This is a genomic window from Nostoc sp. DSM 114160, from assembly GCF_053470305.1.
Genome location: NZ_JBPFGO010000002.1, coordinates 748,841 through 979,526, shown reverse-complemented (window position 1 = coordinate 979,526; position 230,686 = coordinate 748,841). Strand labels below are relative to the sequence as shown.

Below are 230,686 nucleotides of genomic sequence, written 5' to 3'. Positions count from 1 at the left end.
AGCTTCCGTTTGTCGTTCTGTTCTTTCAGCCGCAGGTGTGAGTGTCGCCAATGCTTTTGGTGCAGGAAAGATAGACCAAGTGAGCCGTGCTACCGGTCAAGGAATTTGGTTAGCCGTGACAATGTGCTTACCTGTGATGTTTATCATTTGGCACTTTGACTATATTCTGCTGTTAACTGGTCAAGAAGAAAGCAATGTATTATTAGCTCAAACATATTTGCGGTCTATTGTTTGGGGTTTTCCGGCTGCACTCGGTTTTTGTATCTTAAAAGAAGTTAGCTCTGCCCTCAATCGTCCCCAATTCTTAACAGTAATTACGGTAGCTGGACTACTATTAAATGCGGTTGCTAATTACCTGCTAATGTTCGGTAAATTTGGTTTACCAGCCCTTGGTTTAGCCGGTATCGGTTGGGGAAGCACACTCATTTTTTGGCTAAATTTTATCGCTGCCGCTAGTTGGATTTGCTTTGATAACTACTTTAAAGACTATCAGCTTGATTGTGCTTTGCATCAGTTCGATAAAGATATGTTTATAGATATCTTCCAAACTGGGTGGTTTTTGGGGTTGCAGTATGGAGCAGAAATTGGAGTATTTACTGCCACTGCTTTAATGATGGGGTGGTTTGGAACAGAGACGTTAGCAGCACATGAAATTACCGTCGAGACAGAAAGTTTTGTCGAAACAGTATCTATAGGTATTTCCTATGCCGTCACGATGAGAGTAGGACAGTTGAGGGGACAAAAGGATTTCAAGGGTGCAAGCATAGCGGGATTAGTCTGTATTGCGCTTGTTACTCCTTTTGTAAGTATTGTGGCACTAATTTTTTGGCTGTTTCCCAACTATATTGTGGCAATGTATTTGGATACCAGTAATCTAGATAATATCGAGATAGTTAAAACGGCAACTTCTTTCCTAGCTGCGGGGGCAATAGTCCAAATATTTTATTCTATTCAGACTATTGCTGCTGGTGCTTTAATCGGGTTGAAAGACACCAAAGTGCCAGTGTTAATTACTATGTTCGCTTACTGGATAGTAGGTCTAGGTGGGGGCTATCTAATGGCATTCACTTTCGGCTGGGGTGCTATAGGTTTATGGTTGGGTTTAGTACTAGGGCTACTTATGGGTGCAGTGCTTTTAACTCGGCGTTTTTATCTTTTGACTTCTGAGATTGAGTCTGATTGACTAAAGAGGACTTGGGGACAAGGGAAAAGACTTGTTGCAATACTTGTCGGTTAAGGGGAAAAGGGGAAGGGGAAAAGGGAAAGAAAAAACTTTTAACCTTTACCCTTTAACCTTTTCCCCAAACCCAATTCCGATTTAAAAATGCTTAACCGAGCAGTATTGAGACTTGTTGTAAGTTCTCACCTTTTGTCACCTTGTCCCCTTGTCCCCTTGCTCCCCTGCTCCCTGCCCCCTACCAAGTTGTGCATAGTATCAACAATGCCCACTTCCCATTACTGTTGAGAAGGTCTAAGTCTTTCCCGCCAAGATGGTTGTGACGATGAAGAACCTGAAGAACCAGAACTATTTGCAGGAGACGACTCTCGCCGACTTCTTCGAGGCGGGGGTGAATCAGATTCTACTCTTCTAGAACGTCGCCGTGGAGTAGATGATTCTGAAGAAGAGTTACTAGAACTTGATTCGCTGCGATCGCGTCTTCTCCGTCTTGGAGTATAATCGCTCGATTGCTGTTCTTCTTGAGAATAGCTTCTCCTTCTTCTACGTCTGCGAGATGAACCACTCTCCTCAGAATTAGAATTTCTCGCACTTTCCCCTTCTGAGTCATCATCATCTTTAGAGGCAATAGAACGATTCAGCACTTGTTTGGGCTTGATAGACTGGGCTTTGATAGTGCCTTTGCGACCCTCTAACTTGGGTCGTTTGGGAAACTTTTCTACAGGCATCCCCTCTACCGCTTTTTCCATAAATTCGTGCCAAGTGTAAGCGGCACTACTACTACTGCCATAAGTGGGGCGGTTGTCATCGTTACCTAGCCATACCCCTGTCACCATCTGAGGAATGTAGCCAATAAACCATAAATCGCGGGCTTCGTCGGAGGTGCCGGTTTTGCCGGCAACTGGTCTATTATCTAATTGGGCAGCACCACCGGTTCCTGCTTCGACGACATTGCGTAGCATCCAAGTCATGATGGCGGCACTGTCAGCGTCAAGGGCGCGTTTTGACTTGAAATTAGCTGACCAGATGACTTTGCCTTGGCGGTTGAGGATGCGGGTAATACCATGAGGTTCTGCGTGCAATCCCTGAGTTGCAAAACTACCATAGGCGCTGGTTAACTCTAGCAGATTGACTTCATTTGAACCAAGAGCCAAGGAGTAGGTGGGCTTGAGTTCAGATTTTATCCCCATATCATGGGCAAGTTTAATCGTTGGTGTAAATCCCACATCAATCAACACCTTCACCGCAATAATATTAACAGAGCGGGTAAGGGCATCTCGGATGTTCATTGAACCGTGGAAGTTTTCACTATAGTTTTTCGGTTCATAGCCGTCTACAACAAAGGGTGCATCCTCGTAGCTATCGTAGGGGCTTTTACCGGTAGCGATCGCAGTGGCATATACAAACCCTTTAAATGTCGATCCTGGCTGCCGTTGTGCTTGGGTAACTCGATTAAACTGGTTTTTACCAAAGTCTTTTCCCCCCACCATTGCCTTAATTTCACCATTTCGGGGGTCTATAGCCACCATTGCCGCTTGCTTAAAGTTTTCCCAGCGTCCTTGATTTCGCAGGGTTTTGGCAACCGCCTCTTCTGCGACTTTCTGCCAAGTCGGGTTCAGCGTAGTTTCTACTACTAATCCCTCACTTTTTAGCACGTTGGGAGAAACGTACTTCGGCAATTCTTTTTGGATGTAGCTGGTAAAGTAGGGTGATTCTATTTCCAGTCGCTTAGGTAAACTGGTTTTGAGAATTAATGGTTCTTGGGCTGCTGCCTGCCTTTGTTCTGGTGTAATTACTTTATCTTCTTGCATCCGTTGCAATACCAAGTTCCGCCGCCGTTTCGCCGCTTCGGGATTTTTGTCTGGGGCGTACAAGCTAGGAGCAGGAGCTAATCCAGCAATCGTAGCCATTTCTGCAAGGGAAAGCTGGTCTGGCGTTTTACTAAAATATACCCAGGATGCATCTGCCACACCATAAGCTCCAGATCCCAAATAAACCAGATTTAGGTAACGCTCTAAAATCTGATCTTTGGTTAATTCTTGCTCCATTTTTTGGGCAAGGCGGACTTCCTTGAGTTTGCGCCAGATTGTCTGCTCTTGTTTCAAAAAGAGAATCCGCGTTAGCTGTTGGGTGATGGTGCTACCACCTTCTACCACACCTTGCGATCGCAAATTATTCAAACCCGCTCTGACAATCCCTTGCGGATCGACTCCATTGTGTTGCCTAAATCTTCTATCTTCTGAGGCGATAAAAGCTTTTTTTAAATTATCTGGTATTTGTTCTAGCTGTAGCTGTTCTCTGGCCGTTTCACCTTGTTGTTGTAATATTGTGCCATCAGCAGCTTTAATGGTCAGTGTTTGCTCTCGCAACACAGCATTCAACTCGGACTGATCTGGCAAAGTCCGATCTATTAAACTGATGCCGTAGATCGAGGCAGCTATCCCACCACCAATACCCAAACCTGCCCAAAACCAGAAGCGGCGATAGAGTGGTCTAGCGCCAGTTGCCCGATTGACCCTCATTCTAGATGGTAAAATTTTCATTTTGCTCAGTAACTGCCTCGTCTGCGCCAGATGTGCTGGTGGTAAGCTCTCATTCGTTCCTCCTCGTCCAGAGTCACTCAAATTAGTTGGTCTTCGCTTGAACCAGGAGGTAAGCTTCCCCACGTCAGTTCCTCGCTCAAAGTAGTAAGTAATTATAACCACCATCAATCAACTTTGGGGTTATAGCACTACCATTGTGTTAGTATAATATCCTATAAATAATTAACTGAATTCACTAGAAAATAATGTTTTTTAAATTTGGTTAATTTAGTTTTGTAAAAAATGCGGTAATTTTGATAACTACTGCGAATCTAAAAGCTATTGACAAGTATCCGCAAAGACAGCCCGAAAACGGCTGATTTCAGAAAGTATAATGTCTATACCTGGCTACGACGAAGCAAAGCTAAGACGAAGCGCCGTTGCTCTTGGTAGTAATATTGGCGATTCTCAGACAATTTTATCAGCAGCTATAGAGACTTTAGCCCAAACGCCAGGTATTCTTTTAGAAGCCAGATCCCATTGGTATCAAACCAAAGCTGTCGGGCCACCACAGCCAGATTACCTCAACGGCTGCGTCACATTGCAGGTAGAAATACTCCCCCAGGAGTTATTAGAAATTTTGTTAGGAATTGAACAACAATTTGGGCGCGTGCGTCAGGAACGCTGGGGACCACGAACCCTAGATTTGGATTTGTTATTATATGATGACATTACTTTGGATACACCAAATCTTCAGATTCCTCATCCACGAATGCGGGATCGCGCCTTTGTGTTAGTCCCGCTGGCAGAAATTGCCCCAGATTGGATAGAACCAGTTTCCGGGTGTGTGATTAAAGAGCTGCTGAAAGAGGTAGACTGTTCTGATGTACATTTATGGATGGACAATTAAAATTACCATCCTTAAAAGCAGAAGAACACTGATTTTGCCTCTGTATTCACAGATAATCAGATTTTACTATGCCATTAGGTAGAGAATTACCACAACTGCTAAGACAACGCCTGTTTCATAAAGGACGCAAGTTTGATTTTGAAGTTAATCGCTTGCGTTTGCCGAATAAATCGGAAGGAGAATGGGAATGTATTCGTCACCCTGGCGGTGCCCTAGCTGTACCAGTTACATCGGAAGGTAAACTTATACTGGTGCGCCAGTATCGTTTTGCAATTCAGGGACGGATATTAGAATTTCCGGCGGGGACATTGGAAGGAAAAGAAGAGCCTTTAGAAACAATACAACGTGAAATTGCCGAAGAAACTGGCTATAGTGCCCAAAAATGGGACAAATTAGGCGAATTTTTCCTAGCTCCTGGTTATTCTGATGAAATTATCTATGCTTTTCTGGCACGAGATTTAGAAAAGCTGGAGACACCACCACCACAAGATGGAGACGAGGATATCGAAACTGTGTTTATGACTCCTGAAGAATTAGAAAAAGCGATTCTGGAGGGAGAGGCGGTAGATGCTAAATCGGTTTCTAGCTTTTTTCTGGCGCGTCCGTTTTTAATTTAATACTCTTTTCTTATGCTGCTAGAGTTAGCGATTGCAGATGCCTATGGTGCAGGCTTTGAATATGCAGACGAAGCGATCGCTAACAACGATTTGAGTCGATACGTCGAACATCCGCGTTTTCGACTCAATCCTGGCAGCTACACCGACGATACCCAGATGAGTATTGCCATTGCGGAAGTGATTGTCGCTCAAGCGCCGTGGACGCCAGCAGTTTTAGCCGATAGTTTTGTTAGAGCTTTTAAACGCGACCAAAGAGAAGGTTATGCTCGAAGATTCTACCATTTTCTACTAGAAATTCAGGATGGAGAAGAGTTTTTAACCAAAATTAACCCTGATAGTGACAAAAGCGGGGGAGCAATGCGTGCAGCACCCATTGGCATCTATCCCACACCAGAAAAAGTCATTGAGGCGGCAACAATTCAAGCCGCAATTACCCACAATACAACCGATGGGATCAATGCTGCCGTTGCGGCTGCCTTAATGTCGCATTATTTTATTTATCGACTGGGAGCAAAACGCAAATTAGGACGGTTTCTGGAAGGTTATGTATCTGGAGAGTGGAATAAACCGTGGGAAGGTAAAGTCAAGTCCAAAGGCTGGATGAGTGTCAGAGCAGCGATTACTGCGGTGATGCGAAATGACAGCATGAGCGAACTTTTACAAGATTGTATCGCTTTTACTGGGGATGTAGATACAGTAGCCGCGATCGCTTTGGCTGCTGGTTCTTGTAGCGAGGAAATTACTCAAGACATTCCCAATCATCTTGTCACAGGGTTAGAGAATGGAGCTTACGGTAGAGATTACCTCATCGAACTGGATAAGCAGTTAATGAGTTTGGTGGATAAAAAGATCGGCTAAATCTAATATATCAGAGTAGCACTAGGTAATCTGATTTTTCTAATTTTGGAGCGAGTTAAGTTCAGACGCTCAAAAGGCTATATTTTAGTGTTTAATTTTAAGTTAGATAATCGAAAGCATATCTCAAGCCAACCAAGCCAACATTGATGAATCATACTCTAGCTGCTACTTTAGGAGAACTACAAACAAAAATATATTGGCTACATGATGCTGAAAAATTTGCTGAATTGGCAGAAGCAGCAACTCAAATATATATTAAACTTGGATACGATCGACAAAAAGCAGAAAATGTTGGTCATTTAATTAGTGAAGCCTATCAGTTATCTGATGATGCTGATTTAGCATATAAGGCTGGAGAAATTGAAAAAGAAATAAAATTTTATAATCAAGTCAAAGATAAATTTATAGAGATTGAGGCAATATTAGGTCTACAAAAAAGTATAGCCGAACATCAAACAAAATGGTGGATACATTTTCGCCATAGACAGAAATCTCAAGTTATATATCACCTATTTTGGCAACATTTCAAACCTTTGGGTTTAAATTATTTATTTATAGCTCTACAACTAACATATTATATGTTAGTTGTAGGCAAAGGTCATAATTTGCGAGATATAGAAATAACTCAAAAAAACGCTACCAAATATTGGATGCAATTATTGAAATGTAATGTTACCAAATATCCATATTTAGGTTAATTTGGTATTTTGTAAAATCTTTCAAGAAGTAACGCGTAGCATCTCGTAGAGAAAGTGGTTTGATTAATTAAGCTTTTTGACGAATTGCGCGTAAATCGTGGTTTTGTTTGTATCGTTGCAGTTTATAACCACCCTTTTTAGATTCTTAAGTAGGAATGTAGGTTGGGTGGAGTGAAACGCAACCCAACATTACCACCAAATTTTATGTTGGGTTACGCTATCGCTGCACCCAACCTACAAAACTACAGTTCTCAAGGCAGACGAGGTTTAGCCGTCTTTGTATATTTGCAGATATATATATAGATAAACACTCTTATACATAGAAACATATATTTCTTATATAACCTAGTTTAAATATCAATTTATACCTTGTGTTCTTTCAAAAAAAGCTCCATGATTGATTTAGAAAGCCCATATTTATAGGTTGGTTAGTTAATAATGATGCCGATATAAATCATAAATATTTCCGCTTCATAACAAGAAAATATTTGATATTTATCTCAAATTTACTTAGATTGGAGTTTGATTAACTCATGCTAGAAGGATGGATTCAAATTATATTAACGCTACTAATTGTAGTAGCAATTACTCCTGTTTTTGGGCGCTATATGGCGCGAGTATACCTAGAGCAAAGTACTTTTCTCGACCCGATTTTGAATCCGGTTGAGCGAGTGCTTTATGCTTTGGTTGGCGTTAAAACCAAAGAAAATATGACCGGCTGGCAGTATGGGCGGGCAATCTTATACAGCAACGTCGCAATGGGGTTGCTGATTTTCTTGATTATTATGAATCAAGGATGGCTGCCATTAAACCCAACTAAGATAGATGCGCCAACTTGGGATACAGTGCTGCATACGACTATTTCTTTTATTACTAACACTAACCAGCAGCACTATTCTGGTGAAACCTACATGAGCTATGGCAGCCAAATGTGGGGACTTGGTTATCATATGTTCACCTCTGCTGCTACTGGTTTAGCCGTAGGGATTGCCTTTATTCGGGGATTGACTGGTAGATCGTTGGGCAATTTTTATGTAGATTTAATTCGCTCGATTACCCGAATTTTACTGCCTATTTGTATTGTGGGCGCGATCGCTCTTATGGCAGCTGGTGTTCCCGAAACACTGGGGGGTGCGGTTGTATTCCCCACTTTGGAAGATGCGAATATTAGTCAAGCGATCGCTCGTGGCCCTGTTGCTCATTTTGAAATTATCAAGCAATTAGGAGAAAACGGCGGCGGCTTTTTCGCTATCAACTCGGCACACCCCTTTGAAAATCCCAATGGATTTTCTAACTTGATTCAAATTGTCGCCATGCTTTCGATTCCTACTTCCCTAATCTACACTTATGGGTTGTTTGCGAATAACACTAAGCAAGCTTGGTTAGTCTACGGTATGGTAGGCATTCTCTATTTAGTATTTATCATCGTTACTGCCATTGGTGAATACAACGGCAATCCGGCTGTGAATGGACTACTGGGTAGTCAGCAACCAAATTTAGAGGGCAAAGAAGTCCGGTTTGGTTGGGCACAATCTGTGCTGTTTGCCGTAACTACAACTGGCACGATGTGCGGCGCAGTCAACAGTTTACACGACTCTTTCATGCCCAACGGTGGTTTTATTACCCTTTCCAATATGTTCTTGCAAATTATTTGGGGTGGGACAGGGTACGGGAACCGCTTATTTATTTGCTTACCTGATTCTGGCTGTGTTTGCTACAGGATTAATGGTGGGACGCACACCCGAATTTCTCGGACGCAAGATTGAGAAGCGCGAGGTTGTACTTGCTAGTTTTTTAATTCTCCTAGTTCACCCGATCGCAATTATGATTCCCGCAGGTATCGCCTTGGCGTTTCCCGATCAATTATCAGGAATTAGCAATCCCGGATTCCACGGCTTTGCTCAAGTTATCTATGAATACGCCTCGGCTGCTGCTAACAACGGTTCTGGGTTTGAAGGTTTGGGAGATTCACAACCGTCTCCTTTGGCGATAGCTACAGGTACAAAAACCACTGCAACTGCTTTGTGGTGGAACTTGAGTACCTGCTTCAGTTTAATTGCAGGACGCTATATTCCCATCATCGGTTTGCTGTTTTTAGCAGATAGTATGTCTCGCAAACAAGCTGTTCCCTACACAACTGGTACATTGCGAACCGATACCGGACTATTTACAGGCGTTACCGCAGGCGTGATTTTAATCCTGGGCGCACTTACATTCTTCCCAGTCTTAGCATTAGGCCCCATTGGTGAAGCTTTCTTTATCGCTAAAGGTATCGGCTAGGGATTGAGGAGTGGGGAGTGGGGGAGCGGGGGAGAAATTGCACTCATCAACGGAGTTCAAAGACTCATTCACGAGTATCAAAGACTCGTCGGCAAGTATTAAAGACTCATCGGCGAGTATCAAAGACTCGTCGGCGAGTATCAAAGACTCATCGGCGAGTATTAAAGACTCGTCGGCGAGTATTAAAGACTCATTCACGAGTATCAAAGACTCGTCGGCGAGTATTAAAGACTCGTCAGCGAGTATCAAAGACTCGTCGGCGAGTATTAAAGACTCGTCAGCGAGTATCAAAGACTCGTCGGCGAGTATTAAAAACTCATCCCCTATTCTCCATGCCCCATGCCCAATGCCCAATACTTCGACTTCGCTCAGTACAAGTGCCCCATGCCCCATGCCCAATGCCCAATGCCCCATTCTCAAAATTTAATGTATGCCAATTACTACTGATTCTCCCTCCTCCCGTATTCCATCTGGAACTCGTGACTCGCGCAAACACACTCCCAAAGCTGATATGCGGGGACTTTATCAAAGAGCAATTAGTGAGTCATTTGTCAAGCTCGATCCGCGAATTACTGTCAGAAACCCAGTAATGTTTGTTGTTTGGGTGGGGACAATTGTCACCTTGCTTGTTACCCTAAACCCAAATTTGTTTGGCACAATCCAAGCTGATGTTAACCAACAACGCGTTTTAAACGGGTTGATTACCTTTATTCTCTTTTTCACCCTTGTTTTTGCTAACTTTGCCGAAGCTGTAGCTGAAGGACGCGGGAAAGCACAAGCTGATTCATTAAGATCGACGCGATCGGATACGATCGCTAATAAAATCCTCCCTGATGGTTCGATAGTAAAAGTCAATTCTACAGAACTGCGACGGGGCGATTTGGTAAAAGTCAGTGCAAATAATATGATTCCCGCCGATGGAGATGTAATTAAAGGCATCGGCTCGGTGGATGAGTCGGCAATCACTGGGGAATCTGCCCCGGTATTGAAGCAACCAGGTACAGATATTGCCAGTTCAGTGACAGGCGGTACACGCCTACTCTCCGACGAGTTGACAATTCGCATCAGTGCCGATCCCGGTCAAGGCTTTATCGATCGCATGATTGCCTTGGTAGAAGGGGCAGAACGCAGCAAGACTCCCAATGAGATTGCTTTGACGGTATTGTTGGCTGTGTTAACGCAAGTATTCTTGATTGTGGTGGCAACTATGCCCCCATTTGTCGGCTACATCGCCAGTTTTATCAGTACAGCCTTTGGTGTTGAGGCGGGGAACAGTTTACGGGCGGGTGCTAGCGTTGCGATTCTCATCTCGCTATTGGTAGCTTTGATTCCCACAACTATCGGTGGTTTACTTAGTGCGATCGGTATTGCCGGGATGGATCGAGTTGCCCAGTTTAACGTTATCGCTACCTCTGGTCGAGCAGTAGAAGCTTGCGGTGACATCAACACCTTGGTGCTGGATAAGACGGGCACGATCACCTTGGGAAATCGGATGGCTGACGAGTTTATTCCCCTGGATAACCACTCAATAATAGATGTGGCGCGAGTTTCCTTAGCTGCTAGCTTGTTTGACGAAACGCCAGAAGGAAAATCGATCGTGATTTTAGCCGAAAAATCCCAGGCTGGGGTAGACTTTAACATTGACAAAGCCGAAGGTGTAGAATTTTCTGCCAAAACCCGGATGAGTGGCACGAATTTACCCGATGGTAAACAAATCCGCAAAGGTGCAGTGGATGCCATTAAGGGATTTGTCCGTTCTCGTGGCGGTAACGTTCCTGATGATATAGATGCAGCTTATGAGCGAGTTTCCCGGTTGGGCGGTACACCCTTGGCTGTTTGCCAAGATGACAAAATTTATGGTGTCATCTACCTGAAAGATATTGTCAAACCCGGTTTGCAGGAGCGATTTGACCAACTCCGCCGCATGGGTGTTCGCACGATCATGCTCACAGGTGACAATCGGATTACCGCTTCGGTGATTGCCGAAGAAGCTGGGGTGGATGATTTCATTGCTGAAGCGACTCCAGAAGACAAAATTGAAGTGATTCGCTCGGAACAATCTCAGGGTAAACTGGTGGCAATGACCGGGGATGGTACGAACGATGCACCTGCTTTGGCTCAAGCAAATGTGGGTGTGGCGATGAATTCTGGGACGCAAGCTGCCAAAGAAGCTGCTAACATGGTGGACTTAGATTCAGATCCCACAAAGCTAATTGACTTAGTAACCATAGGTAAACAGTTGCTAATTACTCGTGGGGCGTTGACAACATTCTCCATTGCTAACGATATCGCCAAGTATTTTGCAATCATCCCTACTATCTTCGCCGCCGCAGGAATCGGCGCACTTAATATTATGGGATTAAAGAGTGCCCAATCTGCGATCGTCTCGGCGCTGATTTACAATGCTCTGATTATTCCGGCACTAATTCCGCTAGCACTCAGAGGGGTGAAGTTTTTACCTTTAACAGCAGATCAACTGCTACGTCGTAACATCTTCATCTTTGGTCTTGGCGGTATCGTTGCTCCCTTCATTGCCATCAAACTGATAGATATAATCCTACCTTTGTCTTAATTTACTATGAAACCTATTCAGATCCGCCGCACTATTCTTGCATCCCAAGTATTAGAAGAAATAACTGAAATCTGGTGTCAATGGCAAAGACAAAAGCTACCACTGTATTTGTTCTTGGCGATGTGTTTCAACCTAGTGGTTGCACCTATGGTTTATGCCGCTACTAATGAACAACTTTCCCGCAGTCAATCTTGGGGATTGGGACTGTTAGGACTAACGACACTGGGACTTTCCATCTATTTATTTTTTGTCATGTTTGTACCGGAGAAATTCTAATGAGTTTTGCACGTGAAGCTAGTAGGGCTGTTCGTTCTACCTTGGTACTCTGGATAATTGGTGCGATTATTTATCCTTTTGCAATGATTGCTATTGGGCAAATTGTGTTTCCCTTTCAAGCCAACGGTAGTCTGCTGAAAAATAGCACAGGTCAAGTTGTCGGTTCTGCTTTAATTGGTCAACCTTTTAGTAGCGATCGCTATTTTAACAGCCGCCCCAGTACCACCAGCTACAGCACAGCCGATCCGAAAAAAGATGATGCGGGAGTTTTGCAAACTGGGGTTTCTGGCGCTAGTAACTTGGCTCCCAGTAATCCGGCATTAATGGAACGCATTAAAGGTAAAGATGACCCAGACCCCAGCAAAAAGGTAGAGGGTGACTTTAATCGTTTGAAAAAAGCAGGTGTGCAGCCGACTGGCGATTTAGTCTACACCTCTGGTTCCAGCCTTGACCCGCATATTACCCCGGAAGCTGCGATCGCACAAGTTGCACGAGTAGCCAAGGCGCGGAACGTTCAACCAAACCAACTCGAAACTTTAATTTCCCAAAACACCGACGGCCGCTTTCTCGGCATCTTTGGCGAACCTGGAGTTAATGTGTTGAAGCTGAATTTAGCTTTAGATAAGATTAAGGGATAAAGGCTTGAGAGAGTGCTGCTGATTCTTGCTATGCCTTCTATTCAAAATAATTATCTATAGTAATCCTTAGTGATTACTTTAAATCTAAATGTAGGATTCTCGGCTTAATTTAATAAGTCGAGAATCTGATTTTTAGTAGGTATATCTAAAACCTATATCTCTAAACATATACCTGTTTAGCTAATTACTAAATACCTACTCTATTTAATTAATACATTTTATATATCTTCAAAATATATCTCTGCAACAGCAGATTTTTCTCGGAAAGTATTAGACAATACTATTAGAGTTAAAAAACATTTTGTGCTGAAAAATAAAAAACCTTTAGAACCAAGCTTGTTTGGTGTTTTTATCGAAGATAATAGCATTTACTGTGGCATTTATTTAAGTGATATTAAATTACCGAATAAATGCGTTTTTCTAGGAGTTTTAAGAGAAACTCAAGTTATTTCAGCAACAGATAATCCTAGTATTTTCGCTGGAGATTACATTTTAGCAATAGCAACCCATCCCATGATGGTTCCCGCTCTGAAAGTGACTCTTAAAAAAATTCATTCTGTTTACTATTACCTCAACAGTTGCTTATTGGAAGCTCGACTAAGAGAAAGTCAATCTGTTAATTCAAATAACCTAGACCTATCAACTACTCTCAATTCCACATATTATTAGACAGATGAACATTTCTCGAATAAAGGCAGAAGGCAGTTCGAGTTTGCAGCAAGAGTAAGAAAATATATTTTTGCCTCCTGCCTCTTTAACTTTACTGGATCTGAGTTCGACTAGCTAAAGGTTTTTAATATGCATACTTCGGAACTTTTCCGACTTTATGTATCCGCCCAAAAAAGTATTCATCAGTCCACCCTGATTGAAGCTAACCTGTCTAAGGCAACACATAGTGACACCAAACCACATGACGGAGACATTCCCTTTGTAGCAGTGTTTTTGGCTCACATTTCTTTCATGATTGTTTGGGCAATTGTTGTTTTTCTAGTTTCATCTGTCTGCAAAGCACTAGAAGATCCCCCAGAAAATGCGGTGCAAGATAAAGATGAAATAGTCAGCATCAAACATTTAGAGCAACATACTTGTAAAAAATGCCAATTTTTTAACAATAACTATTTTCTAAAGTGTGCAGTACATCCTACCACTGCTCTAACGAAACAAGCACTCAATTGTTCTGACTACAGCCCTAAATAGGTGAATTTATGCTTATGGTGCTAACCTCCAGTATGCAAATTTGCAGTGGCAGATATTCTGGAAGCAGTTAGCCTGAGAACCTTCAAACTTTGTTTAAAGATTAGAAAGTTCATTTGAAAAACCCAAACAAATTTTATGAAACAAAAAGAAACAGTATTTGTTATTCCAACTCATCGATTGAGAGATGTCGCACAAACTATCGAAAAGTATGATGAGAATTTCTGGGCAAATGGTCATGCTTTAAAAATAATCGTTTTTGACGATTCCAGCATTGCCAATCACGAGAAATATTATCCACTTTTAGAGCAGACTAAGACAGTCAATGACGTGTTTTATGTTGGCCCACAACAGAAAGAGCAATTTATTACATTTTTAAACGAAAGACTGCGCGATCGCAAGCTAGAATCACTAGTCAAAAACTTATTCCGACCTAGTTATGGAGGAAATCGTAACTTCACACTCATGTATACCCTTGGACATTTAATGGTTAGTGCAGATGACGATATGCGTCCAGATGCATTAATTGAAACTAGCCCAGAATCTTTATCTGGTGATGAAATATGTCGAGGAAAATTAATTAAATCTAACCAACAAGGTGGCTACGTCCATAAATCTTTTGACTTACTCACGGCTTTTGGTGATGTTTTAGGTCAAAAAGCCAGCCATGTACCAGAAAACTTCGAGTCTGGAGAACTGGTACTTGATACAGCAATGGATTTAGAAACCAATACAACTAAAGGTTACTTCCGAGAAAACAGCCTTTTATTACAACAGGGGAGAGTCTTGAATAATGCGATCGTCAAGATTGCCCAAACTTTTCGCACAGGAACTAATGATATTGATACCCTTGATTTTATTCACATGTATCTCAATGATGAAAATCAAATTAGCCCCAATGACCTAAATGATTTTTATATTCTTACCAATTTTAGACCCGTTATTACTAACAAAAACTGGAGAATGGATTGTGGAGTCGCTGGATATGATAATCAGCTAGGTTTACCACCCTTCTTTCCAACTCGGCTCAGATTTGAGGATTATATATACAGGATTTGGATACAGCAAGAAGGAATTGCAGCTGCACACGTTGATGCTGTACAAAACCATATTAGAAATAACTATATGCGTAATCCTCTCGCTAGCGAACTATTTAATGAAGAAATATGTAGCTTGCTGAAAAAGAAAATTAAAAACAGTGTTTATCATCTTGACGATTTGGGAATCAAGTTTGATTACTCAGGTGAAGTCACTTTACAAGATTCTGAGGAAATCCTGGAAAAAATCTCTGCTATCCACAGGCAAGTAGTCAAAGCCTCAATCTCTACCCAGAATGAAGAACGCAAGCAGTCACTCCAATTATTTGCTGAGAATTTATCGAGAGTCTTCTATGGATTTGAACCAGACTTTTTTCAGCAAAATGTTTCCAGAATTATCGATGATGTCATTAGCCAATTTCACGGCTCTCTAGAGATATGGCCAACTCTAGTAGAAATATGTTACTTTTACAAAGACAAAAAAGACTTACCACAAATCAGGGTTAAAAACAAGAAGGTAAAATCTAGAAATGGCACAAAATCGAGTGAAATTCTTGTATAAATGTGACCTTTGGCAAACAAGCCATCATTCATCCAGTAAAGTTTTTTAAAACCCTTTATTTTTGAAGATGTGCCTATAGAACTTAAGCCAGATCCCTGACTTCTTGAAGAAGTTGGGGATCTAATTTTTCACGAATGATTTAGGATTGCTATATGTGCTAGTTAAGTGACTATGTATGCAAACGCTAATTATTGATAACTATGACTCTTATACATTTAATCTTTACCAAATGATTGCCGAGGTAAATAGGGAACTACCTCTAGTAATTTATAACGATCGCCTTAACTGGGATGAATTAAAAGAAATTGCTTTTGACAACATTGTGATTTCACCTGGCCCCGGTCGTCCAGAAAGGTCAGAAGATTTTGGAGTCTGTCGGCAAATAATTGAGAATGTGGATGTGCCTTTGTTGGGAGTTTGTCTGGGACATCAAGGACTTGGCTATCTATATGGTGGAAGAGTAATTCATGCACCGGAAGTTCGACATGGCAGACTCAGTAAAATTTATCATAATAATTCAGAATTATTTCAAGGTATTCCTAATCAGTTTTCTGTGGTGCGCTATCACTCGTTGTTAGTTGCTGATGAACTACCTGAATGTTTAGAAAAAATTGCTTGGACAGAAGAAGGATTGGTGATGGGATTGCGTCATCTACATCTACCTTTTTGGGGTGTGCAGTTTCACCCAGAGTCTATCTGTACAGAATATGGGCAAAGATTATTAGAAAACTTTCGAGATATTACGCAGCAATTTACAGAGAAATCGTTAAGGAGGCAGGAGGCATCAAGAAGTCCACAAAAGCAATATTGGATTGGATATGGAGATGTTACTTCTGTTGTCGATCGACCCCGCCAAGAACAGCAGGAGAAGTTTGAATTGTATACGCGCAAGTTAGATATCTGCCCAAATACAGAACAAATATTTGTACAGCTATTTGGGAATGCAACAAACGCTTTTTGGCTAGATAGCAGCCGTGTGGAATTTGGTCTATCTCGCTTTTCATTTATGGGTGATGGAAGCGGGGTTAACAGTCTATTGGTACGATATAATACCGAAACGCAAGAAATCATCATTACACAGTTAGATACCGTAACTCGTCGCACCGAAAGTATTTTTGAGTATTTGAAGCGAGAAATAGACTGCCGAAGTTGCCAAGCTGATGATTTACCGTTTGATTTTAACTGTGGATTTGTGGGCTATTTTGGCTATGAACTCAAGAGAGAGTGTGGATCGTCATTGGTGCATTCTTCACCATTACCTGATGCAATTTTCTTACTTGCCGATCGCATGATTGCGATCGATCATCAAGAACAGTGCCTTTATTTGCTGCAATTAATCAAAAAAGGACAAACAGAACAGGTAGAAACTTGGTTTGATACTATCCAACAACAACTCGAAACTCTAGATCCTCTTTTTTCTCTTGTACCCCAAGAAAGTTGTCAGCCTGTTAAGTTCCGTTTGAGTCGCACTTACCAAAATTACATTCAAGATATTCAGCAATGCTTGGATGAAATTCACGAAGGGGAAACTTATCAAGTTTGCTTGACAAATCAGCTTCATACCGATGCAACCCCCGACCCATTGACGTTCTATCGTACATTACGTAAAATCAATCCGGCTCCTTATTCTGCATTTTTACGCTTTGGTGAAATTGCGATGCCTGCGGCGAGCGTTGCGATCGCCTGCTCATCTCCAGAAAGGTTTCTACGGATCGATCGCCAAGGTTGGGTAGAAACTAAACCCATCAAGGGAACCCTACCACGAGGAGAAACTCCCGAAGCCGATTTTGTCCTCCGTGAGAAGCTACGCAACAGCGAAAAAGACCAAGCTGAAAATCTGATGATTGTTGATTTGTTACGCAATGATTTGGGACGAGTCTGTGAAATTGGTAGCATTCACGTACCAAAATTAATGGATGTGGAAACATACTCAACAGTACATCAGTTGGTAACAACAGTACGCGGGCGATTACGTTCAGATTTACAAGCGGTGGATTGCGTGCGAACTGCATTTCCCGGAGGATCGATGACTGGTGCGCCCAAAATCCGCACCATGCAAATTATCGATCGCCTAGAACAAGAGGCGCGAGGAATTTATTCAGGTGCGATCGGCTTTTTGGGTTTGAATGGTTCAGCCGATTTGAATATTGTGATTCGGACTGCTGTTTTGACTCCCAATCAAACTTCCATTGGTATAGGTGGTGGAATTGTAGCCCTTTCTCAACCGGAGATGGAGTTTCAGGAAACGCTGCTTAAAGCCAAAGCCTTAATCGACGCTCTGCTTCTGACGATGTATGGAACCTCTGAGTCAAAGAATTATGACATTCTGGGATTAGAAACAATCGCCGATAGTTATGAAAAATTAACTGCTTAAATTAGGGAACTAAAAAAAATAAAAATGTGTTTTGGGTGGGATATAGAAGCAATCAGTCATGAATCAAATCGAACAGTTTAGATAGATAATAAATCGCTGACTTATCGCTTCATTGTAGTGCTTTACGTACTGTTTACCTCGACTTTAAACCGATATTCCGCAGGTTGTAGGGTCAAAGTTATTCATAATTAATAATTCTTACTTACTAATTAAAAACCCAATACAGAAATGCATTTTCTTGATTTAGCAATAAATTTAAAGATAAAAACTATCTAGCAAATCAAGGTTAAAAACAAGAAACCAAAGTTCATAAATCGCGCAAAAACGCGCAACAATACCTTATAATCACGACCTTTAGTAAACATACATCTGCAAGAGTTTACGATTCTTCATCCGATAAAACTATCTTAGATATGGCTTAGGTAACAGCAATCTGATAAGATTTCTAACAAGTAGAATAATTGCTTGTTCTCTTTTTCTTAAACCAACTGATTTAGGTTATTTTTGGGAAAGGAAAATAAAAATGTCTGATTTATTGTGGAAAACTCTGGTACTAAGTCCAGTAGTTTTGGGAGTGACGGTGTTGGTTTCCGCAAGAGCTATAGCTGCTGAAGGAGCAAGCTCTTTTGAAGATATAAAGTTAAAAGCTGCTCAGACAGAAGCACCAATAACTTCTAATGCTTCAATATTCATTCAAACAGAGCAACGAAAAGTTAATCAGCAGTTGGTCGCCCAAAAGGCTGATGAAAATAAGGTTTTAGAAGATGTTAATCGCTACAGCAACGAAGGCAAGAACCAGAATTCATTGTCTCAAGTCACATCAGTTTCTCAATTTTCTGATGTACAGCCGACTGATTGGGCATTCCAAGCTTTGCAATCCTTGGTTGAGCGCTACGGTTGTATTGCTGGATACCCAAATTCTACTTACCGAGGCAATCGGGCACTGACTCGTTATGAGTTTGCCGCAGGTTTGAATGCTTGTTTAGATCGAGTTAATGAACTGATTGCGACCGCAACTGCTGACTTGGTGACAAAACAGGATTTGGCGACTCTCCAGCGTTTGCAAGAGGAATTCTCAGCAGAACTGGCAACTCTGCGCGGTCGAGTAGATTCTCTAGAAGCACGGACTGCGGAACTAGAAGCTAATCAGTTTTCTACTACCACAAAATTGGTGGGTGAAGCTATTTTTGTCGCTACTGATATTTTTGGCAATAATACTGGCGATGCGAATAATACTGTCTTCCAAGATAGGGTACGTTTAGATTTGCAAACCAGCTTCACGGGTAAAGACGTTTTACACACCCGTCTTGCAGCCGGGAATGCACTAGCCTTTACACAAGTAGGGAATAATGGTGTTGGAATCGATACTGCTGAAGGTACGCAAACATTTCAAATCGGCAGCACTAGTAACAACAGTGTGATTATCGACTGGTTGGCGTATTACGTACCCATAGGCCCAGCTCAAGTCTACTTTGCGGGCACCGGAGGTATTCATAGCGATTATGTTGCCACTAACAACCCTTACTTTGAAGACTTTGATGGCGGTAATGGTGCTTTGTCTACCTTTGCTTCTGAAAGTCCGATTTATCGCATTGGTGGTGGTGCAGGTGCAGCACTGACTTTACCCTTTGGTAAGGGTGGTAGTATTTTGAGACCAAGTTCGCTGACTATTGGTTACTTGGCATCAAATGCTAATAATCCTGGGGCAAATCAAGGTTTAATAGATGGTAACTATGCAGCCTTGGGACAGTTGAACTTTAGTGTTGGCGATCGCTTATCTATAGCTGCTACCTACGTTCACGGTTATCATGGTGCTGGAGGTGGTAATTTATTCGATCTAGGTGGTGGTTTGGGTAGTACTAACCGCGTCGTAGGTACTGGTCAAGCTAACACCCTAACTACCTTAAACGGATCTTCCAGTAATTCTTACGGTATAGAAGCAGCTTTTAGACCCAGCGACAAACTGTCAGTCAGTGGCTTCGTTTCTTACCACGATATCACAGGCTTTGGTGTTGGTGATGATTATCAAGCTTGGAGCTACGGTCTTGGAGTGGCCTTACCTGACCTCGGTAAAAAGGGTAACGTTTTAGGGATTTTTGCTGGTGCTGAACCTTATGCCCGTAACCGAGGCGGAGTTTTTGCTGGTACTGGTAATGATATACCTTATCACTTTGAAGGCTTTTACAAGTATCGCGTATCAGATAATATCTCAATCACCCCTGGCGTCATCTGGTTGACCTCTCCTGGTCAAAACAGCAACAACGATGATGCAATTATCGGTACGCTGAGAACAACTTTCACCTTCTAAAGGTTTACGCAATTTGCTTTAGGGACGCATAACTATGCGTCCCTTTTAACTTCCGCCTTGCGGTACTAGTAGTCTGGCAACCCAAAAATGCGCTTGTGAGGGCTGGGGAAAGGGTAAGGGGTACTGGGTTTGGGATTTAAAACCTTTCCCCTTTCCCCTTTGCCCTTTACCCCGCCAAGTTCACTTGGCGAACTACTAGTAGTCTGGCAAGTCAACTTTGCAGGGTGAAACAGATTTTTGATAAGCTATTTGAAGTGTGGCTGCGGGTAACATCATGGCAAAGAAGTATACAGTAAATTTGAGTACAGAAGAAGTCGAAAAACTGCGATCGCTAATCAAAACAGGCAAGAGTAAAGCAAGGAGTATGACTCGCGCCCATATACTGTTGATGGCATGGGAGGGAGAAATTGACAAAGCGATCGCAGAATGTCTAAGAGTACACGTTTCAACCGTAGAGCGTACTCGTGCTAGATACGTAGAGGGAGGAATTGAATTAGCTGTACAAGACCGGCCTCATCCACCAAAACAACGTAAATTAGATGGTGAACAAGAAGCATTTCTGATTGCAACAGCTTGTTCTAGAGCACCATCAGGAAGAAATCGTTGGACGATGAAACTATTAGCAGAGCGCATAGTAAGTTTAAACATCGTAGATTCAGTTTCTAAAGAAACTGTTCGTTCCTATTTAAAAAAAACGAAATTAAACCTTGGTTAAAGGAACAATGGTGCATTCCCAAAGTAGATGCCGAGTATGTTTTACGGATGGAAGATTTACTAGATTTATATAGCCAACCAGATGACCCAAAACATCCAGTAATTTGTTTCGATGAACGCCCATATCCTTTATTAGAGGATATTAGAGAACCGTTACCACCCGAACCAGAGCAACCTCTTCGTTATGACTACGAGTATAAACGCAATGGGAGTGTCAATTTATTTGCAATTTTTGAACCTCATAAAGGTTGGCGGCATATTGAGGTTACACAACAGAGAACGAAAAAAGATTTTGCTTTACAAATGAAGAATTTAGTAGATATTCATTGTCCACAAGCCGAGTCAATTCGTCTGGTAGTTGATAACCTCAACACACATAATCCAGCTGCTTTGTACGAATTCTTTTCACCAGAAGAAGCACGTCGAATTGTCCAAAAACTAGAATTTCACTACACGCCTAAGCATGGGAGTTGGCTAAATCAAGTTGAGATTGAGTTATCCGTTTTAGCACGTCAATGCTTAGAAAGACGAATTGCTGACGTTCAAACACTATCTCAAGAAATCGCTTCTTGGCAGAGCGATCGCAATTCTAGTAAAGCGAGTGTAAATTGGCGCTTTAAAATTACGGATGCACGCAATAAAATGGGACGGTTATATCCGGATGTCTCACCTAGCAAAGTTGACTTGCCAGACTACTAGATTGAGGGCGTTCATAATTCACATCAGGCGTGAATTATGAATTATAAATTTCCGGGTTGACACAATTAGCCAAGCGATCGCCCCTCAGTCCCCTGCGATTAAATTAGCGATCGCCATTGAAGCCATTTTTGAGCGCGTTTGATGGCTAGCGCTGCCAATATGCGGTGCAATAATTAGATTTTCTAAGGTTAACAACAGGCTATCGCTGGGAATCGGTTCTGGCTCGGTGACATCTACAGCCGCAGCCGCGATTTGACCGTTTGCAAGGGCGCGATACAGAGAATTTGGATCTACAATGGTTCCCCGCGCCGTGTTAATCAAAATAGCCGATCGCTTCATCAATTCAAATTGGCGATCGCTAATTAAATGATAAGTATCATCAGCCGATGGTGTATGTAGTGTCACAAAATCCGACTCTTGTAGTAAGTGTTCTAACGTAGCAAACTCCACACCTAGAGATTGTTCTAATTCTGGGCTGCATCGTTGCCTACTCGCGTACAATATCTGCATTTCAAAGCCTTTGGCACGAAGAGCAACTGCTTGTCCAATGCGCCCAAAACCAACAATCCCCAAGGTTGCACCCGTAACATTTGGCCCCAATAACAAATCTGGTTCCCAAGTCTGCCACAATCCTGCACGAGTAAATCGATCTGCCTCCACTACTCGCCGTGCAGCTGCCATTAACAATGCCCAGGCAAAATCTGCGGTAGCATCGGTTAACACCCCAGGAGTATTACCGACGGGAATTTTTCGTGCTGTGGCTGCGGCAATATCAATGTTATCGTAACCTACCGCCATTTGACTGATGACTTTGAGTTTCCCAGACTCGATGAGTTGGCGATCGATTTGATCGGTCAGCAGACATAGCAATCCATCTATTTCCTTAACTTTTTCTAGTAAAATTTCGTAGGGAGGGGGTTGACGTTCTGGCCAAACTTCTAGAGTGGCGAGCGATCGCAGTTGCTCTAATTCGATAGGTAAGCGACGAGTAACGAAGACTTTAGCTTGAAGCATAGTTTTAAAATAATTTTTGGAAAAAGAGACGCTTCTTGCATCGGTTTGTCCTTAAAATATCATGGCGGAAATTCAAAACCTGATAAAGTTGGTTTTTATTCTGTGAAAATCAGCCGTGATGTTCCAATCAAGCAGTAGAGAGTCTAGAGAAAATCATCACAAGCCGTTGGAATTCAAAAGCTTGTCAAAATGTTCTGTCAGAAACTTACTCGATGAAGTAGATCTTCTGAGGATTGCTGCAAGCTTGAAACAGGATCAAAAGCAAAAAGGAAAACTAGGTCAATTTTTGACACCTGCTCCAGTCGCAGAATTAATGGTTAGAATGTTTGGCAAACTCGATCTTCCTCAAATATCTCTACTTGATGCTGGAGCAGGAGTTGGCTCATTACTTGCAGCCTTTGTGGCTAAACTTTGTCACAGCCAAAAACGCCCAGCCAATTTAGATATTGTTGCCTATGAAATCGATCCTTTTTTGATTGGGTATTTGCATCAGACATTGAAATTATGTGCCAGAGAATGTCAAATAGCTAATATATCTTTTAACTATGAAATCCGGGATACGGATTTTATTGAGGATGCAGTCAGACTTCTTCAGCCTAGTTTGTTTGATAATCCTGACAATTGCAGGTTTACCCACGCTATTCTCAATCCCCCATATTTAAAAATTAACGCTCATTCCAAAGTTCGTTATTTGTTACGTTCTATAGGATTAGAAACCAGCAATCTATATACAGGTTTTATCGCTGCTACAGTTCAACTTCTTGAATCAAGAGGGGAGCTTGTAGCTATTTCGCCGCGTAGTTTCTGTAATGGGCCATATTTTAGAAATTTCCGCAAAATGTTTTTGGAAATCATGGCTTTAGATCGGATACATCTTTTTGATTCTAGACAGGAAGCTTTTAGTGATGATGAAGTTTTGCAGGAAACGATTATTATTCATGCTGTTAAACAAAAATCAAAATTTAACAATGTAATCATTAATACAAGTTCAAATGCTGATGATGATTTTATTCTGTCAAATTCCTTAGCTTATACAGAGATAGTTCTTCCCAACGACTCGCAACAATTTATCCACATTATCCCCGATCCAGTAAGTCAGCAGGTCATTCAAAAAATGGCTAACTTTACTTGCACATTAAAAGACCTAGAATTAACTGTATCAACGGGACGTGTTGTAGATTTTCGTGCTAAAGAATATCTGTGTTTAATGCCAAATGAAGACACTGTTCCTTTGATTTATCCATTGAATTTTTCAGAAGGATATGTTGAGTATCCCAAAGTAACTAAAAAACACCAAGCTCTGGTATATGCAGAAGCAACTGTATCTATTTTAGTACCAAATGAACATTATGTTTTGACTAAAAGATTCTCCTCAAAAGAGGAAAAAAAACGAGTTGTTGCTGTTGTATATGATGCTAACCAAATTAATTGTTCTTGGGTAGGTTTTGAAAATCACCTGAATTATTTTCACAAGAACGGAAGAGGACTTAATCTTACCCTAGCACGTGGTCTTGCTGCTTATCTTAACTCTAGCCTTGTTGATGCATTTTTCCGGTTGTTTAATGGGCATACTCAGGTTAATGCAACCGATTTACGAAATTTAAAATATCCGACAATAGCACAACTAATGACTGTAGGGCTATATATTACTGAGCATTTCCCATCACAAAAAGAAATCGATCAACTGTTGCAAGAAAAGTTACTGAGTATGAGCAATCAGTCGGAAAACAACCCCTTAATAATTAAAACCCGTATTGATGAAGCACTACAAATTTTAATTGAACTTGGACTTCCACGGGCACAACTTAATGAGCGTTCAGCCTTAACTTTACTGGCTCTACTTAACTTAAAACCAACAGATCCTTGGGAAACTGCTGCATCTCCCCTAATGGGAATTACGCCAATGATGGAATTTATAGCACTGCACTATGGCAAAACATATAAACCTAATACGCGGGAAACTGTTCGCCGCCAAACAGTCCATCAATTCTTAGATGCGGCTTTGATAATTGTAAATCCAGATGCACCTGAACGCCCCGTTAACAGTCCGAAAACAGTATATCAGATTGAAGAAAGTGCGCTTGAACTCTTACGTACTTATGGAACTAATGAATGGAAAAAGAGCATTCATACTTACCTGGCTTCAGTTGAAACTTTGAAAAAACGATATGCTCAGGAACGGGAACTATCACGTATTCCGATATTAATTGAGGGAGAGGTAAAAACTCTATCGCCAGGTGGACAGAATATTCTGATTGAAAAGATTATTAAGGAGTTTGCAGAACGTTTTACACCAGGAGGAAAACTGATTTATATTGGTGATACAGATGAAAAGTTTGCGCATTTCAATGAAGTGGCATTGAGAGATTTGGGTGTTACTATCGATTCTCACGGAAAAATGCCTGATATGATTATCCATTATCTAAAAAATGATTGCCTAGTTTTAATTGAAGCTGTAACTTCTCATGGGCCAATTAACCCTAAACGGAAGAAAGAACTTGAAGTTATCTTTGCAGATCTAAAAATCCCCCTTGTCATGGTGACAACTTTTTTAAGCCGAAAAGCGATGGTAGAGTATTTGGCTGAAATTGCTTGGGAAACCGATGTTTGGGTTGCAGAAGATTCTACTCATCTCATTCACTTCAATGGAGAATATTTATTACAGGCTTACAAAATGGATAGAGATTCTGAAACGGAATAAACTATTTTTAATTTTTGATCATCTGTGTAAAAAGAAGCGTTAAGGTGATATCAGTATCCACAATATCAATACCTTCGCCAATTTACGAGGCTGAGTTGATATATCGCCATTTTTGGAGGCAATCTTCAGTGCGCGTCAATATTTAGCTAGTGGTCTATCGCATTAATTTTGCTAGGTTTGTAGTGAGCGATTTATCGCTCAAATCAAGGACTAAAGTTTTTACTACGAACTTTTATAACCCTTCAGAATTAATGAGACAGACCACTAGTCTGTTAAGCGCAAACGTCGAAGCGATCGAGCATCATTACCTTGTTCCAGACCGCAACGAAGTCCTTGACCATACGCTCGTGACCGTCATCAGCGCCATAGACTTCTGCAATTTGACGAAGTTCCGCGTTCGAACCGAAGATGAGATCGCAACGTGTCGCGGTGAACTTCGTTTCGCCCGTTTTGCGATCGCAGATGTCAAAAAGCATCTCGCGATTGTCAACAGGCTTCCACTCGTAGTCCATACTGGTCAGAACACGGAAAAAGTCATTGGTCAAGACACCCGGTCGGTCAGTGAAGCTACCGTGCTTTGAATAGTCCCAGTTCTGATCGAGCGCGCGAAGTCCGCCAACTAGAACCGTCCATTCGGGCGCGGTCAGCGTGAGGAGCTGCGCTCGATCCAGGAAGATCCGCTCTGGCCTCACCTTATAGCCAACCGCCTCATTGTGATAGTTTCTAAAACCATCCGAAACTGGCTTCAGCCAATTAAACATTTCAACATCTGTCAGCTCCTGAGTCGTATCCATCCGCCCCGGAGTAAACGGGACGGCAACAGAAAACCCAGCGTCTTGGGCAGCCTTCTCGATCGCAGCACAACCACCGAGGACGATCAGGTCTGCGATCGAGATTTTTTTGTTGCCCGACTGAGCGCCGTTAAAGTCCGCCTGAATTTGCTCAAGGGTCGATAGCACCTCGCCGAGTTCCTGCGGGCGGTTCATTTCCCAGTCTTTCTGAGGATTGAGGCGAACGCGCGCCCCATTTGCGCCGCCGCGCTTGTCGGAATGGCGGTGACTCGATGCCGCTGCCCAAGCGGCTGACACGAGCGCCGAAACCGAGAGTCCACTTGCTAAAATTTTATCCTTGAGAGACTTGATATCGGCGGCATCAACGACATTATGATCCAGTGCCGGAATTGGATCTTGCCAGATCAGATCTTCCTCTGGGACTTCCGGACCAAGATAGCGCGTTTTCGGACCCATGTCTCGATGGATCAGCTTATACCAAGCACGCGCGAACGCATCGCTGAAGTAATCGAAGTCATCCAAGAAGCGCTGACAAATCTCGTGATAGACTGGATCGACCTTCAAGGCAATGTCCGAAGTCATCATCATTAACGGATGTTCAACGCCCGGTTGATGGGCATCTGGTGTCTTCGGCGCATCAGGATTGCTCGGCTTCCACTGAATGGCACCTACTGGACTTTTTGTCTGTTCCCAATCGTACTTAAAAAGATTGGTTAGGTAGCTGTTGTCCCACTGGGTTGGATTTGGAGTCCACGATCCTTCGATCCCGTTCGTCATCGTATATTCGGCAAACCCAGTGCCTTCAGGGTTCTGCCACCCCAAGCCCATCGCCTGAATCGGCGCGGCTTCCGGCGCTGGACCGATCTTGTCCGGCGAGACCATGCCGTGACTTTTGCCAAAGGCATGACCACCTGCAATCAGCGCGACAGTTTCTTCGTCATTCATGCCCATACGCGCAAACGTCTCGCGAATGTCTCGCGCCGAGCCATAGGGGTCGCCCTCAGCGTTTGGACCCTCTGGATTGACGTAAATTAGCGCTTGATGCGAAGCCGCTAGCGGGTTTTCAAGGTCGTAGTATTCCTCGTTCGGCTTCCCAACCCACCGAATCGTGCGAGTGACCATCTCGTCAGGATGACCAGGGTGTTCCTTAATGTCGTCAACTGGATCGCCGTTCCAGAACTCCGGTCCCCAGTATGTCGCGCGATCCGCCTCCCAGGCATCAATGCGACCGCCACCAAAACCGAAGGTCTTAAACCCCATGATTTCGAGCGCGCAGTTGCCAGTCAGACTCATCAAATCAGCCCAGCTTATTGCCGCACCATATTTCTGCTTGATGGGCCAGAGCAGCCGTCGTGATTTATCTGTGTTCCCATTATCCCACCACGAATTGATTGGTGCAAAGCGTTGCATACCCTGACTCGCTCCGCCCCGACCGTCTGCGATCCGGTAGGTGCCTGCTGAGTGCCACGCCATGCGAATCATTTGAGGTCCATAATTACCATAGTCGGCTGGCCACCAGTTCTGCGAATCGGTCAGCAGCGCTTTGATATCGCTCTTCAACTGTTTAAAGTCAATCTTCGCGAAGGCTACTTTGTAGTCGAAATCTCGCAGTGGGTTAGCTTGGGGCAAATTTTGGTGAAGCAGTTCGACCTGAAGTCGGTTCGGCCACCAATCATCAGTTTGCGGCTTGGAACCGAGCGCACCGCCAATGCGGCTTCCACGGAAAGGACATTGTGCAGGAGGGGTGACAGGGTTGTTATTCATAAAGTCCAATCTCTTCTCAATACCGTTGCCAAAATAAGAGGATGAAGAGGTAGGGCGTTTCGTAGTAGAGTTATTGTCTCTCACAACGACAACTCAAAAACCACTTGCCGCCCATGCCCGATATCTTATCATTGTTACAATGCCTGCTGCCGCAGATAAACGCTACAACGATGCGTCGTAAGGATTCAGGTGGCAGAGTATTGACAAAGGGGACGCTTGGGGTAGAGTATCACAATCATCAACCTCAACGCGCCTCAACAAATCGACCGGGAAAGTCTTAACCAGCTGTCCAAAGAAGAGTTGGTGGATATCATCATTGAACAGGCGATCGCTTTAATATTCATATAGATGAAACACTGAACGCTCTCTTCGTTTGGCTGTGACAAAACGTAAGATTAGTGGTGGTTCCCGTTCGATGGAGCGGTTTTGTCATACTGCTAATTTGTTGACAGTGGTGCAGACTTATCGCCGTCAAGGTAGGTCTGTTATTGATTTTTTTTGCACAAGCTCTAATTGCTGACTTTAATAATTGTCTGTCTTGCCCTTCTTTACTTCCCCAATATTAGACCTGAATCCTTACATAGATCCGACAGTTCAGGCAAAGCGTAGTAAAGTAAAGTAAGAAATCTCAAGGTGCGTATAGGTATGAGAACCTACGGATTATAAATTTAACAGCATATACAGCAGTAACCTCGATCGCTCCCAAAGCAAAATTGTCGCCATGACTAACTCAACTCCAATGGATGACGAGAAAAAGCTCCCCAAGAAGAAAGGCAAGTCGCTTCCTCCCAAGCTGATTATCTGGCTAGGAAAGTTTGTTTGGACGACTATGTGGCAGATAATGATGTCAAATCTGGCTCCTCGCAATCAGTCGGGAGCATATATTCGTCCTAATAGCCAGTTTCGCAAGTTCATCGGTACAGAATCAGGGAATCCCCACCCACCAGCAACGGGGCGCTACAAACTTTATGTTGGGCTGGGCTGTCCTTGGGCGCATCGAACTTTGGTTGTGCGATCGCTTAAAAAACTCGAAGCTGTAATATCAGTATGTATCGTCTCTCCTTCTCCCATTGAAGGCGGTTGGATATTTAACGATGAAGTTGAAGGTTGTCGCACACTGGCTGAATTTTATCAGAAGGCAGAACCCGGCTACAGTGGACGCTCGACAGTACCAGTACTATGGGATAACCAAACAAAAGCGATCGTTAATAATGAGAGTTCAGAGATTATCGTCATGCTGAACTCTGAATTTAACGAATTTGCCAACAATCCGACGCTAAACCTTTACCCAGAAGAACTTAAAGAGAAAATTGACTGGTGGAATGAGAAGATTTATCACACTGTAAATAACGGTGTGTATCGCTGTGGCTTCGCCCAAAGTCAAGAAGCATACAATCAAGCCTGTAATGAACTGTTCGCAACTCTTGATGAGATTGAACTTGCATTGCAGACTAATCGCTATCTCTGCGGTGAACATCTGACACTTGCAGATGTGCGGTTATTTACAACATTATTTCGGTTTGATAGTGCCTACTATGGGCTGTTTAAATGCAATCGGCAGCGAATTCGAGACTATCAAAATCTCGGAGCTTATCTACGTGACTTGTATCAGCTTCCGGGTGTAGCTGACACTTGCGATGTAGAAACTGTGAAGCGGGACTACTACGGTAACCTATTTCCACTCAACCCTGGTGGAATTATCCCCAATGGCCCTGATATGTCCTATCTTAATCAACCACACGATCGCGATCGCATTGGCAGAGTGAATGCTTCATGAACCAGATTAATCGAGTTGCAATTGTCGGTGGAACTCATGGCAATGAGTTTACAGGAGCCTACCTAGTCCAAAAATTTGCCCAGTTTCCCGATTTAATTACTAGACCGAGTTTTGAGACAGTCACACTGTTAGCAAATCCTCATGCTTTTGCCGCCGGGAGACGATATGTAGAGAAAGATTTAAATCGCTGTTTTCTCAAGCAAGATTTACAAGATCTGACTTTGAATAGTTACGAAGATTTGCAAGCTAAATTAATTCAGGATACCCTAGTATCAAATAAGGATAAACAAGCAGATTTCATCTTAGACTTGCATAGCAGTACAGCTAATATGGGTCTGACAATTATTCTTGATAACAGTCATCCTTTAAATTTAAAATTGGCTGCTTATCTAAGCCAGATTAATCCTTTAGTTAAGGTTTATCGCTGTTCCTTTAAATCAATTGCAGAAAACCCATTTGTAAATTCTTTGTGCGAATTAGGCTTTGCATTTGAGGTTGGCCCAATTGCCCAAGGAGTTTTAAAAGCAACACTGTTCCAACAAACAGAGGAACTTGTTCGCGCCCTTCTGGACTACCTAGAACAGTTTAACCAGGGTAAAATTCCATCAAATAACGAAACGTTGATTCTCTACGACCATTTATCAGTTGTAGACTACCCAAAAAAAACCGATGGTACAATCTTTGGAATGATTCATCCAGAGCTTCAAGATAAGGATTATCAAGCCTTGAACCCAGGAGATCCAATTTTTCTAACTTTTGACGATAAAACAATTGTTTATGAGGGAGGATCTACTGTTTGGCCAATTTTTATTAATGAGGCAGCTTACTACGAAAAGGGAATTGCCATGTGTTTAACCCAAAAGCAGCAAATCAACATCTAAGATGTGGATAAAGTTTTTGGATAATTGCTTTTAATCGAAGTGATGATAAAAATTGAAGATGAAAATTATTAATAACTTCATATATTTAGCGCAATCACTAAAAACTATTTATGTTATATATATCTTAGTTATAATATATTACCGCTCGGTAATTAAGTATCAGGGTAAAAAGTCGTCAAAAGGTTTGATAAAATCGATATCAAAGGAGCGCTGAAAACCTATTATCTAATTGATCGGCAATATTTTTTAGAGAAGTAAATATAAATCTAATCCACTAATCTAGGTAATGTCTATGAAATACTGCTTTGAAAGTAACTCTTTGTTTTAAAAAGGAGGAAATGCAAACATTCAGGCTTGAGCTTTATTTTAAACTCAGCCCTGAGTCGAACTATGGAACTTGACTGATAAAATTCAAATTTAACAATATAATTTACGCTTAAAATTGTCGAAATACTTGAACTCATAATGAAAATTAAGCAAAAAAGAAACAAACCAATAGCCAGTCTTTCCTTAGATTTAGATAATATTTGGTCTTATTTAAAAAATCAGGGCGCTCCGGGTTGGCAGACTTATCCTTCTTACTTGGATATCGCAGTACCTCGTTTCTTAGATATTCTCAAGCAATGGGATTTGACAATCACAGTATTCATTGTCGGTCAGGATGCAGCGCTAGAAAAGAATACCAAAGCAATACAAGCGATCGCTAGTGCTGGTCACGAAATTGGCAACCATTCATTCTATCACGATCCTTGGCTACATCTGTATTCAGAGAATGAGATTGAAGAAGAGGTGGCACTCGCCGAAGAACATATCAAGCGCGTCACTCATCAACATCCTATCGGCTTCCGGGGGCCAGGATACAGTTTTTCTCCAGCAGTTTTGAAAGTCTTAGCACGTCGGGGATACGAATATGATGCTTCGACTTTTCCTACATTTTTGGGCCCCATAGCACGAGCATATTATTTAATAACTTGTAAATTGAGCAAGGAAGAACGTAAAAAACGGGAAGCGCTGTTTGGCGGTTTTAAACAGGGTTTGCAGCCTCTAAAACCTTACCAGTGGAAACTAGATAAGGATAAGCTAACTGAGATTCCCGTTACCACCATGCCAATTTTTAAAGTGCCAATTCACTTCAGTTACATAATGTTTCTGAGTACATTTTCTTCGGAAGTGGCGTTACTCTATCTGCGAATTGCCCTATGGCTGTGTAAAGTTACACGCGTCCAGCCTTCTTTGCTACTCCATCCTACAGATTTTGTAAGTCAAGAAGATGTGCCAGAACTCTCATTCTTTCCAGGTATGAGTGTTCCTACTTACAAAAAGCTGGCAATAGTGAACAAAAGTTTAGAAATTATATCCAGTCAGTTTCATGTTTTGACTGTTGGACAACACGCTAAATTTGCAGCCGATGCCCCGAAACTACCTGTATTAGTGCCTCAAAAGAGGTAAAAATATCATCTATGCGATTATATTAAAAGAATTCAGAACTCAGAAGTCAGAATTCACTTGTCGTAGGGGTACAGCATTGCTCATTGGTGTCAACTTCAGCTAAAAGCTAGTTTTAGGCTGGCTTTGACGCTAAGTTGCAATGAGTATTGCTGTGCCCGTACCACATAATATATTTACTTGAAAATAGCATCTAAACTTGCACAACAAAATCTGATGCAGTAAGAGTTGGCGCACCAGTCAGAGTTGCAAATAGACCGCCACTACCAAAACCAGCCGCACTGCCATTTTGGTTGTAAAATAACTGTCCACTCACAGTATCGTAGATAATTTTCGCTGTGCTGGTTTCCCCATTAGAAATGATTTGAAAATCACTTTTGTTACTAAAACCTGTTCCAGCAGTTGAAGCCAGCGCACTAAAAGTAGTTTTATCTAGGACAATCCGATCGCCCTGGGAACTGTTAAAGTCACTAATGGCATCTATACCAACAGCAGTCAGACCAAAGGCTGCATCGGTGTTGTAAACGAAACAGTCCGCGCCACCACCGCCAACGAGAGTATCATTGCCAGCACCGCCGACGAGAGTATCATTACCAGCACTGCCTCGCAATAGATCGTTGCCACTCAAGCCATAGATAATGTCATTACCCCCTTGAGCATTAATCACATCGTTGGAGTTTTCAAAACCTGTGATGCTGTTATTCAGGTCATTGAGGAATGTGACTGTGTTTTTGTTAAACAGGCTAGTTTGAGTAGAGTTGTCATCGAAGACATCAAAGCTGTCAGCGATGTTGGTTTGCCCATCAAATAGAATATTGCCAATCGCAGGTGTTGCTCCAGAAGCAGGCAGATTATCGAGGCTTTCTAATTTGAAGTTTTGCAGAATGACTTTGGTATTAGCAACATTTTCAAAGGTAACTTCTAAGTTGTTAGCATTTTGAGTTAATTGCAGATTTTGGGCAGTTAAACCTGAACCTATAAATTGTAAGGTGTCCAAATAGGCGATCGCTGCTGTCGACGGCTTTGTGCCTTTACCAATGCCACTAAAATCGGTAATGGTATCATTGCCATCGCCAAGGCGAAACACAAATTTATCTTGACGGCTGTTAGTCGTCAGGATTAGATTACCAGGAGTTACCGTCGGGTTAAAGGCATCGTCACTGTTTATATTCGTTCCTCCAAACACCACATAGCTTTGCCCAGCAGAATCTTTGCCGTTGGGGGAGGCACTATATGCCCCAATAATCACGTCATCAATACCATCACCGTTGATGTCCGCCGCATTGCTGAGTGAGTTGCCTGAAGAGTAAATAAAGCCATTAGTGCCATTCAGGTCAGATAGGTTAAAAGTGCCGCTAATGCCCAGATTCGTTCCCCCGAACACCACATAGCTTTGCCCAGCACCAAAGTTGCCGGCATTCTTTGCCACAATAATCAGGTCGTCGATGCCATCGTTGTTGGTGTCCCCCGTGCTGAGTGAGTAGTATGGGTACTGAATATTAGCCTTAATTAAAAAGCCATTAGTGCCATCCAAATCAGAGAGGTTGAAGGTGCCTCCACTACCTAGATTCGCTGCCCCGAACACCACATAACTTTTCGCAGCATCCTCATCCACACCACCTTCTGCGCCAATAATCAAGTCATCAATGCCATCATTGTTGATGTCTCCTGCATTGCTGACTGAGTAACCTAATCCGCCAATATCAGAAAAGCCGTTAATTACAAAGCCATTAGTGCCATCTAAATCAGAGAGGTTGAAGGTACCGCCACTGCCCAGATTTGTTCCCCCAAACACTACATAGCTTTGCCCAGGACCAGAGCTGCTCTCGGGGTAGCTATTTTCTGCTGCCCCAATAATCAGGTCGTCAACGCCATCATTGTTGATGTCCCCCGCATTGCTGAGTGAGTTACCTAAGTTGTCACCTTCTGCAATGCCGTTAATCAAAAAGCCATTAGTGCCATCCAAATCAGAGAGGTTGAAGGTACCGCCACTGCCCAGATTTGTTCCCCCAAACACTACATAGCTTTGCCCAGGATTATATTCGCCGTTGCGGTCAGCACTACTTGCCCCAATAATCAGGTCGTCAACGCCATCGTTGTTGATGTCCCCGCCATTGCTGACTGAGCCGCCTGAAGAGTCATCTGCTGCAATGCCGTTAATCAAAAAGCCATTAGTGCCATTTAAATCAGAGAGGTTGAGGCTGCCGCCACTGCCCAGATTCGTCCCCCCAAACACTACATAGCTTTGCCCAGCACCAGAGTTGCCGTTGGGGTCGGCACCTGGTGCCCCAATAATCAGGTCGTCAATGCCATCGTTATTGATGTCCCCCGCATTGCTGACTGAACCGCCTGAAGAGTCATCTGCTGCAATGCCGTTAATTATAAAGCCATTAGTGCCATTCAAATCAGAGAGGTTGAGGCTGCCGCCACTGCCCAGATTCGTCCCCCCAAACACTACATAGCTTTGCCCAGCACCAGAGTTGCCATTAGGGTCGGCACCAAATGCCCCAATAATCAGGTCGTCAATGCCATCGTTGTTAATGTCCCCCGCATTGCTGATTGAGAAACCTGAGTTGTCACGTTCTGCAATGCCGTTAATTATAAAGCCATTCGTACCATTCAAATCAGAGAGGTTGAAAAAAGAGTTGGCACCCGCATTACCAACAAGGGTATCATTGCCTGCACCACCAACAAGGGTATCATTACCTGCACCACCTCTGAGCATGTCATTGCCACTCTTACCGTCAATGATGTCGTCACCCCCCTGACCATTAATCACATCAGCAGAGTTGTCAAAACCCGTGATGTTATTGTTGAGTTCATTGAGGAAAGTCACTGTGTTCTTGTTGAATAGAGTAGTTTGAGTGGAATCAGCATCGAAGACATCAAAGCTGTCGGCGATGCTGGTTTGCCCATCAAATAGGATATTGCCAGAAGCTTTGAGATTGTCCAAGTTTTCTAACTGAAAGTTTTGCAGAGTGATGGTATTAGGTACATTTTCAAAGCTGACTTTTAAGTTGTTACCATTTTGAATTAATTGCAGATTTTGGGCAGTTAAACCACTACCCGTAAATTGCAAGGTGTCAGCATTGGCGATCGCTGCCGATGTTGGGGTTGTGCCTTTACCAATGCCACCAAAATCGGTGATGGTATCATTGCCATCGCCAAAGCGAATAATAAATTTATCTTGACCACCGTTACCTGTTAAGGTATCATCACCAATTAACCCATCAATGATGTTGTTACTAGGTGTGCTAAATAAGGTATCTGCATAGGGAGTTCCAGTCAGGTTAAAAGAGATGTTGCTACTGGCAATATTCGTCCCTCCAAACACCACATAGCTTTGCCCAGCATCATAGTTGCCGTTGGCAAAGGCATATGGTGCCCCAATAATTAAGTCGTCAATGCCATCGTTGTTAATGTCCCCCGCATTGCTGACTGAGATGCCTGCAAAGTCATCTGCTGCAATGCCGTTAATGAAAAAGCCATTAATGCCATTTAGGTCAGAGAGGTTGAGGGTGCCGCTACTGCCCAGATTCGTCCCTCCAAACACCACATAGCTATTGGGGAAGGCATTTCGTGCCCCAATAATTAGGTCGTCAATGCCATCGTTGTTAATGTCCCCAGCATTGCTGACTGAGATGCCTGATTCACGACTTTCAACAATACCGTTAATGAAAAAGCCATTAGTGCCATCCAAATCAGAGAGGTTGAAACTGCCGTCACTGCCCAGATTCGTCCCCCCAAACACCACATAGCTTTGCCCAGAATCTATGATGCCGTTGGGGGTCGGCATATGGTGCGCCAATAATTAGGTCGTCAATGCCATCACCGTTGATATCCCCAGCATTGCTGACTGAGTTGCCTAAACGGTCACCTTCTGCAATGCCGTTAATCAAAAAGCCATTACTGCCATCCAAATCAGAGAGATTGAGACTGCCGCCACTGACTAGATTCGTTCCCCCAAACACCACATAGCTTTGCCCAGCAAAATCTTTGCCGTTGGGGGAGGCATTGTTTGCCCCAATAATCAGGTCATCAATGCCATCGTTGTTAATATCCCCTGCATTGCTGAGTGAGTTGCCTGAGCTGTCAGTGAGTGCAATGCCGTTAATCAAAAAGCCATTAGTGCCATTCAAATCAGAGAGGTTGAGACTGCCGCCACTGCCCAGATTCGTTCCCCCAAACACCACATAGCTTTGCCCAGCAAAATCTTTGCCGTTGGGGGAGGCATTGCTTGCCCCAAAAATCAGGTCGTCAATGCCATCGTTGTTAATGTCCCCCGCATTGCTGACTGATGAGTTGCCTGCTGCAATGCCGTTAATCAAAAACAAAAAGCCATTACTGCCATTTAAATCAGAGAGGTTGAGACTGCCACCACTGCCCAGATTCGTTCCCCCAAACACCACATAGCTTTGCCCACCACCAAAAATCAGGTCGTCAATGCCATCGTTGTTAATGTCCCCCGCATTGCTGACTGATGAGTTGCCTGAGTTATAACCTGCTGCAATGGGACTAATTATAAAGCCATTAATGCCATTTAAATCAGAGAGGTTGAGGGTGCCGCCACTTCCCACATTGGTTTGCCCAAACACTACATAGCTTTGCCCAGGATCGGGGATACTGTTAGGGTCGTAATTCTTTGCCCCAATAATCAGGTCGTCAATGCCATCGTTGTTAATGTCCCCCGCATTGCTGACTGAGATGCCTGAGTTTTCCTGTACTGCAATGCCGTTAATTATAAAGCCATTTGTGCCATTTAAAGAAGAGAGGTTAAGCAGGTTGAATGATGAATTAGCCATAATTTTCTCCTGTGTTTATTCGTTGTTAGTCAGCGAGTGGGTTTTAAGGTTTTATGCTTGAAGTTCCATGTTCTAAGTAGGGGTGTATAGATTATCCAGCAGCTAAAGTACATTAAGATTCTCAGAAATTTTACTGAACCATTGACACAATAAATATTAATAAAATATACATAAATATTATCAGGATGCTGAATATGTCAGATTTACCGCTTCAGTGTAGAAATTTGAAAGAGCAGGTTGAGTCTATATTACAACTGTTACAACAAGAACCAACGTTACGTTCCCAAGATATTACACCTGTACGAACTTCTTTAAGTAAAGCGATTTCTCCTAAGTTTGAAATTGTATTTGCAGGTGCTTTTAGTGCTGGGAAATCAATGCTAATTAATGCACTATTAGAAAGAGAATTACTCTACAGTGCAGAGGGACACGCTACAGGTACAGAATGCAAAATCGAGTATGCAGAAGTAGATAAAGAACGTGTTGTTTTGACATTTTTAAGTGAAGCAGAGATTCGAGAACAAGCAGTTTCTTTGTGTCAGCAACTAGGATTTAAAACAGTAGCTAATATCAACCAAGCTGAGGTAATTAACTTGCTACGTCAAGGTTCTGAAGCGATTATTCACCACGAAGGTGGTGAGAGTCAATCAGAACGTGCAAAACAGGCGAAGGCGTTGATGTTGTTGCTAGAGGGATATATAGCAAATAGCGATCGCATCAGCACGGTAACTAATGCTACATATTCAATGGAGCAATTTAACTTTTCTAACCTTAAAGAAGCGGCTGGATATGCGCGTCGTGGAAGTAATAGTGCGGTATTGAAGCGAATAGAATATTACTGTAATCATCCTTTGCTACAAGATGGAAATGTAATTATTGACACACCTGGCATTGATGCGCCAGTAGAGAAAGACGCACAACTCACTTATGCCAAAATTCAACATCCTGATACGTCGGCGGTGGTGTGTGTGCTAAAACCTGCTTCTGCGGGTGAGATGACAAAAGAAGAAACAGAACTTTTGGAATTAATGCGGGAGAATGGGGGAGTACGCGATCGCGTTTTCTATGTCTTCAACCGGATCGATGAAACTTGGTATAATACTCAGCTTCGGCAACGATTGGACGATTTAATTAGTGGGCAATTTGCCAATTCCAGGAAAGTTTATAAAACCAGTGGATTATTAGGATTTTATGGCAGTCAGATTAAACAAGCAAGCTCACAAGATAGATTTGGTTTAGATTCTGTTTTTGCAGAAAGTATTAAAGGTTTAGATGGTAAAGAAGAAACACCACAATTTGTCTATGCGTTTAATAACTACTGTGTAAATTCCGGAAAGTTATCTTCCAGTAAATTCCGTGTTTCAGTGAACGGCTATGAAACTCCAAATCAAAATTATGTGCGGATTCTAGGCGAGTGGGGAAATGAACTGATTGAAAAGCTAATTCAAGATAGTGGAACTGAAGAATTTCGCACAGCTATTACTCGTTATCTTACCGAAGAAAAGCGTCCCCAATTATTTAAAAATCTTGCTGATGATTTGGAAGATGTTTGTATTAAGCTCAAAAAACATTATCAGAACGTCCAACGCGATTTAGATAGTCAGCCCCAAGAAATTGAGACGATGAAGGCGCAAGAGTTGCAACACCTAAATCAGCAACTACAGCAAATTGGCAGAGAATTTAGCGAGCATATCAACGAAGAAGTTAACCATGTAATTAATAGTTCTTGTGATGCTTTTGAAGCAGATTTTAAGCAATTGCAATCACGAATGATTCGCCGCTTAGATGAATTGCTAGATACTTTTTCTGTAGCTTCTGCTTATCAACGTGCAACCATCAGTCATCCTCGCAATGCTACTGCACCTTTAATTGCTATTTTAGTAGAGGCATTTTATTACTTAGCAAATCAATTAGAAGATATTTTGATTGAATCTTCTCAGCAAGTAGTTGCAAATTATTTTCAGCGATTGATTGAAAAAGTTCGCAAGTCAGAATATTATCGCCAACTGTATCGTTTATTAGATAATGATGGTGGTATTGAACAAGAGATCAGAATTTTAGAAAAAGGAGTTGCTCAAGCATTATTTAGTGCAGCTAGTGTGGAGTGCGATCGCTTTGTGCGAGAAAGTCCTAGATTTTACGATGAAGGCACTTTTTCTATATATCAGTTTCGCCAAACTTTATCACAAACTTCTCAAGGTTACGACGCCGAAAGTATCGTGGAAGCAGAACCAGCCATTAGGCAGTTATTGAAATTAGATTTTGAACCAAAAGTTTCTCATACTATTCGTAAATCTTTCCGTCAAACCATTAATCAAACATTGAAAACTCAATTGATACCAATGGCAGATCGGCAAGCAGACGAAATTTTGCAACAATACCCACAGGCACGCGCTTATTTAGAGAAAATATTAGAACAAGAAGCTGAAGAAAAAATTGCAAATAATCGCCGCTTGTTGAATATTGTTGACGAAAATATTGCCGTATATAATTCGGCAGTTTCTAGCATTAATAGTTGTTTACAGGCAATGCAATTATACGATCGTCTTTTGCCTGTCATTGGTGATTTATTTGCTACTGATGCTAAATTCGCTAATAATGGATTTGTGATTTCAGATATGGTACAAAAGGTTTAATTTTATATATCGCAATCCTATTTAATTGGTGAAAATTCGCGGTATCCAGATCCCCGACTTCGTAAAAGTTGTCGGGGATCTAACTTTTTAGAATCCTAATCCCCAACAAAATAGTTATGAATATCAAGCGTCGGCAATTTCTTGCAACCTGTGGGCTGGCTACCTTAGCTACTCAAATACCAACACTTACCGCCCAAGGTAAGCCATCTCTAAACACCATCCGTAAGCCGCCCCGTCTACAACCTGGCGATACCGTAGGGTTAATCGCCCCTGCGGGTATCGTTGACGCTAAAGACATTGAAGCAGCCAAGAAATCGATTTCACAGTTAGGATTAAAAGTCAAGCTGGGGAAGCATATTTTAGATCGTTACGGCTATTTAGCGGGTAAAGACAGCGATCGCGCCCAGGATGTAAACTTGATGTTTAGCGATCGCACTATAAAAGCAATTATTCCGATGCGTGGTGGTTGGGGCTGCAATCGCATTTTACCTTTACTCAACTACTCGCTAATCCGCTCACATCCGAAAATTATCATCGGTTACAGTGATATTACAACGCTATTGTTAGCAATTAATGCCCGTAGTCAAATGGTTACTTTTCATGGCCCAGTTGCTACGTCTACCTGGAATCAATTTACAGTGGATTACTTCCAGCGCATCCTATTTAATGGTGAAGCGGTGACTATGCAAAATCTCAACCCTAGCGAAGTGCGGCTGGAGATAATCGCACCGGGAAAGGCGAGGGGTAAACTGGTGGGTGGAAACTTGTCAGTCCTATCAGCGATGGTAGGTTCACCTTACCTACCTACTTGGAACAAAAGCATTCTGTTTGTGGAAGAAGTTGGCGAGGATGTTTATCGTATAGATAGGATGCTGACGCAGTTAAAAACTGCTGGGATACTTAATCAAATTGCTGGTTTTATCTTTGGACAATGTACTAAATGTAGTCTTGGAGACGAACCGTCATTTACGTTAATGCAAGTATTGCAACAACACATACTTCCTTTAGGTATTCCTGCTTGGTACGGTTCAATGATTGGTCATATTAAGGATAAATTTACCTTGCCAATCGGTGTAGAAGTAGAAATAAATGCTGAATTTGGGACAATACAAATGTTAGAGGCGGCTGTTAGTCTTGTGTGAAGAAGGCAGGAGGCAAGGATTTTAAATATATAGCGTTTCCTAGTCTGCTGAGGTACAAATCTCTGCGTACCTTTGCGCTTTACTTTGCGTCCCTTTGCGTTTCAAAATATTATCTGCCTTCTACCTCCTGCCTCTCTTGTTAAGATTTTGATAGACAGTATGCATTTCTCCTCGCTATGTTACGCCTAACAGAAGTAAAGCTCCCGCTCGATCATCCTGAAGATGATATCAAGACTGCCATCCTCAAAAAGCTGCAAATTACAGATGAAGAATTGATCGGTTATTCCATCTTCAAGCGTAGCTACGATGCCCGTAAGAAAGGAGAGATCGCCCTTGTTTATATTCTGGATGTAGAAACGACTCAGGAAACCCATCTACTCAAGCGCCTGAAAAAAGATCCCCATGTCATGGCTACGCCAGACATGAGGTATCGCCCAGTGGCAAAAGCACCGAGCAATTTGACAATTCGCCCCATCGTGATTGGTACTGGGCCTTGTGGCTTATTTGCAGGTTTGATGCTGGCACAAATGGGCTTTTGTCCGATCGTTTTAGAACGTGGCAAACAAGTCCGCGATCGCACCGTTGATACCTTTAACTTTTGGAAGAAAAAATCAGATTTCAACCCAGAATCCAATGCCCAGTTTGGTGAAGGTGGGGCGGGTACATTTTCTGATGGCAAACTCTACAGTCAAGTCAAAGATCCTCAGCATTATGGGCGCAAGGTACTGACCGAACTTGTCAATGCGGGAGCCTCGCCAGAAATTCTCTATATTAATAAACCGCATATCGGCACCTTCAAACTGGTGGGAATCGTCCAAAGTATGCGTGCCAAAATCGAATCCCTCGGTGGCGAAATTCGCTTTCAAAGCCTAGTGGAAGATATTAACATCGAAAATGGACAGGTGCGGGGAGTCACCCTCGCCAGTGGGGAATATATCGCCAGCGATTATGTAGTTCTGGCGGTAGGTCATAGCGCCCGCGATACCTTCCAAATGCTATATAATCGCGGGGTTTACATCGAGCCGAAACCTTTTTCCATCGGCTTTCGGATCGAACATCCCCAGACTCTCATCGATAAATGTCGTTTCGGCGCTCAGGCTGGTCATAAGCTTTTAGGTGCTGCTGATTATAAACTGGTTCACCACTGCCAAAATGGTCGTTCCGTCTACAGTTTTTGTATGTGTCCGGGAGGTTTGGTGGTTGCAGCTACATCAGAACCGGGGCGAGTCGTCACCAATGGGATGAGCCAATATTCTCGTAATGAGCGTAATGCCAATAGTGCGATCGTTGTGGGTATCACACCCGAAGATTATCCAGGAAATGCGTTAGCAGGAATTGACTTCCAACGACGCTTAGAAGAAAAGGCTTTTGAATTGGGCGGTGGAACTTATGAAGCTCCAGGACAGTTGGTGGGAGACTTTCTCAACCATCGTCCATCTACAGCATTTGGCACGGTTAAACCGTCCTATACGCCAGGGGTGCGTTTGGGCGATTTGAGTCAGAGTTTACCAGATTATGCGATCGCCGCCATTCGTGAAGCCCTTCCAGCTTTTGACAAACAAATTAAAGGATTTGCAATGGATGATGCCGTGTTGACTGGGGTAGAAACCCGCACGTCATCACCGATTCGGATTAAACGCCAAGAGGATTATCAAAGTTTAAATACCGTCGGTCTTTATCCAGCTGGTGAAGGCGCGGGATATGCAGGGGGAATTCTCTCGGCTGGTATCGATGGTATTAAAGTGGCGGAGGCGGTAGCTTTAAGTATTTTGAAAAATTGCAATTAGTAAAATCTAAAATAGTGAATGCGATGCCGAAGGCGATAAACTACGCAGTCTCAGCATCCGATTTGGAGTAGAGAGGGAGCATAAAATAGTTCTAATCTAGCCTGAAGTTTTGTAGGTTGGGTGCAGTAACCCAACATAAAATTCGGTGGTAATGTTGGGTTGCGTTTCACTCCACCCAACCTACAAAAATATATGTTTTAAAAAACTCTAGGTTTCAACGTAGATGAGGTTTAATTGGCTTACTGAGTATAGATATTCCTGATTTTTACAGAAATGACTTCTATATTGTACTAGCCCTAATGTCTTTTTTTAGTCAATGCATTAAGTGCATTTATAACAGCTTGATTTAACTATTGATAAGTTCTGGCAGCTTGCGAACGTAATACGAATTATTTAGCCTTGGGTGTTTTTATTCTTATTTGTAACCCCTGAACGTTTACAATTAATTTCATCGCAACCTAACTAATGCCTCACACACTTACAGGTGTGATGCATATAAACTCCCAATTCACTGGGAACATTAATTTCATGGCAACAGAATTATAGGAATGATGAACAAATTCAAATATTTTTCTATCTTATTTTTATCTATCGTTTTGATGGACGGAGCGACTATAAATATTTTTGCTCAGGCTGCTGTAACTAAAGTTTTAGTAACGGCTCAAAACGAATCTCTCAACAAATCTGATATTGACAAAGTTATCGCTTTTTACGAATGGGCCTTTTCAGGAAAATTCACTAACGAACAGCGTAATGAATATCAGTCAATAAAATTAAATGAGTTTCGCAAAGACCCAGATGGAACTAGAAAAAGCATTGACAATCTAATTTCCAATTATACACAAGCTCTTACTAAGAACGAAGAGGAACAAAGCCGGATTCGGCAGGCATTTAACAAAGAATTTGTCGGGCAATTACGAAATTTACCGAATGATGCGGAAGCTAAACTTTTGCTGTCTGTTTACGATAGCGCCCACGCGGGCGAAACTGCTTCAAATGATACTGATGATTCATCCAGTAGCGTTGGAGAGATTTCGTCGTTAGTTGGAAAATGGGTTTGGACGCGTACCGGAAACAATGCTATAAGTACGAATGGTACATATATTGGATCGAACGGTTCGCGTTTCACTTATCAATTTCTGCCGAACGGAACGGTCGAATTTACAGGAATAATGAACGTAATGAACGGCAGCTGCAACCAGCAAATTTTCCAATCTCGAAAAGGAAAAGCCAGTCTGAGCGGTAGTACGATGACAATTAACTGGTCTCCAGCAACTTTCACTCGTGACTTTTCGTGCGACAGAGCGAATAACTACACGAAAACTTTGCCTGCGGAAAACGAAACTTATCAAGTGAAATTCAAAACCGATCTAGGTCAGAAACAGCTTTGTCTGATCGGCAAGGATGAAACCTGTTTCAGCCCGACAAATTAGGCCAAATGACAAAGCCAGCTTTATTTGTTTACTCAAGTAGCTAGATTGGAACGCACCACCAACTAAGCTTGCGGCTCATGTCAATTTTATAGCCGTAGTCACACAGGTTAGGACATTTAGAAAGGGTGAATGCTAGAGTTAGCAATAGTTTTACCTCCTGCCTCCTGCCCTCTGCCTCCTGCCTCCTGCCTCCTGCCTCCTGCTATAATATCAAGCCCCACCTAGATACTTTCGAGGTAGGGCTTTTATTTTTATGTCTGGAGTCAATATGCAATCATGTATCAAGCGCGATCGCACTGGAGAATTTAGCCGAACGTTAAAGCTGGTTCTTCACAGAAGTTAAATAAGGCTGACTCACTTTCTGATTCATCTTCAAAGACAGCAGATATGTACCATTCACAGGGCGAATCATTCGTATATTCAGCCCAAGCAATTGTTACTGTTTCACCCGATGGAATCCCTGAATCACTCAAGGTAAATGAGGCCCACTCTTCATCATCGACAGATACCCACAACTCTGTAATTGCTTGTTCGGTATCATTGGTAACAGTAAACGTGAATTGATCTGACATAAATAGCCCCTTAGCTATAAATAAATTGCAGGTTGTCAGTCACCGATTATACTGTCACTTTTTTAAAACGTTGTCATGCAAACTGCCACAATATAATCTCAGAAGTAGTTTCAAGTTTTTTTGACTAAATTTAAATTTGTTAAAGAGTATTAAAAATATCACAGGTAAGACGCGGTGAATCGCCGTCTCTACGATCTAACAGAAATAGTTGAGAGCGATCGCTTCTCCAAATAGGCGCAGTCAGGGCGTTTCACAGGCTGTCCCTAACTTCTTCGAGCAACTTCTCTAAAAGGGACATGTTAATTCTAATATCAAGCCCCACTTAGATACTTTCTAGCTAGGGCTTTTGTTTTTATGTCTAAAGTCGATATGCAATCATCTATCAAGCGCGATGGCGTACACGCCCTTTCCGGTGGCGATCGCAATGCAGAATTTATTTGATTGTTAAATCTGGTTCTTTACAGAAGTTAAATAGGGCTGACTCAGTTTTTGATTCATCTTCAAATACAGCAAAAATGTACCATTCACAGGGCGAACCATTCGTATATTCAGCCCAAGCAATTGTTGCTGTTTCACGTGATGGAATCCCTAACTCACCCAAGTTAAATGAAGCCCACTCTCGATCGTCGGCAGATACCCACAACTCTGTAATTGCCAATTCAGTTTTATTGGTAACGGTAAAGGTGAATTGGTCTGACATAAATAGCCTTGCCTTCTAACGATAAATAAATTGCAGATTGTCAGTCATTGATTATACTGCCACTTGTTTCAAAAGTTGTTACACTAACTGCCAAAATATAGACTTACAGATAGTTTCAAGTTTGTTTGACTTAATTTAAATTTATTAAAGAGTATTAAAAATATCATCGATTCAAATTGAGTTTATCGAGATAGCCGATGCCATGCAACAACAGATTTAGGTCGCGGTTCTCACAAACTCCGACAATACAACACATCCCCAGTGTCATAAAATTTTCAGGCAATGTATTTTTTACTCAGCAGAAGTAGTTGAGAGCGATCGCCTTAAAGATACTACAAACCGAAAATCGCAAAATCCGATCGATTGTGTCTTAATACAGTTTTGCATAAAAGCGTAGCATTTTTAATGTAAGGGGATGCATCGACATTGCATCGGGATGCATCGACATTGCATCCCGATGCATTGGCATTGCAGGGGAATGCATCGACATTGCATCGGGATGCATTGGCATTGCAACGTATTGCCAAATTTAGTTTGCTACGAATTAATGAAATGCTGTACTTAATACAACTCATACTTCATTAACTGACAAGGCAGCGTTCCGTTATACACCGCAATTCGCCGGGATGATTTTAATCCAATCGATTGAGACAGTTCCTTGTTGCCACTGAGGACAAATGCAGTCCAGCCTTTGAAGCGTTGTTTCAGCACATCGCCCAAAAGTTTGTAAAATGCCCCTAAATCGCTATCTCGCCCCAGCCGTTCGCCATAAGGTGGATTGCAGAATAAAATCCCACTATCTGCGGGGGCGACAACATCAGCAAGTTCCATTTGAGAAAACCATACATGGTTATCAACGCCGCAGTTTTGAGCATTGTTAATCGCTTGCTCAATTATATTTTCATCGCGATCGCTTCCCCAAATAGGTGCGGGAAGAGTATCCAATTGGCTGTCCTTAGCTTCTTGGAGTAGCTTTTCTAAAAGGGGCAGATCAAAATCGAGCCAATTTTCAAATCCAAAGGATTCACGAAACAACCCTGGTGCGATGTTCAGTGCCTTTAAGCAAGCTTCCAGGGGTAAAGTGCCAGATCCACACAGAGGATCGTAGAACATCTGGTCTGGTTGCCAGCCTGAAAGCTGAATGAGAGCCGCAGCGAGAGATTCCTTGAGAGGGGCTGCTCCCACCGCCGGACGGTAGCCTCGGCGATGCAAACTATTTCCCGAACTGTCGAGTTTAACGGTACAAAAATCGCGTTCAATATGAACATTAACCCGCACATCTGGATCGTGAAGCTCTACATTTGAACGCTCGCCCAGATTTTCTTTTTGTTGGTCAACGATCGCATTTTTGACCTGGAGAGATGTAAAGTGGCTGTGGTTGAGGCGATCGTTTTTGCCCGTGACATTCACCGCCAGCGTCATATCTGGCGTCAGATAGTTTTGCCAATCGATAGTTTGGATACCGCGATAGAGATCCTTAGCATCAAGGCATGGAAACTCATTGATGTTCACCAAGATTCGGAATGGCAGCCTAGCCCAGAGATTGACGCGATAAAGTAAAGTGCGATCGCCCTCAAAGGCTACACCGCAAAACCCCGGCTCTACGGAATGGGCACCCAGTTGCTCTAACTCTTGAGCCGCGAGGGTTTCTAATCCGCGAGCAACCGTTGCAAAATACTGATTCATCCTCTAATCCAAAGCATTATCTTCACTGCTCACCCATTGACGCACTTTAGCTTAACTTATATCTTGTAACATTCTCTCTCGTGAAGTCTGCAACTATGAAGAAGGGGAAAGGGGAAAGGGAAGGGGGAAAGGTGAAGGGGGAAAGGGGAAAGGGCAAGGGGGAACTCCATATTTAAAAATAGGGGTTTCAAACATCGACGCTGCTAAGTTATCGCACTACGTGTCTCAAAAATCTTCTTTTAATATTCTCCATATTTAAAAATAGGGGCTTTATACCGTCTGGGGAAAAGTTTTACTCTTTTTTCCTTTACCCCTTTCCCTTTCCCCCTTCCCCTTCCCCTTTTTGACAAATATTTTTTGAAAGAGATTATATTTTTTTCAGTTTAAGTACTATCTTAAATTAATTAACCTTGCTAATATCAAGCTGAAATAGCATTCAGACACTTTGCAATACAACCCATCAATAAAAATAATCAGAGGGAAAAACTGTGAGTTTAGTATCTGATATTGTTCTGCTGCAAGACTTAACATCTTCATCTAATGAAAATTTAGTCCAGCTGAAAACCGCACTTCCGGTGACGGTAAATCGCTTAACCAACCCGAAGTTAGCAAATATATTTGGTGATGACCTGAAATTTGGTATTGCCTCTTTCAAGGATAAGCCACTTGTGCCTTTTGGGGGTTACGCTGACTATGTATATCAACCAGAAGTCGCTTTGACAAATAATGTCACAACAATTAAAGACAAAATCTTTGGCTTTCAAGCTTTTGGTGGCAATGATGGGCCAGAATCACAATTATTTGCACTCTTGTTCGCTGCTTTAGATAACGGCAGTCTTGGTTACAGAGTAGGTTCATTTCGTGTTGTGATAATAGCCACCGATAGTATTTATCACGTTGCCGGCGATCGCGCCGCAGTTATTCCAAGTGATACTATTGCCAATAATGGAGATGAGATAGCTGATGCTTTTGAAGATTATCCACAGGTCGGACAAGTAAAAACTGCGCTAGAAGAAAATAACATTATTCCAATTTTTCTAACTACGAGTAATGTTGCAGCCAATTACGAGACACTAGTTACCCAACTTGGTCGAGGTGGTGTACTGACTGTTGGTTCTACAAGCGAGAATCTTGCTGATGTCATAAAAGAGGCAGTTGCTCGAGCTAGAAATGCGATCGGTACTGATGTCACTACAACCAAGGGAGACGATACCTTTAGTTCAGCGAATTTTTCGGCTGGCGATAAGGTTATTTTTGCTGGGGATGGCGATGACAGTATTTCGCTTTCTGGTGTTATTGGTAATCATTACATTGATGGGGGGGCAGGTTCTGACATCCTTTTTGGTGGATCTGGTGCAGATATCATAGATGGGGGTAGTGATGACGACAACCTTCTGGGGGGCAAAGGTGATGATATTCTTTTTGGCAGTAGTGGAAAAGATATTCTGAGCGGGAATCAAGGGAACGATTACCTACAGGGAGATAGTGGGGACGACTTACTAGAAGGAGGTGCTGGTGCAGATAAGTTTGGATTTGCAACAGGATCGAAGTTTAATATTAGGGAACTCGGAGTTGATGTTATTACTGACTTTAATCCTAAGCAAGACAAAATCCAATTATCTAAATCTACCTTTACAGCTCTAAGTAACTCGGTCTTCCCGACTCAATTAAATTCCGCAGACTTTGCCACAGTAACAAACGATACTTTAGCTGCAAGCAGTAGTGCAGCGATCGTTTATAATAGCGCAAATGGTAGTCTATTTTATAACCCTAATAGGTCGGCGGATGATTTTGCTGAGATTAATTCCGGGGGTAAATTTGCACAATTGGATGCTATTTCTTTTCCTACTCTAACTACCGCTAGTTTTGAGGTAGTTTTGTAAGGTTTGTGTCTGATTTCGAGTCCTGCATTTTGTAACTCATTTACCTAAAAACTGCTTTAACAAAAAAGGAGGCTATCATCAGGAGCAAATTAAACGGTATATTTTCAAGATGCCTCTGCTTACTCAATAGAATACTATCTATTTGAACCATTTTAAAAAGTGAGATCCTCTTAAATAAAGGAATTAAACTGAGATTAATCTATATTTTTCTAAAATCAATCATTGTCTGCCGATAAGCATCTGGCAAACCTGTATCAAAACACTTGCCTTTAACAACATATCCTGTCATTCCCTCTTCCTGACGCAATTGTTCAAGACAAGATGTTAACTGAAATTCACCTCGTTCTCGAAAATTTTGGTTGATATGTTCTGCGAGAAAATCAAAAATTTTCGGCGTTAGTAAATATAAGCCAAATATACATAAAAAATTATTTTCTGATATTCCCTCTACACGTAAATGCTGTTGTGCATACTCAATAGTCGGTTTCTCATACAGTTGGGTAACTGACAAAATCGAGTTTAACTCTTGCCAAACTCCTGTTACACACCCAGCTTGATGAATAATTTCTGCTGGCATTGTCGTTAAGCCAATAACGTTTTGATTAACTTGTTCGTAAACATCTAAAACTTGACGCGCACAAGATTTTTCAATGTCAGATGCATAAATGTGGTCGCCCAACATGAGCAAAAACGGCTCATTTTGTACCCAATCCTTGGCACAAAATACTGCATGACCATAGCCTAATTGTTCTTCTTGTAACAAAATGGTAATTCTGCTACCTAAATCTTCGAGATATCGGCTATATTCTTGATTTTGTGGTGAAAGCTTTTCTAAAAGTTCTTTTTTGGGTGGGTTTTTCAAGAAATCTGCAAATATTTCTTTGTCATCCGGCTGCACCACAATCCCTACTTCTGTAATTCCAGCACTAATTGCCTCTTCAATAATTGCAAGAATCACAGGTTTTGCCCTACCATCTCGATCGATAATTGGGAAAAGTTCTTTTTTGACAACTTTAGTAGCTGGAAACAAACGAGTACCGAAACCAGCTACCGGAATTACAGCTTTTCTAACTTTATTTTTTTGCATAAACAGTTTGTCACCCCAACTTCTCAAACAATTCCGCCAACACTACATTAGAAAATAAAAACCCTTGGGGATCAATCAAACGCAATCTTCCCTCTGCAACTTCCACCCAACCTTTCTCAAAATACAATTGCAAACACCGACAAATCTCCTCCACCTTCTGTTCGCCAAACGCCTCTACCAACGCCGCTAAACTCAAACCCTCTGCCAAACGCAACCCCAACATTAACGTTTCTAACAATACTTCCTTTGGGGGGGTAACATCACAATCAATTACAGCGCCAGCTTGTACCCACTGGTAATACTCTTTAGTTTTACGCGGACGAGTGAACCGCTTCCCCTCAACATAACTCGCCGCACCCATGCCAAAGCCATAATAAGGGCGGTTTTCCCAATACACTCGATTATGCCGACATTGATGGCCAGGTTGAGCATAATTAGAAATTTCATAATGCTCATAACCTGCACTAGTTAAAATCTGCTGCCCCATCTGGTACATTTTGACTGTGGCTTCATCCGTGGGTAAAGGAGTATCGCCAGGTTTGTAGTAACGACCAAAGGCTGTACCTGGTTCGATGGTAAGATCGTAAATGGAAATGTGAGTGGGTGCTATTACTACAGCTTTTTCTAAGGAATCCTGCCATTGATCCAAAGACTGATGCGGCAACCCAGAAATTAAGTCTAAGCTAAATTCGGGAATCTCGACTTGGTGGATTAATTCCACAGCTGCAAAAATATCTTCAACTGAGTGCGATCGCCCCGCCCTTTGCAATAATTCTGATTGGAAGGCTTGTACGCCCAAACTTACCCGGTTCACCCCTGCACGGCGATAGCCTGCTATGTGGGCTAAATCAAAGGTACCTGGGTCAATTTCCATAGAAATCTCTGCCCCAGACGCAATCCCAAAATGCTTCTCTAGTTCTGTCAGTATCCTTTGTAGCTGCTCTATTGAGAGCAACGAAGGAGTACCACCACCGAAGAAAATTGTCTTCAGAGGTTGACCAAATGCTGGTGTAATGGCAATTTCTTGACATAACACATCAACATATTGGGAGATAGTACCAGATGTTTCTCCCCGCAAGCGATCGCCGACAACAGATACCGGGAAATCACAATAAAAACATCGTCGCCTGCAAAAGGGAATATGCACATAAGCAGAACTCGCAATTCCAGAAATAGTAAATTTTTTACTCATTTTGAGAAAAGTTTTAAGTTAACCCAACTGCTAATTAGAGACAATAAAAATGAGGAAAGAATTCAGAAGTCAGGTGGTCACTGAGCGTAGTCGTTCGCGCAGCGTCTCCGACAGGAGAAGTGAGCCAAAAGCCAGAATAATTGTCAAATCAAGCGTGTAATGACTTCTTGATTTTATTAAACTTATTAAGTTTAGGTATCAAAGTCTTCTTAATTCTGACTTCTGGATTCTGGATTCTGAATTCTTACAAAATAAGTAGTTTATTTACAAGTTTTTGTCGTTTTACAACAAAACAATGAAAAATATTAAGATAAAAGCCTTTGGTTATAATAATTGCAGATATTGTCAGCCTAAACCCTTAGTGTAAGTCAATATCAATCATTTTATCTTACCGATGAGATAAAAAATACTTAACTTTATCGGTTAACACAGTTGCAGGAAAACAAGACAACCATGCTTGACGCCATTATTATTTTCTCATTTATCCTAGCAGCGTCGGGAATAGGGTTCTACAGCATTGAACTACTACCCAATGGGACGCTAGATCAAGTAACGAATCTAGAAGCTTTACGCTTAGTCGTTGCCGTCTTTGCCGCTATTATTGGTGGTGCGATCGGGCTGAGTTTCCAGACGACATATCGTCGCCTAGAATCACAAGTCAAAGAAATGCCTTTAGAAGCGATCTTAACTCGTGCGATCGGGTTAGTGATTGGGCTATTACTAGCCAACCTGATGCTAGCCCCATTATTTTTGCTGCCGATCCCGGCGGATTTTGGATTTATTAAGCCATTGGTGGCAGTTGTCGGTAGTATCATCCTCTCCGTCACTGGCATGAATTTGGCAGATACCCACGGGCGAGGTTTATTGCGGTTCATTAATCCCAACACTGTCGAATCATTAGTAGTGGAAGGAACATTAAAACCAGCCAATACCAAAGTTCTAGATACTAGCTGTATTATTGATGGTCGTATTGAAGCCTTACTAGAAACAGGGTTTTTAGAAGGGCAAATTCTCGTACCGCAGTTTGTCTTGCAAGAACTCCAACAAGTAGCGGATGCTAGCAAAGACCAAAAGCGGGTACGCGGAAGAAGAGGACTAGAAATTCTCAACCGTATTAAGGAAGATTATCCCGATCGCATCCTGATTAATGCAGTTGACTACGAAGATATTCCCACAGTGGATGCCAAGTTAGTGCGCTTCGCCCAAGAAATTAGCGGCACACTGCTAACCAACGACTACAACTTGTCTAAAGTCGCCAGTGTTCAAAAAGTACCTGTTTTGAATGTGAATGATTTAGTGAATGCCGTCCGTCCCCAGTTATTTACCTGGCGACAACCTGGATTTAAAAATCCTCAAGGAAGGCAAAGAACCCAGCCAAGGCATTGGCTATCTAGATGACGGCACAATGGTAGTTGTTGAAGAAGGTAGCAGTTATGTGGGTGGTGAACTGCGAGTAGTAGTTACCAGTGCTTTACAAACTACAGCAGGAAGAATGATTTTTGCTAAACCCCAAGCTTCAGCATTGGCGTGAAATGGGATGTTCAATTCGAGTAACACTTACTAATCGGTGCAGGTTGACTGCACCGATTATTTATTGATTGGACTCACGAGACTCACTTACCTGTAAATACTGTAACTGCTCAATTGATAACCCTGTCACCCTGGCGATCGCCTCTAATGGCATACCAGTACTAAATAGATTTCTTGCCACTTCGAGTAACGCTTCAGCCTTACCTTCAGCCTTACCTTCGGCCTTACCTTCGACCTTGCCTTCAGCTTTACCTTCTTGTAGAATATCTTGATAAATCACTGACTCGCGCATAATATCTGACCTCAAAACTCGTTTAATAACCTCTTTATCTAATACTAAACCAGCTAAAATCGCTGTAGAGGCAGCAATATTACTTTGAGTTCTTAATTCTGTAATCCCGTTAATCTCTCGTGCAACTTCGGCAAGTATAATTTCTGGATCAATTGTATTGCTTAAGACCGCTAAAGGTAAGAGTCCAGGTGTTCTCAAAAATACTTCTGTAGGTTGTTCCCAAAGTCTGATAACTGCAAATTCATGTCGTGTCCCAGGAATTGTAAATGTATTTTGTTGCACCAAATTTGAATTTGTTGGCTTGAGATAAATTACGACTTGATGCATTGCTTTGTCTGGAAAGCGGCGATATGCTCGTAATCGATAGTCAATCATCCGAAAAGGAATTTCTGCATCGACTTGGGTTTGAAATTCTAAATGCAATATGCTTTGCTCCGACTGCAACAGAATTAGAGCATCAGCCCGAATGGGTTCGAGAGATAATTCTTTTGGACTTAGTTCTGTTAAATTAATAGATTCGCCTAATAACCATGTAGCGAAGTCACTGGAGAAGTTCTCAACTAAAAACTTGCAGATATTGTCAAACATCTGAATTAGTGTAGTTGGTGCAGATGGGTTCGTATGATGCTAGAAACCTATCTAATACATTGTTTGTATATTATGTACGACTATATGTCTATAATTCTATCAAACTAAAGTCTGCGGCTACACAAACAGAGTTATAGATTAGCAGGCTAATTATCTTATGGTCATTTACAGAAACATCATATATAGGAATCCGATTTGATTCCTGAATCACTCGTAGAGACAGGGCACAGGGAACAGGGGACAGGGAACAGGGAACAGGGAACAGGTAAAAAGGAATAAAAGTGTACTGAGTTTTTTCACCCAATCAAATATGAGTCCTATAGGAATCCGATTTGATTAATGAACATATTTGCGTAGGGAGGGAACAGGGAACAGAGAAAAAGGGATTTAGGGGTGTACTGAGTTTTTTCACCCAATCAAATATGAGTCCTATATAACTAAAAGTAACTTTTATTTTAGGGCTGATTTGTTGATTGCGTACACACCAAGTTTTGCAACGTCGTTTTTTTAGAATTTATGCAGCTTCAAGGTGTTAAGGATGCAAAAGTGTTAATCCCAAAATATACGGTTGTAGTATTGATTATTCCTATACCAAAAGCCGCAAACGATCTCGATCTAGTAGACGACTACGAGCAGCTACTATATATTTTGTAAATTGGACAGGATGCTTAACATACAATAATAGTGCTATGCCTTTGTAGTTAAAAATTTTAATAAACCACGAAGGCTTTAAAAAATCACAAAGCCGACTTTTGCAACACAACCGTATTTGATGGCTAAATCAATTGTTTCAACAAAACGGCTCGGCAGCCAGTTAATCCATTGGTTGCTTGAAGAAGACCGACGAGAGAAAAAAGGGCCTTACCGCAAGGAAGAAGCACATCGCCAGCATTCTTGGTGGCAGGTGATGTGCTTGACTGGTGTAGATTATTTCTCGACCCTTGGCTATCAACCAGGGATTGCAGCACTGGCGGCTGGCGCTCTTTCTCCTATAGCTACCCTGGTTCTGGTTTTGCTGACGCTGTTTGGAGCGTTGCCAATCTATCGGCGCATTGCTGCCGAAAGCCCTCATGGTGAAGGGTCGATCGCAATGTTAGAGCGTTTACTTTCCTGGTGGCAAGGCAAATTACTTGTACTGTGCTTACTTGGGTTTGTGGCAACTGACTTTATTATTACCATTACCTTGTCAGCAGCCGATGCCACAGCCCATATCATCGAAAATCCGCTGACACCAATTTGGCTTCACAATCAGCCGATCGCAGTTACCCTGATATTAGTTGCACTACTAGGTGCAGTCTTCTTGAGAGGTTTCCGAGAAGCCATTGGGATTGCAGTAGTTTTGGTGGGAGCTTATCTGCTGTTAAACTTCATTGTCGTTGGCGTTGGCGCGTATCAGATATTAAATCACACAGAAACGATCCCGAATTGGCAAACTGCACTTTTTGCACGCCATTCTAACCCTTTGATGCTAATCGGCATCTCTTTGCTCATCTTCCCAAAACTCGCGCTGGGATTGTCAGGTTTTGAGACAGGTGTTACCGTTATGCCCCTGGTTAAAGGTAGCAGTAACAGCACTTCGCATCATCCCAAAGGGCGGATTCGGAATACACGCAAGTTGCTCACCACTGCTGCTCTAATTATGAGCTTCTTTTTGCTTACCACCAGTTTTATAACCACTCTATTGATTCCAGCCGCAGAATTTGCATCAGGGGGCAAAGCTAACGGACGGGCCCTTGCTTATTTAGCACATCTATATCTAGGCAATGCCTTTGGCACAATTTACGATTTAAGTACTATTTCTATTTTGTGGTTTGCAGGTGCATCTGCAATGGCAGGGCTATTAAATATCGTGCCTCGCTACCTACCACGCTATGGCATGGCGCCCAATTGGGCACGAGTAACCCGACCTTTGGTGTTAGTCTACACAGCGATCGCTTTTGTTGTCACAATTATCTTTAAAGCAAGTGTAGAAGCCCAAGGTGGGGCTTATGCAACTGGTGTACTAGTGTTGATCACCTCAGCCGCCTTTGCCGTCACCTTATCAGCCCATCGTCACCGACAGAAGCGGGCCAGACTCGTTTTTGGCATCATTACACTGTTATTTTTATATACCACCATTGTTAATATCATCGAAAGACCAGAAGGGATTAGGATTGCTGGGTTTTTCATCGGTGCGATCATTTTTACCTCGCTGGTTTCTCGTGTTTGGCGTTCAACGGAACTGCGAGCAGAGCGAATTGAAATTGACGAACTTGCTAGACAATTCTTTGCCGAAGATAGCCAGGGAACAATACGACTGATTGCAAATCGGTTGAATACGGGCGATGTCCTAGAGTATTTTATGAAAGAGAAAGAGGTACGCGAAGACAATCATATTCCAGCCAACGATCCAGTTCTGTTTTTAGAAATTCATGTATCCGATGCTTCGGAATTTGCGGATGCGATCGTAGTAAAAGGGGTACAAGTTGGTGACTATCGCATCCTCCGGGCTGAAAGCGCAGCAGTACCGAATGCGATCGCAGCTTTACTACTTTACATTCGCGACCAAACAGGTAAGATTCCCCATGCTTACTTTGGCTGGGTTGAGGGAAATCCCATACAATACCTATTGCGTTTTATCTTGTTTGGCGAAGGTGACATTGCTGTAGTTACCCGTGAAGTACTGCGGCGGGCTGAAAAGAATCCCGATATGCGACCTGGTATTCATGTTGGGGGTTGATTCACGGAAGAGGACGAGTGGACAAGGGGACAAGGGGACAAGGGGACAAGGGGACAAGTTTCCCTTTGTCACCCCATCCCCCCATCCCCTTGTCCTTTTCTTTTTCCCCTTGTCCTATAAAGATGTGGCAAAAAATAAACCAATGATAGAAGTAGCGATCGCAGCTTTTACCTCAAATTTGAACGAATTGCCTTAAAATTTATGTAAAGATGAGTCGCTTAATCTGAGATTAACTTTAAAATTATTTAACTTTTTAGAATGCCAGACGCGGAAAAGTTGCACAACCAGCTGGGTAATCACAAGCTGCTGCATCGGCAAGTTAGTAAAAAGGCAAATTCTTCGCTAGTAGCCAGTCAAGAAGAAGGAATGGTGCTTCAGTTGCCTGATGGCACTATCCAGGCTTGCAATGCCGCTAGCGATCGCATTTTGGGACTGACCGCCCAACAGCTTGTAGGGCAAAATTTGCTCGATCCCAAGTGGCAATTTATTCATCAAGATGGCTCTCCTTTACTCAGTAAAGCTCACCCGACGAGGGTTACTCAAAATACAGGTAAACCTTGCTTAAATGTGGTGTGTGGCTTTTATAAGCCAAATGGTGAGCTAGTCTGGCTATTGTTTTCCTCGCAACCTCTGTTTCAAACTGAAGGAAGCAATCTGTATGCGATTGTGACAACTTTTTCGGATATTACGGAATCTAAGCACGCTCAGTCAGAGGAAGACTGTAATTGCGAACAAGATACTCAACGATTTGATGCAGATGAATTTCAAAGACTGTGGGATAGTCATCGTCTGTTTCAACAAATTGCTGGCACTCTTCCGGGGATAATCTACATTTATGACTTAATTGAGCAGCGAAATTCTTACGTTAATTACGAAATTGCTCAAAGTTGGGGCTATACACCAGTAGAAATCCAGGCGATGGGAAAGGAGTTATTTACTCAACTTCTACACCCTGAAGATTTGGCTCGACTCCCTAGCTATTTAGAACAATTTAATTCTGCTTATCAGGGTGAAGTCCTCAGCTTTGAATACCGAATTCGACACGCTAATGGAGAGTGGCGCTGGTTTTGTAGCTATGATACTGTGCACAGCAGAACTGCTGATGGATTGCCGCAATATCTTTTGGGGATCGCTTTTGATATTACAGAACGACGACACATAGAAACTTCTTTGCGGCAAAGTAACGAAAGGTTTGAGCTAGCTGCGGCGGCGGTTAATTGCCTAATTTATGACTGGGAGATTAGCAGAAATACTGTGGAAAGAACTCAGGGTCTAACCCAGGTTTTTGGCTACACCCAAGAAGAAACAGAACCGACTTTCGAGTGGTGGCAAGAACGCATCCACCCCGATGACCAACAAAGAGTTAACGATCAGTTCATCGCTAGTATGGCCAATGGAAACCGTTATCGGATTGAATATCGAGTGCGTCACCAGGATGGCCGTTATTTGTGGGTGGTAGATCAGGGGTTTGCAGTCCGGGATGAAAATGCTCAAGTGGTTAGAGTAGTTGGTGCAAGTACTGATATTACCGAACAGCAAGCGGCTTTATGGGAACGTCAAAAAATTGAAACAAATCTGCGCGAGAGTGAAGAACGGATTCGGTTGGCGACTAATGCTGCTGAACTGGGTATGTGGTTTTGGAATATCACCACCAACGAGGTAATTTGGACAGAGAAATGTTATCAACTGTTTGGAGTGTCCCTAGAAGCCGAAATTAGCTTTGAGATTTTCCTCAACACTGTACATCCAGAAGACCGCCAATGCATTCATGAAGCGATCGCCCGCTCTCTGGAGGAAAATGTTGAGTGTGACATCGAATACCGCATCCCTTGGTCTGATGGTAGTATTCATTGGATTGCTGCTAAAGGTCGCGTCTTTTATGATGCCAAGGGTAAGCCAGTACGAATGATGGGTACTACCCAGGATATTACCCGACGCAAACAGGTAGAAAATGATTTGCGCCACCGCGAAACTCAATTAAGGCGCTTAGTTGATTCCAACATTATTGGCATTATGTTCGCCACTCCTGATTACATTACTGAGGCGAACGAGGCTTTTTTAGAAATGGTGGGTTATACGCGAGAGGAACTATTGACAGGTAAGATCCGCAGACAACACATCACTCCACCTGAATATCATGCTCTCGATCGGCAGGGGCTAGAACAACTTTTAACGGTTGGGCTATTTACTCCCTTTGAAAAAGAATACATTCGTAAGGATGGTTCCCGTATTCCGATACTAATTGGTGGTGCCTTGGTGGAGCGAGATCCCGCATCTTGGATCTGTTTTATTCTTGACTTAACCCCCAGGAAACAATTAGAAAAAGCACTTAGGCAACAAGCAGAGGAACTCAAACAGGCAAACCGGAATAAAGATGAGTTTCTCGCAATTCTCTCTCACGAATTGCGATCGCCTCTCAACCCAATTTTAGGGTGGTCATCGCTACTCAAAAGCCGCAAATTTGATGAAGTGACTACAAATCGTGCTTTGGAAACCATCGAAAGAAATGCTCAATTGCAGATTCAATTAATTGATGAGTTGTTGGATGTCTCCCGAATTATTCGCGGTAAGTTAAACCTGACTTTTGCCACTGTTAACTTAGTAGCTGTAATTGATGCTGCATTAGAAACAGTCCGGTTAATTGCCGAAACCAAATCTATCCAGATTAAAGTACAGCTCGATCCCAATGTTGGTAAAGTGTTAGGCGATTATAATCGCTTACAGCAAGTTGTTGGGAATTTACTCTCGAACGCAGTCAAGTTTACTCCCTCTCGTGGTTCAGTGGAAATCAGTTTATCATTGAGTTGTGAATTAACTTTCCCCTCAGCACTAATTCAAGTTAAAGATACAGGTCAAGGTATTTCCCCAGAGTTTCTACCCCACGTATTTGAATATTTTCGTCAAGCCGATAGCAGCACAACCAGGACATTCGGCGGACTGGGACTGGGATTGGCAATAGTTCGTCACTTAGTAGAATTGCATGGTGGTACTGTCAGAGCAGCTAGTCCGGGAATTGGACAGGGAGCAGTTTTTACTGTCAGACTGCCCGTGATGAAGGAAACTGACGGTGCAGAGAAAGCAGGAGGAGCGGGCGAGAAATTTAACTCGTCAGTTCTGCGTGGACTACGGGTATTAATTGTTGATGATGATGTTGACACACGAGAGTTTTTGCACTTCTTGCTACAACAGAATGGGGCGTTGATAACTGCCGCAGCATCAGTAAAAGAGGCGCTGATGATTATAGCACAGGCTGTACCTAATTTATTAATCAGTGATTTAGGAATGCCAGAAATGGATGGCTACAGCTTGATTAAGATGCTCAGAGCCATGCCGAAAGAGGAGGGCGGGGAAATTCCGGCGATCGCTCTTACCGCCTATGCTGGAGAAAGCGATCGCGATCGAGTTTTAGCGGCTGGTTTTCAGAAACATATTGCCAAACCAGTACAACCAACTGAATTACTCACTTCAATTGCAGATTTACTAGGGCAAAATCATGGCTAAAACTCTATTTCTGTTCATTAGATTTTAGGCTCAACTCAACCCTATTGAGTTATGAAGAATACACTATCATAAGGCTTAAATCTCAATCGGCTTAACCATGACCAAGAAAGATTTGATTTGCAACCAAATTTTCACGTTGGAAAATATTCTTTCGCCAGCAGAATGCGCTGAGTATATTAATTTAACAGAAAACATTGGCTATACAGATGCTCCTATTACTACCCACCGAGGTTTTAAAATGCGTCCCGACATCCGCAATAATCAGCGCGTTATGCTAGATGATCGCGAGCGTGCTTTTGATTTATGGCAGCGTGTGTCAAATTATATCCCCAAGACCATTGGTAGATGGCATCCAGTTGGGCTGAATGAGCGTTTTCGCTTCTATCGCTACGATCCAGGGTCAGAGGTTTGCACCTCACCATGATGGTGCTTATCGACGAACCAACGGTGAGGAAAGTTTATTGACTTTCATGATTTATCTGAATGAAGGCTTTGAAGGCGGTGAAACCCGCTTTTATCTTTCTGAGTACTACGGAGATTTATCTAATCTAGCTGTGCTTCCAGTCACAGGTATGGCTTTGTGTTTTGTCCACGAACTAGTACATGAGGGCGCTATTATTATTCAGGGGCGAAAGTACGTCTTGCGATCGGATGTTATGTACAGTCAATAGTCGAGAAAGTGATTAACCAGCAAAATTAACAAAATTTAATCTAACTCCCGACGGCCTTCCAACGCCCTCGCCAAAGTCACTTCATCTGCGTACTCCAAATCGCCACCTACAGGTAAACCAAAAGCAATCCTTGTCACCTTAGTAAATGGTTTCAATAGCTGACCGATATACAGGGTTGTGGTCTCCCCTTCTACACTCGGACTAATTGCCAGAATTACTTCTTGAGGTTTTTGCTGACTCACCCGACGCTGCAAAGCTAGTATATTTAACTGATCTGGGCCAATTCCATCAATTGGCGAAATCACCCCGCCCAAAACGTGATACTTGCCTTTGTATTCGCGGGTTTTTTCCAGCGCAATCACATCACGAGGGTCTGCAACAACACAGATAGTGTTATTGTCACGGTTGGCATTGCGGCAAATTTCACAAACAGGTTCAGCAGATAAGTGAAAGCAAACAGAACACAAGCCTATCTGTTTTTTTGCCTCAACTAAAGCTTGTGCCAAAGCTTCTACTTCTGCTTCTGGTCGTTTCAAAATATGCAAAGCCAGTCGTTGGGCACTTTTGGGGCCAACTCCCGGTAGGCGTTGCAATTGTTCAATTAACCGTGCTAAAGGGCGTGCGTAAACCGTTGTCTTGTCTCCAGAATGTTTTCACTTTAACTATGATGACATTTTTTGAGTACTTCCATCAGGCGCGACACTTCCAACTCGCGATCGCTCAGTTCTGGACTTTGCAGCTATGCCAGTTTTGTGTCCACAGCAGGATATACGCTTGTTTGCTGTGAACCTTAGTTTTCAAACACGCCCTAGCAAAAACTTATCCCAACCACTCAGGATTTTTGGCTGTACTATCAAATTGGTTAGTAGTTTTAAACAATTCATACTGACCTTTGAGAGCAGCTTGGCGAGTCCGATTCAGTAATGCTTTAACTTGTTCCTGACTCATGGGTGTAAAAGTACGTACTGCCTCGAAAGCCTGGTTTAAGATGGGCATACTTTCAATGCCTGTAATCACCGTTGAAGTTGGCAGATTCATCGCGTAATGCAGACATTCGATCGGTTTGACCACATTGCTTTTGAGAATGTTTTGGTCGCCCATTGATTTCATCCCCAGTACAGCAATTCCGTCTTGAACCAGTCTGGGTAAAACTTGCCTCTCAAAACTGCGGAAATGGGCATCCATCACATTTAATGGCATCTGCACTGCATCAAAACGGAAGTTATTTTGATTGGCAACTTCCAACATTCTTAGGTGTACTAAAGGATCTTTGTGTCCAGTAAAGCCTATGTAGCGAATCTTGCCAGCTTTTTGTGCTTCCACCACTGCTTCCATCGCACCACCAGGGGCAAAAATCCGGTCTGGGTCTTCCATACGAATGACTTCATGATGCTGCAACAAATCAATGTGGTCTGTTTGCAAACGTTTTAAAGATTCATCAATTTGTTGAGCCGCCGCCTTTTTTGTGCGCCCGTCGATTTTAGTCATCAGAAAAGCTTTTTGACGATAGCCATTTTGCAAAGCTTTACCCATGCGAATTTCGCTACCTCCATTATGGTAGTCCCAGCTATTGTCCATAAAATTGATCCCGCGATCGAGAGCAGTACGGATCAGATTAATACCCTCTTGTTCATCTTTTGGTCTACCAATATGATGACCACCTAGACCAATTACAGATATTTGTTCTTTGGTGCGTCCTAGTTGCCTGTAGAGCATTTCCCCTTTTTTTGTCTGGAGTGGGGTAGACTGATTTTGCGCTAAAACCTGTTTGGTTAAACCTTGTAAAGCAAATACCCCAGCTCCACCTAAACCAGAAGCAGAAACTACCTTCAGTAAATTTCGTCTGCTAATATCCACAAATTTATCCTTTGACCACAGTATGAGAACTTTCTTTCATAGCTTTGCATGGAGCAAAATTCGTTGCTTCTAACTCTTGAAGGATAAAGGCACTGAGGTAGAGATAGATTTTTGATAGAGGGAAGGTAATAGAATATAGCGATTACCTGTTACGTGAGGTACAGATAATATTTTGAAACGCAAAGGGACGCAAAGTAAAGCGCAGAGGTACGCAGAGATTTGTACCTCAACAGACTAGGAAACGCTATAAGATTTTATCGTTGTGTAAGTAGAGGAAGCATTGGAGACATCGGCAGCAGAGGAAGAATCCGATCGTTGTATTCCCGCTCTCGTTTCAGTAGTTAAAATGTCAACTCCAACACAATACTTTAGTCCGAAAGTTTTCTTTGAGAATTGTTTCTAAATCTTGGCAAATATTATTTGTATTGCTAAATATTTTTTGCAAGATTTTTAAACCAGGACTTACGCAAAAATAGCCAAAAAGCTTAATCGATCGTAGACGCTTTGCGGCTTGTCGAAGGCTACCATCAAGACGCCAATAACGCCGATAGTTCGTAGAGTTTGCGTAAGCCCTAAAACATTTAGTGCGTGGTTTAAGAGTTGATAAATTCGAGAAAATTTATTTAGAAAAATCGGAATTTAAAACTTGATTGCGATAATACGTTTAGGTAAATCAAACCTGTTTATCTTAAACTATTAAAGTTCCCCGTACTAAACATGAGTAGAGTCAATGACTGCTTCATCACCAGAAAATTTAATCAGTTCATCAAGTACTCATACTTTAGATATAGCTAGACAAGAGTATCAATATAACTACATCCATATTCCATCAATTGCAATGCTAGATCGGCTTTCTCTTGCCGAAGAGTTCACCACTAACTGGTATTTTTTATTAGCCCAGCAGTTACGAGTTGTGTTTATCAATACCTTGATTGTCAATAGAGGCAATCAAGGTTCTAAATCGATTCGTGATGATGTCGCAAGGTTTATTTTAGAAGCCTTGCTCAAGGGAGCAGTACCAATAAAAATCAATATTCTGGCAAGAATCCTGCAAATTATCCCTCAGTTTTTACTCAAAGGTATATCTAAGGATGTTAGAGAACTCGACGATCTTTTTTATTCTATTCTGAAAGAAAACGGACTTGTGATCCTCAGAGATGCTCTAAATAGGATAATTAACCTTTTATACGAAGGACAGCGGACAGGACATGCAACCAGTCTCAAGGACTACGAAAATTTGTTTCAAGTGATTGGTGTGCCAGCGATCGCTAAAACTTACCAAGAAGATGAAGTATTTGCCTATATGCGAGTCGCTGGCTACAATCCCGTGACGATCGCGCGAGTAAATACTCCAGGCGATCGCTTCCCAGTCACAGACGAACATTACCAAGGCGTGATGGGAACTGACGACTCATTAGCAGCAGCCGGACTTGAAGGCAGACTCTACTTAGCTGACTATAAAATTTTAGATGGTGCAGTCAACGGTACATTCCCACACGAGCAAAAATATCTCTATGCTCCTTTAGCACTGTTTGCCTTACCCAAAGGCTCAGACCCCCAACCGTTTATTGCGGCCGATAGCCATTCAATGCGGTCAAACCCCAGGCCCAGATTATCCAATTGTTACCCCTAACTCCGGTAAATACTCTTGGCTTTTTGCCAAAACAATTGTCCAAATAGCAGATGCCAACTACCACGAAGCTGTCACTCATCTAGCAAGAACTCACTTGTTAATTGGTGCTTTTGCGATCGCCACCGCAAGACAACTACCACTTACCCATCCCCTAAGAATTTTGTTGCGCCCGCATTTTGACAGCACCTTAGCAATTAACGATGCCGCCCAACGGATTCTCATAGCTCCAGGCGGTGGTGTCGATAGATTACTCTCATCATCAATCGACAACTCTCGCGTTTTAGCAGTGCTAGCCTTGCAAAGCTATGGTTTTAATAGTGCCATCTTACCTAAGCAATTCCAACAGCGCGGTGTAGACGATCCCAACCTCTTGCCTATTTATCCTTACCGAGATGATGCCCTACTAGTCTGGAATGCCATTCATCAATGGGTTGCAGACTACCTGAACCTTTACTACACCACGGATGAAGACATTCAAAAAGATAGAGAATTGCAAGCGTGGGCAGCCGAAATCCCAGCTTACGATGGTGGTCGCATCCCCGATTTTGGCGAAGATGGAGGCATCAAAACGCTCAATTACCTGATTGATGCCACGACGCTGATTATTTTCACTGCTAGCGCCCAACACGCTGCGGTTAACTTTCCGCAAAAAGATTTTATGGGCTACGCCGCAGCCATACCATTGGCAGGTTATTTACCAGCTTCAACTCTCAAAAGAGAAGTTACTGAGCAAGACTACCTCGATTTGCTCCCTCCCTTAGATCAGGCACAACGGCAATACAACCTACTCAGCTTGTTGGGGTCTGTGTATTACAACAAGCTGGGTGATTATCAGCAAGGATACTTTACAGACCAAAAAGTAAAACCATTGTTACAAGCATTCCAAAGTAATCTTCAGCAAGTAGAAGATACCATCAAGCAACGTAATTTGCACCGTCCACCCTATGAGTATCTGCTTCCTTCTAAAATTCCTCAGAGCATCAATATCTGAATTAGAGACAAATGACAAATGACTCAAAATAAATACTATGACACTTAAAGATAAAGTCCTCAAAAATCACGATCGCCAGCTTTGGCTTGCACCGATACTAGCCAAAGTAGGTTACGATACTGCGATCGGCAAGTTTCTCCGCTTGATTTTTTATTACATGGATGCGTCAATCATGCTCAACGCATGGCGAGACTTTCTCTACATCCGTAAAGAAAATATTGGAGACAAGTATTTTGCAGTAGACCAAGCAATTATGCATTCCTCTCACTCCCAGGTAAGAGAATTAATGCAAACCCAACCACAACTGCGGGGAAATGATTTAGGCATCATCAGAATATTAGCTCCAAGCTACCTGCTGGATAATCCTCTGAGCCTGGGAACAAACGGTAACGAACACACAGGATTACGTACTGTAATCTTACAAGCCTTACCGGAACCGTCTCAAAAAATAGACTTTTTAGGGAATCTAGTTGAGGAAAGCCTGTTAGAAGCTGCTAAACAAGGCAAATTACACATCGGCAACGATTTGCCAAAGATTATGCTATCGAGTTTGCATCAACTGGTTTTTCAGATATCTTTATCTGAGGAAGAAATCACAGCATCCGATAGTTACATTAAAGGTTTGGCTCTTGCATCCTTGCCTAATTTTATCAGCAAGTATCTGCTGGCAATATTAACAGCGCCAAAAATTCGGCATCGTCAATATTTAATTAACCGATATAAACAATCACCTAAATGGGCATCTTACTTTGAAACAGGCGCTCAGTATCAGTTGAACGAACACCAAATTGCTAATACCCTTTTCGATATGATTCATATCGCCGGAACTGCCGGCACGAGTGCGCTTTTAGGATCTGTGATTGGTGTTCTTTGCTTAGATAATACTCTCAGAAATGATGTAGTGTCAGAAGTGAATGCAGTCTGGAATGGCAAGAAAACTTTAGACTCAGACGCTCTAGAACAGTTAACACTTCTCAATCAAGTGATTTTAGAAACGGCTCGTCTCTATCCACCTGTGCGATTTGTTAGCCAACTCACTACTGAAGCAGGTGAAGTTGAGATTGGAAAACAAAAATGTCCATTCCAAAAAGGTACTCGCTTGCTTGGCTCTATTCTTACAGCTAATCGGGATGCCAATAGATACCAAAATCCAGATTATTTTGACCTAACACGGAATTTTTCAGATATCTTATCTTGGAATGGCGAAGAGCATGAACGAGCTTGTCCTGGGAAATCCTTATCAATTGGCTTTATCAAAATTTTCTGTTTACATCTGCTCCACAACTATCAATGGGACTCAATTACAGAAGTCAAATGGGATTTTGAAAAAGTGACTGCCGTTACTCCTAATAATTTAGTACTACAAGGTTTTGCTCAACGACTGTGAGTAAGAGACTTACAGTAGGGGCGCACAGATGTGTGCCCTTACTTCTCGTGCTCGATTATGTAAGCTTAAAGCAAGTGGCATTCCTGAATTATAATTTGGTAATTGTTCTGGATTTTTGAGTTGATTTTACTCTTTTTCTAACGCCAGATTACTCATCTTTTCTCTGACTCGGTTCGTTAAAAATTTAGGTATTATTTTAGCACAAAGGAAGTAATTACAAATTATATGACTGAATTAATTGAAAAAAAGCAACTTAATAATATTGCAACCTGGATGATTCCAATCAAAGAAACAAACTTACCATCTGTCCTTAAGGGTGTGTTTTTTATGGATGGCAATCCACTGCCAGATACTTGCATTACTATGTACAATTTAGAATGGGATATAGAGAATAGAACTTTGCTTTTACCGATATTTGCCCCGTTACAGTGGACTTTTCATGACTCGATTGCTGGCTGGATATTACTACGTTCAATTCAATGGTTTAAAGTAAGTTACAAAATTCGGTTTGAAGATGAAACTTTGCAACAAGCTCAAGTCACACCTGTTTTTCTAGGAATATCAGTTCCAAAATCGATTGTCAGTTTCACAATGTCCCAAGACAAAAATTCTCTCAATGGAGATATCTGGCACAGAAAGAACGTTTGGTTTGGCGGACTTTCTCGGGCTGGTGAGTATACTCTCCGTAGGGTTGTTGATAAAGATGGTTCTTATACTCCTGCTTTTAACGATATGCTTACCAGAGTACAAAATGAATGTTTAGTAATTGAACGCCACTCAAATTGATTCGGCTTAGGTTAGTCAGCTAAAGCTTAGAGCCTTATCGCCCTCCCATCACTAACTCTTGTCACATTCCAGATTAAGCAAGTAGTAAATAACTAAACGATCCAGATTAGCTACTCAATTTAATTTTAAAGAGAACCTATCAATTAGTTATACCATTTGGAAAAATGATTGCGACACATGGATTCACACCAAGCCAGACGCACCAAGGCAATTCCCAATCCAAAATCTCAAATCCAAAATCTAAAATGGTATTAGCTATTATACGCGAATATCAAAAATTCAGTGCCTTCATAGATGAACTCTGCCATCTTGCACATACCCATCTTTTGATGTGCTTGAAGTGATGCTTTGTTATTTGCCTTGATGAACAGTATTCCTTCCTGCTTTGGTAGCAAATCTTTCAACTTAGCAAACATTCCCGCAGCAATACCTTGCCCACGCATCGTTTCATCAACACAAATAGGGCCATACAAGTAAGCATCTTTTGTACCAGGATAGGTTTGTAACATCACCTTTATAATTGGTAGATTAGCAGTTGTCTTTGACCAACTGAGTAAAAATCCCACAACTTGACCATCTTTACGTGCTACAACGCTTGGCATTTGCGAGATAGTCATCATCACAGCCTCTGGCTCAAGATGACCTAATAACATACCACCATGTTCTGCGTCATTGGCTTGGGCCAACTTGACGATTCCAGTAACATCACTGGGGCTGGCACGGTCGATCGCTACATCATTGAGACACATACCTGGTTAATATAAATAGGAGAAAGACTTGGAGCAAAAGAATTTTCTTTTAGAAGAATAACAGAAATGACTTTAAGATTGACTGCTTTACTTTATCAGCCAGTAGTCTTTATGATATTTCTCGTTCAGTTTCAGTCAAAATTTTAACTAAACCTCCTATGCCCACTGTTGCAATTATCTATTTTTCTGGTGCAGGTCATACTCATCTTATGGCCCAAGCTATTGCTGAAGGTGCAAATAAAGTTAAAGACACCACTGTTGAACTGCTACGGGTTACTGGAGAGCAGATAGTCAATGGTCGTTGGAAGAATGATGAGGTAATAGCAACTCTCAATCAAGCTGATGCAATTGTTTTTGGTTCTCCTACTTATATGGGTGGTGTTGCGGCTCAGTTCAAGGCATTTATTGATGCTGCTAGCGAAATTTGGTTCCGACACGGATGGAAAGACAAAATCGCTGGGGGTTTTACCCATTCCAGCTCTCCTAGTGGCGATAAACAAAGTACACTCCTCTATTTAGCTACCAACGCAGCCCAACATGGGATGATTTGGGTAAATGTTGGAGACTTGCAAAGCTTTTTATCTGGTAAAGATGATGGGGTAAATCGACTCGGAGGATTTCTAGGTGTCATGGGTCAAAGTCAACTCGATATGAGTGGCAAAGAACCAGTGCTAGATTCGGGCGATTATCTGACTTCACTACGCTTTGGGGAACGGATTGCAGAGGCAACCAAACGTTGGGTTAAGTAGCTTTTGATACTTTTATTTGTTTGTAACACTCTTGTATCTGAGAAAAATTCAAAGAGTCAAAGTTGCACCAAAGCAGCGATCGCTTGCAACAGGCACTACACTGCTACTATGCCAACCAAAACTTCTAAAGTGCAAAGTGCGTAGGTGTAGCCCAACCTAAGCATCGCTGTTTTTTCTACTAGTAAGAGTGCTTTTCTAATGGGAATACTTTATATATAGTAATTCCAACAAATAGAACTCCTGTAGTATGAGCTACTGTACTAATATTGATTGCCTACGTCCACATAATTCTGACAGTTCTCGTTTTTGCAATAGTTGTGGTCAGGAATTATTACTTAAACAGCGATATCGTCCACTCGCGGTCATTGGAAGCGGTGGCTTTGGGAGAACGTTTTTAGCTATTGATGAACATCTTCCAGATCAACCCAAATGTGCAGTCAAACAACTATGTTTTCAACAGGAAAATACTGAGACTTGGCACAAGGCAGTCAATTTATTTCATCAAGAAGCGCTTCGTCTCAATGAACTAGAACACTCTCAAATACCCAAATTACTAGCGCATTTTGAACAAAATCAAAAGTTTTATATCGTTGAAGAATTAGTCGATGGACAAACACTCGCTCAGGAATTACAAAAACAGGGCGTTTTTCAAGAACCGCAAATTTGGGAGATATTAAAAAGTTTATTGCTCGCATTGCAATTTATCCATTCTCGACAAGTAATCCACCGAGATATTAAACCGGAAAATATTATGCGCCGTTCGGGTCGAGGAGACCTGGTATTAATCGATTTCGGAGTTGCTAAATTCGCCAATAACATGAAGCAGCTTCGTACAGGCACCATAGTAGGTAGCCCAGAGTATATCGCTCCCGAACAAATGCGAGGAAAGGCATTGCCAGCCAGCGATCTTTACAGCTTGGGTGTAACATGTATTTACTTACTTACCAATGTTTCTCCCTTTGATTTATTCGATATTGCTAGCGATCGCTGGGTATGGCAAGAACATTTACCAGCATTCAATACTGTTAGCGTTCACCTCTGTGAAATCTTAGATAAACTTTTACAAAATGCCGTTTCGCAACGCTTCCAATCGGCAACAGAAGTTTTACAGACACTGGAGCAACAACCAAAGAAATTGCTAAATATTTCTAATTATCGTACAGTAAATACTATTGATTATACACATTTACGTGATTTATTAGCAAAAGGAAAATGGGAATCAGCAGATAAAGAAACTTGGGAACTAATATGTCAAGCGCTAGCAAAACCTAGTGGGAGTTATATATTTAGTAGCGATCTTGAGAAACTTCCCTGTGAAGATTTGCAGACTATTGACTTTTTATGGGTAAATTACAGTCATAAACGCTTTGGTTTTAGCGTACAGACACTTATTTACAAAAACGTGAATGGAGACTATGGGGTTTTTTGTAATCAAGTTGGTTGGCATATATACAATTCTAGTTATGCAAATTCGGAATTCAATTTTAGTCTCAAAGCACCAATCGGTCATTTACCCTCACGTCTTTGGATTGGTGGTTCTCAACTGTGGCGCTACCCGGATGCTTTAGCTGTAAAATTAGCAGCTTGTGGTATTAATTAGTTTTGATAAAAAAATTGTTGAATAAGATTACTAATAAACTCCTAGTTTGTAGTGAGCGATTTATCGCTCAAAGCAACGATAATTAGGACTAAAGTCCTTACTACAAACTTTAATTGATTTAGGTCTAGCTACTTATAATTTAACAGTGAGCTTTGTCGATCGCTCTTCATCTTTATGCCCCAGGTATCGCTCCCCCAATCGTTCTATCCACACCTACCCCTCACCGCTCTTGCGCCCATGCAGGATGTGACCAACCTCTGGTTTATGAAGGTGATTGCTCACTATGGCAGCCCTGACTACTTTTTTACCGAATATTTCCGCGTCAATGATACTTCACGGCTCAATCGTAGCATTCTGGCAGCAATCACCGAAAACGATACAGGTCGTCCCGTTTTTGCGCAAATGATTGGCGAAAGCATTCCAGATTTAGTCAGAACAGCAAAGGAACTGTGCAACTATAATATCGCTGGAGTTGACTTGAATATGGGCTGTCCAGCACCTAGAATCTATCGCAAAAATGTTGGGGGTGGATTGCTACTCTTGCCGGAAAAAGTGGATCGGATTTTGGGAGAATTGCGACAAGCAGTCAATGATCGACCTTTGACGGTCAAGATGCGCGTAGGCTTTGAAAATACAGATAATTTTTATAAAATTCTAGATATCATCAATCGCCACAGCATTGATTTGCTTTCTTTGCATGGTCGCACTGTCAAAGATATGTACCACGGGGCAGTGAAATATGATTTGATCGCTGAAGCAGTTAGACAAGTCCATTGTCCCCAGTGCTGGCTAATGGCAATATCAACTCGGCGACAACTGCTGTTGAAGTGCTTTCTCAAACGGGTGCGGCGGGTGTGATGGTAGGACGCTGGGCGATCGGGAATCCTTGGATTTTTAATCAAATTCGGCAAGCTTTGCGCTTCGAGACGATCGCGCCCGTTCCTTTGGCGGAGGTACGGAACTATATCGATCGTTTATGGCAAACCCCCACAGCAGCAACTATGCCAGAGCGATCGCGCATCGGCTACCTGAAAATGTTCCTCAACTACATTGCTCTGAGTGTTGACACTGAAGGTGATTTTTTACGGTTGATGCGACATACTTCTACTGAGGCAGAATTGTTTAACCTGTGCGATCGCGTTCTTCTGACTGATTTGACGAAAACTTTAGCTCTAGCGCCTTCCTTGAGCGTGTAATATCGAGCGTTGTAGAAGATTTGGCTGTGATTTATGGTAAATTCAACCGCTTGCGCGCACCAAATCGAAACAAGTTATCTGGCAATATTGCTTTTAAGCGAGGCAACCATTGTGCCTCATTGCCAACACGATAGCGTAATCGTGGCAACCGACTACGAGCAGCAGATAGAATCGTCTGTGCAACTTTTTCAGGATCGTCACCTTGTGCAATTGCTTGACTAACGGTTGAACGAATCACATCGCGTACATTGTCATAATCAGCGTAATTCAATGTGGGTGACAACATAGCCTGGTTGAAGTTGGTCTTAAAGTAACCAGGCTCAATTAAAGACACTTTAATATTGAAGGGGTCTAGTTCCACACTCAATGCTTCACTATAACCTTCGAGTGCAAACTTACTTGCACTGTAAAAACCTTGACCTGGTGCGCCAATTAATCCTGCCACTGAACTGATATTAATAATATGCCCACTACGCTGCTGTCTCATAACTGGCAAAACAGCATTGCTAACCCGAACAACACCCCAAAAGTTGGTTTCAAAAATCTCCTTAGCTTGTTCTAAAGAAGTTTCTTCAATCATGCTGGCATGAATTTGTCCAGCATTGTTAATCAGTAAATCAATGCGATTAGTCCGTGCAAGCAACTGTTTGATACATGATTGCACTGAAGACTCAGAGGTAACATCGAGTGTCAACATTTCCACATCTTGTACAGTTGGATGTTCCTTGCGACTAGTACCGAAGACCCAGTAACCTTCTTGAGCAAGCTTTTGAGCAGTTAACTGCCCAAATCCAGATGATGCTCCTGTTACTAGCACGACCTTTTTATCAGTCATCGGTTCTCCTTTTGTTTGTGAATTCTTTGATACTGCGATAGATTACACCCTAACTAATAGTCACGTTTTTTCTAAATCTTATTCGTTCTCAATAAAAACATAATTTTAGCAGTCCTGCACTTTGTACATCATCTACTTGAGAACTGCTGTATATGTTTTTATAGCAATTTCATCAGTAACACCAGAACAAAAATATCCCCGACTTTTTAAAGAAGCCGGGGATCTCAAGCTCTCAATTAGAATTACCCAAGCTATTCAATCGCACACAATATCACTCAAATTGCACAAGCGATCGCCCCGATACTACAATAAAACCCACAGAATCAAGTCTCAGAAGCGGCTGGCGAATTCCTTCGAGAATGGCTGCATTTAAAGCAGTTTCTATCTTCAATTCTTCAGCTAATGCGTTATCCCAACTTTGCTGATTTAAACGTAGTCGTAATTGTTCTACTCTATTGGCTAATTTTTTTTCGGCGACTTTAGCACAACTTTGACATAAATCAATAAAATCGGGACGATTGGCAAGTAATTCTGAAGAAGCGTTACGCACTTGATAACAAAAATTTTGCCATTTACTAGGGTCAACAAAATCGTCAATAATTCCTAAACGCTCTTTTGCTAGGTTGTAATCTCGTCCTTGATTATTGTTTTTATCTTTATATGGACGTTGCAGAATACTTAAGAGTGCTTTATCCTCAACAACCCGGATTGGCTGCTTGCGACCATCAACATAGATAGTTTCTATGATTGGTGGAAATAGAGCATCAACGCGGCGCTGCAAGTTTTTGAATTGAGAATTATCTAGTTTGTTATCTAGTAAAACTTGTTTGGCAATTTTTAAATTTGCCTCGACTACATAATTGCATTGAAAACCGAACCACTCTTTCCCTTCTTTCGCGTCCCAAGATGCATCAGTGCGCCATAGAGCAAAGGCTTCACCTCGGTCATCCCAGTTAATATAGTTCAAGAGTGCTTCGATAAATCCTTCGCCAACTCGAAAGAGTTTAACACCAGCATTCTGGTTTGCCACTCTGCGATTATAAGTACCAAATTGGTCTAGATAACTCTCTGCAAAACGGTCTTTTAACTCATTTATCGGCACCAATGTCCGCGTTGTCGGTTGATAACGTCGCATCTCTGATGAATCGGGGTTATTCAGTCCTCTGAATCCCAGCGCGTCACAAATCCAGCCTTCAATTGCTCGTTTAATTTCTAGATGACGAGCATCGTAATTATCTAGGTCTTGAAAATACTCGGTAGCAATTTCATCGTTTGCATCAATTTCATCTAGAGCATTTTGTTCGCTAATTTTGGCGATTTCTGCTTCAATTTGCTCTTGAATTGGTGAAACCATCTCTAACAATCCAGCCGCACCTGATTTAAACAAAACTGTTTCTAATTCTGCAAGTTTCTCATCAACATAAAACTGGAGACTGGCAATTGATTGTTGAAAAATACCAAAGCCATCTTTCAATACTTTATACCAAGCATTGTGAGGGCTATCTTCCAAATAGGGGCCAATCAAGGCACTAGATTGGATGCCAATTTTGCTGCCAATGCGGTCCAGTCTGCCAATTCTCTGCTCTAATTGATTAGGCGACCAAGGCAGGTCAAAATGAATTAACCAATCGGCAAACTGGAGGTTACGCCCTTCTTCTCCAGAGCGATCGCATACTAAAATAAAGCAGTTGGGGTTATTCTTGAACCGATTTAAGCCTTCTTCAACTTTGTCTGGTGATTCTCCAAATTGATGGCTGGCTATTGTCTCTGCGCCAAAGGTATCAGATAAATATCGGACAATTTCGCCACAAGTTTGCACAAAACTGGTAAATACAACAAATTTGGGCAGAATATCGCCAGCAATTGGTCTTTTGATTCTCTGCTGTATTCTGGTGATGAATTCCTTTTGATTCTTCCGAACGTTTGCGGGAATTTTGAAATAAGTACCTAGCTGATTTAGCAGCACTGTTTTCAAATTTTCCGTCCGTTGTCCGTCCTCTTGAGGTTGACGAATAATTTTTAGTAAGGATTGGAGAATCTCTTCTTCCCCTGAGAATTTGGGGGTTGTAGTTAACAGGCGAACATCATCTTCTTTAAACTCCTGGGTGAGTTTCGCATGAGGTTTCGCAGTTAAACGCGCCGTAATTACCTGCTCTAAAATGCCTAACCAAGTACCAGCAGCGAGAAATAACAGCAGAAAAATTCGCTGATATTGCTTTTCATCAGGAGCAACACTTTGCCATTGATTGAGCAGTTCGTGGATATCAAGCGATCGCTCGTCTAAATCATACTCTTCTTTCGGCGTAAAGTTGCGGTCAAATATCACATCTTCCACCGCAGCGCGACGGTTGCGAAGCATTCGCCGATGAAGTCGATAAATATCGCTGACGTGGACGCGAATCGCTTGGACGATTTGCTCTTGCTCAGGAGAATTTGCTGGTAAATTTTCTAAACCATCCGCCAGCTTCAGTAAATACTTATCCTCAGCCAAGAGTTTTCGTAGTTGCTGCAAGTTGCTTTTGAGAACCTCTGGTTCTGCACCTTCTTTAAAAGAAAGCAGAAGTTTACCAATTTGCTGACGGCTTTCAACTTTGGCGCGAAAACCTTCTAGATCGCCCATTTTATAGGTTGTCGGGTCGAGCAAGTGCAACATCGCCAGAAAATCCTGCTCGTGATTGAGAACCGGAGTGGCAGATAATAAAAGTAAGCGATCGCTTTTATGAGCAAGTTCTTTGCAAGTCTGAAAACGCTGGCGTACTGTTGCATCCTTAGAGGTTGCCATTGCTGCAATATGATGAGCTTCATCTAAAATTAAGCAGCCTATCCTTGCTTTCAAGTTGATTTTATGAATATCTTCAACCGCCAGCACCGCTACCCGTTTGCCAAAATGGGAGATGTAAAACTTGTTTTCTAACTCAGTCCGCCATTGTTTGAGTAAATATTGCGGAACTATCACCACCGCACCTTTTTTCGGTTCATCGAGAAGAAATTGACGCAGAATCGCACCCGCTTCGATGGTTTTTCCCAGTCCCACCTCATCTGCTAACAAGTAGCGTTGAATTGGGTCTTCTAGTACCCGCCTGACTACTTCAACTTGATGAGGATAAAGATTAATATTTGCCGAAATCAGTCCCGTCATCCCGCGACTCACAGCGCGTTGCTGAGTCAAGGATTTCACGAAAGCCAATCTTTTGTCGTGGAAATAGGGCGTTTCGTGACCTTTCATGGCCAGAGTTTGGATGGGGGTCTGTATTTGGTAGATTACACCGAACGTAAATATCTTCAACAGATGCGATCGCAGTTTTCTTATCTGGTAAATCAATTTGATACATTTCTGTATCATCATCCCAAATAAAAACTCTGCCTACTATCCATTTATCCTGAGTTTGGGACTTAATATAGCATCGAGCTTGGGGTTCCAGCTTCACTTGCGAGAGCGAACTTAAAGGTAAAGTTTTTTGGAGACGTTGCCCTATAGAGCAGAAATACTCAACGGTTGCATTGGTATCAGATATTTCCGTAACTTTTCCGATACCCAAAGAGTTATTCTGGGACTGTACCAATAAACCAAGCTTAATCATAGATCCAGTCCCCTGAACACACTAAAAGAACCTTCCAGACTAGTTTTTAGCCCATATCTGGCAGTTTTGTCGATCAACATTATAAATAATAAACTGGTATTACAGTTTTTGTTAAAGCGATATCTACGACTGGCTATTGGGCGTTGTACCACCATAGGCAATTAACAAAATTAGCAATTTTTAGCTAAATACACCATGTAGTAGAGATACAGCATTGCTGTGCTTCTACTACGATATACGGTTCAATTAAATAAAAACTGGTGTAAATTCACATTTATCAGTAAAGCGTAACGTTGTTAAATGCATGACGCATTGGCATTGTCAGCCGATGCAATCGCATTGTTTGCCGATGCAATCGCATTGTCAGCCGATGCAATCGCATTGTTTGCCGATGCAATCGCATTGTTTGCCGATGCAATGGCATTGTCAGCCGATGCAATCGCATTGTCAGCCGATGCAATCGCATTGTCAGCCGATGCAATCGCATTGCAGGGATTGCCAAATTTAATTCGCTACGAATTAATGAAATGCTGTACTTAGCTGATTATGTGGTGTAACAGATTTCCCATTTAGCTTGAGAAGGTCACGATACAATTAAGATTGTGTAGATTTATTTACGATGAAGAAAATTAGAGACAACACAATTAAGTTAAATCAATTTTTAAAGTTGATGGGTATAGTGCCAACTGGAGGTCAAGCCAAGCTGATGATTCAAGGTGGCGATGTCCAAGTAAACGGGATGCTGGAAACTCGACGAGGACGGCGACTAGTACCGGGCGATAAAGTGACAATCCAAGGACAGACTTTAGAAGTGAATTTGAACAACAATGAAGACCCAGATGTAATGATAGATTTAACCGAACAAACCGAGTAAAGAAAGTTTATCCCAAAGTTACAAGTTTCTTTTTTGCCTTGTGATTAATGCTGCAAATTTCCAATAATGTTATTATCCCACAGACTGAGATTGAAATTACTGCGATTCGCTCTCAAGGAGCAGGAGGACAAAATGTAAATAAAGTTTCTACCGCGATCCACTTGCGCTTCGATATTGCAGCTTCATCATTACCCGATTATTATAAACAACAGCTTTTAAAGCTCAGCGATCGACGCATTAACCAAGAAGGAGTAGTTGTAATTAAAGCTCAGGAACACCGAAGCCAAGAGAACAATCGCGAGTCAGCCTTGAAACGACTTCAAGAACTCATTCAAAGCGCAGTAGTCGTGACAATCAAACGCAAACCCACTAAACCAACCCGCAGTTCTCAAAGAAAACGCCTTGACCACAAAAGTAAGCGCGCACAGATTAAATCTAACAGAAGACAGGTGACAGATTGTTAATTCATCGATTATTTATAGAGAACATAAGTAGATAGACATAATTAAATATCAAATCAACTCCTAGTTTTTCGTGAGCGATTTATCGCCCAGAGCAAGGATGATCGGGGCTAAAGTCCTTACTACAAACTTGAAATTTATTTATGCCTAAATACTTACATATTATTCAATATCAAAAAAGATGAATAAGACATTACTAAAGATTTTGATGTTTGCGCTTTTAATCTTGTTTATCATCTCTCCCTTTGCGGCCCTTGCAGGTTTAATGCTTGTAGTGTTAGTTGCAGCATTTTTCTTTTTACTAGGGGACGTGTTTCAAGCAATTATTGGTGGCGACACCGATCCGAAAAAGTCATAAAAGCAAAATTCCAAATGAACATAGGGATTTCTTGCCGTTAAGCAAGCAACTAGCACTGTATTAGATTCAACATAGAAGCCCTATAAACAGCATTTGTCTCGTTCCCAGTCTTAGGCTGGGAATGCTGTTCTAGAGGCTCCGCCTCTCTTGCTGGCGGCAGCAGCCCAATTGAAGTGCATTTCCAGCCCAGAGGTTGGAAACGAGAGTTTGACAAAGCTTTTAGCTTAAGTTGACACCTATGAACATTGTGATGCCCTTACAATAATCTGTACATCACAAAGTTGCAATCTGCTGTAAATGTACTTATTTTAATGAAAAATATCTCTTATGTTTGGCATAATAATATTTGAACAACTCGCTATTTTATAAATAAAAACACCTAAAATTCATTTATCTGAGGAGTAATAATTATATTTGTTGAAGATAAACACACTGAGGGCTAGTAGAGCTAAACTAAATAAAAAGAAAAATTAAAAATTAGTAGTCACAATATAATAAGTGTTATGAAAATGAATTTTTGATAACTTTCATCACAGCATAAACACTTTTTTCTAGTCAACATCAAGCAGAATACATAGATGCGGATAATTGGACATATCAACAACAAAAGGTACCACCCATGAGTTCCCGCGCACTGCTGTTAGTAAATCGTCATGCTCGCCAAGGGCAAAAGGGTCTATCGGAAGCGATTCAAAGTCTGAAAACATTTGGCTTTGATTTAATTGAGGAGTCTACAGAAGATCCCAAACATCTTGTTGAAGTTATACTTCGCCATAAGGATCGAGTTGACTTGGTAATTATTGGCGGAGGAGATGGTACTCTAAATGCTGCCGTAGACGCTTTAATTGAGACTCAATTACCTTTGGGAATCTTGCCTCTGGGAACTGCCAACGATCTAGCGAGAACTTTGGAAATCCCAAATTCCCTCAACGAAGCTTGCAAAATTATTGCAGATGGACATTTACAGCGTATCGACTTGGGTTGTGTGAATGGCAAGCACTTTTTTAACGTTGCCAGTATGGGATTGAGTGTAAAAATTACCCAACGACTTACCAAAGAAGTTAAGCGCCGCTGGGGAGTATTTGCTTATGCTGCCACTGCATTGCAAGTGCTTTTGGAAGCTAGACCTTTTACAGCAGAGATTGCAATTAACGGTGAATTGGTTCGCGTCAAAACAGTGCAAATTGCAGTCGGTAACGGCCGCTATTACGGTGGTGGTATGGCAGTGGCTGATGATGCCACAATAGACGATCAAAGGCTAGACCTTTATAGCTTGGAGATTGAACACTGGTGGCAGGTTGTATTGTTACTACCTTCAATGCGACAAGGGCGACATATACATTGGCAAAGTGTACGCTCCCATCAAGGTCAAGAAATAGAGATACATACTCGCAAACCTCGCCCTATTAATACAGATGGTGAAATTACTACCTACACACCTGCTCATTTTCGGGTTATACCTAAAGCTATAGCTGTTTTTGTACCCCCAGAAAGCAAGAGTTAGGACTCATTCAATTTTAGATTTTAAATTTTCCTTAAATTCAAAATCTAAAATTGGCAGAGTTTAGAAGTTATTCTCTCTCATCTTCCTCTACTACAAAGTGGGAAATCGCATCAACTCACGCCAAATGCATCTGAGATTTTCTCAAGATATAAAATCCCTGTTGCAACGCCTAGCTGAACAACCGCTGACTCTAGGCGATATTCTGACAGAAACCTCAGAACGGGGTTTCAGTCTGGTAATTACATTATTAGTTTTGCCTTTTTTGCTTCCTATGCCACCGGGATTAACTGGCCCATTTGGTGGTGCTTGTTTACTGTTGTCAGTGCAAATGGTTTTAGGAAGGCGATCGCCTTGGCTACCGAAAAGAATCGCTAACTATAAATTTCCTCGTTCTTTCGCTCAGTTGCTTTTGCAAAATTTGGGAAGGCTTACCAAAGTTTTCCAGAAAATCGCTCGTCCTCGATTAGGAAAAATAGCTCATAATCCTTTAGTTTGGCGAATTAATGGGTTTTGTATCTCTTTATTAACAGTATTACTAATATTACCAATTCCACTTACAAATCCTATTCCTACTATCGGTATTTTACTTTTGACTGTTGCCACCATCGAATCTGATGGTTTATTAATTTGCATCGGTTACGGCATTACTGCTCTAATTACCTTGCTGTTTGGATTTATTGGTTATGCAGTGTGGTTAGCTCCCAGTTTGCTGCCATCGATATTGAAATAAAAAAAGCCTCCAGCTTTTGACTGAGGGCTGTAATTCTTAGGGTGCATCTACCATTTATTAATCCGCTTTATTTATTGCCATATCCGGGAAAATTAGACTTTTAATCAAATTTATTTTCTTCGCAAAAAAGTATGAGCAATAAAAAAAGCCTCCAGCTTTTGACTGAGGGCTGTAAATTCTTAGGGTGCATCTACCATTTATTAATCCGCTTTATTTATTGCCATATCCGGGAAAATTAGACTTTTGAGCAAATTTATTTTTTTAAGAATAAAAAAGTATGAGCAATAAAAAAAAGCCTTCAACTAAAAGCTGAAGGCTGTGATTTAATTAAGGTGCATCTACTATTTATATATCCGCTTTAGTTATTGCTGCATCAGGAAGAATTGAAAAAAATGGATAGCTGTGTAATTGATTTCCTTAGCTAAAACGGTAGTACTGGCATCAATGAGGATTACCTACGGTATTTGACTAGGTAATCATTGACTAACTTCACATTAATTTTACAATTATCGCAATTTTCCTCTAAATACACAAAGTTTCTGTTAATATCTCTGATTCGATATCCGCAATAGTACGAATTTAGTTTATTAGTTGGGTATATGACTATGAAAGTTAGATACACCCAACTTGATGAAGCGATCGCAATTTCTATTAGCCCTTGCTAGTCTTAGTATTGTCGGGGGAAGCTTTTTTCTAAGAACAACTTTTAGCAGTACTAGCGAGCCTAAAATTATAACTGATACATCACGCTACAAAGAAATTCGTAATCAACTATGGTCTGAAAATGACCAAATAAAACATTTTCCTAATGAAATTCCCCTTGATGCTAAAGACGTTCGTATTGCTTACTCTCCCAAAGTTTTACAAGGAAGTAGTTTTTTTCAAATTAGGTTAAAAGAGCCACCAAAGAAGATAGAAAAATTACTTTCACAATATAGAAATAGTGCCAAGCACAAATATATAGGTGGTGACACAAACGACCACATAAACCAACCTAATGGTGTGCCGACAACTTTCTTCTATACTAGTGATTCTCCTACAGAATCTTTTCCAGCTACTTATGAAATATTGGTATTAAATACAGATGACAAAGGTAGACCTGGTTTTAAGTGGAATCATGGAGACAGCTACGGCGTTGCTATTAATAGTTCCACTTCAGAAATTATCTATTGGTCTGAAAAATGGTAATTGGCAATTCAAAATGAATTTGAATGGCTATCAGAAAAATCATTAGTTGTGACCGAATTAGACAAAGCCAATGGAAGCAGATATTTTCTCATCTTAAGCATTTGGACTCTAAAATTGTATTTGAGTGGTCGCGCCAAGACGCAGAATTACTAGAAAAAATCGACTCGTCTATTCAATATACAGATGAAGAAGATTTAAGAATCTCCCATATTGGTATATCTGGAGAATTAATATAGTTTCCAAAAGTCACTAAGTGTTACTTTTACCCTTTTGGATATATCACTTTGGGTAGTTAAAACTTATAGTCAGCATAGCTAAGATTTATAAGTGCTTAAAAATTATCTGAATATGTAGAATGTCAACTGCTTTAATTACTGGTGCTTCTAGTGGTATTGGTAAAGCCTTTGCTCAAGAACTAGCTGCACGCAAGACAAATCTTGTACTCGTTGCTCGTTCTGAAGAGAAACTAAACCAATTAGCTAAACAACTACAAGAACAACACAACATTCAAATAGATGTTATAGTAAAAGACCTCACAGAACCTAATGCAGCAGCCAGTGTATTTGATGTCACAAAATCAAAGGGATTAACCATTGACTTATTAATCAACAATGCTGGTTTTGGTTACTATGGCGATTTTGCTGAAGGAGATGGAGAAAAACAAGTCAAAATCGTACAATTAAATATTTTAGCATTGGTAGATTTAACCCATAAATTTCTACCCTTGATGCGGCAACGCCGTTCTGGAAGTATTATTAACGTATCCTCGATTACCGCATTTCAACCAATACCATACCTTTCTGTTTATGCTGCTAGTAAAGCTTTTATTCTCAGCTTTAGTGAAGCATTATGGGCAGAAAATTATCAATATGGCGTCCGTATTTTAGTCACTTGTCCAGGGCCAATAGAAACAAACTTTTTTGCAGAAGCTAATTTTCCTCCAGCGCTGGCAGGCAGTACAGATAAAGTCTATTCTTCCGAAAAAGTGGTTTGGGAGTCTTTAGAGGCTTTAGAAAAAGGCTATCCAACTGTTATTAGCTCTGATAGTACTACTCAAATTAGAAGCAAATTATCTCGGCTTGTACCGCGCAAACTTCTACTGAATATGTTAGCGAAACGCTTTAAAGCCTAAGTATTAAGTATTTATTTAGGAGTAAAGACATGATGAATCGCGTCTGTACAAGAGTTTGAAGTTAAATAAACTGATGTATTTAAAACTCCTCACTCCTAACTTTTCACTCCTAACTTATTACATATATCTTGTTAATTGAACTCGGTAACGCTCTTTTTTGGTAACGGCTATTTCTCCAACCTCTAAACGCCCTTTAGAGCGAATGGCGATTAAGTCGCCTGATTTGACTTGAGAACTAGCTTGGGTAACTTCTTTCCAATTGACGCGAACATCACCAGCATCGATGAAATCAACCATTTTGCTGCGGGACATCCCAAAACCAGCAGATGCGATCGCATCTAATCTTAAAGAAGCCTCCACAGTAGTTAATTCTTTTTTCTTGGGTTCCCGAACCTTTAATTCTGTTAGCTCAATCTGCTGAGTTTTCACAGGAACCGATCGCACCTGTTTGAGGTTCATTGACAAAAATTCTACCAACTCTGGTGTAACAATCGCCTGTGCCCCTCGTTCTCCTAAGACAATCACATCTCCCGTCTTTTCACGAACAATTCCCGTCCCTAACATTGCGCCTAAAAAGTCGCGGTGAGAGGCGGTATCAAACAGGAAATTACCAGCAATTTCTATGGCTACAAGGCTGACTTGAGATCGATCTAAGGGAAGTTCCGAACGAGCGATCGCTATTCTTTGGCGTTCAGCTTGCGGATATCCACCCCACGCCACCAATTGCACTTCTGTTAATCGGTTAAACACCCGTTGAATTTCTGCCAATTCTGGGGGAGACAGAAAATCTGTCAAAACCACTTCCCAAGTTTTGATCGCTTGCTCTGCTTGATCGATTGCACGAGCTACACTATCTCGATTTTCAACACCTTTTAAAAGTTCTTCTCGTGGCAACATTCTTAAAAATTATCAGTTATTAATTGAGAATTAATTTGCTAGAACTATCTTGATTCTAGCTTTAATTCCCATTTCTACAGTTTCTGTCCAGATTGGGTTAGGCTTTCTACTTGAGATTTGTTGGCGAGCGCAGCGACTTACGCCATCTCCAAAGAATAGGAAAGTAACTCAAGCCGCTGTTGTCGCGATCTGTAAACTATGATTTATTCAATACACAGTATTTGTATCGGCATAACCTTGGATATTTTCTGGATCGAATTGACGTAATATTTTGGTTGCTTGGCGAGTCAGAGTTTCAGAACCTTGAACGACGACTAAATATTTACCTGCATCTAAGCGGTTGCGATAAGGTAAAGCATCACCACCACCTACAAGTAAACCGACTCCGCCACCAACAAACACACCACCCATTGCACCACTAGCAGCACCCAGCAGTCCGCCAACAATGTGATTGCCAACTTCACCTGCCCAGGCAAAAGTATCTAAACCAGTAATCAGGCTGAATGTAAAACCTGCAAAAAAGCCAAATGGTATCAGCCAGGTTGCCATCTGTTTTGCTTGCTTTTTAGCCTGGTCTTTGGGGTCAATTAAGCCAAACTCGTCAGCCGTTTTATACCCCCTTCCCAAAATAGTGCTATTAATGCCTTCTTTTTCTAAAGCTAAGTAAGCAGCTTCGGCTTGAATGCGGTCTGGTAATACGGCAACAAGGTAATTCATTGATTTTACAATTTGTCCAATAGAAGTTTTGCCTTAATTAACAGCGTATCAGTCCTGGTGGATTGAACCTCGCATGACTAAAAGTCATACACCTGAATTACTCTAAGACTTACATCAGAAGTTAGGAGGCTCACATCTTGCACCAAAGCACTAGTAGTCTGCCAACTCAAAATTGTTAGGTGAGGGCTGGAGAAAGGGAAACGCCTTCGGCTGGGGAAAGGGGAAGGGGTAAAGGGGATTTTCTTCCCTTTCCCCTTTAACCTTTAACCTTTTCCCTCTTCTTCCTTTACCCCGCTTGCGTTACGAAAGCGAACTACTAGAAGGACTACACAAACGCAGTGAAATTCCCACAGGCTAGTCTGTCTGCACGGACTAAGATCAGATTAAGGGCTTTGAAACCGCTTTACGTCTATGTTTGCGTAGCCGCGATTTTAATCTCACGATTAAAATATGGGACGATCATTTTAGCAAATCTAGTGGCTCACAAAAATTGTTTACGCCTTGCTTGAGGACATATAGCAAAACTGGCGCTGCCAAAATCTTAGGAAATGTTGGCGTTGTTTTTAGATGTTCCATCATCTTCACAAGAGAAGTATTAAGCAAATCTTCTCGATATTCTTGTTCGCAAATGACCACACGCCATTTTCTAGCCAAGGCATCTAACCACTCAGAATTTGCTCTTTCTGGTTGTTGTCCTGCTCGGATAGCTAGCGTCATCGCTGCATCTTCCAAATCTCCATCACAGTCTTCAATTAAATCCAGCGCTTCCATGTCGCTAGGATCGTCTGCCAATTGAGAGCGAAACTGTGCAATTTCTTGAGATGTTACTTTAGTCATGAGTCTTTGACAAGGCAAGCGAGCGAACACTCAGTTATGTTAGTCCAAATTTGACTATAGCGCTTCTCTGTTAAGTCCAGTACATATCTCACAAAAATAACTCCTTCTCTACTACCTCTCCCTAACCCTCTTTTAAAAGGAGCGGAAAAACTTTTGTTACTCGAAGAAGAAGAGTAAAATTCTTATCCTAGAATAGTAGTATATTCTCGATAGACTCAAAAGCAATCTTAGAGGATGAATGAACAAGTATTTTTCATCACATCAAAGCCTCGGAAATCTAACCCCTTAGCCCCCCAACACTCACGAGAGAATGGGGGTTTCAAACCTCTTATTAACTCCCGCTTATTGCTAAAGTTTTAAACGTCTTTAAATACCCTATCCTAGACATCGTTTTGAGTCGCGCAAACAAACCAAACGATAAACCCTTATTTTTTCGTTGATTCTTAACATTAGTTGCGATCGAGAGTAATTTTAGATGCATTTGTCTTGAAAACTATCGGTTGAAAACCTTACTTTGTGTTTTTTGTAAAACTACAAAATGTTTCCGATTTTTTGAAAATAAATTATTGTTATATTGATTATTTGGGAAAACATAGCATAAGTTTGATAATTTTGAGTTAAAATTGCTGATTGAGGTAAATACAATATGCAATTTGCTGCAATAAAATCTATTCTTAAGGACTTTTCCATATCAACTGGTCTATATAGACCAATTAGGAATTTATATCGCTTTTTAAATCAAAAGCAGTTAAAAGATAGTTTAAATTATTTTCAAAAAGAAGTTTATTTCTACTCCAAACTCTTAGATTCTAATCATCTTTGCTTCGATGTTGGTGCAAACATAGGTGCAAAATCAGAGGCATTTCTGATAGCAGGTGCGAGAGTTGTGGCATTTGAACCACAGCCCAAATGTATGAGAGAATTGAGAGCTAGATGTAGTCATTATCGCAGTAAGTTTCATCCTGTTCAGAAGGCGGTTGGTGCAGAACCTGGAGAAGCAAGGTTATACACTCGCGAACGAAGTGGAATTGCAAGTTTTTATGAGGATTGGATAGGTACTGTACAAAGCAGTATTCAAGTTTCTATCACAACTCTTGACCAGGCGATTGATGAGTTTGGAAAACCAGATTACTGCAAAATTGATGTTGAGGGGTGGGAATTTGAAGTTTTAAAAGGGCTGACACAACCCATTTCTTTGATGTCGTTTGAATATCATATAACAAAACGCGAAATTAATACTACTGCTGCTTGTATAAATTACCTATCCAATCTTGGAAAAATATTGATTAATGTTGTACCTGCTGAAATGCATTCATTTGTATTTCAAGAATGGTTGTCTCCAGATGAGTTTCTAAAGCGCTTTCCTGAAGATGTAGCAGACTTTGGGAAAGACGGCTACGGTGAAATTTGGGTTCGTAGTTACTAATCAGATTTTGTTGGCGTAATTATGAAAGCGATCGCTTTCATAATTTCTCAAAAATTATAATTTACAATACTGCTTTTTGGACTAAAAAGCCTCATCTTCCCAGTTAATACACTGAATAAATGAGGCTTTTAGCTAGCTTTTTATCAAAAACGCTACTGGAATCTGCGATCCTCTAATAGAAGGTGCAAAGTGGATTATAAAACACAACAGCAGTCAAAAATACTGATTCAATTGAGTTTCAGCTAATTAGCGGAATGCTCTGAGGGTAACAGACCGTTGTAACTGAGCTAAAGCGCGGTTGTAATCCAAAATTGCTGTAACTCGATTACCTTCAGCTTGTGTGAGGTCATTTTCAGAGTTAATCACATCAGTTTGAGTACCTACACCAGCTTGGAATCGCAAACGCGCTAAACGTAAAGCTTCCCTGGCTTGTTCTAAAGCGGTATTAGCGGTTTGAACATTCTCCAAACTAGATTGCTGGGTAGAATAGGCTTGTTCTACCTGAAACCGAATTTGGTTGCGCTGTTCAGCAAATTGAGTTTCTGCGATCGCAATATTAGCTTCCTGTTGAGCTGCTCTTGCTCTTGCTGCTCCGCCATCAAACAAATTTAGGGTTGCCCTAACTCCGAATGAATAACCATCAGTAACGCTGACATTATCATTGAACTGATCGAGTAGGTCGTAGCTGGCGACCAAACTAATTTGGGGACCCAGTTCTGCAAGAGCCTGTCTACGCTGTTGCTCACTAGTATTGCGTTGTGCTAACTGCTGTTGCAGTTCCGGACGATTTTGATAAGCCAGCACAATACTTTGTTCTAGGGTTGGGTTCCAAAGACCAGCTAACTGTACAGGGTCAGCTGCACTGATATTTATTCCTTGCGGCAAACTGATCCGAGTTGCTAATTGACGACGGGCAATTGACTGCTGGGATCTGGCATTAGTTAAGTTTTGTTGAGAATTAGCTAAATTCACCTGCGATCGCAACACATCGAACCGCGTACCAACCCCAGCTCGCTCTAAAGCTTCTGCATCACGCAAACTAGCTTCAGAGTTCACCACAGCCGACTGACTAATGCGTACTTGTTCATCCGCTTGTTGCAAATTGTAGTAGTCTGTGGCAACATTCAAACGGATTGTCTCAGACTGAGTTTCTACAGCAAGCTCATAGTAACGTACCTGTTCTTCAGCCGCTCTGATGGTAGCTTGCACTCTCCCAGAAGTATAAAGGTTATATGAAAGTTGTGCTTGACCAGAAAAAGATGTACTGGGTCGATCTTGGTTAGACAGTAAGCCATTTCGCCCGTTTAATTCGTCCTGAAGCTGACTGCTAGAAGACTGACCACGAGTCAGATCCGTGCTAAGTCCCAGAGTGGGCAATAAAGCAGCTTGTGCCTCGCGTAGAGCCGCTCGATTGCGTTCTAGCTCCAATAAGGACACTTGTAGATCGCGATTGTTACGCCGTGCCAACTCTAGAGCTTGTGCCAAAGTAATCGGCTGATTTCCTTGAAGTTGCACCTCCTCCGGTTTTGTGGGAAATTGCAGGGGATTTGAGTTAGGAATCAGGTTCTCTGGAATTTGCACCGACCCTGACGGCACAGGAGTTACGGTTCCTGGCACAGTAGAAGGTTGCACCGACCCTGACGGCACAGGAGTTACAGTTCCTGGCACAGTAGAAGGTTGCACCGACCCTGACGGTGCAGGAGTTACAGTTCCTGGCACAGTAGAAGGTTGCACCGACCCCTGATGGTGCAGGAGTTACGGTTCCTGGCACAGTGATTGGCGTCGAATCTGCCGGAATCGTGGTATTATTCTGAGCCAAGCTACCAATAGCATTTTGTTGTAAGCAGGTGCTTGAGGTTATTAGCACAGCCAAGGAGTCAGTTTTACTTTTGCTCAACTCCTGTGGACACCTCTGCGCTGACAACAGTTTTGCTGCTCCTGCACCTGTAGCTGAAGTTTGTAAAAATGTTTGCAATTGAGTAACAGTATTTTTCTTTTGAACCACTGGCTGCTGTGCAGAAGACAGGGACAAAATTTCTTTTTGGACAGAAAGGGGTTTTGAAGTGTAGTTGGGAACTAGTATCTTCTTTAATTTCTGCCCAGAAGCACTCGAATTACTCTGTTTTTGGTTCTTTTGAGCTTGGGAAGAATTAGAGGTAGGTGTCGAACTCAAAAATCTACCTTTATCTTTCTTAAGTAGTTGTTTTATTGGCACAACAGTATTTTCAGCCGTAAATACCGGAATACTGTTATTACTTAAAGGTTTTACACTAAGTTTAGTAAAACCCAAAGCAGGTATTAGAGTTGGAACACTAACATTTGCACTGTTAGGCAGTTGCCTATTTTTTATGGTATCCACAACCAAGCCTTGACCATAAGTAGAAGTCAAAACACTAGGAGAAGATGCCAGTTGTATCCCAGTTAGTTTCGCAGTACCAGCCCAAGCAGGCTGAGTTGTTAAAACTGCTGCTGTTACACCAGGTAAGAAGCTATAAAATAATTGCTGTCCTTTCACCGCATCCCTCACACGAAAATCAATCTAGCGGCAGAAAACCTTTCTTCACCACAGAATATAGCACGATACTAAACTTAGGAAAGAATATACTACGATACTAAATTTAGGGTTCGGAACTCTGTTTGTCTTCAAAACGTCTAACAATGCGAGAAAGTTCCGCCTTTTCATCGATATTAACGCGAGTAGGAGCACCGCTGATAATCCGTTCGTAGTTTCGGAAAGAATCTTTAATTTCGGGCCCATCAGCAGTAATATTATACTCACGAATGCCTTTATCATGCCAAGACCCGCGCATTTTGAATACGTTAATTGCCCGCGACATTTCTCCACGAATTTCTACGTACTGTAACATCAGAATTGTATCGGTAATCGTGGAAATATGAGAGTCAGTAATCGAATGCGCTCCTAGAAATTGGTCGGTTGTGTTGGTAAAGAAACCAGTAATTTCTTCTTGTTTAGCATAACCCGTCACACCAATTACAAACTGCCGAAATGCATTATTCGTAACTCCTCTAGCTAGTGCTGATAGAGAATCAATAGCAATCCGACCGGGTTTGAAAATAGCAATTTCTGATTTAATAATTTGTAAATGGTCTTCTAAACCAGTTGATTCCGGATAGGTACAAATTATTTTGAGTAAACCTTGATCTTCTAATTCTTCAAAATCAATTCCCCAAGAGGAAGCATTACGAGATAGTTGAGCGCGTGATTCTTCATAAGCAAATAATATCGCCTGTTCTCCATTGAGACAGCCATCTTGAATAAATTTGCTTACTAACAGGGTTTTACCAGTACCTGTGGCTCCTGTTGCCAAAATAATTGAATCTTTAAAGAAACCACCACCGCACATTTCATCTAAGGTTTTGACACCAGAAGATACCCTGACATTAGAAGAACGTTGAGTCAAGCGCATTGCCCCGAGTGGGAAGATGTTAACTCCTTCATTAGTAATCGTGAAGGGATACTCGCCTTTCATGTGAGTTGTACCGCGCAACTTGAGAATTTCAATTGTGCGGCGGCGGCGTTCTCCTTCTAAAGCGTTGCGAACAATTACTACATTATCGGAAACAAATTCTTCCACTCCAAAAGAGGCAACAGGTCCATATTCTTCACTACGTTCAGTGGTAATTAGAGTGGTGACACTTAGTAGTTTAAGACGTGCTACTAAACGAAAAATTTCGCGTCGCACTACTCCCATCGCTTCATACTGCTGAAATACTGCTGTTATTGAGTCGATTGAAACTCGTTTAGCTTTGTATTTGCGGATGGCATATTGCAAGCGCTCAATCAGTGCAGAAAGGTCAAAATTTCCCACGATATCTTGACCTTCTGGATCGGGAGATGCATCAAGAATAAACAACTTGCCTTCTTCAATTAAGCGAGGCAAGTTCCAACCAAAAATATTAGCATTTTTAATAATATCGCTCGGTGATTCCTCAAAAGTTACAAATACTCCTGCTTCATCAAAGTAGGTGATACCGTTATAGAGAAACTGAAGAGAGAATAAGGTTTTGCCTGTGCCGGATGTACCACTAATCAAGGTAGTTCTACCAATTGGTAAACCACCATGACTAATATCGTCAAACCCTTCGATCATCGTCCGAATTTTTTCTACACCCCTAATTATTGGTGGTTGTTTTGGTTCTACTTGCTCGTTTTCACTCATTGCTTGATAACAAAAGGGGATTAAAACCTATTTTTTTATTACTAAAGTCTTGAATTAATTTTTTATGATTAAAAATTTACTCTTCAAAGTCTTCTTCACTCAGTTCTTCATAAAGCAAATCCAATCCAATCAACACTCTTTCTCTATCTGAAAGATCCCCAATAATTTTGCGAACGGGTGGAGGCAAAATTTTAGATAATGTTGGTGTAGCCAATATTTTATCTTCTTCCGCTAGTTGTGGGCTTTTCAGTACATCGATCACTTTTAAAGCATAAACACCTTCAAACTCCTGTTCTAAAATATCTTTGAGTGTTTTTAATGCCCGGACTGAATTAGGAGTGTTACCTGCTACGTAAAGCTTGAGAACGTAGGTTTTTCTGGCTTTATTCATATACTTAATAACTAGTCATAATTAGAGGAATACAATATTTTTCCATGCATCGTTACTCACAGTTGTAGCTTGTTCCAAGTTGAACACATAGCAAGAAATTTAATTTATTTTATCTAGAAACCGAATTCCTATAGACTTCGCACAGGTGAGCTAAGATATCTATTAACGTTAGGCGGTAATCAAGTAAAGTTTCATTGCTCCTACCTTCTATTTTTAGCTGGTTAGAAAATTCTTCAATTATATCCATGTGAATTTCGATTATTTGGGGCACAGGAATATTAGCATAAAATATAGTATTGATAAATTTATCAATTTTATCTTTGAGTGTTTTGTCTGTAGTAAAATAATCTATAAGAATCACGCTATAATCTATTTTAAGCTGTCTTAATAATCCTTCTTTTTCTGCTGGAGTCATCTCCTGAAAATACTGCTGGCTTTTTTGCATCTGACTGGCAAATACATAAACGTACTGAAGAGTGTATGCCTTACTTGGATTTAGTAGCAGCCAATTTGGTAAATAGTTGATTGTGTTGATTGTTCCAGAGCTTGTTACAGCAACAGGTAAGTAGCAAAATTGGGCAATAATTGCGTCTATTAATTGCCCCACCCACGTACTCAAACCTTTTAGGTTGGCTAAGTAAACTGGATTATTTAAGCATTTGTTAACATGAGATTGCAGAATCAATATCGGTAATAACATCTATTCTTGAATATATCTCCTCGATCGCCCTGACCAATAAACATGGGCTGATAAGTCTGGCTAACGCTTAGTAGGGAATACTGCGTGTGCAGTAAACTGCTGATTTAACCCCAAAATAACGCTCTATGCAAGCAGATAGTGCTAGGCACTCAACATTCTAGTGGAGCAACTAACTGGTAAAACTTAGTAGGTCTTTGATGATGAGGTATCCGTCGGCATAGCAAGACACAATAATTAACTCATGATTTACATATCTATGTATACAAATAGATAGATTTTTTTATTTTGCTCCTTGATAAGATACTTAAACGAACTTAAAGGATTGTCGCATTCCAAATCATTATAATTCCTCAAGGTTCTAAAGCGAATCTTTGGGGCCATAATTGTTTTAGCCGTCGCGCTATCGATGAGGAGTTTAAATACCAGTAAGACACTGGGGAGGCTGGCTAGTTGTTAAAAATTAGAAACGTCGCCTCTTGGAAAAATGCACTCGTTCGCAATTCCCGTGTCCGTTAGAGGAAATCCCGTTGTTTTAATGGCGTTGAAATAACCAGAGTTGCTTATATGAGTCTTCTTAGAGGATATGACTTCAGGCGAAAAGACCATCAACTGGCAGATGGAAATGCCCGAGGGTTCCACAGGAAGAATGACCCCCAAATCCCTATGTTAATGCTAGATTACCCGCTTTATGACTTTCAAGCAACCGTACCTAGCTGCCCCCAAACAAGTTCTCTGGCAGTGGTGTTGGAGATTTTTGAGCAAGAGCAGTGCGATCGCTTGGTAGTAGTGAATCAACAGCAATGCCCCATCGGATTGCTGTATTCTGCCCGTTTAATCCCAAAATTATTAGCCCAAAGTGACGATAAAAATTTAAATTTACAGCAATCGCTCTCTACCTGGGGTCAAGGTCTAATTGAGCCAATACAGACAATATCAGCTGCGGAGCGTCTAGAGCGATTAAGCTTGCGCTGGTGCGATTCACAAGTCGAAAAACCCCAAAATTTAGATTGGGCGCTGATTGACTCGGAGGGTCGATACTTGGGGCTGCTAGATAGTTCGCGCCTGTTGCGATCGCTGGCTCAAGAACGGATGGCTGGCTTACAAAAGTCTAGCCAGCATCGTCATGAGTATGATGGTGCGCCAAATGAACCCAAGTCGTTAGGACACCAGCCACTGGTACACTTGCTAGAAAGACTGCCTTGGCCTTTGATGTTGCAAACGGGTACTGGCGAGGTGATAGCGCGAAATCCCGCCTGGTGGCAGCAATTAGGAAGCTTAAAAGATCCAGAAGGAGTTAGGCAACAGGTGGAGGCAATACTTGCCCCGAAACGCTCCGAAATAGCAGAATATGTCACCCAACCAGCAATCAAGGTTCATCCCAATGGTAGGGAGAATGAGCATAGTGGTGAAGAAGCACTACAGCAAGAAGCATCAAGTGATGCTGCATACAGCCGATGCTATTTAGATAGTCAAGTGGGTACTTGTACTTGTGTTGTCGAAGTGCAAAATGGTCAAGAGCGAATCTGGCAGTTTGCCAAAATTCCCTTAGATAGTCCTGAGTTTCAAGTGATGAATGCCCAAGAGGAAATTGCACTCAGCACTGATTTGTGGTTGGTTTTAGCTACTGATGTCACTGAACAGCAGCAACTTTGTAAAGAATTAGCAGCCAAGAATGCCGATTTAATTCAACTAAATCGGTTAAAAGACGAGTTTTTAGCTTGTATTAGTCATGAACTCAAAACTCCCCTAACTGCCGTTTTGGGATTATCGCGCTTGCTCGTGGATCAGCAGTTGGGAGAACTCAACGAGCGTCAAGCCCGTTATGCAGGACTGATTCATCAAAGCGGACGCCACCTGATGAGTGTGGTGAATGACATTTTAGATTTGACCCGGATGGAGACGGGACAAATGGATTTGACGCTGACTCCGGTGAAAATTCGAGCTGTGTGCGATCGCGCCCTATCGGAAGCCAAAGCTATCCACACTCAAACCACCAAAGCAACATCTGCCCCGCCACCTCCAAATGCTCGTTCATCTGCTCCCCAATTCTGTCTTTCCATTGAACTAGGTTTAGATCAGATGGTGGCAGACGAATTGCGCTTACGCCAGATGCTAGTACACCTACTTTCCAACGCCTTTAAATTTACCGAAATATCTGGCGAAATTGGGCTGCGGGTAAGTCGTTGGGAAGGATGGATTGCCTTTACAGTTTGGGATACAGGAATTGGTATTCCCGAACACCAGCAACACTTAATCTTTCAAAAATTCCAACAACTAGAAAATCCCCTCACCCGCCAATTTGAAGGCACTGGTTTGGGGCTAGTATTAACCCGCGCCTTGGCTCGTCTCCACGGAGGAGATGTCAGCTTCTTATCGCGTGAAGGTAAAGGTAGCCAGTTTACCCTACTTCTGCCACCCAGTCCCCCGAAAACAGGCTTTTCGGAACCAGATATGGGAATCAGAGAAGCCGAGGAGACACGATACCAACCAACACGGGAAAACTCCGCCGCTCGTCAGCAAGTTAGTACGCCCATACAGCATCATCTTGCAAGTTCGCAACGGTTGGTCTTGGTAGTCGAGGCAGTAGCTCGATATATTGAAGACTTGACCGAACAACTCAAAGGTTTAGGATATCGGGTAGTGATTGCGCGATCGGGGACAGAAGCAGTCGAAAAAGCGCGGCGCTTGCAACCAATAGCAATATTTTTGAATCCGTTGCTACCCCTGCTATCAGGCTGGGATGTACTGACTTTACTAAAATCTGACACCGCAACCCGTCATATATCTGTAATTGTCACCGCGACGGCAGCCGAAAAGGAGCAAGCATTTGCTAACCGAGCCGATGGTTTCTTAAGTTTGCCAGTAGAGCGTCAGGTCTTAGCACCGGTTCTCGAAAAATTATGTACTATACAAGCAGTTTTGCAGATAGGGTCAAATAATAGTGCGATTATCCCAACAAAAACCCCACTGCGAATTCTCAGGTTGGTGAATCCCCAGTTAGAATCGGTCAATCCCCACCCCTCACTTCGAGAACACCGAGTGATTGAAGTAGATGACCTGGATCAGGCAGAACTTTTGGCGCGGGTATGGCAGTTTGATGTGATTTTGCTAGATGTCGAAAGTACCACCGCCCAAATTTATTTGCAACAACTAATTGGACATCCACGTTTAGCAGCTATACCACTGGTTACTTGCGATGTTGCGACTACCCTAATCGCTTCTAAAATACCAGGGTTATCTGTATTTCCTTACTTAACACCATTTGCCAAAGATAACAGCAGTCGCACCGAGAAAACAGATGCTTTACTATCAGTACTAGAAATTGCTTCTGGTATTTGCTGCCCTCCCAACATCTTAGTAGTGGATTTAACAATGCTGCGGGATTTACCCCAGGTAAGACGTAAGCCAGCTAAGGGTTATCGGACAGAAAAAAATTGCTCAATTAGTAGTGAAACTGCTGAACGGGGATCTGAATGGTTCCAAGCTTTAATTCAATACCTGCAAACAGCAGGCTTCAAAGCGGCGATGAGTCCTTGTTGGGCAGAAGTGTTGCAACAAATTCGCCACGAAAGCGTTGACTTATTGCTAATTTGTTTAGGAGAAACCTCTATCCACAAAGATGTGCTCAAAGCACTGAAAACATTAGGAGATTCGCCTTTAAAGTTGCCACCAATTTTGGTACTAAATCAGCGATTAAATCGCTCACAAACCAGTTCCCAGGATGGGGTAGCTTATCAGGAAATTGACAAGCAGAAGAAGAATAGTGTGGAATCGATAGAAACTGTTGTTGGTGCGATCGCTACCCAAATCTTACCGCGATCGATATCAATGGAAGACCTTTTAAGCCAGATAAATCAAGCTTTAGCTATCAATGGTTACAATAACAAATGTTAATGGGGTCATTGAGCGTTGGTTTTTTGTCATTAGTCATTTGTCCTTCGTCCTTTGTGAATAACCAATAACTAATGACTAATGACAAATTATGATATGTCGATTTTTTGATTCTTCATTTTCTTAAAAGGAACTCGAACCAAGTTATAAGCACCCTTGGTTGATAAATTCTTGTAATCATCTGGCTGTAAGTCCATTTGCAAAAACTTTTTCTGTTCGGCTAATAGCAACACTGAGGAAGGTTTTAATCCTTTAGCAGCCTGGGTTTTAATATGCTCTACAGCCTCTTGGGGAAATTTTAAATAATTTACATGGATGTGGCTGTAAAATACTACACTCGGCTTTTTGAAGCCAAGCATAATCAATTCTTCGTTTGGTTGTTTTGTTTCTAAAATCACCGCAGACAATTCCCTTAAGGGTAATTGACGTTCTCGATCGATAAAGAACGAAGCAGGCGTTAAGACAAAAATTACAAACGCCACAAACCCGATTAAATTAATACCGATAATGTAGTTCCAGCGGCGACTCAATAATAAACCCGCGACCAAAACAGCAGAAACTAGCCAAATTATACCCGCAATTACTGGTAAACCAGATTGTTCAATTAATTCGTGGAAGTTACTTATAGCTGGATCGGTACCTAATATGTGGGTGATGTTGAGCAGTGCTGTTGCCAGAACTGATAAAAATACTACATTCACCCAACCACTCATGCGCAGCAAAGAGGCGGAGATAGACAGAGTGGGAGAGGGGGAAACAGGAATTGTTTGCCGTGTCTTTGTATCTGAAAAAATGTCGCACCACAACAAGGCTACCAGGATTGCGGCTGCTGGCATTAAAGGTAATACGTAGCTAGGGAGTTTAGTAACGGCAATGCAAAAAAACGCAAAGATGCTAGCAAACCAGAACCAGGCAAATAAACCAAATTGCTGAAAACGTTCAACAGATCGCCAATGCGATCGCTGCCAAAATTTTAGTTTGATTATAGAAGCTGGTAAATACACTGAGTATGGCGCAAAACCCAACAGCACGACTACAAAGTAAAAATACCAAGGTGCTGAGTGACCATTAACTACTTCTGTAAAGCGTTCCAGGTTGTGATAACCAAAAAAGGAGTTAATGTAATCCCAGCCATTGCGCCAAATTACTAAAGCATACCAGGGCACTGACAAAATTAGAATTATCAGTGTACCTACAAGCAGGTGCATTTCTCGCAACACCTCTCGCACTTTACCCACGTAAAGCAAAAAGGCAGCAACAATTAGCCCCGGCAAAACAATTCCCACTGGCCCTTTGGTCAAAATTGCACCCGCAATCAGCACATAAAAAGCTAAGTACCATTTGTTAGGGAATAGGGCAGAAGAGGCAGAGGGGCAGGGGGCAGGGGGCAGAGGAGAGGAATTTTCTCCCTGCTCCCCTGCTCCCCTGCTCCCTTCCTTCCCTGCGTATCCTAGAAAGAAACATAACAAAGCCGATGCCATACATCCGGTGAGCAGCATATCAGAGACACCCGTTCTCGCCCAAATAATAGTTTCGGGATTGAGTGCCATCAACGCGGCTGCTATAAAAGATGTTAAGTAGCGACGAGTAGGACGTGAAACTTGCTCTAATTCGTCTTGTTTAGCCAAATACCACTGGATGGTGTAAAAAGCTAAACAAACTAAGCCGAATGCGGCGATCGCAGAAGGAAGGCGTACTGCCCATTCATTCACACCAATCAGATGATATGCGATCGCCTGACACCAGTAAATTAAAGCAGGTTTATCGAAACGAGTGTCACCATTGAAAAATGGGGTAATCCAATCACCTGTAACGAACATCTGGCGGGAAGCTTCGGCAAAGAGCGGCTCTGTCTCATCAATTAAGCCAATGTTGCCCAAATTCCACCCAAAAGCCACCCAACCAACCACTATCAACCACAAAATCGACACAGTTAGACTCAGGGCTGGATTTTTTGCTATTTTGTTGAACCACCGATCGACAGTGTGCTTAACACTCAATTTCATTCTCATTTAGTCAATAGTCAACAATCACTAATCAATAGTCGTTGGTTATCTATCTTTTGTTCTTCGGAGTTTTTAATTCAACAATTTTCCTCTATCCATTACTTAACACTTTACCAACTGTAGGGTAAGAATGTAAAAATAAAGGTTTGAGCATATTTATTAGGCTTCTTGGCATTGTGCGAAAAGGGTAAGGGGGAAGGGGAAAAGGTTCTGCAAAAGTCCCTTTCCCCTTTCCCTTTAACCTTTACCCTTTTCCCCCTCTTGCCAAAAGCACTTTTGCAATAAGTCTATTGACTCAGCACAAGTTGCCATTCTCTATTTTGGGAATTCCACTTAGGTAATTGAGTTTCACCAATAATATAAGGGCCCCAGTAACGACGGGAACCATCTTGTGCAAAAGCAACTAAAACATCTCCCTTTTCCAGCTTTAAATTATTTTGAGGTAGGGATAGAACCAGTCCCTTCTCACTACCTTCTTCGGGAGCAAAATCCCAATGTGCCGGTACATCGTAGTGAGTTTGTTTTTTACTAGCTCCTTTTGCTACTGACTCTCTTGCCAGTAGAACCAGCCGCACAGGCTGATTTGTTTGATTGCTCATTCGCAAAGTACCTCGATCCTTGGCAATGCTTGTTGATTTATCACGCTCTGCCAAGACAGGATAAGTATTCTCTTTAATGCTATGTTCTACTCGATTGGTTGGGGTAGGTACTGGAGTAGATAGACTAGTGGAAATACTTTTTTCAGGTACAACCGAAGTTGTATGCCACTCTTGAGTTTTTGTTGGCAGTTGTGAAGATGTGTCTGGGTTTGTATCTGGGTTAGTGGACTCAAAGGATACGCTCAGTCCAAAGCATCCCACCAGAGCAACAAGCAGTCCCAAGCACAAAGCTGTAATACCGACGTTCCGATACACTGAAGATTTCATATTGATAGTTATTTAGAAATAAATATTTTGTCTAGGCTTGACCAAATAGTAGCCTATTATCCCAAAAGGCAATCACACAGATAGCCGAATATAGACTTTCCTCAAATTAGGAAGAGGAATGTATGATAAATATCATTTTGATTAGAAAATATTTGAAGGATATAATCTCTTTGATGTTTGAAAAACAAGAGATCCAGACATCCATTACTTTGGTTTTTTACCGTAAGTATGGATAAAAACAAGATAATTTTATACCTATTGAGCCAATTCATTTCTATAAAAAAAATAAAAGTTTCCTGAAACCGTTAGCAGCCTCAACAAGGCGTCCTTTGCTAAACGTCAGTGCTTAAAGATCCTCCTTTCTAAATCTACGCAAGTTTATTCTCCTGTTGAGAGACGCTACGAAAAGCTTACTTCCATACATGAATACAAGTCAGCAAACGCGCTTAACGAACTAGCTTCCTTAAAAAAGGAGAATTTTGAATCATTTTCCCATTTTTTCAGGCTTGCTCGTGAGGATCAAACTAAATATTTATTGTTTCCAAACATCTTCTAAGAAACTGTACTTCTAAAGAAGATGATAGAATAGTCAAATTTGAATAAACACTGCAATTCCAGTAGATATCTACAATAGTAACAAACAAGCTGATGCTAAAACCAATATCCTTCTTACATTAATATAGATATATTTCAAGATATCTTGACTTTTCCCAGAAGTCCCTTTGATGCAAAACACTCGTCTCAATAATTTGTTCGATGCTATTGCTACACGCTTTGGGCAATGGTTTTTAAATCCTTGGCGACGATTATCGTTGCTGATAATTAGTTTTTTGTTCGGTTTTTTTCTGGGAAACGCAGTTTCCACTACAGCTGGGGGACAACGGGCAGAGTTGGACATTGTAGCAGCTGGTTTTTTAGTACTGTTAACGGAAATTACCAGCCGGGTATTTTATAGTCGCAGCTTTTTGGATCGGCGATCGCTCTTGATAGACTCACTAAATCTCCTCAAAGTTGGTTTCATCTACAGCCTGTTTCTCGAAGCTTTTAAGCTGGGATCGTAGTCAGATGGAGAATTTATGAATTTGTGGCTGAGTGTTTTGGCAACCAATGGGCCGGGGGAAACTTGGAAGCAGGAAGCAAGAGAAGCAGCACTGGCAGATCGGTTAAGGGCTAAAGCTTTTGGGATCGCGCCGGAAAATGTTGATGAAATGATCGAAAGGCGATCGCATTTACTAAAATCTGTCTTTCCAGCTTTTAGCGAATTCTGTCAAGCAACTCTCCAAATACAACCCCAGGAAATGTTACAGGTATTGTGGGACTTGTGGCTGCCTTTGGGAATCAAACTAGCATCGCAGCGCCAACAGTTGAGACGCCCCCTGATTCAAGGAATATTGGGAGGACAAGGTACTGGTAAAACCACAATGTCCAAAATTCTCATTTTGATTCTCGATCATTTGGGATACAGGACTGTGAGTTTATCTTTGGATGATTTGTATAAAACTTACAGCGATCGCTTGCTTTTGACACAGCAAGATCCCCGCTTGATTTGGCGCGGGCCACCGGGAACTCACGATCTAGACTTAGGCTTAAATGTACTAGATCAAATCCGTGAGTTACAAAGCCCGGTGATGCTTCCCCGGTTTGATAAATCAGCTTATGGAGGTGCTGGCGATCGCACTAATCCAGAAATGGTTACGGATGTAGATATTGTACTATTTGAAGGTTGGTTTGTGGGTGTGCGACCAATCGACCCTGATTTATTTGATACTGCACCGCCGCCAATTGTCACAGATGAAGATAGAGCATTTGCCCGTGAGATGAATCTTCGCCTCCACGATTATTTACCACTGTGGGAACGATTAGACAGTTTAATTGTGCTTTATCCCACTGAGTACCGCTGTTCTTTGGAGTGGCGCAAACAGGCAGAACAACAGATGATTGCTGCGGGAAAATCCGGGATGAGTAGTGCAGAGATAGAGCAATTTGTCAATTATTTTTGGCGATCCCTGCACCCGGAATTATTCATCACGCCGTTGGTAACAGATGCGACAGCGGTTGATTTAGTGATTGAGATTAATCCCGATCGTAGTATTGGTCAAGTGTATTGCGATCGCACTTAGGGCGTTAGTTCTCAAGCAAATCAGCTAAAAACACTATAATTTGCTTAAAGCGTGATTTATCCTACTCCTTAGACCAAAAATGCCAGAGGAATCGTTAAGGCTTTTCTTTTCTTACTCTCACAAAGACGAAGCTCTACGGGATGAACTAGCTAAACACCTGACCATATTAGAATGGCAGGGCGTGATTTCAAGCTGGCACGATCGCAAGATACTACCTGGAGAGGAGTGGGATTACCAAATTAATGATAATCTAAACACCGCCGACATCATTTTGTTGCTCATCAGTTCAGATTTTCTTTTTTCTAAATATTGCTGGGATGTCGAAGTTAAGAGGGCAATAGAACGTCACTATGCTGGAGAGGCTTGTGTTATCCCGGTTATTCTGCGAAGCGTTGATTGGAATGGCGCACCATTTGCAAAACTTCAAGCTTTGCCTAAGAATGCTGAACCTGTAGTGTCAAGGAATTGGCATAATCAAGATGAAGCCTTTACAGATGTAGCTAGAGGAATTCGGGCGGCTGCGGAGAAGCTAAAGAAGGAAAGAGACGAACCAAGGCAAAAACAGGAAGCAGAAAGGCTGCGACTACGGGAACAAGAAGAGGAAAATAGAAAATTACAACAGGAACAAGAAAGGCTGCGGCTACAGGAACAAGAAGAAGAAGCAAGACTACAAAGACAGGAAGCAGAAAGACTACAAAGACAACAAGAACAAGAAGAGGCAGATAAGCTACAAAGACAACGAGAACAAGAAAAAGCCGATAAGCTGCGACTACAACAGCAATCTAGTGGTAATGATCTCCTCTCTGAGAAAGGCGTAGACTATAGGCGGTTGCGCGATTTACTTAAAGCAGGGCAGTACAAAGAAGCAGATCAAGAAACTCTGGCTGTTATGCTCAAAGCATCAGGCAGAGAACAACGACGCTGGCTTGATAGCAAATCTCTTAGCAATTTTCCTTGCACTGACTTACGCACCATTGACCAACTGTGGGTAAGATGCAGCAATGGACGCTTTGGGTTTAGCGTGCAAAAGCGCATTTGGAACAGTGTCGAAAAAGACTACGAAAAATTCAGTGATCGTGTCGGATGGCGAAAAGGAACGTATTTTAAATACTGGTTATCTTACTCAGACCTGACCTTCACAACAAATTCTCCACTGGGACATTTGCCAACTAAATTCTGCCGACGTTACGGAGACTATGCTACATACGTAGCAAAGGTTCCTCGGATGAGTTTGGTCAGTTTCTTCTCTCGTATGGAGACTTAGAAAGCCTAATATATAACGCTTACAGGAAATTGTAAAAATTCACAAACAAGTCATTTCGCACGAAGTATTCCGGTTTTTACGTTTCCGTTACCTGGTACTGTTATACTTGTAGTACAATGCCAAGTTTTTGGCTGTCATAGCAATTAGCAAAGATAATTTGCTCGCTACTTTTTCTATTTCTTGGTTACTTGCTTCCCATTCATCCCAAGGCAGTCTCATACTAATTCGTAATTCGTAATTAGATAACTTATAAAAAGCTTTTTCGGTAAATTTAACAACTTGGGATATCTCCAGCTTGAAAAATCTGTTCGGCGGTTAAATTCAATTCTGGGAAAGTAGGCGAGACTATGCGATCTGTACCTCTAAATTGAGTAACTTGGTATTCACCATCGATTAATTGATAAATAGACATAGTAGGCTGTTTGGGGTTGCCAGTGAACTTTTTAGCGCCTAAACCGAGATAATCTACAACCCAATATTCAGGAATTCCAATAACCTCATATTTACCTTGTTTTGTGTAGTAGTCATCATCCCAATTGGTACTAACGACCTCAACTACCAAGGGAATTGATGCCGGATATGATACAGTTGATTCTTTTTTCCATAGCGGTTCATTCACTAAATTAGAACGATTTAATAGCAATACATCTGGAGAGTAGGCAGATAACGAATTAGAAGGCTTTATCAGCGCAGTTTTAGGAATTGTATAAGGTAAATTTAATCGGTCAAATTCTACTGTTAGTTTTCTAGCGATAAAACCAACAACATCTTCATGTTCGCCAGTTGGTTGGGGCATTTCAACAATCACACCATCATGTAATTCGTATCTTCCGCCTTGAGGACGCCAAGCTGCAAAATCTTCAAAGCTTACTAGTTTGGGTATGGCTTGAGTCATAAATTTTTACCTTGGCTTGTATGTTGTTTTAATCATCAATGCTTTTAAAGTTGACAAATTGCTTTTAAAACTTGTAGCAACTGACTTGAACGCTCTCTTTCCATTAAATTTAATTCTGGCAACAGATAATAAATAGGGGGATTTCCTTGTTCTATATAGACAAACTGATAACTTCTACCATTAGTCGTTAATCCCCAAACTGATTTTTAGTTATCTAAATTTTTATAAGCATAAGTAAGTAGCTGAGACAAACCTGTTGATATATCAACTTGACAGTTTTTAGATTCAATCAACAGTACCCAAAAATATGTTTGAGCTTTTGTAGTTTTAGCTTTATTAACAGCTAAAATATCAAATCTTCCTTTAATTTTTATATCTTCATCTTCAACTTCAATATTAGCAATATTCTCCTCCAAAATAATCTCTATCGGATAGCGATAAAAACCAGCTAATCTTAGTAAAGGTGCAACTGCAAGAAACTTAACCTGACCTTCAGAAACTTTACCTATTGTTAGGTATCTATCAAAGTCATGCTGAATTTGTTTTAGTTCCTGCTGTTCTGCTTCCGTAAGAGGTTCCAAAGATAAGTAGTTAGAAAATGAATCATTATACTGTCTTTGAAAACCAAACAGACGATGAACTTCTTCTAAGGATAAGTTACGAGCGTTGAGAATTGTCATATATTTTTGGTTAATTCAGGTGCAACGCAATCCAAATTCCCTATATAAAACCTATTTTAACCCCTGGTTGATTACATAGAATACAAACAATTGGTAGGGTAGCACGGCTATGCTACCCTACGCGAGCAAAATTCAATCTAGCTGGAATTCTACAGAGTAAATGGTTTGCGATTACGATCTATCAGACGATCCCATTGCATAGTTAAAGTGCTTCCCATTTTTTCCTGTTGTTTTGCCCACACCGATAGTAAGTCTAGACAAGAGTGATCTATATAAGCCAAGTCTTGCATATAAACATGCAATTCACTTCCTGGAGGCACCAGTTCTAAAATATTCGCCAATTTTGGTAGCCTTACAAATGTTGCCGCACCTTGTAAATAAATGTCTATTCGCTGATTATCTTCGTGCTTAATAACTTGGATATTCAACACAGACATTTTGTGAATTAGTAATATTCCTGTCAACAAAATACCAATTAAAACACCTGTGATGAGGTCAGTAACAACAATCCCGATTAAAGTGGCAGCAAATATTACCAGAGGAAAACGTCCATACTTTTTTAACTGGCGAATATGTTCTACTTCGATTAGTTTGTAACCAGTAACAACTAGAATTGCTGCCAAACTAGAAATGGGAATTATTTTCAGCAAGGTTGGGGCTGCAATTACTAAAATTAACAGCCATAAACCGTGAAGCATCGTCGATAATCTAGTTTTAGCACCAGCTTCTACGTTTACAGAACTGCGGGCTATCACTCCTGTCATCGGCAAAGCACCCAAGAACCCACATATAATGTTGCCAATTCCTTGGGCTGTTAATTCGCGATCGAAATCGGTTCTTGTCCCGGTATGCAATCGATCTACTGCTACGGCTGAAAGCAAACTTTCTGTACTAGCAATGAATGCGATCGCGATCGCATCTAGCAAAACTGGTGCCTGAATTAAGCGTGGTAAGCTGGCAAATGTTGGTAATTGAATTGCTTGTGCTAGATTTCCAGGTACATCAACATACTGAATCGGTAATCGATACACTGTAGCGATAACGGTGGCAATGACAACGCCGACAAGCGCGCCAGGTATCAACTTTAAACTATTGGGTTTAAATTTTTCCCACAGCAGAAGACTGATAATAGTTATTACACCTATGAGTGCCGCAACGTGATGAACGCTACCATCAATAGGGAAGAAAGCTTTGTAAATCGTGTTGGGAATAGAAATTAAATTCTCAATGCCGTGTATACGCGGTTGGTCGTCTAGCATGACATGAAATTGGGAAGCGAAGATTAATATCCCAATACCTGCAAGCATTCCATAGATGACAGCCGGTGACATGGCGCGAAACAACTGACCAACTTTAAATATACCTGCGAGTAATTGGATTAAACCCGCTAGCAGCAGAATTGGCCCAACCATTTCAATGCCATATTGTTGAACTATTTCTGCGACAATCACAGCCAGCCCTGCTGCTGGGCCACTGACTAGCAGTGGAGAACCGGAAACAGCACCAACAATAATTCCGCCTACTATTCCTGTAACTAAGCCGCGAGATGGCGGAAGTCCCGAAGCGATCGCAATACCCATGCAAAGAGGAAGGGCGACAAGAAACACCACAAATGATGCCGGTACTTCACTAGTCAATGAGGATTTGTCTATGATTGCTTTCAAATTTCTCATTTGCTTCTCCTCTTATGAAAAGTTTTTAATTTTTGGCTGCCAAGGTGAACTGTTACAATGCAACCGAAACTAGACTTGCATTGAATAGTTCAAACCTATTCACTGAGTTTTCATTGCAACAGAATTGTACTGCCATACTCAGCCCTGAAATAGCAAGCACAAAATCATTAAGTTAAATTGACTTACGGTTATAGTTACTATTTACATTTCTTAATGATTACAAGTCTATGATAACAATAGTGTTATCTGATTGATGTTACATAACTTTTTTATTGGATTTGTAGCAAAGTATTAAGTTAAATTAAACAATGGATTAGAATTATCTGAAAAAAAGGTATATTAGAACACATTTTATTAAGTTTGATTTTCTCTTAAGGATTTTAACCCCCAACTGCTACCTATCCCAAAAAATTAGCTTTCCAAGCATATTGATTATTATTCTCTGGATTTTGAGAAATTATTTTTGAAAGTCTCTTAGCGCTTGATGGGATTCATCCAAGCTTCTAATCGGCTAAATGCTTGGGAAGAAAGTAGCGTCAAACACAAATAAACCACTGCTACACCTGCGTAAATTTCAAAAGCGCGATAGTTATCAGCAACAATTAGCTGTCCTTTACGTAGTAATTCTTCAAACCCAATCACAGAAACTAAGCTAGTATCTTTCAATAAACTGATAAACTCATTACCCAAAGGTGGAATCATCCGCCGGAAAGCTTGGGGAAAAATTACATAACTCATAGTTTGCACAGAACTCAAACCTAATGATTTTGCTGCTTCTGCTTGTCCTGGTTCAATTGATTGAATTCCAGCACGAACAACCTCGGCAATGTATGCAGCGCTATTCAAACTTAAAGCAATTACCCCAGCGCTGAGACGATCGAAAGAAAATGTCCAACCAAATTCTTGTAAAATTGCTGGTAAACCAAAGTAAATCATAAAAATTTGCACTAGCAAAGGCGTTCCTCGAAAAAAATCTACATACGCCCTCGCCAACCAACGCACAGGTGCAATATGAGAAAGGCGAACAATACCAATTAAGCAACCGCCAATTAAACCAAATACTACAGAAAGTATTGTCAATTGCAACGTGATCGATGCACCCTGCAATAGACTTGGAAAAGCCTGCAATATCACGCTAATTGAAGTTAATATTTTAGATGCGCCAGCGTTAGTTTGATTCTCAAATGGTGATTTAGCTGGTAGTGATGGTGGTTCAACTTTAAACCATTTCTGGTAAATTTGGGAATAAGTGCCATTTTTCAGCACTCTATCCAAGCCATCATTTATCAATGTCAAATTTTGCGAGTTTTTAGCTGTAGCAATTCCATAAAACTCCTCCGTCAGCAATTTCTGTACTACTTTAATTCCCTGAAGATTACCTGTATTAATTGCATATAAAGTCACAGGTGCATCATTAATTACCGCGTCTACATTACCGTTGAGCAATTCTTGCAGGGCTAAGGGTGCAGAATCAAAACTGCGAATTTGTACCCCAGGAATACTTTTAGCCTTTGCAGCCCCAGTTGTGCCAATTTGGACTGCAATTTTTTTATTTTTGAGACTGTCAAAACCAGTAATTTCTTGATTGTCTGCACGAATTGCGATCGCTAACCCAGCCTTAAAATAAGGACGGGAAAAAGAAACCGTTTTTGCCCTTTCCTCAGTAATCGTAATCGAACTAATAGCCGCATCTACCGTTTTGGCTTGCAAAGCTGGGATAATGCCATCAAAAGGCAGACTTTGAAAATTCACTTTAAAGTTAGCAGAAGAAGCAATCGCATTCATCAAATCAATGGAAAATCCCTGCAACTCGCCACCTTTTCCTTGAAACTCAAAAGGTGGAAACGCCGGTTCTGTAGCAACCCGCAAAGTTTTCCCCGCGCTAGAGTTCCCAGCACAGCCAGCCAGTAATAAACAACTAAAACCTATGAAGACACATAAATACAGCCAACGCATACAACCAACTTTAGCCATATTATTTTCTCTCCTTCTGTGCCTTTGCGGTTTCTTAAAATATTACAATCAACTGTAGAGCAGCTTGACATAAGTAATGGATAATACCATCCCTGCGATTATTTTTGAGAATATCGAAAAAAACTTTGGTTCCCTAAAAGTCCTCAAAGGAATTACTGGCGAAATCAACCGAGGAGAAGTTGTTGCAGTTATTGGTTCCTCCGGCTGTGGTAAAAGTACCCTACTACGTTGCTTCAACCGCTTAGAAACCATTGACAAAGGGCGTTTAATCATCAACGGAATTAACTTATCCCGGCCCACTGTCAACTATAGCCAACTGCGGCAACTACGAACACAAGTAGGCATGGTGTTTCAACAGTTCAACCTGTTTCCCCATCTCAGCGTCTTAGAAAATATGACACTCGCACCGCGTAAAGTCTTGGGTAAAACACCAAAAGAAAGCGCCCAACTAGCGAGATTATATTTAGAAAAAGTTGGTTTATCTGACAAAGCCTCTGCTTATCCCGAACAACTTTCTGGCGGAGAAAAGCAACGAGTAGCGATCGCTCGTAGTTTATGTATGAATCCTCAGATCATGCTATTTGACGAACCCACCAGCGCCCTAGATCCCGAACTCGTCGGTGAAGTTCTGCAAGTGATGCAACAATTAGCCACAGAAGGCATGACAATGGTGGTTGTTACCCATGAAATGCAATTTGCAAAAGAAGTAGCCCATCAAGTGATATTTTTAGACAAAGGTATTGTCACAGAACAAGGCCCAGCCTATGAAGTGCTGACCAATCCCCAAAGCGATCGCCTACGTATTTTCCTAAGTCGCCTCAACGTTAGATAGTTAGGAGTTAGGAGTTAGGAGTTAGGAGTTAGGAATTATAAATTTAAAGCTTCTTTTGAACTCATTACTCATTACTCATCACTCATTACTCATTACTCATCACTCATCACTCCTCACTCCTCACTACTTAAAGGTACTCACGCAAAAAATCAAAGGGATCGTCTTCCCAACAAGGTTCAGGTATTAGCCAAAATAAACTACCGCTGATGTCGGCTTCAATTTCATCACCGTCGTCTCTATCAAATAGTTCTATCAAAGCTGTCCAATCACGTTCTCTGAGAGATGTTATCGATGGGGCATCTAGCTGGAGATTATTTGAGTAATTCACGCGCAAAGTTGTGCTTGACAGCCGTAAAAAGTTAGTCTAGAAGTCTAGAAATAATCAGATTCTAGCTTTGATAATCGCAGTTATACTAATTCAAAATACAAAAAGTATGATTTAATCTGGCTTTTTAGGTTTATATCGATCGCATTCTTTTTTTTAATGAGTATTAAATAGTTATTTTGATACTATTAAATATGGACTCCTCTTATAAGTGTCTCACAATTTAAATAGGACTGCTATAGTATTTATTACATATTACAAGCGGAATTTACTCAGATAGGAAAAACCTTTGAGGCTGAGATTCTACTAATTCCACGCCAAAGACTTCCGCAAAAGATTGTGCTATGTAAAAACGCACTTCTTGGCAGGTGATACCTGGAATCCATTCGGCTAAACTGCCTACAGGTTTGTCAGAAATACCACAGGGGACAATGCGCTCAAAGCCTGTCATGTCTGGACAAACATTTAACGCAAAGCCGTGCATAGTAATCCAACGGCTGACTTTAATACCAATAGCCGCAACTTTTCGCCCTTGCAACCAAACGCCAGTAAAAGCCGGAATTCTTTCTCCTTGCAATCCATAAATTGCCAATACGCGAATTATTACTTCTTCGAGTTGCCGTAAGTACCAATGGAGGTCTTTGCGATAACGTTGCAGATTTAAAATTGGATAGCCCACGAGTTGACCGGGACAATGGTAAGTAACCTCACCGCCTCGTTCAACTCTATGCACATCGTATTCACCTTTGTCAATCTCAAATTTGATAAAGTCTGAGTTGCTTCCTTGTCCCAAAGTGTAGATAGGTGGATGTTCTAGCAAAATTAACACGTCATCTAGACTTGGGTCGTGAATGCGCTCGCTTAGAAGCGATCGCTGCCATCCATGAGCTTCTAAGTAAGGCATTAATCCTTGATTATACAGCAAACAAATTTTTTTTTGCGATCTGATACTATGGATCATCCCAAAATTCAACCGTATAAAGAACTAAATATATTTCAAGTTACATAATGAGAATCAAAAATTGTCAAGCTTTGCAAAGGATTTTAAAGGAAAGTCAAGGGAAGATGCATTAGAAAAAACAAAGTGCTAGCTTGAATATTAACCTCAATAGGTTTTAGGAGGAATTCTCTGCAATAAGCATTATGCCAAGACAATAAGGAAGAATGTACTGGCTGATGACTTTAATATCATTGTTTGCATTTCAAACAGAATCAAACTTCCACAGAACCTTGTATTCTTGAACAACAGCAAGCAAACCTCAATCGAACACAGAAGGAGCAAATATCAACAGTTCTGTAAGCATTCCTTTAAAGGAAAAGGTAGTCATAGGAGCTACAATTAGATTTTCTCAACTCTTGAGTGCTAATTGGATATACAATAAGACATCAGCGCAGAGATGAGGAGGTAAATCAAGGGTATACTTGACAATTCCTCAGATGCAGCAACCTGAGAGATAGCTTAACAGCAGTAGATACAATATAGTTCACAATTTGTTTTGGCGGGAGTAATAAACCTTACCGCAATTTCTTTTCATACAAAGCAAATTCACACATCTAAAATATTCAGCGGGAGAGTATTACATGAAGCTTGTCATCCACGGCAAAAATATTGAAATCACCGATGCGATTCGTGAGTATGTACATCAAAAAATTGAAAAAGCAGTTAGTCACTTTCAAAGCATTACAAATGAAGTGGATGTGCATCTTAGCGTCGCCCGGAATCCCCGAATTAATACAAGACAAGCGGCTGAAGTAACTATTTATGCTAATGGTAGCGTTATTCGTGCCGAGGAAAGCAGCGAGAGCCTATATGCCAGCATTGACTTAGTTGCAGATAAAATTGCGCGTCAACTGCGGAAATATAAAGAACGGCGTCAAGACCACAAAACTCACGCTCAACCAACAGAAGTAGTTATTCCAGAGTCGATAGTAACAGATTTAATTGGCGATCGCACCGCCGAATTGCCCAACGAAGTCGTCCGCACCAAATATTTCTCTATGCCGCCGATGACTGTTGCAGAAGCTCTAGAACAACTGCAACTCGTAGGACACGACTTTTATATGTTCCATAATTCTGAAACTGGAGAGATTAATGTAATTTACGAACGTAACCACGGCGGTTATGGTGTCATCCATCCCCGCAATGGTAACGGGAATACTAACGGCAAAAATGGCAAGGCAAGCCATACTAATATAGTCATGCCGGAAAAGTCGCATTCTAGTAAATAGGCACTGGGGAATAAAGAGATGAGGTAAGGAGGGGAGAAATTGCAGTAGGTCTTTCTTCTCTCCACCTCTGCCTCTTCTAATGTCCATTTCCTCATTTCGCAAACTTTTGCTAAGTTTTCAGATATTTAGAAAAGATTTTCACTTTAAAATAGCAAACTTATCCATAACTTTCTAGATGATGTCTGCACAAGCTAGATAGTAAAGATTGACAGTTTCTCTAGTTTGGAAGTAGACATCAGACTTTTGTGTTGTACTGCGCAAAACATAGCCACATCTGCTTCACTTTGCATCCATAGTACGGAAGGAATTTTTTATCGAACATAATTCAGGAGTCAGGAGCAAAGCCAAAGAAGCTCCGCCTCCGGTAGAATATAGCCCATCACATGACAACTCATACTTTTTATTTATCCAATCCTATTTTTAAGTTAGACACAAAATTTGAGAAAGTTGTGAGCAAATATTTCAATTAAACAGTTTTTTCATCTATTAAAAATAAATTTTCAAAATTGAGTATTCAGAATAGGTTAAACTGCATATATAAGCTGACAGAATATTAGTACTATTGTGCAACAAATCTTAATACATAGGTTAAGAATAAGTGGGTTTTGTTGGCATATATTGAATGACATTAAGGAGGTAAATATCATGCAAAAAGAATATATGGAGATTTTAGAATCATTAATTAATCAACTGACATTATCCGCAATATTAGAAATGTTAGAACGAATATGTCACAAAAAAGCGGAAAATCTGAGAACTCATTGGCAAGATGAGACTTCAGCAAAGCTTTGGGATAAAGCCGCTAGACAGATAGAACAGATAAATGTTGATGTCTGATTGAAGAATAATTCAAAATTCAGAGTCAAGTTTATACCCTTATTGCATAACTCTGCTATCAATTGGGAGCGAAAAATCGCGAGACCATTCATTCCAAGAGCCAAAATAATTTTTAGCAGAAATTCCTGCCTCTTCAAGGGCTATTAATGTATTCGCAGCCCTTGAACCTTTAAAGCAGTAAATGTACACAATTGACTTTGAAGTAATACCTACTGACTGACAAATTTCTCGGATTTCATCTGGCGATCGGAACGTAGGGATTTCCGATTCAGAATTCATCAGATGATGCCATTCTAACCATACAGAGTTAGGGATTCTACCTTTGCGGGGACAAAAATCAGGATGATAAGGAGAAGAACTCAACCCAAGCCATTCGTTGCGATCGCGCACATCTAATTTAATAATTGCTGGATTCTCAATTGCTTGCAACATCTCTGTGGTAGTCACCATGATGTCAGCATTGGGATGCAATCTAAATATGCTGCTTTCACGCTTCGGTACTTCATCGGTAGTAGGTAATCCTGCCTTGAGCCATGCTCTATATCCTCCATGTAAAATAGATACCTGAGCGCAACCCAAATATTTCAGTAAGAAAGCTGCTCGACAAGATTGACCATAACCTTTATTTAAAGCATCTTCATACACAATTAAATGTTCTGCACCAGATATTCCTACCCTGCTCATGATTTCTGCAAAATACTCTTGCAATTCCTTCAATCCTGCTGGGGAGGAATTCTCTAAAAGATAGGTGAAAAAATCTCTAATATTTATGGCTTGATAAATATGAGAAATATCATAATCTTCTTGACTTCGCGTATCGATAATCACAGTTTGTGATGATTTTTCTGCTAACAGTGACGTGACTTCTTGAGGAGAAATGAGGAGTTTTTTATTCACGCTTTCATGCTTCTGTTATGTACCATTAGGCATTATCGCCCTTGGTAGATTTGCATTTTGGAGTGCAAATTACAGAAGAATAAATGTTGAATGTTACAAGAGAACTTGCATTGCAGAATTTTCAGTCAGAATTTCGGCACTAATTAGCGTTAAATGTTCATCACGCCCTACTTACAGCAACCTTCTAAGTACTTCAGTTTCTAAACCTTGACATTGGTAGCGATCGCTAACTAACATTGCAAACTCATAGCAATTCTCTATGAAGATGCGCATAATTATTTTGCAACATAGCGAAATTGCTCTAAAAAACCTCTGCGTGCCTCTGCGTTAACCTCCGCGTACCTTTGCGTTGAAAAAAAAGTTAGGATTTCGCAAAGCTTCACAAATAAACGGTATCAGCTTTATTTGTACCGTGCAATTTACTTAAGCTAGCAATGGCTATCAAAGCCAGTTCTGCAATGGCTCAAACCGAGCAAATTCCGACTCTAGCTGCCATTGAATCCGCGCGCGATCGCTCTTTTGCAAAAAAGCACTGCACCCTTGAGAAACAGAGGTTTCACCAGGGGTATCGCTTGCACAAGCTCCAACCATTGCCTTAAACTCAGGCGACTTCCAGAGACTATTTCCCGGAGCGAAACTATATTCTAAGCTATTGCGAGCCAGTCGCTTGAGGTCTTTATATCCTAGTCCATATCTCGTTGCCGCTAACAGATATTCATGACTCAAATCAATGCGGGAAATGCCTTCATCATCTGAAGCAAGGGTCATTGGTACTCCAGCCTTCCAATACTCCCTAAAAGGATGCTCATCTCCCTGGACATTCAAAATGACTTCATTACTGGTCAGGCAGATTTCGACCAACACGCCGAGTCGCCGCATTTGCTCCATCAACTCGAAGGGACGCTCCTCAAAAAGAATATCCACGCCATGTCCGATGCGAGATGCCTGTGCCACTTCTACAGCTTGCCGAATATGAAAACGTAAATCCTCGGTCGGAACCAACCCCAGAGTTAACTCTCCTGCATGGAGCGCGACCTTGACATTGGGATATTGGCGTTTGAAAAATTGCAGCATTTGCATTTGCAGAGTGTAATCGCGCAGTGCAATTGGGTTATCTTCTGGGGCGACGAGATTAATGCCAACTACCCGCGAATCCGATGAAGCCAGTGCAAAGGCATAAGCTAACTGAGCAAACACTTCAACGGGCGACTTTGTTCTTGTCGTTTGCTGCAAATAGCGCACCGTCACTGCACATCCAGGCTGTGCTGATGGAGTGCCGCAACCGAGTGTTTTCGAGACTTCGCCCTCCAACTGTGCAAATTGCTGGCTGCCCAGTGTCACTAGCTTGGTTAATCCTCGTTTGAGCAATTGACGCTGCATCTCTTGCAAATCTTTATTCCAACCAACTTCACGCCCTAGCTGTCGAACCTCACTGCCCTGAACGGTAAGCATTAACTCTAGATAATTAATATGCTGCGAAGCTGCCCGATTTGCTACTTCTGCGACCATATCATCCCGACGGCTCATAGAGTCTGATATTGTCCCAAAACCACTAAAAGCTTCAAAAAATTGGTCGTGTCCTGATTTACCAGCAAATTGGAGGTTGCGAGTAGACCAACGATTTATTAGAGAATCATAAATAGATGTTCGGTTTAACAATTCTGAAGCTGGAAAATAGCTACTGTCCTGACCGCAAGCTTTAGGTTCAACTAAAGTTCCTACCTTTGGATTCACACAATACCCATCGGTGGCAGCCCACTCCAGATAGTGTTCTGCGTACACAGCCCCGCTGAGATGACTGTGGATATCTCCTCCCTTCGGCATTCGCTGTACAAATGCTCGTAAAGCGCCTGACTGGGCGCGATGGGCTTCAAACCAACTAGCAGCTTGAGCTTCACTTCGAGTCGAGGATTGCTGCGAATTAGATGGGACTTGGGCTGTTACACTGAAGATAAAACAGCTAGAACTCGTTAATACTCCTAAAAATAAATAATATAAGGGCGCTCGTCTATGCATATAGATTTATTTTTTTGTAAAACATGGCCAGTATGAGTGTAGTTATCATGCTGTTTAAAACCATCAACTATCAATCTTTATAAGCCAAATAAACTATAACCTAAGATAGATACGTATTAATTAATTTTATTTAGCTCAATCAGAACTTATCATTTTTTAACATTAGTATGGGAGCATCCCACTTTTTTGTATGTCATTGCGAACGAAACAAAGTGAAGCGTTCGCGTAGCATCTCGTAGAGAAGCAATCGCAAATCCAACTAAGAACTAGTCCATGCAATTGCTTGTCTGCGACACGCACTTACGTTCGTAGTTCCTCCTCTCTACAAGAGGCTGCGCGATCGCAATGATAGTTATTCTTTCAGTGCAAAATAAAACTGGGATGCATTCCTTAATAACTCTATTGCATCTGGAGATTCATTCAGACTTAATAATGGTATTAACTGATAAGTTCTAGATGAAAATGAATGTAAACTAAATAACTCGGCAATTTTTATCTAGCTTAACGAAAATCTAAACAGCGTCTAGCACAACTAAGCTAAAAATAGTTTTCAGTAACAATACCGCTCGTAAATGTAATCATGTCTCAACCAACTATAGAATCAATCCTACAAGAAAACCGCCTCTTTCATCCTAGTTCAGAATTCTCGCAGAACGCCCATATCAAAAGTCTGGATGACTATCAGCGTCTCTGTGACAAAGCCAAAGCCGATCCGCAGCAATTTTGGGCAGATTTAGCTGGAAAAGAATTAGAATGGTTCCAAAAATGGGACACAGTATTAGATTGGCAACCACCTTTTGCTAAGTGGTTCGTTGGCGGTAAGATAAATATTTCTTACAACTGCCTTGACAGACATCTTACTACCTGGCGCAAAAATAAAGCCGCATTGATTTGGGAAGGAGAACCAGGTGATTCCCGTACCCTTACCTACGCCCAACTGCACCGGGAAGTTTGCCAGTTTGCCAATGCATTGAAGCAACTAGGCGTACAAAAAGGCGATCGCGTTGGTATTTATATGCCGATGATTCCCGAAGCTGCGATCGCGATGTTAGCCTGTGCCCGAATCGGCGCACCCCATAGTGTGGTATTTGGTGGTTTTAGTGCCGAAGCTTTGCGCGATCGCTTAATCGATGCTCAAGCTAAACTGGTAATCACGGCTGATGGTGGTTGGCGCAAAGATGCGATCGTTCCTCTCAAGGCACAAGTAGATAAAGCCTTGGCTGATGGTGCTGTTCCCAGTGCCGAAAATGTCCTCGTTGTCAAGCGCACCGGACAAGAAACTTATATGCAGTTGGGCGGACGCGACCATTGGTGGCATGATTTACAAAAAGGTGTATCAGCCGATTGTCCCGCCGAACCGATGGACAGTGAAGATATGCTGTTTGTCCTCTACACTTCAGGCAGCACGGGCAAACCGAAGGGTGTAGTGCATACAACTGCTGGTTATAATTTGTATACCCATATTACTACCAAGTGGATCTTTGACCTGCAAGATACAGATGTATATTGGTGTACTGCCGATGTCGGTTGGATTACTGGACACAGCTACATTGTCTACGGCCCGCTCTCCAACGGTGCAACCACGATAATGTATGAAGGTGCGCCCCGGACTTCTAATCCTGGCTGTTTCTGGGATGTAATTGAAAAATACGGCGTGAATATTTTTTATACAGCACCTACAGCAATTCGGGCATTTATTAAGATGGGCGAACAACATCCGAATGCGCGAAACTTGTCTTCGTTGCGTTTGCTGGGAACCGTCGGCGAACCGATTAACCCCGAAGCTTGGATGTGGTATCACAAAGTTATTGGTGGAGAACGTTGTCCAATAGTTGATACTTGGTGGCAAACGGAAACCGGCGGTATCATGATTACACCGCTACCAGGAGCAATTCCCACTAAACCCGGTTCGGCAACTCTTCCTTTCCCTGGAATTATTGCAGATATCGTGGATTTAGAAGGAAACACCGTACCCAATAAGGAAGGTGGTTATTTGGCGGTGCGCCATCCCTGGCCAGGAATGATGCGGACAGTTTACGGCGATCCAGAACGCTTCCGCCGCACTTATTGGGAACACATTCCGCCCCAAAATGGTAACTATACTTACTTTGCTGGTGATGGCGCAAGACTTGATGGAGACGGTTACTTTTGGGTAATGGGTCGTGTGGATGACGTGTTGAATGTATCAGGACACCGACTCGGTACAATGGAAGTAGAATCAGCCTTAGTTTCGCATCCAGCAGTTGCAGAAGCGGCGGTAGTGGGTAAACCGGATGAACTTAAGGGTGAAGAAGTAGTGGCTTTTGTGACTTTAGAAGGCACTTATCAGGGAAGTGAAGAACTGAGAAAAGAACTCAAGCAGCACGTTGTCAAAGAAATCGGTGCGATCGCACGTCCCGGGAGAAATTCGCTTTACAGACGCTTTGCCCAAAACGCGATCGGGTAAGATTATGCGGCGCTTGCTGCGGAATTTAGCCGCCGGACAAGAGGTATCTGGAGATACTTCGACATTGGAAGATCGGGGTGTGTTGGATAAGTTACGAGAAGGTGTGTAAATAATTCCAAATTAGCTTAATAAGGGCGCATATCAATACTGGACGCTTTGTGGATTTCTAACTCGGAATTGGATTTGGGAAAAGGTTAAGGGGTAAAGGTTAAAGGTTTTTTCTTTCCCCTTTCCCCTGCCCTTTTTCCCCAAAACCCGACAAGTATTGGGGCGCATATATATGTGCGCCCTTATCGTCTCTCTTGTGATGCATTACGCGCTAACGCAGGCCAATTTATCATAAAGATTAGAACATTATTGAGGCATTCAGGGCGATGAAGGTGAAGTGCAAATCCAAATCAGCATTTGTTCAACCTGTTGGCTGCATGATGCTGAGTATTTTCAGTGTAATGGGGATATCACCATTAGTGTTAGCGGTTCCTGGAAAAGTTTCTTTGCATTCGCCAGAACAGCTTGCACAGAGACAACCACAAAAAATCGCCCAATCTTCAGGTACAGATACACCAGAGCGATCGCAGCTAATCCAACAAGCTAATACTCTGTATAGTCAAGGAGACTTTAAAGGTGCAGAAGAAAATTTACGCCAATTTATTAAAAAATTCCCAGAAGATGCTTTTGGGCACTTTCAATTAGGAAATGTGCTTTTTCAGCAAAAAAAATCAGAAGAAGCAATTAGCGCCTATCGAGAAGCCATTCGCCTGAAGCCAAAATATGCTCTAGCCTACAATGCAAGCGGTATGGTTTACGCAAGTCAAAGTCGCTGGCAAGAAGCCATTACTGAATATAAAAAAGCTCTGGAAATTAATCCTAATTATGGCGAGGCACTGACTAATTTTGCGCTAGCAATGTGGCAAACAAATAAAAAAGATGAGGCGCTATCTTCTTTAGAAAAAGCTTTAAATATTTTCAAATCACAGAATAGAGGTGAAAAAGTTAACCAAGTAGAACGAATTTTAAAAGAGATCAAAACTGCTGATGACACTGGTGTTTCATGAAAATCATAGTTAAGAAGAGTTGCTGCGATCGCTTTAAAGATGCTTTGCCTGAAATGCGATCGGGTATTATGCGTCTATTACTGTGGAATTTTGCATCTGGTTTGTAATGATTGTGGGGTGGGCTAGCCCACCCTCTAAAAAGTATCGAAACAAAATATTAGATTGTAATGAATGAAATATTTCTGTTAGACAGAGAAACTGTAAGAGTGATTTTTCACATGGACGGGAGATACACAAGGGTAATCTGGGAACGTTCTGAAAATACTGTATGGGCAGGCATAGGATGGATTTTTGATATACCAACTGATGTAATACCATACCATTTACGAGCAATAGGTTCTCATTTTCTATTATCTATAGTTAAGCCGAATGCGAATGATTATGAGGATATAGAAAATATGCGCAGTAATCGTAATAGCTTTTTTCATATAGAAAGATTGACTTTTGTTATATAAATGGCATCTAACCTAGTAGCGCGTCTATTCAAAAATAGTAAAATAGCAATCTAAAATAAAAATTAGACAAACCTTCGTTAAAGCCTATGACTTCCCTATCGGCATTAACTTTACCCGACCACACCCAGTTACCAGACTCAGACGGTACATTCGTGAAAAATCTTCAGGAGCATCCGCAAAGTATTTTAATCACAGATTCAATTAAACCTATTTTAGAGAAACTTCATCCTGACGGTCAATATTGTATTGGACAAGATTCTGGGATCTACTGGCGATTGACAGAACCTCCTGAAAAAGGAGCTGAAGCACCAGACTGGTTTTATGTACCCAATGTACCACCGACACTTAACGGTAAAATGCGCCGTTCTTATGTGCTGTGGAAGGAGTATGTTGCGCCCTTGATTGTGATTGAATTTGTCTCTGGAGATGGTTCAGAAGAACGAGATAACACACCGCCATCTCAAGGTGAAGGTGGAAATGTTGGTAAGTTTTGGGTTTATGAGCAGGCAATTCGAGTGCCTTATTATGGGGTTTATGAAGTAGCAAAAGCACAGGTTGAAGTGTATCACCTAGTCGATAATACTTATCAACTGATGCAACCCAATGAACGAGGACATTACCCAATTGCTCCTATGGGTGTAGAGCTAGGAATCTGGCAAGGATTTTATCAAAATGTAGAGTTACCTTGGTTACGGTGGTGGGATGCACAAGGAAATTTACTGCTAACAGGTGAGGAACGGGCGGAAGTTGAGCGACAAAGGGCTGAAACTGAACGACAGAAGCGGCTTTTAATTACAGAGAAGTTGCGTACTCTGTCTCTTGAACAACTCAACGCTTTAGGAATTGACCCAGAAATGTTAGATTAGAAAATATTTTCATCTGTCAATATTACATCTTCATATATTTCTGCGATCGCACACCGAAAATCAACGCTAGCTAAATGCACTTCTCCCTCTTGTTCATAAGGGTAAAGTACCCACTGTCCTTGTTCGTTGCGGCGGAAGCATTCTACATTCATTCTGTCTGGTGAAATTAGCACATATTCTTGCAGCGATTCTAAGTGTCGGTAACTAGCAAATTTCTTCCCTCTATCATAGCCTTCGGTTAATTCAGAAAGCACTTCAATAATTAAGCAAGGATGGGACTTAAAATATTCAAATTCTTTATCTCGTGTATCGCAAGTCACCATTACATCGGGATAAAAATAGCGATTTATAGCCTCGATTTGTGCTTTCATATCTAACATATAGACACGGCACCCAGTACCCCGGAGATGGTTTCGCAGCAGTACAAACAAGTTTCCTACTACAGTTACATGAGCATCACTTGCCCCTGCCATTGCGTAGACTTGCCCATCAATATACTCGTGTTTGATTTCGCTTACTTTCTCGCCTTCTAAATACTCTTCTGGGGAGATATAGTACTCACTTTGGCTAACGACCATTTTAGTACCTTAGTAGTTTTATCAAACATTTTAACCCATAGGACACAAATCTAATGAGCAACAGCGCCACCACTTGGCTTCACCTTTTTGAGGAATAAAATGGCAATTCCACTAACTAACAAAGCAATACCAATAAAGTAGAAACAATCGTTAAAAGCCATCACAAATGCTTCCCGACGGACTATATTGGATATAGATGCGATCGCTTGATTTTGTGCTGTACTTAAATCTGCTCCGCGACTAATAAAATACTGCGTCATTTGGTCAATTCGCTGTTGAGTTTCTGGGTTATATAAAGATACTCCATCACCCAATCTATTCGAGTGGAATTGCTCTCTATTTGCTAATAAAGTTGCTAAAGAAGCAATTCCAATAGAACCGCCTAGATTCCGCATCATATTAAATAAACCACTTGCCGATCCTGCTTCTTTCGGATTCAAACCAGCAGTAGCAATAGAACTAAGCGGCACCATAATTAGGGGTTGTCCCATTGCGCGCACAAATTGCGACCAGCGTAATTGATCTAACCCTGTTTCATTAGTCATTCCAGAGTTCATAAATGCACTGATGGAAAACAAAGTCACACCAAAAGCTACCATGAAACGCACGTCAAAGCGTTGCATCAATTTTGGAATGAAGGGAATAATAAACAGTTGGGGAATACCGGCCCAAATTAATACTTCACCAATTTGCAGAGCGTTGTATTGTTGAATTTGAGCGAGATACAACGGTAAAATATAAATTGAACCATACAATCCTACTCCCAACGACACATTAACAATACTGGCTAAACCAAAGTTACGTCTAGATAAAAGCCGTAAATTAATAAATGGTTGCTTACGAGTTAATTCTATAAAGAAAAATATCGCCAAAAAGATTACTGCTACTATACTTAAGCGCACAATTAATGCTGAACCAAACCAATCTTTACGACTACCTTCTTCTAAAACAACTTGTAATGAACCTAAGCCAATAGCCATCGCAATAATTCCCCACCAATCACCTTGTTTGAGTAAATTAATTTGGGGTTTTTCTTGCTTAATTCCATACCAAACACCAGCCAGCATTAATGCGCCTGGAATTACATTGATATAAAAATTGTATTCCCAACCAAAATTTTCGGTTAACCAACCTCCTAATGTCGGGCCAATTGAGGGTGCAAAAACTGCACTAAACCCAAATGCAGCCAGTCCGACTGATTGTTTTGATTGAGGTAAAGTTGTTAAGACAACTGTCATAGCAGTGGGAATTAAAACTCCTCCGCTAAAACCTTGCAAGGCGCGAAAGAAAATCATGGAATTAAGATCCCATGCCCAAGCACAGCATATAGAAAAGAAAATAAATAGTGCAGTATTCACTAACAGATAACGCTGCAATGAAAACACCCGTGATAACCAGCCTGTTAGAGGAATTACCACAATTTCTGCTACGAGATACGCGGTAGAAATCCAAGAACCTTCTTCGAGAGTTGCTCCTAAACTTGCTTGAATATCTTGCAGCGAAGCATTAGTTATTTGAATATCCAATACCGCCATAAATGCACCAAGCATACTGGCTAATACACCAATCCAAGTTTTTAGCGGTACACGCTCTGGTGGTAAAGCAGGATTTTGCCCTTGCTGACGAATTACACCTGTATTAGCCATAACTTTGTTCCAGTTTCAAGGTTAAGTAGCAAAAAATTTTATTATTAAATCTTATACCAATATGTTCTTTGCCTCTGCGTGAGCTTGAATCAGCAACGCTAAAAATTATAAAATCATTGCTATAGAAAGCCCAATTAACATAAATATAATATATAAATTCATAAATTTAACTACGGTTATTTATCTTAAACTTCTGGATTCGTAATAATCCCCTTTTGCTCATAAATTGGACGCATTATTTTCCTTAAAGCAGGTAACTGTCTGCTAAAAATAATTGACCCTAAAATACAAGTTATTCCATCAATAATTAAAGTGTTGGGAGCGCCAATATGACTTGCTAAAAAACCTCCTAATAAATTACCTACCGGAATCATTCCCAAAAATGACATTGTGTATAAGCTCATCAATCGTCCGCGTTTATCGTCTTCAACAATGGTTTGCAAAAATGTATTGCTAGCAGCAATTTGGAGAATTGTTCCTAAGCCAACAAATAACATGGTAAATAAAGAGAGTGGTAAAAATCGAGACAAAGAAAAGGCAATTAAACCAGTTCCTAAAATTGCTGGAGCTAAGGCAATCAATTTACCAATTCCTAAGATTGTTTGGCGCGTAGCTAGATAAATACCACCAGTTAAGGCTCCAACTCCAGATGCCGCCATCAAAAAACCCAAACTTTCTGCACCACCTTTGAGAACTTGTTCGGCAATAACGGGGACGAGAATAGTGTTTTGCAGTCCCATCAGGCTGACTAAAGCTGATAGCAACAAGATAGCTCGAATGGGTGGGAAGCTAAAGGCATATACAAATCCCTCTTTGACTTTTTGTAAGGGATTACCGTCAGTTACCGAATTTTTCCAAGGTTTAACTTTCATTGCCAATAAAGCGGCAATTACAGCAACGTAGCTTAAACCATCAATTAAAAAACAATAGCCAGCTCCAACCCCAGCAACTAATAAACCCCCGATCGCAGGGCCAATTAATCTAGCACCGTTAACCATCGTAGAATTAATCGCGATCGCATTGGCTAAATCTTCTCTGCGTTCAACCAATTCTGGCACAAAAGCTTGACGGGCTGGCGCATCTAAGGCGTTAATAAATCCTTGAAACAAACTCAAGGCGATGATATGCCATACATCAATCATTCCAGTTAGCGCCAGCGCTGCTAATGTTAACGATTGAATCATCGCCAAGACTTGCGTACCAATTAAGGTACGATACCGAGAAAAGCGATCTACAAATACTCCACCAAAGGGAGCTAAAAAAAAGTTAGGAATTTGACTAGAAAATCCCACAACTCCCAGCATAAATGGGGATTTTGTCAAGTCATAAACTAGCCAAATTGTGGCAAGTTGCGTCATCCACGTCCCAATCAGGGAGATACCTTGCCCAGCAAAAAACAGTTGGTAGTTTCTTGACCTTAATGCAGGTAGTAGCGGTTTTTTCATCTTAGGCTTGCTTTATACCAATCTGCTTTCATAGATATCATCTCACCTCATCTCTATACGCCTCTCTTTAGATGTAGGAGAATGTCATAAGCAGAAAGAAGTTTTTCATCTTGTTTACAGGCAATTTCGTATTTAATGATGTCCGGTTGATTACTTACTAAACCCCAAGAACCCCACCCCGCCAAAGCTACACTTTGTCCCCCCTCCCGAAAAGCGGGGAGGGGCTGGGGGTGGGGTTCTTTTATTATGGGTAATTTGGGGAACATGGTATTACTTGACTTCCACCGCAACTTCCGCAGACATCCCAGGAGTAATCCGCGATTCATATCCTTGAATGCTCTTTTGGTCGAAAACTACTTTTACTGGAATGCGTTGGACGACTTTAGTAAAGTTACCTGTAGCATTATCGGGTGGCAATAAAGCAAACTGAGCGCCGGAAGCTGGCGAAATACTGTCAACACGACCCGTAAAGGTGTGATGAGGGAAACTATCTAGCTTGATCTCTACTGGCTCTCCTGGGCGCATCTTTTCTAATTGAGTTTCTTTGAAGTTCGCAACTACCCAATAGCTGTTATCGACGATCGCCATTAATGGTGTTCCTGCTGCGACGCGGTTGCCAACTTCCACATTTTTCCTACCTACCCGTCCAGCACTGGGGGCGGTAACATTTACATAAGATAGTTGCAATTGTGCGTCTTTCAGCGATGCTTCTGATTGGGCGATCGCTGCTTTTGCCGCTTCGTATTGACTACGCTTAACTGTGGTATCTTGTCCGCCGGCGGTAGCTTGTTGCAATCCTCCCTTAGATGCTGCCAATTTAGCTTGGGCGTTGGTGACATTTTCTTGCGCTTGTGCTAATTGAGACTGGGCTTTGGCGACACCAACTCTCGCAGAGGCTAACCTGGCTTGAGCTTGTTGTACTCCCTGAAGAGCAGCGTTCCTTTGTGCTGTAGCCACGTTAAAAGCGGCCTTGGATGCGTCTAGCTGCTGGCGAGCGATCGCACCTGATTGATACAACTGGTTGTAACGATTGTAATCTGCTTGAGCATTTTCCAAATTCGCATTTGTTTGCGCTACCTGCGCTTGAGCGGCAGGAATCCCTGCTTCGGCTAGTCTGACTTCAGCTTGCGCTGCTGGTATCCCAGCTTGAGCTTCTTGTACTGCTGCTTGGGCTGTGGAAATTGCTGCTACTGCACCACTGACATCTCCTTGTGCTTGAGTTGTCTTACCAGTGGTGGTTTGTGAACTTAAAGCAATATTTGCTTGAGCAGCTTGCGCTTGACCACGAGCATTTTCGAGGGCGGCTTGTGCTTGTTGCACCTTACTTTCATAGTCCCGTGGATCTAACTTCACCAACAATTGTCCCGGTTGCACTAGTTGGTTGTCATTCACCAGCACTTCACTTACAGTTCCGGGAATGCGACTACTAACTTGGTGAATATTTCCCGCGACGGTGGCGTTGTCTGTTTCCTGGTGGGTAGAAGCGTATTGCCAGTAGTGAAAACCAAAAGTACCTGCGGCGATCGCACCCACACCTAATCCTGCCAAAATTAAACCAGTCGGTCTTTTCCGCTTCGGTGGAACTTCTTTCTCGATCTCAGGAGTTACAACAGGTGCTTCTGCTGTTGCGGGTGTCTCTGTGGTGACAGTTTCTAAAGCCTCTAAATCAGGAATCACTTCTTTTTCTAAAATTATGGTCTTGTGTCCGTTGCGTCCGTTAGATGTGTTAGCACCCATGATTCTTACCTCGCTTGATCGTTCAATAACTTGATTAATAGTCGTTTATTTAGAATGCGTAATATCACCTGAAAAAAATTCTTATTTCCTTAGTATGCGTAATATTATCCCAAAACATATCTTTACACTGCCTCCCCCGGTCGGGTGATTATAAAATCATCTTTAAGATAGGTTAGCGATCGCTCGATTCAAGATTTGGGAAAACAGTTCTCGATCGGCAAAGGAAATACCATCCATTGCTTCATCACGCACGGCTGCGGCGATTGGCGGTAAAACAGCTTCTAGTTCCTTACCTGCATCCGTGAGCCAGATTCGCCAGATACGCCGATCTTGAGTATCGCGTTCTCGACGCACTAAACCGCGTTCTTCCATCCGATCTAGTACGCCTGTTAAAGTCCCTCCCACTTGTTTGAGTTTGTCCCCAATACTAGAAGTAGGTAAACCATCTTCTTGCCAAAGACAGCACAACACCAACCAGTGAAATGGCGTCAATCCAAAAGGTTCTAGCCTCTCAGTAAACTTGCGACTCAGCAGTTGTGAAACTAATTTGATTCTGTAACCTAAATTGTATGGTGCCAGATTTTGCTGCCACGACTCTAAGGTTGGGGAGTGATTAGATGTAGAAACCATTTAGCAAAATACTTAGTGTGCGTACTATTATCATAACTAAATTAATTTCTTTTAGCAATAGTTACTTTACATCTATCTTAGGGAAGAACTTGAATTAACTGGTACTCTTTTACTGTACCAAGAATGCGGTAAAACCAAGGTAATTTAGGGGACTGGTCAGCATAGATTCAAGCATAGCTCAAAACTGGTATTTGCGAAATAGAGGCTACTTATTGGGCATGAATGGGAAGATAGAAATCATGTATTACTTGGGTTTTCTTGTCAATTTGCACATATATATTAGGTAGGCTGAGAATGGAGCGATCGTTCTCTGGGTATACCCCTGAACGGCTACGATGATTTGTCACATTAAACCCAGCATATTGCACAAGTTCTAGCTGAAATCTTGCATGGGTAAGCGACACTCCATCCTTTTAATCCAAACAGTTCGGCTTTCATAACCTTTTGTTCTGGGTAAAAAACAGAGCGTTGCTAGAATTATTGGCTTGATAAATGACCGCTCAGTACTTGAAGATTGTACAATCATAAAAATTGAAAAAAGCTTTTGATTTTCCTAATTAACATAATTTATTGAGATATAGACATTTACAATGCTAATTTCACTATTACAAAAAGTTTTAACAGCACCTATTATTCAAAAAAGCAAACAAAATCAATCTAGATTGACTGTTATTTTTTGGTACAGTCTCAGTCTAACTTTTGCTGTTGGTTATATTTCTATGGGGCTGCGACAAGCTTTCACCGGCAAATATATAGTGAGCGACGATGCACGGGAATATATTTCTTGGGTCTATCGTTACTTTAACCCAGATTTATTTCCTGGGGATTTAATTGCTGATTATTTTCAGTCGGTGACACCAATTGGGTATGGTATTGTTTATAAAATAATTTCAGCTTTAAATATAGATCCAATTTTATTTGGCAAAATTTTTCCATTAGTACTGGGACTAATTACAACTAGCTATTGCTTTGTGGTTTGTATGGAGATATTACCAGTACCAATGGCAGGGTTTCTCGCCTCTTTACTTTTAAATCAAAGCCTTTGCCTTCATGATGACCTATTTTCTGCTACACCTAGAGATTTTATTTATCCCCTGGTTTTAGCTTTTATATATTATTTAATCCGGTCTTCTGTATTTGGTGTATTAATTGTATTTGCGCTTCAATGTTTAATATACCCTATCATAGGTTTTATCAATTTATTGATTTTACTTTTGAGATTATTTCGCTGGCAGAATGGGCAGATAACTATTTCTCATAACCGAAAAGATTTTATTTTATTTGTAGCAGCCACTATAACTGCTGGCATCCTAATTTTACCTTATACTATTCAATCATCACAATTTGGCCCGACAATTACTGCTGCTGTTGCGAGAACTATGCCAGAGTACTGGGATGGAGGAAGATTCAGGTATTTTACTCATAATATTATTAGTTTCTGGTTTGATGGTAGAGATAGCGGTTTTTTTGCTTTAATTGCACCTCCTCAACTATTATTTGGTTTATTATTACCAATTATCCTGAAATTCCAGTCTCATTTTCTCCTAGCCAAACAAGTAAAGGATGAAGTCAAACTATTACTACAGGTAGTAATAGCTAGTTTAATCATGTTTTTTACTGCCCATGCCTTAGCTTTTAAACTGCACTGGCCTAGCCGCTACACCCATCATACTTTTAAGATAGTACTTGCTCTTGCAGCAGCAATTTCTATTACCTTAATTTTAGATGCTACATTTCGATGGTCGAGACAAAATGGCAGACAAATTTTAATCTTGGGGACTATTACGATCCTTAGTGCAGGACTCGTTTTGTACCCTAGTAGCTTAAAAGTTTTTCCCAAAACCCCTTATTTAGAAGGTCAAGCCCCAACATTATATAATTTTTTGCAAAAGCAACCGCAAAATATTGTCATAGCCTCTACTTCCCAAGAAGCAGATAACATACCCATCTTTGCTCAAAGAACAATTTTGGTGGGTAAAGAATATGCTTTACCAATCCATACAAAATATTACGCTCAATTTCGCCAGCGGATGATTGACCTTATTAATGCCCAATATACTGATGATATTAATCAGGTTAAAGATTTTATTCAAAAATACCACGTAACTTTTTGGTTATTAGAACGTTCTGCATTCCTTCCAGAATATATAACTAAAAACACTTGGCTACAACAATATCAGCCAGCAGCACAACAAGCGAACGCAAATTTACAGAAGACTCTACCTGTTTTAGCGACATTAATTAACTCTTGTGCAGTTATTGAGACTGATAATTTAGTCCTTCTCAAAACAGAATGTATTAAAGCAATAGAGAAGACTTGAATATAATGTCTTAGGGAAGAACTTGAATTAACTGGTACTCTTTGACAGCGCCGATAATGCGGTGAGGGTCGAGATAATTGAGAAGACTGGTTAGCATAGATCCAAGCATAGCTAAAAGCTGGTACTTGGGAAATAGAGACTACTGGTTGAGGGCGAGTAGGAAGATAAAAATTAAGTAGTACTTTTGTTTTAGCATCCATTTCCACATAGTAGGTAGGATGAGATTGGAGAATTGAAGCGATCGCACTTTGTTGTAAAAAAGTTTTTAAAGCAGGATTATAATCGCTCAAAAGCCCTATACTACCCATCGCCGCCAAAGCCAACCAACAGGGAATTAACCAACCTGCAATCCAATAACGCGCTGTGAGAAACTTTTTGTCAAAGTGGTAACGAGCAATCCACACCACAGGTAAAATTAACCAACCCAATCCCATAGCCAAGCCAATACTTGCATACTTGCGGATATCAGAACTACCCCAACTAAAAATGCCAATACTCGCTATAACAAGTAAAACACCTAATCCACCCAAGCCATAACTGAGGTTTCGGGGAAGATTCTGCTTTGCAAAAAGATTTAATATCTTTTTTTTACTTTTTTGAAGAGGCAATTGTGGGGGAATTCCTGTCTGGTAAAGATTCCCTAGCCAGTTTAAACCCACAGATGCAAACAAAGCGATGAACGGATAAAGGCAAAGACTATAGTGAGATAAACGAGTGCTAAAAATAGTAATTTCTATAAATAAAATAAGTGGAAAGCCAACTAATATTAACTGGTAACGATGAATAGGACGACGGAGAGTCAAAAATAAACCTAAAAGTCCGAAAAAAGCCCAAGGAAATGCGTTTACAGGAATATTCCAGACATAGAATAGTAACCCGTTATACTCCCGCTCTTCAGAACTTAGTTGTACAACAAACTTGAGTAACTCCTCGAAACTATTATTTCCGAAGTGCAACCAGCTTAACCACAGCCAAACACAGGTAGGTATTAAACCTACGAAAAAACCTAAATATAAAATTGGGTTAGTAAGATGACGATGACGACGATGTTCCCAAATTAAATAAGGTAGTAAAGCTATCATTGGCAAAAAAATCATAAAGCTTCTAACTAAGAAGCCTAAACCTAAACTTAAACCAGCTAAAAAACTCCACCAGTAGCGATATTTGGGATGTAATTCTGTTTTGATTAAAGACAAAATAGCTAAAAGCACCAAGAGAACCATCGGTACATCAGGTGTACTTAAGCGAGAGTATTGCAGCCAGAGAAATTCCAGACTTAAAATTGCAGCAGCTAGCCAACCTAATTTTTTGCCTAGCATAATTTTGCCAATTTCATACACAAGCCACAAGCTAAAAATGCCAGCAATCATACTAGGAAGACGCGCACTAGTATCACTGATACCAAACAGCTTGTAAAAACTGGCAATCAACCAATAAGGGCCAGGAGTTTTATGATGTGCTGTTTCCCAAGGAGCTATCCAATTACCAGAATCAAACATCAGACGGGCACGTGATGCGTAAAGCGCTTCATCATGTGCCATTAGGCTATTATGTCCAGAAGTAAATAGTAATAAGGGCAGTATCCAAACTAACAAACTAAAATAGGGTAATGATGCGATTAGGCGGATTTGTCGCCAAATATGCTGTAAAAAGTGTAGTTGATATAACATTAAATTGATAAAAATTGAATGCTGCTATTTAGGTATCTTGCTGTTATTAAAATATGTTACATAGTGTTTGTGAAAAAATATCTGAAATTGTCGCAAATTTCGGAAACATTACTCCAAAACAGAGATTTATGCAGTTAAGACCGAATCAACGCCTGAAGTTAGATGACACAGACGATAAATTGTTCTATACCTATCCTCGCTTCGTCACCCATGTCGATGAAGGATTTATTCAACAGCTAACAGATTTATACCGCGATCGCCTCAAACCCAACACTCGCATTTTTGATATGATGAGCAGTTGGGTGTCTCATCTACCAGAAGAGATGCAGTTTGACCATGTGGAGGGACACGGACTCAACGCTGAAGAACTAGCACGAAATCCCCGCTTAAATCATTACTTTGTGCAAAATCTTAACGAAAATCCCCAGCTACCTTTACCAGATGGAGATTTTGATGCTGTTCTCAATTGCGTATCTGTGCAATATGTGCAATATCCAGAAGCAGTATTTTCCGAGATTTACCGCATCCTAAAACCCGGTGGTGTTGCAATTATCAGCTTTTCTAACCGGATGTTTTTTGAAAAGGCGATTCAAGCTTGGCGGGAGGCTTCAGAGGCGCAGCGAGTAGAATTAGTCAAAGAGTATTTCGCCTCAGTTCCAGGATTTACAACCGCAGAAGTGATAGCTCATAAATCAACATTACCAAATTTATTCCAGTGGTTGGGTGCAGCTGGAGGAGATCCGTTTTATGCCGTTATAGCTTACCGCAGTTAAGCCAAATATTCACTAGTACAAGAAGGTTTGTAGTAAGCACTTTAGTGCTTAAAAGATAAGGACTAAAGTCCTTACTACGAACTTATTTACCTGCTCAAAATTAAAATACTTTTGTATATACAGCAATTTCGAGGTAAATGAATTATTGGTTAATGAAATCAGAACCAGAAGCCTATAGCATTGCTGACCTTCAACAGCAGAAAGAGACTATCTGGGACGGCGTTCGCAATTATCAAGCTCGCAACTTTTTGCGCCTTACGGATGAAGGAGACTTAGCTTTTTTTTATCACTCCAGCACTAATACTCCTGGTATTGCTGGATTAATGCGTGTAGTGAAAAAAGATATTACTGACCCAACTCAGTTTGAACCAGAAAGTAAATACTACGACCCGAAATCAAGTATTGAATCCCCTCGGTGGCAAACAGTTGTAGTGGAATTTGTTGAGACTTTTTCTAATCCAATCTTGCTATCAATACTCAAAGAAAAGTTTAGCGCCGAAGAATTCATGTTGGTGAAACAAGGAAATCGATTATCAGTGATGCCTGTCCCTGAAGCAGTGGCTTTGAAGATTCTGGCGATGAAAACCTCCTAGTAGTCTGTCCCATTATTTGACTCGGTTGGATAAATCTTTGAAAGCTTAACTCTTGCATCTTCTATACGAAAACGCCAATTTATACGAACCATTCTCCAATTGTTTCCCAAATATGATACTCCCAGTCTCTCTTCCTTATAAGTCTGGGTGAATCTGAATATATTGCAATCTTAAAAACAATTAGTATTACTATTGAGCATTACAAATATTCTTGGACGTTTTAAAAGTTAATATAATCAAAACATACTTCCTGTTGTAACGTTTTATAAACAAGCTGTATTACCTTGATTTTGTAGATTAATTCTTCTAAAATTTGAATTAAGTAGATTAAGCATTGACAGTTTATTTCTACTAATAAACGAAATTCATGGCAATCAATACCTTCGCCAATTTACGAGTATTAGTCTAGATCAAACCTAAGATTTTACAGGCTTGTTTTTTGCCTTATAGCAACAACAAGCGTGTAAAATCTTGTGTGGTTCTTGTAGAAGGAATTTATAGTATCGTGTCCGTTTGGATTAGGGTTTTACGTTTTGCTTAACAGTCAACCACGGTCTTGTGTTGGACTATTTCGCCAAAAGTTAGACGACCTCTATTTTTTGCGAAGGTATTGATAGCGATAAAACTCAATTTATCAAAGGAGAATACTCGTGTCTTATCTCACAAAGCTAAGTCAGTCACCACGTCTAATAACTCTTGCTGTTTGTAGTGCGATGTTGGCTACAATTCCCATTGATGCTGCTTTTGCAAGGCCAACCTCTCCTAGTACTTATCAAAATTCTTGTCGGAACATTGGTGTTTCTGGAGATATTCTAACAGCAAGCTGTCGTAGAATAAATGGCACATACAACCTAACATCAATTCGGATTCGGGGAATCGAGAATATTGATGGGAAATTGAGGTATACTGGTAGCTCTACAGCCCCTAGCACTTATCAATATTCTTGTCCGAGCATTGGTGTTGCTGGAGCCACCCTATCAGCAAGCTGTCGTAGAATAAATGGCACATACAACCCAACATCAATTCGGATTCGGGGAATTGAGAATATTAATGGAATCTTGAAGTATTCATAGGTAGCAAGTAGGAAGCAATTAGAGACAGCTTTGCTGCCCGAACCTTTTGAATAAATGAACTACCCCACCTGAATTTTAAAATCAGGTGGGGTAATTTACGTGCGGCAAACAATAGTGCTACGCAAAGCTGTAACAGGATTTAGCTGACTAGCTCGTAGAGCCGATAGAAAACAGCGCCGACCTCAATGACAAGGCTACTGTACTGCTTTCAAATTGGTAGGGCAAATCAAAAGTATCGACAACCACCAATGTCAACCCATGCACTATTATCATTACCTAAATATTTGAATTTTACCAATTTTTGATTTGCTGCTATTATTGCTTTCCATGTTATCTTTTATCTTCGAGTTTTAATAAGACTTTTGCTTGATTCTGTCTTTAGTTTCGCACCGGAACTAGACTAAAAGCAATATCAGTAGATCGAAAGATTTATGTTTTTATTACTATTCCGACTCATGCAGTCTGAAGCTGAGGTTATATTTAATAGCTCATGATTGTAGTTTAAGCCCATTGCACAGGATCTAATTGATAGTAACGTTGCAGTTGCTCATAAAGTGCTGGATGCTTAGACAGCAATTGGTGCGGTTTTTCAAAGAATGTCTCAGTTGCTACGGCAAAAAATTCTGCGGGATTTGTTGCGCCATAGCTATCCATTACCGTCTTTGCACCTTGTAGAACATCATTGCAAAGTTGCTGATATGCTTCTGTCATCACCTTCGCCCAAATAGCATAGTCTGAGTTGTTTTTCAGTATCGGAACTCCTTCAGCTTTACCATCTTCTTGATCCAATTGATGGGCGAATTCATGAAGCACAACATTACGTCCATCTCTCCAGTTATTAATGTCTTGTTTCACCTGTTCCCAAGACACTACTACTCGGTCATTTATCCACGATTCACCTAGTCTTGCTACACGCCTTTCTTCAATAACATATTTTCCAACGGAATTCGTTTCTTGAACAAAATAAGCGTTGGGATACACCAGAATTGAACGAAGTCTGGGGAAGTACTGCCCACGTTCATTTAATAGAAGTAAACAAGCAACAGCAGCAACACTCAATTTCATTTCCTCTGTCACCTGTAATCCTCTACAGCCAATAAATTGCTTTTCTGCTAAGAATACTTGAATATGTCCCTGAAGTCGTCTGATTTCATCGGGAGAAAGACACAGATAAATAGGAAGATTATTTTCAATAATGGCATTCCACAGTGGAGGAAAAGGACGATGTTTGAGACGGTTTCTTCGCCTTTTGACTAGAACAGGATTGACTAAAATCCCAATCAGAATCAGCCCAATGATGCTAAATACAACTATTGTTTGAATCATTGACTTTGAGCAGTTTACATATTTAATTCCCTAGTTAGCAGAAAGTTTAGAATAATTGTTATTGTTGTGGCTCACTAACTACCGCTATTGGATCAGAATTATGCAAGATTGAACCTTGCTGGAAAGGCTGTTTTGAAGTCCTTGCTCAACTTTAACAATCATTTTATCAAAAGCCTCTTGATTTGCTGTCAGTTGTTCTTGAAGAACTTTTTCTAACTCAGGCTTTATTTGCTCACACATATCCTCAATTTTTTTGTCGCTCAAAAAATTAGAACGCATCCAACTAGGTACATCTACATTTGTCTTAATTACTTCTTGAACACTCTTACGATTTAGCTCCATTCCTGCTGCCATCAACGAAGCCCCATATACTAGTGCAATCGGCCAGGTTAAATGCCCAGTTAGGATGAGAGTGATGATGCTAGCCACAGCGCCTCCACCAATTACTATATTGACGATAAATGCTACTGTCTCAGCCAGAATAGCATCTCCAATTTGTAATTCTGGGTTAACAAAAGTTGGGTCAATACTATCCTCGAACCTTAAGCTGCTTCTAGGTATCTGAAACTTTCGACAGATTGGATCGGTTTGTGCGGCTAAATCGGGTTGGATTTTATTGCTGAACCAAAAAGCGCATTGATGATTAATTATCTGCACGGCGCGATCGCTTTTGAGCCACTGTTCTGCCCGACCGATCAAAGCTGTTTCTAAATCGGCTAAAGTCCGTATTTTGTTTTTTTGCCAATCTTTTAAACTTGGTTTAACTGCATTCACAATCAAGCCATCCGCCAAAGGCTTAGTTAGTGATTTGATTAACTCTGGAATATGCTTTTCAATCAAACCTTTAAGCTGGTTCGAGGTAAATAGTTTGTTCACTTCTTGCTTAAAAGCAGCAGCACGCAGATCCCATCGTCCGACTCTTGCTAAACCCATTGCAATGCACCGTTCCGGTTCTGGATCGGGGCGAAGCAGCGTTTCGGGTTCGGGAAACATTTCCTGACAAAGAACGTGCGTAAACTTCATGCGAGATGCACCACCAGTCATCAGCACAAGTTTGGGCACGATTCCACGTTTTTCTAGCTTTTCTTTTGCTTCCTTTAAAGAGTCACTAAATGATTTAATCCAACTATGATTTTCCAGTTCAGGTAAGGGTTGATTTAAAATTTCCTCCATCATCAATTTATTAACTTGGGGAATAAAATAAATCTGTTCGTTGATCGACTCGAACCCACGCGCAAAGGATTCAGGATCGCTGTATAACTGTTCATTAGAAAAGTAATCTTCTTTAGCTTTGCGGCAAGCAAGTTCACAACGAGCTTGGTGATGGGGATATTCCTGAAATACTTTTTCCAGTAATGCTTTTTGTTCGTGGTTGGCGAGAGTCCGAGCAAAAATAGCTTTGTCAATTAGGGATGCACCTAAAGTATTACTCCCGAAATCTATCGGGATTTCTTCTAAGCTTTTAACCAGAGTAAAATCTGTGGTTGAAGAACCAATATCGACAATTAGCACCGAGCCAACAAGTTTGTCATACTCCAACTTCCCGGCTTCCTTGGCTTGCATGAAAGCAGCCCGCGATTCAGGCACAACATTGAGTTGGGGAATACCAGCTTCTTGAAGTAGCTTTTGGTATTCGGTGCGATCGCTAACTGACCATCCTGAAGGGCAACCAATGTAAAAATAACTACTTTCACCACCTGCAAGTTGTTTAGTTTCTTTCAAAAGGCGGTAGTAGGTTGCTACAAAAGTGCTAATTGTTTCTCGATATTTGGGATCGTTGTTAGGTTTTTGCTTGAAAGAGATTGTCAGTTGAGTAACGCCAGCTTGAATTAATGCTTGTTCCCCAACAAGATAACCGAGTTTGGGATGCCAGCCAAGAGCTGTAATTTGGTTTTTTTTGTTATTAATTTCCAACATCTGGGGAGGTTCGATGCTTTCCACGATCGCTTTCGCTACAGCCGTTTCACCGTGTCCCAAATCAAAACCAATTGTTTCTAAAATTTCCATACTTTTATTATCTATTATTCTCTAGCAGAGGAATATGCTGGTTCAATTACCCTACCGCGCCTAATTAAGCGATCGCCTTTCAACAAAGCTGGCGTTAGAGTCACGTGTTCTTTGGTATCGGGGTCAATACTTGGCTCAAAGTCAAAATATTCGCGATCGCTATTCGATCGGTAAATTTGAGCGTTAATTCCCTGAGACATTAAAATCTGTGGCAGAAGTTTCGCCAGTTCATAAGCCATTTGGGGTTTATCAAGTTTGGATGCGCCCATTAGTCTTTGGAGAAAATTCAATAACTCTGGCAATTCTTCTATTGCTAAATCGCCTTCATGTTTATTTGATTCTTCTACTCTAGCCACTGCTAGGGTCGATAGTGTTGAGAGCATCGCCAAGGTGATCTAGAAATACTTTGCTATCAACCCGGAGAATCGCTTGAGGTAATTCCAATACTCCTTCAGATATAGAATTATTTTGCTGGTTGTTTGATTCGAGTTTAAGTACAATTTCTAGTCCGATCAGTAGAGAAGTTAATAAGATAGCCATCCACGCACCTGGGTTAGTTTTAGTTAAAGAAAACAACGAACCTAAGATGCCTATATAAATTAGTCCCTTTAGCAGTTTCAGGATTAATCTGCTGCTAAACAACTTTGTCCCTGTATTAGTAATTTGTCTTTGTTCTGTTGGAGCAACTTGAAGATAGTTAGCCGCAGCCAAAGTGGCGATGGACTGCCGCAGCGTATCCAGGAAAAAGGAAGCCAGACGAACTTGAGCCAAATTCAGCTTTTCAATGTAAATTCTTTCGAGATGATCGAGTCGGTTTTGCACCAGTTTAACTATTTGCTCAATCCCGATTGTGTTATCAATATCTATCTGGAGTTGGTTGCGTTCTTCGCTAAAAAGTGAAGTAATTGTTTTCATTGCATTGATTAAGACTTTAACGTTATTAATTAGAAGTGAAATGAACACTCGTTTTTTCATTTCACTCGGTAATCAGATAATGACGAAATAATTCATAATTATTAATTATGAATTAGGTTGATTGCAAATTACCCCATCAAAAGGAGGAGCAGAATGTTTATCTGCGTCATTGCAGACTACGGTACAGGAGATCCGGCATTTACTGAAGTCACACAACGTCTGCTGATGACTTTTCCCCATGCTCAAATTCATTTGCTTTCGGTTCCAGCATTCAGTACCTTAGCAACGGGATTCTGGATTGCCCAACTCGGACTCAACCCTGGCCCTAGCGATCGCCTAATTTATCACAACTGTGCGCCTCGTCAGGACGATCCTGAAGCTCGTCGAGATAATGAAGGTGAAGGGTTAACTTATGCCCTTCTATCTAATGGTGTAAAAGTAGTGGGTGTGAATGCAGGCTACACCCTCTCCTTTATCAAAGACCATACAAAGGAGTTGCGAGTCGTCAACGTTTCCCGTGGTGGTTCGCAGTTTCGCTCACGAGATGTATTTCCTCCAGCTGCGGCTGCGGTTATGAATGAAGATTTTAGCATTCTGGGAGATAGCCTCAAGAGCGAGCAAATCCCAGATGTTCCACCAGATCGCATTGCCTGGATTGATGGCTACGGCAACATTAAAACAACTATTGGGGCGCATACAGTTAACTTGGAGCCTCAAAGCAAGATCGTCATCCGAATTGGAGATGTGGTCAGTGATGCAGTGTATTCTGATGGCAGTTTCAAGGTGTCTGAAGGAACTTTAGCCTTTGCTCCTGGTAGTTCTGGTTGGTCAAGAGGTGATTCCGGAGAACCATTGCGCTTTTTAGAGCTATTTTTGCGAGGAGGGAGTGCTTGGGAACGCTTTGGTCGTCCCCGTGTGAATCAGCAAGTAACTCGAATTGTCTGAAATCGGGTAATTGGCTTGTGTTACTGTCAGTAGACCGAAAATTTTTCCAGAACCCTTACCAGCCGTTGATTAGAGTTTAGAAACACAATTTGCCGGAATTTTGTTAGAGTCTGCTTTTCCAGAAACGAGGTTGTTGGTGGTTTAAGGGTGCATTACAAGCATAAACGCAGCTCGCACTTCGACACCTTTCGGCTTCGCGGTAGTTGAATCTCGACTTCGCTCGATTACCGCGCAGTCGAAACTCAGGGCAAGAAGCTCAGTGACCATCGTAGACATCGCGATCGTCAACATCAAAACCTGTCTGAAACCCTGATTCTTTCGTCAATAAAAGTTTTCGATCTACTGACATTTAGTCTTACCGTCAGTCATAACGTGTTATTATTTGCTTCGAGATTCCTAGCTGTTTGTTCTGATAAAATACAGTGCTTGTTTTTGTTATCCCACTCAAAAGTGCACAAGTTTCCAATTCCTGGGAGCGTGTTACACAATTATTTGAAAGATGTATTAAATCAGTTTGCAATCAAACCTCACCTAACTTTCACGTTATTGTTGTTTGTAACGAAAAGCCCAAAATAGAATTCACTCATCCTCATATTACATACATTACAGTTGATTTTTCACTTCCAAACGAGCCTACCCCTGTAGCCAAAGGAGATACAGATAAAGGGCGTAAAATCTTAAAAGGATTGATGTATGCGCGTCAATTTTATCCCACTCACACTATGACAGTTGATGCTGACGATTGTGTGAGTCAAAAGTTAGCGAAATTTGTTCAACAACATCCTGATTCTAATGGATGGTTTATAAATAAAGGTTATAAATATCAAGAAGGCAATAATTACATCTATATCAAAAGAAGCAATTTTTATAAAATGTGCGGTACTTGTAATATTATTCGATATGATTTGAATGATCTACCAGAAACCGCAGAATATAATCGTGGCTACGGATACTATAAATATTATATAGACCACGCTAAAGTGAGAGAGATTTTAAAGAACAAAGGAAAATCCATTAAATCATTACCATTTCCAGGTGCAGTTTATATTTTGGCAACAGGAGAAAATCTTTTTGAAAATTCAAAAAGATTAAGATTTAGCATTTTTAATCGTAAATTATTAAATCAATCATTGAGAGACGAATTTGGATTATACAATCTACAGCAATCCAAAGAGATTTATCAACTATCAGAATTGTAAATTTTTTGGGAAAAAAATCTCATAAATGGTCTTATACAATCTGTTAGCAAAGTGTAACGCACCAAAAGCTTGAAATTGTGCCGTAGTTTCTGCGCTAACACAACGCCAGTTACTACAACGTAAAGCCTTCTCTTTTCCCAAAGTGAGACGCTACGCGTAGCTTGCTTCCACCAAGTGGTAAGGAGAGGTTTGTCTGCAATCATTGGTGTCAACTTAACGTAAAAACAAGTCTAGAACTAGCTTTTAGATTGCCTCGTTCCCAGTCTCCGACTGGGAATGCTCGTCTTTGAGGCTCCGCCTCTCTTGCTGGTGGCAGCAGCCCAATTGAAGTGCATTTCTAGCCAGAGGCTAGAAACAAGGTTTTAAAGGAGTTTCAGCTTAAGTTGACACCAATAATCTGCAATACGCCATACGTAGGTTGCTTCCCTGTAAGGGTACACCAACAGCATGACTTCTCTACGAGAGGCTGCGCCAACGCTTAGAGCAAGTACTCAAGCGTCGGAAACCTCCGCAACGCACTGGCCCACTACGTGTATTTTATAAATCAAATATTAGTCCTATATAATGGAGTCTTTTGCGAGGCTGATAGGCTACAGTGCCACTATGCCAAAATTTAAATCAAAATCTCAGCAATCTAAAAAATCAAAATCGAAAAAGCAGGCTAAAAAGGAAACTTCTACCCTTAGTCTCAAAGAACAGTTAGCCCAAAAGCGCAAATCTGCTCAAGTACGTAAAGAACTTACTAGTTTACTCACCACCGCCGTTTTTGGCGGTGTCTTCGTTGGCATTCTACTTTTTTTCGTAGCTGGAATTAAAGCAGCAGTCCCTGGTGTGTTAGGGATAATAGTCATGTCCCTTTCCTACAAATATCCGCGCCAAGCCCTATATGCCTTCATCATTTACATACCTGTGGGAGGTACTGTCACCTACTACTTGGGCAATAGTCCCATACTCCAATTAGCTAAAGATGCCTTTTACGTTCCAGCGCTAATTGGACTTTGGCAGACTTGCCGTAGACAGGGGCTACCGATAATTATTCCCAAAGGCATTAAAATCCCACTTTATATTGTTTTGGCTTGCAGTCTGCTAACACTGTTGTTTGTTAATGGTGGACAACAATTTAACCCGCCTAGTGCAGGACTATTAGAAAAAGCACCCCCAGAAATACCATTAGGTATGGGAATTCTGGGACTAAAAGTATTTTTAGGCTATGTCCCCCTGATTGGTTGTGCCTACTATCTAATTCGCGATAAGCGGGATTTTCTATTTTTATTGCGCCTCCAGATTGTCCTCACACTGATTTGCTGCGCGCTAGGATTTATTCAATATTTTTTACTACTAACTGGTGTATGTCAGGGTACTAGAGGTCTTGAAGGAGATGCTTTATTTAGAGCAACACTCGAAGCCCGATGTTATTTTGGTGGAGCGCTAGTATATAGTCCCGAAGAAGGAGTTATTCGCCTACCAGGGACATTTGTAGCTCCTTGGCAGTGGGCTTGGTTTTTAATTTCTAGCACCTTTTTTACCTTTGCCACCGGCTTCACCGATCCCTCGCCAATATGGCGGATTATCGGTTTAGCTTCGATAGCGGGAGTCTTTATCGATGCTGTAATCTCTGGGCAGAGAATCGCCTTAGCTTTAGTACCAATCTGCTTCGGGATTTTGCTATTGCTTACCGGACAACTTGGCAACCTGAAACGATTTATCCCCATAGGCGTGGGACTTGCCTTCATTCTGGGAATTGCGATGGTGACTAACCCTGCTGTCGTACAAGAGAGAACCGAGAGTTTTGTCAGTCGTTGGAACGCTTCACCACCTCAAGATTTTATCATCCAGCAATTTGAAGAAAATTGGAAAAACGTAGACGGGCCATTGGGAAGCGGCTTAGGACGAGCAACAAACTCTGCCCGTGTGATGGGTCAAACTAAGCTTGTGGAAACCTACTATCCCAAAGTACTTTATGAAGTAGGAATTTTTGGATTACTATCATTTTTGGGTTTGGTAACAAGTTTAACAATTCTGGGCTTTAAAACCTATCGCTCGATAAAGAACCGTAATTTCCGTAGTTCCGGAGCCGCTTTGTGGGTGTTTATATTATTTATTAGCACCAACACTTACTACTATCCTCTGGATGTCGATCCTGTTGCTGCCTATTATTGGTTTTTTGCGGGAGTTCTTTTTAAGTTACCAGAACTGGAGAAACAAGATAAGGAAGAAGCCAACCCCCAACAAAAAAAGAAGAAACGTTTAAAAACAATTTAAACGAAATAAAAATGGCCAAAGATATGATTGGAGGTCAAAAATCCCTCAGTATTTCAAACCTACCTCGAAATTCTCGCCATACACTTATTTTTCGATGATACTTATTGATAGGTAAGTAATTTCGTAGTCAGAGAGAGGAATGAAAGTGAGGTTTTTCAAAATCCGTGAAAATACAGTATGTAAATTAAAGCAATAACCACTTACTGAATTTCATAAAAATTAATTTCTACAAGGCTATTATAGAGATAGTAAAATTACTTAAATAAAATTTATGAATAATTGGCCATTAGTTACTGTAGTTATTGCAACCTACGGACGAGAAGAAGCGCTACGGGATAGCATTGTGGATGTCTTAAAACAGGATTATCCAAATTTTGAAGTTTTAATTGTAGACCAAACTCCAAAACACCAACCAGAAATTCAAGCCTACCTAGAAGAGATGGCAAAGGCAGGTAAAATTAAATGGTTGCGCTTAGATTGGGCAAGTTTACCAGGGGCGCGGAATTATGCTGTCCGGCGGTCATCTGGTGAAATAATATTGTTTATTGATGATGATGTTCAGTTAACTCCAGGATTGTTAGCAGCCCATGCGAAAAATTATGTGCAAAATCCAGAGGTGGGGGCTGTAGCCGGTCGGGTCTTTGACAGAATGAAATTAGGTGATTCTAGAGGAGATTTAGAGATTGAATATCTGCCTCCCGAAGCTATGGACCCAGGAATTGCTTGGTATCATATTGATTTAGTACATACCATCAAACCCCAACAAGTACTGACAGCGAGGGGCTGTAATATGTCATTTCGCCGCGAAATCTTTACTAAGTATGGATTGAGGTTTGACGAAAGGTTTCGCGGTAGTGCAGTACGCGAAGAGTCAGATTTTTGTTTGCGGGTAAGACAGACGGGGTATAAGATTTGGTACGACCCAGAAGCCCATTTGGTGCATTTAGGCGAAGAAACAGGGGGTTGTCACGATATTAGTATGCGATCGCTAAAATATCAACTCACCTTTTACCACAACCATTTTTTACTAGGGCTGAAAAACCTCACTGTTACTCAAGCTTTACGCCTATACGCCCGTTTATTTGACTGTCACGTTCTGGGACGCCCACCTTGTCACAAAAGCGGTTCCCCGATAAAAATTGCCAGTCGCGCTATTTTCTACACTTTGGGTTTTTTCAAAGCCTTGGGTACTGTCATTCAATCACTTTGGAATGATGGTCAAATTTACAGTCGATTGGATGAACAAGTTTAGTTAGGAGTTAGGAATTAGGAGTTAGTGAAGGACAAATAACAAATACTTCGACTACGCTCAGTACAAGTGACAAATGACAAATGACAATGAAAATTTTAGTTGCAAGTCACACTTATATCGTAGACCTTAACTGTGAAAAATTACGCGCTTTATCTCAACTAGAATCTGACATTGAAGTGACAGTTGTAGTCCCAAAGCGCTGGAAACCAGGCGGTGTACAAAACAGAATTATTGAAACTGAATACCGTGATGAAGGCAGATTTAAAATAGTTCCAGTTTCTAATTTTAGTCAAAATCATCAGGGACTTCTTACCTTTGGCGCTGATTTGATATCTTTATTAAAACAATTTCGCCCGCAAATCATCCAAGTTGAACAAGGTTCTAGAGCTTTGGCTTATACTCAAATGATTGCCTTAAATCAGCTATTAGGACTCAAGTCCAAAAATATATTTTTTACCTGGTGGAATCTTCCTTATGAACTGAAACTACCAATTTCTCTATTAGAAAAATATAACCTCAAGCACAGCCACGGAATTATTTCTGGCAATCAAGATGGAGCAGAAATTTTGCGGCAACGGGGATATACAGGTGCAATTAAAGTCATGCCACAACTGGGTGTAGATGAAAGTTTATTTACTCCCAAAGTTCAACCAGAGTTAGCAGCTAAGTTGGGCATTGAAAAAGAAGATTTTGTAGTAGGTTTTGTAGGGCGATTTGTGCAAGAAAAGGGTTTATTAACGCTTTTGCAAGCTTTAGCTATTTTGAAAAATAAACCTTGGAAAGTACTATTATTGGGACGAGGAGAATTGCAAAGTGAATTAATCAAAATTGCGGCAGAAAACAATATTAAAGAAAGATTAATTTTGATAGAAAGTGTTCCCCATGATGAAGTTGCAAGTTATATCAATTTAATGAGTACTTTAGTATTACCTTCAGAAACAACTTATAAGTTTAAAACCTTAACTTCTGCTGGCTGGAAAGAGCAATTTGGTCATGTGCTAATTGAAGCAATGGCTTGCCAAGTTCCTGTAATTGGTTCTGATTCTGGGGAAATTCCCTATGTAATTGGCGATGCTGGCTTAGTATTTCCTGAAGGTGATGTTCAAGCTCTTGCTAATTGCTTAGTTCAATTAATGGATAAACCAGATTTTGCTCATACTCTCGGTGAAATGGGTTATCAAAAAGCAATGATTCAATATACAAATAAAGCTTTGGCTAAACAGCAATTAGAATTTTATCAAGAGTTAGTCATTAGTCAGTAGAGACGCGATTAATCGCGTCTGTACATTGGTCATTAGTGAATAATAAATGACAAAGGACAAAGGACAAATGACAAAGGACAAAGGACAAAAGACAAATGACAAAAAAATGAAAGTGTTACAAATTGTCCCCTCAATTTCTCTAATTTACGGCGGGCCGAGTCAAATGGTACTTGGATTAGCTCCAGCGTTAGTCAAAGAGGGAGTAGAAGTTACAATTCTCACAACTGATAGTAATGGTGATAATGGTCAAACACCTCTGGATGTCCCTTTAAATCGCCCAATTAAACAAGATGGCTATGAAATAATTTACTTTCGTTGCGCGCCGTTTCGTCGCTACAAATTTTCCCTCGATTTATTAAACTGGCTAAAACGTCATGCTCACGAGTTTGACATAGCACATATTCATGCTTTATTCTCGCCAATAATTAGTGCTGCGGCTCTTGTGTGTCGTCAGCAAAAGCTACCTTATATTTTCCGTCCTTTGGGTACTCTCGATCCGGCTGATTTACAGAAGAAAAAGCAATTAAAACAGCTTTATGCCGCAATTATAGAACGTCAAAATTTAGCTAGTGCCGCAGCAATTCATTTTACCAGCGACCAAGAAGCTAAAATATCAGAACGATTTGGAGTATCTACGCCAGATTTGGTGATTCCCTTGGGTGTGATTCCCCGTCAATCTTCTGTTAAAAATGTATACAGTCAGTTAGAAATACCAAAGGATGTACCATTGGTGTTGTTTATGTCACGAATTGACCCGAAAAAAGGGTTGAATTTGTTGATTCCGGCGCTAGAGAAGCTGTTAGCGGTTGGTTATAAGTTTCATTTTGTTTTAGCTGGGACTAATCCCCAAGAACCAGATTACGAACAAAAGATAATATCTCAAATTCAAAATTCACCATTGCGATCGCACGCTACAATTACAGGCTTTGTCTCTGGTGAACTCAAAGTTAGTTTACTACAAGCTGCTGATTTATTTGTCTTACCTTCCTACTACGAAAACTTTGGGATTGCTGTAGCTGAAGCGATGGTTGCAGGTGTACCTGTAGTCATTTCTGACCAAGTGCATATTTGTCAACAGATACGTGATAGCGAGTCGGGTTGGATAGGCGCAACAGATGTGCAAGCACTGGTAGAGTTACTACAAGAAGCTTTGCAAAATCCCGCAGAACGCCAACGACGGGGATTAAACGCTCAAAAGTATGCCTTGGAAAATTTTAGCTGGGATGCGATCGCAAAGCAAACAATCAAAGCCTACCAAAAAATTCTCACAAATAAATGAATTTAACAAGAAAGAATTCAGGAGTCAGGAGTCAGAACTCAGAATTGAATTCTCTGCGGCTGGTAGAGGAATAAATGGTTAAACACCACACCAAAAGTCCCTAATTAAAATTGCATTCTGAATTCTGAATTCTGACTTCTGACTTCTCTTTTAATCCAACGCAGATAACAGCAGTTTTTGCCAAATAGGTGCGAGAATTGCTTTGACAACGATATCCGCGATCGCAAAACTAATTCCAATCAACATATAAGTTTTCGGAAAGGGGAGACTTTGGAACTTCCCCTCTGATGCGAGTTATTAGATTTAATCCTAATGCAGCTAAAGCTACCCCAGTGGCGATAAACCCGATTATCCGCAAAATTGACCACGGATACCACCCTAAAATAGCTGCTAGCCAGGGTTTAGCACTAACTTTTACTAATTCTGCAACATAAAAATTCATGTAGTTCAGCATCCAAGTGCCGAATATCAATGCCGCACTACTTAAGGTGACAACGCAGAGAATACAAAAAATTCCGTATTGCAATAAATGGTCTGGTAAAAATAAACGGATTGTTCCTTCCATACCTTCTCCCGTGCGAATCCAGTGGAACATTTCTGTAGTGTATGACTGTCCGCGAAGAATAACTTTTGCTGCTGTTTCTGGTACGATTGTTGTTACTATAATCACGGCAATACTCTGCAAAACTCCCCACAGTAACATCCACCAAAAAGCACTTTTATATTCTTGACGACGCACTTGTAAAAAGAAAATGGGATAGGGGACAGCAGCACCTAAAATCGGCATCAACTGGGGAACTCCAAAAACAAAACTTGCTGTTGTGCTGAGGATAACACCAATCACTAAAAAGATTACTATCATCATAAGTAATTCAAAATTCAAAAATAATAAATATATTTGTAGTTTTTATTCTGACTATTTGCTTTATAGCGTTTCCCAGGCAACTGAGGTACACCTAAGTCTTGCTCACCAAGGTTAATAGCTTTAAAAACGTACCTCACTAGGTCGGGAACCGCTATATAACAATTGAATTTGTAATAAACCTCATCTATGTTGAAACCTAGAGTTTTTTAAAAGATATATTGATGTAGGTTGGGTGGAGTGAAACGCAACCCAACATTACCACCAAATTTTATGTTGGGTTACGCTATCGCTGCACCCAACCTACTTATCTCGCAGTTGTGCTGAGGAGAACACCAATCACTAAAATTATTACTATGATCATAATTAGTTTATAATTCAAAAATCATAAACATAATTTGTACCCTTTCTTCTCAATACTTACATTATAAAAATTAAAATTTTAACAGTTTCAAAACTTATCAAGATATTGTATCTATGCCAATAAAGGTTCCCGTAATTCTGCAATAATCTGGAAATATTATTAATCAATAAGCCTAGACCTGCAATGGCTTGTACTCAGCTATTGCCTGATATTTGGAATTCTCTATGTAAAGAAAAACCTCTAAAAAAACATATTAATTAAATGCATATATGTGTACTTTAGTCAATATAATTCTTGCAAAAGTCCGGGAAAAGGGGAAGGTGGGGCCCCCTCTGGGGATAAGGGGCCTTTCAAGGGCAGGCTTTTAGGCTTTCGATAAATAGTTGAGAATGTTCTCAATTATTGAACGTAGTTTTAAGTTCTCAGACAATGGTTTTGGTTTTAAAATCCCAAAAATTTGTCTAATCAAAAAACCTGCCCCAGAAAGGGATAAGGGGCGGGGGAAAAGGGTAAAGAAACTCAAAATCCTTTCCCTTTAACCTTTACCCTTTCCCCTCTCTTGCAAAAATATATTTTTGCAAGAGGTCTAATAGTTTTTACCTCTCTTTCGTCCCTTATCCGAGAGCGCTGACAACCTAAAATTTTGTTTCAAACTGCTAAACTCCGACTGGGAAATAGGGGTTTTATGTCATGATGGCATACTAGAATATATATGCCTTTCTAACTACAGGGAATCTCTCATGGCTCTCCGTCTAGGTGACACAGTACCCAACTTTACGCAAGCCTCAACACACGGCGACATCGATTTTTTACCAATGGGCAGGTGACCAGCTGGGTTGTGCTGTTCTCTCACCCTGCTGATTTTACACCTGTTTGTACAACAGAACTTGGCACAGTTGCCAAGCTCAAACCAGAATTTGACAAGCGCAATGTTAAAGCGATCGCACTCAGCGTTGATGACGTAGAATCCCATAAAGCTGGGTGGGGAGACATTGAAGAAACTCAAAGCACCACTCTGAACTACCCGATTTTGGCAGATGCAGATCGCAAGGTTGCCGATCTGTACGACATGATCCACCCGAATGCTAATGCGGCTGTGACAGTGCGATCGGTTTTTGTGATTGACCCCAATAAGAAACTCCGCCTGAGTTTTACCTATCCTCCCAGCACAGGACGTAACTTTGATGAACTGTTGCGGGTGATTGATTCTCTGCAATTGACTGATAATTACAGCGTGGCGACACCAGCTGACTGGAAAGATGGAGAGGATGTTGTAATTGTCCCTTCACTCAAAGATCCAGAAGTACTAAAACAGAAATTCCCCAAAGGTTATGAGGAAATCAAACCCTATCTGCGAATGACTCCTCAGCCTAACAAGTAAATCTGAAAATGATTTCGGATGAAAAATAAAGACGCCAAGATATAACTTTGCGTCTTTGTTTTTTTGCGTGAGAATATAGTCAGTGGGCTAGCATCCGAACCTAGAGGAAATGCCAATGTTTTCATCCCCTTTGGTTTTGCAAATTCCGTCATCAATGCAAATGACAGACGAACAATTTTTTGAATTCTGTCAGGTGAATCGTGATTTACGCATTGAGCGAAATCAATTCGGAGAATTGGTAATTATGCCTCCGACTGGTTCAGAGACAGGAAACCGAGCAGGTAATATCTCAGGACAGCTATGGGTGTGGTCGGAACAAGATGGTACAGGTATAACTTTTAGCTCTAGTACCGGATTTAAGTTATCAACAGGTGCAGAACGCTCTCCAGATGCTTCTTGGATTAAACTAGAACGGTGGAATTCTCTGTCTCCAGAACAACAGCAAAAGTTTGCTCCTATTTGTCCAGATTTTGTAGTCGAACTCAAATCTGCTAGCGACAACCTCCAGACTTTGAAAGAAAAAATGGAGGAATATATGAATGAGCCAGGAATACAGTTAGGCTGGTTAATTGACCGTAAGCAGCGTAAAGTTTATATTTATCGTCCTGGATTGCCAGAGGAATGTTTAGATAATCCTGCTAGTGTAAGCGGCGAGTTGGTATTGCCTGGGTTTATTTTGAATATGAGTAAAATTTGGTGAGAAAATTTTATCGAAACAGAATACATAATATTACTGGTTGTACCAAGCTTTTCGCCACTGTTGCATTTGTTTAATTTCTATATCTTGGGCTTTAACAATTTCTTGGGCTAATTTCTTGATTTCAGGACGCTTAGACTTAGTTGAGGCATCTTGCGCCATTGTTACAGCACCTTCATGGTGAGGAATCATCGCATTGATAAAGCGCAGATCGAATTCGGCATCAGCTGCACCTAAATCTTGACTCATCATCATAGTTTTCATTTGGTCAGATGACATTTCCATCATGTGGCCCATTTGACTGTTGTAAGCCATTGGTTGATCTCCCGCCTTGGGATACCAAGCTTGTCGCCACTGCTTCATCTGAGTGATTTCTTGGTTTTGCGATTTGATGATATTGTCTGCTAGCTTTTTGATTTCAGGACGTTTTGATTTCTGCTGCGCAACATTCGCCATTTCCACAGCCCCTTGATGGTGCGGTATCATAGCGTCGATAAATCGTAAATCAAAATTAGCATCGGCTGGGCCTAAATCCATTCCCATACTGTGATTCATCATGCCACCACCATGATTCATCATCTGCTTGTCATTAGCATTGCTAGTGGTTTCCTTTGGCGCTTGGCTTTGGTTCTGGGAAGCAGTATTGCTACAGCCTGTAATTAACCCACCAGTTGAAGCGATCGCAACAAAAGTTAGCGCTAAAAAGCCATTCCTGAAAAATAGCAGTTGCATAAATCTTACTTAACATATTTCTAATTTTAACGATCTAATAATCCAATGAAATTAAGATAAAATCTAAAGATTACCGACAACTTATTTTTACAAAGCCGGGGATTTTGTTTCTCATTGCACTAATTGCTCATGCCTATACTCGGTACATAAGAGATTTATCGGGTTTCCGAGCGATCGCTAATGTCTGAACCTGCTACTGTAGAATCGATTGTTAACGGTATTTGAGAAGACTAAGTTATTTTGAACAAGAACATTTACGTGCCGAAGAGGCAGAAGAACGCGCTAAACAAGCAGAGCAAGAAATCGCTCGACTGCGGGAGGCTTTACGTATACAGGGCATTGACCTAGAGAATATTTGATGACATTAGGAAATTAATTAGATGCATTTTCAAGTTAAAATCTACTAATCAGTATGTAAAAAAGCGTAATCTTCTGAAAGTAGGGCATCGTTTGCAAGCAACAGAAATTAAGGATCGGTTAAAGTCCCTTATCGAGCAAGCCTCCTCGATAGATCATAATCTAGCGAGAAGATTAGATGAAATCAATCGTTGGGTAAAAGACATCAAGCCAGGTTCTCTGACTGCAAAACCCTTTGTAATTGCCTTTCTGCTAGAGGTAATTACAGATTCTACAATTTGGCTGATGATTAAATCCTTACCTTCAGAAGAAGAACAAAAAGCAAAGTTCGAGATAATGACGCCGATTGAGAGATATTGGTATGGTTATCTCTTTCCCAGATGGTTCAATGCAAGTGACTCCAAGTTTTATATTTGGAAACAAAAATTGATGGCAGGCGAGTTTAATCAGGTTGATAATGATATCATTAGATCGATAGCTCAAGATATTGTTCAGCGAGAAGGTAGTTTTTGGCAGCGTTATATAGCCGACCTTTCTATGGCAACAGATTTAATTGTTAGTCGTAACAATCAACCACTGTGCATTCAAGTTACCAGTGTTAGTGAAGAACTCAATCATCAAAAGTACGAAGCTTGGCAAAATACACTGCGATCGTGGGAAATCGAGAGGGGGCTGTTTTTAAGTTACAATCCCAAAGATACTAATTTTGTCAACCAGTTAGTCAACGTGGCCCTGTATAACAGTGATTACCTTTCTGGTGGCAAATATTTAAAATTTTAGTGACTTTTCAGGAATTTCATATTTCAGATTTGTGTCTAGCCTATATACTTACGTGCTAATTACAGCTTTTATGCCTAATAAGAGAGAAACTCACTGCAACAATCAAGTAGATACATTTGCTGAAGCTTTAGCGACGGCGCGACAAATGCAGCAGAACTGGTTAACTTACGGTGTTGATTTTGTCAATATTTACGTTGAAAATGTGGAGGGAGACTGGCTAGAAACGTGGGGACATGATGAAATATTAGGTAATTTTCAATTAGATACTATTAAAGAATTTCTGGTAAGTAATGATACTGTAGCTGTGAGGGTAAGAGAGCATTTAGGAGAGCGATCGCTGTTTGATTTTGCAGTAAACTTAGATGAAGTTTGGAAAATTTCCCAAATAGATGACAGGCTATCTGCTGTGAGAAGCTTGTTAGCTGGTGAAGGAAATAGTGTTGATACAAATGATATCAGATTAGTGGATTTAGCAAATAGTCTACTAGTAAAGTTGACAGAGATTTTGTGAAATTTAGAATCACAGCAGCAGACACAATAAACCGTTTGTAGAGACGGCGATTTATCGCGTCTTTGTCATAACCAGATTCATATCCCCTTCATCCCCTTTGTGGAATTTAAACATCTGTTATTGTATCCATCAATGAAGATGTCGCTAGATAAGGTAGGATATTTTGGAACCAATCACAGCAAGTGCGATCGCATTCAAGGGGCGACAAGCGAGTTAAAGTGCTTGCTGTATAAGCTCCATAGCCTTTAAACCTCGCTGATAATATGCTTGCTTATTGCGAATAGAACCGACCATTTCTTCGACCCATGCTTGACACTCATGCAAAGCTTCTATCCAATTGAAACCATATAAACCTATCCAAAAATTACTATGCCTTTTTTCAGTTTTACCTTGCTCTTGGGAACGGCAGACATAAGATTGTTGTCGTTGTAATTTAATTTTTTGACCTTGTATCCAAGCACTAGTCATTGCTAAAGCTATTAAAAAAATTAAACGTACAAGTCTATCAGGATTGGCTTGAGAAGCTTCTAGATTGTACCCACCAGTTTTACAATCTTTGAACATCGCTTCAATGCCAAAACGTTGAGCATATATTTTGAGGGCAGTGTTTAAATCAGGTAAATTAGTTAATAAATACCAAGCTTCCTTATCTTGCTTCCCCCTATACTTCCTTTTCCAATAAACAGCTAAATTGAAGCAACCAAAACCTGTTTTTTGAGTAACTTTAACATCAGGATAAAAGGAGCGAATACCAGGATAAATCTCAATGCTACTTAAAGGTTGAAATTTCTGTCTTTTTTGACGAAAAGTAGTATCCTTGTTTTTGACGAAATATAAAACTGAGGTTCTGCTTGTGGAGCCACTGTGCTAGTTCGACACTATGGAATTCTCTGTCCCCAATAATTACTAGTTTGTACTTTTTTAATAGTCGAATTACTGGACGTAATACTTTTTGTTGTTCTTCTAGGTTGCTACTACCATCTTTTCCTAGCAGACACCAATATATTGGCCAAGCTCTTTTTTGGTAAATCACACTCACCATCAACACATTATTTTCCTTCCACTGTGTTCTATCCATTGCAATGGTTAATTGTGACCCCAGTTGAAAATGTTGGTTAATTAGGGCTTCAATAATCGGAAACCACAACAATACTACACTTAAGGCATTTAGCGTTAAAAACCTTTGTATATGCCGTCTACGACTATTTTGTTGTATTGGTAATGGTAGTGTCGCTGCCAGTCTTTCTATCTTCACTTGTTTTTGATTTTGTAGTAACCCACACCAACATCTTTAGGGTGATTAACTGTGCTTTATTTAGGTATTTTTCTAAAAAATTTTGGTAGAATGATGCCAGCATTATTATGACGGTCTTAATCAAATTACGAGACCGTTCTTTTTTACCATTAAACTGTACCCTACAGATAGTAGCTTAATAACTGTACAGTTCATTCTCAATAAGCACACAAATGTTTCCAGGGGGTCTGTGCCTCCCAAACCTTTAGCTTGCAGGGTTTAGAGGCGATTGTCGCCCCTTGAAGTCGAAATCAGTGCATCGCTGGGGACTGGGTGAAAAGTCTTTTTGTGTTTCGGTTTTATCCTCCTCAAATTAAAATTGAACAAAAATAATAAACGACTGCCCGAATTCAATAAACGACTGCCCGAATTCAATAAACGACTGCCCGAATTCAATAAACGACTGCCCGAATTCAATAAACGACGCCTCGAATTCGATGAACGACACCCCCCTTAATCCCCCCCTTATAAAGCTACGGTGTATAGACAAATTTGAAATAGTTGATTAACTAAGGTTTTACCCCACCCTAACCCTCCCCTTGCAAAGGGGAGGGAACTAGATTTCCGATTTCCCCCCAATGCATCGGGGGGATTAAGGGGGGTAATTTGACTTGTGTATACACGGTAGCCTTATAAAGCGGGGAAATTGACAAGTTTACCCCTCCTCTTGGTAACTATGGTGTATATACAAGTCTGAAATAGCTTGCAAACTTGGACTTGTGTGTACACCGTAGCCAATACATCGGGGGATTAAGGGGGGTAATTCGACTTGTGTATACACTGTAGCCTTGGTAAGGGGAGGGGTGGGGTGCAAGAGGATTCATGCAAGATGTATATTGCAATGCAACGTCTCTAGATTTGGATTCATGCTGCAATTCAATAATGCAAAATTATTTTTAAATAATGCTTTAGAAGTATAAAATTATACTATAATATAAAGAATAAAGGCGATCGCCCTCCGCCAAGAGCCTGCGATCGCTTTTCCCTAAACCTTCATTCTGGGAGAAAATTCTCGTCATGGCACAAGAAGAAGATTTTGTAGAAAATCAATCAGAACCGCAACAATACTTAGAAAGCGAAAAAATAAATACACCTGCTTCCATTCAACCTTTTGCAAATCTATTACCCAAAAGAGAACCAATTAAACATTTACTCATTGGTTCTTCAAAAGCCGTTACCAGCACAATCCACTATTTGCAAGTAATTGGCTACGCCAGCACAGGAGACTGGAGTCCATTAATACCAACTGGCAACGCAGACGAGGTAATGAGTATTTTAATCCGTCAGATTTTAATGCAATAAGACATATTTAGATGGTGCGTTGTCGCATAGCGCAACGCACCCTACCTCAGCTAAATATTTCAAGCAAAAAAATTGTAGGTTGGGTGGAGGCTTTGCCAAAGCCAACATCGTGATATAGCAGTTTTCGATTGGGTGAGGTACAGTTTTGACCTCTCTCCAAACCTCTCTCCTAAAAGGAGAGAGGCTTTGAATTTTTCCCCCTTCCCTCGTCGGGAAGGGGGTTAGGGGGTTAGGTCTGTCTGTATACCTGTACCTCACTGAATTGAAAATGGTTATATATGTTGGGTTGCGCTCCACCCAACTTACGTCTAATGCACAATTTTTTTGCTTGCCACGCTACTACCTCAGCTAAATATTTCAAGTCTGTTGTATATAAAGATTACTGATGCACAATAATGGCATCTCGATTTATTTCAATATAGGAATGTTCTTAAACAATTCAATTACAGATTGGAAGTTAGCTATAAATAAGGATTCCAGTTCTGAATTATTGATATTGCCTGTCGTGATTAAAAGTAGTTTATAAGGTTGCTGAACTGTTAAAAAAGAGTTGACAAAATCCACATCTTTAGTAATTAAAATTCGATTTTTTTGAATTGATACAGCATTAATCTCATTATCTGGCGTAGCATTTTCCCCTGGTAAATCTCTGGTGTGGATCGTGTCATAACCTGAAGTTTTTAGAAAACGGGCAAGACGAACTGGTAACTGAACATCAACACGAAATTTCATGAGGCAATTCGATGAATGCTTTTGACTTGGCTAAGTCGAGCAGCAAATAACAAGACAGCCAAAATATCTTCAGATTCTAAATCGTCATAATCTTTCAAGATTTCTTCAGTACTCATACCAGAACTGAGCAGTTCCAAAATAAACTCAACTGGATAACGAAGTCCTCGAATACAGGGTTTGCCGTGGCAGATATCTGGATTATGAGTAATGCGTTGTAGAAGTGTGTCATTCATAAAGAAATATTCATAAATTCTTACAATATTCTTGTTCTCATATTCTAATTCTAGATGGATGCCAAATAACGACAGCAGAAAAATAATTGTAGCTACAAATAAATACTTTTGACTGTTAATTTATTTTTGATTAAGGAATTTAAAAGTATAAAACTCTACTTTTTATCCAAATAAGAAAGGCGATCGCCCTCCGCCAAGAGCCTGCGATCGCCTTTCTGTAAATCTCCATTCTGGGAGACAATTACAATGATGGCACAAGTACAAAAGTTTGTAAAAAATCAGAAGTTCGCCCAATCAAAATTACAATTTTAGATGCGAACTGACAGCAGTCCATTGCGATCGCACTAAGCTAGATGTTAAAACTTTGGATGTATTGACTTATACGCAAATTACCCCACTCTCGCTGCGATCGCACACATTTAACCCTCTTCAAAATGCACCATAACCACGTTAAGCTGAATTAGAGTGGCAATTTATTGCGCTTTTTAACATGCAAATCTCTGTTTGAGTCAAAATTTAATTTTTTCTGCTTGAGAAACCCGGAATGCTAGACCGAATTTTTGATTACCTCGACTTTCATTTCACCATTGAAGCCCCGATAGTTCTGCTGATCTTGGTGCTTTTAGAGGCGCTGTTATCTGCCGACAATGCCATCGCCCTCGCGGCGATCGCTAGGGGGCTGGAAGACGAAGAACTTGAGCGTAAAGGACTCAACTTTGGTTTAGTCGTTGCTTATGTGCTGCGAATCACCCTGATTCTCACTGCTACTTGGGTACAACAATTCTGGCAATTTGAATTATTGGGCGCTGGTTATCTGCTGTGGTTGGTATTCCAACACTTTACCTCGGAAGAATCCAATGACGAACACCATCACGGGCCGCGTTTTAATTCGTTGTTGCAAGCCATACCCGTGATTGCATTTACAGATTTGGCATTTTCTTTGGATAGCGTGACAACTGCGATCGCAGTTTCTCAAGAAAAATGGCTAGTGCTAACGGGTGCAACAATTGGTATTATTACGCTGCGATTCATGGCGGGATTGTTTATCCGTTGGCTAGACGAATACGAAAACCTAGAAGACGCAGGCTATGTAACTGTCGCCTTGGTGGGCTTACGTTTGTTGTTGAAAGTAGTTAACGATAGTTTAGTTCCACCAGAATGGATCATGATTGCTGCCATCTTCCTGATTTTAGGCTGGGGATTTTCTAAGCGCGTTAGTACTGAATTACCCCAAGTAGAACCGGAAAAGAGCGAAGTCTCGAAATAAGAAGAGCAGGGGGCAGGGGGCAGGGGGCAGGGGAAAATAACTAATTCCTAGTCCCCAGTACCCAGTCCCCAGTCCCCAGTCCTAATGTCTTACTCGTGCAACCAAGGCGTTAAGTGTGGTTGCCAACTGACTAATTCTTCATCCTTAAACCATAGGGCTATTTCCCGTTGCGCGGTTTCTTGAGCATCAGAACCGTGGATTAAGTTGCGACCAATATTCAGACCAAAATCGCCCCGAATCGTTCCCGGCTCTGCTGTTAAAGGGTTCGTCGCACCAATAATCTTTCTAGCAGATGCCACGACACCATCACCTTCCCATACCATTGCTACCACTGGGCTAGAAGTGATAAATTCGACTAGACCAGCAAAAAAGGGACGTTCCCGGTGAACATCATAGTGTTGTTCAGCCAATTCTCGACTGACTTTTAGTAACTTTAAACCAACTAGAGTAAAACCTTTAGTTTCAAAGCGACGGATAATTTCCCCCACTAGTCCCCGCTGTACTCCATCAGGTTTAATTGCTAAGAATGTGCGCTCCATTACTATCTCCCAAAGCTTAATAAAGTTTTTATCTAGTCAATTGTCCTTTGTCCTTCGTCCTTTGTCGTCCTCTGTCTTGAGTCTAAGGGTTTTGCACTAATGACCAATAATCAATACTTCGACTACGCTCAGTACAAGTGACTAATGACTAATGACTAATGACTAATGACTAATGACTAATAACATACGACTCTTGACCAATCAGAGTTTATCTCAGAAATTATCCTTGGGTGCATATACGTTCCTAAATGAATGCGCTAAATTGTTAACTCGTGGGTGAAAAACAGAGGTTAGGAAAAAATGGGTGTTGAGTCAACTGCTACATCTGACGAGGTGGTACAAGTACCGTCCAATGGACAAAAAGAAGTGAAAAATCACAAGCAAAAAAAACTGTTACCACCGAGTTCTACCACAGGAGATTTACCTCGCTCCTGGAAAATTGAGGATAGCGAAGCCTTGTACCGCATTGAAGGATGGGGACAACCTTATTTTTCCATTAACGCTGCTGGTAACGTTACCGTCGCACCCAAGGGCGATCGCGGGGGATCTCTTGACTTGTTTGAATTGGGTCAATGCCATGAAGCAGCGCAACTTGGGACTTCCCATGTTGATTCGCTTTTCTGATATTTTGGAAGACCGGATTGAGCGGTTGAATGCTTGTTTTGCCAAAGCGATCGCTCGCTACAATTACCCTGGTGTCTACCGTGGTGTGTTTCCCGTCAAATGCAATCAAGAACGGCATTTGATTGAGGATTTAGTCAAATTTGGCAAACCCCATCAATTTGGTTTAGAAGCCGGTTCCAAGCCAGAATTAATGATTGCTCTAGCTGTGTTGGATACACCAGGAGCATTGTTAGTTTGCAACGGCTACAAAGACCGAGAATATATCGAAACGGCAATGTTAGCCCAAAGACTAGGGCAAACACCAATCATCGTCTTAGAACAGATTGAAGAAGTTGATTTGGTAATTGATGCCAATCGCCAGTTAGGTATTAAACCGATATTAGGTGTTCGTGCTAAACTCAGTACCCAAGGTATGGGACGTTGGGGAACCTCTAGTGGCGATCGCGCTAAATTTGGTTTGACAATGCCTGAAGTCATCGAGGCTGTTGACAAGTTACGCGAAGCTAACCTGCTCGATTCTTTGCAGTTGATGCACTTTCACATCGGCTCACAAATCTCTGCCATTAATGTGATTAAAGATGCTATCCAAGAAGCCAGCCGCATTTATGTGGAATTGGCAATGCTGGGAGCGGATATGAAATACCTTGATGTTGGTGGCGGCTTGGGCGTAGATTATGATGGCTCCCAAACCAACTTTTATGCATCGAAAAATTACAACATGCAGAACTATGCCAATGACATCGTGGCAGAGTTAAAAGATACCTGTGCAGAGCGGCAGATTCCCGTACCAACACTGATTAGTGAAAGTGGACGAGCGATCGCTTCCCATCAGTCGGTACTGATTTTTGATGTTCTTAGTACTAGTGATGTTCCTCTCGACAACCCAGAACCTCCACAAGAGGGAGAATCCCCAATTATTAATTATCTTTGGGAAACTTACCAATCCATTAACAAAGAGAATTATCAGGAGTTCTACCACGACGCAACACAATTCAAAGAAGAAGCCATCAGCCGCTTCAACTTAGGAATTTTACGCCTTAGAGAACGAGCCAAAGCCGAACGCCTTTACTGGGCTTGTTGTCAAAAAATTCTTACCATCACTAGACAGCAAGAATACGTACCCGATGAACTAGAAGACCTAGAGAAAATCATGGCTTCCATCTACTACGTGAATATGTCAGTGTTTCAATCGGCACCAGATTGCTGGGCGATCGATCAACTATTCCCGATCATGCCAATCCACCGCTTAGATGAAGAACCAACACGGCGGGGAATCTTAGCAGACCTTACCTGCGACAGTGATGGCAAAATCGATCGCTTTATTGACCTGCGCGATGTCAAGTCGGTTTTAGAACTGCACACCTACAAGCCCGGAGAACCCTATTATTTGGGAATGTTCTTAAATGGAGCTTACCAAGAAATCATGGGCAATTTGCACAACCTGTTTGGCGACACCAACGCCGTTCACATCCAATTAACGCCCAAAGGCTACCAAATTGAACACGTTGTCAAAGGTGACACCATGAGCGAAGTAGTAAGCTATGTCCAGTATGACTCCGAAGATATGGTGGAAAACATTCGCCAGCGCTGCGAGAAAGCATTAGAAGAAAAGCGCATCACCCTAGCGGAATCTCAGCGACTACTGCAAACCTACGAGCAGAGTCTTAGAAGATATACGTACTTAAATAGTTAAGAGTTAGGAGTGAAGAGTTAGGAATAAAGTTAAGAGTTAGAAGTGAAGAGTTAGGAATAAAGTTAAAAGTTACAAGTGAAGAGGGAAACATGAAATAATAACTCCAAACTCCAAACTCCAAACTCCTAACTCCTAACTTTAATTTGTATTTGTCCCCAACAATTCCTCTATCGCTTGTCGCTCAACAGGGGTATGTGATGGCGGTGTCTGACGGGCATCGGTAATCAGCCAGTCTAAAGCAGCAGCTTGAACATCGATCGCAGCGCCGGTTTTATCTACGCAATAACGTCCAAATACCAGCTTATCGACTAACCGGATTCCAGGGCCCAGGCGCGACCATTCAAAAATGACGCTGTTTTCCACTGTTGCACCACTACATATCCAACAATTGGGGCCAATCATGGCTGGGCCGACAATTTTAGCTCCGTCTTCGATTCTCGTCATCCCACCAATATAAACTGGGCCTGTAATATCCACTTTGTCCCAATTTACGGCGACATTTAAGCCAGTGTAAATACCAGGGGCGACTTCATGACCAGGAATTTGCACATTTTTGATTTCACCCAGCAGCACGCCGCGAATCGCCCGCCAATAGTCTGGGACTTTACCAATATCTACCCATTCAAAGTCCATAGGAATGGCGTAAAAGGGGGCTTTGATTTCTACCAATTTGGGAAACAATTGGCTACCAATGTCATATTCAACATTAGAGGGAATATAGTTAAAAACCTCTGGCTCAAAAATGTAAATACCTGTGTTGATGTTGGTGCTGAGGGCTTCTTCAGTTGAAGGTTTTTCTTGGAAAGCTTTGACACGTCCCTCTTCGTCAGTCACAACCACACCATAGCTAGAAACTTCTTCCTTCGGAACAGATTTAGTGATAATAGTAGCGATCGACCCTTTAGCTCTATGCCATTTAACTGCCGCAGTTAAATCCAAGTCAATTAAAGCATCACCACATAAAACTACAAAGGTATCATCAAAAAACGGTGAGAAGTCTTGGATGCGCCGCATTCCTCCAGCAGAACCTATCGCTTCCCCCACCAGTTTTCCGTCGTCATCAATTTTCCCTTCAAAGGAATAGGCAATTTGCACCCCAAACCGCTGACCATCACGGAAATAGTTTTCTATTTCCTCAGCCAAATGACTAACATTGACTAGAATCTGGTCAAATCCATGATGGCGTAACAGTTCTAGCAAAAACTCCATCACTGGCTTTTGCAGGATGGGCATCATCGGCTTGGGCATAGTGTACGTAATCGGACGCACGCGAGTACCCTTGCCAGCCGCGAGAATCATCGCTTTCATAAAAATTTATTCCTCAACCACAAGCCAGTTTACTTTCATCGAGTGATACTTAATCATCAGTTTTGATTTCTGCTCTAAGTCATCCCCCAGAATAGGGATAACAGGAACTTAGCGTTTATTACAACCATCGATATACTTAGATGACAAGCGATCGCTTATCTTTTCAATTTACTCGGATTTTGGGGCTGAATCAAAAATCTATGACAATCTAGGCAGCAGCTATACTGGAGCCAGGAGGAAAATCCCATAAAATAAATTCCTATTTTTCTCACAAGCAAGCCTGAAATCTTGATGCCAAAGACTCACTTTGCTTTCTGCTTCACTTCGACTCCTTTCAAATCAGCACGGGCTGAACCTTAGCTATCCGCTAACGGAACTCAGCACTCTTCATGGACTTAGTTCATCGGATTCTCAAAAGGTTTGCCGATATTAGCTGAATCTCTAGTTAAGCGAATTTTAATTTCATGATAAAAATCCTCTTGAAATAGCTCTACTTTCGATTGAGCCGAGAGTAATAGTAGTGCCCAGAAAACGCTAACTAGGTTACTGTGTTTAGACTCATGTCCAGACCCATGTCCAGAGCCATTTTGGTTAAGAAGTTTTGTCTTAGTCCATAATTCTACAAGTTGTTCTAAATTCAACCAATTTTGTTCTAAACTTAGCTCTCTTGTCGACAATTTCAATACCTGCTCCAGTTCTGTGGCGACTTCTGTCAGATTTTCTTGGTGAGCTAACTCCAGCGCCTCTCGCATACTTTGAACGCTAGGTTGACGCCTGGGACGAATCGGTTTGCTGACTTTTTCTACCAGTTTCAGTTGGTTAGCCATAATCTGCAATTGCTCAATTAATTCTTGCAGAGTCACCCGGCGCTTTGGTGGTGGCATCGCTGCTGGACGACGACGTAATTGCCGTTCTAAGGGTAGACGATGACCCTGATGTAATATACCGTCTTCATCTGACAATAGAGCATCATCTTCTACACCATCTTGTGCATCTTCTACTGTTGACAATTGCATCAAGGTATTTGCCTTGAATAATACCAGCATTGATGCTGATAAAAATGCCTGTCCAGATTGAGACAAGTCCGCTTCATAGCCTCTTGTTATTGCCCCCGGTGCCATCAGTTCTAAATAGCGGTCAATCACCTCGATCACTTGGACATCCCAAGGATCAATTTCCCCTTGCTCGGCTTGGTAAATCAAAAATGTGATTGTTTCTAACAGCTCGGAAGCTTCCATCAATAGGTTCTAAGTTAATTAATGAGAATCAAAAGACTGTAAATTCAAGACTAAACTAATTGACTATTGGCAAAGCGTATACTCTATACATTCGCTTGCGCTTCTTTTTTCAGAAATTGCCTGCTAGCAATATCCTCTAAAATTTGTAATCGATCACCATTGTGAATTGTGAGATTAGATTGTGCAACTTTTGATCTTGGGCATTGGACATGGGGCATTGGGCATTGAGAAGAGACAAGGTAGACAAGGAAGAGGGGGGAGATAAGAAAGAGACTTGTTCAATAATTCCCCCTTGTCCCCCTTGTCCCCTTGTCTTCCTTGTCCCTTTGTCCCCTCTGCCCCCCTGCTCCCTTAATCAGGAGGCGAATCATGGGCAATAGTGACAGTTGAGACAAAATCACTCGGCTTGCCGCTCTTAATCGCATCGAAAGTGCCCTTAATAGTACCAGCAATTGGAACAGCAACAATTGTCCCTAACAAGCCAGCAATCTCAAATCCCATCAAAATAGCTACAAAAATCCAAATGGGATTGAGTCCGATAAAATTGCCGAGTATTCTGGGAGCTAACAAGTTATCTTTAAGCTGTTGCATGAGAATTGCCGCGATCGCAACTTGAACTGCTAACCACCAATTTTGCAGTAGTACTAAAATTGTCACTAGACCAATACCGAGAGACGCCCCAATAAAGGGAATGAGTTCTGAAATACCGATTAAGATGGCAAACAACAGGGCAAAGGGCACTTTCATCACTAAGAATATTGGTGTCAAAGTTAGCACCATGAACAGTCCTAGTAATAACTGTCCAAGGAAGAAGTTCTGAAAATTTAAGCGCAAAGATGTGGTGAGGGGATCTCCAATGTTAGAGGGCAAAAGATTGATTAGACCATACCAGACGCGATCGCCATATAAAAGCATATAAAATGCAAGCACAATGACTAACACTAAGTCAACTAATCCAGAAAGTAGTGTTCCAGCAAATCCTACTGCACCAGAAGCTAGCTGTTGCACTACATTTTGAATGTTGGCATTGATTTGACTGCTCACAACACTCAAATCAATTCGCAAATGTCGTTTCTCTGCCAGCATCTCAAATTGCCTTAGGTTTGTTTGACTGGCTGCTAACCAATCAGGGATCTTATTTAACAGTTGGATTGTTTGGTCAACGATCAAGGGTACTAGGGTAACACCTAAAATTCCCAGCAGAGTTAATGTTGCCAGTAAAACTAAGATCACCGCCTGAGTACGGGTGATCCGGGCACGTTCAAAGAACTTAACCGGGTAATTTAGGAGGAAAGCCAGAATCGTCGCAATGCTCAAGACAGTAATGGGATGCTGGAAATAGCGAAAAAGCACAGACAGCAACCAGATATTGAGAGCGATAATCGGACCGCTCAGACCATAAATTAATAAGCGTTGAAGGGAGGCTGAACGGCGCATCTGAGGCAACCTATTTTAAATATTTCTTGAGAGAATTTGTAAAATTCTTGATGGCACTGATTATCATCATAGATATTTTTAACAAAGATATATATAAGCGTATCTGATAGCAAGGAAACAAATCACAATGGACAAAACTGTAGCTGGCCTTCGCAAAGACTACACCTTGGAAGGCTTGAGCGAACTCGAAGTAGAACTCAATCCTTTTATCCAATTTAAAAAATGGTTCGATCAGGCACTTGCCGCACAACTCCCTGAACCGAATGCCATGACCATTGCCACAGCCACACCAGACGGTAAGCCTTCAGCCAGAATGGTGCTGCTTAAAGATTTTGATCGACGAGGCTTTACCTTCTTTACTAACTACAATAGTCACAAAGGACAAGAATTAGCAGAAAACCCCCAGGCCGCTTTAGTTTTTTGGTGGGCAGAACTGGAACGTCAAGTCCGGATTTCGGGGTATGTGGAGAAAGTTTCCGAAACTGAGTCTGACCAATATTTTCACAGTCGCCCAGCTAACAGTCGCCTGGGTGCATGGGTATCTAATCAAAGCGAGGTCATAGAAAGTCGAGAAGTCTTAGAGCGACGCTTGCAGGAGTTTCAAAGCAAACATGAAAATCAGGAGATTCTTCGACCACCTCATTGGGGCGGCTTACGAGTTATCCCTACAGAAATTGAGTTTTGGCAAGGACGCCCTAGCCGTCTGCACGATCGCTTGCTCTATAGCCGTTTAGATAATAGCACTTGGAAGATTGAGCGGTTGTCACCCTGAAGAAGAAGCAAGGGAGCAGGGAGCAGGGGGCAGGGGAGCAGGGGAGCAGGGGGGCAGAGGAGACAAGGGGACAAGGGGGAATTCTTAAACAAGTCTCTCCCAAGTCTTCCCCCTCTTCCTTGTCTACCTTGTCTCTTCTTCATACCCAATTCCCAATGCCCCGCATCACATTACCACTGGGCGATCGCATCTTGAATTGCTGCCCTTGCTTCTGATAGAGATTGGGTACGGGCATCACCTTCATTCAGGCTGTTGGCGTTAATAAATTGAATGTCTGTAAGCCCAATAAAGCCGAAAATTGCCCGCAAGTAGGGTTCTTGGAAGTCGTAGGCAAGAAAAGGAGATGTGGCGCTAAAGTCACCGCCGCGAGCTGTGATGATCACTGCTTTTTTGCCTTGGACTAACCCTTTAAAACCTTGAGCATCTAAGGCAACAGTCCGGTTAATACGAACGATTTGGTCGATGTAAGCCTTAAAGGTGGAAGGTATATTGAAGTTATACATTGGCACTCCAAAGACGTAGCGATCGGCTGCCAAAAACTCATCAACCAGTTCGTTAGAAATCCTAAGTGCCTCAGTTAATTCTGGGGTATGGGTTTCTGGTGGTGAAAATGCCGCCGCAATCCAAGCTTCATCAACGTGAGGAACTGGGTGATGCCCTAAATCTCGATAGGCGATCGCATCTTCAGGATGCGCTACTTTCCAAGCACTGACGAATTCCTTAGATAATTCTCTGGAGTGCGATCGTTCACCACGGGGGCTGGAATCAATATGTAGAATCTTTACCACAAATATCTCCTGATTAACAAGGATTTATGCTTTTACTTTTTTTGAATCTTTATTTCAAAGCATTACATCAGATACTAAAAGTAACTAGTTACTAAAGTAAAGTAAAGTATTTTTAGGGCTATTGTCTAAGATATTTTAATTGTGGACTTCAAGACAGTTCCATCCACACCGAAAGCTCTTTCATATCAAATAGAGGAAGTTTTTGAATACCAGCTTTTTCAAGGCTGTTGTCTTCCGTTCTTCCGCGCCAGATTACGCAGAGTACAAAGTCTACGATCGCTCCTTCATTACGCAACGCTTCGGTACTTTTTACAACCTGACCACCTGTTGTAATCACGTCTTCAATGATACACAATTTTTTTCCTTGGATATCAATTCCTTCTGCTATTTTCTCAGTACCGTATTCTTTTTTTGTCTTCCGAACAAAGACAACTGGTAATTCAACTTCTAATGAAATTGCTGTTGCTAAAGGAACTCCCCCTAATTCCAGTCCGGCTAGAATTTCCGTTTCTGGTGGAATCTTTTTTACCATTTCTTTAGCTAACTGCTTCAGTAACAAAGGATTAGATTCAAACTGATATTTATCAAAGTAATGAGAAGATATCTGACCAGAACGTAACCGAAACTCGCCTTTTAAATAGGAAACACGAACAATTTCTTTAGCTAATTCGCTATGACTCATTTTTACAAAAAGCTGGGGAAAAGGTAAAAAAGCCGATGCATTTTCCATCGGCTTCGCTAACAATATTTAACAGATAAATAGTCTACTGTTCTTGGATTGCTGCTGCTTTAGGAGGAAACTGAATTCTGGGATCTGGCATGAAATTATATCTCAAGTACAATCCTCCTGAGACAAACAGGATAATTAACAACCCACCGATACCAAGGGGACTAGGAAGCCAGAAAATAGCTTCTATGTGATTTAGCTCACCAGGCTGGAGTTTCCACACTAATTGATTGCCATTTTTTTCTGGCTCAATTGCAGTTTCAGTTAGTTGAATATTTTTGGCTCCCCAAGGAGTCTTCAAGCTAAATTCCAAATCAAGAATTGAACCAGCATTCGCCAGAACATTACCTTTGCTGGCAATTAGAGAGAGCGATCGCAAATCCAAATCATAAATCAACCGATTGCGGACTAAAAGTAAAAAATCATTCTCCTCCAAGAGGATGTTTGATTCAATTTTCGGCAGTTCTGAGCCAGATTCGCTCTGTACAGACTCAGAGGGTTGATTCGCACGAGAGTTAAAGAATTCGTTGAACTTCTCTTGCAATTCCCTACCACTGCTAAAAGGAATTGTGACGATGATTTCTTCTGGGGAAACTCGCTGTGCTTTACCCTCAAGTTGACGGGCGCGGCGTTCTATGCTCTTTAACCACTCATACACCGAATCGCCGCTAAAACTGGTTAGCCGTTCTCCCAACTTAATATGCTGTACTAGTTCGCCACTATTTGAGTTGGCAAAGTTAAGCCCCACATCGTACTTCACACAGCCAGTCAGTAGCAGAGATGTTAACAGCACGAGCCACAGAATAGGATTTCGGATGGGAAAGACTCGGTTCATTCGATTTCGACCATTCAGTCGTGAGGGCAATTTCATATTTGCCAACACGAAATTAAACGATCTGACTAACCACAAGAAAATCTTTCCGAAAATTGAAGAATTCATAACTATAAATCTCCCCAAAAGTCAACAGATTTTGGATTTTAAATACTTCGACTTCGCTCAGTACAAGTTTTGGATTTTGGATTGACCCCACTGATAAACGGATAAAGCTCAAAAATTTTAAATTTTGGATTTTGGTTCATGCCTCAACCCTTCTGGGTGAAGCATAAACCACAAGAATCTAAAATCCAAAATCCAAAATCCAAAATTATTATCAGCTAGGAGTTCCGGAAAAATTCAACCAAACCAAGTACGAGATGGTTAAACCAATGGCAATTAGCGCCACCCAGATAAAGCGATTATCTCTGGTATTGACCTGACTGAGGTCAACAAATTCTCGCTCGGCAGGTTTTGGCTTTTGCTCCCCAGAAGATTTAGTAGACTTAGCAGGTACAGAAATTTTGAGTTCATTATCGGCTAATGCGCCCAAATCGGGGATTTCGGTCATCCATTCGCTGGGGGTCTTTTCAGCTTTGGTGCTTTTAATATATAAAGCATCCGCCGCGCTTGTTTGCTGATTTCAAAATGGGCATGGCGTTTGAGTCTTTCGCAAAGAGCGATCGCATCATCCGTGCGTCCAGCCGCTTCATAAGCTGTCACTAGATGAATTTCTACTTCGCCCCCAAGACGAGAATTACGAGCTAATAGAGCGCTGGCCTTTTCTAAATTTTCTACGGCTTTGCGGTATTGCCCATTCTCAAAGGCAACTTTCCCAGCCTGGTAGCGGGTTTTAGCAATTTCTAGACTTTCTGTATTCACGTCTTATACAAAAATTAGCACTATTTTCATTTTGCCAATGCCAGCAATCTTTTTAGAATCTTTTCAAAAGCTGGCAATCTGAAAGTGGATAAACTTCTAAAATTTTAAGTAAGTAGCTGCGACTATTTTTTGATTAAAAATTCCGGTATCAAATGCAGGTGAGCAAAATTATGTTGAAAATCAAGCATTCGCAACTGAATTGGCTCTTAGCAGGTATGACTTTAGCAGTGATGGGTGTAAGCATTGCTCCAGCTTCCGCCCAGCGCGCATTCGTGATTGATAGTGGTTATGGAGTCAGGCGATCGCATTCCGCCCAGCGCGCATTCGTGAATGATGGTGGTTATGGAGTCAGGCGATCGTCGCCTTCTGTGGGTTCCTTTATTTATGGTAGTCCGATTCCTACGCCTATGCTTGTAGACCCGACAACAGGACTGATACCACAACGCAATCATTACCGCGATTATTCCTATCCCCAGTTCAGGCAAAACGTGAGAAATTTCACGCCGATCGATCCAACAATTCGAGACTCAACCCTAGTTAATCCAGTAATTATCAATAATTCATGGCCTCGTACACCATTTAGCGGTGGGCGATCGCGAGTTATTATTACCTATCCTCGGTAGAGTAGGGAGATGAGGGGATAATAAGAACTCTTTACTCCTCACTCCTCACTTCTCACTCAGCACTCGGCACTCTAATAGGTAAACTGCGAACCGAGAATCATCGTCCCAATCCCAACATCAGTAAAGATTTCTAGTAACAGGGCGTGGGGAATGCGACCATCGATAATGTGTGCGGCACGGACTCCTTGAGCAAGCGATCGCACACAACAATTCACTTTGGGAATCATCCCACCGCTAACTATACCATCAGCAATCAACTCGCGGGCTTCACGAATATCTACTTTCGGAATCAAAGTAGATTGGTCTTTGTAATCTTTTAAAATTCCACTGGTGTCAGTCAGTAAAATTAACTTTTCTGCCCCTAATGCAGCAGCGATTTCCCCGGCTACGGTATCGGCGTTAATGTTATAAGCTTGTCCCGTTTCGTCTGCGGCGACGCTAGAGACTACCGGAATATAGCCATTGCTAGCGAGGGTTTCCAAAATCTTGATATTCACATTGGTGACTTCCCCCACAAAGCCGATGCCTTCTTCACCTTGGGAACGGGCTGTAAATAGATTACCGTCTTTACCGCAAAGTCCTACAGCCAATCCACCAGCTTGGTTAATCAAGGAGACAATTTCTTTATTAACTCGACCAACTAAAACCATTTCCACCACATCCATTGTGGCGGCATCAGTGACTCGCAGACCATTCTTAAATTGTGGTTCGATGCCCAGCTTATCTAACCAACTGTTAATTTCTGGGCCGCCACCGTGGACTACAATCGGACGCAAGCCCACGCAGGATAAGAATACAATGTCGCGGATAACTTTGTCTTTGAGTGCGCTATCTTTCATTGCTGCGCCACCATATTTGACAACAACAGTGCGACCTGTGAATTGTTGAATATAAGGTAGTGCTTCGCTGAGTACACGTACACGAGTGGCTTCAGCTTGCCTGATGTATTCAGAATCGTTGACCGTCATGAGGAGCCTAACAGAGAGAGTTAAAACCTATGCAGTCAGTGTAGAAGACTTTGTAACTCGTCACAATCTCTGATGCCAAAGTTGAGTATGTTTGTACTATACTAACTCTAATAATTTTCTTGACTTGCCAATGTCAACCAATTGATAGCCTTTTTAAATGCTTATTAGCAAAAGCTTTTAGAATACTAACCAACCAGGCTGGCGAAAAAGGCGATCGCTTGTCAAAATGACCCAGATGTATCTAAGCAGAAAAACAAGGAAGCTATGTGGCCAACCTGTATCAAAAAACTTTCACCTATTGAATATGCTTTAGAAACAGGAGAGCTACCTCAATGGATAAGGCAGGCTTTTAATAGAGAAGGGATCTTTAATGAAGATGAAATGGTCATTCCAATTCGTCCAGTTTCATTTTTAGGTAACTGTAGTACGGATGCATACATTGATTGTCCTAATACCCCTGAACACCACATAGAAAATGCTCGATACAGTAGCGGCTATCTTGGTCAGGTCGGAAAGTATTACTGGTTTGACTTTGATATTTTTGGATCGGATGCTAAGTTAATATCATTGCGTATGGTAGTCAACGAGGGTGATGCTGACTGCAATGATGGCCGTTGGGGAGCAGTTTGGGAACCTAATACAAAAGAGCTTGTTGCGAATATCTTGAGTACTGGTGATAGGGAAACGACTATAAAGGCTGTTTCAGAGAAATACATTCAAATGTATAAGTCTCATAATACTTGGATTCCTCGCCTTTGGAACATGGCGCAGTATGCTAAAGGACTCGAACTAGAAAAGCTCATAGAGTTAGCAATGCAAATTTGTTTCTATCCACAGGCTGAAATTACTGAGACAGGAGTTCGCACAGAGCCATGATAACTAGGTAACTGGAATTAAATATAAAACGGGCTAGAAGAGTATAGCTTTGAAGCTAGGGAATGAAAATGACCACGCTGCTAATTCAAACTGAAAGCACACCCCTAACGGTAAATTTCCCCTGGCTGGTGCAGATGACGAATGAGCAGTTCTACGAATTCTGCCAAGCCAATGGAGATTTACGAATCGAGCGCACTGCTAATGGGGAAGTCATCATTATGCCACCAGCTTTTTCAGATACGGGCAACCGTAACTTTAACATTGCTGCACAGCTTGGGTATTGGACTGAACAAGATGGCACTGGCATAGGCTTTGACTCCAGTACAGGTTTTACACTACCCAATGGAGCGATGCCTTCCCCTGATGCTTCTTGGATTGAACTGGAGCGCTGGAATGCCTTAACAGATTCACAAAAAGCTTCGTTTGCACCAATTTGTCCCAGCTTTGTGATTGAGTTGAGATCCTCTAGCGATCGCTTGATAAAATTACAAGAGAAAATGCAGGAGTACATCGATAACGGTGCATCATTAGGCTGGTTAATCGATCGGCAGAATCGAAAAGTCTACATTTACCGTCCGAATCGAGAAGTTGAAATTTTGGATAATCCCGAAGCAGTTAGTGGCAATCCAGAATTACCAGGGTTTATCCTGCGGATGAGCAAAATTTGGTAATTTGAGTCTTCCTAATGAGAAACAGGTTTTTTCAGCACACTAGGAATTGCCTCAAGTATTCGCTTGGCAACATCTTCAGGTGTATCTCCCTCTCGCTCGATGATGTGCAAATCGGCTTGAGAGTAAAGTGGTGTTCGTTGTTCGAGGAGCGATCGCAACTTAGCTTTAGGATCGGCATCTTGTAGCAGTGGTCTTGTGGTATCCTCAGCTAAACGACTGTAAATTATCTCCACTGGCGTATCTAGCCACACTATCAAGCCGTGGTGCAAGTAACTCCAATTTTCTTGCCGCAATACAATGCCCCCACCAGTTGCTATAGTCAACTTTGTAAAAGCACAAACTTGTGAAAGTACGTCGCTTTCTAACTGGCGAAATCCAGCTTCACCAACTTGCGCAAATAACTGATTGATAGATTTACCTGTTGCTTGGGCAATTACATCATCGGTATCTACAAACCCATAACCCAGTTCTTTTGCTAGTAAGCGCCCTACTGTCGTCTTACCAACGCCCATAATACCAATTAAGTACAGGTTGACTCCTTTTAATAAGCTGCTCACCAGTTGCTTCGCTCCAATTATAAGTTTTGAGTGCTGAGTCACAGTTTTAAATTATAAACTCAACGATTCAATCTAGAACTTAAAAATACGGAGTTTGATATATAATCGCGCAAACTCTAATAGTTTACTACTACGACTTGATGCCGATATTAGTAATTTTCGCAGGCATACAAAAACAAAATAAACCTCAATAAATTTATTTTCAACAGATATCAAAGTTTTTCACTTTGTATATCTCAAATTTACTTATAACTTTTATACAGCAGATTGCAGGTAAGTGAGGTACAGAACCAAAAACTCACAAATCAAATTATTCTTCTCCCTCCAGCAAGAACTGCCCTCTGCCTCCTGCCTCAAAACCAATGATTTTGTACTTCATGTAAACGAAAACTGCTGTAACTTGCAATTAGTTTTAAAATCTGCAAATTCATCTTCTATTTTAAGAGGAACGAAATGACATAATTACCGTTATTAATGTATTTAAAGTAACTTAGGCAGTAAATTAACGATTCTTCTCGGAAATTTCCATCAGTAATAACTGATGAATTTCTTAGGAATGTAGTAATTTTTCGGAAGTAACTAGGTAATTGCTGCATAATAATGCCTATGCTTAACCAAAAAATTAACTTAGCTTGTTTGAAACTTTATCCAAACAATATCTGTCTATCTGAATAATCAGGGTTTTTACTCTGATGGATAATTTTAAGTATACACAATACCGTGTTTCTAACAGCACAGGGTCGTTATTCTAAAAGTTCAGTTATAACAAGACTCGCTCAATTAAATGTTTTTAATAAAGGTGTAAATAATGACTGATTTACCGCGATCGCCCAAAAAAAACTTGCAAAGAAATTGAAGTTTAGACACAAAGACTACTGCATATTCCACCCCAATAAGCCTGAATGAATAAATATAGAATGAATGAGGTGTCAACCATGACTCGAATTCGTGACGTTGTAGAAAGAGCTTTAGCAACTGGTTATTTGACAGTTGAAGCTGAAGATCAACTACGACAACTGTTGACTACTCGATATGACTTGGAAGATTTTAATGCTTTCATGACTTTGCAGGAAGCCGCCATGACTGGTAAGGTCAAGCAGGAGTCTAGAGAGCGGTGTGGCATTAAATAGAGATGTCGCCTGCTACATCTCACCGACGGGGGCGTTTACCATCATCTTCAAAATCATCATCATCCTCAAAAAATTCCCAATCATCATCATCGGCTTGATTGGTAGTTGGCGGCTGGTAAGGGGGGATAATTACTCGGTAATCAGCATCGTAAATTGATTCAGTTTTTCCTACTGCCGTATTTTTTGGCTCGCGGTAGCTGTAGGAATAAACTGAACCAGACCGAGAGCTGCTTTTGGCTTCTGATTGACGTTCGTAAGTTGTTGAGTCTCTAGGTTGTTGAGCCTGAGAATTAGGAATAGATGCTTCTTCTGACTTTTCATCAAAGTTCCAATCATCATCTCTACTGCTATTTGTCTCCCAATCATCAAATTCCTCACTGCTAGGCTCTTCTCTTTTACTAGCTGGTGGTGGAGGATTAGCAGGGCGAGATGTCGGTTCTTGTCTTTGAGTTGCCTTCGCACGACTTGAAGGGGCGGTTGCTCTATTAGAAGTTTGGCGTTGTCCTGCCACAAAATAATTGGATAAATTAAATAAGGTAGCAATCAATATCGATGTGAAAGCACCAGTGGCAGTACTGAACAAAATCCATATCGCTAGTGGTAATGGTTGAGTTCGCACGCCCAAAAATACTAGCGATAGGGCAGGTGAGAAATTTTGGACTAATAACAGCGTTAGTCCTCCCAGTACTGCCACCAATAGAATTAAGCGAATTACAGCCATAGCAATTTTGTCAGTTGTCATTTACTGAAGAGGAAAGGGGGCAGGGGGCAGAAGGCAGGGGACAGGGGGAAAACCTCATAAATAAATTTATTGACCCTAATAGAGCCGAGAATTCCAGAATCTTTCTCCCTCTGCCCCCTGCTCACTACTCCCCTGCCTCTTTGGTCAGTGGTCAGTTATCAGTCTGAATATTATTCGTTAATTACTCTTCACTGACTACTGACACTATCAGCCATCTCTATCATTACCTTTTTAGGACTATTGTGAAATTTACAATAAATCCACTCAGGGTGTTAGCGACGACCTTGCCACCGCTGAATTGGAATACAGTCAATATCTAGTTGATCTAAAGCACGGGCAACTACAAAATCAACTAAATCCTCGATGGTTTGGGGATTGTGATACCAGGCAGGAATAGCGGGGACAACTCTCACTCCAACTTCTGCTAAAGAAGTTAAGTTACGCAGGTGGATGAGGCTAAAAGGCGTTTCACGCGGGACAATAACCAGCTTTCGCCCTTCTTTGAGTTGGACATCCGCTGCCCGTTCTAGTAAATCGGAACTCAAGCCAACTGCTAGCTTTGCTACTGTACTCATGCTGCATGGAATAATCATCATCCCCAGAGTGGCAAAGGAACCGCTGGCAATTCCGGCTCCGACATCGCTCCAAGGATGACACCGGAGTTTACCGGCAAGTGCAACACCAGCTTGCTCTCGCCAGAATTGTTCTTGCCCGGTTGGTTCTGGTGGCATCCGAATTTCCTGTTCTGACTGCCAAACCATGTAAGTTGATTTAGAGGCAACCAATTCAATGCTATACTCCGCTTCTAGCAAAAATTTGATCGCGCGAACAGCGTAAATCAGACCAGATGCGCCCGATACGCCTAAAATTAAAGGTTTGGTGTTATTTGACACGTAATTTGTAGTTTATAAGAGGCAGGGGGCAGGGGGCAGGGGGCAGGGGGAAAGGTACAAACCTCGCCGTAGGCGAAAGCACCGTTGCTCTCATTCTTTCCTTGGTTGAGAGCAACAAGCGTAAGTGGCGTGGTTTTTCTCCCCTGCTCCCTGCTCCCTGCTCCTCTGCTTTTTCACTTTACTCATCCTCAGAGTAAGGATCTAGGTCATCAGGCTCCATATCATTTGGTAAGTAGAGGTCTGAAAGGTCTTCACGGGAATCATTGCCAGTTAAACCTTTGGCAATGCCATCGCTACCGACTGTTACCAAATCAATTTGCTGACGGTAGTAATCGACACTCTTAACTTGGACGGCGACGCGATCGCCTAGTCGATAAGAAGCGCGATTTTTGCGCCCAAATAGTGCTTGTTGTCTGGCGCGATATTCATACCAATCATCTTTGAGAGAACTGACGTGTACTAATCCCTCTACCCGCAAAGGCACACCAGGATTACTGCTGGATTCCACCTCGGCTGCTGGTACTTCAATTTCCACAAAGAAACCGTAGGATTGAACCCCGGTAATCACGCCTTGAAATACCTGACCGATGCGCTGCTTCATCAGTTGGGCTTTTTGCAGTCCGGCTAAATCGGCTTCGGCTTCTTGGACTTCTTTTTCTCGGTCGTTGATTTGGACAATTACCCTGGTCAAATCGCTTTGCAGTTCTTGTTGCAATTCTGGGGGTAAAACGTTCCAGTTAATTTCCTCATGGCTGGAGGAGTGGCGGAGGTTAACGCGCTCTCTGACACGGGTATTGCGGCGATCGCGTCCGTTTTCCAGTAGCGTGTAATACACTCTCTGCATCAGCAAATCTGGGAACCGCCGCAAGGGAGCGCTAAAATGAACATATTGCGGTAGTGCCAGACCAAAGTGAGATCCTTTGGTGGTACTGTATGCAGACGGTTTCAGTGTATCTTGTAATAAGTAAGTAAGAACTTGCTCGGAGGGAGATTCAGCAAAAGCTGTGGTCAAATGTTGGTAATCTAAGGGTTGGATATCAACTTCCGGATCTAATGTGAGGTCAACGCCTAAATTGACCGCCAATTTCAGCATTTCCTGGACATCTTCAACATCAGGTGTGCCTTGGACTCGCCAGATAGCCGGAACACCAAGAGCATTTAAGTGAGTTGCAAACAGTTGATTAACTAATAGCACCAACTCCGTGAGTAGCGATCGCACTGGCAAATCATTCACCACCACAGCGCCTAAAATCCCCTCATCATAATAGGCGTTTTGGCTAGGCGGCAGATTCAACTGGAGGCTACCACGATTTAATCGTACCTGTTTCACGGCTGTTTGCAAGGCTTGGAGGTCTTGCAGGATTTGGAAAACCTGTGATGATTTATCTTCAGCTTCACCTGTGAGAATTGCTTGGGCAAGTTCTGTACTTAGTGCAGTCTCGACGTTAATTACACTGGGTTGAATTTCCCATTCCAGCACTTCTCCCGATTGGGGATCGATAGTAATTAAAAAAGAGATAGTTAAGCGATCGCTCCCAGGTACTAAAGAACAGCGTTCTGCTACAGCTGGGGGCAAGATTGGCAACACCAATTCTCCCAAATACACTGATTTGCCTCGTTTGAGTGCTTCTCTATCTAAGGCTTCGTCAGGTTGGACATAGTGAGAAACATCGGTGATATGAACGCCCAAAAGCCAATTTCCGGCTAAGTTTTTTTCTAAACTAAAAGCGTTTTCTATAATTTTGGTATCGCTATTTACTCCTTCAATCGTGAGAGTAAACAAATTACGTAAATCTAGCCGATTTTTCAGGTCTGCTTTGAGGAGCTTTTTGGGCAACCTCGCAGCTGCTTCTAGAACATTATCTGGAAAAGTCCGGGAAAGGTCGTGTTTGCACGTAACTAAATCTATATCAGCAGCAGCTTCGGCATCACTACCGAGGATTTGCACCACTCGACCAAGGGGAGGATATTGTGCCAACGGGTAACGCAAAACTTCCACATGAACCAAATGATCGATCGCTTCTTCTAACTTTGCCCCGTTAGGTTGAATCTTGAGTTCAAACAGTAAGCGATCGTCTAAAGGCACAGCCCGAAAACCAGTTTCTACTTGCTTAATTCGTGCCAGTAAAGTGTGGTTAGAGCGTTCGAGAATCAACTTCACCTCTCCTTCAGGAGAGCGACGGCGACTGCCTTCTTTCAGAACTCTTACCAAAACGCGATCGCCATTCCAAGCATTACTCAGATGACTTTCGCGGATGTAAATATCCTCGGCTCCTTCCACATCTTGAATAGCAAAGCAAAAGCCTTTACTAGAACAACGGAGTTTTGCCTCGATTATTCCTTCTTCTGAGACACGACGGTACTTGCCCCGTTCTTTTACTAAAATACCGATTTTTTCCAGAACATCTAAGGCAATGTGAAGTTTTTGTAAACTTTTTTCATCTTCACAGCCAAGTTTCTTTTCTAAAACCTTCCGAGCTACCAATTTATCATCGGTGAAATTGGCAAGGAGTGTAGCGATTGAAAATTCCATGCAGTGAACCGACCCTTTGGTCAAAACATCATTTGTTGTTTAATCTGGTTCTTTTCTGTATACTCTCACGGCTTACAGAAACAAGCTGGAAACTAATTGCTCTGAAGCAAGCTTCCTAAGTTCTAAGGAAAGGAAGCCCGACCCAGTAAAAGCGGGAAACTACTCCCGCAGTTCCTTGGCAAAGAAGCCGACCCACGGACAACTCTGGGCGTTTACGAACTTCTCACTGCACGATGCTCTCAGAATTCGCCTGCGTTCAAGTTCCTTCACCTAACCAAACTTAAGATTGCACGCCTGATTAAAATTTAGCCCCGCTAGTTAATTACGCGACGGGTTTTTAAGAAGCTGGGTTTAGAGAATCCATACTGCCCAAAAGCGCTATGCAAGGAAGCCACTGCTGTGAGGTAGCCCCAGTTTTGGCGGTTCCCGTCGATAGCGCAGCGTTAGCGAGTTATCGAGCGTCTGGGGACTGCCGAACCCGGAGGGTCTTTTCCAAGGAGAGACGCTAAAAGCCTTAGCGAGTCTGCGAGCATCTGAGGTCTCCCCAAGTAAAGCAAGTGGCGTGGAAAGTACAGGTGTTTGATTGTCTAGAGAGAAGGTAATTTTACGCCATTAGACTCTGATTTTTAACTAAAAGGAACTGCTGGTGAACCCAATTTTCCCACATGTAGAATCGGTAACAATTAGGTAAGCAGCTTAATAAGCAGCGAGGGCGAACCTTATCTCCATTATTGTAGATTTAGAGCGCACTTCCAGAAAATAGTTCTAGATATAGAGTTGGCTAATCAGTATAGCATTGCAAGCAAGACTACCCAGATAAGTTAGCACTGACCAAAAATTTCGTCAAAAAAGAGCTACTGCTACAATTAGGACATCCAGGCAAGGGACTTCCAATTAAAAAAATAATCAATTACTGTGTAAGCAGGGGAGCAGGGGAGCAGGGGAGCAGGGAGCAGGGAGCAGGGAGCAGGGGAAGAAAGAAGAATATCATTTAAACAAATTGATTAATTTATTCTCTGGAAGTCCCCAAAGCAAGAATATTACCTTGACGGCTCAGAGCAGAAAATTATACCTACTCATTGCCTGCCAAGAAACTGATGATACATAGTAGGCAATTAAAAATGAATAAATACAATATTGGCAGGCAGGAAAGGGTATCGAGTGGATGTAAATTAAAGTAAGGGCAGCCGATCTCGCTTGAATATACAGGCAGTATCAACCCCGTTATTAAAAATATTTAGATTGGTAGCAGTATTATGTTGGCTCAATTCCAGAGCTTGTATCCCAAGGGCAGTTTGATTTCTGAATTAGTGCAAATTTTTCAAGGAAAATATATTGTTCGGGCAAGCGTGCAAATTGAAGGCGTAACCCGTGCTACGGGTATGGCAGCAGCAGAAACAGTAGAAGCAGCAGAAGACCAAGCTAGAAACAGGGCGCTGATAGTTTTGGGTATTACAAACGCGCCACCAGAATCAATCGCGTTGACCTCAAATCCAGTTTCGCCAGCACAGCTAAATCCTGACTTAAATATTAAAGGTGGATTGAATGAGCCTGCTGCTTATTCCTCTGCAAAAAATGAGAATTTTGTTAGTAGTCAGTGGCCAGCAGTCAGCGACAAAGAAATCTCTATACCGCCTTCCAAAGAACGGAACATCAAACCAGAAGTAGTAACAAGTAGTAAGGAACAATACGGGTATAGCAATGCTGCGCCCCTAGCAAGCGATACCTATAGCCAAGATTTAGGTCAAAATCCGATGACTGCCAACCGGGAGCTAGAATTCGATCCTCCAGTTGAGAACTTGGAAATAAACTTTGATAACCAGCCAGAAAATCAAACCTTTCCGGCAATTTCTGCCAACAATGTCACACCATTTACACCCCGGAGTTACAGCCCTCAAGAAAATGCCACTACCCCGTCAGTGACAGGAAAGAGAAAGAAAAAAGCTGAACCAGTTGATTTATCAGATGTAATTGCTAAAACAGATGTCGAACTTCAGCGTTTAAACTGGACACCAGAACAAGGACGGGAGCATCTGATTAAAACCTACGGTAAGCGGGGGCGGACTTTGCTGACTGAAGAAGAATTACACGGATTCCTCAAATACTTACAATCTCAGCCAGACCCCAATAGCAGGATTTTGATTAGTCATTAGTCATTAGTCATTAGTCATTTGTAATGACTAATGACTAATAACATCGGCTCTTGAAACAGTAACGAAGCTATGGAACCTGTGAATTTTTCTGAAGTAATTGCTCAAACAGACGTTGAAATGCAGCGATTAGGCTGGACAACAGACCAAGGACGGGAACATCTGATAAAAAATTATGGGAAGCGATCGCGTACTTTACTGACACAATTAGAATTACTAGACTTCCTCCAATACCTTGAATCTCAACCATTAGATCGAGTTGTGACTGCCAAAATTAATGTTGACATCGAACAGTTATGTTGGACACAACAGCATGGGCAAATTAATGCTGAAATCGAACGGTTATGTTGGATGAAAGAGGAAGAACAGAAGTATGTCATAACAACTTCTAGCAAGCAAAGTCAGAATTCGCCTACCCAAGAAGAATTATTAGAATTACCCAAATATTTAGAATCTCAACCTACAGTAGAATACTCTAGCGTTCTTGATGCAGAATATAAAGAGTTGCAAAATTTCTCTACATACTCAAAAAAATCAAATAAGGTAATTCCCAAAATGTCTTTTGAGGATTTATCAAATGTAATTGCTAAAACTGATGTCGAAATCCAGCGTTTAGGTTGGACACCAGAACAGGGGCGGGAGCATTTGATTAAAACCTACGGTAAGCGCGGGCGGACTTTGCTAACTGAAGAAGAATTACACGAATTTCTCAAATACCTGCAATCTCAGCCAGACCCAAGAGCAGGATTTTGATTAGTCATTAGTCATTAGCAAAAGACTAATGACTAATGACTAATGACTAAACAACAGCAACTGCTGGGCGACTACCAGCGGAGTGACGGTCAATCACTTGGTCAATCAAACCGTAGTCCCTGGCTTCCTCTGGCGACATGAAAAAGTCACGTTCAGTATCTTCAGCAATGCGCTCAATTGGTTGACCTGTATGTTCGGCTAAATAGTCATTTAGCCGCCGCTTATGATAGAGAATTTCCCGCGCCTGAATTTCAATATCAGTCGCCTGTCCTTGAGCGCCGCCTAGAGGTTGATGAATCATAATCCGAGAATGGGGTAGGCTCATCCGTTTACCCTTAGTACCCGCGCTGAGGAGAAAAGCGCCCATACTCGCCGCCAATCCGGTACAAATTGTACAGACATCAGGGCGAATATGTTTCATAGTGTCAAAAATGCCCATACCAGCCGTCACCGAACCACCGGGAGAATTGATGTACATATAAATGTCTTTCTCCGGGGTCTTCAGCATCCAAATACAGCAGTTGGGCAACAATCAAGTTGGCAATATTGTTATCAACTTGTTGTCCCAAAAAGATGATGCGCTCACGTAACAGCCGTGAGTAGATGTCAAAGGCGCGTTCACCTCGACCCGATTGTTCAATAACGATAGGAATCATGGAAGCGTGTTTGTGGCTACTTTAAATACATTTTATCGGTGACAGCCCGAAACTGGGGCTGATCTCTACTATTCCCAGGTAGATATAAGTAAATCTTGGCTATTCTGTCTGATTCAACAAAGGAGCAAAATGTGCTTTTGCAATAGATTCAACCTCCAAGGGCACTTTTTAGCGACAAAAGCTGTCTAAGAAAATATCCCGGTTTAGGGAAGAATAAATCAAAAAACTTCAATTGTCGCCAATCTTATATCTCGGACTTTACTGTACAACCTTGGCGATGTATCGACTAGACCGATAACCGAAATCCGATTTGCTTAGGGAATTATGTTAACGAGCAGTAACATTTTAAACATTTTTTTAGGATTTCCTTCGGCATTTATCAAGTTATTTTTGTTAGATTCGGTAAATCGCGAGTACGAGGTGTATTTAGAATAACCAGTCGCAGTTGAAATGCTATCCATTCACAAGAGACGTGCCATGCTGGAAAAACTTATACAAGCCGCCATCATCACCTTCTTGCTCCATCTGATAGCAGGACTTAGCCCAAATACTTTAATACAAACAAAGACAGCATCACCTGTGCGAGAAACGCCACCAAATATTGTTAGCTTGCTATTGCGATCTTTTCAATAAAAATGTTTCATAAATTGCAGTGGTGTAAGTAAGAAGGCGTACATAAACCTAATTATTAGGGACTGACAAAAAATAAATTATCCTAAATTATTTGTAGATTTGTAGAGGCACAAGGCCTTGTGCCCCTATGTTCGCTGAAAGTCCCTTGTATAACAATAATTAATTGCTTTGTAGTTAGCGCTGACTACAAAACTGCATTTTTTACACCAACTTACTTAGGCGAGATGAAAAACAAAGTAATAATTCGTTCGTTGAGTTTCTTACTTAATGTATATAGCTGTCTTAAGCTAACATTCTTGAGAACGGGGTAGACTGAGCAAAGAAGGCAACTACTGGCATTTGATCATGACTAATCGCCTTGCTGAAGCTAAGAGCCTCTATCTCCGCAAACACGCCGAAAACCCGATTGATTGGTGGCCTTGGTGTGATGAAGCACTTGCAACTGCAAGAGCGCAAAATAAACCGATTTTTCTTTCCATTGGCTATTCTAGTTGCCACTGGTGTACTGTCATGGAAGGCGAGGCTTTTTCTGATATTGCGATCGCTGACTACATGAACAGCAATTATCTTCCGATTAAAGTAGACAGGGAAGAAAGACCAGACCTCGATAGCATCTATATGCAAGCTTTGCAGATGATGAGCGGTCAAGGAGGTTGGCCTTTAAATATTTTTCTTTCCCCAGAAGATTTAGTGCCGTTTTACGCTGGTACTTATTTCCCTGTAGACCCCCGCTATGGTCGTCCGGGATTTTTGCAAGTTTTGCAAGCGCTTCGTCGTTATTACGATACAGAAAAAGCGGACTTACAACAACGTAAAGCCTTAATTGTTGAGTCTCTGCTCACGTCTGCGGTGTTGCAAGACGGTACAACAGATGAGCTTGAAGACCATGAATTACTCCGCCAAGGTTGGGAAACTAGCACAGGTGTAATTACTCCTAGTCAATCTGGCAATAGTTTTCCGATGATTCCCTACACAGAATTAACACTGCGGGGAACTCGATTTAATTTTGAATCTCGTTATGATGGCAAGCAAGTTTGCACCCAACGGGGACTAGACTTAGCGCTGGGGGGCATTTATGACCATGTAGGCGGTGGTTTTCATCGCTATACTGTTGACCCGACTTGGACAGTACCCCACTTTGAAAAGATGCTCTACGACAATGGACAGATTGTCGAGTATCTGGCTTATTTATGGAGTGCAGGAATACAAGAGCCAGCTTTTGAAAGGGCGATCGCTGGTACTGTACAATGGCTGAAGCGGGAAATGACTGCGCCTGAAGGTTACTTCTATGCTGCTCAAGATGCCGACAGCTTCACAGAATCCACGGCTGTAGAACCAGAAGAAGGAGCCTTTTATGTCTGGAGTTACAGCGAACTACAACAACTGTTAACGCCTGAAGAATTAACCCAATTACAACAGCAATTTACGGTGACGCCTAACGGCAACTTTGAAGGACGTAATGTTTTGCAAAGACGCCATTCAGGTCAACTGAGTGCAACGCTGGAAAAGGCACTGAGTAAGCTGTTTACCGCTCGTTACGGCGTTAGTCCTGAATCTCTAGAAACTTTTCCCCCGGCTCGAAACAACCAAGAAGCAAAAACCACTAACTGGCCAGGGTCGCATTCCCTCTGTGACAGATACAAAGATGATTGTCGCCTGGAATAGCTTGATGATTTCTGGGCTAGCTAGGGCTGCTGGGGTTTTTCAACAACCTTTGTACCTGGAATTAGCAGCACGAGCGGCGAATTTTATTTTGGAAAATCAGTTTGTCGATGGGCGTTTCCAGAGACTCAACTATCAAGGAGAACCAACCGTTTTAGCCCAGTCTGAAGATTACGCTTTGTTTGTTAAAGCTCTCTTGGATTTACAAGCTTGCAACCCTGAGCATAAGCAATGGTTAGAAAAAGCGATCGCTATCCAAGATGAATTTAACGAATTTCTCTGGAGTGTAGAATTAGGTGGTTACTATAACACATCAAGCGATTCTAGTCAAGATTTAATTGTTAGAGAGCGCAGTTACGCAGATAATGCTACACCGTCAGCTAATGGAATTGCGATCGCTAACCTTGTCCGTCTCGCCTTACTTACCGATAATCTAGATTATTTGGATTTAGCAGAACTTGGTTTGAAAGCTTTTAGAAGTGTAATGCATCGCGCTCCCCAAGCTTGTCCTAGCTTGTTTACAGCTTTGGATTGGTATCGTAACTCTACCTTGATTCGTAGCACCACTGAGCAAATAAACTCGCTGATCCCCAAGTTTCTACCAACGGCTGTGTTTGCCATAACATCTGATTTACCAGAGGGGAGCGTTGGGTTGGTTTGCCAAGGCTTGAAGTGTCTAGCACCAGCAGAAAGTGTAGAACATTTATTGCAGCAAGTGGAGAAAAGTCAGGTGAGGGCGGGAAATAGTTTTATTTTTCCCAACTAGAATGTTGCCAGCAGGTCATCCACTCCCGATCGTAACTTTCTGCGCGGTTGCTCATTTGACCCCGTATAATGATGATGCCTAAACAGACCAAGGATTAACCATTACAAGCCCTATCCCAGCAAAATCTTTTTCGTTACGGGTGACAAGTGATAAAGAGTTATGAATTGCGATTGCTGCAATCAGAGAATCCATGAGAGGTAGAGGTCGCCCATTCTGTTCTAGTTGCCCAACTAAATTCCCCACAACACCATTGTTGAGATATCTATACTTAAGATTCTTTGTTGAAAGCGATTGGGTAGAGTTTGATTCAGCCAAGTTGTTAGAGATTCTTTGCACTTAGATGCAGTAATTTTGCTGATGCCTTTAGCGATTTCGCCAATTGTAATGACGCTGAGGTAAAGTGTTTCTGGCACTTGGGCATCTAGCCAATCTAAAACTTGTTGATGTGGTTGTTTGGCAACAAGTTCGGAAATTACGCAGGTATCAAGGAGGTAGGTCATAGGGTGAAGGCATCGCGGTGAAGGGTGCGATCTCGACTCAGGTCAAGTTCTTCGGTAAGTTCAGCTAAAGGGGATTGACGGAAAAACTCTGAGAGTTTGCTTGGTTGATCTGGGTGGGTGTCATTGTGTGTGGTCAGGCTTTGGGCAAGTATTTGGATGATGTACAGTTTATCGTTGGGGGAAAGCTGAAGGAGTTGTTGTTCAAGTTCTTGGATAGGCATGATGGGGTTTAAGTAGAAGATAAATTTATTCTACTTTCAGCGTCAGGGGTTAATTTAGTTTGACTCGTTTTTTACCCTCTGTTTTTTTGACGAATGACTATTAACTCATGTAGCAAATTAACAGCGATTGTGTTATCTGGAGGTAAGAGTTCTCGGATGGGTCAAGATAAAGCCTTGATTCCCATTCAAGGGATACCATTGTTGCAGCGAGTTTGTGGGATTGCTCAAAGCTGTGCTGATGTTGTTTATGTAGTAACTCCCTGGCCTGAACGCTATCAAGACTTGCTTTTGCCTGGTTGTCAATTTATCCGAGAAGTACCTTTATCTGGAGAATCTCTAGCCCACGGGCCTTTAGTTGGATTTGCTCAAGGACTAGCCGAAGTAGAGACAGAATGGGTACTGCTGCTAGCTTGCGATTTGCCGAGGTTGCGAGTTGAGGTGTTGCAAGATTGGGTAACTAGACTCGATCGCGTCGGGGATAATGCGATCGCAGCTTTAGCTTGTCATCCCAAAGGCTGGGAACCTCTGTGTGGTTTTTATCGCCGTCGCTGTTTGCCACAACTCCTAGAGTTTATCAACCAAGGGGGGCGATCGTTTCAGCAGTGGCTTCGGCAATATCCAGTAGAAGTTTTGCCCTTAGCAGAACCCAAAATGCTACTTAACTGTAATACACCAGAGGACTTAGCTTTAAATTGAGTTGGAGAGTGGGGACTTAATCGTGAACTGAACCTGCCGAAACTTTGGTAATCTACGCGCAGCGTCTTGATTCTGAATTAGGAATTCTGACTCCTGAATTCTTGCCTATTCAACGTTTTAGCCCTAACGTGGAACTGCTAACTATATGTATTAATTAAGGATGCGAGGAGGAATCATGGGGCAGACACAGGAGCTAGGACAAATTATCATCCTGAATGGTGTCCCGCGATCGGGAAAGTCGAGCATTGTCGCAGTGATTCAGGAGACATTTGATGGGTCTGTGGATGAATTTGGGTGTTGATAGATTTATGCAAATGACTCCCGCACGATACCTGCCTGGGATTGGTTTGCGGCCAGGGGGAGAACGCCAGGACATCGAACCCTTTGTTCCCATTCTTTACAGCGCCATGTATGAGTCTATCGCTGCCCACAGCCGCTTGGGTCTGAATGTCGTGGTTGATGTCGGACACCATGACGCCTACGCAATAAAGCGGGGTATTCTGGCTGATAGTGCCCGACGTTTGAAGGGATTGCCGGTTTTGTTCGTAGGCGTTCACTGCCCCATTGAGATCGTTATGGAACGACGACAAAACACGGGGTGGAATGTGGGAAGTACAGCTGACTCCCCCATACCACATCCGGTTCAGTTATGGCAACGTGAAGTCCACATCCCTGGCATTTATGACCTGGAAGTGGATACCTCTTTGTTAAGCCCAGGTGCGTGTGCTGAGATAATACGCCAGTACCTCGCAGATAGTCCAACACCGTCGGCATTCCAACGACTCGCTACACACTATACTTAACCTGTAGTTATAACTGTGTTAACTATATTTGGTATGAATTTGTAAAGTGTGTGATTCTATCAGTTAAAAGTTAAAAGGGAAATTCAATCCCTTTTTACTAATTTTGCAAGAAGTCTACTTAACTCGACAGAATTTGCGATCGCTATCACTCTGAGGATATTGCCAAGAATAGGCAAAGTGGCTAACTCCCTTCAGTTGGGGGGCAAATTGGCGGAGTGCCTGCATTTGCACCTCTAGGGATGGACGATTACTAACAGATTTTCCCCACTGACCGGCTAAAGCTGGGATTATCTGCGTACCCGGTTTTGCCATACTCAAAACCCGTTGCACTTGCGACACGATACAACTGACATTACCGCAATTTCCATAAGCCATAGGATGCCACTCTAATGTATTGGGAAACCGATCCCAAGGTTGCAAACGAGAATCATACCCTTGTCCAACAGTTTGGTTGCCATCAGGAAAAAACACCACTCCTGTAGAAACACCTTGCTGCTTTGCTGGGTAACTAGCGATGGTGACAAAATCTAGAATTCCTTGCATAGCGTGGGCAACGGCAAGCTGCCACAAGTCCCATTGTAAAATTCTTTGTCTATCGATTGCAGACAAGATTGACTTTTGCGCTAGTGGGATGCGTCCTTGCCAAAGAGGTTCACCTTCTTGAGGATAAAGTTTATCAACTTCAGCTACATCTCCCCCAGTGACAAATCCCTTGCTTAAAAAGCGACGAATCAAGTCGAGCGCTTTGTAATTCTGTGCCCGTTTAAATAAAGCTTCTTGGGTTGCGGGACTAAATAGCCATAAATCTGAAACTTTAGTGGCGATAGAATCACTTCCAGCTTGGCGAGGATAACGCACGTAATCCAATAGCAAGCCATCTGGACGACGGCGCAAAACTTCTTGTACCAATTGGTAGTAGTCGCGTTTTGCTTGCAGGTTGTAGGGGTCGATAAATAGTTGAGAGCCATTATCTACCACATATAAACTTGTTTGACCTTTGCCATTACGAGCGATCGCACTTTCTCTATCTGGACGCTGGGCGTAAGTATAGCCGAAATTTGTGGTAAACATCCAAGCATATACCTTTAAACCACGTTGCCGACCTTTTTTTATTGCCGTGGCGAGTATATCAATGTTTTCTGCCCCTGGAGTGCGAATCACAGCAGGCCAAACCGTCGGGTTAGCTCTTGCTGGTAATAGTACCTGCCCATCGTAAAATACTTCTATATAAACTTGGTTATAGCCGCCATTAACAATCCGATCCATAATTTGATCGATTATTCCTGGCTGAATGTCACAAGGATACAAGCGTAACCAAATGGCTTGGGTTTGCGGCCAAGTTCGAGAGCGACATTGCTTTAATTTCTGCGCCTGTTCTTGTATTATGCTTTGGTAGCGCGTTTGAGCATCTTGTTTGCCTTTGAGCGCTGACAAACGTAAGTTTTCTTTTTGTTGCGCCGCAGCTGATGATAACTGACAATACTCAGTTACTTGCGCTCTTGCTGGTTCGCTTCTCAAGTTGGGGAGCAACAAACTACTAGTAAAAACAACAGCGAATAAGCGCCGCCAAAATAATATCGATCTTGCAAAGTTCAAGGGACGGTTAGACATATCTAGCAGTAGATGGACACAATAATCATCGACCCCAACTTAGATAATTGTGGGCAATGTGTATCAAAATTTATAGTTCAGTAACAAGGATTTTGAAACCTACTTTTTCAAGACTCCTAAACAGGTATTTGTGTTGCCATTGGCTCTAGAAGGGTAGGTTTCGCCGCTTGGGGAACTCCAAATTGTGCAATCAACGCTACTTCTTCCTTGTCTTTTGGAAGGCTTACGCAAAATAGCTCTCAAACTCTATATTCCCCTGACTCCACCAAAGTTCTGGGTGAGGGAAGCTGCCACTCAGAGTTTTCTGTGCCTTAGAGCAGTTATTTCTCAAAAATAGGATGCAGCCGAAAGTTAACCATTCAATCTCCACCCACTATCAATCAATACAGTTCAGAATGAGCAAAAAAACCCAGATGTAGAGACGCGATTTATTGCGTCTTGAAAGACCAATTATCTACACCAATAACCCTTAATTCAAGCATATTGTACTATCAATACTGCTTAGGGTAAAGCATTTTTAACTTGGAATTTGGTTTAGGTTAAAGCTTTTTATTTCCCCTTTCACTTTTTCTCAAAAACTACGCAGTATTGACCCGCTATGTTTAGAAGTTTTAAGTATTTTGTTAAATAAAATAAACTCTGAACACAATAAATACATAATTCTTTTTTTCTGATTTAATTAAATATGACATGCTGTCATACTTAATATTAATGTATATTCCCGATTTAAAACTCACAAAAAAGTGCAGCATTTTTTCGACTAAACCTATCTCTAGGATCGATCAATTAGTAGCTTTTTGTTGTAAGAGGAATATTAGTATTCTGCCTAAGTAACAGCAGGAATAAAATACTTATTTTTTCTAGCTTAATCAACTCGAAAATATTTAAAAATGCGGAATATCTTAGATTATATCCGTATATTGCTGTGCTACTCAATCGCTCATAAAATTATGAAGAAATTACCGATCGCTTTGATTTTAGTAATATTTACTACTGTCAGCATCCTGTTAGGGCCAAGTAAAGCGTATGCCCAATCTTTCCAGCCAAATGTCCAAGGTGTGCAGAGCCAGATAAAATATACTCGCAGTAGTGTTTTTTCTGAAAAAGGTAAAAAGGATTTAAACTCATTGGCAAATGCGTTGGCACAAATGCGAGCTTTGGCTTGTCAAGATTCTAAAAGTTGGTATTACCAAGGTGCAATCCATTGGACTCCAGGTTTGAGTAATTTTCCCCAGAGTAACTCACTCTGTAACAAATATACTGAAGCTGCATTCAACGATCCACAGCAGCAACAAGAGGTACAAAAACTGTTAGAGGCTTGGCAACATTGTACTCATGGAAGATCCGATCAAAATTTAAACTTACCCATCGCTCAAATTGCTGGCAAGAATTTTTTACCTTGGCATCGACTTTACCTAGTTTACTTTGAGAAAATTGTTCGTAAACTTTCTAAAGATCCTCAATTTGCAATTCCATACTGGGACTACACTAGGGCAGATAAAAGAACCATGCCACCGGAATTTATCACATCTAGCTCTCTATATACAAACTTGAGAAATAGTGTCCTCAATTTTGTTGGTGGAGCGGTTGAACAAATCGAACAACAACAGATTAAGAAGGATAAAAACAAAGCATACAAAACTAATATTTTTAATCAATCGCCTCTCAATTTTAGTAATCAAATTGAGAACTCACCTCATGGTGAAATGCATGGTTACATAGGTGGTGATGTTGGTGATGCAGCCAATCCTATCTGGAATAATCAGCCTGCTCCCGCTCAAATCGGGCTAATGGGAGATGTTGGTACTGCTGGATTTGATACTATCTTTTGGATACATCATTCTAGCATCGATCGCTACTGGGAGTCTTGGCAAAAAGCACCAATAAACCCAGAACAAAAAGAAGCTAGACAAGCGAAACCGGAGGATTTGCCACTACCATCAAATTTAGCCCCAATCTATACCTTTGCTGATGAAGATGGTAATCTAGTAAGTCATAACACTCCCCAATCAGTTATTGATGCAATTTATAGTGTGGACTATAAATACGATCGGCTAGATCCAGATGCAAAAGTAGCACTTGTTAAAAGCGTTGCCATAAAACCAACAGAATTGAGGGCTAGACTAGCCTCACCCGTTTCTGTTCTGGCTGATGGGCAACAACTTCATCAGAGCTTAAATAAATTAACAGATGTGACTGTGCCATTATCTACTCCTCTGCAAAAGATTCCAGTATTATTAGATGCTCGGACTCTAACCGAATCTGTGGGACAGGAATTATATTTGTTGGAAGTTAAATTGTCTTTCACAGAAAAACCAATCGGCAACTATAACGTCTATGTCAATTTGCCCCGTACCAAGTCGATCTCTAGCATAATCAGCGATATAGATCGCTACTATGTTGGTTCTGTTAACTTCTTTGATGTGCATGGCGAAGATGCAAACAGTAAAACCTTTGTTTTTGATGTCACTAAAGAAGTTAATGCACAGTTATCTGAATTAAAAGAGCCTCAGACAGAAAATATAGAGGTAAAGTTTGTCTCAGATAGTACTGCTCGTTCGCAGGAAATTTACATTGAAAATATTACGCTACGCAAATTAGCGTAACTAAAATCTGACTTATATAAGTAGTTTGAAAGACTTTGAGTGAATTTAAGGCGATCGCGTTTATCTCGCTTCAATTATATGAGGTATGCGATCGCTTTCATCTATTTGTCACTAAGCTACTGAATTTGCCAACAACACCATTCTGTTATCTTTGCAGTAAAATTTAATAAATAGCAAATAATTATTGACAATAAATTTACATTATGTATAGGTAAATTATGACCAAGCTGATTTTTGCTCTGGTTTTAATCATATTTACTATTGGGAATATACTGAACTTAAATAATACATACGCACAGGTATCTGAAAATAACATTCGCCAAATTAATTGGAAAAATCAGGTTTTAGTGAATACCCAATCATCTTTTAATCTTGCAACTCAAGAGCAGCGGCAAGCAAAGTTTATTTCCTCTCAACAGGTTAAAACAAAGTTGACAGATGATCCATTGACACCAACGCAAGTAACTTTTCCCTTATCTACACCTCTGGAAATTGATACAGCTAGGGTCTGAGGAAGTTTATCTGCTGGAAATTCAAGTCGCTTATCAGGGTGAGCCAATAGGAAACTACAGCGTTTATCTTAATTTACCAAACCTGAAAGCGATCGCTGATATCGATACTTACTATATTGGTTCGGCTAATTTCTTTGAGCTACCAAGTCCAAACCAAGGTATAAAAAAGTTTAATTTTTATATTACACCTGAGTTGATTAAGCAGGTGCAAAAGCGCGTAAAACCATCAAAAATTCAAAATTTAACATTGACTTTCATTCGCGACCAAGGTCATTCAAGCACAGAGCTTGTTATCGATCGGGTTGCACTATCAAAATTATGAGCTGCTTGAGTCTGTGTGCAGCTCTGGCTACATAAACAAAATTGACAATTTTCAACTTGGACTCAGATCAACTCAAGAAAGTGGTAAAACTAATTCGTAATTCATATTTATAATCAGTGTTGGCTCTGTAGCCATTTTAATTACGAATTACAAACTACGAATTAGTAATTAAATAGTTAACCGCCACGCTTTAGCGCTGTCTCTACCTGCTGCAACTCTTTTTCTAGACGATTTTTGAGTTTTTCAGGTACAGGACGATTTGGGTAAGAACTGTAATGTCCAGCCAGAGAATTCAGGGCTGTTCGTATGGTTGTAAACGAGCCAAGACCAGAAACAGAGTTAACCCGCTGGTAGCGAGCTGAAAAGTCATTAATTTTTTGCCGCGCTTCTGCTTGAATTGCTGCCTTGTCTGGTGAATCTTGTGAAAGATCCAGAGCTTGTCTCATAATATTGACCACAGCTAAGGTGTCTTGACGATAATCCCCAGTCAAACTATCTGGACTGCCAGAACAACCCATTAAACCGATAGCTACAACCAAAACCAGCGCAAGCAAACGCGACCAATAGCGTTTCATCTGCATAAGTAAAACAATACGTAAATCAACGTCCATCCTATCTTGGATTGGTAACTTGGGGATCAATTGAGTGGGGAATGGGGGGTGGAGGGGGAGCAGGGGGAGCAGCACTTCGACTACGCTCAGTGACCGAGGAGCAGGGGGAGCAGGGGGAGCAGGGGGAGCAGCACTTCGACTACGCTCAGTGACCGAGGAGCAGGGGAGCAGGGGAAGCAGGGGAGCAGGGGGAGAATAAAAATTACCTCTTTCCCCAATGCCCAATGCCCAATGCCTAACGACTAATAACTTTTTGATAAAGAGTATCTCGTTGTTGGTAAGGTCTTCCGAAAGAAGCGATCGCTGTTTGTAAGGTTTCCACTTCCATACATGTACCACCCAAAGCACCTGCCATTGTGGTAATGTGTTCCTCCATCAATGTGCCGCCGATATCGTTGCAACCCCAAGCTAAGGCTTCTGTCGCGCCTGCAAGCCCCAGTTTTACCCAACTCTGCTGATGGTTGGGAATCCAATTACCTAAGTAAATTCGCGCTACAGCCCCTAGCAGCAGGGCATCACTTAAAACTGGTTGATCGCGTCCGACACGGCGACGTAAGGATTTAGGCGCTTCTTGACCTACGAAGGGTAATAAAATAAACTCTGTAATCCTGGCTGGATATCCCCGATTGATGGCGGTTTTTTGGAGCGATCGCAATTTTTCTAAATGCCCGATTTGCTGTTCGTGGGTTTCAATATGCCCAGATAACATGGTGCTGGTGGTATGCAAGCCTAATTTGTGAGCGGTGCTGACAATTTCTAGCCAAGTGGCTGTGTCAATCTTCTCTGGACACAATATCCGCCTGACTTCATCATCTAATACTTCCGCTGCTGTTCCCGGCATTGAGCCAACACCAGCATCATGCAAAGCAGTAATCACCTCAGCATATTCCAGTCCGTCAAGTCTGGCAATAAATTGCACTTCCTGGGGAGAAAAAGCGTGTAAATGTATCTGGGGAAATTCCTGTTTAATGGTTTCTACGACTTTCAGGTAGTAGGGTAAAGATTTACCATTTATCAGTGCTTGTGGATTTAATCCCCCCTGCATACAGATTTCTGTTGCACCCCGTTTTACTGCATCTGTGGCTTTTTCCAAAATTTGCGCCGAATCTAACCAGTATGCATCGGTATCACCATCATCTCGACGGAATGCACAAAAACTACAGTGCTGCTCACAAATATTAGTAAAGTTAATATTACGGTTAATTATGTAGGTGACAGTATCGCCTGCTTGAGTGTGGCGGAGTGTATCGGATGTAGTACGTATTGCTGCGATCGCCTCTGGCTCTGTTTGTTGTAACAATACCACTCCCTCTTCGGGGGATAAGTCGTATCCCATCAAAGCACGTTCCAGAATTGTTTCAAACGCAATTTTTGTCAGCATTACTTTCTTAATTTCTCGGTAAATCTTAATTTTATGAGCTTGTAAATAATAAAATTCTACTTATACCAATTCTGTATGAAGATGCGCCAAAATATAAGATGGGTGCTTTTGGTGTAAGCGTTATGGGTATGAGATTACTGATTGAGATTAAAGAGAGCCAAGAAGAATTGGAAAAAGCCCTTAAATATGTCACACAAGCAAGTAGTAAAGAAAGACTACAGATGCTCTATTGGTTAAAAAGTGGACAAGTGACAAGTAGGCAAGCGATCGCAGAACGTCTAGGACGCGACCAAGCAACCATAACTCGTTGGATAAGAAAGTACAAAGATGGGGGACGACAAGGCTTACTGTCGATGAAATATGCGCCAGGTAAAGAGCCGATTGTTCAAGGGGAAAATTTAGAGCGTTTAAAACAAAGATTGTCTCAGCCACAAGGATTTCATAGCTATAGTCAAATTCAACAATGGCTCAATACCGAATTGGGACTCAACATAGCGTATAAAACTGTGTATCAGTTAGTTCGCTATCAACTCCAAGCCAAGCTGAAAGTTCCTCGTCCTCAAAGCACCAAACAGCACCCTTTAAGTCAGTCTCACTTTAAAAAAAACTTCCCCTAGCGCTGAAATTTTTGCAGTCAGAATTTGGAGACTCTAAGCGTGTGAGGTATCTATGTCAAGACGAAACTCGTTTAGGACTCAAAACAATTACCGGACGTTTGATTACTGCAAAAGGGATTAAACCTCTAGGGCACAGCCAGTGGCGGCGTGACAATTTTTATTTATACGGTGTCGTAGAACCCCTGAGTGGTTATAGCTTTTTCTACGAGTTTCCCTACCTCAATGCTGATTGTTTCCAGCACTTTTTGGAATTAGTGTCTGCTGAACTTGGTGATGATATTGCGGTTATCCAGTTTGATCGAGGGTCGTTTCATAAAGCAAAAACTCTTGATTGTCCTGATAACATTATCCCGATTTTTCAACCTCCGCACTCTCCAGAACTCAACCCAATTGAGCGGTTTTAGGAATTTCTCAAATCGAAACTCCAATGGCAAAACTGTAAAACCCTCGCACAATTACAGCTGAAGTTAACTGATGTCCTCAAAACGATTACACCTGAGATGATTGCTTCTGTGACTTCCTATGACTTTATCCTTGAAGCCTTATTTAGCGCAGCTTCATAAAGAATTGGTATTAATAAATATACTAATTTATTAAAAATCCCAAATTTGAACATAAGTTTTACCTTGAAAGCTGTTAAAAGAGCTTATCTTATCCCATAACACTACTTTTTATAGTTTATAAAACCCATTAATAAAAAAAATAGTTGTGATTCAACCACAACTATTTTAATAGATTAATTTACATCTTTGTATTAGCAGGAATCTTTAGTACAATGATATTACTAATTTGCCCTTACTTGTGGTTTTCGTCGATGTTGTATTAACAATCCAATCGCCATACCAATACCGACAAAGGCTGTAAAGTAAAATAAACCAATCAATCGGATGTAAATTGGTGGTGCGATCGCTTCAACTTCAACTTCCTGCGCTACCTTCACTGGTGTAAATTGACGGCTAGATCCTGGTAAAGGAGTTGCTTCCACCTCGATTTTGTGGGGTGAACCATCGAAAAATTGTTCAAGCCATGTTAACTTACCTTGTTCGTCAGGAATACCTTTGTAATCAAAGACTGTTAAATTGTGTTCTGTGGCGATCGCTTTTATCTGCAAAGCTACATCTGTTATCGGTTGTCCGGTTGTAGCATCTTTCACGTGTAACGCTAAATTCGCAAGTTTTCCGACAGTTGTGTTTTTATCTCCCTCTAGATTGATTTCTAATCCCTGAGATTTTTGAGATGATGGTGCGATCGTTTCAGTACTATTTGAGTGATGTTCGCTGCCATGAGCTTCTGCAACTTCTGCACTAATGTTGATAACTAATAAGGTTATTATAGCCACTACAGTCAATGCACTTAATAAAAGGCGGACTGACTGTGGTGCAATTTCTCCTTGTTGTAGTTCTCCTTGTCCGCCAATAACCCAACCACCCAACAATCCAAGTGATAGTAAAATAGCTGCGATTACAATAAAATATTCATATTTGATTGGATTTTCACGGACATTCAGATTTAAAGTTTGTTCATAAGCAGCAAAACTATTTGCTATCAAAGGTGACACTTTAACTAACAGTTGGTAATTTCCACGGATGGGTAACATCTGCTGAATTTCTAGTTTTCCATCAGGTGCAGTGGCATCCATTTCCAACAATTTTGTTCCCTCGACAATGGGAAAATCTGTTGTTAACCAAGGATTACGCGGTGGTGTCAGAATTTGTAAATTAATTTTGGCATTTGTTAAAGATTTACCCGCAGCATCAGCAGCTTGTAAAGTCAAAGTCACAGGAGATTGCGGTTTTTCTGCTTCTGCTTCAAAGGGAAGAATACGTTCTAAAGGTGGGTTGGTAGAAAGTAGGACTCTGGACGTAGGAATTTGGGAACTTCCCACAAAGGAATAAAGAACTGACAAAACAATGCAAACAGCGCTGATAACTCCAAAAAGCCGATATTTTTTCATAAAAACTTACGGTAAATGTGAAGCTTATGTATTTTCTGAAGTTAAACTTTCATAGCAATGGATGAAAGCTACTCCAGATTATTACTAAGTAAAAAATCCCAGTCAAAGAATTAGTCAGAAATCAGACATCATCTTAAATCAAGTTAAGGTGATGTAGAGATGATAAACCAAGCATCTCTACAAAACCTAAAAGTTATTTCCCAGCAAAAAACTGGCGCGAAATTTGCACTATTTTAGCGTCGTAACTTTGTTATGTGATGTAGCAAAGCTTCATGCACCTCAAAATCTTGGGATTATGATAATTTAGTGACATGCAACGCCTAATGTGTGGTGACGTGCTGAGTGTGCTGTATTATGAACCGCAGGATAGGTAGAGAACAAAACAGTCCAGATAACTAAAGAAGATAGCAGCATATAAAGTGTTACCTGCACAGGTTTAGATAAGGTAATACCTGCGGTCTTCTGCAACAGTGAAATATGAGAAAAACTAGTCATTTTTGACCTCCTAATAATAAATTTGGGTAATTCATCAATCAAAAGGCATAACGCCGCTTGATTGCAAAAAGATATACCATCAACTTTGTATTTGACAAGTGTGTATCAAATGTCTTATGTAATTCAACTTTAGTGAATACTATACTATCCTTTGACATCCTGCGATCGCGATGCAGAAATCTACACATAAAGTCCATACAAATAACAAAAGAATGACACATGATTTTGAGTGATGGCATTTTCAGCGCTGATAACACGAAGGTAACAGATAAAAATTAAAAATTCTCATATTACCAAGCATTCAAAATTCCTTGAATAAAGGTAACTTATGTTATCTCTAAACCAATTCAATAGACTACAGATTAGCAATAGTTTCTTGCTTGTGTCCATATTCAAGGTGCTATTATACTCATTGTTTATACTGGAAGTATTGCTGAAGCAATCAGCATATCAGGAATATGTATGAACCAGTTAGTTTTATCTAAATATTATTTATACATAAATAATCGTATAAATACAGTGAAAATCACGTAAATATTGCGAAAGTTTTTAGAGTTCATCTAGATTTAACAACTTAACTGGCAATTTAGAAGGACTTAAAAATTATTGACAATAATTATTAATTCCTCTAATATCTAAAAGCAATTGCAAATCTTTTGCAATTCTTTTTTATTGCTAACTGTAACTAAATGTCATGCCCAACAACTTCGCTCTAAGTAACGGAAAACCTTGGAGCCGCCGTCAATTATTGCAGCTGGGACTAGCAGGTGCTGGAATAACTGGTGCAGCTGGATTTTGGCAAATGCTAAATATACCAAGTAAGTCAATCGTGAAAGTGCCACCATTCGATAGGTCAGCACCAGACGATGTTACTAACCCAATGAAGATGTTGAGAGATTTTGATTATGGGACAGTAAAGCAAGAAAATGGGCGGACTATCCGGGAATTTCAGTTAACTGCTGGTTCTTCCATCATAAAACTCAATAGTGCTGTCTCTTATAACATCTGGGATTTAAACGGTCGCATACCAGGGCCAACGCTACGGGCAAAACAGGGCGATCGCATTCGGATACTATTTCTCAACAACGCTGGACATTCTCACTCTTTACATTTTCATGGCGTTCATCCAGCAGAAATGGATGGTGTTCGCCCAGTCAGCAATGGTAATGCCACAATCTACGAATTTGATGCTGAACCTTATGGCGTTCATTTATACCACTGCCATATTGAACCAGTGACTCGTCACATTGCTAAGGGACTGTACGGAATGTTTATCATCGATCCACCGACTCCCCGTCCTCCGGCTGATGAAATCGTACTAGTGATGGGTGGATATGACGTAAATGATGATAGCCATAACGATTATTACGCCTTCAACGGTCTGCCCCACTATTACATGCATAACCCCATTGGCATTTACAAAGATCAGTTGATTCGGCTGTATGTCCTCAACATCATTGAATACGATCCGGCAGTGACGTTTCATCTCCACGCCAACTTCTTTGATGTCTATCGCTACGGTATGACTATGACTCCTAGCGAGAAAGCAGATGTGATTACGATGGGTGTCGCAGAAAGGCACATTTTAGAATTTGCTTTTCGTTATCCAGGTAAGTATATGTTTCATCCCCATCAAGATGCGATCGCAGAAAACGGTTGCATGGGTCAATTTGAAGTACTTGCTGATAGTAACTCTCAAAATAATGTTAAACATTCTTGACAATATTCTTAGTAATTTGTAATCAATTCATTAAAATTTTAGCAAACTAGTTGATAAAAAATCTCATTATATGCAACAGTAAAATCTATGACAATCTGTCAAACAAACTACTTTCTAATAATAGTTTGAGTAATAGTTTGAAATGTTTCAATTAATACCTTTTAATTCGTGTGAGGAGCAAAGATGATAAAACTTCGTTATATCTGTTTAGCAGCAGCAACAGCGGTAATAGTTACCTTGAGTTCTTGTAGTAATACGCCAACCGCAGAAAATCCATCAGCACCAGTTGCTAGCACTCCAGCTACAGAGGCAGTAAGTAATAACAGTCATAGTGGTCACGGTAGCAAAGAAAAAATAAACATTAATAGCGCTATATTGTCAGAATTGGATAAATTTGAAGCTAAACTAGGTGTTCCGGCTTTATCCAACAAAATCCAGGCAGCTCGTCCCTACGGTAGCCCAGAAGATTTAGTTACTAAAAAAGTAATTACTCAAGAACAGTTCGACCAAATTAAAGACCAAGTTGGCGTTCAAGAAGTGGTACTTACAGGTGAGGCAAAAGATGTTGATTATATGTCTAAATTAGGCTTAATGAAAGGGCATCTTTTGGTAGCCAAAGAACTGCTAGATCAGAATCAGCCGAAACAGGCAGAACCTCATATTGGGCATCCAGTAGAAGAGATTTACGTTGACGTGGAAGATCAACTTAATGAACGCAAAGTCAAAGAATTTAAGACAACTTTGGTGAGTTTGCAAGATTTAGTGAAATCTAGTCCGAAGGATAGCAAAGTTAAAACTAATTTTACCTCTTCAATGCAAGCAGTTGATGGAGCGATCGCAGCTTTGCCAGAAGCTCAACGCTCAAAACCAGGATTTACACTACAGGTAATTAACGAACTACTAGATTCAGCCAACTCCGAATATGGCGCAGCGATCGCAAATGGTAAAGTAACCGCGCCAATTGAGTATCAAGACTCCCGTGGTTTTGTCTTTTACGCCAATGAATTATACAAAGGAATCTCTAGTCAAGTAGCTCAAGCAGATCCCGAAGCACACAAAGCGATCGATACTAGTTTTGCTGAACTAATAAAAGTTTGGCCCGCCGCTATTCCACCAGCAAAAGCAGTAAAAATTCCTAATGATGTTACCAAGCTAGTGAAAACCATTGAGGAAAACTCTCAAAAAGTAGTTGACAAATCCAATACCCAAGCACAACGATAACACTTTAATTTAATGGAAACTATAGGTTAAGGAGTTTAAAATAGTTAGGAGTTAAGAGTTATGAGTTATGAGTTATGAGTTATGAATCCCAAACTACTAACTCCTAACTTCTAACTCCTAACTAATTACAACGAGTTTAAAATAGTTAGGAGTTAAGAGTTATGAATTATGAGTTATGAATCCCAAATCCCAAACTCCTAACTCCTCACTTCTAACTCCTAACTAATTACACTCCCTTCGTTACTTTAACTAACAACTGATGCAAGAACTTGACCAGAAAAAGACTATTGACCTGCTGAACGCCATCATGGAATTTGAACTAGCAGGAGTAGTGCGCTACACACATTATTCTTTGATGGTAACTGGCCCTAACCGGATTCCAATTGTGGCTTTTTTCAAAGCACAGGCAAGTGAATCTTTACTTCATGCCGAACAAGTGGGAGAAATTCTCACCGGTTTAGATGGGCATCCCTCTTTGAAAATCGCCCCAATGGAAGAAACCTACCAGCATAAAGTCAAAGATATCTTGGAAGAAAGTTTATCTCATGAAAAAAAGGCATTGGATCTGTATAAAAAATTGCTTGATACTGTCACCAATGCCAGCATTTACCTTGAAGAATTCGCTCGCGGTATGATTGGACAAGAAGAGATGCATAATCTCGAACTGAAAAAGATGCTACGCGATTTTGGTTAATAGTCATTAGTCATTAGTCCTTAGTCATTAGTCATTGGTCATTAGTCAAAAAGAAATTCAAAGGACAAAGGACAGATGACAAAGAACAAAGGACTAATGACTAAGGACAAAAGACAAAGGACAAAAGATGAATTTTAGTACTGCTCTACCTACTTTTGTAATCACACTTCGAGAAGGAGTGGAAGCTGCCCTTGTTGTTGGTATTGTGCTAGCTTTGCTAAAAAAAGCTAAACAATCCCGACTCAATTCATGGGTATATGCTGGTGTCGGCGTTGGCATTGTCGTCAGTGCCTTAATAGGTGTGCTATTCAGTTGGATAATTCAAGTACTGGGAGCTGCGAATCCTCAATACACCACCGTTGTTGAACCAGCGCTAGAAGGTGTATTTAGTGTATTAGCGATCGCAATGCTCAGTTGGATGTTAATCTGGATGACTAAACAAGCCAGATTCATGAAAGCTACAGTTGAGGGAGCAGTAACAGAAGCACTGACACAAAACTCAAATGCTGGCTGGGGTGTTTTTACTTTAATTTTAATTGCCGTTGTCCGCGAAGGCTTTGAAACTGTTCTCTTCGTTGCCGCTAATTTCCAACAGGGATTAATGCCAGCATTGGGTGCTATTGCTGGTTTGGTAGCGGCAACTGCTATTGGAGTGCTGCTATTTAAATGGGGTGTCAAAATTAACATCCGCCAGTTTTTCCAGGTAATGGGCGTTTTATTAGTGTTAATTGTCGCTGGGTTAGTAGTTTCAGCCTTGAAACATTTTGACGAAGCAGTAGCTAACCTTGCCCTTAGCAGTCGTGCCACAGAAAGCCTTTGTTTCTATTACGAACGTTTTACAAAAGTCCACTCCTGTATTTTGGGGCCAATGGTTTCCAATACTTCCACAATCTTGCCTGATGAACAGTTTCCTGGGATTATTCTCAAATCTTTATTTGGCTATAGAGACAACCTCTATCTTGTGCAAGCAGTGGGATACGTGACATTTTTACTCACCATTGGAGGACTGTATTTCCGCAGCCTTGGGGGTGCTTCTTCTGAAGGTAAAAAGAATATCCCTTTTGGTCAAAAACCAATTAGTTCTGCAAAAGATTAAAAGCACAGTCAGTTACCTCCTTTGCAGTCTCCCTTATTCCCAGTCTATGACTGGGAATCGCCTTTGGCATAGCTACGCTAATATTGATTCAGAAGTAGCTGCCTTAATTAAAGTCACAGTTCATATTTATGCCATTGGAATTGAATACAAATATTTTCAATTAATACCAATTTGAAAAAATAATCCAACAAATCACTATTTGTAGAGACGCGATTCATCGCGTCTTTAGCCAAGGATGTGTTGCAATCATTAATTGAATTGGTATAATCAAAAAAGGAAATGAGCAAAATTTTTATATTAAATTCCTTATTATTGTTTTCTCAAATACCCCATCCAGAAGCAAGATTTTTAGATTTAAAAAATAAATTAGAAAAAAAAGGGTTTCAGGTAATCATTGCGCTACCACCAAAGCGAGGAGCTTATGGGTTACTAAGAGAAACCGACAAAAAAATCTGGATTAATCCCGTAGTGTTTGAATTACATATTGGAACTCAAACACTAATCCATGAAACTGTTCATGCAGCGCAGGTATGTGCCGGAAAAGGAAAAATAAAAACTTTAGGTTTAGACATTCAACCAAGCAATTATGCTCGACCATTTTTTAGGCGCTATACCGATGTCAAACGACAAGATTTAGAAAGAGAAGCCTATGCAGTACAAACTCAACCTAATAGTTTTGAATTAGCTATATCTCTTCTTCAACAACACTGTAAATAGCTAGTTTAGTAAATGCAAAAGCTAAAGCGCCTTTATTTAACTGCTTTCTAATACAAAGTGTTATTGAGTACTAATATTGAGTGCAAATAATGCTTTAAAACACGAATTTATTAATTATTTTTTAGTACAAAATAACAATACAGATGCTTTGCAGGAGTTTCAAACTAATTTGAATGTTGAAGTAATCATAGTAATTGTCAAATTCATGTTGTCTTACTATCTATCGAGTACACGCATTTATAAGACGGTTTGGAAAACTAGGTTCTCTAGTATTAACTTGACACTCCTTTTTTCCAACTTCCCTGCTGTTTTTGATAACTCCTATAAAAATTCTCTCTTGTTGTAACTCAAATCGGCAAATAGCGTCATCAGAAGTGATAAAACTCGGTTCAAAGTTCTCATAAACACTAAAAATTTTACCATTTGGACATTTTACTCGCTCAACAAGATTAATATGATTACCTAGAGCTAATTGTACGATAAACACAAAAAGAATGAAACAGCCAAAAAATCCTGTTACTACAATACTAAAAAATTTTAGCAAGTCTTCTTTGAACAAAAAGCTATTGATAAATAGTAATAAAGGTGTGATATAAAAATATAATGCGGTAATTTTATTGAATAGGTCAAACTCAAAAATAATTTTGCTTGACCAATTTAAATCCCAGTTAAAAATGAGCGGTATTAGACTAATTATAATAACCTCTAAGTTGTCTGAAGGTCTATCAAGTCTACTTATCAAGAACAAACGAATCCATCGCCAAAAGTTTTTGAGAAGTTTCGCAATCTGCATTTTGAAATACTGGTATCTATAAATAATAATGCTTAATATAGCACTCAGATTTTATTTGTGAAAACATACTGACACTGAAAAGCCTGTTTGATCGGGGTTTTATCTAAATTACCTCCGATAAATGCATCCTTTATTGACTGTTATCGCAGTATTGAGCTAAGTACCCTGTGGTGTAAACAACGCTTGCTTAAGCTGCTGACAAGCCTTTTCTATTACATTTATACTACCCGGATTCACTAGGCCAAAATAATCAAACACATAGACTCGGTTATTTTTAGTTGCTTGTAGTTGCTGCCAAAAAGCTTCCTTTTTCAACGAATCTAAAAGCGTCGCTTCTGAATTCCCTTGTGGAGGATTAACTAAAATTATCACCTCTGGATTTGCTTCTAAAACTTTCTCAGCAGAAAGCGTCACATAGCCACCAATTGGACTTTTTCCTTGTAAATCTGCTGCTATATTTTTCGCCTGGAATTTTGCCAGCAAATCTCCTGCCCAACTGTTTTTATTCGGCGCTAAAATTGGTTGACGACTAACCAGCGCTAAAGTAGACGGACTCTGAGTTGGCTTATCTGGTAAGAAAGTTTTATAACGGTTTAACAAAGGCTGAGGATCGGCATTAATTAACTGAGCGAGCTTTTTAGTAAGTTCTTCTAGAGATTCCCAGCTATTCACCTTAGTGAGCAAAGTTTGAATACCTAACTGCTGAAGTTTTTGAATTGGAATGTTAGAAAAACCTTCAGCACCAATAACTAAATCTGGTTTGAGTGCTACTACTTTCTCTAAATTTGGCGGATTTTGTCCTTCACTAACACGTGGAACATCTTGAAATTTTGCGTCATTCTTAAATAGTTTACTCCCAGTGATTCCGACAACTTTTGTTTGATCGAGTCGGGAGAGAATGTCAGCAGAAAGTGAAGAAAGAGCAACAACTCTTTTTGCTGAACCTTTTAGTAATTGCTGAGAGTTTGTGTTAGTCGCCTCAGTGGTATTTTCCACTTTGGTTTGTGGTTGCTGAGTAGTTACAGTGGTGCAAGCAACTAAAACTATACTCAACAAAATTGCAAAAGCAGATAAGAGCCAACGACGATGCATATTAAAATTCTTTCTAAGGTAAGAATGGTATAAGATTGATATCGAGCCAGGATGTAATATACTGCTAACACAGATATACGACTATCCCAATGTAATTGTTCCAATCCCTAGTTAAACTTACTTCGTCTCCATCCAATTTTCACCAACACGCGCCTCCACAAGCAAAGGAACACTCAACTGCACTGCATTTTCCATCACCGATTTAATTTGTAGTTGTAATTCTTCCCACTCATTAGGGGGAATTTCAAATACTAATTCATCGTGAACTTGCAACAACAAACGCGCCTGATAGTTTTTCAAAACCTCATGCAATCTCACCATTGCAATTTTGATAATATCAGCGTTAGAACCTTGAATTGGTGCATTAGCCGCGGAGCGTAATAAACCTGCATCCAAAGCACCCAAATTCTTCAATTTACTCAGATCGATATCTTCTGGGTTACTGCCTTTTAGTTTGCGTAAACTGTTATTAGTAAAGTCAAAATAGCGACGGCGACCGAAAATAGTTTCTACATAACCACGAGCGATCGCTTCTTTTTTCACTCGCTCCAAATACGCAAATACTTTCGGATATCGTTCATTAAACCGCTTAATGAACTCGTTGGCAATGGTCTTATCTATCCCAGTTGAGCGTGAAAATCTTAGAGAACCCATTCCATAAATTACGCCAAAATTGATAGTTTTTGCTATTCCTCGTTCTTCTGAGGATATATTTTCTTTTTCAAAAACTAACCGCGCTGTCACAGTATGAACATCTTCATTTTGCTGATATGCTTGCACTAATATCGGCTCTTGACTTAAATGAGCCAAAATCCGTAATTCAATTTGTGAGTAATCAGCAGCCACCATTAACCAACCAGGTTCTGGCAAAAACGCCTTCCGAATCTGGCGACTAAAAGCTGTACGAATGGGAATATTTTGCAAATTCGGATTAGAAGAAGATAATCTACCAGTTGATGTTGCTGCTTGGTTAAAATCAGTATGTACTCGCTGGGTATCTGGACGCACCAATGCAGGTAATGCATCAACATAAGTAGACTTTAATTTAGATAGGGTGCGATATTCAACGATCGCTTTAACAAATCCAGTGTTATCATCTTCTTGAAGTCTTTCTAGTGTTGCTGCATCTGTAGAGTAGCCCGTTTGAATTTTACGAGAATGTCTGGTGCTTAACCCCAATTTTTCAAATATAATTTGGCTCAATTGCTTAGGAGAACCCAAGTTAAAATTTTCTCCAGCTATTCCAGTTGCTTCCTCTTTTAACCTGGCTAACTCAGTTTCTAAATGCTGCGAAAGTTCTTGTAAATAAGCTGAATTAATCCGAACACCTGTGTATTCCATTTCGGCTAAAACTGCTTCTAGTGGCTGTTCTACTTCCAAAAATAGCTTAGATAAAGCTGGAATTTTATCCAGATCCTCGCGCAATTTTGACACTAAACCAAAGGTAGAATAAGCATCCATCCCACAGTAATCTGCGACGGCGGGAATATCTATATCAGCGATATTTTTGCCTTTAGGAACTAAATCTAAGTAACTTTTAGCTATCAATCCCAAATATCGCAGCGACAAATCCATCAAATTATGACTTGAATCTGGATTTAGAATATAACTCGCTAGCATGGGATCAAACACCACTCCTGCCAAATTAATTCCTTGACTTCTAAGAACTAAGCGGTCAAATTTAGCATTTTGTAAAGCTTTGGGATAATCGGCACTTTCGAGAATTGGACGTAGTGTTTCCAGCACAAAATCTTTATGCAAATTTTCTCCAGTTTTGTGCCCTACAGGAATATAGGCTACCTCATCTGGTTGCGTTCCCCAACAACAACCAATTCCTACTAATTCAGCATCTCTTGGTTCTAAATCGGTAGTTTCAGTATCCCAAGCAACGGGTGTTTCTGGATTAGTGAATTTTTGCAAAACCCTCACTAACTCAGTTAATTTTGCTTCAGTGTTTATGATGCGTGGTGTAATTGGAGAAGTAGATTGTTGTGGAACTGCTGCTGTATCACTAGCACTGAAAAACCACAAATCATTATCTTCATCAGCGCTGAATTCTGAGTTAGTATTGGGATTAATTGCATTTGTTTTGGCTTCTTGATTATCTTCAACTTGGCCACCAAAACGTTGCTGAAGGTCGTTGATTCTACCTAAAAAAGACTTAAATTCTAATTTTTCTAAAATTGGTGATAAGACGTTTGTATCAAAGCCTTTTAATTTGCAATCTTCTAAATCAAATTCTATCGGGACATCTAATACTATGGTTGCCAAATAGCGAGACTTCTCGGCATCCTCTTTACCTGCTGCCAGTTTTTTCTGAGTTGCGCCTTTAATTTCATCTAACGCAGCATAAACATTCTCAAGTGAACCATAGGTATTTAGCAGCTGCACTGCTGTTTTTTCGCCAATTCCCTTGACACCAGGAATATTATCTGATTTATCACCACAAAGAGCTTTAAAATCAACAATTTGTGAAGGTAAAACGCCCATCTTCTCTTTGACTTGTTCTGCTTTAAATTCCGTGATGCTATTTGTAGAGCGCTTTAGGGCATCTGGACTAAAATTCAGAACAGTGATTTCTTTGTCAGAGTCGATTAGTTGAAATAAATCGCGATCGCCAGTGAGAATCTTCACCCTATACCCAGCCGCAGTTACTCGCTGTGCTAAGGTTCCCAAAATATCATCAGCCTCAAAACCAGGGGCAGTGAAAAAGGGTAGATTAAAGCCATTCAGCAACTCATGCAGGTTTGCTAAGTCGGGAATGAAATCTTCTGGTGTTTCCGGGCGATCGGCTTTATAAGTATCGTCCGCTTCGTGGCGAAAAGTTGCCTCAGCCAAATCAAAAGCGATCGCCATTGCTTGAGGCTGTTGTGTTGCCATTACCTCCAACAGGCACTTCACAAAACCAAAACATATACTGGTGGGAATGCCCGTTTTGGTACGCAGTCCTCCATCTCGCCCTTTGGCGAAAGCAAAGTATGAACGATAAGCCAAGGAGTGCCCATCTACGAGGATGAACGTGGGGCGTGTTGTAGTTGCAGAAGTAAAAGTTTCAGACATAGCCCTATTTTAGCTAGAAGCTTTGTCACATAGTTAGCAATTTCAAAGCTTTGGCTACCTTTATTGTTACTCCTTGATGTCAAGAAGTGGGTAAGCCCGCAGTTAACTGGTATCTTAAATTAAAGAACTTGAGTCAGACAACTGATTTATAGGTAGATAAGCCATCTTCGCAAGCGCCGCGATCGCTAAACATCTTCTGTTAGCTGAAGGTGCAAGCTTTGTAGTTATGATTTCCACAATTATTGCACCTCCCTCAATAGCCAGAAAGTTTTTAACTTTGAGTGTGAAAATCTGATGAAAGCAAACTATCTCCAAGGAGTTTTGCAGTGATGGAAACAGCAGATGTCATTGTCATTGGCAGTGGTCAAGGAGGCATTCCACTGGCGGCTGATTTTGCCAATGAGGGACGTAAGGTTGTCTTGTTTGAGCGGGATGCTTTAGGTGGCAGTTGCATCAACTATGGCTGCACTCCGTCTAAAGCGTTCTTAGCGGCGGCTCATGCAGCAGGGCGATCGCGCCAGGCTCAGAAGTTAGGTATCCACACGGAAGTAGAGGTGGATTTTCCTGCTGTCATGGAGCGAGTTCGGGGAATCCGCAGCAGCTTTAATCAGGGGATTCGCCAGCGATTGGAGACTGCGGGTGTGAAAGTCATTTGTGCCGAAGCTGCTTTTGTGGGTGAACGGACGGTCAAAGGTGGAGATGTTACCTTTCAGGCTCCTCTGGTAATTATTAACACGGGTACGTCATCGCTGATTCCTGACATTCCCGGACTTGCAGGAACTCCTTACCTGACCAATCGCAACTTTTTTGACTTGAACATCTTACCAGCCCGTTTATTGGTGATTGGAGGCGGCTATATTGGCTTGGAATTGGGACAAGGACTAGCGCGTTTGGGCAGTCAGACCCCACTTAATTGTCCGGGGCGATCGCGTGCTTGGGCAAGAAGAGTCTGATGTCAGCGAGGTCTTAGCAGAAGCATTAAAGCAGGATGGGATTGGGCTTCATTTTGGAGTTAATGTCAATCACGTTGCCCATGAAAATAATCTGTTTAGGCTGACCCTGAGCAGTGGCGAACAACTTCAAGGAGAAGCGTTGCTGGTTGCGATTGGACGGAAACCCAATACAAGTGCATTAAATACAGCCGCCAGTGGAATTGAGCTAGACGATCGAGGATTTATTAAAATTGACAACCAGTTCCATACCACCTGTTCTGGAGTCTATGCGATCGGGGATGCTGCCAAACAGCCTGCCTTTACCCATGTGTCGTGGGAAGACTATCGCCGCTTAAAAGCAATTTTGTGTGGAGAAAACCGGACACGGAGCGATCGCGTTCTTGGCTATGCGGTCTACACAGAACCCCAGGTGGGGCGAGTGGGTATGACCTTAGAACAGGCTCAGAAACAAGGCATCAACGCGCGTGCTGTTACGTTATCCATGAGCCAAATTGCGCGTGCGATCGAATGGGGGCATGACCTCGGATTTTATCGTATGGCGATCGACAGCGACACAGACAAAATTCTGGGAGCAACCCTGGTAGGCTACGAAACTGCTGAACTGGTGCATGTTTTTTTATCCCTGATAGAAGCAGGAGCAACCTGGCAGTTGTTAGAGCGATCGGTTCACATCCATCCCACCTATGGTGAAGCTTTACCCAGTCTGGCACGATTGCTGCTTGGAGATAATATGCCAGGGTGTCCGAATATGTGATATCGTGTCCGGTTAAAGACTTATCATGAAGACGGCAGGGGAGCAGGGGGAAAGAGGGTTTCCTGGTTTTTGCACAGATGCGGGAATTATAACTAATTAGGCGGACATCATATGAAGAGGTTTTATTGATGTACAACGTCAGTTGGCATTAATAATCTAAATGCCTAAGCCAGGAAGACATCCTCCTGACTCAGCTACAAAACTATTCTCTGTTTCGATTGCTCATTTACCCCTGGTACTAATGAGCTTTTTTGTGCTTTTTATATAACCCAGTTTCTACGTATTTGCAGCTTTAGTACGGAAGCCAAGTAGAACCAACTCTTGGCAGATAAACCAGCCCAATTAAGTACGTGAGTATAAGCATAGTAACTAGATAGTAACTAGATCCTTAAGTTATCACCAGAAGTCAGGAATCTATCTTCTGAGCCTTTTATGTTTAATTAGGTTGACTTAGCTTACATCTCAGGAACCAACAAAAACTAGCTTAATATTTCGACATCAGATTACCACTATCAAAACTACTTCACCTTAATAAAACTTTATATATACCGTTGAAAAAGTCTATTTATCGAAGGAATTTAAACATAATAACTTTACAGAAAGTTACGTGTATTTATCAAGACTACAAGCAAAGTTTCAGAGTTAGAAATAGGTTAGTAATCCCGTAATGATTCGTTTCAGAAAGGCATCTTTTATCCATGACAACAAAACTATTCAACACTCTAGCTGCTGCTACAACCTTGGCAGGAATTGTTGCAACATCTGGAGCAGCTAATGCAGCTTCTCTCTCTTACAGTAGTTCCACTAATTACGATTTCACAAACATCATTGATGCACCTTTGAGCGTCCAAAAATTTGACTCATCTTTGGGCACACTCAAGGGTGTAACGATAAGTTTTACTGGCGACATACTTGGAAATGCAGGTTTTGAAAACAGGAGTCCAACCCCGACTCAAGTGACAGTAAATCTTGCTAGTCAACTCAACTTAAAACTAAATAATCAGTCTTTGTTTGCGCTCAATCCACAAGATATATCGAGTTATCAAGCTGCTAAATATGACGGCATCACTGATTATAGTGGCACCTCTGGAAAGACTATTTCTAATTTAACTGCCACACAATCTGCAACTCAGTCTTTCACCAATACCCAATTTTTGCAGTCTTTCACTGGTAATGGCGACATAGACTTTTTGTTCTCAGCTTTAGCCAACTCAGTAGTTACGGGTTCGGGCAACATGAGATCCTATATTGATACTTATGCCAAAGCAGGTATCAAAGTAACTTATGACTACGATGAGGTGAAAGCAGTACCTGAGTCTTCTGCCACACTGGGAATTGGTTTAATTGCTGGGCTTTGTTTGTTGTCACAACGCAAAAAAAGCTGGATCAAGATGTTTAATTAATAGACTTTCTTGAAGAGGTAGATTTCTTTTATCCTATCTATCAAGCAGACTCTCTAATTTAAATTAAAAAACCCGATTCTTCTCGAAAAAATCGGGTTTTTTATTGTGCTTATTAGGTTGAATCTTTAATAAGATTTAAAACATCCTATTATTGGCGATCGCTATAAATAATTATTGATATGAAGTGGTTGATTAGAGAACCCAATTTTTTATATGATTCTCTACTGGTCGCCAGAGCCTGTTAACCTCTTACTGGAACTTAAAATTTAGGAAATTATGCCGAAAGCATCTACCGATCGTCAGGCTGCTGCAAAAGACATTAAACTACTAGTTTTGGATATAGATGGCACGATCGCCGGACACTCTAACACTATCAGCGAACCTGTAAAGCAAGCAATTTTTGCAGCGCAAGCACGAGGAATTCAAGTGGCGATCGCTACAGGTAGAATGTATCGTTCAGCCTTGCGCTTCCACCAAGATATCGGCTCTACCCTACCATTAATGGCCTATCAAGGAGCCTGGATTCAAGACCCGAACACCCAAAAAATTCATCGCCATTGGGTTGTTTCTAGAGAAATCGCCCACCAGTTACTCGACTATTTTGAACAGCCGGAATTGCGATCGCTTCTATCCGTTCACTTTTACATCAACGATCAGCTATACGTTCGTGAGTTAACCAGAGAAACCAAAATTTATGCAGAACGTTCTGGTATTATTGCGATTCCTGTGGGTGATTTGCGTCAAGCCTTAACGAATGAACCGACAAAAATTCTTGCTTTGTCTGATGACACTGACTTAATCGATAAACTATTAGGAAATTTGCGCCGTCAATACACACCTGCTGAACTTTATATGACGACATCTGTTGCTACCTTTTTTGAAGCAACTAACGCCTCTGTAAATAAGGGGACTGCTTTACGTTACCTAGCCGAAGAGTTGCTGGGATTACAATTAGCCAACGTTATGGCGATTGGCGATAACTTCAATGATGTGGAAATGCTGGAGTATGCCGGACTTGGTGTAGCTATGGGCAACGCACCAGCAGGAGTGCAAGCGATCGCTAATTGGGTAGCTCCTAGCGTAGAGGAAGATGGGGCAGCAATAGCAATTGAAAAGTTTTTGCTGTAGTGAAAGAATTTTTTCAAATCTAACCCATACAAATCAGAAAGGACACCGACGACTGGCCGTGTTTCGTCTCGGTGCCCCTGCTGGTTCGCTCCTCACACACCTGCTAATGTATCCGAGGTGGTGCATTGAGTCAATAGCTATATAAAAAGTTTTTATTTTTACCTAAGGAACATTACCGATTTATAGCTCCAAAGGCGCAAAAACCCCCAGATTTTCCTCTAGGACAAATTTTAATACTGACTGAGTAGCCATGAGCAATCCCAGTCTAGCTTGGGCTAGCTCTGGTGAAGTAATTTTCACCTCACCCCAAATCCGGCAATTAGACCAAAACTTTTCAAAAGCTTGACTCAAATTCAGTGCTACTTTTTCCCATTTCACAGAATCGCTAACATCAGGGCACTCTATGTTGTCTACCACTTGTATTAATTCGCCAATGAGACGACGCTCATCTGGGTGATTCAGTTGTAGTGTTCCGTCGCAATTAAGCCAAGGTAGTGGGTTAGGAAAAATAACATCCCAAAAAGCTGGACTAGTATTTGGAACTGGTTCTCTAAGTTTAATCAATCCCTCTCGATGAGCCAGCAGCACTAGCGAATAGCAGCGTGCATGGGCATATTCAACAGCAAACAATGAATTGGGCATTGGAGATTGGGAAAGAGGAGGCAGGAGGCAGAAGTTCTTTAATTTTGAATTTTGAATTTTGAATTTTGAATTGATTTCTCCCCCTGCTCCCTGCTCCCTGCCCCCCATCTCCCCCTCTTCCCCTAAACTCCCGACTACGAGACTTTGTAACCAAGTCGCTAAGGCTGAGTGAGTTAATTCAAAATTTATCCAACCAGGGGGAACTATTTGGATGCTAAAAACGTCCTCACAAATCCCTGATAAATCTGAAGCGATCGCCCTAGCAAGCTCCATCGCTTTTCGATTCTGAGATTTTGATAGTCGCAAAGACACACTTGAGGTATAGATAACTCTATTGTCATTTCTACCTTTATGTAGAGGAATTTTTTCGTCTTTTATGCCTTTACTTTCTGTTTTATAAGTATCAATGCTTATCGATTTTATTAGGTAACTATATAATAGCTGTTTGATTGACGTATATTTGCTAACTGGTAATTTATAATGCACGTAATATTATTTAAATAGTAATGTAAGATATATTTGTTACATTTCTGTCATCTATCTTGCGGTATAAATTTAATTTAGATGAAGAAAAATGAGAAGAGGATAAAATTTGATGAATAATCGATGAATAGTAAGTAAACTTTACTACCATCATTGTACAGTAGGAAGTATAACAAAAGAGTAGAGAGTAATTTGCTTTCTATTCTTTGGATTGGCTGGCGCTGTTAGGCGTTAAGCCTGCCTCGTCAACACAAAGACACTCCTTGCACCCTTTTATTTACGTCTTTGTCTTCAGCCGAACGCTCTTTGTTACCTATGCAATCTCCATCCTCCTTTTCTGAGGCATCACGGCCTTTTTTGACTTGGCAACGCATTCTTGACTGGGCTCAAGAACACTATCGTTGCCGCACCTTTAGCAAAGATGAGCGCATTCCAGCCCGGCCTGGATTGCTGTATTTGGTGCAAAGGGGTGCGATCCGCATGGTAGGAACCGCCCAAGTTAGTGCGACTGCCAGTCAGCTAACGTCTCGACGAATCAACAGAACTCCAGAAGAAGCGTTCTTGGGTTTTGTGGGAGCGGGACAGCCATTTGAAATTGTTGCTCAGTCACCATTCACACTCCAGGCTTACGCCCATGTCGATCAAACTGCGGTGCTGTGGATGTACTGGCATGATTTAGACAATTGGCCTCACTTCCGTCGCGAAGTTATGGATGCCTTTAGGTATCAGCACCAGCGTAAGCTGCTGTGGCTGAGTGCCTTGGGACAACGCCGCACAATTGACCGACTCTTAGGATTTCTCACATTGTTAATTGAGGAATATGGAGAGCCAGCAATGAGCGACACCGATCCTGATGTGATTCGCGGTTATTGTCTGCCCTTTCCTCTCACTCATGCCCAAATTGGTAGCGCGATTGGTTCGACTCGTGTCACCGTCACCCGCTTGATGGGTAAGTTGCGTCAACGTGGTTTAATCTTGACTCAAGGGGATAATCTCATTTGCTTGCCAGCAGAGTCGATTAATAGAGCTGGTTAAGGTAAAGTTCAGAGCGGCGATTTCCGCCACTCTGTCTTGAGTGCGATGGGCTAAACCCCGCCACAGGCGATCGCAGATGTCAGCGAATTTTGACAAATCCCGCTTGGGTAATCAGTTGCTGTCCCTGCTCAGTCAGCAGTAAGTTGGCGTAAGCGACACCTGCTTGCTGCTCAGTCTGACCATTCTGTTTGACCACCACAAACAGATTGCGGGTAATCGGGTATTTTCCTGATTGGAATGCCTCAATATTCAACTTGTTCCGTTTACCAGGACATTCAGACGGGAGGACAGAAGGTTCTTGGTATGGTGCAATGTATTGCCCTTGCGTGCGCCCCAACGGCAAGGACTTGATTGAGCATTGAGGAATCACCTCTGGGGCAGAAGCGTAGTAGATGCTACCAGGACTATCAGCCAATTTTTGCAAGGCTTGGGTGGTTGTAGAGACAAATTCTACATTGGAGCTGAAAGCTTGACCACCCAAGATGTCTTGGACAAAAAGTTCGACAGTACCGCCATCAGCAATACGGCGGGAATAGGGCTTAATCGGGATATTGGGGCCGCCCACCTGGCTCCAATTATTGATTTTGCCTGTGTAAATTGACTTTAATTGTTCTACCGTTAGTCCTGGGATATTCAGGTTTGGGTTGACTGCAACCGCTAAACCATCAATTGCCACAGGAATTTGTTTCAAACTGAACCCACGCTGCTGGGCACGGCTTAATTCCGGATCTAGAACTGGTCGGGAGGACTGGGCAAAAGCTAGTTGACCGTCTATCAAGGACTGAATGCCAGTGCCAGAACCAGGCGATGCATTGCTGGGTTCTACATAGCGCAGCCGTAACTCTGGCCGCGCGGCTTGAATTACCGGATCGACTACTAGTCGAATCGGTGCCCAAGATGTACTGCCTCCGTAATTGAATAATCCTGTAGGAACATCCTTTACTGAAGTGAAAGTATTGCCACTAGGTTGTTCCGATCCGGTTTGGGGCGTTTTGGTGCTACCAGAATTAATTGTATTTAGATCGACACCAGATTTTCTAGTAAACCACCAAAAACCGCCAGCTATTAGCCCGACGGTGATTAGGATGGATAAGACAAGAATAGTTGTTTCATTTTTTTGAGACATAGTATAATTACCCGCGCGTCCATTCAATATAAGTGCTTTATAGGTGCTTGCTACTTGAGATTGTATTTGGAGGACGGGGATTTTGTTAGCAAATTCTGACTTTTAACTGCTTGAAAATTTAAAGTATAATATATAACATTTAAGTTATTCGTCTGCGATCTCAAGGTTTGAGTCGTGGTAAAAATAAATTGACAGTAAGATTTTTCCCCATAAAGCTCAATTTCCCATCTTGAGGGTTTTTCCAGGTTAAGTATTGGTTAATTTTTAATTTTTTATTGGTGATTAACGCACTGGTTCAAAGTCATAACCAGTGCGAGAGCGAGAACCAGGAACAATTTTTACAAGTTGCACTGAGGCATTGCGATCGCCTGATGCTAAAAACCGAATTGTACCAGAAGCGCCAGTGGCAGAAAAGTCAGAGGAAGCTAATGCTTGTTGGACTCCTGCTCGCGTAGGATTGCGTTCTAATGCTGCAATTAGAGCTACAGTGGCATCATAACTAAGGGCGCTTCGCCAACTCACATCACCGCCCCATAACTGCCGCGATTTCTGGGGAAAATCTGACTTCGGATCGCCATCAATATGCCAGGGAACAGCTACTACCATCCCTACAGCTTGTTCTCTGCCAATTTCCAAGGTTTTAGCCGTGTAAACATCGTCTCCCGCCAACAAAGTTAACTTTTTCTGATTAATCTGAATTACTTGCAGCGCTTTATCGAGAGTTTCAGTGTTAGCAGCTAACATCAAAACTTCTGCACCTTGTTTAGTTGCTTGTTCTACACTTTTAGCTGCACTAAAATCCGCCCTGGATAAGTCAAATTCGCTAGCTACCTGTCCACCCTCTAGGGAAACGGATGAAACAAATTCCGACTTTAAAGACTGGCTGTAGTTACTCTGAGAATTAAAGAAAACCACTGCATTTTTTTTCTGCAAGGTTCTCACCATATAGTTAGCTAAAGTTCTCGCAGCCATAAAATCACTGGGAACTGTGCGAAAAACGTAGCGGCTAAAGTTAGAAATTTTGACAGATGTACTAGTAGAAGATATAGCTACAAGTTGTCCAGAAGTATAAATAGTACCTGCGGCTAAGGTGGAATCGCTAGTATTAGGCCCAACTACACCTAATACTTCGGAATTGCTGACTAGGGTAGAAGCGATTTGCTTGGCTATTTCTGGATTGTCGTCGTCATTAGCTATCCCTACCCTCAACGGTACTCCCTTGATTCCTCCTGAACTATTGACTTGATTTTGAGCTTGGGCTATGCCACGTAAAATTTCTAAAGCAGCATTGGGGTCAGTGCCGAATGGTACAGAGGCCACGATGGTATAGCTCCTGGAAGAACCGATTCGGGCATTGTTAAGAAAAATTAACGTTTCTGGATCGTTTCGATTGAGTTTTAAAGCAGCTGTGAAATTGGCGATCGCTTTATCATAACTTTTAGCTGCGATCGCCTGTACTCCTTCTTTTTTCACTGGAGAAATATCACCTGGAGTAAAAGATTTTTCTCCAAAACTAATACGGTCTTGTAAGGATGGATTGTTGCCTGGTTGTTGATTTGGAATGATGTTATTACCAATTTTGGCCCCATTGTTACTAAACCACCAAAACCCACCGCCAACTATGCCAGCTGTCAGCAGCAGAGCCAAAGCTAAAATTGTGGTTTCATTCTTTTGTGACATAAATAAGTTTCAATAAAATAAAAATATTTATTATGAAGAATTTAGAACTCAGGAGTCAGTATGAATTCTGTACAACTGGGTAGTGAATATTGGTTTCAAACCGTACTTCTCTACGAGACGCTACCGCGAAGGTCTCGCTACACGCTTTCGCCCTTAGTGGGCAAAACTATTATTAAATATACATTTTGTTTAATTGCGCCCACCGTTCCATAAGAAACTATAGACCATTAAAGATTAAACCAATAGTGATGACAACGGCTAAAAAAGACTAAGTGTTTCCTTTTTATGAGACATTTATTGTAGCTGTTAGCACCAGAAGTTTTTTAAAGTAAGAGAGATAATAATTTATAAATAAGTCGAAATACGGCTGTCAATGAAATAGCTACTAAGCCTGCTCCAACTGCTAAAATCACCACTGACGCAAGGTCAAGACCTCCCCGTAAAAAGGGGACAAAAAAAATAATCGCAAAAGTAATTGTTGGAATAATTAATAAATCGAACTTCTCAATCCACCGTCTCGTTTGGGCAAATATCAGTATTCCTAAAATCACACATGCAACACTTAAAGTAACTATTTCTGATTTTACTAGGCTGAAGAGGGCGATCGCGATCAATGCACCCTCAAATCCACTAAATGCCGCCCCACCCAATAATTCCAATGTCGAAAACGCTGGCTGAGTTGGTGGACGACGGGGAACGACGGGATTAGAACCTTGGGGTGGTTGTGGCGGGAGGGTTACAGAGGGCGAATTAGGTTGTGTGGGAGATTGAACCGCCTGTGAGTTAAGTGCATCTATAACCTCCTGGGCTGACTGGAAGCGTTGATTAGCAGCAGGTAACAGCATCTTGTCTAAAATGTCAGCAAGGTGAGGGTTGACACTTACTTGGGTTCGCCATTTCCACTGGTTGCTATAGGCATCAAATAGTTTAACTGCTTCCTGATTTGTCAACAAGGTAATAAGAGTTACAGCTAATGCGTATAAATCTGTAGATGGGAATACTTGACCCCCAGCCATTTGCTCAGGCGGTGCAAATCCCATCGAATAAATTCCTGTGGAAGAAGCAGCAGAACCCAGTGCAACATTTGTTACTTGCTTAACTGCGCCAAAATCTAGTAAAAAAAGTCTCCCATCACGACGGCGCATGATGTTAGAGGGTTTAATATCTCTATGGATAATGCCTCTATGATGGACAAACTTTAGTACCTTCAGAATTTCTTGCAGCACCTCCAACACTTGCTGTTCAGAAAATTTGCCTTGTTGAACTAATTCTTCTTCCAAGTTTTGTCCATCAATGTATTCTTGTACTAAGTAAAAAAATTGGTCTTGCTGTCCTGGTTGCAAACTATTAACTATCACTGGAAAGAAGGCAAATAAGTCAGGTATTTGCTCGTGATCGTTACCAAGTTGTGCTAAAACTTCTGCCTCTCTTTCAAACATCAACTGTGCTTGTTGCAGTTGATTTAAAGTTAAATTTCCCGCTGGTTGAAACTGCTTAACCACGCATTGACGCATTCCTGGTATTCGGCGATCGCGTGCCAAAAATGCTGCTCCAAACCCGCCCCTTCCCAGCAGCTTAGTTGGCACGTATCGACCATCTAGCATCAATGGCATACCACAGGTAGTGCAATACTTTTGCTGGGTTGTTTTCAGTGTCGTAACATCATCTAAATCGGCAAAATAGTTTTGTGGGCGTGGACAACGCGGACGAGTGCAGTAAACTTCCATTTTCGTGATTAGTCAAAATAATTCGTAATTGATAATACTCGCCTTCTCTACAAGATGATACGTAAATGGCAAGAAGCAAGCTACGTAATTCGTAATTAGTTCAGGTTACAGAGAAACTAAATTTATTAATGGGGAACACGAAACTTTTTTCCTGATGTCAAACCTTTGGTTTGGCTACAGCACCCTGCACGAACACAATGGGTTCATAATTACGAATTAAGTTAGCGACAGAGGAGCGTCATTACGAATTATTTGGTCATTTACAAAAAACAAAGGAAAAATGACAAAGGACTAATAACCTGATTTTAGTCTTCACCAGATAAGGTGGGTGTTGCTACCTCCAATGTAGTTAACACTAGACTTTTTTGTGTTAATTTTAACACATCTTGATTCCATCCTGGGTTAGCAAACTGGGGCAAAATTTCTTGACTAAAGGCTTCGGCGGCCTTGGATCTATAGCGATTGGGATTACAAATCAGCCACAGCGTCCGTTTGACGACAACGCCTTCAATAGGAGTACGGTGCAAAACGCCCATTTGTAACTCTTTAGCGATCGCACTAGTTGAAACAAAGGCAGCCCCTAGACCAGATTGCACAGCATTTTTAATCGCTTCAATGGAATTTAATTCCATTTCAACTTTAAAACGTCTGGTATCGATTTCACAGCGTGCTAGCACTTGGTCAATTACTTTGCGGATAGTAGATTGGGAATCTAAAGCAATAAATTGTAATTTATATAGGTCTTCTTTCTGAATTTTTTCAAGTTTGGTAAAAGGATGAAAGACAGGTAAAATCAGCGCTAGTTCGTCCTCAGCGTAAGGAATCACTTCTAAAGATTCTGACAGTTCGCCGGGAATTTCACCACCGATAATTGCCAGATCGACTTGTCCGTTAGCGACACTCCAAGCAGTCCGTCGGGTAGAGTGGACGTGTAATTGCACTGCCACATCTGGATATTTTTGTCGGAACATACCGATCATTCTGGGCAAAAGATAAGTGCCGGTGGTTTGAGAAGCACCGACAATTAAAGTACCACCTTGGAGATTTTGTAAATCCTCGATCGCCCGGCAGGTTTCCTGACACAGACTAAGGATTTTTTCACCGTAGTTTAAGAGTAAATGCCCAGCTTCGGTTAACTGGGCACGTCGTCCTCCACGGTCGAATAAGGGGACATCGAGTTGCCGTTCGAGATTTTGGACTTGCAAACTAACGGCGGGCTGGGAAACGTAAAGACTATCAGCGGCACGCTTGAAGCTTCCTTCTTGAGCGATCGCTTTCAGGATACGTAACTGATCTAAAGTGAAAGGAAGGTCAGACATAAGGCTCAACCCACAAACTTTTAAAGGAGCAGATGCACGTAACAAATCCGGTTTGGCAGCAATCAGCCGGACATGATTTGTTGCATATTAAACTTGAAGGCTTGACTCGAAAAAGACAGTAGCACAACATCTTGACTAAAGTCCCCTTTTGAATACTTTGTGGTATTGGTTGTACTGAATTCAGTTTTCTTTAAATTACTTCACCTGTGTATATGCTGCTGATTTCTTGGTTGACACCCAGTCATTTTGTCATACTGGGGTTACAAATAGTTTTTGCGATCGCTCACAGTGGAGGCGCTGCTTTACGCCCTTGGGCAGAAAAATACATTGGCCCAAGGTTTTATCGCATTCTCTTTGCATTAGTCAGCCTACCGTTGGCTGTGATATTAATTATTTACTTTTTTGGGCACCGTTATGATGGTTTGCAAATTTGGCAGGTACAAGGGGTGCCAGGAGTGCGAGAATTTGTTTGGCTGCTGTCAGCAATCTCGTTTTTGTTTTTATATCCTGCTACCTTCAATCTACTAGAAATTGCTGCTATTCAAAAGCCCCAAGTTCATCTCTACGAAACAGGAATTATTCGGATTACCCGTCATCCCCAGATGGTGGGACAAATAATTTGGTGTGTTGCCCATACTCTCTGGCTGGGTACTACCTTTACTCTTGTGACTTCCATTGGATTGGTGTTGCATCATTTGTTTGGGGTTTGGCACGGGGATCGCCGCCTGAGCGATCGCTATGGGGAAGCTTTTGAAATTGCCAAACAGCGGACTTCAATTATTCCCTTTAAAGCAATTATTGACGGGCGTCAATCTCTCAAATGGCAGGAATTTCTCCGCCCTGCCTATTTGGGAGTTGCCATTTTTATAGCTTTACTTTGGTGGTCACACCCTCTGTTATTGGAAGCAACTAGTAGGATAGGATGGTAACTTTAGACGATCCCCAGTGTCAGCAGAAAATCTGAAATAGATGGAAATTTCAGCTTATCAAGCTTATCAATTGCTCCAAATCAATGTAGGATAAATTCAAACATCTAACAGTGGGGGGTGCGTTCAGTCAGCTTGAGATTTTATTATTGGTAGTCGTTGGTCAGTTGCCTTTCTTTGAAAGAAAGTGGCAGATTCAATCAAATCCCCAGGCAGTCACGGCAATCAGGAGTTTAATATCCAAAAAAGCCAACGCGACTGCTAGGGTCGCTTTTCTGTCAGAGACACATTAACGCGCTCAATTTTTGCCAGTAATTCTGTGTCCTGAAATTTCTGCCCTGAAAGCATCTATCGGCAGTTAGTGACTTGCCAATCCTCCACTGAAGCAGTGCTGAGTCCTGAGTCCTGAGTAAAAGCAAGCAATTTAATATTCATTGCTTGGAAAGTAGTCCCAATCCCCGCCTTACTCTAAAAGAAAAAGAAACGAGTTCCTCATTCAATCCCCTAACTTTTTGTTATGGACTTCTACTCAGCAACCAGAACTCGGAACTCAGCACTACTTAATTCAGTACTAATAGCTAGTTTGATATAAAAACCTTATAATCCAAGAGGCGTCATGGTGTTGTCGGTTAGTGAGCGGACATTTACTCAAGAAGTTTTAGAATCTCCTATTCCTGTTTTAGTTAACTTTGAAGCACCTTGGTGTGGCTTGTGCCGGATTATCCATCCACTTTTGTTGCAATTTCAAGCCCAGTGCGGCGATGAAATTAAATTAGTCGGGGTTAACGCCGATCAAAATTTTAAATTGTCTACTACCTATAGGCTAAAATCACTACCCACTTTACTATTGATTGAAAATGGCACTATTCGCCATCGCTTGGAATGCTTTCGCGGCAGGGAAGATTTACGTCTAGCTTTAGAAGAGATTAAAGCCAGCTACAGCAATTACCCCAAAATCTACAAAAGTTCAAAAACAGTGGACTTAGAATGCCGATCGGCCTGATGGATATTGGGTGTGGGGCATGGCGGCATTGGGGAGGCAGTGCGGTCTTGGGGTCTCCCCAAGCGGAGCAACTGCCGTCATTGAGCAAATAACTAATGACCAATGACCAATGACTAATGACTAATGACCAAATCTAAAACCATGCTTAATACCCCACCCAATCAGTCTTGGGTGGGTTATTTTATCCTAAAGGGTGTAGTCACAATTATTAACAGTTTCGACACGCTAATCAAGAATTCTAAAAGTAGGCGTCAGTGATGGAAGTAATCTATCAGTATGCCTGGCTGATTCCGGTGTTCCCTCTTCTTGGGGCAATGCTGGTCGGTCTAGGGTTAATCTCGTTGAATCAGGTGACAAACCGCCTCCGCCAGCTTAATGCTGTGGTGATTATCTCCATGATGGCAGCAGCTATGGTGCTGTCGTTTGCCTTGCTCTGGAGTCAAATCCAAGGACATCCGTCTTATACCCGCACCTTGGAGTGGGCAGCAGCAGGTAATTTTCACCTGAGCATGGGCTACACTATTGACCACCTGACAGCCCTAATGCTGGTGATTGTCACAACGGTAGCCTGTTTAGTTATGGTTTACACCGATGGCTACATGGCTCACGATCCCAGTTACGTGAGGTTTTACGCCTATCTCAGTTTGTTTGGCTCCTCAATGTTAGGTCTGGTGGTCAGCCCCAACCTAGTACAAGTTTACATATTCTGGGAACTGGTCGGGATGTGTTCCTACTTGCTGGTCGGTTTTTGGTTCGATCGCAAGTCAGCAGCCGATGCCGCTCAAAAAGCGTTTGTGACCAACCGTGTGGGTGACTTTGGTTTGTTACTCGGCATTTTGGGGCTGTTCTGGGCAACAGGAAGCTTTGATTTTAATATCATGGGCGATCGCCTTGCCCAACTCGTCGAATCAGGTTCGATCAGCAATTTTCTCGCTGTCCTGTTTGCGATTTTAGTTTTCTTAGGCCCAGTTGCAAAATCAGCACAATTTCCCCTCCACGTCTGGCTACCAGATGCAATGGAAGGCCCCACCCCCATTTCTGCCTTGATTCACGCGGCAACAATGGTGGCGGCGGGTGTTTTCCTGATTGCCCGGATGTACCCAGTATTTGAAGACGTTCCAGCCGCAATGAATGTCATTGCCTTTACTGGGGCGTTTACGGCGTTTTTGGGGGCAACCATTGCCATTACCCAAAACGACATCAAAAAAGGCTTGGCTTACTCCACCATTTCCCAACTTGGTTACATGGTGATGGCAATGGGAATAGGTTCCTACAGTGCAGGACTATTCCACCTGATGACCCACGCCTATTTCAAGGCGATGCTGTTCTTGGGTTCAGGTTCAGTTATTCATGGTATGGAAGGTGTCGTTGGTCACGACCCCGCCTTAGCGCAAGATATGCGCTTGATGGGTGGACTGCGAAAGTATATGCCGATCACGGCAACTACCTTTTTGATTGGTTGCTTGGCAATTTCTGGTATCCCGCCCTTTGCTGGTTTCTGGTCAAAAGATGAAATTTTAGGGAAGGCTTTTGAGGCTAACCCACTACTTTGGTTTATCGGTTGGCTAACTGCCGGGATTACGGCTTTCTATATGTTTAGAATGTATTTCTCGACATTTGAAGGCAAATTCCGGGGTAATGACGAGAAAATCAAGGAAAAACTCAAGAAAGCTGCGGCGACAATTGTCCTGGAATTAGAATCAGAAGAATCAGTCCCGAATTTTGGGCCTGGGGCGATGAAGAAAGGAGAATTGGCGGCAACTAGTCAGCATCATGATTCCCATGACTCCCACGGGCATCACAGCGACTCTCCCCACGAATCGCCGTGGACAATGACGCTGCCGTTGGCAGTGTTGGCTGTGCCTTCGATTTTGATTGGTTTGGTGGGAACTCCCTACGCCAATTATTTTGAAGAGTTTATCTTTCCTCCTAGTGAAACTCTCTCCGAAGTTATAGAAAAGGCTTCCGAGTTCAATCCGACGGAATTCTACATTATGGCGGGTGCCTCAGTCGGAATTTCTTTGATTGCGATTACCTTAGCTTCGCTGATGTATTTGAGCCGTAAGATTGACCCCGGCTGCGATCGCTGCTAAAATCCAACCACTTTACGAGTTATCTCTCAACAAGTGGTATTTTGATGACATTTACCATCGGGTTTTTGTCCTCGGCTTGCGTCGCCTAGCTAGACAAGTTATGGAAGTTGATTTTCGCGTTGTAGATGGTGCTGTTAACCTCACAGGCTTTTTCACCCTTGTCAGTGGTGAAGGTCTGAAGTACCTAGAAAACGGTCGCGCCCAATTCTATGCCTTGATTGTGTTTGGGGCGGTTTTGGGCTTAGTGGTTGTCTTTGGTGTCACCTGATTTTCATTGGGGTGGGCGGCTGTCCGCCCCTAAGTTTTTTAAGAGTCTAAATTAGACTCCTTTTTTTGCCTAATAGTTCAGTAATTTAATATACAGTCTTCTAAAGTACTCAAAAACCTCGTAGTTCAGAAAAAGGCAGTGAATAGGCAAATGATTAAGAAGAAATACATTTACTGGCAAGATGATGATATGTGGTTAGGTTATCTCGAAGAATATCCTGACTATTGGACTCAGGGTGAAACCGAAGAGGAGCTAAGAGAAAATCTACTCGATATTTACAGTGAATTAACAAGTGGAAATATCCAAAATATTCGTAGAGTTGCAGAACTTGAAGTTTCATGAAACGAAGAGATTTAATCAGTAAGCTTGAAGAAATGGGTTGTATCTTCGTTCGTCATGGTGGCAAACATGATTGGTATCAGAATCCAATAACAAAAATTTCTCAAGCTGTTCCCAGACATAGAGAAATCAAAGAGCAACTTGCAAAACATATTATTAAGATGCTTAGTGATGAAGCTGGCTAACACTACGTTAGAGCCGACCTTTAAAAGCGTCCGACGGGCGGTGCGTCATCCCTATGAATAAAAGAAACAAGTAAAATCCTCTTTCCTCTTGCCTTGTTTCTTAGGAGCCTAAATTAGACTCCTTTGGCTGATAATCAGCAATTAAATATTAAAATCTTCTTTTACATCATGTGGCGGTTCAAACATAATCTCAAAACCTCCATTGGGAATAGTTCGACGCAAAAATCTTAAATGGTCGTCTGCATCTTGGCGGTTAGCAAAACGGGCGACAGTGTGAGATTGGGTTATAACTACAGTTTTTACTATCACCCAAGGATGATTTTGGGCAATAACTGGTTTTATCATGGTGAATGTCTCCTTTTGTTAGGGAGCCAAGAGCCAGCAGGAAGCGTCGGAAACTTATTTGCTAGCTTTTGACAAGATTTGTAATTTTGTTGCTGGGTTGCTGTAAGTGTGAGTGTGTTTTTATCGTTTCTAAACACTCTCATCTCATAGATTTTGTGGTAAAAGCTGGGTTGCATCATGGTCGTGCAGTCCTGGGACAACTAGCCATAGCCACATCCGGCACTTGAACAAGCGCAATGATAGAAGTTCTTCAGGGAATATTTGATTTCTATGACCTTGCCAGTGTCCAAGGTGTGCAAGTTGTTGTTTGGCGCAGATTGGGCAGAGGGTCGCCTGGTTTTCCTTTGTCGATGGTGTAGTTTGAGTCTTCAGGATTGAGGGGTTTGATGCCGGGAAAGCGCCCTGCTTGGGAATGGGGGCAGGGTTTGCCGTCAAGTTCTGCGGGGATGATGCCAGTGCAAATTAGGTTGTCTGGGTATACGTTGCCGTCGGGGGAGAGAAAGAGGGCTTTGGGTTCGGTGTTTTGAATATTCATTTTACAATGTAGATTGTATATTGACAAAAATAAAGTCTACATTGTAAAATGTCAACAAATAGACCAAAAGTTCTTTTGACCTTTAGCCTCTCTCTCTATATTTAAACCCAGCTTGATCCGCAATTAAGGTTAGGTATTTCGATGTAGCTAGGGTTGGCTCATAGGCTGCAATTTCCCATTGACTGACTGTTTGCTGATAGACACCTAGCCTTTCTGCAAACTCTGCCTGTGTTAAACCCATGTGAAGACGCAGTGCTTTGATTAATTCGCCATTCCACAGTACAGTGTCACCTTTAAGCTGAACTTGAAAGTTATTAGGAGGTTTATAAAATTTGATTTGCTGCTTATCAAAATCAACATCTTCAACCCGATACCCTGCTTCTATCCAGGCTGAAGCTTGTAACGCACCTTTACTGCGATTACTCCACCACGCCCGTTTAATTTTCGCTGAATTGGGCAAAGTGTCTTTTATTAAATTCTCAATTTCAGCAAATGATAGAGTTATTTCATTTTGATCGCTGCCACGCAAAAATTCAAGGAGTGGCTGATATTTACTCCCCTCCTTCATGTCACATCTTCCTCTCCCAGTATCATGCGTTCAATACGGGCTTTTGCTTCATAAACTAAGTTTTCAGTCTGAGTATGTAGGCTTTTAGCTTTATTGGAGCGTTGAGTAATTTCCGTAGCTATTTCGTTTTGAACTTCTTTATCAGGAACAGGAATAAGCGTTTCTTTAATATCACTTTCTAAGATAGCTGGGTATGATGAACCCGCAGATCGTCGCCTAAATTGTTCAAGGGTGGTGCTTAATCGTAAAGCCAAGTGTAGATATGCAGAACTTATTTTTTCTGTTGAATGAATAATAGTAAATCCTGTAGAACAAATAAAACCTTCCATTTCATTTTGGATCAGTGCAATTGCTCCTCTAGTAGGGCGTACTGTAGATACAATAATATCTCCAGTATGAACAACTTGCCTCGCACGGCTAGGCGCATTTGCTTCAGTAACTTCTATAGCTCTTTCAACCGTTCCTAACTTAATATCAATACTGGAAATATCAATATACTGAAATATAGCTTCTGCCTCATTTGACAGTTTTCGTGTTCTTTTAGGAAATTTAGCAACAGCCTTTATGGGTAAAACTTGATTTATATATGGGTCAAATTTATGAAAACCCATATTGAAATCTACATCAAACCGAGATTCATACATTTCTGCTATTGGCTTTATAAAACGCTTTTTTTCTTGAACTTTTTCAAGAGATATGCCTAATCTACTAAACACATAATTATCAATTGTTTGATATAATTTTTCTGCCTCAGCTAGCTTATGCTGCCGTCTAGCATAAGCATCTTGCATTATTTGAGCAATGCGGTCTTGAATAAGTCGCGGTGGTATGAGTATGCGAAGTAAACCAATCTCTCCCATATTTATGTTGAAAACCGTTTGACCATTTGCAATCCTTTCTGATTGATATCTTCCTAATTCACTGTTTAGAAAAGTAGCTAAGTAGTAAGGATTTAAACGATCAGATTTAAGTCTAATTTTTGCTATAGCCTGATTGGAATTACATTCGCTTATTTCTTCAGGAGCAACAATTGATAAGCCTATTGTCCCAGCCATAGAATATAGAACATCACCAGGATAGACTTTTGATTTAGGTAATTTTATATGAATTTCATGTGGTATCCGAGGTACATTTGACCAAGAAATACCATCTTCCTTTAAATCAGTAACTCGTAAATACGGAATCCCATCATTAACCCATACTAATAAATTGCATAAAGAATATGCACCGAAGTTGACAATTTGTTTTGTATAATTTGCCAGTGGCTCTATTGGATACTTTCCTTGATCAAGCAGTTTTTCTATTTCTAGGTATTTGTCATCAAAGTAATGAAAGTCCCATCTTGGTTGTTGACTAATATAGCCAATAGTTAGAGTTTTACTTTCCATAACTTAACCACCCTAAGCATTTATCAAAATCTTTAATCGTCCCTTTAACTTCTGGTGGTTCATGAGCTTCATCCTCAGATACAGACATACGACCAGCAGCATCATAGCCGATATTGTCAATGCGAGCCATGTAAACCTTATAGTTTTCATCAGCTTCGATAACTTCTTGCCCAAGTTCTAGTTGTTGATTTGTTAATAACAGTGTTTCGCGCTTTTCTAAAACAACTACGCTAGTTTTCACACCTGCACCATAAGGTGCAAATGTAGCTTGTGGTAAGCTAATTACTGCCCTCAACTTTGCCCAGCGTAAAATCCAATCTCGAATATGTTGCATTGAAATATTTGCTAATATTCCATCAGGTAACACAATTGCTAACTTGCCTCTTGGTGCAAGAAATTCTAGACAACGATTAATAAAAGCCACTTCTTGCGGTAGGCTTGGAACAACCTTGCCCTTTTTCTTTGTCACTCCATCTCGTCCAGCAAAGTCTTTTAAAACACTTTCATTAGTCACTTTAGAACCAAATGGAGGATTAGTTAATATCATTGTTAACCCTCCCATGTAAAACCCAGGACGTTCTGGAAGCCCCTCTGTAATTCCTCCTGTAATACTACCCAATCGCTCCAGCGAATCAAATCTGCATATTGTGCGCCATTCATTAAAGTATTAACTCGCGCTATGTGCATCACAGTTCGAGAATATTCAGCACCAAATAAATGATTATCTCGAAACTTGATAAACTCTTGGGTTGGTTCTTCAGGATTAATCCCCTCAGCACTACCACCATTATTTGCTATTGCTTTTGTATACTCCTGCTTACGCACATAATCCAAAACGTGCGTCAACATCCGCGCTGAACCGCAAGCAGGATCACCAACATAATCATTTACTGTAGGTTGCAAAATTCCCACCATTAAATTAATTACTGGTGTAGGTGTGAAATATTGCCCCAAATCATCGCGGAAAGTCTTACTTAAAAAATCCTCAAACACTCCACCTTTCACATCTGCTGAAGATTTTCGCAAACTCCAAGGCTGTAAACGCTTAACGATTTCCATTGTGGTGTGAGGCTTAAATTGCAGCACATCAGCCTCATTAAAAGCCAAACGCACACCCAAATCATCACCAAATTTTTTAGCTAGTGTTTCTCGTTCCCACTGCTTCGCTTTCTCAAAAGTATCTCTTACTTGAACTAATAAACGTTCTGGGTCAGTTTCATTACTAACACTAAATACATAAGCCCGTGATTCGCCTGTTTGCTTTACCAAGTCAATTGTTGCCTGTTCGTCATACCACTTAGCAAACAAGAATTTAACCATTGCATCAACTGCTTCTTGTGGCTGCAAACCCTCATTATCTCTCAGAATAGAGTGACAACCAGATCGCGTATCTCCCAAAACCTCCCGAAACCTATCACGAGTTAGTGGCGTAAGTCCGGTTTTAATCCCATCTGGTTCACTGGGATTAAGGATTACAGTATAAAAACTGTGCTTTGCGGCTTCACGGGCGCTTTCATACCTCTGTAAATCACCAATTATTTCTAACTTTCTTGGATATTCAAGGTCACGACGATAAATTACTGTATGTTTACCACTGGTTAAAATCGCATAACGGGCAGATGGTGAAGCACTCATGTAAGCGTTGAGTCGGTTAAGATGATCGACCCAACCTTCGCCTTTAGTCCCGCCAACTTTTTTACTTGGTTCCATAGCCTCCACCATAATGAAGGCTACATCCAAATTACCTACAGAATCAGCATAACGGTCATCGTAAACTACAAGGTCTGCCCGTCCTTGATAGCGTCGCCCACCTTGATGAGTTCCCTCGGCAAAATCTGAATTTAGTTCTAGTTCCATTGCCTCTAGTGGAACACCGTACTCTTCTACTAAAATCTCAAGCGCCCACATCGTCACAGGGGTCTTCTGCTGGACGCACATAAGAACCATCAGCTTTAAATAACTTCCGTAGATTTATATCCTCGCGATAGTTCTGTGGGATGTTAGCCGGATTTTGGTAAGGATTAGTGAAATCGGAGAAAGGCATGAAGTTATTGCTATGGGAGACAGACTACACAGTAGATAAATGATATGCGATCGCGGGCGATCGCGCTTTATCTATGTATGGCTATGTCTTTTTAATTGCATCTCCAATCTCTTCTAAAGCGATAGGTTAGGCTACACGATCGCACCGCTAAAATTCTAGCTTACCAACTTTTTCAGGGTAAATTTTTGACTTAACCGGGAGTATCACAACGCACATTCCACACCCGCAAATGTCAAAAAAGACTCCCAAGAGAAAAAATAGGGGATTGCCAATTTAATTAAATCAACCTAACGAGGAAGACGAAATCCTGAAAAAGCTGTTACTTAATAACTAGTGACTTTTTGCCAAACATGATTTTGATAGCAGACAAATTGTGATGAATACAGCTAATTTTCCGTGGCTGACGACGATTATTCTGTTGCCGATAGCCGCTTCACTACTGATTCCCATCATCCCGGATAAAGAAGGCAAAACAGTGCGCTGGTACTCCCTCGTTGTAGGGCTGATAGATTTTGCACTAATTGTTTATGCTTTTTATACTGGATATGATTTTTCCAATCCAGATTTGCAGTTGGTGGAAAGTTACCCCTGGGTACCCCAACTAGATTTGAATTGGTCAGTAGGGGCAGATGGCTTATCCATGCCCCTAATTATTTTGACTGGATTCATTACCACGCTGGCGATATTAGCAGCTTGGCCTGTCACCTTCAAGCCGAAGCTATTTTACTTCTTGATGTTGGCAATGTATGGCGGTCAGATTGCCGTGTTCGCCGTCCAGGATATGCTGTTATTTTTCCTGGTGTGGGAACTGGAACTAGTACCGATATACTTTCTGCTGTCGATTTGGGGAGGCAAAAGACGGCAATATGCAGCGACAAAATTTATTTTATACACCGCAGGCGGTTCGCTGTTTATTTTGCTGTCTGCCCTGACAATGGGATTTTACGGCGATACGGTGACGTTTGACATGCGATCGCTCGCCTTAAAAGACTTCGCCCTCAATTTTCAACTTGCCGTCTATGCTGGCTTCCTGATTGCTTACGCCGTCAAGTTACCGATTATTCCCTTGCACACTTGGCTACCTGATGCCCACGGTGAAGCTACAGCCCCTGTACACATGTTATTAGCAGGTATTCTCCTGAAAATGGGCGGTTACGCCTTAATTCGGATGAATGCCCAAATGCTCCCCGATGCCCACGCTTATTTTGCACCAGTGTTCGTGGTTTTAGGGGTAGTTAACATCATCTACGCTGCCTTGACATCCTTTGCCCAGCGCAATCTGAAGCGAAAAATTGCCTATTCCTCAATTTCTCACATGGGCTTTGTGATGATTGGTATTGCCTCCTTCACCGATTTGGGGTTGAGTGGGGCAGTATTGCAAATGGTTTCTCACGGGTTAATTGGGGCGAGTTTGTTCTTCCTGGTTGGCGCAACTTACGATCGCACCCACACCCTGATGTTGGATGAAATGGGCGGTGTTGCGAAGAGAATGCCGAAGATTTTCGCCATGTTCACCACCTGTTCAATGGCTTCTTTGGCATTGCCAGGGATGAGCGGTTTCGTGGCAGAATTGATGGTATTTGTTGGCTTTGCTACTAGCGATGCTTATAGCTCTACCTTTAAAGTTATCGTGGTGTTCTTGATGGCAGTAGGAGTGATTTTAACTCCGATTTATCTGCTGTCGATGTTGCGAGAAATTTTCTACGGTAAAGAGAACGAAGAATTAGTTTCTCACCAAGCTTTGATAGATGCTGAACCCCGTGAAGTATTTATCATTGCCTGTTTGTTAATTCCAATTATTGGTATTGGTTTTTATCCAAAATTGCTGACTCAAATGTATGACGCGACAACTGTACAATTGACAGCAAGATTGCGTGATTCCGTACCGACATTAGCACAGCAAAAAGACGAAACCCTAAAGGTTTCTTTGAGTGCGCCTCAAATTGGTAATTAAGTTGCGATCGCTACTTTAGTTTTGTTTAAATATTTATTGCTTTGAGGGCGGGTTTTGTACCTGCCCTTTTTGTTACTCATTTGAAACTTTTAATTGAGTAAAGTAATAAACCTGTATGGCAATACTCTTGGGTTAGCCCCAAAAACCTTAAACTACGTAGGTTGGGTTGAGGAACGAAACCCAACATTTGCAGGACTTTGTTGGGTTGCGCTTTGCTTAACCCAACCTACAATTTTTCTTAACTGAACAGTATTGACCTATATGGCGTAAGTGAGTAAATAGATTTTTTACAATTATTCTAAAAATAGATTATTAAGCTGATAAATTTGTTTGCAACCAGTGAAGTAAATCTTCCATAGCATTAAAATCTAACAAAGCTTCACTAAGAGTTTCTAATTGATTTAAAGAAAGAGATTGGATGCGCTTTTGCAATTGTGGTGATAATTCTCCCAATCGTTTTTGTAATAACCTTAAAATAAGCTGTTGTTCGCCTTCTAGTTTCCCACGTTCGTAGCCGATGCGCTCACCTGTGGTTACATATCTCATAGCTCGCTCCTGCTCAAATTGTTTAAACTCTTCCCAAAACTGATTTTCTAATGCGTTTGGTAATATCATAACCCAATCGATAAATCGATACAGGTTGCGAATATCCTGTTCTTGTAAACCCAAATCATATAACCTGCGAATTAAGCTAAATTTCCATATTTTTCGTTGTTCGGGTGATGAGCGCGTCTGTTGCGTTTTCAAATGCGCCATGACAACAGTTGCAAATGGATTATCGCTATTTTCTAACTCGTGAAATCGACTTTCGTAATCTAAAAGTTTAATACTACCAAATTCAAAAGTTAAGCGAGTATTGGGATAATTGTAGCTGTAATTATTTGGCCGCCATTCGCGGTTTGGATCGCAGAGGATTGCAAGGCTAATTGCTGGTCGATCGAAGCGGTCAAATATGCGAAAGTTGTAGGTAAACATCCGCTTGGTAAAGTTATCTTCTTTTTGTGCCTGAATTTCAACATGAATTAATAACCAGAGTTCTTCGCCTTGGATTTGCCAAACTTTGACTAATTGATCGGCATATCGCTTACCCTGTTCGGCTTCACGAGCAAGTTGATTGAAATTCTTTATCTAGAAATTCGTAGGGACGCTCCCAATTAATTAATGCAGAAGTTTCTGGAAAAAAGAAATGCATTGCTTGAGGAAAATAAACTTCTATAATTTCTTTCCAAGGGCTATCAAAATCAGCGCGTAGGTGTAGCCCGTCGTAGACATCGTTAATATTGGTCATGAATTGATGACAGATAATAATTTAACAAATTACATATTGATTTTTTAGTAAAGTTTTACAGTAATAAATCATTTATTTAAAACTATATCCAAATCAACAAATTATTCCATAAATCGGTTTTATTCAACAAACTGAATTCGTACAGCATCTCGTAGACAAGTGGCTTTGTTACATATAATAAGGCAAATAGCAAGCATATTTTAGGAATAATTTACGACTGCTAGAGTAGCAGCAGATGTAGTAGCTAGTTCACGACTTTGGCAAATCGGAATCTCAACCCAAAATTCTGCTCCTTGTCCTGGTTCAGAAATACACCAAATAGCTCCGTTGTGTTTTTCTGTGACAATCTGAGCGCTAATTGCTAGCCCTAATCCAGTGCCTTTACCTGCGGCTTTTGTAGTAAAGAAAGGGTCAAATAATTTTTGCTTAACTACTTCGGTCATGCCAGGGCCATTATCTGCAATTTGTACAGTTATGTAATCCGAGTTGCGTAACTCAGTACGAATTACAATCTGGCTGGGTTTAGCTTCTATATCTTCAAGAGTTCGCTTACTGTCATAATTATCGAGGGCATCAATGGCATTACTAATAAGATTCATAAACACCTGATTGAGTTGTCCGGCATAGCATTCTACTAAGGGAATATCACCATATTCCTTGACTATTTCAATTCCGTTATTTCCCGGCGTTTGTTTGAAGCGATTTTGTAAAATCAGTAGTGTGCTATCAATACCTTCATGAATGTTGACAGGTTTCATATCCGCTTCGTCAAGGCGAGAAAAATTTCGTAAGGAGAGAACTATTTCCCGAATGCGATTAGCTCCCATTTTCATGGAAACTAATATTTTAGGTAGATCCTCAGCCATAAACTCAAAGTCGATCGCTTCTATATGAGCTTGTACTTCAGGTGTCGAATGAGCATTAGATTTTTGATAAAGTTCTATCAGTTCCAACAAGCCCAGCGTATATTCACTTACATGGGTCAGGTTGCCGTAGATAAAGTTAACTGGGTTATTGATTTCATGAGCTACACCAGCCACTAGTTGACCTAAACTCGACATTTTTTCGGTCTGAATTAGTTGAGCTTGAGTCTGTTTGAGATTGTGCAGAACTTTGTTGAGTTGTTCTGCTTGGGCAGTAGCAGCAGCAGTAGCAGCGCGACTTTGATTATACAATTGGGCTTGGTCAATGGCGATCGCTAACTGGTCAGCCACGCCTCGAATGATTTCCACCTCATCATCACTCCAGGGGCGAAGCTCTCTACTATGTTCGCAGACAATCACACCCGATCGACCCGATTGAGTTTGAACTGAAACTGTTAGTAGAGACTTAAAGCCCAATGTCACCAGTAAATTCCGACTCTTGAAATCAAGCCAGGAATCTGCCGCAATGTCATCAAAGCAAAGCAAATTCCCTTGCATAACAGCCTCACTTAAAGCTTCCACATTTTGGATCGGAGAACAGCCTAAAGGTTCTGTTAAGTCGGGAGCGCAAGCTTGCTGACTCAGTTCCAAGCTAGTAGATTCATCTTCTTGATAACACCAAAAAAATTGGCATCGATCGATCTGTAGCAGTTGCCGAACTTCACCCACTACTGTACTCAAAATCGTATTTAGATCCAGCGAGTTACGAATTTGACTAGATAGACGAGTTTTCAGAATTTTTTCCCGTTCAACTAGCTTTCGCAATTCGACTTCAGACTGCCTTAACTCTATCTGGGCAATATTACGATTAACACTAGCTCTTGCTAGTAGCCAAGAACCAATGCCAATTAGTCCTACTAACCCAGCATATAGCGGTAGCAATTGACTCAAAAATCGGTTTGATTTGGTTGTCAACGTCTCTGGTGACACCCATGAAACAATCTTCCAGTGATAGGATTTAGTATCAATTTGATTTTGACTTGGTGCAAAAGCTTGTCCTGCTCCCGTACTAGATTTTTGCCCTTCGAGAAGTGGATAGACTGTGGTAAAAGTGAACATTCCTTCACTAGTTTGGAATTGTCCCGATTCTTGTTGAGAAATCCGCTGCCATGCTTGGGGAAAAGTTTTGCCAAAAGTGCGGTTTTTGCGATCGGGAAACATAAATCCCCATTCATCTTCAGGCTTCGCCCCTTTTAACCAGTAGCCATCGGCATTCAGTAACATTCCCTGGCTAGGGGCGTTAGCAAAAGCTTGATTAAAATTGTCTAGCAGTTTTGCACCGAAATAATTTAACACCACAATGCCTCGTTTCTGCCCACGGCTATCAAAAACGGGAGTGCCAAAGCGGATCATTGGCTTCAAGGGTTGTTCAACCTGACCACGTTCGATGTTTAGGTCAAGAGGAGAGACAAATACTTGTCCTTGGTTCAGGCGGAAAGTGTCATTAAACCAGTAACGCTTGGTTTGAACTTGCAGTTTTTCTTCGGGGACAATCCCTGGTTCACCCTTGTTAAAGTTGACTCTGACAATTTCCTTACCCGATCGATCCAAAAAGCGAATTTGGTCGTAAAGTTTTTTATATCCAGAAAATAATAAAAATTCTTGAGAAAGTGCCTGTTGTCTACCCACTCCCTCTAAAATTCTTTGTAGCTCGTTTTGTTTAGAGATAACCATCAAATCTGAGACAACCGAGTGAAAGTCTCCGCTAATTACTTTAGTTTGTAAATCTACCTTACGGAGTTCATTTGTTTTGAGCAGAACTTGCTCGGTTTGTACCTGTTGGTAGTAGATAGTGGCGATAACAACTCCAACTAAAG

General features: G+C 41.3%; 189 protein-coding genes and 16 pseudogenes (2 of these 205 cut by a window edge). 114 read left to right on the top strand and 91 right to left on the bottom strand.

Features of this window, described 5'->3' with window-relative positions; all coding sequences use genetic code 11:
• Positions 1-1,183 carry the 3' portion of an MATE family efflux transporter gene (locus NSTCB13_RS21240; RefSeq protein ID WP_448273728.1) on the top strand. The gene continues 194 nt to the left of window position 1, outside the view, so 1,183 of the gene's 1,377 nt are visible here — the last part of the coding sequence; its start codon lies off the left edge, out of view; its stop codon occupies positions 1,181-1,183.
• Positions 1,184-1,455: 272 nt separating this feature from the next.
• Here NSTCB13_RS21240 and NSTCB13_RS21235 read toward each other — a convergent pair whose 3' ends face one another.
• Complete coding sequence (locus NSTCB13_RS21235) at positions 1,456-3,843, bottom strand: transglycosylase domain-containing protein (RefSeq protein WP_448274203.1); 2,388 nt, start codon at positions 3,841-3,843, stop codon at positions 1,456-1,458.
• Between the two features lie 250 nt (positions 3,844-4,093).
• Here NSTCB13_RS21235 and folK point away from each other — a divergent pair, with 250 nt between their 5' ends.
• The 5 genes and pseudogenes from folK (at position 4,094) to kdpA (ending at position 9,062) form a co-directional block, all read left to right on the top strand.
• Positions 4,094-4,609 carry a 2-amino-4-hydroxy-6-hydroxymethyldihydropteridine diphosphokinase gene (folK, locus tag NSTCB13_RS21230; RefSeq protein WP_448267674.1) on the top strand — a complete coding sequence of 172 codons (516 nt, stop codon included), beginning with the start codon at positions 4,094-4,096 and terminating at the stop codon, positions 4,607-4,609.
• Between the two features lie 68 nt (positions 4,610-4,677).
• Positions 4,678-5,226, top strand: coding sequence for an NUDIX hydrolase (locus tag NSTCB13_RS21225; protein WP_445630891.1), 549 nt, complete (start codon positions 4,678-4,680; stop codon positions 5,224-5,226).
• 12 nt (positions 5,227-5,238) lie between these two features.
• A complete protein-coding gene (locus NSTCB13_RS21220; RefSeq protein ID WP_448273727.1) occupies positions 5,239-6,084 on the top strand; it encodes an ADP-ribosylglycohydrolase family protein in 846 nt (281 codons plus the stop codon).
• A 146-nt stretch (positions 6,085-6,230) separates the two neighbouring features.
• Positions 6,231-6,782: a hypothetical protein gene (locus NSTCB13_RS21215; protein WP_448273726.1), complete on the top strand. Its 552-nt coding sequence runs from the start codon at positions 6,231-6,233 to the stop codon at positions 6,780-6,782.
• A 533-nt stretch (positions 6,783-7,315) separates the two neighbouring features.
• Positions 7,316-9,062 (top strand): annotated as a pseudogene (gene kdpA / locus NSTCB13_RS21210) (potassium-transporting ATPase subunit KdpA).
• Here kdpA and NSTCB13_RS21205 read toward each other — a convergent pair.
• Positions 9,015-9,455, bottom strand: coding sequence for a hypothetical protein (locus NSTCB13_RS21205; protein ID WP_448273725.1), 441 nt, complete (start codon positions 9,453-9,455; stop codon positions 9,015-9,017). The pseudogene kdpA and the gene NSTCB13_RS21205 sit on opposite strands and share 48 nt — an antisense overlap.
• Before the next feature lie 37 nt (positions 9,456-9,492).
• On the opposite strand from NSTCB13_RS21205, the gene kdpB reads away from it, so the two are divergent.
• From kdpB to NSTCB13_RS21160, 9 genes are all read left to right on the top strand, one after another.
• Positions 9,493-11,634 (top strand): potassium-transporting ATPase subunit KdpB, encoded by a 2,142-nt coding sequence (gene kdpB / locus NSTCB13_RS21200; RefSeq protein ID WP_448273724.1) that lies wholly within the window; start codon positions 9,493-9,495, stop codon positions 11,632-11,634.
• Positions 11,635-11,640: 6 nt separating this feature from the next.
• A complete protein-coding gene (locus NSTCB13_RS21195) occupies positions 11,641-11,910 on the top strand; it encodes a potassium-transporting ATPase subunit F (protein WP_445630897.1) in 270 nt (89 codons plus the stop codon).
• Entirely contained in the window at positions 11,910-12,548 is a 639-nt protein-coding gene (gene kdpC / locus NSTCB13_RS21190; RefSeq protein ID WP_448273723.1) for a K(+)-transporting ATPase subunit C, read from the top strand. The genes NSTCB13_RS21195 and kdpC overlap by 1 nt, the downstream gene beginning before the upstream one ends.
• A 303-nt stretch (positions 12,549-12,851) precedes the next feature.
• Entirely contained in the window at positions 12,852-13,217 is a 366-nt protein-coding gene (locus NSTCB13_RS21185; RefSeq protein WP_445630899.1) for a TrkA C-terminal domain-containing protein, read from the top strand.
• 129 nt (positions 13,218-13,346) lie between these two features.
• Positions 13,347-13,745 (top strand): hypothetical protein, encoded by a 399-nt coding sequence (locus NSTCB13_RS21180; RefSeq protein ID WP_445630900.1) that lies wholly within the window; start codon positions 13,347-13,349, stop codon positions 13,743-13,745.
• Between the two features lie 135 nt (positions 13,746-13,880).
• A complete protein-coding gene (locus NSTCB13_RS21175; RefSeq protein ID WP_448273722.1) occupies positions 13,881-15,341 on the top strand; it encodes a hypothetical protein in 1,461 nt (486 codons plus the stop codon).
• A 175-nt stretch (positions 15,342-15,516) separates the two neighbouring features.
• A complete protein-coding gene (gene pabB, locus NSTCB13_RS21170) occupies positions 15,517-17,715 on the top strand; it encodes an aminodeoxychorismate synthase component I (protein ID WP_448273721.1) in 2,199 nt (732 codons plus the stop codon).
• 523 nt (positions 17,716-18,238) lie between these two features.
• Complete coding sequence (locus NSTCB13_RS21165; RefSeq protein ID WP_448273720.1) at positions 18,239-20,023, top strand: iron uptake porin; 1,785 nt, start codon at positions 18,239-18,241, stop codon at positions 20,021-20,023.
• Positions 20,024-20,297: 274 nt separating this feature from the next.
• A protein-coding gene (locus tag NSTCB13_RS21160; protein ID WP_448272402.1) for an IS630 family transposase occupies positions 20,298-21,436 on the top strand; the annotation gives its coding sequence in 2 pieces (ribosomal slippage) (positions 20,298-20,718 and positions 20,718-21,436; 1,140 coding nt in all).
• A gap of 34 nt (positions 21,437-21,470) precedes the next feature.
• Here NSTCB13_RS21160 and NSTCB13_RS21155 read toward each other — a convergent pair.
• Positions 21,471-22,450: pseudogene (locus NSTCB13_RS21155) on the bottom strand (2-hydroxyacid dehydrogenase).
• Between the two features lie 118 nt (positions 22,451-22,568).
• On the opposite strand from NSTCB13_RS21155, the gene NSTCB13_RS21150 reads away from it, so the two are divergent.
• Positions 22,569-25,151, top strand: coding sequence for a BsuBI/PstI family type II restriction endonuclease (locus tag NSTCB13_RS21150; RefSeq protein ID WP_448273719.1), 2,583 nt, complete (start codon positions 22,569-22,571; stop codon positions 25,149-25,151).
• A gap of 272 nt (positions 25,152-25,423) precedes the next feature.
• Here the strand turns inward: NSTCB13_RS21150 and katG are convergent, their stop codons facing one another.
• Positions 25,424-27,706, bottom strand: coding sequence for a catalase/peroxidase HPI (gene katG, locus NSTCB13_RS21145; protein WP_448273718.1), 2,283 nt, complete (start codon positions 27,704-27,706; stop codon positions 25,424-25,426).
• A 113-nt stretch (positions 27,707-27,819) separates the two neighbouring features.
• Between katG and NSTCB13_RS21140 the strand changes: the two genes are divergently transcribed.
• The 5 genes and pseudogenes from NSTCB13_RS21140 (at position 27,820) to NSTCB13_RS21120 (ending at position 31,813) form a co-directional block, all read left to right on the top strand.
• Positions 27,820-27,987: a hypothetical protein gene (locus NSTCB13_RS21140; RefSeq protein ID WP_448273717.1), complete on the top strand. Its 168-nt coding sequence runs from the start codon at positions 27,820-27,822 to the stop codon at positions 27,985-27,987.
• 77 nt (positions 27,988-28,064) lie between these two features.
• Positions 28,065-28,272 (top strand): annotated as a pseudogene (locus NSTCB13_RS21135) (IS66 family transposase); the annotation flags it as partial.
• A gap of 155 nt (positions 28,273-28,427) precedes the next feature.
• On the top strand, positions 28,428-29,483 hold the full coding sequence (locus NSTCB13_RS21130) for a glutathione S-transferase family protein (protein ID WP_448273716.1): 1,056 nt from the start codon (positions 28,428-28,430) through the stop codon (positions 29,481-29,483).
• A complete protein-coding gene (locus tag NSTCB13_RS21125; protein WP_448273715.1) occupies positions 29,480-30,364 on the top strand; it encodes an aspartoacylase in 885 nt (294 codons plus the stop codon). Before NSTCB13_RS21130 ends, NSTCB13_RS21125 begins: the two co-directional genes overlap by 4 nt.
• Before the next feature lie 465 nt (positions 30,365-30,829).
• Positions 30,830-31,813: a polysaccharide deacetylase family protein gene (locus NSTCB13_RS21120; protein ID WP_448267658.1), complete on the top strand. Its 984-nt coding sequence runs from the start codon at positions 30,830-30,832 to the stop codon at positions 31,811-31,813.
• A 190-nt stretch (positions 31,814-32,003) separates the two neighbouring features.
• Here the strand turns inward: NSTCB13_RS21120 and NSTCB13_RS21115 are convergent, their stop codons facing one another.
• Positions 32,004-35,606 (bottom strand): beta strand repeat-containing protein, encoded by a 3,603-nt coding sequence (locus tag NSTCB13_RS21115; protein WP_448273714.1) that lies wholly within the window; start codon positions 35,604-35,606, stop codon positions 32,004-32,006.
• Positions 35,533-36,612, bottom strand: coding sequence for a hypothetical protein (locus NSTCB13_RS21110; RefSeq protein WP_448273713.1), 1,080 nt, complete (start codon positions 36,610-36,612; stop codon positions 35,533-35,535). Before NSTCB13_RS21110 ends, NSTCB13_RS21115 begins: the two co-directional genes overlap by 74 nt.
• 194 nt (positions 36,613-36,806) lie before the next feature.
• Between NSTCB13_RS21110 and NSTCB13_RS21105 the strand changes: the two genes are divergently transcribed.
• The 4 genes from NSTCB13_RS21105 to NSTCB13_RS21090 all read left to right on the top strand — a co-directional run bounded on the left by NSTCB13_RS21105 (position 36,807) and on the right by NSTCB13_RS21090 (position 43,610).
• Entirely contained in the window at positions 36,807-39,248 is a 2,442-nt protein-coding gene (locus NSTCB13_RS21105; protein ID WP_448273712.1) for a dynamin family protein, read from the top strand.
• Positions 39,249-39,364: 116 nt separating this feature from the next.
• Complete coding sequence (locus tag NSTCB13_RS21100; RefSeq protein ID WP_448273711.1) at positions 39,365-40,390, top strand: S66 peptidase family protein; 1,026 nt, start codon at positions 39,365-39,367, stop codon at positions 40,388-40,390.
• A gap of 176 nt (positions 40,391-40,566) precedes the next feature.
• Positions 40,567-42,177 (top strand): NAD(P)/FAD-dependent oxidoreductase, encoded by a 1,611-nt coding sequence (locus NSTCB13_RS21095; protein ID WP_448273710.1) that lies wholly within the window; start codon positions 40,567-40,569, stop codon positions 42,175-42,177.
• Positions 42,178-42,725: 548 nt separating this feature from the next.
• Complete coding sequence (locus NSTCB13_RS21090) at positions 42,726-43,610, top strand: hypothetical protein (protein WP_448273709.1); 885 nt, start codon at positions 42,726-42,728, stop codon at positions 43,608-43,610.
• Between the two features lie 305 nt (positions 43,611-43,915).
• On the opposite strand, the gene NSTCB13_RS21085 is transcribed toward NSTCB13_RS21090, so the two are convergent.
• The 3 genes from NSTCB13_RS21085 to NSTCB13_RS21075 form a co-directional block, all read right to left on the bottom strand.
• Complete coding sequence (locus NSTCB13_RS21085; protein ID WP_179067371.1) at positions 43,916-44,182, bottom strand: hypothetical protein; 267 nt, start codon at positions 44,180-44,182, stop codon at positions 43,916-43,918.
• A gap of 433 nt (positions 44,183-44,615) precedes the next feature.
• The gene (locus tag NSTCB13_RS21080) at positions 44,616-44,882 is read right to left on the bottom strand and encodes a hypothetical protein (RefSeq protein ID WP_445630915.1); all 267 of its coding nucleotides are present in this window, start codon (positions 44,880-44,882) and stop codon (positions 44,616-44,618) included.
• Positions 44,883-45,443: 561 nt separating this feature from the next.
• On the bottom strand, positions 45,444-46,568 hold the full coding sequence (locus NSTCB13_RS21075; RefSeq protein ID WP_448273708.1) for a THUMP domain-containing class I SAM-dependent RNA methyltransferase: 1,125 nt from the start codon (positions 46,566-46,568) through the stop codon (positions 45,444-45,446).
• 488 nt (positions 46,569-47,056) lie between these two features.
• On the opposite strand from NSTCB13_RS21075, the gene NSTCB13_RS21070 reads away from it, so the two are divergent.
• Entirely contained in the window at positions 47,057-48,451 is a 1,395-nt protein-coding gene (locus NSTCB13_RS21070) for a hypothetical protein (RefSeq protein ID WP_448273707.1), read from the top strand.
• A gap of 199 nt (positions 48,452-48,650) precedes the next feature.
• Here the strand turns inward: NSTCB13_RS21070 and NSTCB13_RS21065 are convergent, their stop codons facing one another.
• Both NSTCB13_RS21065 and hemW read right to left on the bottom strand, forming a co-directional pair.
• Complete coding sequence (locus NSTCB13_RS21065) at positions 48,651-49,538, bottom strand: sugar phosphate nucleotidyltransferase (protein WP_445630919.1); 888 nt, start codon at positions 49,536-49,538, stop codon at positions 48,651-48,653.
• Between the two features lie 10 nt (positions 49,539-49,548).
• Entirely contained in the window at positions 49,549-50,730 is a 1,182-nt protein-coding gene (gene hemW, locus NSTCB13_RS21060) for a radical SAM family heme chaperone HemW (protein WP_445630920.1), read from the bottom strand.
• A 453-nt stretch (positions 50,731-51,183) separates the two neighbouring features.
• Between hemW and NSTCB13_RS21055 the strand changes: the two are divergent.
• Positions 51,184-52,261, top strand: a pseudogene (locus NSTCB13_RS21055) (PIN domain-containing protein).
• 60 nt (positions 52,262-52,321) lie between these two features.
• Here NSTCB13_RS21055 and NSTCB13_RS21050 read toward each other — a convergent pair.
• Positions 52,322-53,140, bottom strand: a complete 819-nt coding sequence (locus NSTCB13_RS21050; RefSeq protein WP_445630921.1) for an Rpn family recombination-promoting nuclease/putative transposase — start codon at positions 53,138-53,140, stop codon at positions 52,322-52,324.
• A 516-nt stretch (positions 53,141-53,656) separates the two neighbouring features.
• On the opposite strand from NSTCB13_RS21050, the gene NSTCB13_RS21045 reads away from it, so the two are divergent.
• The 5 genes from NSTCB13_RS21045 to NSTCB13_RS21025 all read left to right on the top strand — a co-directional run bounded on the left by NSTCB13_RS21045 (position 53,657) and on the right by NSTCB13_RS21025 (position 60,031).
• A complete protein-coding gene (locus NSTCB13_RS21045; protein ID WP_448273706.1) occupies positions 53,657-53,794 on the top strand; it encodes a hypothetical protein in 138 nt (45 codons plus the stop codon).
• A 118-nt stretch (positions 53,795-53,912) separates the two neighbouring features.
• Entirely contained in the window at positions 53,913-55,859 is a 1,947-nt protein-coding gene (locus NSTCB13_RS21040; RefSeq protein WP_445630922.1) for an amino acid transporter, read from the top strand.
• A 258-nt stretch (positions 55,860-56,117) separates the two neighbouring features.
• Positions 56,118-59,360 (top strand): PAS domain-containing protein, encoded by a 3,243-nt coding sequence (locus NSTCB13_RS21035; protein ID WP_448273705.1) that lies wholly within the window; start codon positions 56,118-56,120, stop codon positions 59,358-59,360.
• 97 nt (positions 59,361-59,457) lie between these two features.
• Positions 59,458-59,784: a hypothetical protein gene (locus tag NSTCB13_RS21030; protein ID WP_448274217.1), complete on the top strand. Its 327-nt coding sequence runs from the start codon at positions 59,458-59,460 to the stop codon at positions 59,782-59,784.
• On the top strand, positions 59,726-60,031 hold the full coding sequence (locus NSTCB13_RS21025) for a 2OG-Fe(II) oxygenase (protein ID WP_448273704.1): 306 nt from the start codon (positions 59,726-59,728) through the stop codon (positions 60,029-60,031). The genes NSTCB13_RS21030 and NSTCB13_RS21025 overlap by 59 nt, the downstream gene beginning before the upstream one ends.
• A gap of 35 nt (positions 60,032-60,066) precedes the next feature.
• Here NSTCB13_RS21025 and recR read toward each other — a convergent pair whose 3' ends face one another.
• Positions 60,067-60,624, bottom strand: a complete 558-nt coding sequence (gene recR, locus NSTCB13_RS21020) for a recombination mediator RecR (protein WP_322638705.1) — start codon at positions 60,622-60,624, stop codon at positions 60,067-60,069.
• 226 nt (positions 60,625-60,850) lie between these two features.
• Positions 60,851-61,888, bottom strand: a complete 1,038-nt coding sequence (locus NSTCB13_RS21015) for an aldo/keto reductase (RefSeq protein WP_445630925.1) — start codon at positions 61,886-61,888, stop codon at positions 60,851-60,853.
• 730 nt (positions 61,889-62,618) lie between these two features.
• Between NSTCB13_RS21015 and NSTCB13_RS21010 the strand changes: the two genes are divergently transcribed.
• The 4 genes from NSTCB13_RS21010 to NSTCB13_RS20995 all read left to right on the top strand — a co-directional run bounded on the left by NSTCB13_RS21010 (position 62,619) and on the right by NSTCB13_RS20995 (position 66,685).
• Entirely contained in the window at positions 62,619-63,521 is a 903-nt protein-coding gene (locus NSTCB13_RS21010; protein ID WP_448273703.1) for a hypothetical protein, read from the top strand.
• Complete coding sequence (locus NSTCB13_RS21005; RefSeq protein ID WP_448273702.1) at positions 63,457-64,512, top strand: lipoxygenase family protein; 1,056 nt, start codon at positions 63,457-63,459, stop codon at positions 64,510-64,512. Before NSTCB13_RS21010 ends, NSTCB13_RS21005 begins: the two co-directional genes overlap by 65 nt.
• A 37-nt stretch (positions 64,513-64,549) precedes the next feature.
• Complete coding sequence (locus NSTCB13_RS21000) at positions 64,550-65,899, top strand: cytochrome P450 (RefSeq protein ID WP_448267644.1); 1,350 nt, start codon at positions 64,550-64,552, stop codon at positions 65,897-65,899.
• Between the two features lie 225 nt (positions 65,900-66,124).
• Entirely contained in the window at positions 66,125-66,685 is a 561-nt protein-coding gene (locus tag NSTCB13_RS20995; protein ID WP_448267643.1) for a hypothetical protein, read from the top strand.
• 251 nt (positions 66,686-66,936) lie between these two features.
• On the opposite strand, the gene NSTCB13_RS20990 is transcribed toward NSTCB13_RS20995, so the two are convergent.
• On the bottom strand, positions 66,937-67,434 hold the full coding sequence (locus NSTCB13_RS20990) for an N-acetyltransferase family protein (RefSeq protein WP_448273701.1): 498 nt from the start codon (positions 67,432-67,434) through the stop codon (positions 66,937-66,939).
• 158 nt (positions 67,435-67,592) lie between these two features.
• On the opposite strand from NSTCB13_RS20990, the gene NSTCB13_RS20985 reads away from it, so the two are divergent.
• From NSTCB13_RS20985 to NSTCB13_RS20975, 3 genes and pseudogenes are all read left to right on the top strand, one after another.
• Complete coding sequence (locus NSTCB13_RS20985) at positions 67,593-68,183, top strand: flavodoxin family protein (RefSeq protein ID WP_445630930.1); 591 nt, start codon at positions 67,593-67,595, stop codon at positions 68,181-68,183.
• A 247-nt stretch (positions 68,184-68,430) separates the two neighbouring features.
• The gene (locus NSTCB13_RS20980) at positions 68,431-69,783 is read left to right on the top strand and encodes a protein kinase domain-containing protein (RefSeq protein ID WP_448273700.1); all 1,353 of its coding nucleotides are present in this window, start codon (positions 68,431-68,433) and stop codon (positions 69,781-69,783) included.
• 174 nt (positions 69,784-69,957) lie between these two features.
• A pseudogene (locus NSTCB13_RS20975) lies at positions 69,958-70,979 on the top strand (tRNA-dihydrouridine synthase family protein).
• A 31-nt stretch (positions 70,980-71,010) separates the two neighbouring features.
• On the opposite strand, the gene NSTCB13_RS20970 reads toward NSTCB13_RS20975, so the two are convergent.
• Together NSTCB13_RS20970 and dpdE are read right to left on the bottom strand one after the other, a co-directional pair.
• Entirely contained in the window at positions 71,011-71,814 is an 804-nt protein-coding gene (locus NSTCB13_RS20970; protein WP_448273699.1) for an oxidoreductase, read from the bottom strand.
• A 271-nt stretch (positions 71,815-72,085) separates the two neighbouring features.
• Positions 72,086-75,395, bottom strand: a pseudogene (gene dpdE, locus NSTCB13_RS20965) (protein DpdE).
• Between the two features lie 300 nt (positions 75,396-75,695).
• On the opposite strand from dpdE, the gene NSTCB13_RS20960 reads away from it, so the two are divergent.
• From NSTCB13_RS20960 to NSTCB13_RS20920, 9 genes are all read left to right on the top strand, one after another.
• The gene (locus NSTCB13_RS20960; protein WP_448273698.1) at positions 75,696-75,935 is read left to right on the top strand and encodes a hypothetical protein; all 240 of its coding nucleotides are present in this window, start codon (positions 75,696-75,698) and stop codon (positions 75,933-75,935) included.
• Between the two features lie 79 nt (positions 75,936-76,014).
• Positions 76,015-76,269, top strand: a complete 255-nt coding sequence (locus tag NSTCB13_RS20955) for an RNA-binding S4 domain-containing protein (protein WP_322638696.1) — start codon at positions 76,015-76,017, stop codon at positions 76,267-76,269.
• Between the two features lie 47 nt (positions 76,270-76,316).
• Entirely contained in the window at positions 76,317-76,733 is a 417-nt protein-coding gene (arfB, locus tag NSTCB13_RS20950; protein ID WP_445630935.1) for an alternative ribosome rescue aminoacyl-tRNA hydrolase ArfB, read from the top strand.
• Positions 76,734-76,911: 178 nt separating this feature from the next.
• Entirely contained in the window at positions 76,912-77,088 is a 177-nt protein-coding gene (locus NSTCB13_RS20945) for a hypothetical protein (protein WP_335007267.1), read from the top strand.
• A 619-nt stretch (positions 77,089-77,707) separates the two neighbouring features.
• On the top strand, positions 77,708-78,592 hold the full coding sequence (locus tag NSTCB13_RS20940; protein ID WP_445630936.1) for a lipid kinase: 885 nt from the start codon (positions 77,708-77,710) through the stop codon (positions 78,590-78,592).
• A gap of 124 nt (positions 78,593-78,716) precedes the next feature.
• Positions 78,717-79,322 carry an exopolysaccharide biosynthesis protein gene (locus tag NSTCB13_RS20935; protein ID WP_445630937.1) on the top strand — a complete coding sequence of 202 codons (606 nt, stop codon included), beginning with the start codon at positions 78,717-78,719 and terminating at the stop codon, positions 79,320-79,322.
• Between the two features lie 630 nt (positions 79,323-79,952).
• Positions 79,953-80,510, top strand: a complete 558-nt coding sequence (locus NSTCB13_RS20930; RefSeq protein ID WP_445630938.1) for a hypothetical protein — start codon at positions 79,953-79,955, stop codon at positions 80,508-80,510.
• 23 nt (positions 80,511-80,533) lie between these two features.
• On the top strand, positions 80,534-80,746 hold the full coding sequence (locus tag NSTCB13_RS20925; RefSeq protein WP_445630939.1) for a hypothetical protein: 213 nt from the start codon (positions 80,534-80,536) through the stop codon (positions 80,744-80,746).
• 119 nt (positions 80,747-80,865) lie between these two features.
• Positions 80,866-81,642, top strand: a complete 777-nt coding sequence (locus NSTCB13_RS20920; RefSeq protein ID WP_445630940.1) for an SDR family NAD(P)-dependent oxidoreductase — start codon at positions 80,866-80,868, stop codon at positions 81,640-81,642.
• 117 nt (positions 81,643-81,759) lie between these two features.
• Here the strand turns inward: NSTCB13_RS20920 and NSTCB13_RS20915 are convergent, their stop codons facing one another.
• The 3 genes from NSTCB13_RS20915 to NSTCB13_RS20905 form a co-directional block, all read right to left on the bottom strand.
• Positions 81,760-82,539: a photosystem II S4 domain protein gene (locus NSTCB13_RS20915; protein WP_445630941.1), complete on the bottom strand. Its 780-nt coding sequence runs from the start codon at positions 82,537-82,539 to the stop codon at positions 81,760-81,762.
• Between the two features lie 207 nt (positions 82,540-82,746).
• Positions 82,747-83,256, bottom strand: a complete 510-nt coding sequence (locus tag NSTCB13_RS20910; RefSeq protein ID WP_445630942.1) for a hypothetical protein — start codon at positions 83,254-83,256, stop codon at positions 82,747-82,749.
• 459 nt (positions 83,257-83,715) lie between these two features.
• On the bottom strand, positions 83,716-84,093 hold the full coding sequence (locus tag NSTCB13_RS20905; protein ID WP_445630943.1) for a hypothetical protein: 378 nt from the start codon (positions 84,091-84,093) through the stop codon (positions 83,716-83,718).
• Between the two features lie 646 nt (positions 84,094-84,739).
• Here NSTCB13_RS20905 and NSTCB13_RS20900 point away from each other — a divergent pair.
• On the top strand, positions 84,740-85,519 hold the full coding sequence (locus NSTCB13_RS20900) for an FkbM family methyltransferase (RefSeq protein ID WP_448273697.1): 780 nt from the start codon (positions 84,740-84,742) through the stop codon (positions 85,517-85,519).
• A 246-nt stretch (positions 85,520-85,765) separates the two neighbouring features.
• On the opposite strand, the pseudogene NSTCB13_RS20895 reads toward NSTCB13_RS20900, so the two are convergent.
• The 4 genes and pseudogenes from NSTCB13_RS20895 to NSTCB13_RS20880 form a co-directional block, all read right to left on the bottom strand.
• Positions 85,766-88,034, bottom strand: a pseudogene (locus NSTCB13_RS20895) (TolC family protein).
• A gap of 103 nt (positions 88,035-88,137) precedes the next feature.
• On the bottom strand, positions 88,138-89,700 hold the full coding sequence (gene kaiC / locus NSTCB13_RS20890; protein ID WP_445630946.1) for a circadian clock protein KaiC: 1,563 nt from the start codon (positions 89,698-89,700) through the stop codon (positions 88,138-88,140).
• A 76-nt stretch (positions 89,701-89,776) separates the two neighbouring features.
• Entirely contained in the window at positions 89,777-90,091 is a 315-nt protein-coding gene (gene kaiB, locus NSTCB13_RS20885; protein ID WP_099099291.1) for a circadian clock protein KaiB, read from the bottom strand.
• Between the two features lie 109 nt (positions 90,092-90,200).
• Positions 90,201-90,791 carry a KaiA family protein gene (locus tag NSTCB13_RS20880; RefSeq protein ID WP_445630947.1) on the bottom strand — a complete coding sequence of 197 codons (591 nt, stop codon included), beginning with the start codon at positions 90,789-90,791 and terminating at the stop codon, positions 90,201-90,203.
• Positions 90,792-91,355: 564 nt separating this feature from the next.
• Here NSTCB13_RS20880 and NSTCB13_RS20875 point away from each other — a divergent pair.
• The gene (locus tag NSTCB13_RS20875) at positions 91,356-94,685 is read left to right on the top strand and encodes an ATP-binding protein (RefSeq protein WP_448273696.1); all 3,330 of its coding nucleotides are present in this window, start codon (positions 91,356-91,358) and stop codon (positions 94,683-94,685) included.
• 86 nt (positions 94,686-94,771) lie between these two features.
• On the opposite strand, the gene NSTCB13_RS20870 is transcribed toward NSTCB13_RS20875, so the two are convergent.
• Together NSTCB13_RS20870 and NSTCB13_RS20865 are read right to left on the bottom strand one after the other, a co-directional pair.
• The gene (locus NSTCB13_RS20870; RefSeq protein ID WP_448273695.1) at positions 94,772-96,694 is read right to left on the bottom strand and encodes an ArnT family glycosyltransferase; all 1,923 of its coding nucleotides are present in this window, start codon (positions 96,692-96,694) and stop codon (positions 94,772-94,774) included.
• A gap of 281 nt (positions 96,695-96,975) precedes the next feature.
• Positions 96,976-97,614, bottom strand: coding sequence for a hypothetical protein (locus tag NSTCB13_RS20865; RefSeq protein WP_445630949.1), 639 nt, complete (start codon positions 97,612-97,614; stop codon positions 96,976-96,978).
• Between the two features lie 725 nt (positions 97,615-98,339).
• On the opposite strand from NSTCB13_RS20865, the gene NSTCB13_RS20860 reads away from it, so the two are divergent.
• From NSTCB13_RS20860 to NSTCB13_RS20850, 3 genes are all read left to right on the top strand, one after another.
• Positions 98,340-98,675 carry a DUF565 domain-containing protein gene (locus NSTCB13_RS20860; RefSeq protein ID WP_448273694.1) on the top strand — a complete coding sequence of 112 codons (336 nt, stop codon included), beginning with the start codon at positions 98,340-98,342 and terminating at the stop codon, positions 98,673-98,675.
• A gap of 15 nt (positions 98,676-98,690) precedes the next feature.
• Positions 98,691-99,734 carry a glycerate kinase gene (locus NSTCB13_RS20855; RefSeq protein WP_448273693.1) on the top strand — a complete coding sequence of 348 codons (1,044 nt, stop codon included), beginning with the start codon at positions 98,691-98,693 and terminating at the stop codon, positions 99,732-99,734.
• A gap of 79 nt (positions 99,735-99,813) precedes the next feature.
• Entirely contained in the window at positions 99,814-100,998 is a 1,185-nt protein-coding gene (locus tag NSTCB13_RS20850; RefSeq protein ID WP_448273692.1) for a GUN4 domain-containing protein, read from the top strand.
• Positions 100,999-101,269: 271 nt separating this feature from the next.
• Here the strand turns inward: NSTCB13_RS20850 and NSTCB13_RS20845 are convergent, their stop codons facing one another.
• The 4 genes and pseudogenes from NSTCB13_RS20845 to NSTCB13_RS20830 all read right to left on the bottom strand — a co-directional run bounded on the left by NSTCB13_RS20845 (position 101,270) and on the right by NSTCB13_RS20830 (position 106,220).
• Positions 101,270-101,893, bottom strand: a complete 624-nt coding sequence (locus NSTCB13_RS20845; RefSeq protein ID WP_448267626.1) for a Uma2 family endonuclease — start codon at positions 101,891-101,893, stop codon at positions 101,270-101,272.
• Positions 101,894-101,937: 44 nt separating this feature from the next.
• Positions 101,938-102,573, bottom strand: a pseudogene (locus NSTCB13_RS20840) (restriction endonuclease subunit R).
• 149 nt (positions 102,574-102,722) lie between these two features.
• Entirely contained in the window at positions 102,723-104,246 is a 1,524-nt protein-coding gene (locus NSTCB13_RS20835) for a SulP family inorganic anion transporter (RefSeq protein WP_448267624.1), read from the bottom strand.
• Positions 104,247-104,720: 474 nt separating this feature from the next.
• Positions 104,721-106,220 (bottom strand): ABC transporter permease subunit, encoded by a 1,500-nt coding sequence (locus NSTCB13_RS20830; RefSeq protein WP_448273691.1) that lies wholly within the window; start codon positions 106,218-106,220, stop codon positions 104,721-104,723.
• 76 nt (positions 106,221-106,296) lie between these two features.
• On the opposite strand from NSTCB13_RS20830, the gene NSTCB13_RS20825 reads away from it, so the two are divergent.
• On the top strand, positions 106,297-107,052 hold the full coding sequence (locus NSTCB13_RS20825) for an amino acid ABC transporter ATP-binding protein (protein WP_322692691.1): 756 nt from the start codon (positions 106,297-106,299) through the stop codon (positions 107,050-107,052).
• A 127-nt stretch (positions 107,053-107,179) separates the two neighbouring features.
• Here NSTCB13_RS20825 and NSTCB13_RS20820 read toward each other — a convergent pair whose 3' ends face one another.
• Together NSTCB13_RS20820 and lipB are read right to left on the bottom strand one after the other, a co-directional pair.
• On the bottom strand, positions 107,180-107,380 hold the full coding sequence (locus NSTCB13_RS20820) for a hypothetical protein (protein ID WP_445630957.1): 201 nt from the start codon (positions 107,378-107,380) through the stop codon (positions 107,180-107,182).
• Positions 107,381-107,645: 265 nt separating this feature from the next.
• On the bottom strand, positions 107,646-108,338 hold the full coding sequence (lipB, locus tag NSTCB13_RS20815) for a lipoyl(octanoyl) transferase LipB (protein WP_448273690.1): 693 nt from the start codon (positions 108,336-108,338) through the stop codon (positions 107,646-107,648).
• A gap of 620 nt (positions 108,339-108,958) precedes the next feature.
• Here lipB and hpf point away from each other — a divergent pair.
• Together hpf and NSTCB13_RS20805 are read left to right on the top strand one after the other, a co-directional pair.
• Complete coding sequence (gene hpf, locus NSTCB13_RS20810) at positions 108,959-109,606, top strand: ribosome hibernation-promoting factor, HPF/YfiA family (protein WP_448273689.1); 648 nt, start codon at positions 108,959-108,961, stop codon at positions 109,604-109,606.
• Positions 109,607-110,251: 645 nt separating this feature from the next.
• Positions 110,252-110,443 carry a hypothetical protein gene (locus NSTCB13_RS20805; protein ID WP_292860261.1) on the top strand — a complete coding sequence of 64 codons (192 nt, stop codon included), beginning with the start codon at positions 110,252-110,254 and terminating at the stop codon, positions 110,441-110,443.
• A 39-nt stretch (positions 110,444-110,482) separates the two neighbouring features.
• On the opposite strand, the gene NSTCB13_RS20800 is transcribed toward NSTCB13_RS20805, so the two are convergent.
• Entirely contained in the window at positions 110,483-111,340 is an 858-nt protein-coding gene (locus tag NSTCB13_RS20800; protein WP_448273688.1) for a sulfurtransferase, read from the bottom strand.
• Between the two features lie 441 nt (positions 111,341-111,781).
• Positions 111,782-113,356 carry an adenosine deaminase gene (locus NSTCB13_RS20795; RefSeq protein WP_448273687.1) on the bottom strand — a complete coding sequence of 525 codons (1,575 nt, stop codon included), beginning with the start codon at positions 113,354-113,356 and terminating at the stop codon, positions 111,782-111,784.
• A 580-nt stretch (positions 113,357-113,936) separates the two neighbouring features.
• Between NSTCB13_RS20795 and acs the strand changes: the two are divergent.
• The 3 genes and pseudogenes from acs (at position 113,937) to NSTCB13_RS20780 (ending at position 118,178) form a co-directional block, all read left to right on the top strand.
• A pseudogene (gene acs, locus NSTCB13_RS20790) lies at positions 113,937-115,911 on the top strand (acetate--CoA ligase).
• A gap of 265 nt (positions 115,912-116,176) precedes the next feature.
• Entirely contained in the window at positions 116,177-116,857 is a 681-nt protein-coding gene (locus tag NSTCB13_RS20785; RefSeq protein ID WP_448267617.1) for a tetratricopeptide repeat protein, read from the top strand.
• A gap of 541 nt (positions 116,858-117,398) precedes the next feature.
• Positions 117,399-118,178, top strand: a complete 780-nt coding sequence (locus NSTCB13_RS20780) for a Uma2 family endonuclease (RefSeq protein ID WP_448273686.1) — start codon at positions 117,399-117,401, stop codon at positions 118,176-118,178.
• Here the strand turns inward: NSTCB13_RS20780 and NSTCB13_RS20775 are convergent.
• The 6 genes from NSTCB13_RS20775 to NSTCB13_RS20750 form a co-directional block, all read right to left on the bottom strand.
• Complete coding sequence (locus NSTCB13_RS20775) at positions 118,175-118,756, bottom strand: Uma2 family endonuclease (protein ID WP_448273685.1); 582 nt, start codon at positions 118,754-118,756, stop codon at positions 118,175-118,177. The two genes, NSTCB13_RS20780 and NSTCB13_RS20775, sit on opposite strands and share 4 nt — an antisense overlap.
• A 50-nt stretch (positions 118,757-118,806) precedes the next feature.
• Positions 118,807-120,402: a DHA2 family efflux MFS transporter permease subunit gene (locus NSTCB13_RS20770; RefSeq protein WP_448273684.1), complete on the bottom strand. Its 1,596-nt coding sequence runs from the start codon at positions 120,400-120,402 to the stop codon at positions 118,807-118,809.
• A gap of 185 nt (positions 120,403-120,587) precedes the next feature.
• Positions 120,588-121,847 (bottom strand): MFS transporter, encoded by a 1,260-nt coding sequence (locus NSTCB13_RS20765; protein WP_448273683.1) that lies wholly within the window; start codon positions 121,845-121,847, stop codon positions 120,588-120,590.
• Between the two features lie 270 nt (positions 121,848-122,117).
• Positions 122,118-123,584, bottom strand: coding sequence for an HlyD family efflux transporter periplasmic adaptor subunit (locus NSTCB13_RS20760; RefSeq protein ID WP_448273682.1), 1,467 nt, complete (start codon positions 123,582-123,584; stop codon positions 122,118-122,120).
• A 162-nt stretch (positions 123,585-123,746) separates the two neighbouring features.
• A complete protein-coding gene (locus NSTCB13_RS20755; RefSeq protein ID WP_094348154.1) occupies positions 123,747-124,214 on the bottom strand; it encodes a MarR family winged helix-turn-helix transcriptional regulator in 468 nt (155 codons plus the stop codon).
• A 209-nt stretch (positions 124,215-124,423) separates the two neighbouring features.
• Positions 124,424-124,618: a hypothetical protein gene (locus tag NSTCB13_RS20750; protein WP_448273681.1), complete on the bottom strand. Its 195-nt coding sequence runs from the start codon at positions 124,616-124,618 to the stop codon at positions 124,424-124,426.
• Positions 124,619-124,804: 186 nt separating this feature from the next.
• On the opposite strand from NSTCB13_RS20750, the gene NSTCB13_RS20745 reads away from it, so the two are divergent.
• Positions 124,805-126,535 (top strand): hypothetical protein, encoded by a 1,731-nt coding sequence (locus tag NSTCB13_RS20745; RefSeq protein WP_448273680.1) that lies wholly within the window; start codon positions 124,805-124,807, stop codon positions 126,533-126,535.
• Between the two features lie 10 nt (positions 126,536-126,545).
• Here NSTCB13_RS20745 and NSTCB13_RS20740 read toward each other — a convergent pair.
• Positions 126,546-128,205 (bottom strand): annotated as a pseudogene (locus tag NSTCB13_RS20740) (ArnT family glycosyltransferase).
• Positions 128,206-128,333: 128 nt separating this feature from the next.
• On the opposite strand from NSTCB13_RS20740, the gene NSTCB13_RS20735 reads away from it, so the two are divergent.
• The 3 genes from NSTCB13_RS20735 to NSTCB13_RS20725 all read left to right on the top strand — a co-directional run bounded on the left by NSTCB13_RS20735 (position 128,334) and on the right by NSTCB13_RS20725 (position 130,644).
• Positions 128,334-128,978, top strand: a complete 645-nt coding sequence (locus NSTCB13_RS20735; protein ID WP_448273679.1) for a class I SAM-dependent methyltransferase — start codon at positions 128,334-128,336, stop codon at positions 128,976-128,978.
• A gap of 137 nt (positions 128,979-129,115) precedes the next feature.
• Positions 129,116-129,571 (top strand): EVE domain-containing protein, encoded by a 456-nt coding sequence (locus tag NSTCB13_RS20730; RefSeq protein ID WP_448273678.1) that lies wholly within the window; start codon positions 129,116-129,118, stop codon positions 129,569-129,571.
• A 650-nt stretch (positions 129,572-130,221) separates the two neighbouring features.
• A complete protein-coding gene (locus tag NSTCB13_RS20725) occupies positions 130,222-130,644 on the top strand; it encodes a mannose-binding lectin (protein ID WP_445630976.1) in 423 nt (140 codons plus the stop codon).
• Between the two features lie 501 nt (positions 130,645-131,145).
• On the opposite strand, the gene NSTCB13_RS20720 is transcribed toward NSTCB13_RS20725, so the two are convergent.
• From NSTCB13_RS20720 to NSTCB13_RS20705, 4 genes are all read right to left on the bottom strand, one after another.
• On the bottom strand, positions 131,146-131,970 hold the full coding sequence (locus tag NSTCB13_RS20720; protein ID WP_448273677.1) for a M90 family metallopeptidase: 825 nt from the start codon (positions 131,968-131,970) through the stop codon (positions 131,146-131,148).
• An 84-nt stretch (positions 131,971-132,054) separates the two neighbouring features.
• The gene (locus NSTCB13_RS20715; protein WP_448273676.1) at positions 132,055-133,977 is read right to left on the bottom strand and encodes an Hsp70 family protein; all 1,923 of its coding nucleotides are present in this window, start codon (positions 133,975-133,977) and stop codon (positions 132,055-132,057) included.
• A gap of 14 nt (positions 133,978-133,991) precedes the next feature.
• Positions 133,992-134,360 (bottom strand): hypothetical protein, encoded by a 369-nt coding sequence (locus tag NSTCB13_RS20710; protein ID WP_448273675.1) that lies wholly within the window; start codon positions 134,358-134,360, stop codon positions 133,992-133,994.
• Positions 134,326-134,892 (bottom strand): hypothetical protein, encoded by a 567-nt coding sequence (locus NSTCB13_RS20705; RefSeq protein ID WP_448273674.1) that lies wholly within the window; start codon positions 134,890-134,892, stop codon positions 134,326-134,328. The genes NSTCB13_RS20710 and NSTCB13_RS20705 overlap by 35 nt, the downstream gene beginning before the upstream one ends.
• A 153-nt stretch (positions 134,893-135,045) precedes the next feature.
• Here NSTCB13_RS20705 and NSTCB13_RS20700 point away from each other — a divergent pair, with 153 nt between their 5' ends.
• The 6 genes from NSTCB13_RS20700 to hpsP all read left to right on the top strand — a co-directional run bounded on the left by NSTCB13_RS20700 (position 135,046) and on the right by hpsP (position 143,091).
• Positions 135,046-135,837 carry an SAM hydrolase/SAM-dependent halogenase family protein gene (locus NSTCB13_RS20700; RefSeq protein ID WP_445630980.1) on the top strand — a complete coding sequence of 264 codons (792 nt, stop codon included), beginning with the start codon at positions 135,046-135,048 and terminating at the stop codon, positions 135,835-135,837.
• A gap of 422 nt (positions 135,838-136,259) precedes the next feature.
• Positions 136,260-137,036 (top strand): glycosyltransferase family 2 protein, encoded by a 777-nt coding sequence (locus NSTCB13_RS20695; RefSeq protein ID WP_445630981.1) that lies wholly within the window; start codon positions 136,260-136,262, stop codon positions 137,034-137,036.
• Between the two features lie 603 nt (positions 137,037-137,639).
• Positions 137,640-139,298, top strand: coding sequence for a hormogonium polysaccharide biosynthesis protein HpsL (gene hpsL / locus NSTCB13_RS20690; RefSeq protein WP_445630982.1), 1,659 nt, complete (start codon positions 137,640-137,642; stop codon positions 139,296-139,298).
• A gap of 271 nt (positions 139,299-139,569) precedes the next feature.
• On the top strand, positions 139,570-140,550 hold the full coding sequence (hpsN, locus tag NSTCB13_RS20685) for a hormogonium polysaccharide biosynthesis glycosyltransferase HpsN (RefSeq protein ID WP_448273673.1): 981 nt from the start codon (positions 139,570-139,572) through the stop codon (positions 140,548-140,550).
• Positions 140,551-140,636: 86 nt separating this feature from the next.
• Positions 140,637-141,812, top strand: a complete 1,176-nt coding sequence (gene hpsO / locus NSTCB13_RS20680) for a hormogonium polysaccharide biosynthesis glycosyltransferase HpsO (RefSeq protein WP_448274202.1) — start codon at positions 140,637-140,639, stop codon at positions 141,810-141,812.
• Between the two features lie 106 nt (positions 141,813-141,918).
• Complete coding sequence (gene hpsP, locus NSTCB13_RS20675; protein ID WP_448274201.1) at positions 141,919-143,091, top strand: hormogonium polysaccharide biosynthesis glycosyltransferase HpsP; 1,173 nt, start codon at positions 141,919-141,921, stop codon at positions 143,089-143,091.
• A 229-nt stretch (positions 143,092-143,320) separates the two neighbouring features.
• On the opposite strand, the gene NSTCB13_RS20670 is transcribed toward hpsP, so the two are convergent.
• The gene (locus NSTCB13_RS20670) at positions 143,321-143,956 is read right to left on the bottom strand and encodes a hypothetical protein (RefSeq protein WP_448273672.1); all 636 of its coding nucleotides are present in this window, start codon (positions 143,954-143,956) and stop codon (positions 143,321-143,323) included.
• A 1,101-nt stretch (positions 143,957-145,057) separates the two neighbouring features.
• Between NSTCB13_RS20670 and NSTCB13_RS20665 the strand changes: the two are divergent.
• Together NSTCB13_RS20665 and NSTCB13_RS20660 are read left to right on the top strand one after the other, a co-directional pair.
• A pseudogene (locus tag NSTCB13_RS20665) lies at positions 145,058-145,698 on the top strand (peroxiredoxin).
• Positions 145,699-145,813: 115 nt separating this feature from the next.
• Positions 145,814-146,398: a Uma2 family endonuclease gene (locus tag NSTCB13_RS20660; protein ID WP_448273671.1), complete on the top strand. Its 585-nt coding sequence runs from the start codon at positions 145,814-145,816 to the stop codon at positions 146,396-146,398.
• A gap of 30 nt (positions 146,399-146,428) precedes the next feature.
• Here NSTCB13_RS20660 and NSTCB13_RS20655 read toward each other — a convergent pair whose 3' ends face one another.
• A complete protein-coding gene (locus tag NSTCB13_RS20655; protein ID WP_448273670.1) occupies positions 146,429-147,127 on the bottom strand; it encodes a DUF305 domain-containing protein in 699 nt (232 codons plus the stop codon).
• Between the two features lie 221 nt (positions 147,128-147,348).
• On the opposite strand from NSTCB13_RS20655, the gene NSTCB13_RS20650 reads away from it, so the two are divergent.
• From NSTCB13_RS20650 to NSTCB13_RS20640, 3 genes are all read left to right on the top strand, one after another.
• On the top strand, positions 147,349-147,486 hold the full coding sequence (locus NSTCB13_RS20650; protein WP_445630988.1) for a hypothetical protein: 138 nt from the start codon (positions 147,349-147,351) through the stop codon (positions 147,484-147,486).
• Between the two features lie 91 nt (positions 147,487-147,577).
• Positions 147,578-148,264, top strand: coding sequence for a hypothetical protein (locus NSTCB13_RS20645; RefSeq protein WP_448273669.1), 687 nt, complete (start codon positions 147,578-147,580; stop codon positions 148,262-148,264).
• 70 nt (positions 148,265-148,334) lie between these two features.
• Positions 148,335-148,775: a hypothetical protein gene (locus NSTCB13_RS20640; protein WP_445630990.1), complete on the top strand. Its 441-nt coding sequence runs from the start codon at positions 148,335-148,337 to the stop codon at positions 148,773-148,775.
• Positions 148,776-148,988: 213 nt separating this feature from the next.
• On the opposite strand, the gene NSTCB13_RS20635 is transcribed toward NSTCB13_RS20640, so the two are convergent.
• Both NSTCB13_RS20635 and NSTCB13_RS20630 read right to left on the bottom strand, forming a co-directional pair.
• Positions 148,989-149,339: a hypothetical protein gene (locus tag NSTCB13_RS20635; RefSeq protein ID WP_448273668.1), complete on the bottom strand. Its 351-nt coding sequence runs from the start codon at positions 149,337-149,339 to the stop codon at positions 148,989-148,991.
• A gap of 205 nt (positions 149,340-149,544) precedes the next feature.
• Entirely contained in the window at positions 149,545-150,030 is a 486-nt protein-coding gene (locus NSTCB13_RS20630) for a hypothetical protein (protein WP_448273667.1), read from the bottom strand.
• Between the two features lie 1,056 nt (positions 150,031-151,086).
• On the opposite strand from NSTCB13_RS20630, the gene NSTCB13_RS20625 reads away from it, so the two are divergent.
• Positions 151,087-151,371 (top strand): hypothetical protein, encoded by a 285-nt coding sequence (locus NSTCB13_RS20625; RefSeq protein ID WP_448273666.1) that lies wholly within the window; start codon positions 151,087-151,089, stop codon positions 151,369-151,371.
• A gap of 408 nt (positions 151,372-151,779) precedes the next feature.
• On the opposite strand, the gene NSTCB13_RS20620 is transcribed toward NSTCB13_RS20625, so the two are convergent.
• Complete coding sequence (locus NSTCB13_RS20620) at positions 151,780-152,103, bottom strand: DUF5615 family PIN-like protein (RefSeq protein WP_448273665.1); 324 nt, start codon at positions 152,101-152,103, stop codon at positions 151,780-151,782.
• Complete coding sequence (locus NSTCB13_RS20615) at positions 152,100-152,336, bottom strand: DUF433 domain-containing protein (protein ID WP_448273664.1); 237 nt, start codon at positions 152,334-152,336, stop codon at positions 152,100-152,102. Before NSTCB13_RS20615 ends, NSTCB13_RS20620 begins: the two co-directional genes overlap by 4 nt.
• A gap of 544 nt (positions 152,337-152,880) precedes the next feature.
• Between NSTCB13_RS20615 and NSTCB13_RS20610 the strand changes: the two genes are divergently transcribed.
• Entirely contained in the window at positions 152,881-153,603 is a 723-nt protein-coding gene (locus NSTCB13_RS20610) for a TerC family protein (RefSeq protein WP_445630992.1), read from the top strand.
• An 89-nt stretch (positions 153,604-153,692) separates the two neighbouring features.
• Here the strand turns inward: NSTCB13_RS20610 and ndk are convergent, their stop codons facing one another.
• Complete coding sequence (ndk, locus tag NSTCB13_RS20605; RefSeq protein ID WP_322670768.1) at positions 153,693-154,142, bottom strand: nucleoside-diphosphate kinase; 450 nt, start codon at positions 154,140-154,142, stop codon at positions 153,693-153,695.
• A gap of 300 nt (positions 154,143-154,442) precedes the next feature.
• On the opposite strand from ndk, the pseudogene speA reads away from it, so the two are divergent.
• A pseudogene (speA, locus tag NSTCB13_RS20600) lies at positions 154,443-156,459 on the top strand (biosynthetic arginine decarboxylase).
• 138 nt (positions 156,460-156,597) lie between these two features.
• Here the strand turns inward: speA and NSTCB13_RS20595 are convergent.
• The 3 genes from NSTCB13_RS20595 to NSTCB13_RS20585 all read right to left on the bottom strand — a co-directional run bounded on the left by NSTCB13_RS20595 (position 156,598) and on the right by NSTCB13_RS20585 (position 160,442).
• Positions 156,598-157,767, bottom strand: coding sequence for a sugar phosphate nucleotidyltransferase (locus NSTCB13_RS20595; RefSeq protein ID WP_445630994.1), 1,170 nt, complete (start codon positions 157,765-157,767; stop codon positions 156,598-156,600).
• Between the two features lie 395 nt (positions 157,768-158,162).
• Positions 158,163-159,005 (bottom strand): segregation/condensation protein A, encoded by an 843-nt coding sequence (locus NSTCB13_RS20590; protein WP_448267595.1) that lies wholly within the window; start codon positions 159,003-159,005, stop codon positions 158,163-158,165.
• 351 nt (positions 159,006-159,356) lie between these two features.
• On the bottom strand, positions 159,357-160,442 hold the full coding sequence (locus tag NSTCB13_RS20585; RefSeq protein WP_448273663.1) for an AI-2E family transporter: 1,086 nt from the start codon (positions 160,440-160,442) through the stop codon (positions 159,357-159,359).
• 127 nt (positions 160,443-160,569) lie between these two features.
• Here NSTCB13_RS20585 and pdxH point away from each other — a divergent pair, with 127 nt between their 5' ends.
• On the top strand, positions 160,570-161,214 hold the full coding sequence (gene pdxH / locus NSTCB13_RS20580) for a pyridoxamine 5'-phosphate oxidase (RefSeq protein ID WP_322692728.1): 645 nt from the start codon (positions 160,570-160,572) through the stop codon (positions 161,212-161,214).
• A gap of 170 nt (positions 161,215-161,384) precedes the next feature.
• Here the strand turns inward: pdxH and NSTCB13_RS20575 are convergent, their stop codons facing one another.
• From NSTCB13_RS20575 to NSTCB13_RS20560, 4 genes and pseudogenes are all read right to left on the bottom strand, one after another.
• On the bottom strand, positions 161,385-162,002 hold the full coding sequence (locus tag NSTCB13_RS20575) for an FMN-dependent NADH-azoreductase (protein WP_445630997.1): 618 nt from the start codon (positions 162,000-162,002) through the stop codon (positions 161,385-161,387).
• Between the two features lie 148 nt (positions 162,003-162,150).
• Complete coding sequence (gene pyrE / locus NSTCB13_RS20570) at positions 162,151-162,732, bottom strand: orotate phosphoribosyltransferase (protein ID WP_445630998.1); 582 nt, start codon at positions 162,730-162,732, stop codon at positions 162,151-162,153.
• A 34-nt stretch (positions 162,733-162,766) separates the two neighbouring features.
• On the bottom strand, positions 162,767-163,669 hold the full coding sequence (locus NSTCB13_RS20565) for a DUF3153 domain-containing protein (RefSeq protein ID WP_448273662.1): 903 nt from the start codon (positions 163,667-163,669) through the stop codon (positions 162,767-162,769).
• Between the two features lie 211 nt (positions 163,670-163,880).
• Positions 163,881-164,425: pseudogene (locus tag NSTCB13_RS20560) on the bottom strand (tetratricopeptide repeat protein).
• 170 nt (positions 164,426-164,595) lie between these two features.
• On the opposite strand from NSTCB13_RS20560, the gene NSTCB13_RS20555 reads away from it, so the two are divergent.
• Positions 164,596-165,048, top strand: coding sequence for a hypothetical protein (locus tag NSTCB13_RS20555; protein ID WP_448273661.1), 453 nt, complete (start codon positions 164,596-164,598; stop codon positions 165,046-165,048).
• Positions 165,049-165,119: 71 nt separating this feature from the next.
• Here the strand turns inward: NSTCB13_RS20555 and argB are convergent, their stop codons facing one another.
• Complete coding sequence (gene argB / locus NSTCB13_RS20550) at positions 165,120-166,016, bottom strand: acetylglutamate kinase (protein WP_322692735.1); 897 nt, start codon at positions 166,014-166,016, stop codon at positions 165,120-165,122.
• Positions 166,017-166,280: 264 nt separating this feature from the next.
• Between argB and NSTCB13_RS20545 the strand changes: the two genes are divergently transcribed.
• A complete protein-coding gene (locus NSTCB13_RS20545) occupies positions 166,281-166,892 on the top strand; it encodes a hypothetical protein (RefSeq protein ID WP_448273660.1) in 612 nt (203 codons plus the stop codon).
• A 68-nt stretch (positions 166,893-166,960) separates the two neighbouring features.
• On the top strand, positions 166,961-167,563 hold the full coding sequence (locus tag NSTCB13_RS20540; protein ID WP_448273659.1) for a Uma2 family endonuclease: 603 nt from the start codon (positions 166,961-166,963) through the stop codon (positions 167,561-167,563).
• A gap of 11 nt (positions 167,564-167,574) precedes the next feature.
• Here NSTCB13_RS20540 and NSTCB13_RS20535 read toward each other — a convergent pair whose 3' ends face one another.
• Positions 167,575-168,120 (bottom strand): shikimate kinase, encoded by a 546-nt coding sequence (locus NSTCB13_RS20535; protein WP_448274200.1) that lies wholly within the window; start codon positions 168,118-168,120, stop codon positions 167,575-167,577.
• A gap of 935 nt (positions 168,121-169,055) precedes the next feature.
• Here NSTCB13_RS20535 and NSTCB13_RS20530 point away from each other — a divergent pair.
• Positions 169,056-169,250, top strand: a complete 195-nt coding sequence (locus NSTCB13_RS20530; RefSeq protein WP_289797223.1) for a hypothetical protein — start codon at positions 169,056-169,058, stop codon at positions 169,248-169,250.
• A 19-nt stretch (positions 169,251-169,269) separates the two neighbouring features.
• On the opposite strand, the gene NSTCB13_RS20525 is transcribed toward NSTCB13_RS20530, so the two are convergent.
• From NSTCB13_RS20525 to NSTCB13_RS20515, 3 genes are all read right to left on the bottom strand, one after another.
• Positions 169,270-169,971 carry a LapA family protein gene (locus NSTCB13_RS20525; protein ID WP_448274199.1) on the bottom strand — a complete coding sequence of 234 codons (702 nt, stop codon included), beginning with the start codon at positions 169,969-169,971 and terminating at the stop codon, positions 169,270-169,272.
• A gap of 293 nt (positions 169,972-170,264) precedes the next feature.
• The gene (locus NSTCB13_RS20520) at positions 170,265-170,885 is read right to left on the bottom strand and encodes a flavin prenyltransferase UbiX (RefSeq protein ID WP_179065018.1); all 621 of its coding nucleotides are present in this window, start codon (positions 170,883-170,885) and stop codon (positions 170,265-170,267) included.
• A gap of 178 nt (positions 170,886-171,063) precedes the next feature.
• Positions 171,064-173,418 carry a ribonuclease R family protein gene (locus tag NSTCB13_RS20515; RefSeq protein ID WP_448267584.1) on the bottom strand — a complete coding sequence of 785 codons (2,355 nt, stop codon included), beginning with the start codon at positions 173,416-173,418 and terminating at the stop codon, positions 171,064-171,066.
• A gap of 1,256 nt (positions 173,419-174,674) precedes the next feature.
• Between NSTCB13_RS20515 and NSTCB13_RS20510 the strand changes: the two genes are divergently transcribed.
• Positions 174,675-175,571, top strand: coding sequence for a hypothetical protein (locus NSTCB13_RS20510; protein WP_448273658.1), 897 nt, complete (start codon positions 174,675-174,677; stop codon positions 175,569-175,571).
• Positions 175,572-175,640: 69 nt separating this feature from the next.
• Complete coding sequence (locus tag NSTCB13_RS20505) at positions 175,641-176,321, top strand: hypothetical protein (RefSeq protein WP_448267582.1); 681 nt, start codon at positions 175,641-175,643, stop codon at positions 176,319-176,321.
• Between the two features lie 46 nt (positions 176,322-176,367).
• Here the strand turns inward: NSTCB13_RS20505 and clpP are convergent.
• Positions 176,368-176,977 (bottom strand): annotated as a pseudogene (clpP, locus tag NSTCB13_RS20500) (ATP-dependent Clp endopeptidase proteolytic subunit ClpP).
• A 450-nt stretch (positions 176,978-177,427) separates the two neighbouring features.
• Here clpP and NSTCB13_RS20495 point away from each other — a divergent pair.
• Both NSTCB13_RS20495 and NSTCB13_RS20490 read left to right on the top strand, forming a co-directional pair.
• The gene (locus tag NSTCB13_RS20495) at positions 177,428-177,610 is read left to right on the top strand and encodes a hypothetical protein (RefSeq protein WP_322692787.1); all 183 of its coding nucleotides are present in this window, start codon (positions 177,428-177,430) and stop codon (positions 177,608-177,610) included.
• Positions 177,611-177,955: 345 nt separating this feature from the next.
• Positions 177,956-180,038, top strand: a pseudogene (locus tag NSTCB13_RS20490) (thioredoxin domain-containing protein).
• A gap of 78 nt (positions 180,039-180,116) precedes the next feature.
• Here the strand turns inward: NSTCB13_RS20490 and NSTCB13_RS20485 are convergent.
• From NSTCB13_RS20485 to NSTCB13_RS20475, 3 genes are read right to left on the bottom strand one after another with little or no spacing between them, the layout of a single operon-like run.
• Entirely contained in the window at positions 180,117-180,281 is a 165-nt protein-coding gene (locus NSTCB13_RS20485) for a hypothetical protein (protein WP_448267580.1), read from the bottom strand.
• Positions 180,269-180,538 (bottom strand): PIN domain-containing protein, encoded by a 270-nt coding sequence (locus NSTCB13_RS20480; protein WP_448267579.1) that lies wholly within the window; start codon positions 180,536-180,538, stop codon positions 180,269-180,271. The genes NSTCB13_RS20485 and NSTCB13_RS20480 overlap by 13 nt, the downstream gene beginning before the upstream one ends.
• Positions 180,535-180,759, bottom strand: a complete 225-nt coding sequence (locus NSTCB13_RS20475) for a hypothetical protein (RefSeq protein WP_448267578.1) — start codon at positions 180,757-180,759, stop codon at positions 180,535-180,537. Before NSTCB13_RS20475 ends, NSTCB13_RS20480 begins: the two co-directional genes overlap by 4 nt.
• A 93-nt stretch (positions 180,760-180,852) precedes the next feature.
• On the opposite strand from NSTCB13_RS20475, the gene NSTCB13_RS20470 reads away from it, so the two are divergent.
• The 3 genes from NSTCB13_RS20470 (at position 180,853) to NSTCB13_RS20460 (ending at position 182,258) form a co-directional block, all read left to right on the top strand.
• On the top strand, positions 180,853-181,455 hold the full coding sequence (locus NSTCB13_RS20470) for a molybdenum cofactor guanylyltransferase (protein WP_448273657.1): 603 nt from the start codon (positions 180,853-180,855) through the stop codon (positions 181,453-181,455).
• A gap of 175 nt (positions 181,456-181,630) precedes the next feature.
• Positions 181,631-181,756 carry a phosphotransferase-like protein gene (locus NSTCB13_RS20465; protein ID WP_448273656.1) on the top strand — a complete coding sequence of 42 codons (126 nt, stop codon included), beginning with the start codon at positions 181,631-181,633 and terminating at the stop codon, positions 181,754-181,756.
• Positions 181,728-182,258, top strand: coding sequence for a chloramphenicol phosphotransferase CPT family protein (locus tag NSTCB13_RS20460; RefSeq protein WP_448273655.1), 531 nt, complete (start codon positions 181,728-181,730; stop codon positions 182,256-182,258). Before NSTCB13_RS20465 ends, NSTCB13_RS20460 begins: the two co-directional genes overlap by 29 nt.
• A gap of 114 nt (positions 182,259-182,372) precedes the next feature.
• Here NSTCB13_RS20460 and NSTCB13_RS20455 read toward each other — a convergent pair whose 3' ends face one another.
• Entirely contained in the window at positions 182,373-183,869 is a 1,497-nt protein-coding gene (locus NSTCB13_RS20455) for a family 10 glycosylhydrolase (protein ID WP_448267576.1), read from the bottom strand.
• Positions 183,870-184,759: 890 nt separating this feature from the next.
• Here NSTCB13_RS20455 and NSTCB13_RS20450 point away from each other — a divergent pair.
• From NSTCB13_RS20450 to NSTCB13_RS20440, 3 genes are all read left to right on the top strand, one after another.
• Positions 184,760-186,475 carry a tyrosinase family protein gene (locus NSTCB13_RS20450; protein WP_448273654.1) on the top strand — a complete coding sequence of 572 codons (1,716 nt, stop codon included), beginning with the start codon at positions 184,760-184,762 and terminating at the stop codon, positions 186,473-186,475.
• A 218-nt stretch (positions 186,476-186,693) separates the two neighbouring features.
• The gene (locus NSTCB13_RS20445) at positions 186,694-186,987 is read left to right on the top strand and encodes a hypothetical protein (RefSeq protein WP_448273653.1); all 294 of its coding nucleotides are present in this window, start codon (positions 186,694-186,696) and stop codon (positions 186,985-186,987) included.
• Positions 186,968-187,309, top strand: a complete 342-nt coding sequence (locus NSTCB13_RS20440; RefSeq protein ID WP_448273652.1) for a hypothetical protein — start codon at positions 186,968-186,970, stop codon at positions 187,307-187,309. The genes NSTCB13_RS20445 and NSTCB13_RS20440 overlap by 20 nt, the downstream gene beginning before the upstream one ends.
• Before the next feature lie 176 nt (positions 187,310-187,485).
• Here the strand turns inward: NSTCB13_RS20440 and psb27 are convergent, their stop codons facing one another.
• Together psb27 and cofH are read right to left on the bottom strand one after the other, a co-directional pair.
• Positions 187,486-187,890, bottom strand: coding sequence for a photosystem II protein Psb27 (gene psb27, locus NSTCB13_RS20435; protein WP_335007745.1), 405 nt, complete (start codon positions 187,888-187,890; stop codon positions 187,486-187,488).
• Between the two features lie 265 nt (positions 187,891-188,155).
• The gene (gene cofH / locus NSTCB13_RS20430) at positions 188,156-189,301 is read right to left on the bottom strand and encodes a 7,8-didemethyl-8-hydroxy-5-deazariboflavin synthase subunit CofH (RefSeq protein ID WP_448273651.1); all 1,146 of its coding nucleotides are present in this window, start codon (positions 189,299-189,301) and stop codon (positions 188,156-188,158) included.
• A gap of 122 nt (positions 189,302-189,423) precedes the next feature.
• Here cofH and NSTCB13_RS20425 point away from each other — a divergent pair, with 122 nt between their 5' ends.
• Together NSTCB13_RS20425 and NSTCB13_RS20420 are read left to right on the top strand one after the other, a co-directional pair.
• Positions 189,424-189,918, top strand: a complete 495-nt coding sequence (locus NSTCB13_RS20425) for a helix-turn-helix domain-containing protein (protein ID WP_448273650.1) — start codon at positions 189,424-189,426, stop codon at positions 189,916-189,918.
• Positions 189,919-189,959: 41 nt separating this feature from the next.
• Positions 189,960-190,322 (top strand): transposase, encoded by a 363-nt coding sequence (locus tag NSTCB13_RS20420; RefSeq protein WP_448273649.1) that lies wholly within the window; start codon positions 189,960-189,962, stop codon positions 190,320-190,322.
• Positions 190,323-190,702: 380 nt separating this feature from the next.
• Here the strand turns inward: NSTCB13_RS20420 and NSTCB13_RS20415 are convergent, their stop codons facing one another.
• Positions 190,703-191,872: a hypothetical protein gene (locus NSTCB13_RS20415; RefSeq protein WP_448273648.1), complete on the bottom strand. Its 1,170-nt coding sequence runs from the start codon at positions 191,870-191,872 to the stop codon at positions 190,703-190,705.
• 303 nt (positions 191,873-192,175) lie between these two features.
• Positions 192,176-192,367 (bottom strand): CbtB domain-containing protein, encoded by a 192-nt coding sequence (locus NSTCB13_RS20410; RefSeq protein ID WP_322670735.1) that lies wholly within the window; start codon positions 192,365-192,367, stop codon positions 192,176-192,178.
• A 694-nt stretch (positions 192,368-193,061) separates the two neighbouring features.
• Between NSTCB13_RS20410 and NSTCB13_RS20405 the strand changes: the two genes are divergently transcribed.
• The 6 genes from NSTCB13_RS20405 to NSTCB13_RS20380 all read left to right on the top strand — a co-directional run bounded on the left by NSTCB13_RS20405 (position 193,062) and on the right by NSTCB13_RS20380 (position 197,815).
• Entirely contained in the window at positions 193,062-194,087 is a 1,026-nt protein-coding gene (locus NSTCB13_RS20405) for a multicopper oxidase domain-containing protein (protein ID WP_448273647.1), read from the top strand.
• Positions 194,088-194,270: 183 nt separating this feature from the next.
• The gene (locus NSTCB13_RS20400) at positions 194,271-195,308 is read left to right on the top strand and encodes a helix-hairpin-helix domain-containing protein (RefSeq protein ID WP_448273646.1); all 1,038 of its coding nucleotides are present in this window, start codon (positions 194,271-194,273) and stop codon (positions 195,306-195,308) included.
• Positions 195,309-195,567: 259 nt separating this feature from the next.
• Entirely contained in the window at positions 195,568-196,002 is a 435-nt protein-coding gene (locus NSTCB13_RS20395; RefSeq protein WP_445631023.1) for a ferritin-like domain-containing protein, read from the top strand.
• Between the two features lie 127 nt (positions 196,003-196,129).
• Positions 196,130-197,098 (top strand): FTR1 family iron permease, encoded by a 969-nt coding sequence (locus tag NSTCB13_RS20390; RefSeq protein ID WP_448273645.1) that lies wholly within the window; start codon positions 196,130-196,132, stop codon positions 197,096-197,098.
• A gap of 46 nt (positions 197,099-197,144) precedes the next feature.
• A complete protein-coding gene (locus NSTCB13_RS20385) occupies positions 197,145-197,273 on the top strand; it encodes a hypothetical protein (protein ID WP_448273644.1) in 129 nt (42 codons plus the stop codon).
• 104 nt (positions 197,274-197,377) lie between these two features.
• On the top strand, positions 197,378-197,815 hold the full coding sequence (locus NSTCB13_RS20380) for a hypothetical protein (RefSeq protein WP_448273643.1): 438 nt from the start codon (positions 197,378-197,380) through the stop codon (positions 197,813-197,815).
• A gap of 220 nt (positions 197,816-198,035) precedes the next feature.
• Here the strand turns inward: NSTCB13_RS20380 and NSTCB13_RS20375 are convergent, their stop codons facing one another.
• From NSTCB13_RS20375 to NSTCB13_RS20360, 4 genes are all read right to left on the bottom strand, one after another.
• Positions 198,036-198,608: a hypothetical protein gene (locus NSTCB13_RS20375; RefSeq protein ID WP_448273642.1), complete on the bottom strand. Its 573-nt coding sequence runs from the start codon at positions 198,606-198,608 to the stop codon at positions 198,036-198,038.
• Between the two features lie 156 nt (positions 198,609-198,764).
• Positions 198,765-199,700: an ABC transporter substrate-binding protein gene (locus NSTCB13_RS20370; RefSeq protein WP_448273641.1), complete on the bottom strand. Its 936-nt coding sequence runs from the start codon at positions 199,698-199,700 to the stop codon at positions 198,765-198,767.
• Positions 199,701-199,817: 117 nt separating this feature from the next.
• Positions 199,818-202,760 (bottom strand): DNA polymerase I, encoded by a 2,943-nt coding sequence (gene polA / locus NSTCB13_RS20365; protein WP_448273640.1) that lies wholly within the window; start codon positions 202,758-202,760, stop codon positions 199,818-199,820.
• Positions 202,761-202,874: 114 nt separating this feature from the next.
• Positions 202,875-202,997, bottom strand: a complete 123-nt coding sequence (locus NSTCB13_RS20360; protein ID WP_448273639.1) for a hypothetical protein — start codon at positions 202,995-202,997, stop codon at positions 202,875-202,877.
• Positions 202,998-203,089: 92 nt separating this feature from the next.
• Between NSTCB13_RS20360 and NSTCB13_RS20355 the strand changes: the two genes are divergently transcribed.
• The 4 genes from NSTCB13_RS20355 (at position 203,090) to NSTCB13_RS20340 (ending at position 206,998) form a co-directional block, all read left to right on the top strand.
• Positions 203,090-203,713: an FAD-dependent oxidoreductase gene (locus NSTCB13_RS20355; RefSeq protein WP_448274198.1), complete on the top strand. Its 624-nt coding sequence runs from the start codon at positions 203,090-203,092 to the stop codon at positions 203,711-203,713.
• Positions 203,691-204,467, top strand: coding sequence for an FAD-dependent oxidoreductase (locus NSTCB13_RS20350; RefSeq protein ID WP_448273638.1), 777 nt, complete (start codon positions 203,691-203,693; stop codon positions 204,465-204,467). Before NSTCB13_RS20355 ends, NSTCB13_RS20350 begins: the two co-directional genes overlap by 23 nt.
• Positions 204,468-205,165: 698 nt before the next feature.
• The gene (locus NSTCB13_RS20345) at positions 205,166-205,870 is read left to right on the top strand and encodes a choice-of-anchor E domain-containing protein (protein WP_445631030.1); all 705 of its coding nucleotides are present in this window, start codon (positions 205,166-205,168) and stop codon (positions 205,868-205,870) included.
• A 276-nt stretch (positions 205,871-206,146) separates the two neighbouring features.
• The gene (locus NSTCB13_RS20340; protein WP_448273637.1) at positions 206,147-206,998 is read left to right on the top strand and encodes a Cof-type HAD-IIB family hydrolase; all 852 of its coding nucleotides are present in this window, start codon (positions 206,147-206,149) and stop codon (positions 206,996-206,998) included.
• Positions 206,999-207,178: 180 nt separating this feature from the next.
• On the opposite strand, the gene NSTCB13_RS20335 is transcribed toward NSTCB13_RS20340, so the two are convergent.
• Positions 207,179-208,126: a DALR anticodon-binding domain-containing protein gene (locus tag NSTCB13_RS20335; RefSeq protein ID WP_448273636.1), complete on the bottom strand. Its 948-nt coding sequence runs from the start codon at positions 208,124-208,126 to the stop codon at positions 207,179-207,181.
• Between the two features lie 312 nt (positions 208,127-208,438).
• On the opposite strand from NSTCB13_RS20335, the gene NSTCB13_RS20330 reads away from it, so the two are divergent.
• Positions 208,439-209,158, top strand: coding sequence for a Crp/Fnr family transcriptional regulator (locus tag NSTCB13_RS20330; RefSeq protein WP_012412419.1), 720 nt, complete (start codon positions 208,439-208,441; stop codon positions 209,156-209,158).
• A gap of 79 nt (positions 209,159-209,237) precedes the next feature.
• On the opposite strand, the gene NSTCB13_RS20325 is transcribed toward NSTCB13_RS20330, so the two are convergent.
• Together NSTCB13_RS20325 and NSTCB13_RS20320 are read right to left on the bottom strand one after the other, a co-directional pair.
• Positions 209,238-210,284, bottom strand: coding sequence for a PstS family phosphate ABC transporter substrate-binding protein (locus tag NSTCB13_RS20325; protein WP_448273635.1), 1,047 nt, complete (start codon positions 210,282-210,284; stop codon positions 209,238-209,240).
• A gap of 282 nt (positions 210,285-210,566) precedes the next feature.
• Positions 210,567-211,964 (bottom strand): ABC transporter substrate-binding protein, encoded by a 1,398-nt coding sequence (locus NSTCB13_RS20320; RefSeq protein WP_448273634.1) that lies wholly within the window; start codon positions 211,962-211,964, stop codon positions 210,567-210,569.
• Positions 211,965-212,024: 60 nt separating this feature from the next.
• Here NSTCB13_RS20320 and NSTCB13_RS20315 point away from each other — a divergent pair, with 60 nt between their 5' ends.
• On the top strand, positions 212,025-212,177 hold the full coding sequence (locus NSTCB13_RS20315; RefSeq protein WP_448273633.1) for a hypothetical protein: 153 nt from the start codon (positions 212,025-212,027) through the stop codon (positions 212,175-212,177).
• Positions 212,178-212,287: 110 nt separating this feature from the next.
• On the opposite strand, the gene NSTCB13_RS20310 is transcribed toward NSTCB13_RS20315, so the two are convergent.
• Both NSTCB13_RS20310 and NSTCB13_RS20305 read right to left on the bottom strand, forming a co-directional pair.
• Positions 212,288-213,691, bottom strand: coding sequence for a protein kinase domain-containing protein (locus NSTCB13_RS20310; RefSeq protein ID WP_448273632.1), 1,404 nt, complete (start codon positions 213,689-213,691; stop codon positions 212,288-212,290).
• A gap of 305 nt (positions 213,692-213,996) precedes the next feature.
• Positions 213,997-215,010, bottom strand: a complete 1,014-nt coding sequence (locus NSTCB13_RS20305; RefSeq protein ID WP_335007605.1) for a LysR family transcriptional regulator — start codon at positions 215,008-215,010, stop codon at positions 213,997-213,999.
• 212 nt (positions 215,011-215,222) lie between these two features.
• Here NSTCB13_RS20305 and NSTCB13_RS20300 point away from each other — a divergent pair, with 212 nt between their 5' ends.
• The 7 genes from NSTCB13_RS20300 (at position 215,223) to NSTCB13_RS20270 (ending at position 219,824) form a co-directional block, all read left to right on the top strand.
• Positions 215,223-215,939 carry an NnrU family protein gene (locus tag NSTCB13_RS20300; RefSeq protein WP_448273631.1) on the top strand — a complete coding sequence of 239 codons (717 nt, stop codon included), beginning with the start codon at positions 215,223-215,225 and terminating at the stop codon, positions 215,937-215,939.
• Between the two features lie 613 nt (positions 215,940-216,552).
• Positions 216,553-216,939 carry a thioredoxin family protein gene (locus tag NSTCB13_RS20295; protein WP_322679819.1) on the top strand — a complete coding sequence of 129 codons (387 nt, stop codon included), beginning with the start codon at positions 216,553-216,555 and terminating at the stop codon, positions 216,937-216,939.
• 123 nt (positions 216,940-217,062) lie between these two features.
• Positions 217,063-217,197: a hypothetical protein gene (locus NSTCB13_RS20290; protein WP_322713217.1), complete on the top strand. Its 135-nt coding sequence runs from the start codon at positions 217,063-217,065 to the stop codon at positions 217,195-217,197.
• Positions 217,197-219,032: an NAD(P)H-quinone oxidoreductase subunit 5 gene (locus NSTCB13_RS20285; RefSeq protein WP_448273630.1), complete on the top strand. Its 1,836-nt coding sequence runs from the start codon at positions 217,197-217,199 to the stop codon at positions 219,030-219,032. The genes NSTCB13_RS20290 and NSTCB13_RS20285 overlap by 1 nt, the downstream gene beginning before the upstream one ends.
• Complete coding sequence (locus NSTCB13_RS20280; protein ID WP_448273629.1) at positions 219,007-219,300, top strand: hypothetical protein; 294 nt, start codon at positions 219,007-219,009, stop codon at positions 219,298-219,300. Before NSTCB13_RS20285 ends, NSTCB13_RS20280 begins: the two co-directional genes overlap by 26 nt.
• Positions 219,301-219,438: 138 nt before the next feature.
• Positions 219,439-219,642 carry a type II toxin-antitoxin system HicB family antitoxin gene (locus tag NSTCB13_RS20275; RefSeq protein ID WP_448273628.1) on the top strand — a complete coding sequence of 68 codons (204 nt, stop codon included), beginning with the start codon at positions 219,439-219,441 and terminating at the stop codon, positions 219,640-219,642.
• Positions 219,639-219,824, top strand: a complete 186-nt coding sequence (locus tag NSTCB13_RS20270; RefSeq protein WP_193918417.1) for a type II toxin-antitoxin system HicA family toxin — start codon at positions 219,639-219,641, stop codon at positions 219,822-219,824. The genes NSTCB13_RS20275 and NSTCB13_RS20270 overlap by 4 nt, the downstream gene beginning before the upstream one ends.
• 141 nt (positions 219,825-219,965) lie before the next feature.
• On the opposite strand, the gene NSTCB13_RS20265 is transcribed toward NSTCB13_RS20270, so the two are convergent.
• The 7 genes from NSTCB13_RS20265 to NSTCB13_RS20235 all read right to left on the bottom strand — a co-directional run bounded on the left by NSTCB13_RS20265 (position 219,966) and on the right by NSTCB13_RS20235 (position 224,704).
• Positions 219,966-220,169: a hypothetical protein gene (locus NSTCB13_RS20265; protein ID WP_448273627.1), complete on the bottom strand. Its 204-nt coding sequence runs from the start codon at positions 220,167-220,169 to the stop codon at positions 219,966-219,968.
• 268 nt (positions 220,170-220,437) lie between these two features.
• Positions 220,438-220,704, bottom strand: a complete 267-nt coding sequence (locus NSTCB13_RS20260; RefSeq protein ID WP_448273626.1) for a hypothetical protein — start codon at positions 220,702-220,704, stop codon at positions 220,438-220,440.
• A gap of 82 nt (positions 220,705-220,786) precedes the next feature.
• Positions 220,787-221,272 carry a helix-turn-helix domain-containing protein gene (locus NSTCB13_RS20255; protein ID WP_448273625.1) on the bottom strand — a complete coding sequence of 162 codons (486 nt, stop codon included), beginning with the start codon at positions 221,270-221,272 and terminating at the stop codon, positions 220,787-220,789.
• On the bottom strand, positions 221,269-222,660 hold the full coding sequence (locus NSTCB13_RS20250; RefSeq protein WP_448273624.1) for a restriction endonuclease subunit S: 1,392 nt from the start codon (positions 222,658-222,660) through the stop codon (positions 221,269-221,271). The genes NSTCB13_RS20255 and NSTCB13_RS20250 overlap by 4 nt, the downstream gene beginning before the upstream one ends.
• The gene (locus NSTCB13_RS20245) at positions 222,650-223,207 is read right to left on the bottom strand and encodes an HsdM family class I SAM-dependent methyltransferase (RefSeq protein ID WP_448273623.1); all 558 of its coding nucleotides are present in this window, start codon (positions 223,205-223,207) and stop codon (positions 222,650-222,652) included. Before NSTCB13_RS20245 ends, NSTCB13_RS20250 begins: the two co-directional genes overlap by 11 nt.
• Before the next feature lie 2 nt (positions 223,208-223,209).
• Positions 223,210-224,568, bottom strand: coding sequence for an N-6 DNA methylase (locus NSTCB13_RS20240; RefSeq protein ID WP_448274197.1), 1,359 nt, complete (start codon positions 224,566-224,568; stop codon positions 223,210-223,212).
• Positions 224,555-224,704, bottom strand: coding sequence for a hypothetical protein (locus NSTCB13_RS20235; RefSeq protein ID WP_448273622.1), 150 nt, complete (start codon positions 224,702-224,704; stop codon positions 224,555-224,557). Before NSTCB13_RS20235 ends, NSTCB13_RS20240 begins: the two co-directional genes overlap by 14 nt.
• 376 nt (positions 224,705-225,080) lie before the next feature.
• Here NSTCB13_RS20235 and NSTCB13_RS20230 point away from each other — a divergent pair, with 376 nt between their 5' ends.
• Positions 225,081-226,658, top strand: coding sequence for an NAD(P)H-quinone oxidoreductase subunit 4 (locus NSTCB13_RS20230; RefSeq protein WP_448273621.1), 1,578 nt, complete (start codon positions 225,081-225,083; stop codon positions 226,656-226,658).
• Positions 226,659-226,970: 312 nt separating this feature from the next.
• Here NSTCB13_RS20230 and NSTCB13_RS20225 read toward each other — a convergent pair.
• Both NSTCB13_RS20225 and NSTCB13_RS20220 read right to left on the bottom strand, forming a co-directional pair.
• Positions 226,971-227,946, bottom strand: a pseudogene (locus NSTCB13_RS20225) (DUF4351 domain-containing protein).
• 200 nt (positions 227,947-228,146) lie between these two features.
• On the bottom strand, positions 228,147-230,686 hold the 3' portion of the coding sequence (locus tag NSTCB13_RS20220; protein WP_448273620.1) for an ATP-binding protein. Its footprint extends 67 nt past the window's final position; only the last 2,540 of its 2,607 coding nucleotides appear in the window; its start codon lies off the right edge, out of view — the gene reads right to left on this strand; it ends in the stop codon at positions 228,147-228,149.

Bases quoted from the DNA above. Each gene is read 5' to 3' on its own strand.
- folK (WP_448267674.1), top strand. From the start codon at position 4,094: ATGTCTATACCTGGCTACGACGAAGCAAAGCTAAGACGAAGCGCCGTT.
- NSTCB13_RS21225 (WP_445630891.1), top strand. From the start codon at position 4,678: ATGCCATTAGGTAGAGAATTACCACAACTGCTAAGACAACGCCTGTTT.
- NSTCB13_RS21220 (WP_448273727.1), top strand. From the start codon at position 5,239: ATGCTGCTAGAGTTAGCGATTGCAGATGCCTATGGTGCAGGCTTTGAA.
- NSTCB13_RS21215 (WP_448273726.1), top strand. From the start codon at position 6,231: ATGAATCATACTCTAGCTGCTACTTTAGGAGAACTACAAACAAAAATA.
- NSTCB13_RS21205 (WP_448273725.1), bottom strand. From the start codon at position 9,455: ATGGGGCATGGGGCACTTGTACTGAGCGAAGTCGAAGTATTGGGCATT.
- kdpB (WP_448273724.1), top strand. From the start codon at position 9,493: ATGCCAATTACTACTGATTCTCCCTCCTCCCGTATTCCATCTGGAACT.
- NSTCB13_RS21195 (WP_445630897.1), top strand. From the start codon at position 11,641: ATGAAACCTATTCAGATCCGCCGCACTATTCTTGCATCCCAAGTATTA.
- kdpC (WP_448273723.1), top strand. From the start codon at position 11,910: ATGAGTTTTGCACGTGAAGCTAGTAGGGCTGTTCGTTCTACCTTGGTA.
- NSTCB13_RS21180 (WP_445630900.1), top strand. From the start codon at position 13,347: ATGCATACTTCGGAACTTTTCCGACTTTATGTATCCGCCCAAAAAAGT.
- NSTCB13_RS21175 (WP_448273722.1), top strand. From the start codon at position 13,881: ATGAAACAAAAAGAAACAGTATTTGTTATTCCAACTCATCGATTGAGA.
- pabB (WP_448273721.1), top strand. From the start codon at position 15,517: ATGCAAACGCTAATTATTGATAACTATGACTCTTATACATTTAATCTT.
- NSTCB13_RS21165 (WP_448273720.1), top strand. From the start codon at position 18,239: ATGTCTGATTTATTGTGGAAAACTCTGGTACTAAGTCCAGTAGTTTTG.
- NSTCB13_RS21150 (WP_448273719.1), top strand. From the start codon at position 22,569: ATGTTCCAATCAAGCAGTAGAGAGTCTAGAGAAAATCATCACAAGCCG.
- katG (WP_448273718.1), bottom strand. From the start codon at position 27,706: ATGAATAACAACCCTGTCACCCCTCCTGCACAATGTCCTTTCCGTGGA.
- NSTCB13_RS21140 (WP_448273717.1), top strand. From the start codon at position 27,820: ATGCCCGATATCTTATCATTGTTACAATGCCTGCTGCCGCAGATAAAC.
- NSTCB13_RS21130 (WP_448273716.1), top strand. From the start codon at position 28,428: ATGACTAACTCAACTCCAATGGATGACGAGAAAAAGCTCCCCAAGAAG.
- NSTCB13_RS21125 (WP_448273715.1), top strand. From the start codon at position 29,480: ATGAACCAGATTAATCGAGTTGCAATTGTCGGTGGAACTCATGGCAAT.
- NSTCB13_RS21120 (WP_448267658.1), top strand. From the start codon at position 30,830: ATGAAAATTAAGCAAAAAAGAAACAAACCAATAGCCAGTCTTTCCTTA.
- NSTCB13_RS21115 (WP_448273714.1), bottom strand. From the start codon at position 35,606: ATGCCGACCCCCAACGGCATCATAGATTCTGGGCAAAGCTATGTGGTG.
- NSTCB13_RS21110 (WP_448273713.1), bottom strand. From the start codon at position 36,612: ATGGCTAATTCATCATTCAACCTGCTTAACCTCTCTTCTTTAAATGGC.
- NSTCB13_RS21105 (WP_448273712.1), top strand. From the start codon at position 36,807: ATGTCAGATTTACCGCTTCAGTGTAGAAATTTGAAAGAGCAGGTTGAG.
- NSTCB13_RS21100 (WP_448273711.1), top strand. From the start codon at position 39,365: ATGAATATCAAGCGTCGGCAATTTCTTGCAACCTGTGGGCTGGCTACC.
- NSTCB13_RS21095 (WP_448273710.1), top strand. From the start codon at position 40,567: ATGTTACGCCTAACAGAAGTAAAGCTCCCGCTCGATCATCCTGAAGAT.
- NSTCB13_RS21090 (WP_448273709.1), top strand. From the start codon at position 42,726: ATGATGAACAAATTCAAATATTTTTCTATCTTATTTTTATCTATCGTT.
- NSTCB13_RS21085 (WP_179067371.1), bottom strand. From the start codon at position 44,182: ATGTCAGATCAATTCACGTTTACTGTTACCAATGATACCGAACAAGCA.
- NSTCB13_RS21080 (WP_445630915.1), bottom strand. From the start codon at position 44,882: ATGTCAGACCAATTCACCTTTACCGTTACCAATAAAACTGAATTGGCA.
- NSTCB13_RS21075 (WP_448273708.1), bottom strand. From the start codon at position 46,568: ATGAATCAGTATTTTGCAACGGTTGCTCGCGGATTAGAAACCCTCGCG.
- NSTCB13_RS21065 (WP_445630919.1), bottom strand. From the start codon at position 49,538: ATGCAAAAAAATAAAGTTAGAAAAGCTGTAATTCCGGTAGCTGGTTTC.
- hemW (WP_445630920.1), bottom strand. From the start codon at position 50,730: ATGAGTAAAAAATTTACTATTTCTGGAATTGCGAGTTCTGCTTATGTG.
- NSTCB13_RS21050 (WP_445630921.1), bottom strand. From the start codon at position 53,140: ATGTTTGACAATATCTGCAAGTTTTTAGTTGAGAACTTCTCCAGTGAC.
- NSTCB13_RS21045 (WP_448273706.1), top strand. From the start codon at position 53,657: ATGCAGCTTCAAGGTGTTAAGGATGCAAAAGTGTTAATCCCAAAATAT.
- NSTCB13_RS21040 (WP_445630922.1), top strand. From the start codon at position 53,913: ATGGCTAAATCAATTGTTTCAACAAAACGGCTCGGCAGCCAGTTAATC.
- NSTCB13_RS21035 (WP_448273705.1), top strand. From the start codon at position 56,118: ATGCCAGACGCGGAAAAGTTGCACAACCAGCTGGGTAATCACAAGCTG.
- NSTCB13_RS21030 (WP_448274217.1), top strand. From the start codon at position 59,458: ATGACCAAGAAAGATTTGATTTGCAACCAAATTTTCACGTTGGAAAAT.
- NSTCB13_RS21025 (WP_448273704.1), top strand. From the start codon at position 59,726: ATGAGCGTTTTCGCTTCTATCGCTACGATCCAGGGTCAGAGGTTTGCA.
- NSTCB13_RS21010 (WP_448273703.1), top strand. From the start codon at position 62,619: ATGACTGCTTCATCACCAGAAAATTTAATCAGTTCATCAAGTACTCAT.
- NSTCB13_RS21000 (WP_448267644.1), top strand. From the start codon at position 64,550: ATGACACTTAAAGATAAAGTCCTCAAAAATCACGATCGCCAGCTTTGG.
- NSTCB13_RS20995 (WP_448267643.1), top strand. From the start codon at position 66,125: ATGACTGAATTAATTGAAAAAAAGCAACTTAATAATATTGCAACCTGG.
- NSTCB13_RS20990 (WP_448273701.1), bottom strand. From the start codon at position 67,434: ATGTGTCTCAATGATGTAGCGATCGACCGTGCCAGCCCCAGTGATGTT.
- NSTCB13_RS20985 (WP_445630930.1), top strand. From the start codon at position 67,593: ATGCCCACTGTTGCAATTATCTATTTTTCTGGTGCAGGTCATACTCAT.
- NSTCB13_RS20980 (WP_448273700.1), top strand. From the start codon at position 68,431: ATGAGCTACTGTACTAATATTGATTGCCTACGTCCACATAATTCTGAC.
- NSTCB13_RS20970 (WP_448273699.1), bottom strand. From the start codon at position 71,814: ATGACTGATAAAAAGGTCGTGCTAGTAACAGGAGCATCATCTGGATTT.
- NSTCB13_RS20960 (WP_448273698.1), top strand. From the start codon at position 75,696: ATGCATGACGCATTGGCATTGTCAGCCGATGCAATCGCATTGTTTGCC.
- NSTCB13_RS20955 (WP_322638696.1), top strand. From the start codon at position 76,015: ATGAAGAAAATTAGAGACAACACAATTAAGTTAAATCAATTTTTAAAG.
- arfB (WP_445630935.1), top strand. From the start codon at position 76,317: ATGCTGCAAATTTCCAATAATGTTATTATCCCACAGACTGAGATTGAA.
- NSTCB13_RS20945 (WP_335007267.1), top strand. From the start codon at position 76,912: ATGAATAAGACATTACTAAAGATTTTGATGTTTGCGCTTTTAATCTTG.
- NSTCB13_RS20940 (WP_445630936.1), top strand. From the start codon at position 77,708: ATGAGTTCCCGCGCACTGCTGTTAGTAAATCGTCATGCTCGCCAAGGG.
- NSTCB13_RS20935 (WP_445630937.1), top strand. From the start codon at position 78,717: ATGCATCTGAGATTTTCTCAAGATATAAAATCCCTGTTGCAACGCCTA.
- NSTCB13_RS20930 (WP_445630938.1), top strand. From the start codon at position 79,953: ATGAAGCGATCGCAATTTCTATTAGCCCTTGCTAGTCTTAGTATTGTC.
- NSTCB13_RS20925 (WP_445630939.1), top strand. From the start codon at position 80,534: ATGGCTATCAGAAAAATCATTAGTTGTGACCGAATTAGACAAAGCCAA.
- NSTCB13_RS20920 (WP_445630940.1), top strand. From the start codon at position 80,866: ATGTCAACTGCTTTAATTACTGGTGCTTCTAGTGGTATTGGTAAAGCC.
- NSTCB13_RS20915 (WP_445630941.1), bottom strand. From the start codon at position 82,539: ATGTTGCCACGAGAAGAACTTTTAAAAGGTGTTGAAAATCGAGATAGT.
- NSTCB13_RS20910 (WP_445630942.1), bottom strand. From the start codon at position 83,256: ATGAATTACCTTGTTGCCGTATTACCAGACCGCATTCAAGCCGAAGCT.
- NSTCB13_RS20905 (WP_445630943.1), bottom strand. From the start codon at position 84,093: ATGACTAAAGTAACATCTCAAGAAATTGCACAGTTTCGCTCTCAATTG.
- NSTCB13_RS20900 (WP_448273697.1), top strand. From the start codon at position 84,740: ATGCAATTTGCTGCAATAAAATCTATTCTTAAGGACTTTTCCATATCA.
- kaiC (WP_445630946.1), bottom strand. From the start codon at position 89,700: ATGAGTGAAAACGAGCAAGTAGAACCAAAACAACCACCAATAATTAGG.
- kaiB (WP_099099291.1), bottom strand. From the start codon at position 90,091: ATGAATAAAGCCAGAAAAACCTACGTTCTCAAGCTTTACGTAGCAGGT.
- NSTCB13_RS20880 (WP_445630947.1), bottom strand. From the start codon at position 90,791: ATGTTATTACCGATATTGATTCTGCAATCTCATGTTAACAAATGCTTA.
- NSTCB13_RS20875 (WP_448273696.1), top strand. From the start codon at position 91,356: ATGAGTCTTCTTAGAGGATATGACTTCAGGCGAAAAGACCATCAACTG.
- NSTCB13_RS20870 (WP_448273695.1), bottom strand. From the start codon at position 96,694: ATGAGAATGAAATTGAGTGTTAAGCACACTGTCGATCGGTGGTTCAAC.
- NSTCB13_RS20865 (WP_445630949.1), bottom strand. From the start codon at position 97,614: ATGAAATCTTCAGTGTATCGGAACGTCGGTATTACAGCTTTGTGCTTG.
- NSTCB13_RS20860 (WP_448273694.1), top strand. From the start codon at position 98,340: ATGCAAAACACTCGTCTCAATAATTTGTTCGATGCTATTGCTACACGC.
- NSTCB13_RS20855 (WP_448273693.1), top strand. From the start codon at position 98,691: ATGAATTTGTGGCTGAGTGTTTTGGCAACCAATGGGCCGGGGGAAACT.
- NSTCB13_RS20850 (WP_448273692.1), top strand. From the start codon at position 99,814: ATGCCAGAGGAATCGTTAAGGCTTTTCTTTTCTTACTCTCACAAAGAC.
- NSTCB13_RS20845 (WP_448267626.1), bottom strand. From the start codon at position 101,893: ATGACTCAAGCCATACCCAAACTAGTAAGCTTTGAAGATTTTGCAGCT.
- NSTCB13_RS20835 (WP_448267624.1), bottom strand. From the start codon at position 104,246: ATGAGAAATTTGAAAGCAATCATAGACAAATCCTCATTGACTAGTGAA.
- NSTCB13_RS20830 (WP_448273691.1), bottom strand. From the start codon at position 106,220: ATGGCTAAAGTTGGTTGTATGCGTTGGCTGTATTTATGTGTCTTCATA.
- NSTCB13_RS20825 (WP_322692691.1), top strand. From the start codon at position 106,297: ATGGATAATACCATCCCTGCGATTATTTTTGAGAATATCGAAAAAAAC.
- lipB (WP_448273690.1), bottom strand. From the start codon at position 108,338: ATGATCCATAGTATCAGATCGCAAAAAAAAATTTGTTTGCTGTATAAT.
- hpf (WP_448273689.1), top strand. From the start codon at position 108,959: ATGAAGCTTGTCATCCACGGCAAAAATATTGAAATCACCGATGCGATT.
- NSTCB13_RS20805 (WP_292860261.1), top strand. From the start codon at position 110,252: ATGCAAAAAGAATATATGGAGATTTTAGAATCATTAATTAATCAACTG.
- NSTCB13_RS20795 (WP_448273687.1), bottom strand. From the start codon at position 113,356: ATGCATAGACGAGCGCCCTTATATTATTTATTTTTAGGAGTATTAACG.
- NSTCB13_RS20785 (WP_448267617.1), top strand. From the start codon at position 116,177: ATGAAGGTGAAGTGCAAATCCAAATCAGCATTTGTTCAACCTGTTGGC.
- NSTCB13_RS20780 (WP_448273686.1), top strand. From the start codon at position 117,399: ATGACTTCCCTATCGGCATTAACTTTACCCGACCACACCCAGTTACCA.
- NSTCB13_RS20775 (WP_448273685.1), bottom strand. From the start codon at position 118,756: ATGGTCGTTAGCCAAAGTGAGTACTATATCTCCCCAGAAGAGTATTTA.
- NSTCB13_RS20770 (WP_448273684.1), bottom strand. From the start codon at position 120,402: ATGGCTAATACAGGTGTAATTCGTCAGCAAGGGCAAAATCCTGCTTTA.
- NSTCB13_RS20765 (WP_448273683.1), bottom strand. From the start codon at position 121,847: ATGAAAAAACCGCTACTACCTGCATTAAGGTCAAGAAACTACCAACTG.
- NSTCB13_RS20760 (WP_448273682.1), bottom strand. From the start codon at position 123,584: ATGGGTGCTAACACATCTAACGGACGCAACGGACACAAGACCATAATT.
- NSTCB13_RS20755 (WP_094348154.1), bottom strand. From the start codon at position 124,214: ATGGTTTCTACATCTAATCACTCCCCAACCTTAGAGTCGTGGCAGCAA.
- NSTCB13_RS20745 (WP_448273680.1), top strand. From the start codon at position 124,805: ATGCTAATTTCACTATTACAAAAAGTTTTAACAGCACCTATTATTCAA.
- NSTCB13_RS20735 (WP_448273679.1), top strand. From the start codon at position 128,334: ATGCAGTTAAGACCGAATCAACGCCTGAAGTTAGATGACACAGACGAT.
- NSTCB13_RS20730 (WP_448273678.1), top strand. From the start codon at position 129,116: ATGAATTATTGGTTAATGAAATCAGAACCAGAAGCCTATAGCATTGCT.
- NSTCB13_RS20720 (WP_448273677.1), bottom strand. From the start codon at position 131,970: ATGATTCAAACAATAGTTGTATTTAGCATCATTGGGCTGATTCTGATT.
- NSTCB13_RS20715 (WP_448273676.1), bottom strand. From the start codon at position 133,977: ATGGAAATTTTAGAAACAATTGGTTTTGATTTGGGACACGGTGAAACG.
- NSTCB13_RS20710 (WP_448273675.1), bottom strand. From the start codon at position 134,360: ATGCTCTCAACACTATCGACCCTAGCAGTGGCTAGAGTAGAAGAATCA.
- NSTCB13_RS20705 (WP_448273674.1), bottom strand. From the start codon at position 134,892: ATGAAAACAATTACTTCACTTTTTAGCGAAGAACGCAACCAACTCCAG.
- NSTCB13_RS20700 (WP_445630980.1), top strand. From the start codon at position 135,046: ATGTTTATCTGCGTCATTGCAGACTACGGTACAGGAGATCCGGCATTT.
- hpsL (WP_445630982.1), top strand. From the start codon at position 137,640: ATGCCAAAATTTAAATCAAAATCTCAGCAATCTAAAAAATCAAAATCG.
- hpsN (WP_448273673.1), top strand. From the start codon at position 139,570: ATGAATAATTGGCCATTAGTTACTGTAGTTATTGCAACCTACGGACGA.
- hpsO (WP_448274202.1), top strand. From the start codon at position 140,637: ATGAAAATTTTAGTTGCAAGTCACACTTATATCGTAGACCTTAACTGT.
- hpsP (WP_448274201.1), top strand. From the start codon at position 141,919: ATGAAAGTGTTACAAATTGTCCCCTCAATTTCTCTAATTTACGGCGGG.
- NSTCB13_RS20670 (WP_448273672.1), bottom strand. From the start codon at position 143,956: ATGATGATAGTAATCTTTTTAGTGATTGGTGTTATCCTCAGCACAACA.
- NSTCB13_RS20660 (WP_448273671.1), top strand. From the start codon at position 145,814: ATGTTTTCATCCCCTTTGGTTTTGCAAATTCCGTCATCAATGCAAATG.
- NSTCB13_RS20655 (WP_448273670.1), bottom strand. From the start codon at position 147,127: ATGCAACTGCTATTTTTCAGGAATGGCTTTTTAGCGCTAACTTTTGTT.
- NSTCB13_RS20640 (WP_445630990.1), top strand. From the start codon at position 148,335: ATGCCTAATAAGAGAGAAACTCACTGCAACAATCAAGTAGATACATTT.
- NSTCB13_RS20635 (WP_448273668.1), bottom strand. From the start codon at position 149,339: ATGTTCAAAGATTGTAAAACTGGTGGGTACAATCTAGAAGCTTCTCAA.
- NSTCB13_RS20625 (WP_448273666.1), top strand. From the start codon at position 151,087: ATGGCACAAGAAGAAGATTTTGTAGAAAATCAATCAGAACCGCAACAA.
- NSTCB13_RS20620 (WP_448273665.1), bottom strand. From the start codon at position 152,103: ATGAAATTTCGTGTTGATGTTCAGTTACCAGTTCGTCTTGCCCGTTTT.
- NSTCB13_RS20615 (WP_448273664.1), bottom strand. From the start codon at position 152,336: ATGAATGACACACTTCTACAACGCATTACTCATAATCCAGATATCTGC.
- NSTCB13_RS20610 (WP_445630992.1), top strand. From the start codon at position 152,881: ATGCTAGACCGAATTTTTGATTACCTCGACTTTCATTTCACCATTGAA.
- ndk (WP_322670768.1), bottom strand. From the start codon at position 154,142: ATGGAGCGCACATTCTTAGCAATTAAACCTGATGGAGTACAGCGGGGA.
- NSTCB13_RS20595 (WP_445630994.1), bottom strand. From the start codon at position 157,767: ATGAAAGCGATGATTCTCGCGGCTGGCAAGGGTACTCGCGTGCGTCCG.
- NSTCB13_RS20590 (WP_448267595.1), bottom strand. From the start codon at position 159,005: ATGGAAGCTTCCGAGCTGTTAGAAACAATCACATTTTTGATTTACCAA.
- NSTCB13_RS20585 (WP_448273663.1), bottom strand. From the start codon at position 160,442: ATGCGCCGTTCAGCCTCCCTTCAACGCTTATTAATTTATGGTCTGAGC.
- pdxH (WP_322692728.1), top strand. From the start codon at position 160,570: ATGGACAAAACTGTAGCTGGCCTTCGCAAAGACTACACCTTGGAAGGC.
- pyrE (WP_445630998.1), bottom strand. From the start codon at position 162,732: ATGGAAAATGCATCGGCTTTTTTACCTTTTCCCCAGCTTTTTGTAAAA.
- NSTCB13_RS20565 (WP_448273662.1), bottom strand. From the start codon at position 163,669: ATGAATTCTTCAATTTTCGGAAAGATTTTCTTGTGGTTAGTCAGATCG.
- NSTCB13_RS20555 (WP_448273661.1), top strand. From the start codon at position 164,596: ATGTTGAAAATCAAGCATTCGCAACTGAATTGGCTCTTAGCAGGTATG.
- argB (WP_322692735.1), bottom strand. From the start codon at position 166,016: ATGACGGTCAACGATTCTGAATACATCAGGCAAGCTGAAGCCACTCGT.
- NSTCB13_RS20545 (WP_448273660.1), top strand. From the start codon at position 166,281: ATGTGGCCAACCTGTATCAAAAAACTTTCACCTATTGAATATGCTTTA.
- NSTCB13_RS20540 (WP_448273659.1), top strand. From the start codon at position 166,961: ATGACCACGCTGCTAATTCAAACTGAAAGCACACCCCTAACGGTAAAT.
- NSTCB13_RS20530 (WP_289797223.1), top strand. From the start codon at position 169,056: ATGACTCGAATTCGTGACGTTGTAGAAAGAGCTTTAGCAACTGGTTAT.
- NSTCB13_RS20525 (WP_448274199.1), bottom strand. From the start codon at position 169,971: ATGGCTGTAATTCGCTTAATTCTATTGGTGGCAGTACTGGGAGGACTA.
- NSTCB13_RS20515 (WP_448267584.1), bottom strand. From the start codon at position 173,418: ATGGAATTTTCAATCGCTACACTCCTTGCCAATTTCACCGATGATAAA.
- NSTCB13_RS20510 (WP_448273658.1), top strand. From the start codon at position 174,675: ATGTTGGCTCAATTCCAGAGCTTGTATCCCAAGGGCAGTTTGATTTCT.
- NSTCB13_RS20505 (WP_448267582.1), top strand. From the start codon at position 175,641: ATGGAACCTGTGAATTTTTCTGAAGTAATTGCTCAAACAGACGTTGAA.
- NSTCB13_RS20495 (WP_322692787.1), top strand. From the start codon at position 177,428: ATGCTATCCATTCACAAGAGACGTGCCATGCTGGAAAAACTTATACAA.
- NSTCB13_RS20480 (WP_448267579.1), bottom strand. From the start codon at position 180,538: ATGACCTACCTCCTTGATACCTGCGTAATTTCCGAACTTGTTGCCAAA.
- NSTCB13_RS20475 (WP_448267578.1), bottom strand. From the start codon at position 180,759: ATGCCTATCCAAGAACTTGAACAACAACTCCTTCAGCTTTCCCCCAAC.
- NSTCB13_RS20470 (WP_448273657.1), top strand. From the start codon at position 180,853: ATGACTATTAACTCATGTAGCAAATTAACAGCGATTGTGTTATCTGGA.
- NSTCB13_RS20465 (WP_448273656.1), top strand. From the start codon at position 181,631: ATGGGGCAGACACAGGAGCTAGGACAAATTATCATCCTGAATGGTGTC.
- NSTCB13_RS20460 (WP_448273655.1), top strand. From the start codon at position 181,728: ATGGGTCTGTGGATGAATTTGGGTGTTGATAGATTTATGCAAATGACT.
- NSTCB13_RS20455 (WP_448267576.1), bottom strand. From the start codon at position 183,869: ATGTCTAACCGTCCCTTGAACTTTGCAAGATCGATATTATTTTGGCGG.
- NSTCB13_RS20450 (WP_448273654.1), top strand. From the start codon at position 184,760: ATGCGGAATATCTTAGATTATATCCGTATATTGCTGTGCTACTCAATC.
- NSTCB13_RS20445 (WP_448273653.1), top strand. From the start codon at position 186,694: ATGACCAAGCTGATTTTTGCTCTGGTTTTAATCATATTTACTATTGGG.
- psb27 (WP_335007745.1), bottom strand. From the start codon at position 187,890: ATGCAGATGAAACGCTATTGGTCGCGTTTGCTTGCGCTGGTTTTGGTT.
- cofH (WP_448273651.1), bottom strand. From the start codon at position 189,301: ATGCTGACAAAAATTGCGTTTGAAACAATTCTGGAACGTGCTTTGATG.
- NSTCB13_RS20425 (WP_448273650.1), top strand. From the start codon at position 189,424: ATGGGTATGAGATTACTGATTGAGATTAAAGAGAGCCAAGAAGAATTG.
- NSTCB13_RS20415 (WP_448273648.1), bottom strand. From the start codon at position 191,872: ATGAAAAAATATCGGCTTTTTGGAGTTATCAGCGCTGTTTGCATTGTT.
- NSTCB13_RS20410 (WP_322670735.1), bottom strand. From the start codon at position 192,367: ATGACTAGTTTTTCTCATATTTCACTGTTGCAGAAGACCGCAGGTATT.
- NSTCB13_RS20405 (WP_448273647.1), top strand. From the start codon at position 193,062: ATGCCCAACAACTTCGCTCTAAGTAACGGAAAACCTTGGAGCCGCCGT.
- NSTCB13_RS20400 (WP_448273646.1), top strand. From the start codon at position 194,271: ATGATAAAACTTCGTTATATCTGTTTAGCAGCAGCAACAGCGGTAATA.
- NSTCB13_RS20395 (WP_445631023.1), top strand. From the start codon at position 195,568: ATGCAAGAACTTGACCAGAAAAAGACTATTGACCTGCTGAACGCCATC.
- NSTCB13_RS20390 (WP_448273645.1), top strand. From the start codon at position 196,130: ATGAATTTTAGTACTGCTCTACCTACTTTTGTAATCACACTTCGAGAA.
- NSTCB13_RS20385 (WP_448273644.1), top strand. From the start codon at position 197,145: ATGACTGGGAATCGCCTTTGGCATAGCTACGCTAATATTGATTCAGAA.
- NSTCB13_RS20380 (WP_448273643.1), top strand. From the start codon at position 197,378: ATGAGCAAAATTTTTATATTAAATTCCTTATTATTGTTTTCTCAAATA.
- NSTCB13_RS20375 (WP_448273642.1), bottom strand. From the start codon at position 198,608: ATGCAGATTGCGAAACTTCTCAAAAACTTTTGGCGATGGATTCGTTTG.
- NSTCB13_RS20370 (WP_448273641.1), bottom strand. From the start codon at position 199,700: ATGCATCGTCGTTGGCTCTTATCTGCTTTTGCAATTTTGTTGAGTATA.
- polA (WP_448273640.1), bottom strand. From the start codon at position 202,760: ATGTCTGAAACTTTTACTTCTGCAACTACAACACGCCCCACGTTCATC.
- NSTCB13_RS20355 (WP_448274198.1), top strand. From the start codon at position 203,090: ATGGAAACAGCAGATGTCATTGTCATTGGCAGTGGTCAAGGAGGCATT.
- NSTCB13_RS20345 (WP_445631030.1), top strand. From the start codon at position 205,166: ATGACAACAAAACTATTCAACACTCTAGCTGCTGCTACAACCTTGGCA.
- NSTCB13_RS20340 (WP_448273637.1), top strand. From the start codon at position 206,147: ATGCCGAAAGCATCTACCGATCGTCAGGCTGCTGCAAAAGACATTAAA.
- NSTCB13_RS20330 (WP_012412419.1), top strand. From the start codon at position 208,439: ATGCAATCTCCATCCTCCTTTTCTGAGGCATCACGGCCTTTTTTGACT.
- NSTCB13_RS20325 (WP_448273635.1), bottom strand. From the start codon at position 210,284: ATGTCTCAAAAAAATGAAACAACTATTCTTGTCTTATCCATCCTAATC.
- NSTCB13_RS20320 (WP_448273634.1), bottom strand. From the start codon at position 211,964: ATGTCACAAAAGAATGAAACCACAATTTTAGCTTTGGCTCTGCTGCTG.
- NSTCB13_RS20315 (WP_448273633.1), top strand. From the start codon at position 212,025: ATGAATTCTGTACAACTGGGTAGTGAATATTGGTTTCAAACCGTACTT.
- NSTCB13_RS20310 (WP_448273632.1), bottom strand. From the start codon at position 213,691: ATGGAAGTTTACTGCACTCGTCCGCGTTGTCCACGCCCACAAAACTAT.
- NSTCB13_RS20305 (WP_335007605.1), bottom strand. From the start codon at position 215,010: ATGTCTGACCTTCCTTTCACTTTAGATCAGTTACGTATCCTGAAAGCG.
- NSTCB13_RS20300 (WP_448273631.1), top strand. From the start codon at position 215,223: ATGCTGCTGATTTCTTGGTTGACACCCAGTCATTTTGTCATACTGGGG.
- NSTCB13_RS20295 (WP_322679819.1), top strand. From the start codon at position 216,553: ATGGTGTTGTCGGTTAGTGAGCGGACATTTACTCAAGAAGTTTTAGAA.
- NSTCB13_RS20290 (WP_322713217.1), top strand. From the start codon at position 217,063: ATGACCAAATCTAAAACCATGCTTAATACCCCACCCAATCAGTCTTGG.
- NSTCB13_RS20285 (WP_448273630.1), top strand. From the start codon at position 217,197: ATGGAAGTAATCTATCAGTATGCCTGGCTGATTCCGGTGTTCCCTCTT.
- NSTCB13_RS20270 (WP_193918417.1), top strand. From the start codon at position 219,639: ATGAAACGAAGAGATTTAATCAGTAAGCTTGAAGAAATGGGTTGTATC.
- NSTCB13_RS20265 (WP_448273627.1), bottom strand. From the start codon at position 220,169: ATGATAAAACCAGTTATTGCCCAAAATCATCCTTGGGTGATAGTAAAA.
- NSTCB13_RS20260 (WP_448273626.1), bottom strand. From the start codon at position 220,704: ATGAATATTCAAAACACCGAACCCAAAGCCCTCTTTCTCTCCCCCGAC.
- NSTCB13_RS20255 (WP_448273625.1), bottom strand. From the start codon at position 221,272: ATGAAGGAGGGGAGTAAATATCAGCCACTCCTTGAATTTTTGCGTGGC.
- NSTCB13_RS20250 (WP_448273624.1), bottom strand. From the start codon at position 222,660: ATGGAAAGTAAAACTCTAACTATTGGCTATATTAGTCAACAACCAAGA.
- NSTCB13_RS20245 (WP_448273623.1), bottom strand. From the start codon at position 223,207: ATGATATTAACTAATCCTCCATTTGGTTCTAAAGTGACTAATGAAAGT.
- NSTCB13_RS20240 (WP_448274197.1), bottom strand. From the start codon at position 224,568: ATGTGGGCGCTTGAGATTTTAGTAGAAGAGTACGGTGTTCCACTAGAG.
- NSTCB13_RS20235 (WP_448273622.1), bottom strand. From the start codon at position 224,704: ATGCCTTTCTCCGATTTCACTAATCCTTACCAAAATCCGGCTAACATC.
- NSTCB13_RS20230 (WP_448273621.1), top strand. From the start codon at position 225,081: ATGAATACAGCTAATTTTCCGTGGCTGACGACGATTATTCTGTTGCCG.